Source organism: Streptomyces sp. GS7 (genome assembly GCF_009834125.1).
Taxonomy (GTDB): Bacteria; Actinomycetota; Actinomycetes; order Streptomycetales; family Streptomycetaceae; genus Streptomyces.
This window is the reverse complement of record NZ_CP047146.1, coordinates 2,933,599-3,161,546: the sequence shown is the minus strand read 5'-3', so window position 1 is coordinate 3,161,546 and position 227,948 is coordinate 2,933,599. Positions and strand designations below refer to the sequence as shown.

The 227,948-nt window shown below is 71.4% G+C and carries 211 protein-coding genes, 8 pseudogenes and 1 riboswitch (2 of these 220 only partly in view); of the genes and pseudogenes, 90 read left to right on the top strand and 129 right to left on the bottom strand.

From position 1 onward, the window contains the following. On the bottom strand, positions 1-1,385 hold the 5' portion of the coding sequence (gene hglS, locus GR130_RS13785) for a 2-oxoadipate dioxygenase/decarboxylase (protein WP_159509955.1). The gene continues 28 nt to the left of window position 1, outside the view; only the first 1,385 of its 1,413 coding nucleotides appear in the window; it begins with the start codon at positions 1,383-1,385; its stop codon lies off the left edge, out of view. 30 nt (positions 1,386-1,415) lie between these two features. Continuing rightward, on the bottom strand, positions 1,416-2,621 hold the full coding sequence (locus GR130_RS13780) for an NAD(P)/FAD-dependent oxidoreductase (RefSeq protein WP_159504994.1): 1,206 nt from the start codon (positions 2,619-2,621) through the stop codon (positions 1,416-1,418). A gap of 210 nt (positions 2,622-2,831) precedes the next feature. Here GR130_RS13780 and GR130_RS13775 point away from each other — a divergent pair, with 210 nt between their 5' ends. Continuing rightward, complete coding sequence (locus tag GR130_RS13775) at positions 2,832-3,731, top strand: LysR family transcriptional regulator (protein ID WP_159504993.1); 900 nt, start codon at positions 2,832-2,834, stop codon at positions 3,729-3,731. A gap of 156 nt (positions 3,732-3,887) precedes the next feature. Here GR130_RS13775 and GR130_RS13770 read toward each other — a convergent pair whose 3' ends face one another. Continuing rightward, complete coding sequence (locus GR130_RS13770) at positions 3,888-4,295, bottom strand: STAS domain-containing protein (protein ID WP_443043599.1); 408 nt, start codon at positions 4,293-4,295, stop codon at positions 3,888-3,890. A gap of 305 nt (positions 4,296-4,600) precedes the next feature. Between GR130_RS13770 and GR130_RS13765 the strand changes: the two genes are divergently transcribed. The 5 genes from GR130_RS13765 (at position 4,601) to GR130_RS13745 (ending at position 9,604) form a co-directional block, all read left to right on the top strand. Continuing rightward, on the top strand, positions 4,601-5,362 hold the full coding sequence (locus GR130_RS13765) for a DeoR/GlpR family DNA-binding transcription regulator (RefSeq protein ID WP_159504992.1): 762 nt from the start codon (positions 4,601-4,603) through the stop codon (positions 5,360-5,362). 106 nt (positions 5,363-5,468) lie between these two features. After that, a complete protein-coding gene (locus GR130_RS13760) occupies positions 5,469-6,845 on the top strand; it encodes an ABC transporter substrate-binding protein (protein WP_236573008.1) in 1,377 nt (458 codons plus the stop codon). 16 nt (positions 6,846-6,861) lie between these two features. Beyond that, positions 6,862-7,746: a carbohydrate ABC transporter permease gene (locus GR130_RS13755; RefSeq protein ID WP_201304877.1), complete on the top strand. Its 885-nt coding sequence runs from the start codon at positions 6,862-6,864 to the stop codon at positions 7,744-7,746. Then, on the top strand, positions 7,743-8,615 hold the full coding sequence (locus GR130_RS13750; protein WP_159504989.1) for a carbohydrate ABC transporter permease: 873 nt from the start codon (positions 7,743-7,745) through the stop codon (positions 8,613-8,615). Before GR130_RS13755 ends, GR130_RS13750 begins: the two co-directional genes overlap by 4 nt. Then, positions 8,612-9,604, top strand: coding sequence for a zinc-dependent alcohol dehydrogenase family protein (locus tag GR130_RS13745; protein WP_159504988.1), 993 nt, complete (start codon positions 8,612-8,614; stop codon positions 9,602-9,604). Before GR130_RS13750 ends, GR130_RS13745 begins: the two co-directional genes overlap by 4 nt. Before the next feature lie 140 nt (positions 9,605-9,744). Here the strand turns inward: GR130_RS13745 and GR130_RS13740 are convergent, their stop codons facing one another. The 4 genes from GR130_RS13740 to GR130_RS13725 are packed head-to-tail and all read right to left on the bottom strand — an operon-like array spanning position 9,745 to position 14,208. After that, the gene (locus GR130_RS13740) at positions 9,745-10,221 is read right to left on the bottom strand and encodes an NUDIX domain-containing protein (protein WP_159504987.1); all 477 of its coding nucleotides are present in this window, start codon (positions 10,219-10,221) and stop codon (positions 9,745-9,747) included. A 12-nt stretch (positions 10,222-10,233) separates the two neighbouring features. Next, on the bottom strand, positions 10,234-11,781 hold the full coding sequence (locus GR130_RS13735; RefSeq protein WP_159504986.1) for an ATP-dependent DNA ligase: 1,548 nt from the start codon (positions 11,779-11,781) through the stop codon (positions 10,234-10,236). Between the two features lie 18 nt (positions 11,782-11,799). Next, positions 11,800-13,182 (bottom strand): FAD-binding oxidoreductase, encoded by a 1,383-nt coding sequence (locus GR130_RS13730; protein ID WP_159504985.1) that lies wholly within the window; start codon positions 13,180-13,182, stop codon positions 11,800-11,802. Between the two features lie 39 nt (positions 13,183-13,221). Beyond that, positions 13,222-14,208, bottom strand: a complete 987-nt coding sequence (locus GR130_RS13725; RefSeq protein WP_236573007.1) for an antibiotic biosynthesis monooxygenase — start codon at positions 14,206-14,208, stop codon at positions 13,222-13,224. Positions 14,209-14,302: 94 nt separating this feature from the next. On the opposite strand from GR130_RS13725, the gene GR130_RS13720 reads away from it, so the two are divergent. Then, positions 14,303-14,869, top strand: a complete 567-nt coding sequence (locus GR130_RS13720; protein ID WP_159504984.1) for a nucleoside deaminase — start codon at positions 14,303-14,305, stop codon at positions 14,867-14,869. A gap of 69 nt (positions 14,870-14,938) precedes the next feature. Here GR130_RS13720 and GR130_RS13715 read toward each other — a convergent pair whose 3' ends face one another. Next, a complete protein-coding gene (locus GR130_RS13715; protein WP_159504983.1) occupies positions 14,939-15,694 on the bottom strand; it encodes a thioesterase II family protein in 756 nt (251 codons plus the stop codon). 124 nt (positions 15,695-15,818) lie between these two features. Between GR130_RS13715 and GR130_RS13710 the strand changes: the two genes are divergently transcribed. Next, positions 15,819-16,499 carry a histone deacetylase gene (locus tag GR130_RS13710; protein ID WP_443043760.1) on the top strand — a complete coding sequence of 227 codons (681 nt, stop codon included), beginning with the start codon at positions 15,819-15,821 and terminating at the stop codon, positions 16,497-16,499. A gap of 69 nt (positions 16,500-16,568) precedes the next feature. After that, positions 16,569-17,882 (top strand): phosphoribosyltransferase family protein, encoded by a 1,314-nt coding sequence (locus GR130_RS13705; protein ID WP_159504982.1) that lies wholly within the window; start codon positions 16,569-16,571, stop codon positions 17,880-17,882. 76 nt (positions 17,883-17,958) lie between these two features. Here GR130_RS13705 and GR130_RS13700 read toward each other — a convergent pair whose 3' ends face one another. After that, on the bottom strand, positions 17,959-19,074 hold the full coding sequence (locus GR130_RS13700) for a baeRF3 domain-containing protein (protein ID WP_159504981.1): 1,116 nt from the start codon (positions 19,072-19,074) through the stop codon (positions 17,959-17,961). Between the two features lie 279 nt (positions 19,075-19,353). Between GR130_RS13700 and GR130_RS13695 the strand changes: the two genes are divergently transcribed. Continuing rightward, a complete protein-coding gene (locus GR130_RS13695) occupies positions 19,354-19,788 on the top strand; it encodes a CBS domain-containing protein (protein ID WP_159504980.1) in 435 nt (144 codons plus the stop codon). A 110-nt stretch (positions 19,789-19,898) separates the two neighbouring features. Here GR130_RS13695 and GR130_RS13690 read toward each other — a convergent pair whose 3' ends face one another. After that, on the bottom strand, positions 19,899-21,104 hold the full coding sequence (locus GR130_RS13690) for a 4-hydroxybenzoate 3-monooxygenase (protein ID WP_201305172.1): 1,206 nt from the start codon (positions 21,102-21,104) through the stop codon (positions 19,899-19,901). A gap of 193 nt (positions 21,105-21,297) precedes the next feature. After that, positions 21,298-22,134 (bottom strand): 3-hydroxybutyrate dehydrogenase, encoded by an 837-nt coding sequence (locus GR130_RS13685; protein WP_159504979.1) that lies wholly within the window; start codon positions 22,132-22,134, stop codon positions 21,298-21,300. Between the two features lie 150 nt (positions 22,135-22,284). On the opposite strand from GR130_RS13685, the gene GR130_RS13680 reads away from it, so the two are divergent. After that, positions 22,285-22,839: a hypothetical protein gene (locus GR130_RS13680; protein ID WP_159504978.1), complete on the top strand. Its 555-nt coding sequence runs from the start codon at positions 22,285-22,287 to the stop codon at positions 22,837-22,839. 45 nt (positions 22,840-22,884) lie between these two features. Here GR130_RS13680 and GR130_RS13675 read toward each other — a convergent pair whose 3' ends face one another. The 3 genes from GR130_RS13675 to GR130_RS13665 all read right to left on the bottom strand — a co-directional run bounded on the left by GR130_RS13675 (position 22,885) and on the right by GR130_RS13665 (position 25,011). Further along, entirely contained in the window at positions 22,885-23,376 is a 492-nt protein-coding gene (locus tag GR130_RS13675; RefSeq protein WP_159504977.1) for an NUDIX hydrolase, read from the bottom strand. Positions 23,377-23,520: 144 nt separating this feature from the next. Then, positions 23,521-24,135 carry a hypothetical protein gene (locus GR130_RS13670; protein WP_159504976.1) on the bottom strand — a complete coding sequence of 205 codons (615 nt, stop codon included), beginning with the start codon at positions 24,133-24,135 and terminating at the stop codon, positions 23,521-23,523. Between the two features lie 57 nt (positions 24,136-24,192). Then, a complete protein-coding gene (locus tag GR130_RS13665) occupies positions 24,193-25,011 on the bottom strand; it encodes a glutamate racemase (protein WP_201304876.1) in 819 nt (272 codons plus the stop codon). A gap of 124 nt (positions 25,012-25,135) precedes the next feature. Between GR130_RS13665 and GR130_RS13660 the strand changes: the two genes are divergently transcribed. Next, entirely contained in the window at positions 25,136-26,284 is a 1,149-nt protein-coding gene (locus GR130_RS13660; protein WP_159509949.1) for a glycosyltransferase, read from the top strand. Positions 26,285-26,308: 24 nt separating this feature from the next. On the opposite strand, the gene GR130_RS13655 is transcribed toward GR130_RS13660, so the two are convergent. Beyond that, positions 26,309-27,646 (bottom strand): TerD family protein, encoded by a 1,338-nt coding sequence (locus GR130_RS13655; RefSeq protein WP_159504975.1) that lies wholly within the window; start codon positions 27,644-27,646, stop codon positions 26,309-26,311. Positions 27,647-27,919: 273 nt separating this feature from the next. On the opposite strand from GR130_RS13655, the gene GR130_RS13650 reads away from it, so the two are divergent. The 6 genes from GR130_RS13650 to GR130_RS13625 all read left to right on the top strand — a co-directional run bounded on the left by GR130_RS13650 (position 27,920) and on the right by GR130_RS13625 (position 34,200). Next, on the top strand, positions 27,920-28,366 hold the full coding sequence (locus GR130_RS13650) for a DUF6643 family protein (RefSeq protein WP_159504974.1): 447 nt from the start codon (positions 27,920-27,922) through the stop codon (positions 28,364-28,366). Between the two features lie 64 nt (positions 28,367-28,430). After that, positions 28,431-29,255, top strand: coding sequence for an MOSC domain-containing protein (locus GR130_RS13645; protein WP_159504973.1), 825 nt, complete (start codon positions 28,431-28,433; stop codon positions 29,253-29,255). 222 nt (positions 29,256-29,477) lie between these two features. After that, positions 29,478-30,296, top strand: coding sequence for an MEDS domain-containing protein (locus GR130_RS13640; RefSeq protein WP_236573006.1), 819 nt, complete (start codon positions 29,478-29,480; stop codon positions 30,294-30,296). After that, positions 30,290-30,751: an ATP-binding protein gene (locus GR130_RS13635; protein ID WP_159504971.1), complete on the top strand. Its 462-nt coding sequence runs from the start codon at positions 30,290-30,292 to the stop codon at positions 30,749-30,751. The genes GR130_RS13640 and GR130_RS13635 overlap by 7 nt, the downstream gene beginning before the upstream one ends. 246 nt (positions 30,752-30,997) lie before the next feature. Beyond that, positions 30,998-31,600, top strand: coding sequence for an Rv1733c family protein (locus GR130_RS13630; protein ID WP_159504970.1), 603 nt, complete (start codon positions 30,998-31,000; stop codon positions 31,598-31,600). Between the two features lie 167 nt (positions 31,601-31,767). Then, entirely contained in the window at positions 31,768-34,200 is a 2,433-nt protein-coding gene (locus GR130_RS13625; RefSeq protein WP_159504969.1) for a right-handed parallel beta-helix repeat-containing protein, read from the top strand. On the opposite strand, the gene GR130_RS13620 is transcribed toward GR130_RS13625, so the two are convergent. After that, positions 34,170-36,575: a hypothetical protein gene (locus GR130_RS13620; protein ID WP_443043598.1), complete on the bottom strand. Its 2,406-nt coding sequence runs from the start codon at positions 36,573-36,575 to the stop codon at positions 34,170-34,172. The genes GR130_RS13625 and GR130_RS13620 overlap by 31 nt on opposite strands. A gap of 289 nt (positions 36,576-36,864) precedes the next feature. Here GR130_RS13620 and GR130_RS13615 point away from each other — a divergent pair, with 289 nt between their 5' ends. Together GR130_RS13615 and GR130_RS13610 are read left to right on the top strand one after the other, a co-directional pair. Next, a complete protein-coding gene (locus GR130_RS13615; protein ID WP_159504968.1) occupies positions 36,865-37,710 on the top strand; it encodes a DeoR/GlpR family DNA-binding transcription regulator in 846 nt (281 codons plus the stop codon). A gap of 63 nt (positions 37,711-37,773) precedes the next feature. Then, positions 37,774-38,247, top strand: coding sequence for an SRPBCC family protein (locus GR130_RS13610; RefSeq protein WP_159504967.1), 474 nt, complete (start codon positions 37,774-37,776; stop codon positions 38,245-38,247). 26 nt (positions 38,248-38,273) lie between these two features. Here GR130_RS13610 and GR130_RS13605 read toward each other — a convergent pair whose 3' ends face one another. Continuing rightward, a complete protein-coding gene (locus tag GR130_RS13605) occupies positions 38,274-39,371 on the bottom strand; it encodes a PLP-dependent cysteine synthase family protein (RefSeq protein ID WP_159509947.1) in 1,098 nt (365 codons plus the stop codon). A gap of 318 nt (positions 39,372-39,689) precedes the next feature. Here GR130_RS13605 and GR130_RS13600 point away from each other — a divergent pair, with 318 nt between their 5' ends. Then, on the top strand, positions 39,690-39,977 hold the full coding sequence (locus tag GR130_RS13600) for a hypothetical protein (protein ID WP_159504966.1): 288 nt from the start codon (positions 39,690-39,692) through the stop codon (positions 39,975-39,977). 173 nt (positions 39,978-40,150) lie between these two features. Then, positions 40,151-40,651, top strand: a complete 501-nt coding sequence (locus GR130_RS13595; RefSeq protein WP_159504965.1) for an ATP-binding protein — start codon at positions 40,151-40,153, stop codon at positions 40,649-40,651. Positions 40,652-40,721: 70 nt separating this feature from the next. Here the strand turns inward: GR130_RS13595 and GR130_RS13590 are convergent, their stop codons facing one another. Continuing rightward, positions 40,722-41,039, bottom strand: a complete 318-nt coding sequence (locus tag GR130_RS13590; protein ID WP_159504964.1) for an SHOCT domain-containing protein — start codon at positions 41,037-41,039, stop codon at positions 40,722-40,724. Positions 41,040-41,282: 243 nt separating this feature from the next. Here GR130_RS13590 and GR130_RS13585 point away from each other — a divergent pair, with 243 nt between their 5' ends. The 3 genes from GR130_RS13585 to GR130_RS13575 are packed head-to-tail and all read left to right on the top strand — an operon-like array spanning position 41,283 to position 43,563. Continuing rightward, on the top strand, positions 41,283-41,927 hold the full coding sequence (locus tag GR130_RS13585) for a TetR/AcrR family transcriptional regulator (RefSeq protein ID WP_159504963.1): 645 nt from the start codon (positions 41,283-41,285) through the stop codon (positions 41,925-41,927). A 35-nt stretch (positions 41,928-41,962) separates the two neighbouring features. Next, positions 41,963-42,580, top strand: a complete 618-nt coding sequence (locus GR130_RS13580) for a DUF4865 family protein (protein WP_159504962.1) — start codon at positions 41,963-41,965, stop codon at positions 42,578-42,580. Next, a complete protein-coding gene (locus GR130_RS13575) occupies positions 42,577-43,563 on the top strand; it encodes a phosphotriesterase family protein (protein WP_159504961.1) in 987 nt (328 codons plus the stop codon). Before GR130_RS13580 ends, GR130_RS13575 begins: the two co-directional genes overlap by 4 nt. Before the next feature lie 367 nt (positions 43,564-43,930). Here the strand turns inward: GR130_RS13575 and GR130_RS13570 are convergent, their stop codons facing one another. Together GR130_RS13570 and GR130_RS13565 are read right to left on the bottom strand one after the other, a co-directional pair. Further along, positions 43,931-44,137 carry a DUF397 domain-containing protein gene (locus tag GR130_RS13570; protein WP_159504960.1) on the bottom strand — a complete coding sequence of 69 codons (207 nt, stop codon included), beginning with the start codon at positions 44,135-44,137 and terminating at the stop codon, positions 43,931-43,933. After that, positions 44,124-45,011: a helix-turn-helix domain-containing protein gene (locus GR130_RS13565; protein WP_159504959.1), complete on the bottom strand. Its 888-nt coding sequence runs from the start codon at positions 45,009-45,011 to the stop codon at positions 44,124-44,126. The genes GR130_RS13570 and GR130_RS13565 overlap by 14 nt, the downstream gene beginning before the upstream one ends. A gap of 328 nt (positions 45,012-45,339) precedes the next feature. Between GR130_RS13565 and GR130_RS13560 the strand changes: the two genes are divergently transcribed. Further along, on the top strand, positions 45,340-45,663 hold the full coding sequence (locus tag GR130_RS13560) for a hypothetical protein (RefSeq protein WP_159504958.1): 324 nt from the start codon (positions 45,340-45,342) through the stop codon (positions 45,661-45,663). 423 nt (positions 45,664-46,086) lie between these two features. Continuing rightward, positions 46,087-46,350: a DUF7848 domain-containing protein gene (locus GR130_RS41815; protein WP_443043597.1), complete on the top strand. Its 264-nt coding sequence runs from the start codon at positions 46,087-46,089 to the stop codon at positions 46,348-46,350. A 185-nt stretch (positions 46,351-46,535) separates the two neighbouring features. Here the strand turns inward: GR130_RS41815 and GR130_RS13555 are convergent, their stop codons facing one another. From GR130_RS13555 to GR130_RS13515, 9 genes are all read right to left on the bottom strand, one after another. After that, on the bottom strand, positions 46,536-49,229 hold the full coding sequence (locus GR130_RS13555) for a hypothetical protein (RefSeq protein ID WP_159504957.1): 2,694 nt from the start codon (positions 49,227-49,229) through the stop codon (positions 46,536-46,538). Between the two features lie 349 nt (positions 49,230-49,578). After that, positions 49,579-50,040 (bottom strand): hypothetical protein, encoded by a 462-nt coding sequence (locus GR130_RS13550; protein WP_159504956.1) that lies wholly within the window; start codon positions 50,038-50,040, stop codon positions 49,579-49,581. A gap of 77 nt (positions 50,041-50,117) precedes the next feature. Beyond that, on the bottom strand, positions 50,118-50,603 hold the full coding sequence (locus GR130_RS13545; protein WP_159504955.1) for a hypothetical protein: 486 nt from the start codon (positions 50,601-50,603) through the stop codon (positions 50,118-50,120). Positions 50,604-51,193: 590 nt separating this feature from the next. Beyond that, positions 51,194-51,475 (bottom strand): hypothetical protein, encoded by a 282-nt coding sequence (locus GR130_RS13540; RefSeq protein ID WP_159504954.1) that lies wholly within the window; start codon positions 51,473-51,475, stop codon positions 51,194-51,196. 367 nt (positions 51,476-51,842) lie between these two features. Beyond that, complete coding sequence (locus GR130_RS13535) at positions 51,843-52,508, bottom strand: hypothetical protein (RefSeq protein WP_159504953.1); 666 nt, start codon at positions 52,506-52,508, stop codon at positions 51,843-51,845. Next, positions 52,501-52,650 (bottom strand): hypothetical protein, encoded by a 150-nt coding sequence (locus GR130_RS13530; RefSeq protein ID WP_159504952.1) that lies wholly within the window; start codon positions 52,648-52,650, stop codon positions 52,501-52,503. Before GR130_RS13530 ends, GR130_RS13535 begins: the two co-directional genes overlap by 8 nt. Positions 52,651-53,084: 434 nt before the next feature. Further along, positions 53,085-54,200: a hypothetical protein gene (locus GR130_RS13525; protein WP_159504951.1), complete on the bottom strand. Its 1,116-nt coding sequence runs from the start codon at positions 54,198-54,200 to the stop codon at positions 53,085-53,087. A gap of 250 nt (positions 54,201-54,450) precedes the next feature. Then, positions 54,451-55,170 carry an ATP-binding protein gene (locus GR130_RS13520; protein ID WP_159504950.1) on the bottom strand — a complete coding sequence of 240 codons (720 nt, stop codon included), beginning with the start codon at positions 55,168-55,170 and terminating at the stop codon, positions 54,451-54,453. Beyond that, the gene (locus tag GR130_RS13515) at positions 55,136-55,561 is read right to left on the bottom strand and encodes a hypothetical protein (RefSeq protein ID WP_159504949.1); all 426 of its coding nucleotides are present in this window, start codon (positions 55,559-55,561) and stop codon (positions 55,136-55,138) included. Before GR130_RS13515 ends, GR130_RS13520 begins: the two co-directional genes overlap by 35 nt. A 182-nt stretch (positions 55,562-55,743) precedes the next feature. Between GR130_RS13515 and GR130_RS13510 the strand changes: the two genes are divergently transcribed. The 4 genes from GR130_RS13510 to cas1 all read left to right on the top strand — a co-directional run bounded on the left by GR130_RS13510 (position 55,744) and on the right by cas1 (position 59,423). Then, positions 55,744-56,043, top strand: a complete 300-nt coding sequence (locus GR130_RS13510) for a hypothetical protein (protein ID WP_159504948.1) — start codon at positions 55,744-55,746, stop codon at positions 56,041-56,043. Positions 56,044-56,545: 502 nt separating this feature from the next. After that, positions 56,546-56,695, top strand: coding sequence for a hypothetical protein (locus GR130_RS13505; protein ID WP_159504947.1), 150 nt, complete (start codon positions 56,546-56,548; stop codon positions 56,693-56,695). Beyond that, positions 56,692-57,117 (top strand): hypothetical protein, encoded by a 426-nt coding sequence (locus GR130_RS13500; protein ID WP_159504946.1) that lies wholly within the window; start codon positions 56,692-56,694, stop codon positions 57,115-57,117. Before GR130_RS13505 ends, GR130_RS13500 begins: the two co-directional genes overlap by 4 nt. A gap of 1,259 nt (positions 57,118-58,376) precedes the next feature. Continuing rightward, positions 58,377-59,423 carry a CRISPR-associated endonuclease Cas1 gene (cas1, locus tag GR130_RS13495; RefSeq protein WP_159504945.1) on the top strand — a complete coding sequence of 349 codons (1,047 nt, stop codon included), beginning with the start codon at positions 58,377-58,379 and terminating at the stop codon, positions 59,421-59,423. Positions 59,424-59,974: 551 nt separating this feature from the next. Here cas1 and GR130_RS13490 read toward each other — a convergent pair. Then, positions 59,975-61,192 carry an ROK family protein gene (locus GR130_RS13490; protein ID WP_159504944.1) on the bottom strand — a complete coding sequence of 406 codons (1,218 nt, stop codon included), beginning with the start codon at positions 61,190-61,192 and terminating at the stop codon, positions 59,975-59,977. Positions 61,193-61,209: 17 nt separating this feature from the next. On the opposite strand from GR130_RS13490, the gene GR130_RS13485 reads away from it, so the two are divergent. Both GR130_RS13485 and GR130_RS13480 read left to right on the top strand, forming a co-directional pair. Further along, complete coding sequence (locus tag GR130_RS13485; protein ID WP_236573005.1) at positions 61,210-62,469, top strand: MFS transporter; 1,260 nt, start codon at positions 61,210-61,212, stop codon at positions 62,467-62,469. A gap of 192 nt (positions 62,470-62,661) precedes the next feature. Continuing rightward, entirely contained in the window at positions 62,662-63,426 is a 765-nt protein-coding gene (locus tag GR130_RS13480; protein ID WP_159504943.1) for a maleylpyruvate isomerase family mycothiol-dependent enzyme, read from the top strand. Between the two features lie 40 nt (positions 63,427-63,466). Here the strand turns inward: GR130_RS13480 and GR130_RS13475 are convergent, their stop codons facing one another. The 3 genes and pseudogenes from GR130_RS13475 to GR130_RS13465 all read right to left on the bottom strand — a co-directional run bounded on the left by GR130_RS13475 (position 63,467) and on the right by GR130_RS13465 (position 66,099). Continuing rightward, entirely contained in the window at positions 63,467-64,132 is a 666-nt protein-coding gene (locus GR130_RS13475) for a response regulator transcription factor (RefSeq protein ID WP_159504942.1), read from the bottom strand. After that, on the bottom strand, positions 64,129-65,418 hold the full coding sequence (locus tag GR130_RS13470; RefSeq protein ID WP_159504941.1) for a sensor histidine kinase: 1,290 nt from the start codon (positions 65,416-65,418) through the stop codon (positions 64,129-64,131). The genes GR130_RS13475 and GR130_RS13470 overlap by 4 nt, the downstream gene beginning before the upstream one ends. A gap of 112 nt (positions 65,419-65,530) precedes the next feature. Continuing rightward, positions 65,531-66,099: pseudogene (locus tag GR130_RS13465) on the bottom strand (TetR/AcrR family transcriptional regulator). Here GR130_RS13465 and GR130_RS40470 point away from each other — a divergent pair. Next, a complete protein-coding gene (locus tag GR130_RS40470) occupies positions 66,032-66,253 on the top strand; it encodes a hypothetical protein (protein ID WP_236574090.1) in 222 nt (73 codons plus the stop codon). The pseudogene GR130_RS13465 and the gene GR130_RS40470 sit on opposite strands and share 68 nt — an antisense overlap. A 37-nt stretch (positions 66,254-66,290) precedes the next feature. Here the strand turns inward: GR130_RS40470 and GR130_RS13455 are convergent, their stop codons facing one another. After that, positions 66,291-67,016, bottom strand: coding sequence for a TetR/AcrR family transcriptional regulator (locus GR130_RS13455; protein WP_159504940.1), 726 nt, complete (start codon positions 67,014-67,016; stop codon positions 66,291-66,293). Positions 67,017-67,185: 169 nt separating this feature from the next. On the opposite strand from GR130_RS13455, the gene GR130_RS13450 reads away from it, so the two are divergent. Continuing rightward, positions 67,186-67,614, top strand: coding sequence for a nitroreductase family deazaflavin-dependent oxidoreductase (locus tag GR130_RS13450; protein WP_159504939.1), 429 nt, complete (start codon positions 67,186-67,188; stop codon positions 67,612-67,614). 209 nt (positions 67,615-67,823) lie between these two features. On the opposite strand, the gene GR130_RS13445 is transcribed toward GR130_RS13450, so the two are convergent. Further along, positions 67,824-69,107 carry a geranylgeranyl reductase family protein gene (locus GR130_RS13445; protein WP_236573004.1) on the bottom strand — a complete coding sequence of 428 codons (1,284 nt, stop codon included), beginning with the start codon at positions 69,105-69,107 and terminating at the stop codon, positions 67,824-67,826. A 179-nt stretch (positions 69,108-69,286) separates the two neighbouring features. Here GR130_RS13445 and GR130_RS13440 point away from each other — a divergent pair, with 179 nt between their 5' ends. Beyond that, positions 69,287-70,645, top strand: coding sequence for a dipeptidase (locus tag GR130_RS13440; protein WP_159504938.1), 1,359 nt, complete (start codon positions 69,287-69,289; stop codon positions 70,643-70,645). Positions 70,646-71,229: 584 nt separating this feature from the next. Here the strand turns inward: GR130_RS13440 and GR130_RS13435 are convergent. The 3 genes from GR130_RS13435 to GR130_RS13425 form a co-directional block, all read right to left on the bottom strand. After that, positions 71,230-72,264 (bottom strand): NUDIX hydrolase, encoded by a 1,035-nt coding sequence (locus GR130_RS13435; protein ID WP_159504937.1) that lies wholly within the window; start codon positions 72,262-72,264, stop codon positions 71,230-71,232. A 306-nt stretch (positions 72,265-72,570) separates the two neighbouring features. After that, positions 72,571-74,514, bottom strand: coding sequence for a serine/threonine-protein kinase (locus GR130_RS13430; protein ID WP_268977965.1), 1,944 nt, complete (start codon positions 74,512-74,514; stop codon positions 72,571-72,573). 284 nt (positions 74,515-74,798) lie between these two features. Beyond that, positions 74,799-75,755: an ROK family protein gene (locus GR130_RS13425; RefSeq protein WP_159504936.1), complete on the bottom strand. Its 957-nt coding sequence runs from the start codon at positions 75,753-75,755 to the stop codon at positions 74,799-74,801. A 175-nt stretch (positions 75,756-75,930) separates the two neighbouring features. Here GR130_RS13425 and GR130_RS13420 point away from each other — a divergent pair, with 175 nt between their 5' ends. After that, the gene (locus GR130_RS13420; RefSeq protein ID WP_201304875.1) at positions 75,931-76,971 is read left to right on the top strand and encodes a LacI family DNA-binding transcriptional regulator; all 1,041 of its coding nucleotides are present in this window, start codon (positions 75,931-75,933) and stop codon (positions 76,969-76,971) included. A gap of 163 nt (positions 76,972-77,134) precedes the next feature. Here the strand turns inward: GR130_RS13420 and GR130_RS13415 are convergent, their stop codons facing one another. Further along, complete coding sequence (locus GR130_RS13415; RefSeq protein ID WP_159504935.1) at positions 77,135-78,418, bottom strand: DUF6986 family protein; 1,284 nt, start codon at positions 78,416-78,418, stop codon at positions 77,135-77,137. 206 nt (positions 78,419-78,624) lie between these two features. Between GR130_RS13415 and GR130_RS13410 the strand changes: the two genes are divergently transcribed. Together GR130_RS13410 and GR130_RS13405 are read left to right on the top strand one after the other, a co-directional pair. Beyond that, a complete protein-coding gene (locus GR130_RS13410) occupies positions 78,625-79,143 on the top strand; it encodes a DinB family protein (protein WP_159504934.1) in 519 nt (172 codons plus the stop codon). 138 nt (positions 79,144-79,281) lie between these two features. Then, entirely contained in the window at positions 79,282-79,596 is a 315-nt protein-coding gene (locus tag GR130_RS13405) for a putative quinol monooxygenase (protein WP_159504933.1), read from the top strand. A gap of 101 nt (positions 79,597-79,697) precedes the next feature. On the opposite strand, the gene GR130_RS13400 is transcribed toward GR130_RS13405, so the two are convergent. The 4 genes from GR130_RS13400 to GR130_RS13385 form a co-directional block, all read right to left on the bottom strand. Beyond that, entirely contained in the window at positions 79,698-80,660 is a 963-nt protein-coding gene (locus GR130_RS13400; protein ID WP_159504932.1) for an electron transfer flavoprotein subunit alpha/FixB family protein, read from the bottom strand. 67 nt (positions 80,661-80,727) lie between these two features. After that, a complete protein-coding gene (locus GR130_RS13395) occupies positions 80,728-81,516 on the bottom strand; it encodes an electron transfer flavoprotein subunit beta/FixA family protein (RefSeq protein WP_159504931.1) in 789 nt (262 codons plus the stop codon). A 211-nt stretch (positions 81,517-81,727) separates the two neighbouring features. After that, the gene (locus GR130_RS13390) at positions 81,728-82,234 is read right to left on the bottom strand and encodes a flavin reductase family protein (protein WP_159504930.1); all 507 of its coding nucleotides are present in this window, start codon (positions 82,232-82,234) and stop codon (positions 81,728-81,730) included. Between the two features lie 225 nt (positions 82,235-82,459). Beyond that, positions 82,460-82,879 carry a TlpA family protein disulfide reductase gene (locus GR130_RS13385; RefSeq protein ID WP_159504929.1) on the bottom strand — a complete coding sequence of 140 codons (420 nt, stop codon included), beginning with the start codon at positions 82,877-82,879 and terminating at the stop codon, positions 82,460-82,462. A gap of 136 nt (positions 82,880-83,015) precedes the next feature. On the opposite strand from GR130_RS13385, the gene GR130_RS13380 reads away from it, so the two are divergent. Both GR130_RS13380 and GR130_RS13375 read left to right on the top strand, forming a co-directional pair. Beyond that, positions 83,016-83,432, top strand: coding sequence for a DUF4395 domain-containing protein (locus GR130_RS13380; RefSeq protein ID WP_159504928.1), 417 nt, complete (start codon positions 83,016-83,018; stop codon positions 83,430-83,432). Positions 83,433-83,591: 159 nt separating this feature from the next. Beyond that, complete coding sequence (locus GR130_RS13375) at positions 83,592-84,308, top strand: lysophospholipid acyltransferase family protein (RefSeq protein WP_159504927.1); 717 nt, start codon at positions 83,592-83,594, stop codon at positions 84,306-84,308. Between the two features lie 25 nt (positions 84,309-84,333). On the opposite strand, the gene GR130_RS13370 is transcribed toward GR130_RS13375, so the two are convergent. The 6 genes from GR130_RS13370 to GR130_RS13345 form a co-directional block, all read right to left on the bottom strand. Beyond that, the gene (locus tag GR130_RS13370) at positions 84,334-85,032 is read right to left on the bottom strand and encodes a B3/B4 domain-containing protein (RefSeq protein ID WP_159504926.1); all 699 of its coding nucleotides are present in this window, start codon (positions 85,030-85,032) and stop codon (positions 84,334-84,336) included. A gap of 11 nt (positions 85,033-85,043) precedes the next feature. Then, entirely contained in the window at positions 85,044-85,622 is a 579-nt protein-coding gene (locus GR130_RS13365; RefSeq protein WP_159504925.1) for a transglutaminase-like domain-containing protein, read from the bottom strand. Positions 85,623-85,703: 81 nt separating this feature from the next. Then, positions 85,704-86,600, bottom strand: coding sequence for a DUF2268 domain-containing protein (locus GR130_RS13360; RefSeq protein ID WP_159504924.1), 897 nt, complete (start codon positions 86,598-86,600; stop codon positions 85,704-85,706). Positions 86,601-86,702: 102 nt separating this feature from the next. Further along, a complete protein-coding gene (locus GR130_RS13355; protein ID WP_328707553.1) occupies positions 86,703-87,773 on the bottom strand; it encodes a threonine aldolase family protein in 1,071 nt (356 codons plus the stop codon). After that, positions 87,770-88,531 (bottom strand): SDR family NAD(P)-dependent oxidoreductase, encoded by a 762-nt coding sequence (locus GR130_RS13350; RefSeq protein ID WP_201305170.1) that lies wholly within the window; start codon positions 88,529-88,531, stop codon positions 87,770-87,772. Before GR130_RS13350 ends, GR130_RS13355 begins: the two co-directional genes overlap by 4 nt. 59 nt (positions 88,532-88,590) lie before the next feature. Beyond that, complete coding sequence (locus GR130_RS13345) at positions 88,591-89,988, bottom strand: DUF6421 family protein (RefSeq protein ID WP_159504921.1); 1,398 nt, start codon at positions 89,986-89,988, stop codon at positions 88,591-88,593. 500 nt (positions 89,989-90,488) lie between these two features. Between GR130_RS13345 and GR130_RS13340 the strand changes: the two genes are divergently transcribed. Then, positions 90,489-91,172, top strand: a complete 684-nt coding sequence (locus tag GR130_RS13340) for a glycerophosphodiester phosphodiesterase (protein WP_159504920.1) — start codon at positions 90,489-90,491, stop codon at positions 91,170-91,172. 285 nt (positions 91,173-91,457) lie between these two features. Here GR130_RS13340 and GR130_RS13335 read toward each other — a convergent pair whose 3' ends face one another. Beyond that, positions 91,458-91,991: a GNAT family N-acetyltransferase gene (locus tag GR130_RS13335; protein WP_159504919.1), complete on the bottom strand. Its 534-nt coding sequence runs from the start codon at positions 91,989-91,991 to the stop codon at positions 91,458-91,460. 144 nt (positions 91,992-92,135) lie between these two features. Between GR130_RS13335 and GR130_RS13330 the strand changes: the two genes are divergently transcribed. Next, a complete protein-coding gene (locus GR130_RS13330; protein ID WP_159504918.1) occupies positions 92,136-92,522 on the top strand; it encodes a VOC family protein in 387 nt (128 codons plus the stop codon). 310 nt (positions 92,523-92,832) lie between these two features. Then, positions 92,833-93,210, top strand: a complete 378-nt coding sequence (locus GR130_RS13325) for a nuclear transport factor 2 family protein (protein ID WP_100602404.1) — start codon at positions 92,833-92,835, stop codon at positions 93,208-93,210. 72 nt (positions 93,211-93,282) lie between these two features. Here the strand turns inward: GR130_RS13325 and GR130_RS13320 are convergent. The 4 genes and pseudogenes from GR130_RS13320 to GR130_RS41810 form a co-directional block, all read right to left on the bottom strand. Next, positions 93,283-93,974 (bottom strand): annotated as a pseudogene (locus GR130_RS13320) (transposase); the annotation flags it as partial. Positions 93,975-94,005: 31 nt separating this feature from the next. Beyond that, positions 94,006-95,224, bottom strand: a pseudogene (locus GR130_RS13315) (IS110 family transposase). Between the two features lie 539 nt (positions 95,225-95,763). Beyond that, positions 95,764-95,997: pseudogene (locus GR130_RS13310) on the bottom strand (helix-turn-helix domain-containing protein); the annotation flags it as partial. 507 nt (positions 95,998-96,504) lie between these two features. Next, a complete protein-coding gene (locus tag GR130_RS41810; RefSeq protein WP_443043759.1) occupies positions 96,505-97,173 on the bottom strand; it encodes a recombination directionality factor in 669 nt (222 codons plus the stop codon). Positions 97,174-97,654: 481 nt separating this feature from the next. Between GR130_RS41810 and GR130_RS41805 the strand changes: the two are divergent. Continuing rightward, a pseudogene (locus GR130_RS41805) lies at positions 97,655-97,783 on the top strand (hypothetical protein); the annotation flags it as partial. Between the two features lie 451 nt (positions 97,784-98,234). Here GR130_RS41805 and GR130_RS13300 read toward each other — a convergent pair. Further along, on the bottom strand, positions 98,235-98,888 hold the full coding sequence (locus tag GR130_RS13300; protein WP_100602402.1) for a TetR/AcrR family transcriptional regulator: 654 nt from the start codon (positions 98,886-98,888) through the stop codon (positions 98,235-98,237). A 132-nt stretch (positions 98,889-99,020) separates the two neighbouring features. Between GR130_RS13300 and GR130_RS13295 the strand changes: the two genes are divergently transcribed. From GR130_RS13295 to GR130_RS13275, 5 genes and pseudogenes are all read left to right on the top strand, one after another. Further along, positions 99,021-99,983: an alpha/beta hydrolase gene (locus GR130_RS13295; RefSeq protein ID WP_159504917.1), complete on the top strand. Its 963-nt coding sequence runs from the start codon at positions 99,021-99,023 to the stop codon at positions 99,981-99,983. A gap of 10 nt (positions 99,984-99,993) precedes the next feature. Beyond that, positions 99,994-100,971, top strand: a complete 978-nt coding sequence (locus tag GR130_RS13290) for an aldo/keto reductase (RefSeq protein WP_159504916.1) — start codon at positions 99,994-99,996, stop codon at positions 100,969-100,971. Positions 100,972-100,997: 26 nt separating this feature from the next. Next, entirely contained in the window at positions 100,998-101,447 is a 450-nt protein-coding gene (locus GR130_RS39780; RefSeq protein ID WP_236573003.1) for a hypothetical protein, read from the top strand. A gap of 94 nt (positions 101,448-101,541) precedes the next feature. After that, complete coding sequence (locus tag GR130_RS13280) at positions 101,542-102,321, top strand: NAD(P)-binding domain-containing protein (protein WP_100602399.1); 780 nt, start codon at positions 101,542-101,544, stop codon at positions 102,319-102,321. A gap of 47 nt (positions 102,322-102,368) precedes the next feature. Beyond that, positions 102,369-102,666: pseudogene (locus tag GR130_RS13275) on the top strand (transposase); the annotation flags it as partial. Positions 102,667-102,778: 112 nt separating this feature from the next. Here the strand turns inward: GR130_RS13275 and GR130_RS13270 are convergent. Further along, a complete protein-coding gene (locus GR130_RS13270) occupies positions 102,779-103,615 on the bottom strand; it encodes a helix-turn-helix domain-containing protein (protein WP_159504914.1) in 837 nt (278 codons plus the stop codon). 102 nt (positions 103,616-103,717) lie between these two features. Here GR130_RS13270 and GR130_RS13265 point away from each other — a divergent pair, with 102 nt between their 5' ends. Both GR130_RS13265 and GR130_RS13260 read left to right on the top strand, forming a co-directional pair. Continuing rightward, entirely contained in the window at positions 103,718-104,314 is a 597-nt protein-coding gene (locus GR130_RS13265; RefSeq protein WP_159504913.1) for an NADPH-dependent FMN reductase, read from the top strand. An 11-nt stretch (positions 104,315-104,325) separates the two neighbouring features. Beyond that, positions 104,326-105,294 (top strand): aldo/keto reductase, encoded by a 969-nt coding sequence (locus GR130_RS13260; protein ID WP_159509943.1) that lies wholly within the window; start codon positions 104,326-104,328, stop codon positions 105,292-105,294. Between the two features lie 612 nt (positions 105,295-105,906). Here the strand turns inward: GR130_RS13260 and GR130_RS13255 are convergent. Then, complete coding sequence (locus tag GR130_RS13255) at positions 105,907-106,842, bottom strand: zinc-binding dehydrogenase (protein ID WP_159504912.1); 936 nt, start codon at positions 106,840-106,842, stop codon at positions 105,907-105,909. A 68-nt stretch (positions 106,843-106,910) separates the two neighbouring features. Here GR130_RS13255 and GR130_RS13250 point away from each other — a divergent pair, with 68 nt between their 5' ends. The 3 genes from GR130_RS13250 (at position 106,911) to GR130_RS13240 (ending at position 109,192) form a co-directional block, all read left to right on the top strand. Beyond that, positions 106,911-107,549, top strand: a complete 639-nt coding sequence (locus GR130_RS13250) for a TetR/AcrR family transcriptional regulator (protein ID WP_159504911.1) — start codon at positions 106,911-106,913, stop codon at positions 107,547-107,549. Between the two features lie 392 nt (positions 107,550-107,941). After that, positions 107,942-108,718 (top strand): GNAT family N-acetyltransferase, encoded by a 777-nt coding sequence (locus GR130_RS13245; protein WP_159504910.1) that lies wholly within the window; start codon positions 107,942-107,944, stop codon positions 108,716-108,718. Between the two features lie 198 nt (positions 108,719-108,916). After that, complete coding sequence (locus tag GR130_RS13240) at positions 108,917-109,192, top strand: hypothetical protein (protein WP_159504909.1); 276 nt, start codon at positions 108,917-108,919, stop codon at positions 109,190-109,192. A gap of 97 nt (positions 109,193-109,289) precedes the next feature. Here GR130_RS13240 and GR130_RS13235 read toward each other — a convergent pair whose 3' ends face one another. The 4 genes from GR130_RS13235 to GR130_RS13220 form a co-directional block, all read right to left on the bottom strand. Next, positions 109,290-110,333 (bottom strand): recombinase family protein, encoded by a 1,044-nt coding sequence (locus GR130_RS13235; protein WP_236573002.1) that lies wholly within the window; start codon positions 110,331-110,333, stop codon positions 109,290-109,292. A gap of 226 nt (positions 110,334-110,559) precedes the next feature. Next, positions 110,560-111,003 carry a DUF2267 domain-containing protein gene (locus GR130_RS13230; RefSeq protein WP_100602391.1) on the bottom strand — a complete coding sequence of 148 codons (444 nt, stop codon included), beginning with the start codon at positions 111,001-111,003 and terminating at the stop codon, positions 110,560-110,562. A gap of 71 nt (positions 111,004-111,074) precedes the next feature. Beyond that, a complete protein-coding gene (locus GR130_RS13225) occupies positions 111,075-111,470 on the bottom strand; it encodes a DUF2267 domain-containing protein (protein WP_100602390.1) in 396 nt (131 codons plus the stop codon). A gap of 102 nt (positions 111,471-111,572) precedes the next feature. Beyond that, entirely contained in the window at positions 111,573-112,004 is a 432-nt protein-coding gene (locus GR130_RS13220; protein ID WP_100602389.1) for an Hsp20/alpha crystallin family protein, read from the bottom strand. A 128-nt stretch (positions 112,005-112,132) separates the two neighbouring features. Between GR130_RS13220 and GR130_RS13215 the strand changes: the two genes are divergently transcribed. The 6 genes and pseudogenes from GR130_RS13215 (at position 112,133) to GR130_RS13190 (ending at position 117,294) form a co-directional block, all read left to right on the top strand. Further along, positions 112,133-112,762, top strand: coding sequence for a type III effector protein (locus tag GR130_RS13215; protein ID WP_159504908.1), 630 nt, complete (start codon positions 112,133-112,135; stop codon positions 112,760-112,762). Between the two features lie 54 nt (positions 112,763-112,816). Next, positions 112,817-112,900 (top strand): annotated as a pseudogene (locus tag GR130_RS40465) (VOC family protein); the annotation flags it as partial. A 175-nt stretch (positions 112,901-113,075) separates the two neighbouring features. Further along, on the top strand, positions 113,076-114,611 hold the full coding sequence (locus tag GR130_RS13205; protein ID WP_159504907.1) for an FAD-dependent monooxygenase: 1,536 nt from the start codon (positions 113,076-113,078) through the stop codon (positions 114,609-114,611). Positions 114,612-114,814: 203 nt separating this feature from the next. Next, the gene (locus GR130_RS13200) at positions 114,815-115,405 is read left to right on the top strand and encodes a DUF5134 domain-containing protein (RefSeq protein WP_201304874.1); all 591 of its coding nucleotides are present in this window, start codon (positions 114,815-114,817) and stop codon (positions 115,403-115,405) included. 156 nt (positions 115,406-115,561) lie between these two features. Beyond that, a complete protein-coding gene (locus tag GR130_RS13195; protein ID WP_159504906.1) occupies positions 115,562-116,497 on the top strand; it encodes a M56 family metallopeptidase in 936 nt (311 codons plus the stop codon). A gap of 32 nt (positions 116,498-116,529) precedes the next feature. Beyond that, positions 116,530-117,294, top strand: coding sequence for an HAD family hydrolase (locus tag GR130_RS13190; RefSeq protein ID WP_236573001.1), 765 nt, complete (start codon positions 116,530-116,532; stop codon positions 117,292-117,294). A gap of 67 nt (positions 117,295-117,361) precedes the next feature. Here GR130_RS13190 and GR130_RS13185 read toward each other — a convergent pair whose 3' ends face one another. Next, the gene (locus GR130_RS13185; RefSeq protein WP_159504904.1) at positions 117,362-117,886 is read right to left on the bottom strand and encodes an HAD domain-containing protein; all 525 of its coding nucleotides are present in this window, start codon (positions 117,884-117,886) and stop codon (positions 117,362-117,364) included. 191 nt (positions 117,887-118,077) lie between these two features. Here GR130_RS13185 and GR130_RS13180 point away from each other — a divergent pair, with 191 nt between their 5' ends. The 8 genes from GR130_RS13180 to GR130_RS40460 all read left to right on the top strand — a co-directional run bounded on the left by GR130_RS13180 (position 118,078) and on the right by GR130_RS40460 (position 130,193). Continuing rightward, complete coding sequence (locus GR130_RS13180; protein WP_159504903.1) at positions 118,078-118,854, top strand: SDR family NAD(P)-dependent oxidoreductase; 777 nt, start codon at positions 118,078-118,080, stop codon at positions 118,852-118,854. Between the two features lie 384 nt (positions 118,855-119,238). Next, a complete protein-coding gene (locus GR130_RS13175) occupies positions 119,239-120,522 on the top strand; it encodes a phenylacetate--CoA ligase family protein (RefSeq protein ID WP_159504902.1) in 1,284 nt (427 codons plus the stop codon). Continuing rightward, on the top strand, positions 120,519-121,838 hold the full coding sequence (locus GR130_RS13170) for an MFS transporter (protein WP_159504901.1): 1,320 nt from the start codon (positions 120,519-120,521) through the stop codon (positions 121,836-121,838). Before GR130_RS13175 ends, GR130_RS13170 begins: the two co-directional genes overlap by 4 nt. Beyond that, the gene (locus GR130_RS13165; RefSeq protein WP_159504900.1) at positions 121,835-123,037 is read left to right on the top strand and encodes a GNAT family N-acetyltransferase; all 1,203 of its coding nucleotides are present in this window, start codon (positions 121,835-121,837) and stop codon (positions 123,035-123,037) included. Before GR130_RS13170 ends, GR130_RS13165 begins: the two co-directional genes overlap by 4 nt. Then, positions 123,034-124,200, top strand: a complete 1,167-nt coding sequence (locus GR130_RS13160) for a LuxE/PaaK family acyltransferase (protein WP_159504899.1) — start codon at positions 123,034-123,036, stop codon at positions 124,198-124,200. The genes GR130_RS13165 and GR130_RS13160 overlap by 4 nt, the downstream gene beginning before the upstream one ends. Beyond that, positions 124,197-126,857, top strand: coding sequence for an acyl-CoA reductase (locus GR130_RS13155; protein ID WP_159504898.1), 2,661 nt, complete (start codon positions 124,197-124,199; stop codon positions 126,855-126,857). Before GR130_RS13160 ends, GR130_RS13155 begins: the two co-directional genes overlap by 4 nt. A gap of 605 nt (positions 126,858-127,462) precedes the next feature. Continuing rightward, entirely contained in the window at positions 127,463-127,948 is a 486-nt protein-coding gene (locus GR130_RS13150) for a hypothetical protein (RefSeq protein WP_159504897.1), read from the top strand. Between the two features lie 106 nt (positions 127,949-128,054). Further along, the gene (locus tag GR130_RS40460) at positions 128,055-130,193 is read left to right on the top strand and encodes a LysM peptidoglycan-binding domain-containing protein (protein WP_236573000.1); all 2,139 of its coding nucleotides are present in this window, start codon (positions 128,055-128,057) and stop codon (positions 130,191-130,193) included. A 323-nt stretch (positions 130,194-130,516) separates the two neighbouring features. Here GR130_RS40460 and GR130_RS13140 read toward each other — a convergent pair whose 3' ends face one another. Continuing rightward, positions 130,517-131,641: an NAD(P)/FAD-dependent oxidoreductase gene (locus GR130_RS13140; RefSeq protein WP_268977878.1), complete on the bottom strand. Its 1,125-nt coding sequence runs from the start codon at positions 131,639-131,641 to the stop codon at positions 130,517-130,519. Between the two features lie 774 nt (positions 131,642-132,415). Between GR130_RS13140 and GR130_RS13135 the strand changes: the two genes are divergently transcribed. Then, positions 132,416-133,228 (top strand): cutinase family protein, encoded by an 813-nt coding sequence (locus GR130_RS13135; RefSeq protein ID WP_159504896.1) that lies wholly within the window; start codon positions 132,416-132,418, stop codon positions 133,226-133,228. 1,367 nt (positions 133,229-134,595) lie between these two features. Here the strand turns inward: GR130_RS13135 and GR130_RS41800 are convergent. Both GR130_RS41800 and GR130_RS13120 read right to left on the bottom strand, forming a co-directional pair. Next, positions 134,596-135,027: a hypothetical protein gene (locus GR130_RS41800; protein WP_443043596.1), complete on the bottom strand. Its 432-nt coding sequence runs from the start codon at positions 135,025-135,027 to the stop codon at positions 134,596-134,598. A 167-nt stretch (positions 135,028-135,194) separates the two neighbouring features. Then, on the bottom strand, positions 135,195-135,758 hold the full coding sequence (locus GR130_RS13120) for a DinB family protein (protein ID WP_236572998.1): 564 nt from the start codon (positions 135,756-135,758) through the stop codon (positions 135,195-135,197). A 376-nt stretch (positions 135,759-136,134) separates the two neighbouring features. Between GR130_RS13120 and GR130_RS13115 the strand changes: the two genes are divergently transcribed. Continuing rightward, entirely contained in the window at positions 136,135-137,250 is a 1,116-nt protein-coding gene (locus tag GR130_RS13115; RefSeq protein WP_159504895.1) for an alpha/beta hydrolase, read from the top strand. A gap of 328 nt (positions 137,251-137,578) precedes the next feature. Here the strand turns inward: GR130_RS13115 and GR130_RS13110 are convergent, their stop codons facing one another. Next, the gene (locus tag GR130_RS13110; protein ID WP_159504894.1) at positions 137,579-138,112 is read right to left on the bottom strand and encodes a nucleoside-triphosphatase; all 534 of its coding nucleotides are present in this window, start codon (positions 138,110-138,112) and stop codon (positions 137,579-137,581) included. A 123-nt stretch (positions 138,113-138,235) separates the two neighbouring features. Between GR130_RS13110 and GR130_RS13105 the strand changes: the two genes are divergently transcribed. Then, positions 138,236-138,688, top strand: coding sequence for a YbhB/YbcL family Raf kinase inhibitor-like protein (locus GR130_RS13105; RefSeq protein ID WP_159504893.1), 453 nt, complete (start codon positions 138,236-138,238; stop codon positions 138,686-138,688). A gap of 460 nt (positions 138,689-139,148) precedes the next feature. Here GR130_RS13105 and GR130_RS13100 read toward each other — a convergent pair whose 3' ends face one another. Genes GR130_RS13100 through GR130_RS13085 form a run of 4 tightly spaced genes read right to left on the bottom strand, consistent with a single transcriptional unit; the run spans position 139,149 to position 142,783 of the window. Then, positions 139,149-139,739, bottom strand: a complete 591-nt coding sequence (locus tag GR130_RS13100) for a GTP-binding protein (RefSeq protein ID WP_159504892.1) — start codon at positions 139,737-139,739, stop codon at positions 139,149-139,151. Beyond that, positions 139,726-140,091, bottom strand: a complete 366-nt coding sequence (locus GR130_RS13095) for a DUF742 domain-containing protein (RefSeq protein ID WP_159504891.1) — start codon at positions 140,089-140,091, stop codon at positions 139,726-139,728. The genes GR130_RS13100 and GR130_RS13095 overlap by 14 nt, the downstream gene beginning before the upstream one ends. After that, positions 140,091-140,495, bottom strand: coding sequence for a roadblock/LC7 domain-containing protein (locus GR130_RS13090; RefSeq protein ID WP_159504890.1), 405 nt, complete (start codon positions 140,493-140,495; stop codon positions 140,091-140,093). Before GR130_RS13090 ends, GR130_RS13095 begins: the two co-directional genes overlap by 1 nt. Further along, positions 140,492-142,783 carry a sensor histidine kinase gene (locus GR130_RS13085; protein WP_236572997.1) on the bottom strand — a complete coding sequence of 764 codons (2,292 nt, stop codon included), beginning with the start codon at positions 142,781-142,783 and terminating at the stop codon, positions 140,492-140,494. Before GR130_RS13085 ends, GR130_RS13090 begins: the two co-directional genes overlap by 4 nt. Positions 142,784-143,245: 462 nt before the next feature. Between GR130_RS13085 and GR130_RS41795 the strand changes: the two are divergent. The 3 genes and pseudogenes from GR130_RS41795 to GR130_RS13070 all read left to right on the top strand — a co-directional run. Further along, positions 143,246-143,377 (top strand): annotated as a pseudogene (locus GR130_RS41795) (transposase); the annotation flags it as partial. A 1,614-nt stretch (positions 143,378-144,991) separates the two neighbouring features. After that, entirely contained in the window at positions 144,992-145,603 is a 612-nt protein-coding gene (gene mobA / locus GR130_RS13075) for a molybdenum cofactor guanylyltransferase (RefSeq protein ID WP_159504888.1), read from the top strand. After that, on the top strand, positions 145,552-146,973 hold the full coding sequence (locus GR130_RS13070; RefSeq protein WP_236572996.1) for a bifunctional folylpolyglutamate synthase/dihydrofolate synthase: 1,422 nt from the start codon (positions 145,552-145,554) through the stop codon (positions 146,971-146,973). Before mobA ends, GR130_RS13070 begins: the two co-directional genes overlap by 52 nt. Positions 146,974-147,069: 96 nt before the next feature. On the opposite strand, the gene GR130_RS13065 is transcribed toward GR130_RS13070, so the two are convergent. Together GR130_RS13065 and GR130_RS13060 are read right to left on the bottom strand one after the other, a co-directional pair. After that, positions 147,070-147,936, bottom strand: a complete 867-nt coding sequence (locus GR130_RS13065; protein WP_159504887.1) for a TIGR03620 family F420-dependent LLM class oxidoreductase — start codon at positions 147,934-147,936, stop codon at positions 147,070-147,072. Positions 147,937-148,763: 827 nt separating this feature from the next. Further along, positions 148,764-150,158: a peptidase C39 family protein gene (locus GR130_RS13060; RefSeq protein WP_159504886.1), complete on the bottom strand. Its 1,395-nt coding sequence runs from the start codon at positions 150,156-150,158 to the stop codon at positions 148,764-148,766. A 177-nt stretch (positions 150,159-150,335) separates the two neighbouring features. Between GR130_RS13060 and GR130_RS13055 the strand changes: the two genes are divergently transcribed. Next, complete coding sequence (locus GR130_RS13055; protein ID WP_159504885.1) at positions 150,336-150,920, top strand: uridine kinase family protein; 585 nt, start codon at positions 150,336-150,338, stop codon at positions 150,918-150,920. Positions 150,921-151,417: 497 nt separating this feature from the next. Continuing rightward, positions 151,418-153,319 carry an AAA family ATPase gene (locus GR130_RS13050; protein WP_159504884.1) on the top strand — a complete coding sequence of 634 codons (1,902 nt, stop codon included), beginning with the start codon at positions 151,418-151,420 and terminating at the stop codon, positions 153,317-153,319. A 55-nt stretch (positions 153,320-153,374) separates the two neighbouring features. On the opposite strand, the gene GR130_RS13045 is transcribed toward GR130_RS13050, so the two are convergent. From GR130_RS13045 to ribD, 10 genes are all read right to left on the bottom strand, one after another. Further along, a complete protein-coding gene (locus GR130_RS13045) occupies positions 153,375-154,499 on the bottom strand; it encodes a hemolysin family protein (RefSeq protein ID WP_159504883.1) in 1,125 nt (374 codons plus the stop codon). Further along, complete coding sequence (locus GR130_RS13040) at positions 154,496-155,854, bottom strand: hemolysin family protein (protein WP_159504882.1); 1,359 nt, start codon at positions 155,852-155,854, stop codon at positions 154,496-154,498. Before GR130_RS13040 ends, GR130_RS13045 begins: the two co-directional genes overlap by 4 nt. A 175-nt stretch (positions 155,855-156,029) precedes the next feature. Continuing rightward, positions 156,030-156,500, bottom strand: coding sequence for a PH domain-containing protein (locus GR130_RS13035; RefSeq protein WP_159504881.1), 471 nt, complete (start codon positions 156,498-156,500; stop codon positions 156,030-156,032). 62 nt (positions 156,501-156,562) lie between these two features. Next, positions 156,563-157,411, bottom strand: a complete 849-nt coding sequence (gene hisG / locus GR130_RS13030; RefSeq protein WP_159504880.1) for an ATP phosphoribosyltransferase — start codon at positions 157,409-157,411, stop codon at positions 156,563-156,565. Between the two features lie 54 nt (positions 157,412-157,465). Next, entirely contained in the window at positions 157,466-157,738 is a 273-nt protein-coding gene (locus GR130_RS13025; protein ID WP_159504879.1) for a phosphoribosyl-ATP diphosphatase, read from the bottom strand. Between the two features lie 93 nt (positions 157,739-157,831). Further along, a complete protein-coding gene (gene ribH, locus GR130_RS13020) occupies positions 157,832-158,317 on the bottom strand; it encodes a 6,7-dimethyl-8-ribityllumazine synthase (RefSeq protein ID WP_159504878.1) in 486 nt (161 codons plus the stop codon). Positions 158,318-158,362: 45 nt separating this feature from the next. After that, complete coding sequence (locus tag GR130_RS13015) at positions 158,363-159,691, bottom strand: bifunctional 3,4-dihydroxy-2-butanone-4-phosphate synthase/GTP cyclohydrolase II (protein ID WP_159504877.1); 1,329 nt, start codon at positions 159,689-159,691, stop codon at positions 158,363-158,365. 91 nt (positions 159,692-159,782) lie between these two features. Beyond that, positions 159,783-160,439, bottom strand: a complete 657-nt coding sequence (locus GR130_RS13010) for a nicotinamide mononucleotide transporter family protein (RefSeq protein ID WP_159504876.1) — start codon at positions 160,437-160,439, stop codon at positions 159,783-159,785. Further along, positions 160,436-161,071 carry a riboflavin synthase gene (locus tag GR130_RS13005; protein ID WP_159504875.1) on the bottom strand — a complete coding sequence of 212 codons (636 nt, stop codon included), beginning with the start codon at positions 161,069-161,071 and terminating at the stop codon, positions 160,436-160,438. The genes GR130_RS13010 and GR130_RS13005 overlap by 4 nt, the downstream gene beginning before the upstream one ends. A gap of 1 nt (position 161,072) precedes the next feature. Then, on the bottom strand, positions 161,073-162,200 hold the full coding sequence (gene ribD / locus GR130_RS13000) for a bifunctional diaminohydroxyphosphoribosylaminopyrimidine deaminase/5-amino-6-(5-phosphoribosylamino)uracil reductase RibD (RefSeq protein ID WP_201304873.1): 1,128 nt from the start codon (positions 162,198-162,200) through the stop codon (positions 161,073-161,075). 150 nt (positions 162,201-162,350) lie between these two features. Beyond that, a riboswitch (FMN riboswitch) is annotated at positions 162,351-162,481 on the bottom strand. 190 nt (positions 162,482-162,671) lie between these two features. Between ribD and GR130_RS12995 the strand changes: the two genes are divergently transcribed. Beyond that, positions 162,672-163,448 (top strand): SDR family oxidoreductase, encoded by a 777-nt coding sequence (locus tag GR130_RS12995; protein WP_159504874.1) that lies wholly within the window; start codon positions 162,672-162,674, stop codon positions 163,446-163,448. A gap of 109 nt (positions 163,449-163,557) precedes the next feature. Further along, positions 163,558-164,784, top strand: a complete 1,227-nt coding sequence (locus GR130_RS12990) for an MFS transporter (protein ID WP_159504873.1) — start codon at positions 163,558-163,560, stop codon at positions 164,782-164,784. A 10-nt stretch (positions 164,785-164,794) separates the two neighbouring features. Here the strand turns inward: GR130_RS12990 and GR130_RS12985 are convergent, their stop codons facing one another. Continuing rightward, positions 164,795-165,292 (bottom strand): acyl-CoA thioesterase, encoded by a 498-nt coding sequence (locus GR130_RS12985; RefSeq protein ID WP_159504872.1) that lies wholly within the window; start codon positions 165,290-165,292, stop codon positions 164,795-164,797. A gap of 302 nt (positions 165,293-165,594) precedes the next feature. On the opposite strand from GR130_RS12985, the gene GR130_RS12980 reads away from it, so the two are divergent. Next, the gene (locus GR130_RS12980) at positions 165,595-165,828 is read left to right on the top strand and encodes a cold shock domain-containing protein (RefSeq protein WP_159504871.1); all 234 of its coding nucleotides are present in this window, start codon (positions 165,595-165,597) and stop codon (positions 165,826-165,828) included. 280 nt (positions 165,829-166,108) lie between these two features. On the opposite strand, the gene GR130_RS12975 is transcribed toward GR130_RS12980, so the two are convergent. Beyond that, complete coding sequence (locus GR130_RS12975; RefSeq protein WP_159504870.1) at positions 166,109-166,456, bottom strand: hypothetical protein; 348 nt, start codon at positions 166,454-166,456, stop codon at positions 166,109-166,111. Between the two features lie 529 nt (positions 166,457-166,985). Here GR130_RS12975 and GR130_RS41335 point away from each other — a divergent pair. Genes GR130_RS41335 through GR130_RS12960 form a run of 3 tightly spaced genes read left to right on the top strand, consistent with a single transcriptional unit; the run spans position 166,986 to position 168,345 of the window. Then, positions 166,986-167,501, top strand: a complete 516-nt coding sequence (locus tag GR130_RS41335; RefSeq protein WP_159504869.1) for a hypothetical protein — start codon at positions 166,986-166,988, stop codon at positions 167,499-167,501. A gap of 37 nt (positions 167,502-167,538) precedes the next feature. After that, positions 167,539-168,048: a hypothetical protein gene (locus tag GR130_RS12965; RefSeq protein WP_159504868.1), complete on the top strand. Its 510-nt coding sequence runs from the start codon at positions 167,539-167,541 to the stop codon at positions 168,046-168,048. A gap of 45 nt (positions 168,049-168,093) precedes the next feature. Next, positions 168,094-168,345, top strand: a complete 252-nt coding sequence (locus tag GR130_RS12960; protein ID WP_159504867.1) for a hypothetical protein — start codon at positions 168,094-168,096, stop codon at positions 168,343-168,345. A gap of 30 nt (positions 168,346-168,375) precedes the next feature. On the opposite strand, the gene GR130_RS12955 is transcribed toward GR130_RS12960, so the two are convergent. Then, positions 168,376-169,767: a uracil-xanthine permease family protein gene (locus GR130_RS12955; protein ID WP_159504866.1), complete on the bottom strand. Its 1,392-nt coding sequence runs from the start codon at positions 169,765-169,767 to the stop codon at positions 168,376-168,378. 698 nt (positions 169,768-170,465) lie between these two features. On the opposite strand from GR130_RS12955, the gene GR130_RS12950 reads away from it, so the two are divergent. After that, on the top strand, positions 170,466-171,119 hold the full coding sequence (locus tag GR130_RS12950) for a DUF5995 family protein (protein ID WP_159509935.1): 654 nt from the start codon (positions 170,466-170,468) through the stop codon (positions 171,117-171,119). A 137-nt stretch (positions 171,120-171,256) separates the two neighbouring features. Here the strand turns inward: GR130_RS12950 and GR130_RS12945 are convergent, their stop codons facing one another. The 3 genes from GR130_RS12945 to GR130_RS12935 form a co-directional block, all read right to left on the bottom strand. Beyond that, a complete protein-coding gene (locus GR130_RS12945) occupies positions 171,257-172,963 on the bottom strand; it encodes a flavin monoamine oxidase family protein (RefSeq protein WP_159504865.1) in 1,707 nt (568 codons plus the stop codon). Between the two features lie 266 nt (positions 172,964-173,229). Next, positions 173,230-174,060 (bottom strand): carbon-nitrogen hydrolase family protein, encoded by an 831-nt coding sequence (locus GR130_RS12940; RefSeq protein ID WP_159504864.1) that lies wholly within the window; start codon positions 174,058-174,060, stop codon positions 173,230-173,232. 519 nt (positions 174,061-174,579) lie between these two features. Further along, positions 174,580-175,494 carry a LysR family transcriptional regulator gene (locus tag GR130_RS12935; RefSeq protein ID WP_159504863.1) on the bottom strand — a complete coding sequence of 305 codons (915 nt, stop codon included), beginning with the start codon at positions 175,492-175,494 and terminating at the stop codon, positions 174,580-174,582. 54 nt (positions 175,495-175,548) lie between these two features. On the opposite strand from GR130_RS12935, the gene GR130_RS12930 reads away from it, so the two are divergent. Together GR130_RS12930 and GR130_RS39775 are read left to right on the top strand one after the other, a co-directional pair. After that, positions 175,549-177,144 carry an MFS transporter gene (locus GR130_RS12930; RefSeq protein ID WP_236572995.1) on the top strand — a complete coding sequence of 532 codons (1,596 nt, stop codon included), beginning with the start codon at positions 175,549-175,551 and terminating at the stop codon, positions 177,142-177,144. A 60-nt stretch (positions 177,145-177,204) separates the two neighbouring features. Then, positions 177,205-177,915, top strand: coding sequence for a nuclear transport factor 2 family protein (locus GR130_RS39775; RefSeq protein WP_201304872.1), 711 nt, complete (start codon positions 177,205-177,207; stop codon positions 177,913-177,915). Between the two features lie 72 nt (positions 177,916-177,987). Here GR130_RS39775 and GR130_RS12920 read toward each other — a convergent pair whose 3' ends face one another. The 10 genes from GR130_RS12920 to fmt all read right to left on the bottom strand — a co-directional run bounded on the left by GR130_RS12920 (position 177,988) and on the right by fmt (position 190,027). Continuing rightward, positions 177,988-178,443 (bottom strand): Lrp/AsnC family transcriptional regulator, encoded by a 456-nt coding sequence (locus GR130_RS12920; RefSeq protein ID WP_043263468.1) that lies wholly within the window; start codon positions 178,441-178,443, stop codon positions 177,988-177,990. A 10-nt stretch (positions 178,444-178,453) separates the two neighbouring features. Next, entirely contained in the window at positions 178,454-179,941 is a 1,488-nt protein-coding gene (locus tag GR130_RS12915) for an amino acid permease (RefSeq protein ID WP_159504862.1), read from the bottom strand. 354 nt (positions 179,942-180,295) lie between these two features. Beyond that, entirely contained in the window at positions 180,296-181,759 is a 1,464-nt protein-coding gene (locus GR130_RS12910; protein WP_159504861.1) for a GuaB1 family IMP dehydrogenase-related protein, read from the bottom strand. A gap of 163 nt (positions 181,760-181,922) precedes the next feature. Then, positions 181,923-182,366, bottom strand: a complete 444-nt coding sequence (locus GR130_RS12905) for a barstar family protein (RefSeq protein ID WP_159504860.1) — start codon at positions 182,364-182,366, stop codon at positions 181,923-181,925. 106 nt (positions 182,367-182,472) lie between these two features. Next, positions 182,473-182,946, bottom strand: a complete 474-nt coding sequence (locus GR130_RS12900; protein WP_159504859.1) for a ribonuclease domain-containing protein — start codon at positions 182,944-182,946, stop codon at positions 182,473-182,475. 128 nt (positions 182,947-183,074) lie between these two features. After that, entirely contained in the window at positions 183,075-184,064 is a 990-nt protein-coding gene (locus GR130_RS12895) for a sugar-binding transcriptional regulator (protein ID WP_159509932.1), read from the bottom strand. 207 nt (positions 184,065-184,271) lie between these two features. Beyond that, positions 184,272-184,952 carry a ribulose-phosphate 3-epimerase gene (rpe, locus tag GR130_RS12890; RefSeq protein WP_159504858.1) on the bottom strand — a complete coding sequence of 227 codons (681 nt, stop codon included), beginning with the start codon at positions 184,950-184,952 and terminating at the stop codon, positions 184,272-184,274. A gap of 130 nt (positions 184,953-185,082) precedes the next feature. After that, positions 185,083-187,305 carry an NADP-dependent isocitrate dehydrogenase gene (locus GR130_RS12885; RefSeq protein ID WP_159504857.1) on the bottom strand — a complete coding sequence of 741 codons (2,223 nt, stop codon included), beginning with the start codon at positions 187,303-187,305 and terminating at the stop codon, positions 185,083-185,085. Between the two features lie 238 nt (positions 187,306-187,543). Continuing rightward, positions 187,544-188,983 (bottom strand): RsmB/NOP family class I SAM-dependent RNA methyltransferase, encoded by a 1,440-nt coding sequence (locus GR130_RS12880; RefSeq protein ID WP_159504856.1) that lies wholly within the window; start codon positions 188,981-188,983, stop codon positions 187,544-187,546. A gap of 93 nt (positions 188,984-189,076) precedes the next feature. Continuing rightward, on the bottom strand, positions 189,077-190,027 hold the full coding sequence (gene fmt / locus GR130_RS12875; RefSeq protein WP_159504855.1) for a methionyl-tRNA formyltransferase: 951 nt from the start codon (positions 190,025-190,027) through the stop codon (positions 189,077-189,079). Positions 190,028-190,276: 249 nt separating this feature from the next. On the opposite strand from fmt, the gene GR130_RS12870 reads away from it, so the two are divergent. Then, on the top strand, positions 190,277-190,825 hold the full coding sequence (locus tag GR130_RS12870; RefSeq protein ID WP_159504854.1) for a hypothetical protein: 549 nt from the start codon (positions 190,277-190,279) through the stop codon (positions 190,823-190,825). 110 nt (positions 190,826-190,935) lie between these two features. Here GR130_RS12870 and GR130_RS12865 read toward each other — a convergent pair whose 3' ends face one another. The 14 genes from GR130_RS12865 to pyrR all read right to left on the bottom strand — a co-directional run bounded on the left by GR130_RS12865 (position 190,936) and on the right by pyrR (position 207,649). Further along, complete coding sequence (locus GR130_RS12865; protein ID WP_159504853.1) at positions 190,936-193,065, bottom strand: primosomal protein N'; 2,130 nt, start codon at positions 193,063-193,065, stop codon at positions 190,936-190,938. Positions 193,066-193,179: 114 nt separating this feature from the next. Beyond that, the gene (gene metK, locus GR130_RS12860; protein ID WP_159504852.1) at positions 193,180-194,388 is read right to left on the bottom strand and encodes a methionine adenosyltransferase; all 1,209 of its coding nucleotides are present in this window, start codon (positions 194,386-194,388) and stop codon (positions 193,180-193,182) included. A gap of 283 nt (positions 194,389-194,671) precedes the next feature. Further along, entirely contained in the window at positions 194,672-195,943 is a 1,272-nt protein-coding gene (gene coaBC / locus GR130_RS12855) for a bifunctional phosphopantothenoylcysteine decarboxylase/phosphopantothenate--cysteine ligase CoaBC (RefSeq protein ID WP_443043595.1), read from the bottom strand. A gap of 83 nt (positions 195,944-196,026) precedes the next feature. Further along, a complete protein-coding gene (gene rpoZ / locus GR130_RS12850; RefSeq protein WP_159504851.1) occupies positions 196,027-196,302 on the bottom strand; it encodes a DNA-directed RNA polymerase subunit omega in 276 nt (91 codons plus the stop codon). Between the two features lie 94 nt (positions 196,303-196,396). Further along, positions 196,397-197,017, bottom strand: a complete 621-nt coding sequence (gmk, locus tag GR130_RS12845) for a guanylate kinase (protein WP_159504850.1) — start codon at positions 197,015-197,017, stop codon at positions 196,397-196,399. Positions 197,018-197,054: 37 nt separating this feature from the next. Then, entirely contained in the window at positions 197,055-197,378 is a 324-nt protein-coding gene (locus GR130_RS12840; RefSeq protein WP_043263484.1) for an integration host factor, read from the bottom strand. A gap of 205 nt (positions 197,379-197,583) precedes the next feature. Then, positions 197,584-198,426, bottom strand: a complete 843-nt coding sequence (pyrF, locus tag GR130_RS12835) for an orotidine-5'-phosphate decarboxylase (protein ID WP_159504849.1) — start codon at positions 198,424-198,426, stop codon at positions 197,584-197,586. Then, positions 198,423-199,532: a quinone-dependent dihydroorotate dehydrogenase gene (locus GR130_RS12830; RefSeq protein ID WP_159504848.1), complete on the bottom strand. Its 1,110-nt coding sequence runs from the start codon at positions 199,530-199,532 to the stop codon at positions 198,423-198,425. Before GR130_RS12830 ends, pyrF begins: the two co-directional genes overlap by 4 nt. A gap of 79 nt (positions 199,533-199,611) precedes the next feature. After that, positions 199,612-202,923: a carbamoyl-phosphate synthase large subunit gene (gene carB / locus GR130_RS12825; RefSeq protein ID WP_159504847.1), complete on the bottom strand. Its 3,312-nt coding sequence runs from the start codon at positions 202,921-202,923 to the stop codon at positions 199,612-199,614. Next, entirely contained in the window at positions 202,916-204,058 is a 1,143-nt protein-coding gene (gene carA, locus GR130_RS12820; RefSeq protein WP_159504846.1) for a glutamine-hydrolyzing carbamoyl-phosphate synthase small subunit, read from the bottom strand. The genes carB and carA overlap by 8 nt, the downstream gene beginning before the upstream one ends. Then, entirely contained in the window at positions 204,055-204,642 is a 588-nt protein-coding gene (locus GR130_RS12815) for a PH-like domain-containing protein (protein WP_159504845.1), read from the bottom strand. Before GR130_RS12815 ends, carA begins: the two co-directional genes overlap by 4 nt. After that, positions 204,639-205,934 carry a dihydroorotase gene (locus GR130_RS12810; RefSeq protein WP_159504844.1) on the bottom strand — a complete coding sequence of 432 codons (1,296 nt, stop codon included), beginning with the start codon at positions 205,932-205,934 and terminating at the stop codon, positions 204,639-204,641. Before GR130_RS12810 ends, GR130_RS12815 begins: the two co-directional genes overlap by 4 nt. 5 nt (positions 205,935-205,939) lie before the next feature. Next, entirely contained in the window at positions 205,940-206,917 is a 978-nt protein-coding gene (locus GR130_RS12805; protein ID WP_159504843.1) for an aspartate carbamoyltransferase catalytic subunit, read from the bottom strand. 93 nt (positions 206,918-207,010) lie between these two features. Further along, positions 207,011-207,649: a bifunctional pyr operon transcriptional regulator/uracil phosphoribosyltransferase PyrR gene (pyrR, locus tag GR130_RS12800; protein WP_159504842.1), complete on the bottom strand. Its 639-nt coding sequence runs from the start codon at positions 207,647-207,649 to the stop codon at positions 207,011-207,013. A gap of 222 nt (positions 207,650-207,871) precedes the next feature. On the opposite strand from pyrR, the gene bldD reads away from it, so the two are divergent. Continuing rightward, positions 207,872-208,372, top strand: a complete 501-nt coding sequence (bldD, locus tag GR130_RS12795; protein WP_018539834.1) for a transcriptional regulator BldD — start codon at positions 207,872-207,874, stop codon at positions 208,370-208,372. A gap of 182 nt (positions 208,373-208,554) precedes the next feature. Here the strand turns inward: bldD and nusB are convergent, their stop codons facing one another. The 14 genes from nusB to GR130_RS12725 all read right to left on the bottom strand — a co-directional run bounded on the left by nusB (position 208,555) and on the right by GR130_RS12725 (position 222,003). Beyond that, the gene (nusB, locus tag GR130_RS12790; RefSeq protein ID WP_159504841.1) at positions 208,555-208,989 is read right to left on the bottom strand and encodes a transcription antitermination factor NusB; all 435 of its coding nucleotides are present in this window, start codon (positions 208,987-208,989) and stop codon (positions 208,555-208,557) included. Between the two features lie 2 nt (positions 208,990-208,991). Beyond that, entirely contained in the window at positions 208,992-209,558 is a 567-nt protein-coding gene (efp, locus tag GR130_RS12785; RefSeq protein WP_159504840.1) for an elongation factor P, read from the bottom strand. A 66-nt stretch (positions 209,559-209,624) separates the two neighbouring features. Next, positions 209,625-210,731, bottom strand: a complete 1,107-nt coding sequence (locus tag GR130_RS12780; protein ID WP_159504839.1) for an aminopeptidase P family protein — start codon at positions 210,729-210,731, stop codon at positions 209,625-209,627. A gap of 75 nt (positions 210,732-210,806) precedes the next feature. Beyond that, on the bottom strand, positions 210,807-211,700 hold the full coding sequence (locus GR130_RS12775; RefSeq protein WP_159504838.1) for a Pro-rich N-terminal domain-containing protein: 894 nt from the start codon (positions 211,698-211,700) through the stop codon (positions 210,807-210,809). A 235-nt stretch (positions 211,701-211,935) separates the two neighbouring features. Then, on the bottom strand, positions 211,936-212,376 hold the full coding sequence (gene aroQ, locus GR130_RS12770; protein WP_159509930.1) for a type II 3-dehydroquinate dehydratase: 441 nt from the start codon (positions 212,374-212,376) through the stop codon (positions 211,936-211,938). Between the two features lie 5 nt (positions 212,377-212,381). Beyond that, positions 212,382-213,473 carry a 3-dehydroquinate synthase gene (gene aroB / locus GR130_RS12765; protein ID WP_159504837.1) on the bottom strand — a complete coding sequence of 364 codons (1,092 nt, stop codon included), beginning with the start codon at positions 213,471-213,473 and terminating at the stop codon, positions 212,382-212,384. Beyond that, positions 213,470-214,024, bottom strand: coding sequence for a shikimate kinase (locus tag GR130_RS12760; protein ID WP_159504836.1), 555 nt, complete (start codon positions 214,022-214,024; stop codon positions 213,470-213,472). Before GR130_RS12760 ends, aroB begins: the two co-directional genes overlap by 4 nt. After that, a complete protein-coding gene (gene aroC / locus GR130_RS12755) occupies positions 214,021-215,205 on the bottom strand; it encodes a chorismate synthase (RefSeq protein ID WP_159504835.1) in 1,185 nt (394 codons plus the stop codon). The genes GR130_RS12760 and aroC overlap by 4 nt, the downstream gene beginning before the upstream one ends. Before the next feature lie 137 nt (positions 215,206-215,342). Continuing rightward, positions 215,343-216,170, bottom strand: a complete 828-nt coding sequence (locus tag GR130_RS12750) for a shikimate dehydrogenase (RefSeq protein ID WP_159504834.1) — start codon at positions 216,168-216,170, stop codon at positions 215,343-215,345. 10 nt (positions 216,171-216,180) lie between these two features. Further along, positions 216,181-217,926 (bottom strand): endolytic transglycosylase MltG, encoded by a 1,746-nt coding sequence (gene mltG, locus GR130_RS12745; protein ID WP_159504833.1) that lies wholly within the window; start codon positions 217,924-217,926, stop codon positions 216,181-216,183. Positions 217,927-218,052: 126 nt separating this feature from the next. Continuing rightward, the gene (gene ruvX, locus GR130_RS12740) at positions 218,053-218,517 is read right to left on the bottom strand and encodes a Holliday junction resolvase RuvX (RefSeq protein WP_159509929.1); all 465 of its coding nucleotides are present in this window, start codon (positions 218,515-218,517) and stop codon (positions 218,053-218,055) included. 14 nt (positions 218,518-218,531) lie between these two features. Beyond that, positions 218,532-221,201 carry an alanine--tRNA ligase gene (gene alaS, locus GR130_RS12735; protein ID WP_159504832.1) on the bottom strand — a complete coding sequence of 890 codons (2,670 nt, stop codon included), beginning with the start codon at positions 221,199-221,201 and terminating at the stop codon, positions 218,532-218,534. Next, complete coding sequence (locus GR130_RS12730) at positions 221,201-221,545, bottom strand: DUF6167 family protein (protein WP_159504831.1); 345 nt, start codon at positions 221,543-221,545, stop codon at positions 221,201-221,203. The genes alaS and GR130_RS12730 overlap by 1 nt, the downstream gene beginning before the upstream one ends. An 8-nt stretch (positions 221,546-221,553) precedes the next feature. After that, on the bottom strand, positions 221,554-222,003 hold the full coding sequence (locus GR130_RS12725) for a DUF948 domain-containing protein (RefSeq protein WP_236572994.1): 450 nt from the start codon (positions 222,001-222,003) through the stop codon (positions 221,554-221,556). A 170-nt stretch (positions 222,004-222,173) separates the two neighbouring features. On the opposite strand from GR130_RS12725, the gene GR130_RS12720 reads away from it, so the two are divergent. Beyond that, positions 222,174-224,375, top strand: coding sequence for an ATP-binding protein (locus GR130_RS12720; protein WP_159504830.1), 2,202 nt, complete (start codon positions 222,174-222,176; stop codon positions 224,373-224,375). A gap of 26 nt (positions 224,376-224,401) precedes the next feature. Here GR130_RS12720 and rpsD read toward each other — a convergent pair whose 3' ends face one another. Then, the gene (gene rpsD / locus GR130_RS12715; RefSeq protein ID WP_039638011.1) at positions 224,402-225,013 is read right to left on the bottom strand and encodes a 30S ribosomal protein S4; all 612 of its coding nucleotides are present in this window, start codon (positions 225,011-225,013) and stop codon (positions 224,402-224,404) included. Positions 225,014-225,195: 182 nt separating this feature from the next. On the opposite strand from rpsD, the gene GR130_RS12710 reads away from it, so the two are divergent. Then, complete coding sequence (locus GR130_RS12710) at positions 225,196-225,948, top strand: DUF2470 domain-containing protein (RefSeq protein ID WP_159509927.1); 753 nt, start codon at positions 225,196-225,198, stop codon at positions 225,946-225,948. A 37-nt stretch (positions 225,949-225,985) separates the two neighbouring features. Here GR130_RS12710 and GR130_RS12705 read toward each other — a convergent pair whose 3' ends face one another. Next, a complete protein-coding gene (locus GR130_RS12705) occupies positions 225,986-227,353 on the bottom strand; it encodes a replication-associated recombination protein A (RefSeq protein WP_159504829.1) in 1,368 nt (455 codons plus the stop codon). Positions 227,354-227,438: 85 nt separating this feature from the next. Beyond that, positions 227,439-227,948 carry the 3' portion of a vitamin K epoxide reductase family protein gene (locus tag GR130_RS12700; RefSeq protein WP_159504828.1) on the bottom strand. It continues 132 nt past the right edge of the window, so the window shows 510 of its 642 coding nt (coding positions 133-642); its start codon lies off the right edge, out of view — the gene reads right to left on this strand; its stop codon occupies positions 227,439-227,441.

Genomic DNA, 227,948 nt, shown 5'->3' with positions numbered 1-227,948 from the left:
CGGAGGGCGGCATCGGCGCCCAGGGTGTCGAGGGCCTGGCGCAGGGAGCGGTCCTGCTGGGCCGCGTAGAGGGCGAACGGGTCGAGCACCGGGCGGTCGATCGCGGCGGAGAGCCGGTGGGCGTCGTAGGGGGTGCCGGCGCGCGCGGCGTCGCGGGTGCCGTCGCCGGTGAGGTTGGAGTGGAAGATGCCGGCGGCGGAGCGGGGCAGGAAGTCCTCGTAGACGATGGGGCGGGCGGTGAGCCAGCCGCCGGTGAGCAGCCCGGCGAGGTCGGCGGGCGGGTGGTGGCCGTCGCGCGGGCGGTCGGCGACCGGGTGGTAGGTGAAGAACGCCAGCTGTTCCACGGCCAGTTGGTGCTCGGTCGGCGGGAAGCCGCGCTGCCACAGGTCCCGGGCGGTCTGCGCGCGGTCGGCGCCGGGACGGTCGGCCGTCCGGCGGTCGGTCTCCGCCATGAGGGCGTCGTAACGGGCCCGGCCGGTGCGGGTCAGGGCGATGCCGCGGGCCTCGACCTCGCCGAAGCGGACCCGCAGCGCGCCGCTGGTGACCCGGCCGTCGGGCTCGCGGAAGGCGCGGGGTTCGGCCAGCGCGCGGAAGGAGGTCTGGCGCAGCAGGACATCGGGGCCGTCCCAGCGCGGGGGTCCCTGGATCCGGTCGATCATGGTGATGCCGCGCTCCCCCATGCGCCGGTAGAGGGCGTCGATGTCCAGGACGCGGGGGGTGAGGTGGTTGACGTGGGTGGCCGCGACGCCGCCGATGTCGGCGGCGACGGCGGAGATCCGCTCCAGTTCGGCGTACCAGGCGCGGTCCACGGGTTGGGTGGAGAGCCGGAACGCGGCGACGGCGAGGGTGAGGAAGCGTTCGGCGGCGGGCTCGTCGAGTCCTTCCGCCTTCTCCGCCTGCTCGGCCAGTTCGAGGAGTTCGGGCGGGAAGAGGCGGCGGCGGGCGAGGAAGGCGGTGAGCCGGGACTCCAGGTCGGCGTCGAAGAAGCGGCGGTCGGAGGTGGTGAGGAGGGAGGTGAAGACGCGGAAGGGGTTGCGGTCCAGTTCGTCGGTGGCGGTGGGGCGGAAGGCGGTGGAGACGACGGGGACGGCGCCGATGTCGCCGTCCCGCAGGTCGTAGAAGCCGACCGGGCGCATGCCCAGTGCGGCGAAGATCTGAGCGGCCTCGCGGAGTTCGCCGGGGGTGCCGACGCGGATGGCGCCGTGCCGCTCGGCGGTGACCCGGCTGATGCTGCCGAGCCGGCCGGCGTCCGGGTCCCGGCCCGCGACCTCGTCGTTGATCTGCCCGGCGACCTCCAGCAGGGTGGTGTAGGCCGGGACTTCGGTGCCGTACATGTCGGACAGCCGGCGGGCGAACGCGGCGCGCAGCCGCCAGGTGGGGACCATGGCCATACGGGACTCCCGGGTGCGGGCGGTTCAGATGATGTGGGCCTCGGGGCGGGCGGTGTGCCCGGCGCCGAAGCGGGTGGCGGCGAGCGGGCCGACGTCGAGGAAGGGTTCGCGGTGCAGATAGAGGTCGCGGACGATCTCGCCGACCGCGGGGGCCTGGAGGAAGCCGTGGCCGGAGAAGCCGGTGGCGTAGAGGAACCGGTCGAGGTGGCCGGCCTCGCCGATCAGCGCGTTGCGGTCGGGGGTCAGTTCGTAGAGGCCGGCCCAGCCGCCGGTGACCGGCAGTCCGGCGAGTTCCGGCGCCCGGCGGGCCGCGGCGGCTCGGCACGGCGTCAGCCACTCACGGCTGAACTCCCGCTCGAAGCCGGGCTGTTGGGCGGGGTCGGAGAGGCCCATGAGCAGCCCGGCGGCGCCGTCGTTGTGGAAGTAGAAGGTGGAGTCGAAGTCGAGGGTGAAAGGGATCCGGGGCGGCGCCGGGCGCAGCGGCCCGGTGAAGGCGATCTGGCGGCGCAGCGGCGTGACGGGGAGGTCGACGCCCGCCATCGCGCCGACGGCCCCGGACCAGGCGCCGGCGCAGCAGATCACCGCGGACGTGCGGACGGTGCCGTGCGGGGTGCGGACGGCCCGGACGGCGCCGTCGACGGTGTCGATGGCGGTGACCGGGCAGCGGGTGCGGACGGTGGCGCCGAGGCGGCGGGCGGCGTCCAGATAGCCGGTGACCGCGGCCCGGGGCAGGGCGTAGCCGTCGGTGGGCGAGAAGGCGGCGGCGACGAGACCGGACGGGTCGAGGTAGGGGCACAGCTCGTGGGCCTCGCGCGGGGTGATGATCCGGCTCGGCACGCCGTGGGCGTTCTGGACCTCGACTCCCTCGGTGAACGTGGCGAGTTCGCGCTCGCTGCCGAGGAGGAAGAGGTAGCCGACGGTCTCCAGGCCGATGTCGGCGCCGGGCCGCCGGGTGAAGTCCCGCCAGGCGTCCAGGCTGCGCAGGCCGAGGCGGATGTTGAGCGGGTCGGAGAACTGGGCGCGTACCCCGCCGATCGGCTTGCCGGACGAACCGGACGCGGGCAGTTCGCGCTCCAGGAGCAGCACCCGGCCGGCGCCCGCCTCGGCCAGGTGGAAGGCGATGCTGGCGCCGATCACCCCGCCGCCGACGATCACGACGTCGGCCGCCTGCGGGAGGGGCTCGGGCGGGGAGCCGGAGGCCGAGGGAGCAGAAGCCGTACTCGGAGCCATGCGGAGCACCTTCCTGTCTTCCCGTCGTCGCGTACCGCGCGGTCGGGTGGGCGTCCCGGCCCACCGGTGCGTCAACGGAGGCCGGTCGCTCCGATGGTGGCGGGAAGGCCGTCGCCCGTCCATGCAGAGTTGCTGGACGTGATCTGTGAGGAGGTCTGGGCTTTTTGAGGTTTCGCGGGGGCGCGGGGTGCTGATCGGTAGGGTGCCGCCATGGAGTTGCCGGGGGTTCAGCTCAGGACGCTACGGGAGCTGACCCGGAGCCGCACGATGACCGCGGCGGCCGCGGCCCTGGGCTACACGCCGGGCGCGGTCTCCCAGCACATCGCCGCGCTGGAGCGGGCCACCGGTACGGAGCTGGTCCGGCGGGCGGGGCGCCGGGTGGAGCTGACGGACGCCGGGCAGACCCTCGCCGTCCACGCGGAGCGGATCCTGGGCGCGCAGGCCGAGGCGGTGGCGGCCCTGGAGCGGGCCCGCGGCGAGGTGTCCGGGCGGCTGCGGCTGGGGGTCTTCGGCACGGCGGCGGCCGTGCTGCTGCCGCCCGCGCTGCGCCGGCTGACGGCGCGGCACCCGGGGGTGCGGGTGGAGAGCCGTGAGGTGGACGTGGACCTGGCGTACACGGAGGTCTGCGCCGGGCGGGTGGATCTGGCGCTGGGGCTGGACTATCCGGACGCGCCGCTGGACCGGGACGGCGCGGTGGAGCTGGTGCGGCTGCGCTCGGAGCGGTTCTCGCTGGCGGTTCCGGAGGGACGGGCGGGCGCCTTCGGGACGCCGCTGCCGCTCGCCGGGGCCGCGGACTGCGACTGGATCCTGCCCGCGCCCGGCTCCTACTACGGGCGGGCCGTCCGCACCGCCTGCCGGCGGGCCGGATTCGAGCCGCGGGTGGCGCACGAGGTGACGGACACCGCGACGTCGCTGGCGATGGTGGGGGCGGGGCTGGGGGTCGCGCCGCTGACCGAGCTGATGCTGCGGCTGCGGTCCGAGGGGATCGTGCCGCTGCCGCTGCGGGAGGTGGTCGAGCGTCACATCGTCGTCGCGGTCGGGGCCGCCGCCCGCGACCGGCCGTCGGTGGCGGCGCTGATCGACGCGTTGCGGACCGGCGCGGCGCCGTGAGGAGCCGGGCACCCGGGGGCCGGCCGCCCCGGGGCCGCGGAACGTCACACTCAGGAGTCAGCACGGGCGGGACGGGGCGCTTCCCTCACAGGCGTGACCGGTCCCCCACACGGCCCAGGGTCCGACCCCGACCCCGGCCCGTCGGGCGGGCCCCGGTCAGCCCGCGCTGCTCTCCGGCGCGGGCGGCCAGGCCGGGCGGCTGCCGGAGGGGACGGCGGCCAGCGCGTGGCCGACCGTGGGGTAGCAGGAGAAGACACCGAGGGACTGGGTGCCGACGAGCAGCCGCAGCATCCGCACGCCCAGTGACGCCAGGAAGAGCCGGCCCTCCAGCCGGCGGCACAGCCACTCCAGGGCGAGCAGGCAGCTCAGCCCCCGGGAGTCGCAGAAGCGCAGCGCGGTCAGGTCGAGCACGAGGAAGCGGTGGCCGGCCGAGACGATGGACCGCGCCTCGGCGAGGAACGCCTGCTCGGTGCGGAGGTCCAGCTCTCCGCTGACCCGCAGCACCGCGCACTCCTCCTCCTGGACGATCGCAGTGACCGCCAACGACCGCATCTCCGAGCTCATGCCGTCCAGCCTAAGCGCCGCCGTGGCCCGCACCACCGGCGCGGCCCCGGCGCACCCGGACCGGGCCGGGCGCGCGATCCGGGCCCTGCCACCGGCCCGTACGGGCACCGGACCGGGCCGGAAGCCGGTGCGGAAGGGTCTGAGGGCGGGCGGAAACGGGCATGTTTGGTGCTGTTACGGGCAGCGGCGCGCACCGGTCCGGTTGCTATAAACCTGCATGCGGGCAGAAACGGGCAGCACCGTGACCGAACGGAACGCGGTGGGCCGGGCACACCAAGCGAACGCGCACAGGGCAGGAGAGAGCCATGAGGGCCGAGGAACGCCAGAGCCGCATCCTCGCGCTCGCCCGGCAGACCGGACGGGTCGAGGTCGCCGACGCGGCCGCGGAGTTCGGGGTGGCCCGCGAGACCGTACGGCGCGATCTGAGCGAGCTGGAGCGCCGCGGGCTGGTCCGGCGCACGCACGGCGCGGCGTATCCGGTCGAGAGCGCCGGTTTCGAGACCACGCTGGCGCGGCGCGAGACGCAGCACGTCGCCGAGAAGCGGCGGATCGCGGCGGCGGCGGCCCAGCTGGTCGGCGAGGCGGAGACGGTGTTCGTCGACGAGGGGTACACGCCCGAGCTGGTCGCGATGCTCCTGCCGTCCGACCGCCCGCTGACCGTGCTGACCGCCTCGCTGCGCACCGCCTCGCTGGTCGCGGCGTCGGACTCCACCACCGTGCTGCTGGCCGGCGGCCGGGTGCGCGCCGGGACGCAGGCGACGGTGGGGCCCTGGTGCCGGGACATGCTCGCCGGGTTCGTGGTCGACCTGGCGTTCCTGGGCACCAACGGCATCTCCCGGGAGCACGGCCTGACCACCCCCGATCCGGCGGTCGCGGATGTGAAGGCGCAGGCGGTGCGCTCGGCACGGCGGCGGGTGCTGGTCGGGGTGCACACCAAGTTCGGCGCCAGCAGCTTCTGCCGGTTCGCCGACATCGGTGACTTCGACGTGATCGTCACCGACACCGGGCTGTCCGCCCCGGAGGCCCATCGCTACTCGCTCCTGGGGCCGCAGGTGCTCCGGGTCTGACCCCACCCCTCACCCCCACAGCTCACCGCCGCCGGCCTCCGGCGGCCATCCCGGCATGCCCGCATCCCCCTCCGCGCGGGCAGACATCCCCAGAAAGGCAGGAGCCGTGCGAGCACGATCCCCCGGACCGGGCGGCAGCCCCGGTCGCCGCGCCAGATGGCTGACCGCCCTCGCGGTCGCCCTGTCCCTGACCACCGCCGGCTGCTACCGCGGAGCCGGCGACGTCGGCCCGGACACCCTCAACGTCCTGATGGTCAACAACCCGCAGATGGTCGACCTCCAGCGGCTCACCGCCGAGCACTTCACCAAGGAGACCGGTATCCGCGTCCACTTCACCGTGCTTCCCGAGGACGACCTCCGCGACAAGATGAGCCAGGACTTCTCCAGCCAGGCCGGGCAGTACGACGTGGCCAGCCTCAGCAACTACGAGACGCCCATCTACGCCCGCAACGGCTGGCTCACCCCGCTCGACCAACTCGCCAAGAACGACCGCGAGTTCGACCAGAGCGACATTCTCCCTCCGGTGCGCGCCTCGCTCACCGCGGCCGACGGGAAGGTCTACGCCGAGCCGTTCTACGGCGAGTCGTCGTTCCTGATGTACCGCAAGGACCTGTTCAAGGCGGCCGGGCTGACCATGCCGGCGCGGCCGACCTGGACCCAGGTCGCCGCCATGGCCGCCAGGCTGGACGGCTTCCGCACCGGCATGAAGGGCATCTGCCTGCGCGGGCAGCCGGGTTGGGGGCAGCTGACCGCACCGCTGACGACGGTCGTCAACACCTTCGGCGGCACGTGGTTCGACAAGGACTGGCACGCCCGGTTGGACAGCCCGGAGTTCCGCCGGGCCGTCGGGTTCTACGTCGGTCTGCTCCGCGCGCACGGGGAGGCGGGGGCGCCGCAGGCCGGGTACACCGAGTGCCTCAACGACATGCAGCAGGGCAAGGTCGCCATGTGGTACGACGCGACCGCCGGCGCCGGCTCGCTGGAGAGCGCGGACTCCAAGGTCGCGGGCGAGATCGGCTACGTCCCGGCACCGGTCGAGCGGACCGGCGGCGCGGGCTGGCTCTACACCTGGGCCTGGGGCATCCAGAAGGCCGGCACCCACCAGGAAGCGGCCTGGAAGTTCGTCCGCTGGGCATCGGGGACGTCGTACGAGCGGCTGGTGGGGCGCGAACTGGGCTGGTCGAAGGTGCCGGCCGGCAAGCGGGCCTCGACCTACCGCGACCCGGAGTACCTCAAGGAGGCCGGCGCGTTCGCCGCGGCGACCGAGGGGGCCATCCGCTCGGCGCGGCCGGACGACCCGGGCGTGCAGCCCCGGCCGGCGCCCGGGATCCAGTTCGTCGACATACCGGAGTTCTCCGACCTGGGGACCAAGGTGTCCCAGGAGATCAGCGCGGCGATCGCCGGGAAGCAGAGCGTGGCCGACGCGCTGGCGGAGAGCCAGCGACTGGCGCGGGAGGTGTCCGGTGCGTACAAGAGCCACTGACCGCACCGGACGGGCCATGGCGTGGGCGCGCCGCGCTCCCCTGCTGCCGGCGCTGGTCTTCCTGATCGCGGTCACCCAACTCCCGTTCGTGGCGACGGTGGTGATCTCCTTCACCCGCTGGAACGCGCTCGCCCCCGACCACCGCGGGTTCGCCGCCCTCGACAACTACCGGGCGGTCTTCACCGATCCGGCGCTGCGGGCGTCGGTCGGCACGACCGTGCTGCTGACCGCGACCGTGGTGCTGGTCAGCCTGGGACTGGGGCTGGCGCTGGCGCTGCTGCTGGACCGCCGCTTCCGCGGGCGCGGCGTGGTACGGACGCTGCTGATCACCCCGTTCCTGGTGGTGCCGGTCGCCTCCGCGCTGCTGTGGAAGCACGCGCTCTACAACGCCTCGTACGGGCTGCTCAACGGATCGCTGACGTGGCTGTGGCGGCTGTTCGGCAGCGACCACCCGCCGCAGCCGGACTGGATGACCAACTCCCCTCTGATGGCGGTGGAGTTGTCGCTGATCTGGCAGTGGACGCCGTTCATGATGCTGATCCTGCTGGCCGGGTTGCAGAGCCGGCCGGCGGACGCGGTGGAGGCGGCCCGGATGGACGGGGCGTCCCCCTTCGACGTCTTCCGCTACCTGACGCTGCCGCATCTGCGGCGGTACCTCGAACTGGCCGCGCTGCTGGGGACGGTGTACATCGTGCAGAACTTCGACGCGGTGTTCACCATCACCTCGGGCGGGCTGGGCACCGCGAACCTGCCGTACACCATCTACCAGACCTTCTACCAGGCCCACGACTACGGGCGGGCGTCCGCGCAGGGCGTCGTGGTGGTGCTGTGTTCGCTGCTGGTGGCGACGTTCGCGCTGCGCACCGTGTCGTCCCTGCTGCGCGAGGAGATCACCCGATGACGCGAGGACCTCACCTGCCGGAGCGTGCCCCGCTGCCCCGGCGGCAGCGGCGTGCCAACGGGGCGCTGGGCCTGCTGGCCTGGCTCTGCGGGATCGCCTTCTTCCTGCCGGTGGCGTGGATGGTGCTGACGTCCCTCCACAGCGAGAGCGACGCGGCGGCCAATCCGCCGAGCCTGGCCGCACCGCTCACCCTGCACGGCTACCGCGAGTTCTTCGGCGCCGGCGGCGCGGGCGTCAGCCCCTGGCCGCCGCTGGTCAACTCGCTCACCGCGTCGGTGGTTTCGACGCTGCTGGTGCTGGTGCTGGCCGTGCCGGCGGCGTACGCGCTGTCGATCCGCCCGGTGCGCAAGTGGAGCGACGTCCTGTTCTTCTTCCTCTCGACGAAGATGCTGCCGCTGGTGGCCGGGCTGCTGCCGGTCTACCTCGTCGCCCAGAACACCCGGATGCTGGACAGCATCTGGCTGCTCGTCGTCCTCTACACCGCGATGAACCTGCCGATCGCGGTGTGGATGATGCGCTCGTTCCTCGCCGAGGTCCCGGTGGAGATCCTGGAGGCCGCCTCGATCGACGGGGCCGGACTGCCCACCACGCTCACCCGGATCGTCGCCCCGGTCGCCATGCCGGGCATCGCGGCGACCGCCCTGATCTCCTTCATCTTCAGCTGGAACGAGCTGCTGTTCGCCCGGGTCCTGACCGGGACCGTGGCCGGTACCGCGCCGGTGTTCCTGACCGGGCTCGTCACCAGCCAGGGCCTGTTCCTGGCCAAGGTGTGCGCCGCGGCCACCGTGATCTCCCTCCCGGTGCTCATCGCCGGGTTCGCCGCCCAGGACAAGCTCGTCCAGGGCCTCTCCCTTGGAGCCGTCAAGTGAAAGCAGCAGTGATCAGCGCCCCCGGCGAGGTCGAGATCGCCACCGTCGACGACCCCGCGCCCGGTCCCCGCGAGGTGGTGGTGCAGGTCGCCGCCTGCGGGCTGTGCGGCACCGATCTCCACATCCTCCAGGGCGAGTTCGCGCCGAGCCTGCCCGTCGTACCGGGGCACGAGTTCGCCGGTACGGTCGTCGCGACCGGCAGTGCGGTGACCGAGCTGGCCGAGGGCGACCGGGTCGCGGTGGACCCCTCCCTCTACTGCTACGAGTGCCACTACTGCCGGACCGGCCGCAACAACCTCTGCGAGCGGTGGGCCGCCATCGGGGTGACCACGGCCGGCGGCGCCGCCGAGTTCGCGGTGGCACCGGCCGCCAACTGCGTCCGGCTGCCCGACCACGTCCGCACCGAGGACGCCGCGCTGATCGAACCGCTCTCCTGTGCGGTGCGCGGGTACGACATCCTGCGCAGCCGGCAGTTGGGCACCCAGGTGCTGATCTACGGGTCCGGGACGATGGGCCTGATGATGCTGGAGCTGGCCAAGCGGACCGGCGCGGCGGGCGTGGACGTCGTCGACATCAACCCGGAGCGGCTGGCCGCCGCCCGTGAACTGGGGTGCAGCAACGCGGCCGGTTCCGCCGACGCGCTGGACCAGCCGCGCGGCTGGGACGTGGTCATCGACGCCACCGGCAGCGAGCGCGCCATCCAGGACGCGCTGGGCCGGGTCGGCCGGGGCGGCACCTTCCTCCAGTTCGGGGTCTCCGACTACGCGGCCCGAGCCACCATCGAGCCGTACCGGATCTACCACCAGGAGATCACCATCACCGGCTCGATGGCCGTGCTGCACAGCTACGAGCGGGCCGCCGCGCTCTTCGCCGCCGGAGTGCTGGACCCGGAGGTGTTCATCAGCGACCGCCACCCGCTGGAGCGGTACGGGGCGGCGCTGGAGCAGTTCCGGGCGGGGAGGGGGCGGAAGATCCAAGTACGGCCCTGAGGCGGCCGGTTGCCGCCTCGCCGGTGCGGAGCCCGGGGTGCGCGGCCGTCGCGCCGTGCGGGAGGGGGCGGTGCGCTTCCGTACGCCGACGGGTGCGCCCGGGCCTGCCCCTCGGCGTGCGGAAGCGGGAGGCCGGGCGCTCAGCGGCCCTCGTCGAGGCGGGCCGCCAGGCGGTCGAGGAACACCCGCTGGCCGGTCACCAGGCGCTCCCGGGCCGCCTCCGGGGCGAACCAGGCCACCCGGTCGACCTCGGGGAAGCTGCGGACCACTCCCGACCCGCGCGGCCACTCCATCGCGAAGGTGCCGGGCACGATCCGCTCCGGGTCGAGATCGCCCGCGACGGCCCAGACCGTGACCACCTTGCCGCCGGACTGGCGGGCCTCCCCCAGCGGGAGGTACCGCCCGTCCGGCGCCGGCAGCCCCAGTTCCTCCGCGAACTCCCGCCGGGCCGCGTCCCACGGCTCCTCCGGCGCCACGTACTCGCCCTTGGGGACGGACCAGGCGCCCGCGTCCCGGCGGGCCCACAACGGTCCGCCCATGTGCGCCAGCAGCACCTCGACGCCGCCGTCCGCACCGCCCCGGTACAGCAGCAGCCCCGCGCTGCGCCTGCCCGCCACGAGCCGCCGCCGCTAGCCGTGCCCGCCGGGGTGCGCGGCGAGCACCGTCCCGATCGTGTCGGCCTGCGCCGCCGACTTGTCCTCGCGGTAGCGCAGCACGCGGGCGAAGCGCAGGGTGACGCCGGCCGGGTAGCGGGGCGAGGTCTGGAGACCGTCGTAGGCGATCTCGACGACGAGTTCCGGGCGGACCGCCACCACCTGGCCGTCGTCCGACTCCGCGATTTCCCGGAGCCGTTCGGTCTGCCAGTCGAGGGTGGCGTCGGTCAGGCCCTTGAAGGTCTTGCCGAGCATCACGAAGCCGCCGTCCGGGTCGCGCGCGCCGAGGTGGAGGTTGGAGAGCTTGCCGGTGCGCCGACCGTGCCCCCACTCGGCGGCGAGCACCACGAGGTCCAGGGTGTGGACCGGCTTCACCTTCAGCCAGGCGGCACCGCGGCGGCCCGCGCTGTAGGGCGCGTAGAGGGCCTTGACCAGGACGCCCTCGTGGCCGCGGCGCAGGGTCCGGACCCAGAACTCCGCGGCGGCGGCGCGGGCGGCGGCGTCCACCGGGTCCCGCACCACGCAGCGGCGCACCCGCATCGGCTCGGGGACCAGCGCGGCCAGCTCGGCGTGCCGCTTGTCGCCGGGGAGTCCCAGCAGGTCGCGGTCGCCGATCGCGAGGATGTCGAAGAAGACCGGGGTGAGCGGGAGGGCGGCCCGGGCCGCGTCGACATCGACCCGGGAGCCGAACCGGCCGGCGATCCGCTGGAAGGGCAGCGGCCGGCCCTCGGCGTCAAGGGCGATCACCTCGCCGTCCAGGATGAAGCGCTCGGCCGGGAGCCCCCGGACCAGGTCGGTGACCTCGGGCAGCCGGTCGGTGACCTCGTCGAGGGTGCGGGTGTGGATCCGTACGTCCGGCCCGTCCCGGTGCACCTGCACCCGGATGCCGTCGAGCTTCTCCTCCACGGCGCAGTGGCCCAGCTTGTCGATCGCCTCGTCGACCGACGCGGCCGTCTGCGCGAGCATCGGTCCGACGGGGCGGCCGATCGTGAGGCGGAAGTCGGCGAGCGCCGACGGGCCCCGGGACAGCAGGGCCCGGGCCACGTCCGGCAGCGAGCCGGCCAGCATCACGGCCCGGCGCACGTCGGCCGCCGGCACCTCGGTGGCCGCGGCGAGCCCTTCGGCGGCCAGCGCCTCCAGCGCCCCCTGCCGCACCTCGCCGGTCAGCAGACCGTGCAGAAACCGCTGCTCCGGCGCGGTCGCCGCGGCCAGCAGCTCCCCGACCAGCCGGTGCCGCTCGGCCTGCGCACCGGGCCCGGCGACCCGGGCCAGGCGGGTCAGCGCGGCATCGACCCCGCCCACGGTCAGCGCGGCCTCGGCGGCGGGCGGCGGCGGTGCGCGCAGTACGCTCCAGCCGATGCCGATGCGCCCCTGGGGCAGCCGTCCGGCCAGGTACGCGATGACGACCGGGACGTCCTCCGGCGCGGCGGCCCGGAACAGCCCGGCCAGCAGCGCGATCTTCCGGGACCGCGCCGTGGTGGCGGCGACCTCCCCCGAGACCTGTGCGAGTCGGGCGAGCAGCATCGGGCCACCCTTCTGCCCTTATGGGGCGAGGTAGGAGTGGAAGCGGTTCTCCGGATCCCACTCTGCCTTGATCTCCTGGAGCCGGTCCCAGTGCGCGGGCGGGTACGCGCGCCGGGCCCGGTCGGCGCCGGCCTCCAGATCCGCCTCGGCGATGTAGCGGCGGCCGGTGCCGTCCGGGTCGGCGTCGGCCATCAGCCCCCGCAGCCAGCGCGTCTGCAGGCCGTCGTCGGCCGGCAGGTCCCAGACCGCGTAGCCGACGAGGTAGGAGGCGCCGAGCGGGGCGAAGGCCATGTTCCGCAGCAGCACCGGATCCGGGGAGACCGGCTGGACGGGTGACAGGACCAGGGACGCGGGCGAGGGGGCGCGGGCCACCGCGCCCGCGGCACGGGTCAGCAGGGTCGCGTGGTCGGCCGCGGACCACAGGGTGTCCGCCGCGTAGCGGTGACCCGGCGGCCAGAGCGCCTCCGCGCCCCGGTGCAGGGCCGCGAAGGAGGTCGGCCCGGGCGGCTGCACGGTGCCGGCGCGCGGTCCGAGCGGGCAGCGGGTGAACGGCTCCAGCGCCTGCCCGGCCTGTTCCCCGGTCGCGGCGAATGCGGTGGCCGAGACGGTGATCCGGGGGCCGGCCGGGGTCGGCCCGGCTCCGGCGGGCAGCAGGACCAGGGCCGTCTCGACGTACGGCGGCAGCCCGCGCGCGGTCCGCTCCGCCCAGTCCGCCACGGAAGCGACCTCGGCCAGCGGAAAGGTGAGGGCGGTGGTCAGGATGGCGCCCGGGTGGGGGTGCAGGGCGAGGCGGAAGCCGATGGCGACGGCGCAGAAGCCGGGCCCGGCGCCCCGCGCGGCCCAGAAGAGGTCGGGGTGCTCGGTCTCGGTGCAGGTGACCGTGCGGCCGTCGGCGGTGACCGCCCGGATCCCGACGACGTCCGCGCAGGAGGCCCCCCAGGCACGGGAGTTCCAGCCGAGGCCGCCGCTGAGCAGGAAGCCGCCGACCGCGACGGTGGGGCAGTGGCCGACCGGGAACGCCAGGTGCGCGGGGGTGAGCGCGGCGACCAGGTCCGCTCCGGTGGCGGCGGGGCCCACGTCGGCCGTCGGCGGGGCGCCGGCGCCGAGGGTGCACGTCCGCAGCGCGGAGAGGTCGATCAGCAGGCCGCCGTCGCGCAGTGGGGTACCGGACCAGTTGTGCCCGCCGGAGCGGATCGCGACCCGCAGTCCCCGGTCCCGGGCGTAGCGGACGGCGTGCGCGACGTCGGCTTCCGTGGCGGCCCGCACGATGGCGTCGGGGAACCGCCGCGGCGTGCGCACGTTCCACACCGCGCCCTCGCGGGCGGCCGGGTAGCCGGGGTCGCCGCGGCGGATCAGGGGGCCGCCGGGGTCTCCCGCGGGCGGGGCTGCCGGTGGGTGCATCTCGCTCTCCTCCCGGTGCGGCCGGCGGTCGGCCGGTGCTCAGAGCAGGGCATGGGTGATCAGCCCGAAGACGACGACGGACAGCAGATAGCCGAGGAGCACCACCAGCACCCCGGCGAGGTGCGCCGGGAAGCCCCGGGCCCGGCCGGGCGCCAGCCAGAAGGCCAGGGCCCGGTTGACCAGCGGCATCAGCAGCCAGGTCAGGGCGCTGACGCTGAGCACGTTGCTGAAGAACAGGGCGAGGTACAGCGGGACGTCGAGCCGCCTCATCTCCACCCCGAAGGTCAGGGTGAGCACCATGACCGTGGGGTAGAGCGCGAGCAGCACCGACATGGCCTGCTTCCAGTTGGGCGGCGCCCCGGAGCCCGTACGGCGTTCGAAGCGGAACCAGCCGCTGAACGCCGAGTCGACCTTGCGCACGTCGTACGAGGCGAAGTAGGCGCGGCCCTCGTCCAGGAGCGCCCTGCGGGTGTCGGACTCCAGCCAGTCGTCGAGGTGTTCGCGGGTGTCGAACCGGAAGACGGCCACCCAGTGCTTCTGCACGTCGCGCACCGGCTGGAACAGCTCGGACCCCAGGTAACCGGGCGACTTCTCCTGGGCCTTGAGCGCCTTCTCCTGCCACTTGAGGAAGCCCTGCTCGCAACCGGGGCGCACGTCATGGGAGATGACGGCGGTGACGGCCTCCTGCGGCGCCGGTTCGGGGGTGCCGCCCTGGAGCACCTCCAGCGTCGGCGGGCCCTCGAAGAGCCCGCGGCCCTCGGTCAGCAGCTCTCGCCGGCGCGCGGAGTCCAGCCAGGCGGTCAGCTGCTCGATGCCGGCGAAGCGGAAGACGGCCACCCATTCGTTGCCCGTGCCGGCCGCGGGCGGGTACACCTCGGCGCCCATGAACCCGTCGAAGGCGCGAGCGGCTTCGTTGGTCCGCTCCTGCCAGCGCTGGTACTCGTCGGTCCGGCCTGCACGCACCTTCTGCGAGGTCACCACGGTGGCGCTGTCGGCCGCCGAGCGACGGCTTGCACGGGCACTCACCTGGAGTAGCGTAGTACAAAAGCAAATTAAGCGGCAAATGGGGCAGATATTTGACCTTTCCATCAAGGATCAGAGGCCGATCGGAGACGTGGCAATGGAACCGAAGGAATTGATCGCCGAGGCGGTGCGGCTCGCCACGGAGTCCGTGAACAAGGGCTGGGGCGGGCCGTTCGGCGCGGTCATCGCCCGCGACGGCGAGATCGTCGCCCGCGGGCAGAACCGCGTCCTGCTGACCGGCGACCCCACCGCGCACGCCGAGGTGGAGACCATCCGCAAGGCCGTGCAGATGCTCAACCCTGAGGCGCCGTCAATCTCCGAGGAGCACCAGAACGAGAGCACCCTGCAGTACGTGCCCCGGCCCGAGGGCTCGCCGGACCCGGTGCCGGAACGCGCCCGCATGCTCCGGGGCTGCTCGATCTACATCAGCGGCGCCCCCTGCCCGATGTGCATGAGCGCCATCTACTGGTCCCGGCTGGACGCGGTCTACTTCAGCTGCAGCCTGGAGGACACCCGGCGGATCGGCTTCGACGACTCGTACCAGTACGAGGACTTCCAAAGGCCGCTCGACCAGCGCCGGATCAAGATCCAGCAGATCTACCCCGAGCTGGGCGCCGGCGCCTACGAGGCGTGGTCGCACCGGGTGAACCACCACGCGTACTGACCGGCCCGGCCGGCCCCGCGGCGGGCGGAACCGGTCCGGCCGCACCCGCGCACGGGCCCCCGAGCCGCCCTACGCCCAGCTCCCGATGTCGCGCACGATGACCTTCCTGACCTCCTCCGCCTGGGAGTTGAGGTAGAAGTGGCCACCGGGGAGCACCGTCAGCTCGCAGGGGCCGGTGGTGTGCTCGCGCCAGGCGTCCGCCTCCTCCGGGGTGGTGACCGGATCGCTGTCCCCCACGAGGACCGAGACCGGGCAGCTCAGCCGGGGCCCCTCGCGATGGCGATAGGTCTCGACGGCCTTGTAGTCCGCGCGGACCGCCGGCAGCACCATCCGCAGCAGCTCCTCGTCGGCGAGCACCGCCTCGTCGGTGCCGCTCAACTCCTTGAGGGTGGCGACCAGTCCGTCGTCGTCCCGCAGGTGGACCGACAGGTCGCGGTGCCGGGACGGGGCGCGTCGCCCGGAGGCGAACAGGCCCAGCGGCGGCCTGCCGGACCGCTCCAGATTCCTGGCGACCTCGTAGGCGACGGTGGCGCCCATGCTGTGGCCGAAGAGCGCCAGCGGCCGGCCGGTCCAGGGCTCCAGCGCCGCGGTGACCTGGTCGGCCACCTCGTGGATGTCCTCCAGGCACGGCTCGGACAGCCGGTCCTGGCGGCCCGGGTACTGCACGGCGAGCACGTCCAGTTGCGGGGACAGCGCCTGCGCCACCGGGAAGTAGAACGTCGCCGAGCCCCCGGCGTGCGGAAAGCAGACCAATCCGCAGGGCGCGTCGTCGGCCGGCCGGAACCGGCGGATCCACCGGTTGCTGTTCTCGCTGGTAGTAGCCACGGACAGGAGGTCTATCAGCCCGTCGGGGGAGCGATCAACCAGCGCCCGCTCGCCCGCCGCACAGCGCGCGGTCCGGGCCGGCCGCGGGCTCCCCGGTGACCCGCGGCGATACCGTGGACACGTGATGACCCCGCGCGTCCTGGAACCCCGCGAGCCCGGGCGGTACGCGGCCGGTACCGCCCCCGCGCCCCTGGTCTGGTACGCCGCCTACGGGTCCAACATGCACCCCGAGAGGCTCGGCCACTACCTCGCCGGCGGCCGTCCGCCCGGCGGCGGGCGCGACCACCCCGGCTGCCGCGACCCCCGCCGTCCCGCGCGCAGCGCACCCGTCGTCCTCCGCGGCCGACTGTACTTCGCCACCGAATCCGCGCTGTGGACCGGCGGCCGGGCCTTCTACGACGCCGACGCGGACGGCGAACTCCCCGCCCATGCCTATCTTCTGACGCTCTCTCAATTCTCCGACATCGCCGCACAGGAGATGTACCGCGAGCCGTCCGGCGACCTCGACCTCACACCGGTCCTCACCCGCGGGCGCGCCCGCCTCGGCCCCGGCCGGTACGAGACCCTGGTCTGCCCCGGCCGGCTCGACGGGCACCCGGTGCTGACCTTCACCGCCCCCTGGCGCAGCGCGGACGTCCCGCCGAACCCGCCCGCCCCGGCCTATCTGCGCCATATCGCCGCCGGGATCATGGCCACCCACGGCTGGACCCGGCAGCGCACCGCGGAATATCTCGCCGCGTGTCCGGGGGTCGACGCTCGGTGGTCGGTCCCGGAGATCGTCGCCCTGCTCGGACTTGCGCAATGAGACGATTTGGGGTTATTTCGAACTAGGTGTGGACGTGGCTTCGTCTCCCCTGGGTAGGGGGTGCACATCGTGCTGTTCACTGACCGCGCGGACGCCGGACGCCGCCTCGCCGAGGCCGTGCGCCACCTGGAGAGCGAGGATCCCGTCGTCCTGGGCCTGCCCCGCGGCGGCGTCCCGGTGGCCTATCAGGTGGCCCAGGCGCTCGATGCCCCCCTCGACGTGATCGTCGTCCGCAAACTCGGCGTCCCGTACCAGCGCGAGCTGGGCTTCGGCGCCATCGGCGAGGGCGGCGTACGCGTCATCAGCGACGACATCATCCGCCGGGGCCGGATCAACCAGTCCGACGTCGCCTCCGTGGAGCGCGAGGAAGCGGCGGAACTCGCCCGGCAGGCCGCCCGCTTCCGGGCCGGCCGGCCGCGGCTGACGCTGGAGGGCCGGACCGCGATCGTGATCGACGACGGCGTCGCGACCGGCGCCACCGCGGCGGCCGCCTGCGAGGTGGTACGCGCCCAGGGCGCGGCCCGCGTCGTACTGGCCGTCCCCGTGGCGCCGCCCGACGCCGCCGAGCGCCTGCGCGGCAAGGCGGACGACATCGTCTGCCTCTCCACCCCGTACGCGTTCTCCGCGGTCGGCGAGTGGTACGAGGACTTCTCCCAGACCTCGGACGACGAGGTCGTCTCCCTCCTGGCCCAGGCCGCGGCCGGCCCGGCCGCACGTGCCGGGACCGGAACGCCGGCGAGCGTGCCGACCGAGGAGGAGGTCCGGATCGAGGCGGGCCCGGTGCGGCTCACCGGGGATCTCGTCCGGCCCACCGCCACCGCGCCGATCGTGATGTTCGCCCACGGCTCCGGCAGCAGCCGGCACAGCCCCCGCAACCGCGCGGTGGCCGCGGCCCTCAACCGCGCGGGCCTGGGCACCCTGCTCTTCGACCTGCTCACCCCGGCCGAGGAGGCCAACCGGGCCAACGTCTTCGACATCGACACCCTGGCCCGCCGGCTCGCGGACGCCACCCGCTGGCTGCGCGCCCGCGCGCCCGTGCCCATCGGCTACTTCGGCGCCAGCACCGGGGCCGCCGCCGCACTGCGGGCCGCCGCCTACCCGGACGCGGACATCGGCGCCGTGGTCTCCCGCGGTGGCCGCCCCGACCTCGCCGGCCGCTCGCTGCTCGGCTCCGTACAGGCGCCGACGCTCCTGATCGTCGGCGGCAACGACACCCTGGTGCTGGACCTCAACCGCCAGGCGCAGTCCGCGCTGGGCTGCGAGAACACGCTCGAAATCGTCCCCGGCGCCACGCATCTCTTCGAGGAGCGCGGCGCCCTGGACCGGGTCTGCGTCCTCGCCCGCGACTGGTTCACCCGCCACTTCCGGATGCAACCGGCCTGACGCCGGACGGCGAACGGCGGTCAACGGATGGCCCGTTGACCGCCGTTCGCCGGTCCGTGGCCGACACCGCGGCGCGCTAGTAGCGCAACGCGCTCGCGATGCCGCCCACCTCGGCCAGTGTGCCGTCCGGTACGAACCGCACCTCCGCGCCGGTGTCCAGGGACCGTTCGACGATCTCGTCGACGATGTCGTCCACCGCGTCCCGCTCACCGGGCTCCGCCGGTGTCAGATGGCCGCCGGTCTCCCGCACCGTCTCGCGGTAGTTCTCCTCCACCGCCAGCAGGGCGACCCGGCCGGTGGTGACGTTCTGCCGGATCTCGTCGACCCCGGCCGCGAACGCCCGGCGCCCGCGCGCCCGGTCCAGTTCGGCCAGCACCTCCTCGACCTCACCGGCCGCCCGCTTCTCGGCGTAGGGGCGTACGGCCTGCCACACCGCGTCGGGCGGTCCGGCCGCCAGCCCCGCCTGCGGCACCTGCGTGACCTCCCCCTTGGCACCCTTGGCGCCGCGCAGGACGGTGCCGGCATCGTCCAGCAGGGCGAGCGCGGCCGCCTCGCCGGCCACGTACAGCGGCCGCGGGTCGGACCTGAGGACGGCGCCCATCGCCGTGTCCGCCTCCCGCAGGAACTGCCGGGTGTGCTCGTCGCTGAAGGTGCTGGGGATCTCGCCGACCTGCTCCTGGTTCTCCGCGTCCGGGTCGACGAGACTGCGGGTCAGCGGGAAGGCGCCCCGTTGCACCTCCGTGACGCGGTCCGCCGCACCGCTCCACAGGGAGATCCGGCCGGCGGAGAGCGCCATGACCCAGAACGGCCGCTCGGCGGCCTGCGCGGCGACCAGGTTGCGGGTCAGGAAGGTGTCCGAGAGCACCACACGGGCGGGCACCGTACGGCCCAGCGACCACACCTGGTGCTCGCCCGGCGCGGCGAAGACCGCCATCCCGTCCTCGGCGTGCGTCAGGTCGATCTCCGAGAGGGCCTGGTCCAACTGCTCGATGACGTCGATCCGTCGGTCCCTGCTGATGTCCGGATCGGCCTGGAGCTGCTCCTTGGCCTCGGCCATCATGTTGCGCAACAGGACCGGGTCCTGTGCGTTGTCCGGCTCCCGGCGATGCGTCGGCATGAGGACCGTCACGGCCGGATAGGGCCGCTGCCGCCGGAGCTTGGCGAGGTCGGCAGAGCTGAGCGCAGCATGCATCGGAACCCTTCTTTCCGCGAGTGGATTCGCACGGGGACACACCGTCGGCCGTGCGCGCACCGCCCCCCGCCCGGCACCGTCCGCCTCTCCCGGTCCGCTACTCCGCACCCGGCCACACTATGAACGATATGCCCGATTCCCCGGTGTGGCAGCAGCAGCGCGGGGCCTTCCGGGAACCGGTCCGGGACCCCCTCCGGCCCCGGAAGCGGGCATGCGCCATTCGTGGTGTCATCGAAGCAACGACGCAACGTCGACCACGCTCCGAAGGCGGGAGGAATCATGGCCAGCAAACAGCGAGCCCGGGACATCATGACCGGCGGAGTGCAGTGTGTGGGCGCGCACCAGACGCTGCTCGACGCGGCGAAGATGATGCGTGACCTGAAGGTCGGCTGCCTGCCCATCTGCGGTGACAACAACAGGCTGGCGGGCATGGTCACCGACCGTGACATCGTCATCAAGTGCATTGCCGAGGGCATCGATCCGGCGACGGTGCAGGCCGGGACCCTGGAGCAGAAGCTCCACTGGATCGACGCCGAGGCGGACGCCACCGACGTGCTGCGCACCATGGAGCAGCACCGGATCAAGCGCCTCCCGGTGATCGACGTCAAGGGCGGCCACCAGCTGATCGGGATGATCTCCGAGGCCGACCTCGCAAAGCACCTCTCCGACGCCCAGGTCGCGGAGTTCGCCACCCGCGTCTACGCGACCGCCTAGCGCCGCCGTACCGCGGCCGAGCGCACCGCACCCGCACCCCCGCACCCGGTCGCGCGACGGCCGCCCCGCAACTCCGTTGCCGGCGCCTCCAATTGCAGACCCGGCGTCACCTACAGATCCGACTCCTCGCCGATGTACAGCCCGGCGAACGCCTTCGCCGCGGACTCCGACCCCAGCAGCCGCCGCAGCCGCGCCGCGGCGGTCCCCGCCCGGAACCGATCGCCGGACGAGGCGCCGTGCAGCACCTCGGACAGCCACTGCGAGAACTCCAGGTACTGCCACACGCGCCGCAGGCACGCCTCCGAATAGCCGGCCAGGCCGCGGTCGTCGCCCTTGGCGTGGGCGATCAGCGCCTCGCCGAGGAGCAGCGCGTCGTTGATCGCGAGGTTCATCCCCTTCGCCGCGATCGGCGCGACCAGGTGCGCCGCGTCCCCCGCCAGGTACAGCCGACCGTACGCCATGGGCTCCACAACGTAGTTGTGCATGTCCAGGACCGTCTTCTCGGACAGCGGCCCCTCGGTCAGCGGCCGGGCGCCGCGAGCCGCGAGCCGGATGTGCAGCTCCTCCCAGACCCGTTCGTCCGGCCAGTCCCCGGCGCCGTCGCCGGACGGCACCTCCAGGTAGTAGCGGGTGATCTCACGGCTGCGCGCCATGTGCGCGCCGAGCCCCCGCTCGTGGATCCCGAAGACCACCCCGTCCGCCGACGGCGGCGCCTCGGCGAGGACCGCCAGCCAGGCCACGCCGTGGTCGTAGCGCGTGATCACCGCCCGCTCGGCCGGTATCGCCGACCGGCACACCCCCCGCGCCCCGTCGGCCCCCACGATGATGTCGCACTCCAGGCGGTGCCGCTCCCCCGTCCCCGGATCCTGGTACGAGACGGCGGGCGCGCTCCCGTCGACGTCGTGCAACCGCACGTCCCGCACCCCGAAGTGGGCCCGGCCGCCGGCCCCTTCCACGTACGACGCCAGGAGGTCGCTCACCAACAGCGGCTGCGGATAGACGAAATGGCGCCGCCCCGACAGCCGCGCGGTCCGTATCGCGTGCCGCTCCCCGCCGAACCGGAACTCGAACTCCGCCTGGGTCTCGGCCCGTTCCAGCAGCCGCCCGGCCAGCCCCTGCCGGGCCAGCGCCCGGACCGCCCACTCCTCGATGAACCCGGCGCGCGGGCGCCGCTCGATGAACTCCCGGCTCTCCGCCTCCAGTAGCACGCAGTCGACACCGGCGGCACGCAGGACGTTCGCCACGGTCAGACCGGCCGGCCCGGCCCCCACGATGACGACGGAGGTACGGGAACTCCCCGGCACCGCAGACGGCACAGGCGGCGCGGACGGCTCGGACGGCTCGGCGGGCGGGTGGGAGGACGAGGGTGCGGACACGGCGGGCGGTTCCCTTCGCGCGGGGAGCAAGATCGCTCGCAGTATGGCGGTTGGCCGAAACCGTTCGCCGAGCGCCCCGGTACCCACCGGTAGGAAGGGGCCCGCCCCGCCCCCGCGACGCGGGCGCGCCCCCTCAGTGCGCCGTCCAGCCCCCGTCCATCGCCAACGACGTCCCGGTGACGAACGACGCCTGCGGGGTGCAGAGACAGGCGACCGCCTCGGCGACCTCCTCCGGTTCGAGCAGCCGCTTGAGGGCGGAATCGGCCAGCAGGATGTCGGTCAGTACGCGTTCCCGGGGGATGCCGTGCGCGGCGGCCTGGTCGGCGATCTGGCGCTCCACGAGGGGCGTCCGCACGTATCCGGGGTTCACGCAGTTGCTGGTCACGCCGTGCGCGGCGCCCTCCAGGGCGGCGGTCTTCGACAGGCGCTCCAGACCGTGCTTGGCAGCGACGTACGCGGACTTGAACGGCGAGGCCCGCAGCCCGTGCACGGAGGAGATGTTGACGATCCGGCCCCAGCCCTGCCCGTACATATGGGGCAGCGCCCCGCGCAGCAGCCGGAACGGCGCCTCCAGCATGACGGTCAGCACCTCGTGGAACACCTCGGGCGGGAAGTCCTCGATGGGCCGCACGAGTTGGATGCCCGCGTTGTCGACCGGCACGTCGCTGCCCGCCGCGGCCCGCTCGGCGGCGGCCAGGTCGGTGAGGTCCAGCGGGCGGGGCTCGATACGGCCCGGCGCGCCACCGGGGAGGGCGGCCGTCAGCCCGGCGAGTCCGGCGGCGTCCCGGTTCACCGCCCGGACCGTGGCGCCGGCCGCCGCCAGCCGCAGCGCGCAGGCCCGCCCGATGCCGCCGGCGGCGCCGGTGACCAGCGCGGTCCGGCCGCGCAGATCGAGGAAACCCGCGAAACCCGGGGAACCGGGGGACGCGCCCGGGGTGTCCGGCGTGCCGGGGCCGGTGATCGCAGTCATGCCCGCGCCTTAGGCCGGGTCCGGGGCCGCAGGAGGGCGATCCGCGGACTCACTCGAACGGCCGCCCCGGATCGCCTCGCCCCCTGGTGCCTCCTAGCGTCGAACGACGCGGCGTGCCGTCTGCGCACCGCCGCCACAAGGAGGCCGACCATGCGGAGGCTGATCATCGCGCCGACGATGCTGCTCGCTCTCACGGCGGCGGGGTGCGGGACGGGAGAGGACGGCGAGACGTCCACCGCCGCCTCGTCGGCCGGCGAACCGGGCGGCGGCCCGGGTCCGCAGAGCTCCGGCGACGGTACGCCGGACCCGGCGTCGCCCACCGTCCCCGGTCAGCCGGTGAGCTGCGGCGAGATCGCCGATGCGCTGGGCCGGGCGCACGGCGTCGCGCTGTTCGCCGACCCCGGCGCGGGCGGCACGGTCGGCTGCACGGAGGCGCACGACGTGATGGCCGAGTTCTTCCTGCGGGCGCCCCCGTCACGCGCGAACCGCGGTGCGCTCGCCGTCCGGGGCTGGTTGTGCCAGTACGAGAGCGGGCCGACCGGCACCTGGATCACCAGCTGCCGCAAGGACAAGCGGGAGATGCACACGGAGGAGCCGACCGGGCGGGACGGTGGCCCCGGCGGCCCGCCGGGCGCTTCCCAACTGCCCAGCCTGCCCGATGACTCCGTGACCCCGGTGGCACGGCCGTCGACGACCGCGTTGTAGGGCGCGGCGGGGCACCGACGCCACGCCGTCCGCCGCCCCGGCCCCTCAGGGAACCGCGAGTTCCTCCCCCATACCGTGGAACCACGTCGGCCCGGCCTCCACGGCCTTCTTGATCCGGGTCAGTGCGAAGCCGTCCAGCTCCGGGAGGGCGTCGAGGGCGAACCAGCCGACCTCCACCGACTCGTCGTCGTTGACCCTCGCCTCGCCGCCGACCGCCCGGCAGCGCAGCGTGACATCCATGAACTGGCACACGTCGCCGTTGGGGTACTCGGTCGGCGGCATGGTCTCGACGAGCACGACGTCCTCGGCCACCACCCGCACCGCGGTCTCCTCGTACACCTCGCGCGTCGCCGTCTCGGCGGGCTGCTCACCGGGCTCGGGGATGCCGCCGATGATCGACCAGCCGCCGGTGTCGGCCCGCTTGCCGAGCAGCACCCGGCCGTCGCCGTCGAAGACGACCGCGCTCACCCCGGGCAGCCACAGCAGCTGCCGGCCGATGGAGCTCCGGAGTTCGCGGATGAATTCGGGGGTTGCCATGCGTCGACCCTACGGGACCCGGCGGGCGGCTCCCCGCCGCGAACCGGGATCGCGGACGCCCGCCGCGGCCGGACACCCGCCGGGACCACGGACGCGTGTCGGGCACCTGTCAGGCACGTCTTCAGGGGCGCGCGGCCGGCCCGGTCACGCCGTCGACGCCGGCGGGCGCAGCCGCAGCCGCTCGCGGACGCAGCGCACCGCGCCCTCCGCATCGTCGACGGTGACGGTGAACGTCCGCCCGTCACCGAGCCGGAGCACCATCCCCTCCCCGCGGCGCACCACCACCGCGGTGCCCTGCTCGGGACGCCAGCGGTAGCCCCAGCCGCCCCAGTGGCGGGGGGTGACGCGGGGATCGACGTCGGCGCCGACGACCGTGTCCAGCGGGATCCGGCGCCGCGGCACTCCCATGTGGCCGCACCGGACCTCCAGGCAGTCGTCGTCGACCCGGACCGCGACATGGACGAAGGCCAGGGTGCCGAAGAGCACCAGCAGGCCGGCGGCGACACAGCCGACCACGGACATCACCAGCGGCGCCAGGCCCGAGGTCCAGGTGCTCTCGACGGCGAGGGCGATGCCCAGTGCCAGGCAGGCCGCGCCCACGACGGCCAGCAGCCACTGCATGCGGTTGGTGGCGGTGCCGTGCCAGACCTCGGGGATCTCCGCACCGGAGCCGCCGGAGCGAGGTGCGCCGCCGGCCGCGCCGTCCGCGGAGCCGTGGCGATCGGGGGCTGCTGCCCCCTCGTGGGGGTGGTCCCTCATGGGACGCAGCGTACGCGCCTTCGCACGCTACGGCAGCGCTTCACGGCGCGTCGTTCGTCACGCCGCACCCGAAGCCGACGCGGCGGCGCCGACGTCATGGATGACGTCGGCGTTGAGCAGCCGGCCTTCGTCGTACGCCAGCGCCATGGCCGGCAGCGCGGCCGGACGGCCGCCGAGGATCACGGTGACGGTGCCGGTCGGGGCCGCCGACGGCGCCGGTTCGGCGCCGATCCGGCGCAGTGCCTGAGCGGCGACGGCCTCGGCGGAGCCATGCAGGACGAGGCGCGGGGCGCCGGGCTGCTGCAGGGCCGCGCGGATCCGCTCGGCGACCAGCTCGTAGTGGGTGCAGCCCAGCACGACGGCGCGTACGTCCCGCGGGGTGATATGCGCTGCGGCGGCGATGGCGGCGTCGATCGCGGCGTCGTCCGCCGCCTCCACGGCGTCGGCGAGCCCGGGGCAGGGCACTCCGGTGACCGCCACCCCGCTCGCGAACCGCTCGATCAGGTCCCGCTGGTAGGGGCTGCCGGTGGTGGCCGGGGTGGCCCAGATGGCGACCGGGCCGCCACCGGCGGCCGCGGGCTTGATCGCCGGGACGGTGCCGATGACCGGCACGGTCGGCTCCAGTGCGGCGCGCAGCGCGGGCAGGGCGTGCACCGACGCGGTGTTGCAGGCCACGATCAGCGCGTCGGGCCGGTGCGCCGCCGCGGCACGGGCCACGTCCAGCGCGAGGGCGGTGACCTCGTCCCGGCTGCGCGGGCCCCACGGCAGGCTGTCGGGGTTGGCGGAGAGGACCAGATCCGCGTCCGGCCGCAGACGGCGAACGGCGGCGGCTGCCGCGAGCAGCCCGGTCCCGGAGTCCATCAGCGCGATCTTCACCCGGACACTTTACTCAGCCGCCCGCCCGACTTGTCATACCGGCCGGGGGAACGTCCGCACCGGGAGGCCGTGTCGATCACCGCTGAGCGGCGGCCGTGGTGGGCAGACTGCGCCCGTGGGAGCGATGGAGTGGATCGGTGCCGGGTCGCTGCTGGCCTGGGTGTGGCTGGTGCTGGGGCAGGGCTTCTTCTGGCGGACCGACGTCCGGCTGCCGGACCGGCGGGATCCGGACCGCTGGCCGTCGGTCGCGGTGGTGGTCCCGGCGCGCGACGAGGCCGAGGTGCTGCCCGCGAGCCTGCCGACGTTGCTCGCGCAGAAGTACCCCGGCCGGGCGGAGGTCTTCCTCGTCGACGACGGCAGCACGGACGGGACCGGCGCGCTGGCCCGCGAGCTGGCGGACGGGCGCGGCGGGCTGCCGCTGACCGTCGCCTCCCCCGGTGAGCCGGAGCCGGGCTGGACCGGCAAGCTGTGGGCCGTGCGGCACGGCATCGCGCTGGCCCGGGAGCGCGCGGCGCCGGAGTACCTGCTGCTGACCGACGCGGACATCGCGCACGCCCCGGACAGCCTCCGGGAGTTGGTGGCCGCGGCCCACTCCGCGGACCTGGATCTGGTGTCGCAGATGGCGCGGCTGCGGGTGGTGACCTTCTGGGAGCGGCTGGTCGTGCCGGCGTTCGTGTACTTCTTCGCGCAGCTCTATCCGTTCCGCCGGGTCAACCGCCGCGGCGCCCGGACCGCCGCGGCGGCCGGCGGCTGCGTGCTGCTGCGGCGGGAGGCGGCGGAACGGGCGGGCGTCCCCGAGGCGATCCGGCACGCGGTGATCGACGATGTGACACTGGCGCGCGCCGTGCAGCGGTCCGGCGGCGCGATCTGGCTGGGGCTGGCCGACCGGGTCACCAGCGTGCGCCCGTATCCGCGGCTGGCCGGACTGTGGCGGATGGTCTCCCGCAGCGCCTATGCCCAGCTGCGGCACCAGCCGCTGCTCCTGCTGGGCACGGTCCTCGGCCTGGCGCTGGTCTATCTGGCGCCGCCGGTCGCGCTGCTGGCCGGACTGGCCGCCGGCCGTCCGGCGCTCGCCGTGCCGGGCGGCGCGGCCTGGACTCTGATGTGCGGTACGTATCTGCCGATGCTGCGCTACTACCGGCAGCCGCTGTGGTCGGCCCCGCTGCTGCCCTTCACCGCGCTGCTCTACCTCCTGATGACCGTCGACTCCGCGGTGCAGCACTACCGGGGGCGCGGCGCGGCCTGGAAGGGCCGTACCTACGGGGCGGTGTGAGCCGCGCTCCGGCCGGCGCCGCGGTCACTTGCCGGCCGGGGACCACGTAAGACCCCAGCCGTAGGCGCGGTCGACGGTGCGCTGCGGGCTGATGCCGGGCTCGGGGACGAGGTAGCGGGCCTCGCGCCGCACGACGAGTTCGCCGCCGGTGTGCGTGATCAGGGCCAGTGCGCAGACCGTGGAGGGCACCGTGCAGGCGTCGAGCGAGAACTCGACGGGGGCGCCGTGCCGGGGCTGGAGGGTGACCGTGGCGTTCAGTCCGTCGAAGCTGCGGGCGCCGGCGTAGATCGTCACGAAGATCAGGATGCGCCGGAAGCGCGCCTGGTGGTCGAGGTTGACGGTGAGGTTCTCGCCGGTCTCCACCGCGCCGGTGCGGTCGTCGCGGTCGAGCCGGATGTACGGCGGGGCGTCCAGGGCGCCGAAGGCGTCGGCGAGCGGGTGCACGACACCGGCCGAGCCGTCGGTGAATTCGTAGAGCGCGCACAGGTCGAGGTCGATATCGCCGGACGGCGGCAGCAGTGCGCCGCGGGCGCCCAGTGCCTCCATGGCCCTGCGGCCGAGTTTCTTGGTGAAGCGCCTCCCGGTGCTGCCCGCGCTCCAGTTGAGGTTCACCCGCATCGTGCCGGACGTGCCGCCCTGCTTCGTCAACGAAACCGCCGGAGCGTCCTTCGTGAGGGTGACTTTTGCCCGGCGCACGGGAGGGGGCGCGGAAGCCGGCGCGGGTTGCCCGGACGGTGGCGGAATTGACGCCACCGGTTGACCCGCCGGCAACGGGGGCGGCGCGGGCACCGGAGGGACCTGGCCGGAATACGGGGCCGCCGGAGCCGGCGGCGCGGGCGGCTCCTCCTCGACGCAGATGCCGAAGTCCGTGGCCAGCCCGGCGAGCCCGTTGGCGTACCCCTGCCCCACCGCACGGAACCTCCAGGCCCCGTCGCGGCGGTAGAACTCGCCCAGGACGAAGGCGGTCTCGGTGGTGGCGTCCGTGCTGTCGAAGCGGGCCAGCTCGGCCCCCGTGGCCGCCGCCAGCACCCGTATGTGCAGGCCGCGCACGGCGCCGAAGCCGCCGTCGGCGGAGGCGGCGAGCACCACCGTCTCGACGGCGGGCTCCACGGCGGCCAGATCCACCGCGAGGACGTCGGTCATCGCCCCGCCGGCCGCCCGCCTGCCCTCGTGGCGTACGGCGCCGGAGGCGTGCGCCGGCTGGTTGTGGAAGACGAAGTCGGCGTCGCCGCGGACCCTTCCGGACACCAGGAGCAGCGCGGAGGCGTCCACGTCCGGCACCCCGGGGGCAGGCCGCCAGCCCAGTTCCACCCGTACCGCCGGGGCCGGGACCGGCACATGGCCGCCCTTGAGCATCGGCATCGCCGCACCTTCCTCCCGGTCTCCCGGTCCCCTCGTTCCGCTCGCCCTCGCACCCCGTCAGCGGCGGCGCACCCCAACCTACTTGGCCGTGAGCACCCGGAATCGCCAACTGTTCATCCGCGAGAAGCGCGCTCTTTACACGATTCCTACGGGCGATCGCGACCGATTTTCACAAGTTCGCTCGCATTGTGGACCCATGGTCGCTCGCAACCCATAAAACAACCCTCTTTTCAGGCTCCCCAATCGACACATCGTGGGCTTAACTTATGAAGCATGACCTCCCCCCGCTCTACCTACGGCGGCGGCTACTACGCTTCGCCCTCCTTCCCGGACACCCCGATCTACGACAGCCTCGTCGCAGAGCGGGGTACCCCGCAGATCGCCCCGATCCGCGTGAATCCGTCCCCTTACGACACCGGTTCCTCCCATTTGCCGGCGCTGCCTTCGGCGTTGCCCGCGCTTCCCCCGGGGCCCTCCCACCCCTCCGCGGGCAACGGGTATCCGGGTGCCGCCGCGCAGCCGGTCGCCCCGCTGCAGCACACCCCGGCCCCGTACATCCCGCAGCAGGCGGGAACCCGCGGCTACCAGCCCCCGCAGCAGCACCAGCGCCCGGCCGGCGGCACCGGCTACGAAGCGATGCGCCCGGCCGCCCCGGTCGCACCGCGGCCCGCCTCGCCCTTCGACGATCCGTACGGCCGCCAGTACCCGCGCGGATACTGACCGGACCGACGGTCCCGTCCCGGCCGTTCGGTCAATTGTCCGAGGCGGCTGGCAGGATGGGGCCATGTCGACGTCCGTGCTGCAGTCGCTCCATCTCTATCCGGTCAAATCCATGGCGGGGTCCGGTCCCGGCGAGGCGGTCGTGGAGCCGTGGGGGCTCGCCGGGGACCGACGCTGGCTGGTGGTGGACGCCGAGCGGCGGCTGGTGACCCAACGCCAGCATCCGGCGCTGGCGTTGGCCCGTGCCGAGGAGCGGCCCGAGGGTGCCCTGCGGCTGACCGCGCCCGGGGTGCCGCCGCTGACGGTCGAGGTGCCGGCCCCGGTGGAGACGATCCCGGTCGGGGTGTGGAAGGACGAGGTCGAGGCGGTGCCCGCGGGCGCCGAGGCGGCCGAGTGGTTGCGTGCCTATCTCGGCGTCGAGTGCCGGATGGTGCATCTCGACGCCCCGGAGAAGCGCCGCCCCGTCGACCCGGAGTACGGCCTGCCCGGGGACACCGTCAGCTTCGCCGACGGTTATCCGCTGCTGCTCACCACCACCGCGTCGCTGGACGCCCTCAACTCCCTCGTCGCGCAGGGCGACCTCCCCGACGAGGGCCCGCTGCCGATGAACCGTTTCCGGCCCAATGTGGTCGTGGACCACACCGCGCCCTGGGCGGAGGACGACTGGCGGCGGGTGCGCATCGGCGAGGTGGTCTTCGACGTGGCCAAGCCCAGCGCACGGTGCGTGGTCACCACCACCGACCAGTCCACCGCCGAGCGCGGGAGGGAACCGCTGCGGACGCTGGCCCGCCACCGGCGCTTCGGCGACCGGCTGGTCTTCGGCCAGAATCTGATCCCGCGCGGGACGGGCGCGATCCGGATCGGCGACCCGTTCGAGATACTCGACTGACGGGCCGGCGCGACCCTCCGGCGTGGTCGCGCCACGGGTGCGCACGGCTGCCGTCGTACGCATTGCGGGCCGGTCGGCGGCTGCCTACAGTGAGCGCACAGCGTCGCCGACGGGACCGGCCGCGGGGGGAGACAGAGAGCTGTTGTGTCGATGCCTGCAAGGGACGCCGGAGGCGGTCTTCTCATCCCTGTCCAGCATCTGCGGCCCGGGGACCACGCCTTTGTGAGTTACGGCAACGACGAGGTGCGCTGGGAGGTCGTCACGGCCTTCGTTTGCCTCGGGCTGGCCCGCGGCGAGAAGGTCCTGGTGCTGCCCTGCCCCGGCGTGCCGGAGGAAGAGGTGCTGGCCCGCATCGACTTCCCGAGCCGCAGCACGGTCCCGGCCCGTGAGCGCGGTCAGCTGGTGCTGACCAGCATGCGGGAACTGCTCCTGCCGGACACCGAGTTCACCGCGGCCCGGCAGCTCGGCCGGCTGCGCGCTGCCACCGACCGGGCGACGGCCGAGGGCTATGCGGGGCTGCGGGCGTTCATCGACATGGGCTGGGTGCCGGCCCTCGGCACCGACGTCACGGTGATGGAACGCCGGGAGACCGGTGCGGACGCGTTGTTCGCCGGGCGGCCGTACACGGAGATCTGCGCGTACGACCGCCGCCGGTTCGACCGGAAGGTGGTGGCCGCGATGGAACGGGCGCACCCGCGCGCCGTGCTGGAGCGGCTGGGGACTCTGCGGTCGGTGCGCGGCCCCGACGAGGCGCTGTGCTTCGTCGGCGAGGCGGACGCGGCGAACCAGGCCGCGTTCGCCCGGTCGCTGGAGATCGCGCTGGCCCGGACGGCGGCGGCCCGCCGGCTCACCGTCGATCTGACGCGGCTGCACTTCCTTTCGGTGGGCTGCGCGGTGGCGCTGCTCACCCTGGCCCGGGGCGCCGCGGGCCATGATCTGGTCGAGGTGCGCTGCGACGGCGGGCAGCGCCGGATGCTGCGGCGGCTGGGCTCCGATGCGGTGCCGCGGCTGACGCCGACGGAGGTGGTACGGCCGTGCTGAACCCGGAACCGGCCGGTCGGGCGGAGGTGCCGGCGGAGGAGCCCGGCCGCCGGCTGCTGCAGCGGCGCTTCACCGCGCGCCTGCTGCCGCAACTGCGGCTGCTGGTCGAGGAGTGCGCGGCCCGCGAGGGGCTGTGCGAGCCGCGGCGCGGCGAGTTCGTGCTGGCCGTGGACGAGATCGCCGGGAACGCCGTGGAGCACGCGGGCGGTTCGGGACGGCTGGTGCTGCGGCGGGTGGGCGATGAGCTGGAGTGCCGGATCAGCGACGCGGGGCCGGGGTTCAGCGAGGCCGTGATCCCGGAGCTGCTGCCGGGCCTGGACGGCGCGCCGAAGGGGCGCGGGCTGTGGCTGGCGCGGCTGGTGGCCGACCGGTTCGCGGTGTCCAGGGGGACGGGGGCGCCCGGGGCCGCGGGCGAGGCGGGCGCGGTGGTGACCGTGGCCGTACGGCTGCGCTGACACCGTGGCGTACGGGGCGTTCTTCGGCCTTCTCGCGACGAGCGTCACAACTCCCCTCAAACGCCCCCAACTTGCCCCGCGGCATGGGGTGTTCACGAAACGGGTGGGCCCGGTGGGGCGGGTGCGACCGGACCGGCCGCCGCCCCGCGGCGTGATGTCACTCTCTCTTCACCGAACCTTCGCATGGACGCCGTGCCACGCGGTATGCACAGATCCGGGCGCGGCAAAGGCAGCAAAGGGGCGGCGATGCGGGCGATGCGGGGCTTATGGCACTGGCGGCACAATCCGGTGCGACGGCGGACGGACCGGATCGAAGCCTGGATCGCGCTGGCCGCCGCCCTGCTGATCGTCCTCGGGGCGCCCGCGCTCGGCTGGTTCACCGGCCGGGCCGCGCACGGCGCGCTGCTGGAGGCCGTACGCCGGCAGCACCGGGAGCGGTATCCGGTGTGGGCCACCGCCGACCGGCCGGCCTCCCGGCCGTCCGCCCGCCCCGATCCGGAGACCTCCGCCCCGCACGGGGCGCGCCAACGGACGGTGGCTCGCTGGACCGGGCGGGACGGCAGCGCGCACACCGCCGAGATCGCGGCAACCCGGGCCGTGCAGCCCGGTGCGCGGTTCCGCATCTGGACCGACGGCCGCGGGCGGATGGTGCCGCGCCCGATGGACACGGGCGCGGCGGCGACCCATGCGGTGCTGGCCGGACTGGGCGTCGCCGGGGCCGCCGGGGGACTCGTCGACGCCGCCCGGCGACTGGCCGTCCGGCAGTTGATGGTGCGTCGGTACCGCCGCTGGGACGCGGCATGGGAGCGCGCGGGGCAGGACTGGGGCCGGGCGGACGCCGGGAGTTGAGGTGCGGCTGACCAGGCGGCGGACTGTGTCCGCCACCACTCGCCGGGCGCGCTACGGTGGTGCAGCCAGCCTCTCGGCTGGGGCCTCGCAGACCCCGATGCGGACATCCGCGGACGTATGGCTGCCGGGGCGACATCCGCCGCACGAAGTGGGGACACGACACCGCCATGGCACAGGGCTCGGTCCAGGTGACGCACTCCGGATCGTCGCGTTGGCGGCGCCGCACCGGGGAGTACAGTTCGCTCGCCGCCGCCCTGGAGGCCGCCGGGGACGGTGACGTGCTGACCGTGCCGGCCGGTACGTACCGCGAGAACCTGGTGCTGCTGCGCGCGGTGACGCTGCGCGGTCCCGAGGGGGCCCGCGGGTCGGTGCGGATCGCGCCGGCCGACGGTGTGGCGCTGACGATACGGGCCTCGGCCACCGTCCACGACCTGCACCTGGAGGCGACGGATTCCGCCTCGCCCGCGCTGCTGGTGGAGGACGGCGCCCCCGAACTGGCCGACATCCGGGTCGTGACCCGGTCCGCGGCCGGTATCGAGGTCCGGGGCGGGGCCCGTCCGACGGTGCGCCGCTGCACGGTCGACAACGCGGGCGGCGTCGGCATCAGCGTGCTGGACGGCGCCGGCGGGGTCTTCGAGGAGTGCGAGGTGATGGCCGCCGGGCAGGCCGGGGTGGCGGTGCGCGGCGGCGCCCATCCGCGGCTGGAGAACTGCCGGATCCACCACGCCTCGGGAGCGGGCCTGTCGCTGACCGGCGAGGGCAGCGCGGTCGAGGCGGTCGGCTGCGAGCTGTACGAGATCAAGGGCGCGGGCATCCAGGTGGCTGCGCGGGCCACCGGGCATCTCACCGACTGCACGGTGCACCGGACGTCCGCTGACGGCGTCACCCTGGACACCGACGCGGTGCTCACCCTCGCCGACTGCGACATCCACGACATCCCGGAGAACGCCGTCGACCTCCGCTCGCGGTCGGTGCTGACGCTGACCCGCAGCACGGTGCGGCACTTCGGGCGCAACGGCCTGTCCGTATGGGACCCGGGCACCCGGGTGGACGTCAACCAGTGCGAGATCCACGACAGTACGGGCGACTATCCCGCGGTGTGGGTCAGCGACGGCGCGACCGCGGTGCTGGACTCCACGCGGGTGCACGACGTGCCGGACGCGCTGTTCGTCCTCGACCGGGGCTCCCGCGCCGACGTCGTGGACTGCGATATCGCGCAGGTCCGCAACACCGCGGTGTCGGTGAGCGACGGCGCGACCGTCCAGCTGGACGACTGCCGGATCCGGGAGACCTCGACCGGTGCCTGGTTCCGCGACCACGGCAGCGGCGGCACGCTCGCCAACTGCACCATCGACGCGGCGCAGACCGGCGTGATCGTCACCAAGGGCGCGGATCCCACCATCGAGGGCTGCACGGTCAGTTCGCCCACCGAGGCCGGGTTCTACGTCTCGGCGGAGGGCCGCGGCACGTTCCACGGCTGCCGGGTCACCGGCAGTTCGGGCTTCGGCTTCCATGTGATCGACGGCTGCCGCACCACGCTGACCCGGTGCCGCACGGAGCGCTGTGCGCGCGGCGGTTACGAGTTCGCCGACGTGCAGGGCACCGGCGGCGGCCCCACCGTCGAGGACTGCACCAGTGACGAGAGCCGGACCACACAGGCGCCGGCCGCGGGGGCGGTGACGGCGCCCTCGGTGCAGCAGGCTACGCAGACGGCCGGGCTGCTGGGCAACGTCCCGGCGCAGCGCGCAGCGTCGGCGGCCGCCGAGCCCCCGGAGGAGCCGGTGGCCGGCCGTCCTCCCGAGGAGGTGGTGGGTGAACTGGACACCCTCGTAGGGCTGGAGAGCGTCAAGCGCGAGGTGCGCAGCCTGATCAACATGATCGAGGTGGGCCGGCGGCGGCAGGAGGCGGGGCTCAAGGCCGCCTCGGTCCGCCGCCATCTGGTCTTCACCGGCTCCCCCGGCACCGGCAAGACGACGGTGGCCCGGCTGTACGGCGAGATCCTGCACGCGCTGGGCGTACTGGAGCGCGGGCACCTCGTCGAGGTGTCGCGGGTGGACCTGGTGGGCGAGCACATCGGGTCGACGGCGATCCGCACCCAGGAGGCGTTCGACCGGGCGCGCGGCGGGGTGCTGTTCATCGACGAGGCGTACGCCCTCTCGCCGGAGGACTCCGGGCGGGACTTCGGCAAGGAGGCCATCGACACCCTGGTGAAGCTGATGGAGGACCACAGGGACGCGGTGGTGGTGATCGTGGCCGGCTACACCGCCGAGATGGAGCGCTTCCTTGCGGTCAACCCCGGTGTCTCGTCCCGTTTTTCACGGACCATCACCTTCGGCGACTACGCGCCCGAGGAGCTGCTGCGGATCGTCGAGCAGCAGGGCGAGGAGCATGAGTACCGACTCGCCGAGGGGGCCGGCGAGGCGCTGCTGAAGTACTTCACGGCGCTGCCCAAGGGGCCGTCGTTCGGCAACGGGCGTACCGCGCGGCAGACGTTCGAGGCGATGGTCGAGCGGCACGCGGGCCGGGTGGCGAAGCTGCCCGACCCGAGCACCGACGACCTGACCCTCCTCTACGCGGAGGACCTGCCCGAACTGCCGTGAGCGGGCGCCCGTTCGGCGCGCGGGCACGGTATCGCGGGGCCGAGCCGGGCGATCAGTTCGGCGCGTACCTTGTCGAAGACCGGGTCGGCCTGGTAATCGCCGTGGCCGAGGATCTGGGCGGGCAGCGGGTTCTGCAGCGTGCGGCCGAAGGCGAGCGGGTCGCGCAGCGGCCCCTCGTCGATCCGGCGGCCGTCCTCGCAGGTGAGCCGGATCGGGCCGCCGATCGGGTCGGTGAAGCGCCAGAGGTTGCGCCAGTCGTCCATCTCACGGTGCAGCCCGGTGAGTGCGGGCGGGCCGAAGAAGGCGGGGAACCAGCGGCCGTAGAGGCGTTCCAGGGGGCTGCCGTACGTCAGCAGCGCGACCCGGCTGCGCGTGACCAGGTCCAGCTGCCAGACGGCCGCCGCGGCCAGCACACTGCCCTGGGAGTGCCCGGAGATCACCAGCCGGCCGTCGAACCGCTCGGTCCAGGTGGCCATCCGCCAGGTCAGGTCGGGCACCGCGCGCTCGGCGTAGCAGGGCGGCGCGAAGGGGTGCGCGGCGCGCGGCCAGAAGGTGCCCACGTCCCAGAGGATGCCGATGGTGCGGCGGGCGGAGTGGTCGCGGTAGGCGCGCCGGCCCATCGTGAGCAGCAGGATGACACCGGCGCCCATGAGCCAGGACCCGAGGGATTCGGCGGTCTCGGCGGCGGCGTGGAGGACCGGCGGGGCGCCCGCCGTGGCACGGCCGGGCGCCTGGTCGGTGATCCAGGCGCCGGCCACCGCGCCCGCCCCCAGAGTGAGCGTGACGGCGGCGGTGGCGGCCACCAGGACGGGCGCCGCGTCGGTCAGCCCGGCGCGTGCGATGGTGCCGGCGATCCGCCGGGTGCGCAGCGCGTCGGGCCGCTCGCGCGGGTCGTAGAGGCCCGGCACGTCCTCGGCGACGCGGTTGCGGACCACGATCACCCGGATCCCGGCGAGCACCGCGACGACGGCGACCACGACCAGCAGCGCGGGGATCATCGACGCCTGCCAGGACAGCAGGACCGGCGGCCCGGGGATCGCGGAGGGGTCCCGGCCGGGGGCCGCCGGCCCGCCGATCCAGTCGGCGAACCGCACCGCCACTCCCCCGGACAGCACCCCGCCGACCGCGCAGGACAGCAGCGCGACGGCGGGCCCGCCCATCCCGCGCAGCGCCGTACGGGCCTCGTCGCGGGCCGCGTGCTGCAGGAACCAGGCGGTCACCGCCAGCGCGAGGACCAAGGCGCCCTGGAGGACGGCGATCCCGCCGAAGGCCGCGACACCGGGCAGCGGGCCGTGGCTGCGCGCTTCCGGGCGCGCCCAGCCGGCGTGGACGGCGGTCAGCGCCAGCACGAGCAGGGCGGCGTACGGCAGCGCCCGTACGGCCGGGTGGTCGGCCCCGTGGTCCGGTGCCGCCTCGCTGCGGGCGGTGCGCCAGACGACGAGCAGGGTGCCGGCGGCGAGCAGCACGACCAGCGCTGCCAGGCCCTGGCCGAGGGCGACGAGGGTGCCGTCGCCGGCCCGCCGGTCGCTCCGGAGGGAGGCGACGAGCAGGGCGGCGGCGATGGTCAGGATCCCGGCCGTGGTGTGCGCGGCGCGCAGCCGGGCGACGAGCCGGCGGCCGTACCAGAAGCCGTCCAGGTTGAGCGCGGTGCGTTCCTCGACGGGGGTGTCGCGGGAGGCGCCGGGCCGGCGGGGCGGCGGTGAGGCGGACTCGTACGCGCTCCAGGTGCGGTGCGAGAGCCACCAGAGGAAGCCGACGACCGTCAGGGGCACGACGGAGGCGAGCGCCAGCCGGCGGCCGGGGACGCTCCACCAGCCGGCGTTGTCGGGGCTGAGGAAGCCCAGCCAGGATTTCCCGGCGACGCAGACGGGGGTGCCGGCGCACTGCCAGGCGGTGAGGTCGAGGGCGACCTCACAGGCCGCGGCGGCGAGCAGCACGGTGAGGGTGAGCGCGAGGAGGCGCACCAGGAGGTCGTAGATCCGCTGCGCCCGGTGCTCGGGCGGGGCGGCCGGGCGCATCCAGTGGGCGAGGTTGGCGACCATGAAGGGCACCAGGACCAGCCAGAGCGCGCGGGCGCCGTTGCCGGACGTCAGATTGCTCCAGCAGTACGCCTCCCGGACCGGTTCGGAGAGGTGGTCGCCGGGCCGCTCCTCTGCGTCCGCGTCGTCGGTGCGGCGGTAGCAGGCGGCGGTGTCGTCGCCGGTGATCCGCTGGACGCGCGGGTCGCCGAGCATCTTCTCGGGCGTGGTGCCGCCGACTCCGTGGACCAGCAGCTCCAGGCTGAGCCGGGGCAGCGGCGCGGTGTCCGGTGCGGCATCTGTCGTGGTGGTACGGCCCGTTGGGCCGGTGTGCCGTGGTGTGTCCGCGGTCTCCACTGGCTCTCCCCCGATGTCAGTGCGGTGCGGTGTGTGATGCGGCGCGTGATGCGGAGTGCGGTGTGCCGTGCGGTCCGTGGTCCCCCGGGATTGTCTCTTTCCCCTGGGAGTGACTTCATCCGGGTTTCGGTTCCCGCGGTCCGCGGGGTCCGCTGCGGGTGCCGTGCACAGCGGCGTCGGGGCCGTTGTCGGACCCTCGTGCGAGGATGAGGGCACCAGTGATCGCGGGCGGCGGGCAGCCCGTGTGCAGGACCCGGGACGCGGTGCCGGGCGGAAGGGACGGGCCGGGGTGAGCGACAACCAGAACCTCCTCGCGGAGCAGCGGCGTGCCCTGATTCTCGACGAGGTCAGACGGCGGGGTGGGGTGCGCGTCAATGAGCTGACCCGCCGGCTCAGCGTCTCGGACATGACGGTCCGTCGCGATCTGGACGCGCTGGCCCGCCAGGGCATGGTCGAGAAGGTGCACGGCGGCGCGCTGCCGGTGAGCGACCCGAGCGCCCATGAGCCGGGGTTCGAGGTGAAGTCGGCGCTGGAGCTGAGCGCCAAGGCGGAGATCGCCAAGGCGGCGGCGCGGATGGCGGTGCCGGGCAGCGCGATCGCGCTGGCGGGCGGCACGACCGCGTTCGCGCTGGCGCACCAGCTGCTGGAGGTGCCGGAGCTGACGGTGGTGACGAATTCGGTGCGGGTGGCCGATGTGTTCTACAACGCCCAGCGGGCCGCCGCCAGCGGAGAGGGGATGCCGGCCGCGGAGGCGGCGACGGTGGTGCTCACGGGCGGGGTGCGGACGCCGTCGGACACCCTGGTCGGGCCGGTGGCCGATGCCGCGATCCGGTCGCTCCACTTCGATCTGCTCTTCCTCGGGGTGCACGGCATATCGGTGGAGGCGGGGCTGTCGACGCCGAATCTCGCGGAGGCGGAGACCAACCGGCATTTCGTGCGGTCCGCGCGGCGGGTGGTGGTGGTCGCCGACCACACCAAGTGGGGGACGGTGGGCCTGAGTTCGTTCGCCGGCCTGGACCAGGTGGATGTGCTGGTGACGGATGCCGGGCTGCCGGCGGAGGTGCGGGCGGAGTTCGCGGAGCTGCCGACCGAGCTGGTGGTGGCGGGCGAACCGGCCGCCGGCGCAGACATCTGACGCCGCGCCGGTCAGGGTGTGCCGCCCTGTCCCGCCGGCCGTCTCCCAGGGGGTGCTCGTACCGTGCCACGCCGACTCCGCCCCGTCGGGCTCGACTTCGTCGCCGGCGCCCCGCTGCGGCTGGTGTTCGCCACGGAGGCCGCCGCACCGCCGGAGATCGTGCACCGAGCTCTGGCGGAGGACGTGGCGGGCTGGGCCGACTGGTTCACGGGGGTGTCCCGTTCGGCACCGACGCGCGACGGCGCGGGCCGCGACATCCGCCTGACGGGCGGCGCGCGGTTCGGCGAGACGGTGCTGGCCGCCGAGCCCGACGCGCACTACGCCTATCGGGTCGACACCACCAACGCCCCTGGACCGCGGGCCCTGTTGGAGGACTGGCGACTGACCCCGGCGGGCGGCGGGACGCGGGTGCGGTGGACGTTCGCGGCCGACGGCCCGGCGCCGTTCCGCTGGCTGATGACGGCGGCCCGGCCGGGACTTGGCCGCGCCTTCCGGGACTCCGTACGGGCCCTGGACCGGCGCCTGGCCCGCCGTTGAGCCGCACCCGCCGACGCCGCGCCCGGTCAGCAGCTCCAGGTGCCGGTGGCCAGGAAGGTGTCGATGGTGCGTGCGTAGGGCGTGATGTCCAGGCCCTGCGAGGCCAGCCAGTCGTCCGAGTAGTACTTGTCGAGATAGCGGTCCCCCGGGTCGCAGAGCAGCGTGACCACGGATCCCGTACGGCCCTCGGCGACCATCTCCGCGACGATCTTCAGGGCGCTCCACAGCCCGGTGCCGGTCGAGCCGCCCGCTTTGCGGCCGATCGCCGTCTCCAGGGCGCGGACGGCGGCGACGCTGGCCGCGTCCGGGACCTTCATCATCCGGTCGATCGCGCCGGGCACGAAGCTCGGCTCCATCCGGGGCCGGCCGATGCCCTCGATCCGCGACGCGGTCTCGCAGTTGGTCCCCGCGTCGCCGGTGAGCCAGCCGTCGAAGAAGCAGGAGTTCTCCGGGTCGGGGACGCAGACCCGGGTGTCGAACTGCATGTAGTGGACGTAGCGGGCGATGGTCGCGGAGGTGCCGCCGGTGCCGGCGGTGGCGACGATCCAGGCGGGCTCGGGATAGCGCTCCAGCCGCAGCTGCTGGTAGATCGACTCGGCGATGTTGTTGTTTCCGCGCCAGTCGGTGGCCCGCTCGGCATAGGTGAACTGGTCCATGTAGTGCCCGCCGGACTCGGCGGCGAGCCGGGCGGAGACCTCGTAGACGGTCCGCGGGTCCTGGACCAGATGGCAGGTGCCGCCGTGGAATTCGATCAGCCGGGTCTTCTCGCGGCTGGTCGTCGCCGGCATCACCGCGATGAACGGGACCCCGATCAGCGAGGCGAAGTACGCCTCGGAGACGGCCGTCGAGCCGCTGGAGGACTCGATGACGGGCTTCCCGGGGCGGATCCAGCCGTTGCACAGCCCGTACAGGAACAGCGAGCGGGCAAGCCGGTGCTTGAGGCTGCCGGTGGGGTGCGTCGACTCGTCCTTCAGGTAGAGGTCGATGCCCCATTCCTCGGGCAGCGGGAAGCGCAGCAGGTGGGTGTCGGCGGTGCGGTTGGCGTCCGCCTGGACCTTGCGTACCGCGTCTTTGAGCCAGTTCCGGTAGTCCGGATCCGTGCGGTCGACGTCCGTGGTCGGCAGGACGGTCGGCGTCGGCTCCTGGGCCGCGCTGCTGCGGTCGGGCCGGCTCTGCGGCTGTGGTGCGATGCTCACCGGCGCACTCCTCAACGGGGGGTTACGAGCCCGCGCGCAACGGCGGGCCGGTTCCGACTATAACCACCCTCCGCACGCTTCTCACCTGCATAAACATCACTTTGAGGGGCCCCAAGAAGGCCCTGGGGGACGGCTGTTGCCCGCGTCGCACCCGGGGCGGCACTGGTATACGCGGCGCAGTGGGGGCAAACTTCCCGAGAGGGGCGGTGGACGGCACCAGCCCGGGGCGCCGAGGAAGTGGTGGGGATGGCGGAGTCGGAGTTCAACGCGACCGGCGTACGGATCGAGCGGTGGCTGCGGTCGCTGACCAGGGCGGGCCAGGTCCGTATCAGCAACGGGCGGCTGGCGCTGCTGACCAGCTACGGCACGGAGATCGACAGCGCTCCCCTGGGCGCGGTCGAGGCCCACAAGCCGCTGTTCGCCGCCCGCGACCGGGCGCTCGCCATCCTCAACGGGAACCGCTACTCGCTCACGCTGGGCGCCCCCGACCGCTTCCTCAAGGCCGTGGAGACGGCGCGTCGGCCACGCGCGTGAACGCCGGCTGCGGCTGAGGTGGTGCGGTTGCGGGGGCGCACCGCCTGCATGACCCTGGACACGTATCACTGAGGGTTCACCAGCGGTGACGTTGTGATGCAGCCGGCATCGCTGGATCCGATCTTCGCCCCTGCCCGGTAAAGGGGCCCCGACCTCATCAGGGAGTCGCGGTCGTGATCAGGCAGCCCAGCAGACACTGCACGGTGGAGCTCCAGGCCGTCCCGGCCCGCATCGGGCATGTGCGCAGGATCGTCTCCGCGCAACTGCGGTACTGGAGTCTCGACGCGTTGATCGACCCGGCGGCCCTCGGGGTCACCGAACTCCTCGCCAACGTCCACCGGCACGCCCGCCCCAGCAAGCAGTGCACCGTCGAACTGTGCGTCCTGCTGGACCAGTTGACGGTCTCCGTGCACGATCTCGATCCGCGGCTGCCGCGGATCCGGGTCGCCGACAGCTGGGAGACCTGCGGGCGCGGGCTGGCGCTGATCGCGGCACTCAGCGAGAGCTGGGGGGTCCGCCCGGACGACCCGGGCAAGGTCGTCTGGTTCACCCTCCCGGCACTGACCACCGCTCCCGAGGAAGCCCGCGCGGTCCGCACCCGCTGGGACACCGCGCCGCTGGAGGACACGGCGGCCGACCCCCGTCCCCGTACGCGGAGCGCGAGGGTCGGCTGACGGACACCCGTAGGGTCTGCCGGCCCTGGGGCCGCCGGTCACCCGGGTACGCCGGAGGCGACGGTGGCGGTCACGCCGGGCCGCTCTTGGGGCCGGCACCGAAGTGCTCCTCCAGCACGGAGAGCCGGCGCCAGTACTCCTCCTCGTCGATGTCGCCGGCCGCGAAGCGCCGGCCGAGGACGGCGATCGGCGAGGGCGTGCCGGCACCGGCCGCGGACCGGGGGGCACCCCAGGGGCCGCGGATCGGCCCGCCGGGCCCGCCGTGCCGCCACACGGTGCGGCGCAGCACGGTCACCGCGGTGAAGGCGACCGCCACCCAGACCACGGGAACGAACAGGATCCAGGGGCCCGGTCCGCCGCCGGACCAGGGCTCCGCGAGTGCGTACATGGGGATCATCTCCTTGATGGATAAGGCACCGCCGGCCGGTCAACGGTGTTCCGCCGGCTCTCTTCGAGCCTCGCCGTCCGGGGGCCGCACGTCGTCGTACCGCCAGCGGCTCCGCCCGTACGACCGGGGAAGTACACGGAACCGCCCCGCCTGCTCCCCCCTCCACCACGCCGGACGGCCGCCCCACCGCTCCCGGCCCGCACCCTCTTGATCTTTGTAACTACTGGTATGTACAGTCCCTTCATGGGCACCCCACACAGCACGAGCAGCACACCGGACAGCGCAGCGACCGCACCGGCCGGCACACAGGAGCGGCTGATCGCGAGCACCCGGGAACTCCTGTGGGAGCGCGGCTACGTCGGCACCAGCCCCAAGGCGATCCTGGAGCGCGCGGGCGTCGGCCAGGGCAGCATGTACCACCACTTCACCGGCAAGTCCGATCTCGCACTGGCCGCGATCCGGCGGACCGCGGAGGACATGCAGCGGGCCGCGGAGGAGTGCCTCGCCGGCCCGGGGACGGCGTACGACCGGGTCGCGGCCTATCTGCTGCGGGAGCGGCAGGTGCTGCGCGGCTGCCCGATCGGCCGGATGGCGCAGGACCGCGACGTCGTCCGAAGCCCCGAGCTGCGGCAGCCGCTGGACGAGACGTTCGGCCGGCTCCGGCACCGGATCGCCGAGGTCCTGGCCGAGGGGCAGCGGCGCGGCGAACTCGCCGCCGGCCTCGACCCGGTGGCCACCGCCGCGGCCGTCGCGGCCGTCGTCCAGGGCGGCTATGTGCTGGCCCGGGCGGCCGAGGACACCGCGCCGTTCGACGCGGCGGTCCGCGGCGTCCTGGCCCTGCTGGCCGCGCAAACGGTCACCCCCGCCCCGTCGCCCGGCACCCCCTGACCACTCCCCACTCCCCACTCCCCTACGGAGCCGCCGTGCACGCCATGCACTACGCCGTCACCCTGCCCGCCGACTACGACATGGAGATCATCCGGCGCCGCGTGAAATCCAAGGGGCCCCTCCTGGACACCTTCGAAGGACTCGGCCTCAAGGCGTACGGGATCCGTGAGCGCGGGGTCGACGGCTCGCCCGTCAACCAGTACGCGCCGTTCTACCTCTGGGACGACCCGGACGCCATGAACCGGTTCCTGACCGGCGACGGGTTCCGGGCCCTGGCCCGCGACTTCGGGCGGCCCACCGTCCTCAACTGGCAGGGCCTGTACCACCGTTCGGGACCGGCGGCCGATCGCCCGCCGCGCGCCTTCACCCGGCGGATCGAGCCGATCCCCGACGACGCGGACGCGGCCGGCGCCATCGAGAACGCGCGGACCGCCCACGAGGAACTGGCCGCCGCCGACGGTGTGCACACCACCGCGCTGGGCCTCGACCCGCGGCGCTGGGAACTGGTCCACTTCACCCTCTGGTCGGACACCGTCCCGGAATCGGCGGCCGGCGAGCGCTTCCGGGTGCTGCATCTGTCCGCCCCGGGCTCCGGCCGCCCCGTCGCCGCACCGCACGCCGTGACGGTCCGGCAGCCGGAGCGGCGGTCATGAGCACCGCACACGAGGCCGCACCGGCCCGCCCCGCCGGCCCCGCTGTCCGCACCGTCCTCGGGGACATCGCCCCCGCCCAACTCGGCATCTGCGACGCGCACGACCACCTCTTCCTCCGCAGCCTCCAGCTGCCCGGCCAGGAACTGGCCGACCCCGGGGCGGCGGCGGCCGAACTGGACGCGTTCCGGGCCGCCGGCGGCGCCGCGGTGATCCAGTGGACGCCGTACGGGATGGGGCGGTTCGCCGGTGAACTGCCGCGGCTGGCACGCGAATCGGGGGTGACCCTCGTCGCCGCGACCGGCTTGCACCAGGCGGCGCACTACGACCCCGAGGTCCTGGCGCGAAAGCGGGTCCGCGAGGACCTGGCCGGGCTGTTCGTCGCCGAGCTGACCGAAGGGATCGGCAGCGCCGAAGGGGGTGGCGCCGCCGAAGAGCACGGTGCCCGGCCCCGGGCCGGGATGATCAAGGTCGCCGGCGGCTTCCACGGCCTGGACCGGCATGCCCGGTACACCATGGCCGCGGCTGCCGAGGCCCAGCTGGCGACCGGGGCGGTCATCGGCGTCCATCTGGAGCTGGGCACCGGCGCCCTGGACGTACTCGACCTGCTCTGCGGCGAGTTGGCGGTCCCGCCGGACCGGGTGATCCTCGGGCACCTCAACCGCTCCCCCGATCCCGTCGTCCACCGGATGGCGGCCGAGGCCGGCGCGTACCTGGCCTTCGACGGCCCCTCGCGCGCCAACCACGCGACCGACTGGCGGCTGCCGGACGCGCTGTCCGCCCTCGCCGACGCGGGCTTCGCCGACCGGATCCTGCTCGGCGGCGACACCACCACGGCCGCGGCCCGGTCGGTGAACGGCGGCCCCGGCATGCCGTATCTGCTGCGCAGGCACCGCCGACGACTTGAACTCGCCCTGGGCGTGGACGTGGTGACGCGAATGCTCACGGACAATCCGTCCCGGGCGTTTTCGGCCGAGTGGCCGTAGCCGGTCCGCTGCGCTTTGCTTGCTTCCCACGTTGTTGGCTTTCCCGCCGTGCGCCTGCGGCGGGGCGGCTTCCCACGTTGTTGGCTGTCCCGCCGTTGCGCCTGCGGCGGGCGGGGCCGCTGCGCGGGGCTGTCGGGTGCGGTGGCGGTCCTGCGGGGCAGGGTGTCCGGACTGCTTCGCTTTACGTCCGGACACCCTGCCCCTCCGGCCCGCCCCCTCCCGTGAGTGGGGGAGTAGTGATAGACCCTGCCTGACCCGTCCTTCATGTAACCATCCGTGGCTCTGAGTAGCCATGGGTGGGCGGGCATGCGAACGGCCACCCTCCGTGACGTTGCGGAGGGTGGCCGTTGGGCTTCGGCGGGTCTGCTCAGCCGGGGAACTCCCCCCGCTTGATGGCTGATACGAAAGATGACCAGTCGTCGGCCGGGAAGACCAGCGCCGGGCCGTGCGGGTCCTTGCTGTCTCGGACAGGGACGGCACCCGCGAAGCCGTCGGCGACTTCTACGCAGCTCTGACTGCCGTTGCTGTAGCTACTCTTGCGCCACATCGTGCGCTGAGGGTCAACCTTGTGCATAGCTTCCTGCCGTTTCAGAGATCAGATCCTTTGACGCCTGCTCGTCAAGCGCCTTCTCCCAGATGTCCTGGAAAGCTGCGGTATAGCGTTCCGCCTCATGCTGCTTATCCAGGTACAGGGCTCCCGTGTAGCCATCCCGATACACCGTGGGTGGTTCGCTGGGACGCCCTTCCCCGTTGAGCGGAAACCTCAGGATGGTGAATTGCCCCGTCATCACGCCGTGGTGCAGACCGGCGCCGAACGGGACTACCTTGATCGTCACGTTGGGTAGCTCGCTGACTTCCGCCAGGTGGTTGAGCTGTTCCGCCATCACGTCGCATCCACCGATGGAGTGCCGCAACACTGCCTCGTTGAGTGCGACATTCAAGGTCGGTGGCTCGGTGGTCCTGGTGATCAAGATCTGTCGGGCGATGCGCAGATTCACTCGACTATCGATCTCGTCTGCGGACTCATCCGGATGATCAGCGCTGATGATCGCTTTCGCGTAGTCATCTGTCTGGAGAAGCCCTGGCATGAGATCACTCTCGTACCAGTCCAGCTGTGACGCTGCCTCTTCCAGCCCGATGTAGAGGTCAAACCCTTCCGGGATCACGTCGCCGTAGGCATGCCACCACCCACGTGCCTTGGTCTCCTTGGCGAGACCCATCAGCGCCGTTGTCAGTTCGGCTGGTGCGCCATAGATCTTGCACATCGCCTCAACATCGAGGCTACGCAGAGAAGTTTGCCCGGACTCGATCCGCCACAACTTCGCCTCTGACCACTCAAGCTTTCGCGATGCCGTGCGCACAGTCAGGCGTGCCCTGTTGCGTAAGTCGCGTAGATATCGCCCGAGTTGCCTACGTGGCACGGTCGAACCGGTTGCCCCTTCCGCCATGCGCCGCCCCCTTCCTCATCTCAGTGTGAAGGACTCTGGCCACTCGAAATGAAAGCAGTGAAGCGCCTCACTTCGCAATGGGGGTTGACTTATCGCTGAACTGCACTCTGAGGTCTTGCAGATTGCTTGCCATCAAGAGCATGCTGACCGCCTGTCCTGGCTTCAACTGCCTTTGAAACCAGTGCAGATGTGAGGGCTCGATCTAGTCCCGGATGTCTTCCTCGGAAGTCTCGGGAGAGAGCGCTACAGAGACACGGCCACACGCAAGACCCCCGCGACCGATGCGACCGGCCCGGGGGCGTGGCCCCAACCGTGTGGAGGTTGAAGCATGCGCAACACTATCCGAACGATCTTCGAATCGCTGCTGCGGGCGTTACTGCCCGCCGGGGGTCGGCATCGTTCGGCCGACGCACCGCCCACCCCCGAACTCCCCGACACCCCCACGCTCACGATCCCTCGTGTCCCTGCCGAACAGCGGTTGCTGCGGGGTGAGGACGTGGCGTTCCTCCGTCCGTACATCCTCACCCCCGAAGAGCGCCAGGAGCGCCAGGAGCGGCGGTTGCAGCGTGGACGGCGCCGGGCTCTGTGGCTGGCGACGTATGGCGTCGAGGCGGGGCCGCGTTGGATTCACGGTGTGGAGGTGGGGTGCTGATGGACAGCATGACTCCTCCCGTGCACCTGCCGGACCCGTACGGGGACCCTCAACCGGCGCCGGGGTGCGACGTCTGCCGGGAGCTGGTGAAGCAGCGAGCTGACGCTCGGAAGCGCCAGGAGCATGGCCGTGCCGCTATGTGCACGGTGGAGATCGGGGAGCACCCTCACCCGAAGGCGGCCCGCAAATGAGCGCCTGGTGGCGGTTGTGCGACCGGGGAGAGCGAGCGTGGAAGCGGCCTGCAAGGCATAGGGAGTTGGACGGGCAGCTTGAGCCGCTGCGGTCGGCACTCCAGGCACGTACCGCGTGGATGGATGCTCTGACGGAGCAGGAACTCGAAGAGATCGTTCGTGGTCTGGACAGGTGCATTGATGCCGTGCAGGCAGCAGCCAGTGATGCCCCGGAGCGCCCGGAGGGCACGTCATGAGTGCGCGTAAGAGCCCGCAGGAATGGACGCTCCTGTTCAATCCGAATTGGCATCAGCTGCACGTGGGGAAGTGCCAAATCTGCGGGGAATTCTGCGTCGATACCCCAACCCCGGAGGAAGCTCGGGAGTGGTGTCTCAAGCACGCTCGTGACACCGGTGACGATCACTTCGAATTGACAGCGTTCGACTATTGCAGGGCGGTTTTCACTGACCGTCCGTCGGGGACCAACCAAGGAAAAGAGCCACGCAATGTGTCCTGACAGCCCCACCGGAGAGCACGAGACAGAGCTACGAAACGGAAACCAATTGACGTGCATCTGGTGCAACCTCATCACCTTGACGAGCTATGTAGCCCAGATCAGCGGCTATAGTGGTGTCGCCTGACAGACCGAGTTGTCAGACACAGTGGGACCCTCCAGCGTGGGGCTGGAGGGTCCTTTATTTTTCAGATCGGCATGTCGGGGTCACCGTGGTGTAGGTGATACCAGGTTTGCAGTACGTGTAGCGGGTCGAGGTTCAGTATCGAGTCCGCGTGTTCTTTTTTGAGGTCTTGCCATGCGTAGAGTGCGCTGGCTTGGATGATCTCCTTCATTTTCTGCGGTCGGGGTTTGCTGCATTTTCGGTACTGCTTGACTTGGGTTCGTGACGCGACTCTGTTTTCGGCGCACCGGTCGAGGAAAAAGTCAACGAGGGGGAACCAGTCTTCCCAGGTCTTCCCGAAAAGGACCGTTGCGATTCCTTCGGCTTCGAGTAGTTCGGTTCCTTCCAGGCTGTTGGATTCCTTGCCTATTGTGGTGGCGCTCGGGGCGTGTATCCATTGGCGCCGTAGTATTCCTCGGGTTGGCGGTACACAGAGCTGTCCGTTGAGGTCTTCGAATTTCCATTCCGGGTGTACGGCGTAGTCGTCGATGACGTCTTGAAAGTTCACCAGGGGAGGCCGTTTGTGGGGCTTGATGGGGTTGTTCCTGTCCACCCATGTCACGTGCCCCCATTGCGTACTGTCGGCTTCGTAGGGTGCGATGAGCATTCCCCCTTCCGGTTGCCGGTACATGGGCTGCACCTGCCCGATCATCATGAAATTAAAGGGTTTCATTTGCTGCGGGTAGGGCTTTTTCTCGTTGAGGGTCCGGAAGGCGTTGTAGAGGTTCCAGGATGAAACGCTGTGCGGCATGAGGGCGGGGAGGGTTCCCCATTCTGGTTCTTCGTCATCGAGAATGGCACGCCACAGTTTTTCAATCCACGCTTTGTGCTTGCCCTTCTCCGGTGCCATGAGATAGCCGAGACCATGTTCCGAACTCTTGACGATGTTCCCGGCCGCGTCGGTGAGTACGTAGCGCTTGGCACTGATGACGTAAGCGTATCCGTCAAATTCCCGTTTGAGCATGTGGGGCACCAAGTCCCGGTCATAGGGGTTCAGTGCGTCGAATCGTTCAATGATGGCATCGGGATCGGCGCCAGTTACCGCACAGGAATCTGTGTCCATGAACGCGTAATAGCCTCCAGCGTCCATCACGATGCGTTCCATGAGTGCGAGCATGAGTCGGGCGCCGGATGTCGGCATGGTTGCCAGTGGCGGGTAGCAATACTCGCCGGGAGTTTCTTTGGTCGTGCTTACGCGTTGGGTTACTCCGGTACGGTGCAGCAGTTTGCCCGGTGTCGGTTGCGCGAATTTCTTGCGGTTGACCTGGGCGAAAATTCCGTAACTGCCGGAGTTCACTACGGTTTTGAGTAGCGCTGCCAATTGTGGATCGGAGTTCTTCACCCGCTGGCGTTCCTCCACTGCGTATTTGAAGAAATCCTCTTCCGGGGATACTGCGATGCGCCCCAGGAGCGACACAGGCTGAAGTGAAGGGGCGCGGCCGGCCGACGTGAACCGATACGCCTTCAACACCCTCGGAGCCTTTCCGGTAAGGAGAGTCGATGCGATTACGTCGGGAATGGCGTACCAATGTGGCTCGGTGGCGCTGAAGTAGTTGACACCGATGTTGGGGGTTTCGTCTGGCCCATAGTGAGTGCGTACGGGTAGCACGTCTTTCTCCGGCCAGACTTGAGCGATGCCGACGAAGTCAGGCCAGTTATCAGGATTCAGGCAGTAGCCCACATCGACGTTCGACAGGTCGAGGTCAAATTCCTCAGCTTGGATATCGGCAGACGTGATCAGGTCCCACAGACCCATGAGGTGACCAACGGTGGGATACATCGATGTGAAGTCGAGAACGCTCACGGGGACGTGCACGCGTCGGATGCGTGCTTCGGCCCGGCCCCCGTAGAAGGTGGACATGGTGAACCCCAACACGTCGTCCGGAACCGAGGAACGGCCCATGTGCGGGGTAATGCCCATGGCTTCGAAATAGCCTTTCGCCAATGTGGCGGGCGAGTAGACCTGATGCGCCAACTTAGGTATGGGGTGCTTGTAGAACTCCCTCAGCATGGCGTCGAAAAGGCGGGCGGTCGCGGCTACGTCCTCACGGCAATAGTCGATGTACTCGGGGGCGATCACGCCGTGTTCCGTAACAGGGTTCTTCCCTACAACGCCGAATGCCCGGCAGGCTGATTCGAGGGAGTGGGGCATGCTGGTGAGTCCGAATGACAGGGTGCGGCAGTCAATGAAAAGTCCCCGCCATTTGTGCTCGGGAGTCGTCCCCCACCCTATGAACGACTTCTTCGAATCCAGGTGCTTTACGCGAAGACGGGGGCGCCAGCGGTCGTTGTCTTCCCAGAGTTTGAACGAGAATCCGCCATCGTAGAATCCTCGTGCGGCGCCCACGTCGATGGCGATACGCGAAATGTCGAATGGAAGATTGAAACCGACCACTCCCATGCGATACCGGTAGGCTCGTCGCCATAGGTAGTGTTCGACGAATTCGGCACGGGAGAGGAAATGCAGCTTCCGCACCGCGATCGATATCGACAGGATGCGGTGATCGATCGGGGCCGTGTGGGACTCGGCGTATTCCCGCAGTGTTGCGAATCCCGCCGGATCGCGTTCCGGCAAGTCGTCCTGATAGAAGATGCCTTCTTCTATCAGGGTGAGTATCTGCCCTTCGTAGTCGAGTTCGTAGATGCGGAACGCGCCGAAGTTGAGATTCTGCACGGTGTCAGTCGTGGTTTCGGTGTCGAAAACGAGAATGTGCCTCATGGTTCCAGCCCCCGGAAAATGACGTCCATGATTCGCGGCTTAGTCGGAATGAGGTCTTCGGGCTTAGGCAGCACGAGGGGTTCGGTATCCCGTTCGGGGGTCGGGGTGGAGTCCGTAGCGTTCGGCGATTCGTCGGGCGTAGGCATTGGTGATCGTCTCCACTATGATGAGTAGTCCCAGAACCATGGCTGCGGTGCGTTGGGTTTCCTCAATGGTGCCGGAAAGGGGAACGCCTACAGCCCCCTGGCACGCCGTAATACGGCGGTGGCAATCGACGCACAGTCGGATGGTGGCGTTGCCGTTTCGTCGTCCGGCTATGTGGTGTTCTTCGTAGCGCACATTCACCCTTTCACGCGGCGGGGACGTAGATGGATTCGACGTTCATTTGCCCAGTGATTGCGAGTTGGTACAGCTGCATGCTCGCTCCGGCAAGTGGAATGTTTTCTCCGGTGTCTACGTCTTGCACGGTGACTCCAGCCATGGCGTTGACTTTGTCGGCCTGGCCTTTCTTCGCCCATAGCTTGGCGGCATTCCAGTGTTGCGCGACTTTGCTACGGTCGGCTTTGTCGAGTCGCACCCGCCGTAGCCCGTCATCGGTGAGCACGTTGATATTCTTCGCGTTGCGAACTCGGTAGGCAGTGAACTCGGCCGGTCGCCGGGCCGCGTCGCGTGGGTGCTCAGGTGTCTCCCGGTGACCTCGTGCGGATTTGAGGGATGCCCCGGATTCATAGGCTGCACGGTCGATGCCGGACCTTTCGAGCCGTGAGCGGTATCCGTCGCTGAGGGAGGACCATTCGCGGCGACTGGCCACTAAGCGCCCCTTTCAGCTACAGGAAAGGCGGGGCACACGTTGCCCATTGCGCGTGCCCCGCCAGTTTTCCAGGGTGATCAGGCGAGATAGAAGGTGGTCGCCTTTCGCCAGTCCCCACCATCGTTGGGCTGCTTCCGGGAAATGGCCCCAGTATCCGCGTTGTACCAGTATTCCGATGCGCTCAATCCGTCATCGTGCCTAATCGGACCGCGCTGTCGTTCGATGCGCTCGGTCAATTCCTTGTACTGCTTGCATATTCCGGTCCCTCCGTCGCTGAACACCGCGAGAGAGTTGTCTCGGCGCATAATGACCACCGACACGTACTCGCTGTTGTTTCCGTCATGGAATCGCCACTCCAGCGAAATGAACGGGACACCAACGAGTTCGCGCTTGTCCTTGATGACGGGGTAGGAGTTGGAGAATTCCTCATAGTTGACGGCATGGGATGCGACGGATTCGAATCCGGCTTCTCGGATTCGGGTGAGTTCTTCATCTGTGAAGCGGGTCATCTCCGCTTCGGGGGTGGTGGTTACGTCGGTGCTTTGCGTCGCCTTACGCGGCACTGTGACCTCCGTGTGTCGCTCGGTGGGAGAAAGACTCTAGGACGATGTCCCCGGCACCGCCAGGGGTGGCTTATTCGTCTTTACTATGGATGATCGCTGACCTATAGCGAGGAAATCTAAAGCAAGTCCCGCGGAAGTGACTCGAAGTCATTCACATTCGCCTGCGATCTCCGCAGGCGACGCAAACGCACGCGGAATGCGAAACGAAACCTCAACAGAAACAGGTACTTTTTCATGCGGAAGTCCCTCCGTTGCCCGGACGGGGCTTGACGCTGCCACCCGAACTCCCCGGCGGGTTACCGGAGTTGACCCCCGAGTTCCCGGTACAGCCACCCTGCACCCGCGTCGCGTCATCGGTCGTGACCCCCTGCGGCAGCACGAACACCGCCGGGGCCTGGCTGGTGGGAGTGGTCCCGTCGTTCACGGCCTGGCCCTGCTGGCCGGTCCCCGCCGGCATACTCTGACCAGCAGGTTTCTTCGATGAACCCTTGAACTTCTCCCAGAGATACATCGCTGCGACCCCACCGAGAATCCACACCCACATGGGCCAGGGCCCAAGATCACGGGTGAAGAACTCACGGTCCACCCCTTCAGCCATCACGGCCCCCGATCACCTGCGTGGTGGCCGAGTACGTCTGGCCCCGGTAGCGCTGTTCGGTCAGCCGGTTCCGGCGGGGCCGGGTCATGTTCCGGGGCTTGTTGCTCCCGGCCGTCCTGGCGGTCCGCATGGCGACGGGGGTACCGGTGTGGAGCCCTGTCCGGTCCTGGTGGCTCTCCCCACTCCAGCGGCGCCAGGTGAAGGTGTCCATGTGCAGCTCGGCCCTGATGGGGCCTGAGTCGGTCCATCGGATCGGGTCGGCGACGGGTCGCATGTTGCCCGCCCGCCAGTACGGCTCCCTGCGGCGCGTCTCAACGGCGCCTGAGGGGTTGGCGAACACGGGGCCCCCGACACGCTCAATCGGCCCCCAGGCGTGCCGTACACGGCCACTCTCGGGCGGTCCGCCGGACGCGTCGCCCCGTCGCAGGGTCGCCGTGTCAGAGCGTGGCTGGGCGTACGGCAAGGGGGTGCTACTGCGGTGACCCATCACGACCACGACCCCCCGCCCGTTGCCGCCTTGATCATCGAAGAGAACGACGAACCAACGGAGTTCACCAAGCTGGGCCCCTGCGATCCCGGACGCACAAGGACCATGATCCCGGCGACGATAATCACGCCGGTAAGAATGTCAACGACCTTGTTCACGTGCTCACACTTCCATTCCCTTGATTACTCGGCGGAATTCCCGGTCCCGTTGTTGTTCCGGTGCCGAAACCGCTATTGGTGTTGGTCGGCCAAGTGACACCGGAGAACAGCGTTTGCTGTTTGGTGTCACTCGACTGACTTGCATTCGCCCCTCCGTCACCAGATTGAAGAGCCTGCCCGAGTTTCCCCAAAGCGCCGGAGAGCAAGAGCCCTTCCCTGGCCGTCCCTCCATAGACCAGCAGACCCAGCACAATCAGCCCGCCAAGTCCGGACGCGACCTTTCCTGTCCTGGCTCCGAATTTGGAAGCCAGCATCAGGAACACGAAGGTAAGCCACACTGCGATAAGGCGTTTGAGCCACGCAACCGGTGAAAATTTCTTCGCCACGAGGGGAAACAGAGCGATGATTTCCAGGGCTACGAGGAATTCAGCCTTCACTGCCTGGGGGTAGCGTCCGGTGGCCTTTGGTAGCGGAACACCAGGACGTTTCCCTTTCGCCTTCCCCTTCGGTGCCGGCGCCCCCTTTGACTTTCCCTGCGTCTGCCCCTTCGCCTGGTCTTTCGCTCCCTTGGCAGCAACCGCCATGGCGCCCGCCTTAACGGCGGGGATCGGTGCCACTTTGGCGGCAACTTGGGCGGCTTGTTGGACCTTTTCACTAGGCACCGCCGCCCCCCTTCTCGGTCGCCTGCACCTTCCCGAAGAACTGACCGAGCATTTCCGACATGGTTCCCTCGTGGCCGTGTACGCCGATCCATATCAGCATGGCTCCCACACCCATGAGCATCAGCCCGATTACGTCACCCATGACCAACGGCAAAGGTCAGTGGCTTCAGCAATCACCAGACGTGCCGAGCACTGGCGGAAGAACTCCGCCAGGAGCGCGTAGGCAATTGCGCCGAAGACGACGCCAGTCGTGAACCTAGACCCCATTGCGGAGCCCCTTGAATCCAGCCAGGAGAATTGTCGGGGAGATCAGCAGCGCGGCCAGCCACCCGACAAAGAACGCCATGACGATGTGCTTATTCATTCGGTATCAACCCCCGTGAGCATTCCGGAAGACATTACGGAGTACTGCATAGGTCGCGAACTCTGCCAACACCAGAAGAACGAGATAGACGGAAGTCGGATGCCATGCCGTGACCCCTCCCTTTCGGGAGAAATTAGGGCTGTTGACCGGCTGGCTGTTGGGGATATCCCCGGAAGACCCTCCGAGATCTACGCCGAGTCGGTATTGCATCCTCAGACCCCCTCAAGCTCGACCGGAACCGGTGCCACGGGAACAACTTCATCCGTGATGAACTCGGCAGTTCCGGGCACATTTGCAGCGTCATTTGGTGTGGACGACTCGATGACGAGATACGTAGCGTTGGACGTACCGAGCCAATACTCACCGATCAGGTCACCAGGACGCCGGAAACGCGGAATCACATACACGCCAGTCTCACGATGGCTCGTGCCATTCGCGAGGAACGGGTAGAAATCCGCCATCTTATTCACGATGGTGGTCGGAGAGAAAACCGAAAGAGAACGGTCATCCAGACGGAACCGTACCGGCGACGAAAGATAATCCTGCCGGACCCCCTTCGAATCACGCGCCACAATGATGAGGCACCGCACCTCATTACCCGTGTTCGTGAGCTGAAAGGTGTTGTCGGCCCCGGCAGCGTTGAGTGTGAGAATCTGATGCCGGGTAATCGCAGCAACCGCCAACCCATCGGGCCGGGCCTGAATGGGATTGCCATGCAAGTCCGCCGTATCCGTCTGTGCCCACGCTTCCATCACGCCCGTGACGGTCGTAATCGGCATGGTCGCCGGAACGGTGCTGTAGACCTGTGAAGCGGGAGCCATCGTGATCCGAATGCGGTACTGCGCCCTGGCGTCAGTGTTCGCCAGGACTCCGGCAGTGTCACGAATTTCGGGGAACATGCGCAGTTCGAAGGAGAAATTCCCGCCGGAGTGCCCGATGTTCTGAGCACGCGGCCCCCGTGCCGGGTCGCCGTGCCATGGCGAACAGTATTTGTTCTGGAGATACCAGGAGAACCCGTTCATCGGGTACTTGATGGGAGATCCGTCGATGTTTTCCAGGGAAATACTCTGGATAATCGACCATGGCGCGTCCTGGTGGTACTTGGCGCTTCCAGAACCGCCCGAGTTGCTGACCTGAATACGTATCCCCCGCAGAAATCCACCGGGCGTGATGTTGTGGACGTATTCGTGAGCGGAAGAGTCCTGGACTAGCGAGAACTGGAAGTTTTGCTCACTGTAGTGGTTGGAGCCGACGACGAATGGAACACCGCCGGTGCCAATTGTGGCGCCAGGCGCCGCACCATTGGCACCATTAGTGGCAGCGGGCATGTGAGTGATCCCTTCAATATTGGAAGGCCATCGCCTTTCCTAGATGGTTCGCAAAAGAGCTGTTGGCCGCTGTCAGATGAGCTGCAATAAGGCGCCAAAGGGTGCCCACCACGACTATTCCGAGAAAGGCACCAAGCGCCGCCATGGCGCTAAAATGCGTGTGCATATTCACCTCCGTTCGACATGACGAAGTGAAACCCGGAGGAACCCCGAGAAAATGCTTTAGCGAGAGGCCCCGCAGCCCAGGGTACTACGCGATCCGGGAAATATAAGCAAGTCGTTTTCTGCGATGAATAATGAGGAATTCTCGCGGCTCAAGAGACATGAGAACGTCCGTGTACTTGCGCCTTCCACCGATAATCTCAGCAACTCGCTTTGTTTCATCCTCATCACTGGGCCGGAAAGCGACTGACCACGTTGGTTCCGAATGCATGTAGCGGGATACGTACCTTGGTCGCTGCGTTGTAGCGACGATGGTGATCCCGAGTGACCTTGCCTCTCTCCAATACTTCGTGATGAAAGGCTGAAGGCGTAGATCTTGTTCGACGTAGGCGATTTCGTCGAAAGCGACGATGGTGTTCGCGTCAGGTTTCCACAGTTCCGAGAGGACTTCATAGACGGCCTTGCGTTGCTGTGGAATCCCTTCTGCCAATCCCGTTGACTTCGGCCAGAGGATAACGCGTTCCTCCCCATAGGAGGGTGGCCATGTACGGCGTATCTTCCAGTCTCCAGTCCTGGTCAGCCGGTCCATAGTTTTGTCAGCGGGTTTCGTCACAATAATGACTGCATTAGCCCCGCTGCGTCTGGCTCGCTGGTCAATGGCATGCAGCATAAAGAACGATTTCCCGGAACCCGTCGGCCCGAGAATCGCCAGGTGTTCCGGTTCCCATTTCCCACCCGGCCATCCCCATGAGTTCATGAATTCCGGCCCGAGTTCAACCCAGGGGACTCGTTCCGGGGGCATCGTCACCCCCGTTCTCAAAACGAGAGGTGATGTGGTGCACCCGTACCGCCTGTAGAACCGGTGTGATGTGCATGAGCAGTGGGATTACCCGGCCCATGTCGGCGGTCTTTGTGAGGTATTTCCGTGCCCATTCGCTTTTCATGGCCAGTGCTGCAAGGTCTTCGGCGATCAACGGTGCCTGTTGTCCGAGAACTCCGGCGCATACGTCGTCCTGTGTGCCCCAAAAAAGTGCGGCAAGCTGCATGAAAGCCTGCAATTGGTCTCGAATCTCCGCCTCAATCGACGCATTCGACCGCCTACCCCGCCCCTTCTTCGACCTTTCTCCGGGCTTCGGCTCTTTAGGTGCTGCTGTCGGATCGGATTCGAGAATATCGAACTCAATTTGTGGTATCGACATGACTCTCCCGGATCGGGTGCTGAGTGCTTACACTCAAAGCATGCCAGCGAATTCCAGGAAACGGCAGGTGCGTTCCAACCCGCCTATGCCGGCACCTGCATCTTCGCTGGTCAGAGCATGAAAACGCGGGGTGCCTCACGGCCCCACGACCGCCAGGAAAGGCAGGGAAAATCGTGGCACGTTTGAGCGCCAATGAAAAAGCACTTCTCAAGCGGTTGATGGAGGAAACAGAACAGGAACAGACCGAATCGGAACCTGAGAAGATTGCTGATCAGGTGGACGCAGCCGGGTCGGAAGAGATCATAGTTTTCCGGGGGAATGCGGAAGCGTTCAAGAAGGCTTTCGGGCTCACGGCGGCGGAATCTCCACAGAAGAACGAGGAACCGGCGAAGGAATCGACCGAGGAAACCGCTGAAGCTGAAGGGAATTCAGAGCGGAAGAAGGAACCCAAGGCACCGTCAAGGAGCAGGTATTTTGGCTGACTCCGTCGTTCAAGCGATTCTTGACGCCACCAAAGACCCCCACGTTCGGGAATCCATGCTTCTGGGCTCCCGACTGGAATCGAGTTGGAACCCCAACGCTGTAGGCGACGGGGGCACTTCCTTCGGTCCCTTCCAGATCCACCTGCCCGCACACCCCGGCGTCACGGCCCAGGAGGCGCGAGATCCCTCATGGGCAACCCGATACATGCTTAGCGCCTACCAAAGGGGAGCCTCATCACAGCCAGAGTCCCTGTGGCGCTCCGACCCTGAGCGTGCCGCAGAACAGGCTGCGGTAGCCGCTGAAGCCCCGGCACAGAGCTACTACGCATCAGGCGGTGCTGAGAGCGTGCACGCGGCCTGGCGGGCTACGACGGGCGCTCTCGGGGGTCATGCGCCGGCCGACGGAGCGTCGCCAGGAGGTGGCGGCGCTGGCACTCCGGGGACGGCGCAGGATGCGGGGCTCTTCGACTTCGGGATAGGCGGACTCATCTCCGCACTTGCCATGCCGCTCACGCTGATTGCGCAGCCTTTCACGGAGTTGGGCACCTTGCTCACGTGGTGGTGGACCAACCGCATGAAAGTCGCGTTCATCGCTGTGGGAGTCGTGTTCTTCATTATCGGGCTGGTCTTCTTCGCAAAGGACAACCTATGAAGTTCAGAATCAAGGCTGGAGCCGAGGTTGATTTCCTCACGAAGGATGAACTCAATCAGGTACTCACTGACCAACTGGGCCCGTGGAGGGGTGGAGTTCGGTACAAGCGCATCCCCTACTCCGGAACTCTTCCCGTGACCGTCGATGCGCCGGAATCCGGCTTCGTGTGGTCGGTCAAGCTTCTCTCCGTCGTGTTCGACGCACGCAGCCCGCTTCGCGTGTATACGCAGACAACCGACCCGTCGTCACTGGTTGGCGTAGAACGTGGGGACGACGTCGATCACGTCATGCGATGGCAGGACAACCAACTCACCCTGTTCGGTACTCAGCCGCTCATCGTGGCCGGTTCGGGAGTGGCTGAGCGTGCTTCCGGGCTCATGTACGTGGCGGAAGTCCCGGTGGGGCGGGAATGGCAACTCTGACAGCACGCGGCGAATGGTTGGTGATGCCCTGTCACATGCCCACGGTATGTGAGGAGTTGGGAGGAACCTTGATCACATAGGCACAGTTTATTCACATGCAGTCAATGTCACGTTCGGTTAGAGTTCAACTACTGTTCGAGCACGTACGAGCATTGGGGGTCAAAAATGTTGGAGGATGTCTCTATTGAGATAGTCCCGGAGAGCGACGTTCCGGCCGGGCGGGGGCGCCCCGGGCCCACTGTCCCTCCCTGGCTGCTAGAAGCCGTCGCCGCAAGCGCCAATGACGGCGAGTGGCGTTCCGCCGCAGTCAAGCGCATTGAGGACGCAGACAAGCTCCTAAAGTTGCTGCACCACGTCAACCGATCCACCCGCTACCCCTTCCACGTGGCTACCCGCCGAGGGGGATTGGGCGTCGCCTTCAAGGCCGAGCGAGAGCAGGCGGACCACGATGGTTGAGCCGAAGCTCATTCTGCGGGCAGAGCTGTACCGCGAAGACGACGGCACGTTTACCGTCGAAATCGCTGACCCGGACACCGGAACCACCGAACGCCAACCAATCCCCGCCCAATACGCAGCGATGCTCCCCCAAGTACTCGCAATGATGCGTAAGTAGAACGTGCGCCACAACGCCCCGACCCACGTCGGGGCGTTCCGCATTTCTGAACCAATAATGAGGGGATATCGTGCCTAGTCTTTCGCCTATCACCGAACAAGGCTCACTTGTAGACGGAACTGCATTCGGCGCACCCGGACAACAGGTCTGGGCAATCCAATTCCCGCCAGACAACCGGCCAAGGACCTTTTACCGGATAGCGATCAACCCACCTAGCGGAATCCCACCGAACACCACCCTCGAACTCCGGAATGACAGCGTGATGATTTCCGGGGCACCGAGCGCCACAACGCGAGAATTCGAGCCTTACCACAAGGTCTCCATCCCACCCGGAACACGGCTCTACCTCGTGTGGCTCACCGACGTTGGCGTCAACCCACCCGTAGCAACACTTTTCACCGAACTAGAAGGGCTGATCTAATGCCATGGGGCGAAGGAACTCAACGCGCCTTTGACTCACTGCACGTGTACGACGCAGGCGGGAAGCTGGTGGCGCACATCGACGGGGAAGGGAACGCTGTCTTCCAGACTGTGACCGTGAAAGTCGGTCGGTTCCGGCGCATGTTGCGACGGTTGCTAGGCAAGAACCGTCCCCAAGTTTGGGAAAGCTGAGAGAAATAGGGGTGAGGCTCGATAAAATGTCAGCATGACAGACGCTGAAATCCCCGAACTGGCCCAGATCTTCGCACCCCGTCAGATCGGCCCCGCGATCATCGTCGAAGGCTTCGGCGCCAAACTCACCGTGGAACGCGGACAGTTGGTCATACACGACGGCTTCGGCCCGCACCGCCGCACCGACAAACTCTCTCGCATTGAGCGGAGGGTAGAACGCATCATCGTCACGGCCGTGAACGGTGAGTTGACGATCGACGCCATGCAATGGTGCAAAGACGTGGGAATCAGCGTCATCATGCTTGACCCGACCGGCGACGTCCTCATGACGTCCGGGCACGCGTACTACGAAGGCAGGCTCCACCGAGCACAAGCACTAGGCAGTACCGAAGCCGTGCGATACATCATGGTCCGCAAAATCACCGGTCAGTACGAGGTGAGCGGGCACCCCCGGATCAAAGACCACTTGATCCGGCTGCAACACGACGTGGAAACCATCCGCGAAATCTCCGCGATCGAAGCGAAGACCAGCCGCTACTACTGGCAAAGCCTCAAAGGAACTGAGGTGAAGTTCCGCGATGACGTGCCCGAACACTGGACGACGTTCCAAACGCGTTCCTCCGCATTGCAGAGCCACGGTAAGACACCCCGCAAGGCTGTCACCCCGTTCAATGCAATGCTGAACCTGGGCTATTCGATCGGCTACGCCGAATCACGCCTAGCCTGCCACGCCTTAGGACTCGACACTGAACTAGGGCTACTGCACCACCCCAAGGAAGCCAAGTCACACAGCATGGCCCTGGATCTAGTGGAAGTCGCCCGACCGCACGTAGATCAGATGGTTCTCGACCTGGTTGCAGAGCGAACCTTCACCCGCAAGGACTTCTACGAGGCGAGTGACGGACAGTGCACAGTAGGCAGTCCGCTTGACCGCGAAATCATCGAACGAGCACGGAAAGCCGTTCAAGAACCACTTGCCGAAGCCACCGAAGACGTCGCCCACATCCTTGCCGACTCGTGCGACACCAAAATCAAAAAGCGGACACCACTCACCAGGCGGACGCTCAAAGCGACCCACTAACCGCCAACCCAAACCCAACGGCCACCCTCCGCAACGTCACGGAGGGTGGCCGTTCGCATGCCCGCCCACCCATGGCTACTCAGAGCCACGGATGGTTACATGAAGGACGGGTCAGGCAGGGTCTATCACTACTCCCCCTCCCGTGAGTGGGTGGGAAAAGAGACGGGTGGGGCGCGCGTGACTGGGCCCGTGCCGGTTCATGGGTGGAAAGAGACCGTCACCGGACCACTCGCCCAAGCCCCCATCCACCGTCTTTCTCCTCCCACCCACGGGAGGGGGCGGGCCGGAGGGGGTGGTGTGCAGGACGTAAAGCGCAGCAGTCCTGCACACCGCCCCCGGAGGACCGTCACCGCACCCCGACAGCCCCGCGCAGCGGCCCCGCCCGCCGAAGGCGCAAAAGCAAGCAACCCCCACGGCGGGACAGCCGACAACGTGGGAGGCCGCCCCGCCGCAGGCGCACGGCGGGAAAGCCGACAACGTGGGAGGCCGCCCCGCCGCAGGCGCACGGCGGGACAGCCGACAACGTGGGAGGCCAGCCAAGCGCAGACGGACTAGTCCAACACCACCAACGGATCATCCAGCACCGGCTGCCACGCCAGTTCGGCCGCGCCGACCAGGCTGTTGTGGTCGAGGCTGCACGGCAGGATCGGGACGCCGCCGCTGCGGCCCCACAGGCTGCGGTCGGCGACCACCGCCCGGAGACGTTCGGGGTCGGCTTCCAGGAGGCTGCGGTGGAGTCCGCCGAGGATGATGCGGTCGGGGTTGAGGATGTTGACCAGGCCGGCGATGCCGAGGCCGAGGCGGTCGATGAGCAGGTCCGCGGCGGCGCGTACGCCCGGGTCGGCGTACTCGTTGCGCAGCAGTTCCACGGCCTGGTGGAGGAGCGAGACCTCGGGGCCCGGTTCCCGGCCGGCCGCGACGAGGAAGGCGAGGGGGTCGGCCTCGACGTCCAGGCAGCCGCGGCTGCCGCAGTGGCAGGGCGCGCCCTCGGGGTTGACGGTGAGGTGGCCGACCTCCAGGGCGAGGCCGGAACTGCCGCTGTGCAGGCGGCCGTCGAGCACCAGCGCCCCGCCGACGCCGCGGTGGCCGGAGGCGACGCAGAGGAGGTGGCGGGCGCCCCGGCCGGCCCCGTGCCGGTGTTCGGCGAGGGCGCCGAGGTTGACATCGTTGCCGGTGAAGCCGATCCCGGCGGTGACGCCGGGGATGCCGGCGTCGGCGAGCGCGCGCAGGAAGAGTTCGCGTACGGGGGCGCCCGAAGGCCAGGCGAGGTGCAGCGGGTTGAGCGCTTCACCGTCCGGTTCGGCGACCGCGGAGGGCACCGCGAGGCCCGCGCCGAGGCAGCGGCGGCCGGTCTCGTCCAGCAGGGCGGAGCCGGCCGCGACGACCTCGGCGAGGACGTGCGCCGGGTCGGCGGGGATGGTGCCGCAGCCGGGCGCGGTGGCGACGATCCGGCCGCCGAGGCCGACCAGCGCGGCGCGGTAGCCGTCGGCGTGGATCTGCGCGGCGAGTACGACCGGGCCGTTCTCGTCGACGAACAGCCGGTGGGAGGGGCGCCCTTGGGAGCCGGCGGAGGCGTGCGGCCGGGAGTCGACGGTGATCAGGCCGAGCGCTTCGAGTTCGGCGGCCACCGCCCCGGCGGTCGCCCGCGTCACGCCGAGTTCGGAGGTCAGCACGGCGCGGGTGGGCGCGCGTCCGGTGTGTACGAGCTCCAGTGCGGGTCCGAGGGCGCTGCGGCCCCGCTCCAGCCTGGTTGTCCGAGTGTGGGTCACGCCTCTATTCTGACTTTGTGCCGACGCTAAACAAAATACGGACGGCCCTGACGCGCAACCGGGGCCCGCTCCTCTCCGATCCCCGACCGACCGATCCCCGACTGACCCGCCTCCGCGTCGCCCTCACGGCGTTCTTCGCCATGGACGGCTTCCTCTTCGCCGGCTGGGTCGTCCGCATCCCCGCGATCAAGGCGCAGACCGGCGCCGGCGCGGGCGCCCTCGGGCTCGCGCTGCTCGGCGTGTCCGCGGGCGCGGTGGCCTTCATGATGATCACCGGGCGGCTCTGCCGCCGCTTCGGCAGTCATGCCGTGACCACCGCCTCCGGCGCCGCCATGGCGCTGAGCATCCTGCTGCCGCCGCTCACCCACTCCGCCACCGCCCTGGGCCTGGTACTGCTGGTCTTCGGCGCGGCGTACGGCTCCCTCAACGTCGCCATGAACAGCGCCGCCGTCGACCTGATCGCCGCCCTGCGCCGCCCGGTGATGTCCGGCTTCCACGCCGCCTTCAGCCTGGGCGGGATGCTGGGCGCGGGTCTCGGCGGGCTGATCGCGGGACGGCTGTCCCCGGCCGTGCACCTGCTGGTGCTGGCGGTCGTCGGGCTGGTGGTGACGGCGGTCGCCGGACGGGCCCTGCGCGAGCCCGCGGCGGCGGGCCGGACGCCGCTCCCCGAGGGGCCCGACACGTCCCGGTCGGACCGTTCGCGGCCGGCCGGCGGAAGTGGGCGGGCGCGCCGGCTCGTTCTGGTCTTCGGCCTGATCGCGCTCTGCACCGCGTACGGCGAGGGCGCGATGGCCGACTGGGGCGCGCTGCACCTCTCCCAGGACCTGGCCGCCGGGCCGGGCCTGGCCGCCGCCGGGTACGCGGTGTTCGCCCTGGCGATGACCGCCGGCCGGCTCTCCGGCACGGCCGTCGTCCAGCGCTTCGGCCCGGCCCGCGCCCTGATCGCGGGCGGTTCCACGGCCACGGCCGGCATGCTGCTCGGCGCGCTGGCGCCGACCGCGTGGGCCGCCTGCGCCGGTTTCGCCGTCGCCGGTCTGGGCCTGGCCAACATCTTCCCGATCGCCATCGCCCGCGCCGGAGAGGCCGGCGGCCCGGACGGGGTCGCGGTGGCCTCCACGGTCGGCTACGGCGGCATGCTGCTCGGCCCGCCCGCGATCGGCTTCCTCGCCGAGGCGTTCGGGCTGCCCGTCGCGCTGACCACGGTCGCGCTGCTGGCCGCGGTGGCGGTGGCGGTCGCCTACGCGACCCGTGGGGCGCACCGGAGCGAGCGCGGCTGATTCCGCCGACTCCCCCTCGCGGGCGATCCGCCGGGCGCCGAATCCGGGCCGCCCGAGGGGGAGTTGAGGGCCGCGGCGGCGGCATCGCGACTGGTCGGCGCGCCGGGGGCCGGATCGGCGCCGATGGGCCGCACGGCCGCCGGCCCACCCCCGCCGGGGTCCGTTTCCCCTGCCGGCTGACACACTCGGGGCATGGAGATCACCGAGTTCGTCGAAACGCTGCGACTGGACGGAGCGCTGCTCGCGGACGCCGCGGACGAGGCCGGGCCGGACGCCCCGGTGCCGTCCTGTCCCCAGTGGCGGGTCCGGGACCTGGTCGTCCACATGGGGCGTATCCACCGCTGGGCCACGGGGTTCGTCACCGAGCCCCGGATGCGGCCGAGCCGTCCCGACGAGGCGCCGGAGCTGGCCGATGACGAGCTGGTCCCCTGGCTGCGGGAAGGCCACCACCGCCTCGTACTGGCGCTCCACGGGGCGCCGCGGGACCTGGAGACCTGGGTGTTCCTGCCCGCGCCGTCCCCGCTCGCCTTCTGGGCGCGCCGCCAGGCGCACGAGACGTCCGTCCACCGCGCCGACGCCCAGCAGGCGGCCGGCGTCCCGCTCACTCCGCTCCCGTCGCGGTTCGCCGCCGACGGCGTCGACGAACTCCTGACGGGCTTTCACTCCACCGCCCGCAGCGCCCTGCACGCGGATCCGCCGCGGACGCTGCGGCTGCGCGCGACCGACACCCACGGCGCGGACTGGACGGTCCGGCTCACCGACGGCCCGCCGCAGACGGTCCGTACGCCCGCCGCCGACGCGGACGGCGCGGCGGCCGGCGGCGCCGCGGACTGCACGGTCGAGGGCCCGGCCGAGCGGCTGTACCTCGCCCTGTGGAACCGCCTCCCGTGGGACGCGCTCAAGGTCACCGGCGATCCGGCCCCGGCCGAGCTCTGGCGGGAGCACGGCGCCCCCTGACTCCGTGGGGCGGGGCGCGGCCGGCGGGGGCCGGGGCCGCTCAGCCCAGCCACCCCGGCCGCACCAGCCCCGACTCGTAGGCCAGCACGACCAGTTGGGCCCGGTCCCGCGCGCCCAGCTTCACCATCGTGCGGCTGACATGCGTCTTGGCCGTCAGGGGGCTGACCACCAGCCGGCGGGCGATCTCCTCGTTGGACAGGCCGATGCCGACCAGCGCCATCACCTCCCGCTCCCGTTCGGTGAGCCCGCGGAGCGCGTCGGCCGACGCGGGCTCCTTGGAGCGGGCGGCGAACTCCGCGATCAGCCGGCGGGTGACGCCCGGCGAGAGCAGCGCATCGCCGCCGACGACCGCGCGCACCGCCCGCAGGAGCTCCTCCGGTTCGGTGTCCTTGACCAGGAAGCCGGACGCCCCGGAGCGGATCGCCTCGAAGACGTACTCGTCGAGTTCGAAGGTGGTCAGCATGACGACCTTCACGTCGGACAGCGCCGGGTCCCCGGTGATCCGGCGGGTGGCCACCAGGCCGTCCACCACCGGCATCCGGATGTCCATCAGGACGATGTCCGGGCGGTGTTCGCGGACCGCGGCCAGCGCCTGCCGGCCGTCCCCGGCTTCCGCGACCACCTCGATGTCGTGCTGGGCGTCCAGCAGCGCCTTGAAGCCGGCCCGGACCAGCAGCTGGTCGTCGGCGAGCAGTACCCGGATCACGACTCCTCCTCGGTGCGGCCGGGATTCACCGTATCCGCGGCCCCGGGCCGCCGGCGGCCGGCCGGACCGCCGAGCGGGATCCGCGCCCGGACCCGGAAGCCGCCGCCGGGCCGCGGGCCCGCCTCGACGCTGCCGCCCAGCGCCGCGGCCCGCTCCCGCATGCCGACCAGGCCGTTGCCGCCGGCCGGCTCCCCCGTACCGGACGTCGCCGGGCCGTCGTCGTCGACCCGGATCTCCAGCGCCCCCGCGGTGCGGCGGAGCAGCACCCGGGCGGTACGCGAGCCCGAGTGGCGGACGATGTTGGTGAGCGCCTCCTGGACGATGCGGAACGCGGCGAGGTCGGCGGCGGGCGGCAGGGGGGTCCGAGGGCCCTCGGTGGTGACGTCCACGACGAGGCCGACGCCCCCGGCCTGTTCGGTGAGTTCGGGCAGCCGGTCGAGGCCGGGCGCCGGGGAGCGCGGGGCGTCCCCCGGGGTGCGCAGCGTGTCCAGGACCTGCCGGACCTCGCCGAGCGCTTCCTTGCTGGCGGACTTGATGGTGGTGAGCGCGGTGCGCGCCTGCTCCGGGTCGGAGTCCAGCAGCGCCAGCCCGACGCCCGCCTGGACGTTGATGACCGAGATGCTGTGCGCGAGGACGTCGTGCAGTTCACGGGCGATCCGCAGCCGCTCCTCGTCGGCCCTGCGGCGTTCGGCGGCGGCTCGTTCGGCACGCATCCTGGCCAGTTGCTCGCGGCGGATCCGGACCAGCTCGGCGACCGCCACCACGGCCACCACCCAGGCGGTGACGACCAGTTCCTGCCCCCAGGGGGCGGGCCCGCGGTACGGCGGCAGCCAGGGGTAGAGCCAGTGCCCGACGAGGAGATGGCCGGCCCACACGCCGCCCACCGCGCACCAGGCCACCGCGCGGTACCCGGCGACGATCGCCGCGAAGGCCCCCAGCACCAGGGTGAGGAAGACCGGCCCGTACGGGTAGCCGGCCGCGAGGTAGACCGCGCAGGAGGCGGCGGTGCCCAGCGCCACGGTGCGCGGATACCGCTGCCGGAAGAGCAGCAGCAGGGCACCGAAGAGGAGCAGCGCACGCCCGAGCGGATCGATCGGGGTGCGTCCCGTCTGGCCGTGCGCGGCGGCGTTGGTGCCGACCATGACGACGGCCGCGACCGCCAGCGTCGAGAGCCAGGGCAGCCGCCGGCCGGCCCGCGTGCCGGGTGCCGGATACCCGGTCGGCGTCCACCGCTCCCGCGCCGTACCGAGGCAGCGCCGCGCCCACGGCGGCCGTGCGTTGTCCATGCCGTCACGCTAGACCGCGGCGGGGCCCGGCGGCGTCAGCCCGGCGCAGTCAGCAGGCGTACTCCCCGGGGAGTAGGCCGAGGTCATCGGGGCGGGCGGCCGGGCCGCCCGGTCACTCCGCGGCGCCGTCCGCCCGCCGCTCTCCCCCGGGGCGGTCCCCCGCCGGGCCCACCAGCAACGCCACCAGGCGCTCCGCCCGTTCGCGCGGATCCGGCACCCCGGCCCATCCGGTCATCAGCAGATGGTGCACGGTCCCGACGAGGGCGAGCGCGACCGACGCCGTGTCGGTGCCGCCCGCGATGCGGCCCAGCCGCATCGCGGCATCCAGATACGCGGTGACGGCGTCCTGCATCGCGTCGAAGCCGGGCGCCCCGGCCTCCAGCGCCTCGCGAATCGCCAGGAAGGCGGGGGCCTGGTCATGGCGAGGCCGCCGATGGTCGGGCCCGCGGAGGCCAGCAGCGCGCCGGCCACCGCGACGAGGTTGCCGGCGACGGTGCCCTGGCCCGCCCGTCCCTTGAGTTCCTCGGCCTGCCGTGCCGTGCGCGCGAACCGGTCCAGGCACGGCTCGGCGACGAACGCGTCGCGGCCGGCGAAGTGCGCGTGCAGCAGCCCCTTGGAGCGGCCCGCCTCGCCGGTGATCGCCCGGCTGGTCAGCACCCCCGGCCCCTCCCTGGCCGGCACCCGCTCCGCGGCGGCGAAGAGCCGCTCGCGTACACGCGACGTGTGGGACCGCGCCCGCACCGCACTCACCGAGGCCCTGCGCGCCCACGAAGCGGCCGGCGCGGTCCGCCTGCGCAGCGCCGCCTGGCTGGTCACGGCAGGCCGCCCCGCGTGACCGCGGGACGCAGCCGGGTCGGTCACCGCGCGCGAGGTCAGCCCGCCGCGCCCCGGCGGGGCACCGGCAGCCCGACCTCGCGCGCCATACCGGCCACCGCCTGCTCGAAGAATTCCGTGCGGGCCTCCACCACCCGGTTGAACTGGCCGAAGAGTTCGAAGCTCAGCAGCCCGAAGAGCTGGGCCCAGGCCCCGACGAGCCGCGCCAGCACGGCGGGCGGCAGTTCGACGCCCAGCTCCGCGCCGAGCGCCAGCGCATCGCCCGCGACCGCGCCGGGCAGCGGCTCCGACGGCTCCTTCAGCGCTCCCGCGGCGTGCGCGTCCCGTACGACGCCCATCAGCGCGAGGCCCACGCGGGCGGCGGGCCCGGTGGTCGCCTGGGGAGCGCGGTAGCCGGGGACGGGCGATCCGTAGATCAGCGCGTACTCGTGCGGATGGGACAGGGCCCAGTCGCGCACCCCGGCGCAGATCGCGCTCCACCGGGCGGCCGGGTGCTCCGCGTCCGGGCCGCGAAGGGCGCCCCCGGCCCGTTCCGCGGCCTCGCCGACCGCGTTGTAGGCGTCGACGATCAGCGCGGTGAGCAGGTCGTCGCGGCTGGGGAAGTAGCGGTACAACGCCGAGGAGACCATGCCGAGTTCGCGGGCCACGGCCCGCAGTGAGAGCTTGGCCGCACCCTCCGCGGCGAGCTGTCTGCGGGCCTCGTCCTTGATGGCCTCGGTGATCTCGCTACGGGCCCGCTCCCTGGCACCTCGAATCGCAGTCATGGACAGCAGTCTCCCACTTTCCCCACCCGCGTCGGATCGCCGCACAAAAACGAGAGCACTGCTCTTGCCTTAATGCGTCGACCACCTCCATACTGCTCACAACAGAGAGCAGTGCTCTCGAAAAGGAACATCACTCACTTCGCGACGAGACCACAGCAGGAGGAACCCCATGTCCCAGAACCTCAAGCCCACCCGCGTCAACAGCTTCGTCGGCTGGCTCGCCCGCCGGGGCGTCAGCCTCGCCGGCTCGGCCGACCTCGCCGTCCGCGGCCGCACGACCGGCGAATGGCGACGCGTCCCGGTCAACCCGATGACCCTTGAGGACGGCCGCTATCTCGTCTCCGCACGCGGTGACTCCGCATGGGTACGCAACATGCGCGCCGCGGGCGGCGGCGAACTGCGGGTCGGCCGCCGCACCCGTGCCTTCACCGCCGTCGAACTGCCCCCGGCCGAGACCACGGACCTGCTCCGCGCCTACCTCGCGCGCTGGGGCTGGGAGGTCAAGCCGTACTTCGGCGGCGCCACCGCCGACTCGACCGACGACGAACTCCGCGCCGTCGCCCCGCACCACCCGGTCTTCCGCATCACCGAAGCCTGAGCACCGCCCCCGCCAACCACCCGTCGCCGCCGGGGACATGGACACCGGCACATGGCCACTGAGGCATGGATACCGGAGACAGTGACACCGCCACGGACCGCCGGCCACCGACCGCCCGCCGCAACCCCGGCCACGGACCGACGCGAAGCGAACACCGTCGCCGGGCCCGCACCACCGCCGACACCGCACGGGCAGGCGCGGCAGCCCCCTCAGCCCACCTGCTGCTTGGCTCCCTCGGCCTCCCGGGTCCCCCCGGCTCCGCCGGCCTCCTTGGAGTCCTTGCTCTCTTCCCTCCGGTCCCACGCGTCCAGGGCCCGTTGGGCCATCGGATGCGCCCGGACCAGTTCACCCAGCGTCGTGGTGCCCCGCGTGATCTTCGCGAACGCACGCCACGCGGGCCCGAAGCCCGTCAGCGCGGCGTGGAAGATTCCCGGACGCCGCTCGAAGACGCTGAGCATCCGCCGTCCCACGCCCATCTCCACACCGAGCCCGGCCTTGATGGCGAAGGCGTAGTTGAGGGCCTGGCGGCGGGTGTCGACCGCGTCGTTCGCCTCGGCGATCCGTACCGCCCACTCGCCGGCGAGCCGGCCGGAGCGGAGGGCGAAGGAGATGCCCTCGCGGGTCCAGGGCTCCAGCAGACCGGCCGCGTCGCCGCAGACCAGGACCCGGCCGCGGGAGAGCGGCGAGTCCTCGGCGCGGCAGCGGGTCAGATGGCCGGAGGAGATCCGGGGCTCGAAGCCGGCGAGGCCGAGCCGTCCGACGAAGTCCTCCAGATAGCGCTTGGTGGCCGCGCCCTCGCCGCGGGCGGAGATCACGCCGACGGTGAGGGTGTCGCCCTTGGGGAAGACCCAGCCGTAGCTGCCGGGCATCGGGCCCCAGTCGATGAGCACCCGGCCCGCCCAGTCCTCGGCGACCGTCTCGGGTACCGGGATCTCGGCCTCCAGGCCCAGGTCGACCTGGTCGAGCTTGACGCCGACGTGCCCGCCTATCCGGCTCGCGCTGCCGTCCGCGCCGACCACTGCCCGGGCCAGGATCACCTCGCCGTCCGACAGCACCACCGCGACGGTCCGCCGGTCGGGGACCTCCGCGCCGTGCTGCTCGACCCGCGAGACGGTGACGCCCGTACGGACCCGGGCGCCCGCGTCCTTGGCGGACTCGACCAGTCCGGCGTCGAACTCGGGACGGTTGATGAGCCCGAAGAGCATGGTCTTGGAGCGGCGGGTGCGGGCCAGCCTGCCGTTGAGGGAAAACGTCACGGCATGCACGCGGTCGCGCAGCGGCAGCTCGAAGCCGGGCGGCAGGGAGTCCCGTGAGGGGCCGATGATGCCACCGCCGCAGGTCTTGTAGCGGGGTAGTTCGGCCTTCTCCAGGAGCAGCACCCGGCGTCCCGTACACGCCGCGGCATGGGCGGCCGAGGCTCCCGCGGGCCCCGCGCCCACCACCACGACGTCCCACACCTGCTGGTTGCCCTCGGCTGCCTGCTCGCTGCTCACCTGTACTTCTGCTCCCGTTCGATGCCGGCTGCGCCTACCGTTCGCATCCTACGGGCCGCACTCCGGCGCACCGCCTGTGGGAAGATCGGGGGACTCATACCCGTACGTCCGGCCCGCCCGGCTCACCCCGCCGGACGTGCCCCCACGTACTCGACGCCGCCCCCCACAAGGAGCGTTCCATGCCTGACAGCCCGCTCGCACAGACCGTCGCCGCGCTGCAGCCCCGTGCCAGGGCCGAACTCGCGGAGCTGGTGGCCTTCAAGTCGGTGGCGGACTTCGCGCAGTTCCCGAAGAGCGAGAGCGAGGCCGCCGCCCGCTGGATCGTGGACGCGCTGCGGGCCGAGGACTTCCAGGACCTGGCGGTGCTGGACACCCCGGACGGCACCCAATCCGTCTACGGCTTCCTGCCCGGCCCGGCCGGCGCCCCGACCGTGCTGCTCTACGCGCACTACGACGTCCAGCCGCCGCTGGACGAGGACGCCTGGATATCCCCGCCGTTCGAGCTGACCGAGCGCGACGGCCGGTGGTACGGGCGCGGCGCCGCCGACTGCAAGGGCGGCCTGATCATGCACCTGACCGCGCTGCGGGCGCTCAAGGAGCACGGCGGCATCCCGGTCAACGTCAAGGTGATCGTGGAAGGTTCGGAGGAGCAGGGCACCGGCGGGCTGGAGCGGTACGCGGAAGCGCACCCGGAGCTGCTGACCGCCGACGCGATCATCATCGGCGACTCCGGCAACTTCCGGGCCGGACTGCCCACGGTGACCGCGACGCTGCGCGGTATGACCTTGGTGCGCGTCCGGGTCGACACCCTGGAAGGCAACCTGCATTCCGGACAGTTCGGCGGCGCGGCCCCGGACGCCCTCGCCGCACTGATCCGGATCCTCGACTCGCTGCGCGCCGAGGACGGTTCGACGACGGTGCGCGGGCTGGCGGCGGACGCCGGCTGGGAGGGCCTCCAGTACACGGAAGAGGACTTCCGCAAGGACGCCAAGGTGCTGGACGGCGTGGAGCTGATCGGCAGCGGCACCGTCGCGGACCGGCTCTGGGCCCGGCCCGCGGTGACGGTGCTGGGCATCGACTGCCCGCCGGTCGTGGGCGCCACCCCGTCCGTACACGCCGGGGCGCGCGCCCTGGTGAGCCTGCGGGTGCCGCCGGGCACCGACGCCGCCGAGGCGACCGAACTGCTCACCGCCCACCTGGAAGGCGCCGCCCCGTGGGGCGCCCGGGTAGCCGTCGAGCAGGTCGGCCAGGGTCAGCCGTTCCGCGCGGACACCAGCAGCCCGGCGTACGCGACCATGGCGGAGGCGCTGCGCGAGGCATACGACGGCCAGGAGATGCAGACGACCGGTCTGGGCGGCTCGATCCCGCTGTGCAACACCCTCGCGGGTCTCTACCCCGACAGCGAGATCCTGCTGATCGGCCTGAGCGAACCGGAGGCCCAGATCCACGCCGTCAACGAAAGCGTCTCGCCCGAGGAACTGGAGCGGCTGTCGCTGGCGGAGGCGCTGTTCCTGCGCGGGTTCGCTGCGCTTGGCTAGTTTCCCACGTTGTCGGCTGTCCCGCCGTGGGGGTTCGCGTGCTTGCGCCTGCGGCGCGGGGCGTTGTCCGCTGCGCGGGGCTTTCGGGTGCGGTGGCGGTCCTCCGGGGCCGGTGTGCAGGACTGCTTCGCTTTACGTCCTGCACACCACCCCCTCCGGCCCACCCCCTCCCGTTGAGGGAGGGAAGAAAGACGCTGGGTGGGGGCAGGGCCAAGTGGTCCACTGACGCTTTCCCTTCACCCACGAACCGGCACGGTCCCCCTCACGCGCACCCCATCGGCCTTTTCCCACCCACTCACGGGAGGGGGCGGGCCGGAGGGGCAGGGTGTCCGGACGTAAAGCGAAGCAGTCCGGACACCCTGCCCCGCAGGACCGCCACCGCACCCGACAGCCCCGCGCAGCGGACCCGCCCGCCGCAGGCGCAACGGCGCCGCACCCGGCAACGTCGGGAGCAGGCAAAGCGCAGCGGAGGGGCCCGCCGCAGGCGCCACCGCGCCGCACCCGGCAACGTGGGAAGCCGCCCCGCCGCAGGCGCACGGCGGGAAAGCCAAAAACGTGGGAAGCAAGCCAAGCGCAGCGGAACGTCAGCCGAGAGGAACACCCGCCTCCAAGTGGAGCGGACAGCCCCGTTCCCGTGCGCGCAGGGCCCAGCGGAGGCGGTTCCAGCGCACCGGGGGCAGCATCGTCTCGGCCTCTGCTTCGGTGACGAAGCGCCAGTCGCGTAGTTCGGAGCCGGGCAGCAGCAGCTGGCGGATGCGGTCGCCGGTCAGCGTGCCGCCGTCGAAGAGCAGCCGCAGGCCGCCGAATCCAGGCGGTTTGGGGGCCTCCCAGTCGAGCACCAACAGCCGTGGGGCGCACGGGAGTTGGATGCCGAGTTCCTCGGCGACCTCCCGTACGCCGGCGTGGGCGGGCGCCTCGCCGGGCTCCACGATGCCGCCGGGGAACTCCCAGCCGGGCTTGTACGTCGGGTCGACGAGGAGCACCCGGTCGCGGTCGTCGAAGAGCAGCACCCCGGCGGCGAGGGTTTCCGCGGTCGGCTCGGGCGTCTGCACGATGTCGCAGGCGCCGGCCCCGGTGCGTACGGCCTCCGCGACGCGCTCCGCGGTCTGCCGGGGTGTCAGTTCCGTGGTGTCGACGACATGGGCGTCGTTCTTGAGCCAGTCCAGTGCCTGCGCGTAGGGCCCCAGGTGCTCCAGGCACCAGCGCCGGACGGACGCGCTGCCCTCGGCATCGCCCGGCGTCTCCTCCCGGTGCGCTATTCGCGTCCGCAGGATCGTTTCCTCCGCATGCAGCAGAACATGCCGTACGGGGATGCGGCGGGCGGCGAGGGCGCCGAAGATCTCGTCGCGGTATTCCTGGCGCAGCAGCGTCATCGGCGTGACCAGGGGGCCCGGGACCTCGGTGAGCAGGGCGGCGGCGGTGTCCACGACCATCCGCCGCCAGGAGGGCAGGTCCTGGTAGTCGTCGACCTCCTCGAACCGCTTGGCCGGCAGCATCAACCGCAGTCCGGCGCCGAGGAGTTCGGGGTCGTAGAGCGTGCTTCCGGGAAGCAGGTCGAGCAATTCATGAGCCGCTGTGGTCTTGCCCGCACCGAACGTGCCGTTCAGCCAGACGATCACGGTTTCCCCTCTTCCCTAGACCCAGGTGAGTTGCCCGCAACACCCTGCCACGGAAACGCTCGGGACCACGGGCCGCGCGCATGACCGGGAACACCGCCTGCTGAACACACCGCGCGGGGGATGCCGGTCGCGCACTCCCCCGCCGCGAAGCCCCCGGCAAACAAGCGCTCCCCAGCCCCTCCAGCACCGAAACCCCCACCCGCTCACGGGCTCGCGCCCGCCGGCGGGAGGGCGGTGTGCCGCATATGACCATGTCCCATGGGACCGCCGGCGGAAGCCTTCCGGGACACTCCGGCACACAGGGGATCAGCAGGTGCGCAGACCGGGGACGGGCTGGTCGTTCTCCCCGCCCGTCAGATAGACGACGCTCACGTAGACACCGGAATTGCCGCTGTCGTCATCGGTCTTGGCCCACCAGACGTTCGTCCACTTCCCGTACGTCTCGCGGCGGCCGAGGTTGGCCTGGCAGTAGAAGTAGTTCGTGCCCGCGTTCAGGTGTCCGACCTGCTGGAAGGAGGCGGTGTACGAGGTCGCGGTACGCCACACGGCGCAGTTGGCCTTACCGCCGGCGGTGGCGGTGCACGCGGGCCCCTGGGTGGGCCCACCGCCGCCGGTGGCCGCACCGCCGCCGGTGGTGGTGCCGCCTCCGGAGCCGCCGGTGCCGCCGGAACCTCCGCTTCCGCCGCCCTGTGCACCGCCGATCAGACCGCCCGTAGCGCCGCCCTGGCCGCCTCCCGAGGCCGCGCCGCCGGCGGCCTGGCCGCCCGAACCCCCGCCCGTACCCGCGGGCTTGGAGGGCTGGGACGAGGCGCCGCCCGCGGGCTTGCCCGGGGCGGACGGCGAGGCGCTCTGCTCCTTGCCCTTCCCGTTGGCCTCGCCCTGGCCGGTGGTCACGCTCGGTTCACCGGGCCGGGCCGGCGCCGTGGCGGGCGCCGCGGACTGCCGTCCGTCGGCCTCGGTCGGGTCGCCGGAACCGCCGACCAGCGCGTAGGTGACTCCGCCGCCGGTGGCGAGGACGGCCAGCACCGCCGCCGCGGCCAGCAGCACCCGGCGGCGGCGCCGGGCGGGCAGCCGCGCGGTGTCCCCATCCGGGGTGACACCGCGGCCACCCGGATAGGGGTGCGGTCCGGTGGCGCCCACGAAGGGTCCGGCCGTCACACCGGGAGGGTCCTGGAGCGGGCCCTGGGCAGGTCCCTGCGGGGCGCCGGAGGTCCGTTCCTGCGGGGTGGGCGCGCCCTGCGAACCCGGCCCCGAGAGCCAACTGGCGGGCGGCGCACCGGCGTTGGCGCCGCCGATGGACGCGGCACCGGGCGGCGCGTCGGCAGCGCTCCCGGGCGCCGCCGCGCCGCGGACGTTCGTGGCCGTCGGCACGTAGGGGCTGCCGGGCTGCGGTGCGGGCGGCGGCGTCACACCCGGGTCGCGGCCGTCCGCCACCGCCTCCAGCATGCTCCGCGCCTGGGCGGCGGACGGGCGGTCGGCCGGGTTCTTGGCCATCAGGGCGTACAGGACGGGCGCCAGCGGTCCGGCGCGGCGCGGCGCGGGCAGCGGCTCGGTGACGATCGCGGTCAGCGTCGAGTACACGGACGTACGGCGGAACGGGGCGCCGCCGCCCTCCACCGCCGCGTACAGCGTCATGCCCAGCGACCAGATGTCGGAGGCCGGGGAGGGGTCCATGCCCTGGGCGCGCTCGGGCGGCAAGTAGTCGAGGGAGCCGACCAGTTCGCCGCTGCGGGTGATGTTCGTGGTCGCGCCGTCGCCGGGGGCCTCGATGCTGGCGATGCCGAAGTCGGTGAGGACGACCCGGCCGCTGGAGTCCAGCAGGACGTTGCCGGGCTTGACGTCGCGGTGCAGTACGCCGGCCCGGTGGGCGGCGTCCAGCGCGTCCATCACCGCGGCGCCGATGCGGGCGATCTCGCGGGGGTCCAGGGGGCCGCGCCGGTCGATGGCGTCGTCGAGGGACGGCCCGTCCACCAGCTCCATGACGATGACCGGGCGCCCGGCCTCGTCGATGACGTCGTGGACGGTGACCACGCCCGCGTGCCGGATGCGGGCCGCGGCCCGCGCCTCGCGCTGCATGCGGGTGCGCAGGTCGGCGAGTTCGGGAGCGGAGGCGTCCGTGTACGCCCGCAGGACCTTGAGCGCGACCTCGCGGCCCAGCACCTGGTCGTCGGCGCGGCAGACCACGCCCATGCCGCCGCGGCCGATCCGGCCGGTGACGCGGTAGCGACCGCCGATCAGCCGGCCGGTCAGATCGTCGTCGGTGCCGCGCTTCGGTCCGCTGCGGGACGCGGCACGGGGCGCACCGGGGCCGGCACCCGCACCGTCGCCGCCGGCCGGCGGCGGGCCGCCCCCCGGCCCGGGACCGCTCCCGCCGCCCGCCCCCCGGGGCTCCTGCGGCCCGTGCTGCTCACGCTCCCCCGATGTCACCGTCGCCGATCCCCTCGATGCCGTGTCTTCGCCCGTACGCCGTGCACGTCACGGCGTACGCCGCGGTGGTCACCAGACTACGGGTCGGGCGGGCGCCTGTGGTGCCCTCATCGGGCAGGCGCGAACGCATCGAGACGGGACTGTTGTGCGGCGACCGCGGCGGCGCCCACCACGCCGGCATGCGTCCCCATTTGGGCGGGGACGACGGTCAGTTCGGACACGAACGACAGGGTGGCGTAGTCCCGCAGAGCCGCGCGGAGCGGGGCGAACAGGACCTCGCCGGCGCCCGCGACACCGCCACCGACGACCGCGATGTCGATCTCGACGAGGGTGGCGGTGGCGGCGATGCCGGCGGCGAGCGCCTGGGCGGCCCGCTCGAAGGAGCGCAGGGCGACGAGGTCGCCGGCGTGCGCCGCGGCGGCTACCGCGGCGGCACTGGCGTCCCCGTCCGGGCCCGGCCGCCAGCCGTTGGCCAGTGCCCGGCGGGCGATGTTGGGGCCGCTGGCGATCCGCTCCACGCAGCCGCGGCCGCCGCAGGGGCACGGATCGCCGTCGAGGTCGACGCTGATGTGCCCGATGTGCCCGGCGTTTCCCGTGGGGCCCGGGTGCAGCCGCCCGTTGAGCACGAGCCCGCCGCCGACCCCGGTGGAGACCACCATGCACAGCGCGTTGTCATGGCCGCGTGCGGCACCCTGCCAGTGCTCGGCGGCGGTCATCGCGACCCCGTCCCCGACCAGCGCCACCGGGCGCCCGCCGACCAGCTCCCGCACCCCGGCGACGAGCGGAAAGCCGCGCCAGCCAGGGATGTTGACCGGGCTGACGGTCCCCGCCGAGGCGTCCACGGGGCCGGCGCTGCCGATGCCGACGGCCGCCACCCGCGCCCAGTCCGGGCCGGCGGCCAGCTCTCGGACGACCTCGGCCACCGCTCCCATCACGGTGGCCCCGTCCCGGTCCGCGGGGGTCGGCCGGGCGGCCCGTACGATCATTCTTCCGTGTGCGTCCACCAGAGCGCCGGCGATCTTCGTGCCGCCAATGTCCAACGCTGCGCTGAGGTCCGTCTGCATCGGTGTCGAATCTCCTGGTGGGCCCGGGGGCCGGGGGTACCGGCCCGGCGTGAGAACGCCAGTCTTCCCTCAGTTGACAACGTTGTCTAGAGGCTATGCTCGACGCCACACGCCGACGCGCCCCCACCGCGACCCGACGCGCCGGCCGGCGCCGACAGAAACAGGACCGCACACCGTGACCGACACCGCCCGCGGCACCTCCCATCGCTACGGCACCCGCCCCACGATGAAGGATGTCGCGGCCCGCGCCGGGGTCGGCCTCAAGACGGTGTCGAGAGTGGTCAACGGCGAAGCGGGCGTCACCCCGGACACCGAACGCCGCGTCCAGGAGGCGATCGCCGCCCTCGGCTTCCGGCGCAACGACTCCGCCCGGATCCTGCGCAAGGGCCGTACCGCCAGCATCGGCCTGGTCCTTGAGGACCTCGCCGACCCCTTCTACGGCCCGCTCAGCCGCGCCGTCGAGGAGGTCGCGCGCAGCCACGGCGCCCTGCTGATCAACGGCTCCAGCGCCGAAGACCCGGCCCGCGAGCAGGAGTTGGTGCTCGCGCTGTGCGCCCGGCGGGTGGACGGCCTGGTCGTCATCCCGGCCGGCGACGACCACCGGTATCTGGAGCCGGAGATAGCCGCCGGGGTCGCCACCGTCTTCGTGGACCGCCCGGCCGGCCGGATCGACGCCGATGTGGTCCTCTCCGACAACTTCGGCGGCGCCCGGGACGCGGTCGCCCACCTCATCGCCCACGGACATCGCCGGATCGGCTTCATCGGCGACCAGCCGCGCATCCACACCGCGCGCGAGCGGCTGCGCGGCTACCGCACCGCGATGGCCGCCGCCGGCCTGCCCGTCGAGGATTCCTGGGTCTCGCTCGGCTCCACCGCCCCGGAGCGGGTACGGGCCGCCGCGGCGGCGATGCTGGACGCCCCGGAACCGGTCACCGCCCTCTTCGCGGGCAACAACCGCGTCACCGTCACCGCCGTCCGCGTGCTGCGCGAACGCCCGCACCCGGTCGCCCTGGTGGGCTTCGACGACTTCGAACTCGCCGACCTCGTCCACCCCGCCATCACCGTCGTCGCCCAGGACGCCGCCCGCATGGGCCGTACGGCCGCCGTCCAGCTCTTCCGCCGCCTCGACGGCGTCGACGAGACGCCCCGCCGCATGGAGATCCCCACCCGGCTGATCCCCCGCGGCTCGGGCGAAGTCCGGCCGTACGAGGGGTGACGGCCGCTCAGCGCGAGCGGGCCGGCGGGCAGTCCCCGGCAACGCACCTGCCGCGAACAGCCCCGTCCCCCCGCCCCGTTCGGCCCCTCATGGCGCCAACGCCCCGTGTGCGGCGCTCGGTTGGAGGGCCGCACACGGAGGCGGAGGCAGCGGGCGGACCGGGTCAGGCGGTCTTCGCCGGGCGGCCCGCAAGGGCGTCGAGGTCGGCGCGGGTCAGGCCGGTGAGGCGGGCGACCTCGTCGGTGTCGACGGCACCGCAGTCGAGGCCGCGGAGCAGGTAGCCGCTGAGGGCCTTGGCGGTGGCGGGCTCGTCCATGACGTCGCCGCCGGCCTTGGCGACGTATGCGGCGAGGCGGGCCGCGGCCTTCTCCAGGCCCTCGCGGTAGAAGGCGTAGACGGCGGCGTAGCGGGTGGGCAGGTGGCCGGGGTGCATGTCCCAGCCCTGGTAGTAGGCGCGGGCCAGGGCGCGGCGGGTGAGGCCGTAGTGCAGCCTCCAGGCGTCGTGGACCTGGGCGGTGGGGCCGACCGGCAGCACGTTGGTGGAACCGTCGGAGACGCGTACGCCGGTGCCGGCGGCGGCGACCTGCATGACGGCCTTGGCGTGGTCGGCGGCGGGGTGGTCGCTGGCCTGGTAGGCGGCACTGACGCCGCAGGAGGCGCTGTAGTCGAAGGTGCCGTAGTGGAGGGAGGTGGCGCGGCCCTCGGCGGCCTCGATCATGCGGGCGACGGTGGCGCGGCCGTCCGCGCCGAGGATGGCCTGGGTGGTCTCGATCTGGATCTCGAAGCCGATCCGCCCGCTCTCCAGGCCGCGGGCCTTCTCGAACTCCTCCAGGAGCCGGGCCATGGCGGTGACCTGCTCGGCGTAGGTCACCTTGGGGAGGGTGAGGACCAGGCCCTCGGGCAGGCCGCCGGCCTCCATGAGGCCGGTGAGGAAGATGTCCAGGGTGCGGATGCCGCGGTCGCGGACGGCGGCTTCCATGCACTTCATGCGGATGCCCATGTAAGGGGCGGCCGTGCCGTTCGCGTACGCGGCGGCGACGAGGGCGGCGGCGCGGGCCGCGGCGGCGTCCTCCTCGGCGTCCGGGCGGGGGCCGTAGCCGTCCTCGAAGTCGATCCGCAGGTCCTCGACGGGTTCGCGCTCCAGCTTGGCGCGGACCCGCTCGTGCACCGGTCCGGCGAGTTCGTCCGGGATGCCGAGGACGGCGGCGAGCGCGCCGGCGTCGGGGGCGTGCTCGTCGAGGGCGGCGAGGGCCGCCTCGCCCCAGGAGCGCAGGGTGTCGGCGGCGAAGGCGTCACCGGGTACGTAGACCGTGTGGACCGGCTGGCGGGTGCCGGGGTCTCCCGGGTAGCGCCGTGCCAGGTCGGCGTCCACCGCGGCGAGGGCGGCTCCGATTCCCTCGCGTACGGTGTCCGCGAGGCTCGTCGCCACGGTCTCCTGCTGCCCCATTTCGGTACCCTCCCGGTGCCGGTGCCCGACGCCGCGGCCGGCGTCACGCTTTTTCCGCTTAACGGAATCAACAATCCGTATAGCGAAGCTAACGGTGTCGATGGGCGAGGTCAACACCTCCCCGCCCGTGGCGACGCAGGTCACCGGCCCGCGCCCGGCCGACAATTCCGTGGCGCCCCCTCGCCCGGACCGCCACAATCGCCGTCATGACGTGGACCGCACCCCAGAGAGAACGTTCCAGCGCCCCGGCCGCGGCCGGCGAACGGGACATGCTGCAAGGCTGGCTCGATTTCCACCGCGACACCCTGCTCGTCAAGTGCGCCGGCCTCACTCCGGAGCAGCTCGCCCGGGCGGGCACCCCGCCGTCCACCCTCACCCTGCTCGGCCTGGTGCGCCATCTGACGGAGGTGGAACGCTGGTGGTTCCGGCGGCGCTTCGCCGGTGAGCCGATCGGCGACCTCTACTGCACCGAGGACGACCCGGACGCCGACTTCAACGACCTCGACCCGGCCGCCGCCGAGACCGACTTCGCCGCGTTCCGCACCGAGGTCGCCGCCTGCGACGCGGTGGCGGCGGGCCGCGGACTGGACGAGACCTTCACCGCCACCGACGGGCGCACGCTGAACCTGCGCTGGGTGTACGTCCACCTGATCGAGGAGTACGCGCGGCACAACGGGCACGCCGATCTGCTCCGCCAGGGCATCGACGGCGCAACCGGCGCCTGAGGGGACGCGCGCGCCCGGCCGGGCGGGGACGGCGTACGGACCGCGGGCGATCGACCGGTTTCCGACCGTGATCCACCAGCGCATAGGGTCGCACTCACCAGCAGGATCGCTCCCACCCCGCGTACCCCAGGAGGCCCCGTGCCCGTCGTCGTCGCCACCCTCAGGACCAGGCCCGGCCGCCGCGAGGACGTCCTCGCCGCGTTCCGCCGGCACACCGCCGCCGTGCACGCCGAGCCCGGCTGCCTGCTCTACGCGGTGCACGCCGGCGACGACCGCGTCACCGTGGTGGAGAACTGGGCCGACCAACCCGCCCTCGACGCCCACTCGGCCGGCCCGGTGCTGGCCGCGCTGGGTGCGGAGATAGCTGACGCGCTGGACGGGCCGATGGACGTCGCGGTGCTGGAGCCGGTGCCGGCCGGCGCGCCGGACAAGGGGCGGCTGTCACACCCCTGAGGCGGCGCACCTCGCACGCCACGCCCGAAGGCCCCGTACGCACCGCGCGTACGGGGCCTTCGGGCGTTCACCGGGAGCCGGCTGCGGCGGACCGAACGGGCTCAGCCCTTGCGGGACTTGACCTCTTCGGTGAGCGCCGGGACGACGTCGAAGAGGTCGCCGACCACGCCGTAGTCGACCAGGTCGAAGATCGGCGCCTCGGAGTCCTTGTTGATGGCGACGATGGTCTTCGAGGTCTGCATACCGGCACGGTGCTGGATCGCGCCGGAGATGCCCGCCGCGATGTACAGCTGCGGCGAGACCGACTTGCCGGTCTGGCCGACCTGGTTGGTGTGCGGGTACCAGCCGGCGTCCACCGCGGCGCGCGAGGCGCCGACGGCCGCGCCGAGCGAGTCGGCGAGCGCCTCGATGACGGGGAAGTTCTCGGCACCGTTGACACCGCGGCCACCGGAGACCACGATCGCGGCCTCGGTGAGCTCCGGGCGGCCGGTCGACTCGCGCGGGGTACGCGAGACGATCTTGGTGCCCTTGGAGGACTCGGCGATCGTCACGGCCAGCTGCTCGACCGTACCGGCGGCCGGCGCGGCCTCCGGAGCGGCGGAGTTGGGCTTGACGGTGATGACCGGAGTGCCCTTGGAGACACGGGACTTGGTGGTGAAGGACGCCGCGAAGACGGACTGCGTGGCCACCGGGCCCTCGTCGCCGGCCTCCAGGTCGACGGCGTCGGTGATGATGCCGGAGCCGATGCGGACGGCCAGGCGGGCGCCGATCTCCTTGCCCTCGGCGGAGGACGGGAGGAGGACGGCGGCCGGGGAGACCGCGTCGTAGGCGGCCTGGAGCGCGTCGACCTTGGGGGCGACCAGGTACTCGGCGAACTCCGGCGCGTCGGCGGTCAGGACCTTGACCGCGCCGTGCTCGGCGAGCACGGGGGCGGCGGTGTCCGCGCCGGCACCGAGGTGCACGGCCACCGGCTCGCCGATGCGGCGGGCCAGGGTGAGCAGTTCGAGGGTGGGCTTGCGGACGGCGCCGTCCACGTGGTCGACGTAGACAAGGACTTCAGCCATGGGAAGTGCTCCTGCGGGAAGAGTGCGGGCGGAGGGGAGGAAGGGTGGTTCCGGCGAACCGCCGGCCTTAGATGAACTTCTGGCCCGCCAGGAACTCGGCGAGCTGCTTGGCGCCCTCGCCCTCGTCCGTGACGATCGTGCCCGCGGTACGGGCCGGACGCTCGGCGGCGTCCTCGACCTTGGTCCAGGCGCCCTCCAGGCCGACCTCGTCCGCGTCGATGTCCAGGTCGTCCAGGTCCAGGGACTCCACCGGCTTCTTCTTGGCGGCCATGATGCCCTTGAAGGAGGGGTAACGCGCCTCGCCCGACTGGTCGGTGACGGAGACGACGGCCGGCAGCGCGGCCTCCAGCTGCTCGCTGGCGGTGTCGCCGTCGCGGCGGCCGGTCACCTTGCCGTCGGCGACGGAGACCTCGGAGAGCTGGGTCACCTGCGGGACCCCGAGGCGCTCGGCGAGCAGCGCGGGCAGCACGCCCATCGTGCCGTCGGTGGAGGCCATACCGCAGACCACGAGGTCGTAGCCGGTCTTCTCGATGGCCTTGGCGAGCACGAGCGAGGTGCCGAGCGCGTCGGTGCCGTGGAGGTCGTCGTCCTCGACGTGGACGGCCTTGTCGGCGCCCATCGACAGCGCCTTGCGCAGCGCGTCGTTGGCGTCCTCGGGACCGACGGTCAGGACCGTGATCTCCGCGTCGTCGTCGCTGGCTTCCTTGATCTGGAGGGCCTGCTCGACGGCGTACTCGTCGAGCTCCGAGAGGAGGCCGTCAACGTCGTCGCGGTCGACGGTCAGGTCCTCGGCGAAGTGCCGGTCGCCGGTGGCGTCGGGCACGTACTTCACACAGACAACGATCCTCAAGCTCACGCCGGCTCTCCTACCTGCTCGTCTCTTCAGAACTGCCTTGTGCTGGCAGCATAGGCGCCTCTTGGGGCGGCTCCCGGTCGGATGCGAGTCCCCGCGCCGACCGCCATATTACTCGCCAGTACATCCAGTCTGTTGCCCCGAATCAAGGCCGTCGAAATGTGACCTTGCCAACGGCCCTGACCGGGTGGGGAAGCAGGTGGACGGGAACCCGTCAGTCGCGCAGCGCGTTGAAGCGGCCCTGGTGGTAGAGGAGCGGACGGCCCGGGCCCGCGGGGTCGCCGACGACCGGCTCGGCGAGCACGATCCGGTGGTCGCCGGCCGGCACCCGCGCCACGACCCGGCACACCAGCCACGCCAGTACGCCGTCCAGCAGGGGCACGCCCTCCGGCCCGGTGCGCCAGGACGTCGCCGGGCCGAAGCGGTCCGCGCCGCTGCGGGCGAAGGTGGCGGCCAGCTCCTCCTGGTGCTCGCCGAGTATGTGGACGCCTATGTGCTCGGCCTCGGCGACGGCCGGCCAGCTGGAGGCGCCGGTGCCGATGCCGAAGGAGAGCAGCGGCGGCTCGGCGGCGACCGAGGTGAGCGAGGTGGCGGTGAAGCCGACGGGGCGGGTGCCGTGCGCGGTGATCACCGCGACGCCCGCGGCGTGCTGCCGGAAGACGGAACGCAGGAGTTCGGGGGAGGCGGTGCGGGGCGTGCCGAGGTCGGGCGAGGCCGTCATGGAGTTGTCCTTCTGCTGTGGGCTACGAGCCGAGGCGGGGCCGCCGGCGGCCGTACGGCGGCCGGGAGCGGTGGGGTCGTCGCTGCTCACACACGGGGACAGCGCGCGCTGGCAGTCCGCAACAGGTCGACATGCGCGCGTCCGTAGAGAAGGGGTCCTGGCCGCATAACGTCAGACTGACGATGCGTGACCGGCAGCGTCAAGTGGGGCCCGGCATCTGGGAGATCAATCACGGATGGCCGCGCCCAGCGCCGCGATGATGTCCGCCTTGCGGGGCTGGCCCGAGGCGCGGCGGACCACCGCACCGTCCCGGTCGAGCACCAGCACCGTCGGCGTGCGCAGGATGTTCAGCCTCCGCACGAGCTCCAGGCGGTCCTCCGCGTCGATCTCGACATGGACCACCCCGTCGACCATGCCGGTCACCTCGGCAAGCGTGCGCCGGGTGGCGCGACAGGGCTGGCAGAAGGCGCTGGAGAACTGGAGCAGGGTCGCCCGCTCCCCCAGCTCCGCGCCGATCTCGGCGGCGCCCAGCCGCGCCCCGTCGTCCCGCTTTCGCACCGTCAGCCTCCCGTTGCGGCGTTGGTGCAGCAGGCCGAAGACGCTCGCCGCCGCGAGCACCGCGATGCACACCATGAGTCCGGTCATCTCAGGGTGCAGCGTTCACGAGACCGCAAAGATTCCCGGGGTCGTATCGGGGCCGTTCCGGGGGAGGCTGTTGTGCGGGCGCCGGGAGCCGCAGGAGGTGCGGACGGGTGCGGAACGGTCCGGGAAGGATGCGGTCATGGCGGATGGCGGGGTCGACGTGCGGGGTCCGCGGTTCGGGGCGGTGCTGACCAGCGCCGTGCTGGCCGCGGTGCTGATCAGTGGCAGCGGATGGCTGCTGGCCTGCCAGGCGGTGGTGTTCGCGGTGGGCGCGGCGGCCGGGGTGCGGCGGTCGCCGTACGGCTGGCTGTTCAAGGTGGCGGTGCGGCCGCGGCTCGCCCCGCCGGAGGTGTTCGAGGATGCCGCGCCGCCCCGTTTCGCCCAGACCGTCGGGCTGTTCTTCGCCCTTCTCGGGCTGGCCGGCTACGCCCTGGGGCCGCAGTGGCTGGGGCCGGCGGCCACCGGCTGCGCCCTCGCGGCGGCCTTCCTCAACGCGGCGTTCGGGTACTGCCTGGGGTGCGAGGTGTACCTTCTGCTGCGGCGGGCGGCCGGCTGAGGCGCCCCCGCACGTGACGAGAATCTCCCGCTCGCAGGGGCCCAGCTGGTGGCCGCCGGGGCAGACATCGGGCACGATCTCCCGGAGCCGCATACTTACGGCCGCGTAGGTTTCCGCCGGGAGAACCCTCCCCAGGCACAGAAAAGGGGTCCCCCGGACATGGCAGAGCTCGTCTATCCGCCCGTCATCGGCGCCGCCCGCACACTCTTCAAGGCGCTCGACCTCAAGTTCGACATCGCGGGCACGGAGAACATCCCGCGGCGCGGCGGGGCGGTGCTGGTGAGCAATCACATCGGGTATCTGGACTTCGTCTTCTGCGGTCTGGCCGCGCGGCCGGCCAAGCGGCTCGTGCGGTTCATGGCGAAGGAAGCGGTCTTCCGGCACAAGGTGTCGGGGCCGCTGATGCGTGCGATGAAGCACATTCCGGTCGACCGGGCGCAGGGCATGCACGCCTACAAGCACGCGCTGAGCGCGCTGCGTTCGGGCGAGATCATCGGGGTCTTCCCCGAGGCGACGATCTCCGAGTCCTTCACCCTGAAGAACTTCAAGTCGGGCGCCGCCCGGCTGGCACAGGAGGCCGGCGTCCCGCTGCTGCCGATGGCGCTGTGGGGCACCCAGCGGCTGTGGACCAAGGGCCACAAGCGCGATCTGGGCCGCCACCACATCCCGATAACGATCCGGGTCGGCGAGCCGTTCGAGGCCGATCCGGCCGACCAGGCGGAGAAGATCACCGACCGGCTGCGGTCCCGCGTCCAGGACCTGCTGGAGGCGGCCCAGCGCGCCTACCCGGTACGCCCCAAGGGCCCCGAGGACACCTGGTGGATGCCGGCCCACCTCGGCGGCACGGCGCCGGTGGCCCCTGGCACCATCGCCTGACGGGAGCGCGTCAGGAGGCCCCGGTTCACCGGGGCCAGACGTCCCCGACCTCGATACGGGCCTCGGGGCACGCCTTCCGCAGCGCCTCGGCGAGTTCGGTGCCGGCGGCCGTCAGCTCGTCGAACGTCATCGGTGCCATCCGCTCCAGCAGGAACAGCGCGTTCACCGAATCCTCGGTGAGGCGGGTCCGCACCCCCTGCCGCCAGTTCCAGCGGCGGCAGGTGACGCCCTCGTCGTCGCACCACACCACCTCGCCGGCGTCCGGGTGCTCGATGACCTCGTCGCCGCCCGCCGCGGTCGCGAACGGCTCCTGTCCCGTGGCCCGTACGAGCCGCATGCCGCCCTGGATACGGTCCAGGTCCTCACCGCCCACCGGGATGAGATGCGCGACGCTGATCGCGTTGTAGATGTCGACCAGGCGGTTGATCCGCGGCAGCCCGCCGTCCGCGAGGGCCCTCCTGGCCAGTGCCTCGGCGGAGTTGCGGGTGCGCGAGGGCTTGCAGCCGAAGGCGGTGTACGCGGCGCGCCAGGCGGCGATGTGCGGATCGTCCTGCGGCGCGCGGCCGCCGAGCCGGTCGGCCAGCCGGCGGCCGGCCTCCTCCAGGAGTCCCGAACCGGCCTCGTCGCTCGGCCCGTTGGTCAGGCCGTGCGCCTCCACCGCGAGGTAGCCGAAGCCGGGGGCGAGCGCGCGGACCTCGTCGGACACGTGCAGGGGGCGGGGCATGCGGCGGCACCTCAGAGTTCGGTAGGGAGCAGCTTGCAGAGGTGAGACCGGTCGACGGCCTCCCGGAGGCATTGGAGCACGACGGGGTGCGGTTCAGCAAACAGCACCGGATAGTCCACTTCATTGAACTCCGGGCGCACCGGGAACGCGATCCGCTCCCGATCCGCCCGGAACTCCGCCGCCGCCCCCGGCTCGCCGCCCCGCGGATCCTGCCGCACCCAGCGCTCCCACCCCGGCAGCCGGACCGCCACCAGACCGTGGACGACCTCGAACTTCTGGTAGCACAGCGCCGCCGGAATCCCCTCCGCGCGCAGCAGCGCGACCAGGGCGTGCGCCTTGGCGCAGCAGATCCCGGTCCGCTTCTCCAGTACGTCGGAGGCCCGCCAGGTCACCCGCGGATCGCCGGTGTCGGCCGAGTGCGGAATGCGGTCGCGGACAAACGCAAAGGCCGCCTTGGCGTATGCATATGCATCGTCGACCGCGGCGGACAGCTCCGCCGCGGTCGCCCGTACGAGCGGATGCCCGTGGTCGATGGCCTCGGATTCCGCCAAGTAGGCGGAGATATCAGGGGCGTTCTGGATCAGCTCCATGACCGGGGAGCGTAGCCAGGCCCGCCTCCACGGGTCAATGATTTTTCCACCAAACGCATTTATATGCACACCTGCCCGTGGTTACGCGGTGGTCGGGACGCCCGCGTTGGTGAGGATCTCGCGCGCCGGCAGGGCGACGCTGCCGGCGGCGGTCAGGCCGGTGGCCGCCAGGTGGGCGTCGACGATCCGCAGTCCCACCCCGTATCCGGCGAAGTGCGGAAGCCCCACGGTCGGCTGCCCCATGAGCTCCGCGGTGGTGTCGCCGAGCATGTACGCGGTCAGGTTGTGCATCCCCGCCAGGTCGATGTCGCCGGTGATCTTCTCGTAGGCGCTGTCCAGCTCGGCGCCGGTCAGTGCCGCGGTCCAGGGGCCCATGGCCTGCTCGCCGGCCAGTTCCCGTACGAACGCCTCGGCCAGCCCCTCGGCGACGACCCATTCGCCGAGCGTGACGGTCATCGGGTTCCAGACCACGTTCGCATAGCGCACGTTGTGGTGGAGCTCGTGCGCGGCGGCGTGGCCGATCTTCTCCAGGGCCACGTCGGTGGGCCACATCACCAGGTGGATCGCGCCCGGGAAGCCGCCCTGACCGAAGTATCCGGAGCTGCGGACCATCAGGTGGTCGTCGTCGGGGTTGCCGAGCACGATGACGACGTGCACGGTCTCGGCGTGCTTGATGCCGGGCGCCGCACCGCTGATCCGCTCCCACGCGGTGGCGAGCGAGTCCTCTGTCCGGTTCCACACGTCCGCGTCCCGCATCCGGTGCAGAGCGGGCAGGTAACGGGGGTCGTCGCGGTCGAGCCGGAAGCCACTGCCCAGGCTCTGATGTGCCTGGACCAGGTCCAGATCGCCACCCATCACCTTGGACATCACGCCGTGCAGGGGTTCGCACATCTCCCGCAGGGCCTCGGGCCGCTCTTCCACGGGGCGGTGCAGGAGTTCGATCATGGTGGTCGCGGTGTCATGAACAACAATCTTCATGGCTCGGGACCGTAGGGCCTCCTGTTACCGGAGGGTCAAGCGCAGCCGGTGGCCGCGGACGGCGGGGAGCCGCGCGACGGCTCGCTCCCCGCCGCCGGCCGACTATCGGCCCATCTCCTCCCGCAGCGCCGCCAGGAAGCCGTCGACATCGTCCTCCGTGGTGTCGAACGAGCACATCCAGCGGACTTCGCCGGCCCGTTCGTCCCAGAAGTAGAAGCGGTAGCGCTTCTGGAGGCGTTCGCTCACATCGTGCGGGAGGCGGGCGAAGACCGCGTTGGACTGGACCGGGTAGAGGATCTCCACGCCGGGGATCTCGCGGACTCCGGCGGCCAGCCGCTGGGCCATGGTGTTGGCGTGGCGGGCGTTGCGCAGCCACAGGTCCTTGGCGAGGAGGGCCTCCAGCTGGACGGAGACGAAGCGCATCTTGGACGCGAGCTGCATCGACAGCTTGCGGAGATGCTTCATCGCCCGGACCGCGTCGGGGTTGAGGACGATGACCGCCTCGCCGAAGACGGCGCCGTTCTTGGTGCCTCCGTAGGAGAGGATGTCGACGCCGACGGCGTTGGTGAAGGCGCGCATCGGGACGTCGAGGGAGGCGGCGGCGTTGGTGATGCGGGAGCCGTCGAGGTGGACGAGCATGCCCCGTTCATGGGCGTGGTCGCAGATCGCCCGGACCTCTTCGGGGGTGTAGACCGTGCCGAGTTCGGTGCTCTGGGTGATCGAGACGACCTGTGGCATGGCGCGGTGCTCGTCGTCCCAGCCGCGGGCCTCGCGGTCGATGAGGTCGGGGGTGAGCTTGCCGTCGGGGGTGGGGACGGTGAGGAGCTTGAGGCCGCCGACGCGTTCCGGGGCACCGCACTCGTCCACGTGGATGTGGGCCGTGTCGGCGGCGATCACCGCGCCCCAGCGGTCGGTGACCGCCTGGAGCGCGACGACGTTGGCACCGGTGCCGTTGAACACCGGGAACGCCTCCGCGCGCTGGCCGAAGTGGCTGCGGACGACACGCTGGAGGTGCGCGGTGTAGTCGTCCTCGCCGTAGGCGATCTGGTGGCCGCCGTTGGCGAGGGCGAGCGCGGCGAGGATCTCCGGGTGCGCACCGGCGTAGTTGTCGCTGGCGAAGCCGCGTATCTGAGGGTCGTGGTGCTGCCGGGCGTCGGTCTTCGCTCGGGTCACGGCTTGGGGGTCAGCCACAGACGCTGTCCATTCACTTCCTGTGCGGGCCGGCTCCAGACTCCGGCGATGGCCTCGGCCAGCTCCTTGACGTCCGTGAAGCCCGCGAACTTTGCGTTCGGTCGCTCGGCGCGCATCTGGTCGTTGACGAGCGCCTTCACGATCAGGATGGCAGCAGCGGCGCGCGGCCCCTGCTCGCCCCCTGACTTGCGGAAACCGTCCGCCATGGCGAGCGTCCACGCCTCGGCGGCGGCCTTGGCCGCGGCATAGGCGGCGTTGCCCCCGGTGGGCTTGCCGGCGCCGGCCGCGCTGGTCAGCAGGAAGCGGCCGTTGCCGCTGCGTTCGAGGGCTTCGTTGAAGGCGAGGGAGGTGTGCTGGACGGTGCGGACGAGGAGCTTGTGGAGGACGTCCCAGTCCGCGAGGTCTGTCTCGGCGAACGTGGAGGAGCCGCGCCAGCCGCCCACCAGGTGCACGAGGCCGTCGACCCGGCCGAACTCCTTCTGCGTACGGGCCGCCCATTCGCGGGTCTGCTCCACGTCGAGGAGGTCCACGGTGTCGCCGATGACGGTGGCGCCGCCATGTGCGTAGCGGGCCGCGTCGACGGCCTCCGCCAGCCGTTCGGCGTTGGAGTCCGAGCCGACCACCACCGCGCCGGCCTCGGCCAGTCGCAGCAGGGTGGCGCGGCCTGCCGGGCCGGCCGCTCCGGCCACCGCGATGACCGCCCCCTCCAGCGGCCCCTGGCCGCCCGTCGAAGTAACCATCTCCGTCGCCTCCTCGTCCTGCCCCTGGACGGCCGTCCGCCGGGTCTTCCGGTCGCTCGTCACGCCGCCGCCAGCGTGTCACTGTGGGCCGTGATGCCCTTGGTCGATGCGATCACAGCACGCAGCTTCTTGGCGAGCGCTTCGTAGAACATGCTCAGCGGGAACTCGTCGGGAAGCACGTCGTCCACGAGCTTGCGCGGCGGCTGGTCCAGGTCGAGGGCGTCCGGCCCCTTGGCCCAGACCGAGCCCGGGTGCGGAGCGAGGTAGGTCGAGACGAGGTCGTAGGCGGCGAACCAATGGACCAGCTTGGGCCGGTCGATGCCGTCGCGGTAGAGCTCTTCGATCTCGCCGCACAGCTGGTTGGTGACCTTGGGCGCCCGCTCCCAGTCGATGTGCAGTGTGTTGTCCGTCCAGCGTACGACGTCGTGCTTGTGGAGGTAGGCGAAGAGCAGCTGGCCGCCGAGGCCGTCATAATTGCGGATCCGGTCGCCGGTGACGGGGAACCGGAACATCCGGTCGAAGATCACCGCGAACTGCACGTCGCGCGCCTGCGGGTAGCCCTCGCCCTCCAGCTTGACGGCTTCCCTGAAGGCGGTGAGATCGCAGCGCAGTTCCTCCAGGCCGTACATCCAGAACGGCTGGCGCTGCTTGATCATGAACGGGTCGAACGGCAGGTCGCCGTGGCTGTGGGTGCGGTCGTGGACCATGTCCCACAGGACGAACGCCTGCTGGCAGCGCTCCTGGTCGCGGATCAACGCCGCGATGTCCGGCGGGAGTTGGACGCCGAGGGTCTCGACGGCGGCCTCGGTGACGCGGCGGAAGCGGGCGGCCTCGCGGTCGCAGAAGATGCCGCCCCAGCTGAACCGCTCGGGGGCCTCGCGGACCGCGATGGTCTCGGGGAACAGGACGGCGGAGTTGGTGTCGTAGCCGGCCGTGAAGTCCTCGAAGGTGATGCCGCAGAAGAGGGGGTTGTCGTAGCGGGTGCGCTCCAGTTCGGCGAGCCACTCCGGCCAGACCATCCGCAGGACGACGGCCTCGAAGTTCCGGTTCGGGTTGCCGTTCTGGGTGTACATGGGGAAGACGACCAGGTGCTGGAGGCCGTCGGCGCGCTGCCGGGCGGGCTGGAAGGCGAGCAGCGAGTCGAGGAAGTCCGGCACGCCGAAGCCGTCGTCGGCCCAGCGGCGCAGATCGTCGGCGAGTGCCCGGTGGTAGGCGGCGTCGTGCGGCAGCAGCGGGGCGAGATCGCCGATGGCGGCGATGACCCGGTCGACCTCGTCGCGGACGGCCTCGGCGCGCGGTGCGCCGTCCGCCGCGAGGTCGATCGAGCCGTCCTTCGACTGCCAGGGGCGAATCGTTTCCACGGCGTCCTTGAGCACGGGCCATGCCGGGTGCGCGACCACACGTTCGGAGGCTGTGGAGCTGCCCCGGACACCCACAGGCGAAAGAATTTCCGTCATGACTGCCCTCCGGCGGTAGATCGTCCTGTCAGGACACCGTAACCAGCAGAGGATCGTCCGTTCAAGTGGGGTCGGTGAAAATTATTCTGTTCGGACCCCATGGTCACGCTCAATTTTCCTGTGGCTAGAGCTTTTGACGACAGTTCCTGCCAGAAGAGCCTCGACTTGCCGCGCTTCCTCCGGCGCGAGCGGCGGCGCCGGTGGGCGGCGGCCCCACGCGGGCCGGCGCGAGCGGACGACCGGAGCGCCGGCCTCGGGGAGCCGCGGGGCACCGGTCGCACCCCGCTCGCGGCCCGGGGGCGCCGGTGATACGGCCCGGGTCTGCCGGCGGTGCGTAGACGGCGGAATACGGGGGCACTCGTACGGGCTAGGAGGCACTTGTCCCTACGGCTCTGCCGCTCGTGAACGGATTAGGCTGTGGGCCATTTCGGGCAGCAGGCCGCCGGCGGCCGACACGTGCACGGACCGACAGCAACCGAGCCGACAGAATCGAGGCAGCCTTGACCTTTCTGACCATCGGGCACCGCGGGATGATGGGTGTGGAGCCGGAGAACACCCTGCGCTCCTTCGTACGCGCCGAACGCGAGGGCGTCGATGTCATCGAGCTGGATCTGCACCTGAGCAAGGACGGCGCGCTCGTGGTGATGCATGACGCGGACGTGGACCGGACGACCGACGGCACCGGCCCGATCGCCGAGCGCACCCTCGCCGAGCTGCGGGAGCTGGACGCCGGGCTGGGCGAGCGGATTCCGGTCTTCGAGGAGGTCGTGAACGCGGTCGGCGCGCCGCTCCAGGCGGAGATCAAGGACGTGGCGGCGGCGCAGGCGCTGGCCGAGGTCGTGCGAACGCGCGATCTGGCCGGCCGGGTGGAGGTGATCTCCTTCCACGACGAGGCGCTGGCGGCGATCCGCACGCTGCTGCCGTCGGTGCGGACGGCACTGGTGGGCGACCGCTACGGCGCCGATGTGGTGGACCGCGCGAAGGCGGTCGGCGCGGGCACGCTGTCGCTGAACATCCGGCGGCTCACCCTCGAACTGGTCGAGCGGGCGCATGCCGCGCAGCTGAAGGTGCTGGGCTGGACGGTCAACACCCACGACCAGCTGCGGCTGGCGCGCGGCCTGGGGCTGGCGGGCGTGGTGACCGATCAGCCGGAGATCCGGCGGGCGGTGCGCTTCACCGCCTGAGGGACCGCGGCGGGCGGGGCGGACGGCCGGCCGGGGTATGCGCGGCGGAGCGGAAGTCCACGGTTCACAGGAGCGCAACGAGCCTCCCCCCTACGGACGTTCGGCCCGGTGATCTCGGCAGACGGCCCGGTGCGCCGTCGCTCTCCGGGCCTCTCCGGGCAGGCGGCCGCCCCCGCCCCGTACGCCTCGCCGGGTGCGCCGCCACCGTGCCGCTCGCCGCGGCGGTCGGCTGCGCCCCGCGGGACTCCTCCCCCGGCGGGGCGGCTCCGGGGTCTGTCCGGTGGGTCAGCCGAGGGGCTTGACCAGGAGCTCGAACTCCAGGTCGTCGCGCTGCGGGACGCCGAACCGCTCGTCGCCGTACGGGAACGGGCTGAGCTGCCCGGTGCGGCGGTAGCCGCGGCGCTCGTACCAGGCGATCAGCTCGGCGCGCTGCCGGATGACGGTCATCCGCATCTCCGGGGCGCCCCAGGTGGACAGCGCGGTGCGCTCGGCCTCGGCGATGATCACCTTGCCGAGGCCGCTGCCCTGGAGGGTGGGGCGCACCGCGAACATGCCGAAGTAGGTGTGGTCCCCGCGGTGGTCGAGCTGGCAGCAGGCCACCAGTTGGCCGTCCTGCTCGGCGACCAGCAGCCGGCCGTCCTCCTTGCGCACCACCTCGGCGACACCGTCCGGGTCCGTGCGCTGCCCCTGGAGGAGGTCCGCCTCGGTCGTCCAGCCGGCCCGGCTGGCGTCCCCGCGGTACGCCGATTCGATCAGCTCGACGAGCCCGGGTATGTCGGCGTCGGTGGCGGTGCGGAAGGTCAGCGGGCTGGTGGGCATGGTGTGCGGGTCCTCTCGGCCGTACGAATGGCTGCCGCGAGGCTAACAAGAGGGGGGCTCCGGGTGTCAGGGGCTTTCGCCCTTCGGACGGTGGCGGTGCGCCGCGGCCGGGACCGCCCTGCCGCGCGGCGTAGGGTCCGTGCCATGGTGCAGGTACTGAGCAGCAGGGTGCTGGTGCGGCCGAGCGATCCGGAGCGGTCGCGGGCGTTCTACGGCGAGGCGCTGGGGCTGGCGGTCTACCGGGAGTTCGGTACGGGACCGGAGCGCGGCACGGTGTACTTCCTCGGCGGCGGCTTCCTGGAGGTCTCCGGCCGGGCAACCGGTGCGGCCACGCCGACCCTCCAGCTGTGGCTCCAGGTCGCGGACGCGGCGCGGGCGCACGAGGAGCTGGTGGCGCACGGGGTGGTGGTGCTGCGGCCACCCGTCCGGGAGCCGTGGGGGCTGATCGAGATGTGGATCGCCGATCCGGACGGTCACAAAGTTGTAATCGTGGAAATCCCAGCGGACCATCCACTCCGATACCGACCCTGACAAAAACGCAGCCTAACGGGACCTCGGGTCGCCTTCCATAGGCTCTTCGGAGTCGCCATCCTTGCCGGGGACACTTCGTGTGCGACCAGGGGCTCTATCTTCCGCGCCGAGATGCTCAATCACTAGCCTGCTCCCCCGGCAAGGACCGCAAAGCCGACGCGCCAGGGACGGAATCGGTGCGCCGCGCAGCTCCTCGGCATTCCGCCGAAGCCCAGCTCCTGTCGCCTAGTGCTGTGACCGGGATGGTCCACCGTGATCGGAAGGCGGCTCACGGGACGAGCGCAGGCGCAACGGCTGGTATTACTGGGGCATGCAGGAAGAGACGGCACGCTCCGCGATCGACACGTTCATCTCCGCGTTTAACGCCTCGGACGACAGCTATGTGACTGCCCTGCTCTCCCAAGCCCTGACCTCAGACGTGGTCTTCTGGGGGCCGTTGGGTCGCAGCGAAGGAATCGCGGCGGTCGAGCGGTTCGTGCTGGACATCCGGCGCCACCCGGCGGGGACCGGCACGATGGTGCGCTGCTCAGCGGTGGACATGCCTGACGAGTGGGCCCGGTACCAGTGGGTCTTCACCACGCCGGATGGAGGCCCCCGCCTGGCGGGAACGGACGTCGTCCATCTGCGGCGGAGCCTCATCGACCAGGTCATCGTCTTTGCGGGGGAGATCGAGCCGTCCACCTCCTGAGTCGTCCTTCTGTCGCTGTCCTTCTCGTGAACTTGTCCCTTTCGGCACTCCGGGGCTGCGGTTCGCGGTCGGTCAGGCTGCGGCGTTGAGGGGGCGTCCGCCCCAGCGGATGCCCTTCTCGCTGCGGATGCGGGCGCGTTCCTTGCGTTGGGCGGCAAGTACGTCGGGGTGGCGGGCGTTGACGTTGCGCCAGCGCAGGTAGCGGTGCAGTGCCTGGGATTGCGTGGGGTGGCTGCGGTGGTGGGAGTTGGCCAGGGTGAACTGCCGCAGCGGGCCGAAGTGGGCCTCGATCGGGTTGGCCCAGGATGCGTAGGTCGGGGTGAAGCACAGCTCGACCTTGTTCTTCTTCGCCCAGCGGCGGATGTCGGCGCCGGTGTGGGCGGAGAGGTTGTCCAGGATGATGTAGATCGGGGCGCCGTCGGGTCGGGCGGCGCGGATCGACTTCAGCGCGGCCAGGGTGTTGGCGGTGCCCTTGCGGCGGCGGTTGACGCCCCACAGGCGGTCGTCGCCCACGGAGTAGCAGCCGTGGAAGTAGGTGACGCCGTGGGCTGGAAGGTGATGCCGCGGCGCCGGAGCAGGCACCGTAAGGCTTCACGGCCGATGCGGATGACACGTCCGTGCACCTCCCGCAGGTAGGCGGCGAGTTTGCGGATCCACCAGTGGGTGAAGGGCTGGCCGAGCCTGGTGGGGCGGGTGGTGGCCGTCCGGATGACGAAGTCCTCGTCGTCAGGGGTGAGCAGGCGGGGACGGCCTCCCGCCCACTGAGACATCTCACGATGCCAAGTTGTCAAGCTGCTACGCCAGTTGGGACGGGAACGCGATGTGCTCGTCGAACAGTTCGCCGGTCTGGATGCAGTGGTAGAGCTGGCCGATCATGCGGTTGAACAGGTGCCGCTGGGCGGCTGCGTGCCAGTCTCCTTGCTCGCGTCGGCGACGGTAGTGGGCTTCGGCTCCGGGTGAGGACCGCAGGGCGGAGAAGGCCCACAGATAGCCGGCGTGGTTGAGTCGGTCATTCTTGACCTTGCGGCGTCCGACATGGTGTTTCTTCCCGGATGCGCGGGTGACGGGGGCGGATCCCGCGTATGCCTTCATGCCGCGGGCGTCGGCGAACCGCTGACGGTCGTCTCCGATCTCGGCGAGTACCCGGGCGCCGAGCTGAACCCCGAGGCCGGGGAAGCTCAAGATCACCTCAGCGTCCGGGTGTTGGAGAAAAGACGCCTCGACCGCTTCGCTGAGTTCGTCAGCTGCGAGGCAGGCGGCTTCCAGCTGTCTCAGGAGAGCGAGGGTCTGTTTGCCGAGCGCGTCCTCGACCAACCGTGGCTGGCTTGCGTAGTCGCCCCGGAAGATCTCGCGGAGCCGCTCGGATTCTGCTTCGATGCCGCGGCTGCGACCGGCCCGTTTGAGGGCGGAGCGGAGCTGGGCGCGGGTGAGCCGCGCGGCCTGTGCCGGCGTCGGCGCCACCTTGAGTAGTTCGCGGGCTTCGGGGCGGCACAGGCCGTTCCGCCATCCGGCGAGGGCATCCAGGGCAGCGGGATAGTACTCGCGCAGCAGGGAGCGGAGCTGGTTGGCGATCTGCTGCCGGTTCCAGGTGGCGTCCTGCTAAGCACGGGCCAGGACTGCGATAGCGCGGGCCAGATCGGTGTCGTCCGGCAACGGGCGGTGTATGGGCATGTCAGTGCGCAGGATGTTCGCCAGGACCAGGGCGTCGCCGGGATCTGACTTCTTGCGCGAGACACCGTGCCGGTCGCGGTAACGGGCGGCGGCCATCGGGTTGACCAGCGAAGACCTTCCGCTTGCCCTGCCTCACGGCGGCAACCAGGAGTCCGCGGCTGGTCTCGATCGCGATCGGGATGGGGTCTTCTTCGGTGTCGCCGTACTCGGCCAGCAGGTCCAGCAGCAGCCGGTAGCCGGCTGCGTCGTCGGTGATGTGCCGCTTGGCCAGCAGCTGTCCGGTGTCGTCGACGAGGGCGACGTCGTGGTGCTTTTCGGCCCAGTCGATCCCGCAGTAGATCAAGTTGTTCCTCCCCTTGGCGCTGGTATTTGCGCTGGTCACGAGCGCATGCGGGCCACGCGGCTCCCTAATTCCAGGACTCTTCGGTCCGACATCTCACAAGCCGTTCGTGGCACCAGCGCGCGCCACGGGCCTCGGTCTTGCCCGGAGCTCGACGGCTCGGGACTGGCAAGAGGTCACCGTGAAGCGGGCTCGTACCACCAACATCAACGAGTGTTCCCGCATGGGGGTGGTGGCGGCCGTGAAGACGCCGAACGCCACCGCTCTACCGAGAGGCATCGCGGGCCGGGGCTTGTATAGGTTGTCCGCCCGGCGTCCACGCGACCGCCACCACCATGAGCACGGGGACCTGGGCCGCTCTCCCGCGAGGGCTCGGAGCCAGGAAGACGTAAGGCCTCATGTCCCAGTGCTCACAAGTACGGTTCGTGCGCCGCTCTCAGTGGAGGCTTCGTCAGCCGGGGTCCAGGAAGGCGTCACAGTCCCGCACTCGAACAGTCCGGCAGCGCTCCGAGAAGTCTCGGCGGTGCCGTTACCAAGGAATTAGGGTCCAGGCAGGCCAGGCCGATCTCGTTGAAGCGGTGGATCACGTCGCGCACGGTGTCCTCATCGGCTTGGACCAGCTGGGCGATCACCGGCACCCGGTTTCCGCCCGCCGAAGCGAGCAGCATCATCGCCCGCCGGTAACGCACCGAACTCGTGCTGCCCCGGCGCACGATCTGCTTCAGCTTCTGCCCCTCCTTGTCAGTCAATCTGCGTACACGGACAGGCTCAGCCACCGCGCCTCCAGCGGTCGAATGGACGTCACCGCACATCCAACCGTCACGACCACCAACCCGGCGAACCTACGCGGTCACAGCACTGGCCTCGGAAGGCGTACGCGGATTCCACACCAGCACCTACTCGCCATCTGCGTACAGGGCGGGTGGTAAGTACCGGCTCGCCGAGGAGAAATGTGGCTCTTCGCAGTTGAGAGTGTAGTCGGGGGTGTTGGCGGGTAGGCGTCGAGGTCTTCCAGGATGGAAGTTCTTCCTACACTGCCCATCCGAAAGACCTCGACATGCTCCACGCTATCTTCACCGCGTTCTGTGTGAGTAGCTTGCCCATCGCCCGATCGCTTGGCGCTGTCTGAACAGCTCTGCGAGCAACTCTTACGCGTACAAGACGTATTCCAACCACGTACGGCCCTGCGCCGCAAACTGATCTCCACCGGCCGCCTTCACGTCGATCGCAGACTGGCAGAGAGGCGGCTGGAAATGGTCGCAGATCCCATAGCACATCCAGTGCTAACCATGCCGCGGGAACCGCACCACGGGGTAGCTGAAGTGGCTGCCCTTATCAGAAGGCACTGCACGCTCCAAGGCCAATCGCGCGCGAACAGGGCGTCCCTCTGCGCGAAGCTCCTCGACCAGCACATGCAAGCCCTCGACAAGCGACCACGCTGCCGACACCAATCGAAACCGCCCCGCGTAAGGCAGTTCGGTCAACTGAAACTCCACGACGATGCTTGGTCGCAACCCTTGCCTCACCCGGGTCAAGAATGTGCGAGCTGGCAATACTGCCCCTTGTCTCGCACCCTCCCCTACTGGCGGGAACCGTCGTGCTTTCTGTGTGGATGTAGCGACGGCGAACCTATCCGAGCCGTAAATCCTCATGCGAGTTTCAATCGCATCCAATCGATCTACGACCACATCAACAGAAGCAGCCGTGGTCGTGACCTCAATCGAGTCGCCACCCTCCTGACCGCACCGTTTCGGCTTGCCGCCGAAGCGTGCGGCGATACAGCGGGCGATATCCATGTCACTTGTCGTCACTCGCCATGTGTCCAGCGCAACCGGACGACCGGCACACACAGTTCCAGCCCTGAATCGCCCCACAGGATCTGCCGATGGGTGAATCCCCTTGAGCGTCGAATGCCCAGCTTCCGGGCAGGAGGGCCCAGCCAAATGAGGCATGCGCCGGAGGCCGGATTCCGCGACGGTAGCTTCCTGTCCCAACTGCCCTGAGGCGCCTTCATAGTCACGGGTCTGCCAGTGCGGAGGGAACGTGGCGGTGCACTCAACGGACGCCGCATCCATGGTGCTCAGCGCCCGTCGGGCATCGCCCAGGAGTACTGTGATGCGGTCATTGTGGAAACACGGTGTGAGCTGTACTGAGATTTGTGGAGTCCCTGAAGCCAGGGTTACGGTCCTGGCAAAGGAGAACCACCCGCACCGAGATCGCCGCTACGCTCGTCGATTGGGAGACCGACGACCTGCGCCAGTGATCGTTGATCGATTGCCACCGAAGGGCGACAACGGCCTTTCGTGTCGGCGAAGGACGACCACTTGCAGATTCGTGTCAGTGAAGGATGACCGCAAGCGGTGGTAGAGCCTCTATGGGTGCAGATCCTTTGAGGGGCCGCTCCACGTTGCTGAGAACGTCGGCTCGGCGCGGCTGTACCGGCCGGCGGCCGGGGAGGACGAGAAGTGGCCTCGCCGGGGGCCGGTGCTGTCGAGCAAGACGATCGACTGGGCCCTGATCCGCCGGCAATACGACCAGATCGTGAAGTGCGCCACCGCCCTGCGCCTGGACACCGCCGAGGCCGAGCAGGTCCTGCGGCGCTTTCGCCCGCGGCGGGCCCAAGCACCCCACCTACCAGGCGATCGAGGAGCTGGGCCGGGCGGTGCGTACGGCCTGAGCGAGGAGAAGCGGCTCACCGACGCCGAACGGCGAGCCCTATCCCCGCCGTTCTGGCACCATGTGAACCCCTACGGTCGGTTCGAGCCGGACATGAACTCCCACCTCGAATCGGCCCCAGCCACGGCGGCCGGGGCGTCCGGCCCGCCCCGCGCCCGGAGTGCCTACTGTCCAATCGGCGGGCGGTTGGTCAGGCTCGGTCTGAACGACCGCCCGGGTCTCCTCGCGCCGGTACGACCACTTCAACTTCCTCGGCCGCTGCTCCAGCACCGAGCCTGCGGCACCGGGCCTGCGGCAGCGGCGCGCCCCGACCGCATGGCACGCGTGATTCGGTGCATCAGGGGATCTGGGCCTCGATGTGGGCGAGTTGGGCGGCGAGGATTTCTTCGAATGCGGCGCGGCGGTCGGCTCCGAGGGGGCGGATGTCGCGGGCGAAGTGGGCCAGGGCGGGGAAGTGTTCGGGGTCGGCGCCGAGCACCGCGACGCGGAACTGCTCCATGCCCTGTTCGTACTCCTTGGGGGTGATGGTGCTGATACCCGCCTCGGAGGAGATCAGCGCGGCGAGGAGGATCACGATGCGGTGGTATCGCGCCGGGACCTCCTCGTCGGGCAGGCCGGACGTGCCCAGGGCCTGCAGCAGTTCCTCCATGACCAATCGGGATCCGGTGCCGCCGGACCCGTAGCGTCCCCAGACGGCGGCGAGTTGGGGTTGCTCGCCGAATGCCTCGCGCAGGTGCAGGGCCAGGGCGGTGACGCGCTGCTTCCAGTCGCCCTGGGGGCGGTAGCCGTCCATGGCGGCCAGCAGGATCCGGTCGGCGACCGCGCGCAGTAGTTCGGTCTTGTTGCGGAAGTGCCGGTAGAGGCTGGAGGAGTCGGTCCCGAGCGCTGCGGCGAGTTTGCGCACGCTGAACGACTCGGCGTCGCTCGTGCGCAGCAGTTCCGCCGCCGTGTCCAGGATCTCCTCGGTCGACCATCGCCTTCGGCCAGTCATCTCGCCCCTCTCGTCAGGACTCACTCTAATCTATGCACTTGCTGATGCACGCACTGCGTGCATAATGGGGTGCAACACGTGGTCCAGTCACGACGACACACCCGGCGTCCAGCCGGAAGGGGAGAAGGACACATGAGCGAGACCACCACCGCGATACGGCCGCCGGAGCCGGACTTCTCGGCGATCACAGCCGAGGAGCTGCTCGCCTATCGCGACGCGGAGAACCGCTTCCGGGCCTCCGGCGAGGCGCGGGCGATCCTCGGAGAGCCGGATCCCGGCGCTGCGATCGATTGGCAGGAGATCGCGCTGCCCGGCCGCGCCCTCCCGGTCCGGGTCTATCGGCCGGCGCCGACGGGAGACGACGAAGCCGCAGCTCGAACCGACCTGCCTCTCGTGGTCCATGTCCATGGAGGCGGCTTCGTGGGCACGGCGGTGCAGTGCGACTGGACCAACAGCCACCTCGCCGCCCGACTGCCCGCCCTCGTCGTCTCGGTCGAGCACCGCCTCCTCGCCCCCGGCAGCCCGCTCGCGCACGCCGCTGACGACGGCTGGGACGTGCTCCGGCACGTGATGCGGCACGCCGCGCAGTGGGGCGTCGACCCGGCGCGCGCGGCCGTCTTCGGTGAGAGCTGCGGCGCGCTGATCAGCGCGCTGACGGCCATCCGGGCCAGGGAAGCCGGGCTGGAGCTCACGGCGCAGGTGCTGGTCAACCCCGCAGTCGACGTGACCGAGACGATGTTCGAGTACCCCTCGATCGCCGGGTACGCATACAGCCCGACCCGGGCCCTGCCACTACTCCGGCTCTTCCAGCGGCTCGCCGTCCCGCCGGGAGCCGACGCCGGCGCCGTCTCGCCGCTGCACGCGGACGACCTGAGTGGGCTCGCCCCGGCGCTCGTGGTGGTGCCCACCCAGGACGCGGTCGCCGACCACGGCCGCCGCTACGCCGAGCGACTGCGCGAGGCAGGGACCTCTGCGCGACTCTCCGAATACCCGGGCGCAAAGCACGCGTTCCTCACCCTGCCCGGCGTGGAACCACAGGCCGCGGTCGCCCAGGCGGAGATCCTCGCGTTCCTCCGCGCGGCCCTGGCAAAGTGACGGAGGAGCAATGAACCCCACCCTTGGACCCGACGGCCCGGCGGTCTCCCGACTCGGCCTCGGCTGCATGAGCATGACCGGCATCTACGGCCCCACCGACCCGCACGAGGCCGCAGCCACCCTGCTGGAGGCCCTCGATTCGGGCGTGACACTGTTCGACACCGGCGACTTCTACGGCGACGGAGTAAACGAGGAACTCCTCGGTCGGTCCCTCGCACCGCACCGCGATCGCGTCGTACTGGCCACCAAGACCGGAGTCCGCCGCACCGCCGAAGGCCTGGTCCCCGCCGGCTCACCCAACGATCTGCAGCGTGCCTGCGAAGCCTCGTTGCGCCGGCTGCGCACCGAACACATCGACGTGTACTACCTAGCCCGCATCGACCCCGCCGTGCCTGTCGAGGAGTCCGTCGGCGCCCTGGCCGACCTGGTGGCCCAGGGCAAGGTGGGCCACATCGGCCTGTCCGAGGTCTCGGCCGCCACCCTCCGCCGCGCCCACGCCATCCATCCGATCAGCGCCGTCCAGACCGAGTACTCGCTGTGGGAACGCCATGTCGAAATCGACATCCTGCCCACGATCCGCAGTGTCGGCGCCACTCTGATCGCCTACAGCCCTCTCGGTCGCGGTCTGCTGACCGGGTCCGTCCGCGCCACTACACGGTACGAACCCGGCGACTTCCGCGCCACCGCTCCCCGCTACAACGGCCACGACCTCAAGGCCAATCTCGCCATCGTCGACGCCATCACCCACCTCGCCGCTGCCAAGAGCGCAACCCCCGCTCAGATCGCCCTCGCCTGGCTCCTCACCCGCGGCGGCGACGTCATCCCCATCCCCGGCAGCTCCCGCCGCCCCCACCTGCGCGACAACCTGGCCGCCCTCGACCTGCACCTGACCGCCACCGACCTCGGCGACATCGACGCCGCCGTTCCCGACGCCGGGGCCCAAGGGGCCCGGTATGGCGACCACGGCATCGCCCTGATCGACCAATGAAGGGAAATGAAGAGAGAAGCACCCTGATGACGCAACCACCCCATGCACGAAGGCTGCTCGCAGCGATGTACGTGGGCCTTGCGCTCACTGTCCTAGCGACGATCGCCCCGTACATCGACCGCGGCACCACCCATCTGCTGGCCGACCACATCCGGGCCGCCTATCCCAGCTACCTCCAGGCGCGGGTCGACTCGGCCGTCACCACCTGCCTGGTCGTGATGTCCGTCATCGGAGCGCTCGGCGTCCTTGCCTGGCTCACGATGGCCTGGGCTGTCAAGGCAGGCAAGCGATGGGCCCGTCCCGCCGCGACCGTGGTGTTCATGCTCGGCACCAGCGTCGGACTGGCCGGGCTGCTGACCAAGGACACCTCCGGTGCGACCGGACTGCCGCCGGAGCTGGGCTGGGCCGGGATGATTCCCAGCCTGGCGGGCGTCGCCGCGGTCACATTGCTGTGGAGAAGCCCCCGACTGACGTGACGTCGACTCGTTCGACTCCATATGTGAGGAGCCGACGGCAACCATCGCGACCGCACAGATCGAGCACCAACACAAGTCACGACTACCGCGCACCATGGAGGAAGACACAGTGCAGCGCATCGGCATTATCGGAGTGGGCGAGATCGGCCGGGCCATCGTCGAGGGCCTGCGCAACGAGGGCAGTGCGTTGCCAGACGTCTTCCTGTCTCCCCGAGGGGCCCGCACCGCCGCCGAACTGTCCGAGCGCTATGAGGGCGTCCAGGTATGCGCCGACAACCAGGAGGTTGTGGACCGCTCCGAGCTGGTGGTCATCGCCGTGCGCCGCCAGGACCACCACGAGGCCCTCACCGGGTTGAAGGTGAACGACGACAAGATCGTGGTCAACCTGATCGCCGGCGTCGCCACCGACGACCTGCGCCGGACCCTCGCCACCGGCGCCCCGATCGTCCGCGCCATCCCGCTGCCCGCAGTGCGCGAGCGCCGCTCCGTCACCGTGACCTGCCCCTCGCACCCAGCGGTCGACTCCCTCTTCGATCAACTGGGAGGAGCGCTCCCCGTCGCGGACGAGGGCGCCTTCAACGTCTTCTCCGCACTGACCGGGACGCTCACCGCCCACTACACCTACCTCGCCACGCTCACCTCTTGGGCTGTCGGCAACGGCATCGCCCCCGACGCCGCCGACCGCTATGTGCGCGGCCTCTTCCAGAACGTCGGCCGCTCCTTGGACGACGAGACCCGCCCTCTGCACCAACTCGCCGCCGACCACGAGACACCCAAAGGGAACAACGAGCGCATCCGCACCACCTGGTTCGATCCGGCCAACGCCGCAGCCCTCGAGGAGGCCCTGGACGGCCTCCTCGCCGATCTGAACTAGGGTCTGTTCCGCGGAACCTGTGACCGCTGCGGTCCCGGATCATTGGCATGAGCACGACGCGCGAAGATCTCACGAACACGGAGTGGGTCCGGCTGAAGTCTCATCTGCCGAAGTCCGATAGGCGCGGCGGTCGTTGGGCGAGCCACTGCAAGATCGTCAACGGGATCCTGTACCGGCAGCGTATCGGGATGCCATGGCGGGATCTGCCTGCGCGTTTCGGTTCGCGGAGGAGCATGTACGAACGCCACAGGCGCTGGTCGTCAGACGGCAGACGGCAGACGGCAGGATCGACTGGTCGATGGTGAGCGTGGTTCGACCTCCTGCCGGGCTCAGCATCGCGTAGGGGAAGCGCCGATCGAGTCGTGGGGTGCGTTTTCGCTCGACGTCCCCTGCCTGGTCGTGGATACCACGCAATGCTGGAAGCCGTCCCTGGACCGGATCGTCGAATTCGCCACGCTCAGGAGATCGCCCGCAGGCGGGCCGGGGCTGGCTGGGTGAGCCGGTCGAGGTGGGCGGCGGTGTCCTCGTCGGCAGGGAGCAGGACGAGGAGCTGCTGGGCGTCGGCGGTGAGGTCCAAGCTCTCGCGCAGCAGGCGGAGTTCGGGCCCGGCCGGGTGCTGGAGGCGGAGCGGTCCGCGGCGGGGGACGCGGTGGTTGCCCAGGCGGCGGGTGAACTCGGAGCCGGCCACGGGGGCGAGTTCGGTGCTGAGCCACTCGGAGTTCTCGGCCGAGGGGCCGAGCCAGAGGTCGAAGGCCTGCTCGTCGGCGACCTCGTCCCAGTCGGGGAAGAGGGTGCGAGACCGGGGGTCGGTGAAGACGTAGCGGGTGAGGTTCGGAGCCGGGCCGTCGAGCAGGCCGGTCGTCCCGAGGACGGCGGCGTAGCCGCTGGTGTGGGCGAGGATGTCGCCGAGGCGGTTGGTGACGGCGGCGACGCCCGGTTCGAGCAGGCGCAGGGTCTCGCGGACGGCCGGGCGGACGTCGCGGGGCGGCGGGGCGGGCCGGGTGTGGCCGGCGCAGGCGCCGCCGGTGATCTTCGCAAGGTAGCGCAGGTGACCGCGCTCGGCGGGGTCGAGGCTGAGGGCGTCGGCGAGCGTGTGGACCACGGCCGGGGAGGGGTTGCGGTCGCGGCCCTGCTCCAGCCGGGTCAGGTACTCGACGCTGATGCCGGCGCGGACGGCCAGGTCGGAGCGGCGCAGCCCGGGCGAGCGGCGGCGGCCGTGGTCGGGCAGGCCGAGCGTCTCGGGCTGGATGCTGTCGCGCTTGGCGCGGATGAAGTCCCCCAGTGGTGTGCCCATGCGACGAGCGTAGCGGTTGGCGGCAGCACGGAGGGTGGCCCTGCGGGGGCCAGCCTGGGCACGGTCTGGTTGCGGCCGGCGGGCGGGCCGATGGTGGTGGACATGGAGAAGAACACGCACAAGTTGGTGATCCTCGTCGGCAGCGTCCGGGAGGGCCGGTTCGGCCCGGTGGTGTCCTCGTGGGTGGCCGAACAGGCCGTCGCGCACGGCGGGTTCGAGGTGGAGGTGGTCGACCTGGCCGAGGTGGACCTCCCACTGGCCCTGCCCTCTGCCCCGCCGAAGTTCGCGGGCGCCGACTACCCCCGCCCGGCCGGGATGGCCGGGCTGACCGAGGCCCTGGAGGGCGCGGACGCCTTCCTGATCGTCACGCCGGAGTACAACCACAGCTACCCTGCCTCGCTGAAGGCCGCCATCGACTGGCACTTCACCCAGTGGACGGCCAAGCCGGTCGCCTTCGTGAGCTACGGCGGCGCGGCAGGCGGCCGGCACGCCGTGCTGCACCTGGAGAACGTGCTGACCGAGCTGCACGCGGTGACCATCCGGGACGGCCTGGCCTTCCCGAACTACTTCACCGCCTGGACGGACGGCCGCCCGGACGACCCGCAGGCGGCCGGCTACGCCAAGACCATGCTCGACCAACTGTCCTGGTGGGCGGGCGCGTTGAAGCACGCGCGGGCCGCCGAACCGTACCCGGCATGAGCGGGGGAACGATGGAGTACGTCAAACTCGGCGGCACCGGCCTGACGGTCAGCCGGATCGCGCTCGGCTGCATGGGCTTCGGCGGCAGCGGCCATGGGCACAACCCATGGGCGCTGGACGAAGAGGCAGCGGCGCCGGTCTTCCGGCGGGCGGTCGAGCTCGGCATCACCTTCTGGGACACCGCCAACGTGTACGGCGGCGGTGCCTCGGAGGAACTGGTCGGCCGCGCGGTGCGGCGGTACACCCGTCGCGAAGACGTCGTCCTCGCGACGAAGGTGGGCCTGCCGATGCACGACGGCCCGGGCGGCTCCGGGCTGTCCCGCAAGGCGATCCTGGCGCAGGTGGACGGCTCGCTGGCCCGCCTCGGCACCGACTACCTGGACCTCTACCAGCTGCACCGCTTCGACCCGGCGACCCCGGTCGAGGAGACCGTGGCGGCCCTGCGGGAGGTGGTGGCGGCCGGGAAGGTCCGGTACGTGGGTGCCTCCTCGATGTGGGCCTGGCAGTTCGCCAAACTGCAGCACACCGCGGCGCGGGACGGCGGCCCGGCCTTCGTGTCGATGCAGCACCAGTACAGCCTGATGCAGCGCGAGGAGGAGAGGGAGATGTTCCCGCTGCTCGCCGACCAGGGGGTGGGCAGCCTGGTGTGGTGCCCGCTCGCCTCCGGGCGGCTGGCCCGCCCGTACGGGCAGGCGACGGCCCGCTCGGCCGGGGATCCGGTCGCCCGGCGGTTCTTCGCGGACGTCGACCGGCCGATCGTGGACGCCGTGCAGTCCGTCGCGGGGGCCCGGGGCCTGCCGATGGCGCAGGTCGCGCTCGGCTGGGTGCTGGGCAACCCGGTGGTCACCGCCCCAGTCATCGGCGCGACCCGCCCGGACCACCTGGACGACGCGGCGGCCGCGCTGGACGTCCGGCTGACCGGCGACGAACTCGCGACGCTGGAGCGTCCGTACACCCCCCGGCTGCCCACCGGGTTCTGAGCACGAGGTCCGCGAAGATCGGGGCCTCGGCGGTGGTTGGCTCAGCCGAGAGGACACAGAACGACGAGCGGGGGCGTCGATATCGCAGCGGGTCACGGCGGTCGCGCGGCTGCGGGCAAAGCCGGGGCGCGAGGCGGAGATGCGGGAGCAGGCGCGGTCGATGGTGGTGCTGAGCATGGCAGAGCCCGCTGCCTGTCGTACCGGAACTACGTGGACCCGGACGATCCGCGCTCCTGGGTGGTCGTGGACGAGCGGGAGCCCTGAGATGCCTTCGAGGCGCACCTGGCCGGCCCGCACCTGGCGCGCTCGCTGGAGCGTACGGCCCAGCTGCTGGACGGCCCGGAGGAGTTGCGGTGCTGACGGTTTACCCAGGGAGGCTGGGCGTTGAAAACAGCTTCTCAACTTGAGGTTTAACGTTGCGAGTTGGAACGCGATACACACGTCGGGTCTGGAGACAAGCGCCACTTGTCTCCAGACCCGACGGCTACAGGCGGTGTCGCCGATCCGGCACTCCTGAGCGGATGCGCCGAAGTAAACTGCCGACACTTCGCCCTGATGGCTCGCAGTCCGCAGGGTTGTCACGGGACCAGCAGCGGACGTCTTTCTGTCCGCCTAGTGGATGTCAATGACGGCTTTGCCCGGCACGCGGCGGCCTGCCAGTTCGGCGGCTGCCCGCGCCACCTGCGTCCAGTCGGTACGCAGGGCGACTTGCGGGTCCAGCTCGCCGCGGGCGGTGAGTGCGGCCAGCCAGGTGAGGTCGGCGCCCAGACCTACGGCATCGTCCAGCAGGTAGTAGGTGGCGATCTGACGGTTGTGGCGACGGCCGTTGCCGAAGAGGGCGCCGTAGGGGAACTGCTCGCCGTCGCCGGATATGTGCCCGGCAGCAACCAGCACGCCGTTCTCGGCCAGGGCACCGTGTGCGGCGACCATGTGGGCGCCGCCGACCAGTTCGACCACGCCGTGCACCGGTTCGAGGTGCTGGAGCGCGGCCAGGTCGGTGACGATCTCGTCGGCGCCGAGTGCGCACAGCGCGTCCGCCTTCGCCGGATCGCTGGTCACTGCGGTGACGTGTGCGCCGCCCCGGGCCGCGAGTTGCAGGGTGAAGCGGCCCACGCCGCCGCCCGCGCCGGTCACCAGCACGCGTCGTCCCAGGATCGGGCCGATGCGGTGCAGGGCGCGCAGGGCCGTGCCCGCTGCGACCGGCAGTGTGCTCATCGGGCCAAGGTCGGCTCCTTCGGGCACGGTGCCGATCAAGTCGGTGTCCACGACGCGCAGTTCGGCCCAGGCGCCGTCGTCCCCCACGGTGACGACGGGGGTGCCGGCCACGGGACCGGAGCCGTCGGCGGCTGCCCGGACCACCACACCCGCGGCGTCCCAGCCGGGCACCGTACCGGCTTCACCCTCGGGGACCACATGGTGGACCTCGCCGGCGTTGAGGGAGAACGAGTGGACCTGGACCAGGGCCTGGTGGGCGGCGGGTTCGGGGTCGGCGACCGTGGTGAACGCAAGGCTTCCTGGGGCTGAGTGATCAATCGTCAGTGCCTTCATGGCGAGAGATAGTGCCACTGAGTGGCATAAGCTTACAAGTGGCAAAAGCTGCTGGTAGGCTTCATCCTGTGCAGAAGGACCCGAAGGAACTGCCGCTGCGTGAGCGCAAGAAGCTGCGGACCCGTCAAGATCTGGTCGACACGGCCCTCGAACTGTTCACCGCTCGGGACTTCACCGCGGTCACACTCGACGAGATCGTCGATGCGGTAGAAGTCTCCAAGCGCACCTTCTTCCGCACGTTCACCTCGAAGGAAGACGTGGCACTGGCCCCTGAGAAGGAACTGTGGGCCGCCTACCTCACCGACATCGAGACCCGGCCCCTGACCGGCGAGCACCTGCTTGGCGCCTACAAAGACGCGCTGTTCGCGGCACTGGAACAGATGACGGACGGCTGGGAGCAGCGCTTCCTGGCCAGCCGCAGCCTGGCCGACCGCACCCCCACGCTGACCGCGCACAGCCTTCGCCATTGCTCAGAGGTCTCCGCGAACGTCGTTCGCATCGTCGCAGACCGGCTGGCCGGACAGGTCCCCGGCCACACCGAACTACGCCTGCTGCTCGACCTCATGCTCGCCGCCTGGCACTGCGCGCTGGAGGCATGGACCGCATCACACACCGCACGGCAGGACCGCCCTGCACTCATCCGGCACATGCACAAAGCCTTCGCAGCGATCCCCGCGGTCGCGGCACTGGCAGCACAGGACAGCTGAGCGGACAGAACGAGGTCCATTGCTGGTCCCGTGACGATCCTGCTGACTACGAAGTCATCAGGGCGAAGTGTCAGCAGTTGACTTCGGCGCATCCGCTCAGGAGTGCCGGATCGGCGGCACCGCCTGTAGCCGTTGGGCCTGGAGACAAGTGGCGCTTGTCTCCAGACCCGATGTCTGTATCGCGTTCCAACTCGCAACTTTAAATGTCAAGTTAGTGGACTTAAAGCAGTGATGGCATCGGCATCGTGCGCACTCTTGTCGTCGTCGCCTCAAGTCCACGCAGGTCAAGGGTGGCTACCGGGAGGCCGTGGCTGGGCCCGGTTCGGGTAGGGGCCGGTTCGGTCCGCTCATTTTTCGTTGCCTCGTGCGCCTGGTGATGCTGGAGTGAGCGGATGGATCAGGACACAGTGCTGGCGGTCTTCGATCGCGAGATGCGGCAGGGCATCCGGGCCGATGGGCCCGGAGCCCGGGTAGAGAGGGTGGGCGGCGTCGTACGTCATGTGGGCGCAGACGCCGACGGCTGGAACGGGGTCGTCTGGTCGGAGCTGGACGAGGCCACGGCAGACGCCGCGATCGCGGAACAGGTGGAGTACTTCACCTGGCTCGGGCGCGGGTTCGAGTGGAAGTTGTACGGGTACGACCGGCCGGCCGACCTGCCCGGACGGCTGCGGGCAGCGGGTTTCGTACCCGAGCCGGAGGAGACGCTGATGGTCGCCGAGATCAAAGACCTGCCCACGAGTGTCGAGCTGCCCGAGGGTGTTCGCCTGCTCCCGGTTACCGATGCTGCCGGGGTCGAGCTCGCGGTGGCCGCGCAGGAGCGGGCGTTCGGCGAGGCACGGCAGTACCATCGGCATCTGTTGCTCGGCCAGTTGGCCGCCGGCTTGCCTCCCGCGGTCGTCGCCATGGCCGGTGACGTGCCGGTGAGCGCCGCACGGATGGAGCTGCACCCGGGGACGTCCTTCGCGAGCCTGTGGGGCGGGGGCACGGTGCCGGAGTGGCGCGGCCGGGGCGTCTACCGGGCCTTGGTCGCCTTCCGTACCCGCATCGCCGCCGAACACGGCTACCGCTACCTCCAGGTCGACGCGTCCGACCAGAGCCGTCCGATCCTGCGACGCCTCGGGTTCGTACCGCTGGCCACCACCACCCCGTACGTCCACACGCTCGGCTGACCTCACCCAGAACGCGGCATCGACCGACCGGGCTCAGCGCCGCGAGGACGACGAGGCCGCCGGTGACCGCGAGACTGGTCAGCACCGCCGGGAAGGCAGCCCATGGCCTGCCTGGCGCGGGCCTGATAGGAGCCGTCGGACACGTCGTAGGCGCCTGGTCATGAGGGTGATGGCTGCCCAGGTGATCAGCGTCTCCGAGTGTTGGACGAGCCGTTAGTAGTCCCAACGGACCGCTACGTCTATCTCGACGGCCGTGGCGGCAGTTGCGCGATCCGGCCGGGCGTCTGGCGTGACACACCCCGCGACACTTCCCCCACCCCACTCCCGATCCCCTCCATCGCCTGGTGGTTGCACCACCTCGGCGCCTCCCCACCCACCCCCACCGTCGCCAACCGCACTGTCATCTCCACCGACCCCACCGGCCTGGCTACCTGGGGTATCGCCGAGGTGAGCCCAAAAGGGGCCATGGGATGATCTTGCTCCGTGATTGATGAGCAGAATCCTGGTGTGCTGGGTGGCTGGCTGGCCCCGCTTCCTTGAGCGTCGGCGGGACGCTCGTCGCAGGCGGGGGTCAGCCCCTTGATCCCGCCCGGCGACAGAGGCCGTCACCGCGTCGCCACGGCCTCGGCTCCGGTACGGGGCTCAGGAAGCGCGCCGCTGGCCTGGAGGGCTGCGAAGTCGGAGTGGGCCTGGGCGACGGCTTCGGGGTACGCCTCGCGCTTGGCGTGTTCGGCGAGGGCCCGGTAGATGCTGGCGACGGAGGGGTTCTGTCCTTGCGCTTGCCGATGGGGATGATCAGGTCGGGCTGGATCTGCTCGACGGACTCGCCGCCCGCGCGGCGCCGCAGCACAGTGTGGAGCATGTCGTCGGTGATGACCGGGGGCCGGCCGCCGTGCTTGCCCTTGCGGGCCGCGGTGTCGAGCCCCTCCAGCGTCGACTCCCGGATGTTCTCCCGCTCCGTCTCCGCCATTGCCGCGAAGAACGCGAACAGCAGCTTCCCGGGCCCGGTGGGGTCGTAGATGCCGGGCAGCGGGCCGGCGAGCATCTCCAGGATGAGGCCGTGGGCGGTGAGATGGTCCGCCAGGGCGGTGAGTTCGGCGGCGTCGCGGCCGAGCCGCTTGATCTCGTACACGGTGAAGATGACCCGGCAGTGCGGGGCGTGTGCCTTGACCTCCCGCGCCGTCCTCAGCGCCTCCTCGAACTTCGGGCGGACCCGCACCCGGGTGCTGATCTTCTCGCTGAAGATCTTGTCCCTCGGGATGCCGTGCCCCGCGAGCGCGTCGAGCTGGGAATCAAGTTCCTGCCCGAGCGTCGAGCAGCGCGCGTAGCCGATGCGGATGTCCGCGCTCGGCAGGTCCGGGTCGATGGGCGCCGGCGGCGGGGTGCCCGGCCGCCACGGCCGGCCCGGGCCCCGGTCCGCCGGGGTCGGGACCCGCAGCGCCTTCTTCAGCCGGGGCACCATGGTGAAGCGGCGGGTGTGGTAGGCGGAGGCGACCGCGCCGCCGCGCGAGCGGCAGGGCGAGCCGGGCTGGGCGCCACACTTCGGACAGGCGTGCTGCTCCACGTCGTCCGCGTCCGACCGGTCGGTCGAGGAAGGGGGCTGAGGGTCTGTCATGGGCCCGGATTTTCGCACAATGCAAGTCTCAGAAGGGGGTCCGTTCCGCTTTTGAGTGAGAACGGGTTCTGAGGACGAATCCGGGATCGGCGGGGGTCCGGGCCAGCGTGGCCCGGACGGTGACCAGCAAGGTGAAGTCCCCGATCCGCGCGATCGGGGACTTCACCAGTACGAGACCGTCCGGCGGGGGTCGGGGCGGGCCTCTGTTACGGCTCCGGGTGCCCGCTTACGCGGCCGGGGCGAGTTCGGCGCGGCCGAACAGCAGGGCGTAGCCGGTGGGAAGCTGGTACAGGATGCGGGTGATCAGGTCGGGGCCGGCGTGGGCTGTGACGGCGGCGAATACGGAGCCGGTGTCCCAGCGGGTGGTGGCCAGGGAGGCGCCGGAGCGGGCGGCGAGGTCCTTGACGAAGGCCCAGCCGGTCAGCGGCTGGGTGTCGGGGATCTGTGCGGTCAGGACACGTGCGGCCTCCAGGGGCAGGCAGGCGGCCAGGTCGACGCGTTCGTCGCCGGTCAGCTGACGCCCGAGCCCTCCCAGGACGAGGCGGACGGCTTCGTCGGCCTTCTCGCGGGTGGGGTAGGCGCCCTCGTAGCGGACTTTCTCCAGCATCTGCTCGTACGCCGTCTCGTACGGCTGCTGGTGCCCTTGAGGTGCGCGTACGTCGGTGATCACTGCTGTGCATGCCTTTCATCGGAGCCGGGATGGGGTGGCGCCCGGGGGTGTGGCACCACTCCAGGTCTTGGTCAGGTGGGTTGTGGGCGGCCGAAGAGGAGGTCGTAGCCGGCGGGGAGCTGGAGCAGGATCTGCCCCGTCAGGTCGTTGCCGGCGGTGTCGGCGACCGTGGACAGGACGGCGCTGACGTCCCAGGTCGCGGTGTGCTCGGTGGCGCCTTCGATCCAGGCCGCGGTCGCGCGGACGAACCGTTCGGGGGGCAGCGGTTCGGCGCTCTGCAGCGGGTTCAGCAGGATCAGTGCGAATTCCTCCGGCAGGCGTGCGGCGAGCTGGGCTCGGACCTCGCCGACCAGGTGCGCGCCGAGCAGGGCGAGAACCACGCGGGCCGCCCGCTCCGCTTCCTGCACGGTCTCGTACTCACCGCGTTCTCTCACGTGATCGAGGAACGCTTCGCGTCGCAGAGTCATCTCGGCCGCCCCTTTCCTGTTCGAACTGTCCAGGGGTGCGGAGGACGGGTGATGAGGAGGAGATCAGGTGCCTGTCCTCCGCACCGGTCCGGCCGGCTGGTGTCAGCCGGAGATCTCCTTGCGGCCGGAGCCGACGCCGATGGAGATCTTGCGGGGCTTGGCGCGCTCGGCGATCGGGATGCGCAGGGTGAGCACGCCCGCGTCGTAGTCGGCCTGGATGTGCTCGGTGTCGAGGGTGTCGGCGAGCACGATCTGGCGGGAGAAGGCGCCCAGCGGCCGCTCGGACAGTTCCATCTGCACGTCGTCGGCCTTCGCCACCGGCCGGCGCTCGGCCTTGACGGTGAGCATGTTCCGCTCGACGTCGATGTCGATCGCGTCCGCGGTGACACCGGGGAGGTCGAAGGCCACCACGTACTCGTCGCCCTCGCGGTAGGCGTCCATCGGCATCGCCGACGGCTTGGACCAGGTGCCCGGGCCCATCAGCTGCTGTGCCAGCCGGTCCAGCTCACGGAAGGGGTCAGTGCGCATCAACATCGTGAAACACCTCCAGCGGTTTGTAGGCAGTTGCTGCCAATGCGCTGCACTGACACCGTTGTAACATGTCATCCAATGGATGACAAACATGATGTCGTCGACTTGATGACATGACGAGGGAGGTGCCCGTGACCGCAGCAGACCAGCCGTCCACAACCAGCACCGACGCCCACAGCCCGGCGTCGTTCCTCGCCGCCGCGGCGGCCCTCAACGCCATAAACGACGCCCTGCACACAGCCCAGCACGAGACCCCTGGCAGCCCCGGCACCGGGCCGGGCCCGGAGCAGGCCCTGGCCTCCCTGATGCTGCTGCGGCAGGTCCGCGAGCAGCTCGCCGGATGGGAGACCGGCCTGATCGAAACCGCCCGCGACGCGGGCGCCAGCTGGGCCGACCTCGCCCACCCCCTCGGCGTCACCAGCCGCCAGGCCGCCGAACGCCGCTACCTGCGCGGCCGCCCCGGCCCCGCCGGCACCACCGGCGAACAGCGCGTCACCGCCACCCGCCAGGCCCGCGCCGCCCAGCGCACCACCGCCACCTGGGCCCGCCACAACGCCGCCGACCTACGCCGCCTCGCCGGCCAGATCACCGCCCTCACAAACCTGCCCCCCACCGCCCGCCGCCCGCTCAGCGAGCTCCACGCGGCTCTCGCCCACAACGACCCCGCCGACCTCATCGCCCCCCTGACCGCCACCCGCCCCCACCTGGCAGCCACCCACCCCGGCCTCGCCGCCCAACTCGACAGCCTCACTCCCCCCTGACCCCGCCTGGTGCACCGCACCACCATCCAGGTCAGCCTCCGCCCCCGGGCGAACGAGTTGTGGCCTGGAGATCCGGACGGGCACAAGGTCGTCATCGTGGAGGTGCCGGCGGATCACCCGCTGCGGTACCGGCCCTGACGTCGGCGCCGGTCTCCGCCCCGGATTCCACCCCGGAACTCCGTGCCGGAACGGACCCGGAGCAGCCCCGGCGAGGGCTCCGAGCAGGGCCTTCGGCCGGGGTTGCGTCCGGTGCAACTGTGGTCTGCACGGCGGGAACTGGTGGGGAATTCCGGTGGCCGCTAGCGTCCCGGCCATGGGAAATTCCGAACACCTCGGCAGGGAACACGTCAACGTCGTCATCGCGGGCGGCGGGCCGGTCGGGCTGCTGCTGGCCGGCGAACTGCGGCTCCACGGAATCGCGACGCTGGTCCTGGAGCAGGCACAGCCGGGTCAGGGCGAGCCGCGGATGCTCAGCCTGCACGCCCGCACCCTGGAATCCCTGGACCGGCGCGGCCTGTTGAGCGACTTCGCCGCCGCCCAGGACGGCGTCGGGGGCCTGGCGGACTACCGCCGGCGGCTCAACGACCACGGCACGCGCGGCCACTTCGCCGGTATATACCAACTGGGCCGGAACGAGGCGGAGGCCGAGCAGCCGCACGGCCTGATGCTCCCCCGCGAGATCGTCAAGGAACTGCTCGGCAAGCGCGCCGAGGCCCTGGGGGCCGTCGTCCGCCACGGTCAGGAGGTCATCGGGCTGGCGCAGGACGAGGCGGGGGTGACGGTCACCATCCGTACGGCGGAGGGGAGTTACCCGCTGCGCGCGGACTTCCTGGTCGGCTGCGACGGCGGGCGCAGCACCGTCCGCAAGAGCGCCGGTATCGCCTTCCCGGGTACGGGGCCGTCGGTGGTGTCCCGGATGGGCCGCGGGGTGTTCGAGGTCGAGGGCGGGGGCGAGTTGCCGGCCGGCTGGCAGCGGACCGAAGGGGGCTGGTACATGCGGATGCCGGACGGGCGGATCGCGGTCACCGAATGGGAGGTGCCGGACGACCTGGAGAGCCCGGTGACGGTCGAGGAACTGACCGAGAGCATTCACCGGGTCACCGGCCGGCGCGTGACGCTCTCCGCTCCGGAACACGTCACGCGCTTCACCGACAGCGCCCGGCAGGCGAGCCGCTATCGCGCCGGGCGGGTGCTGCTGGCCGGGGACGCGGCGCACATCCACTTCCCCGCCGGGGGCCAGGGCGTGAATCTCGGTATGCAGGACGCGTTCAACCTGGGCTGGAAGCTGGCCGCGCAGTGCCGGGGCGGGGCCCCGGAGGGGCTGCTGGACAGCTACGGCGCGGAGCGGCACCCGGTCGCCGCGCGGGTGCTGCACAACACCCGGGCGCAGGTGGCGCTGATGCGGCCGGGGCCGCAGGTCGACGCGCTGCGGGAGATGTTCGTCGACCTGATGGGCATGGACGAGGTCAACACCTATCTCAGCGAGATCATTTACGGCACCGGCATCCGTTACGGCAGCGCGCCGGACGACCACCCGCTGGTGGGGACGTTCGCCCGCGACCTTTCGCTGACGGCGCCCGGCGGGCCGACCCGGCTGGCCGAACTCCTGCGCCCCGGGCGCCCGTTGCTGCTGGGGCTGAACGGCGGCGGGTCGGCGGCGCTGGACGCCGCCGACCCGTGGTCGGACCGGGTCACTGTGGTACGGGCCGAGGCCGAACGGCCGTATGCCGCGGCGCTGCTGGTGCGCCCGGACGGCTACCTCGCGTGGGCCGCGGAGGGTGCGGTGGACGCGGGGCCGCTGCGGGCCGCGCTCACCGCGTGGTGCGGGCCAAAGCGCGCGGCGGGCTGACCGGAGCGGCGCGCGCCGGTGCGGGGGAGCTCACCGGCCGCCCGGGGTGGCGCCGCGGCCGGCTCCGCACTCCCTGCGCTCCCCGGGTGCGCCCGTGCGCTCCCGTGTGCCGGGGTCCGGACGGGCATCCTGCGGGCGTATCGCACCGACCCTCGCGATCCGGCCGTGATCGCGCTCCGCACGGATCCCCGGGGAGGCGCCCCGTGCACACACCTCCGCTGGTCGGCTGGCTGCTGGTGCTGCTGTGCGCCGGCGCCGGCGCGTACTGCCTGTCCCGTATGCGTACCGGTCCGGCCGCGGTGCGCAGGACGGCGCGCGGCGAGGGCCTGATGGCGTTGGGCATGGCGGTGATGGCGCTGCCCGCGTCCGCCGTGGCGCCGCCCGCGTGGTCGCCCTGGCTGTTCACCGCGGTCTTCGGCCCGGCCGGGCTGTGGGCGCTGGCCCGCCGCCATCTGCACCATGCGGTGGGCATGGCGGCGATGGTCTACATGGCGCTCGCGATGGCCGGTATGAGCGGGGCGCACGGCGCCGGCGGCATGGCCGGGATGGCGGGAATGGCGGGCGCGGGCGGCATGGACGGCATGGGCGGGAGGGCGCATGCGGCCCCGGCCGGGGTGCCGCTGCTGACCGGACTGCTGCTGGCGTACTACGCGGTGTACGTGATCGCCGCCGGGATCCGGCTGGCCCCGGCCATCGGAACGGCCACCGGGGCGGCGGCCGGACCGCCCGTCGTGCTGCGGGCCTGCCAGGTGGCCATGGGTATCGGCATGCTCGCCATGCTGCTGGCGCTGTGAACGCCCGGGCGGAGCCGGGGCATACCGTCCCCGCCGGACCGTGGGGGCCGCACCGCTCCGTATCGGCCACGTGCGACACTTCCGCCACGCGTGGCGTACGTCACATCCTCGGTGCGACCGTACCAACCGGTAGCGGGCCGCTCATAGGGTGACGGCATGATGGTCCCCCTCGCGCTGATGGTTCTCGGCGTGCTGGCCGCGGCCACCGCGCCCCGGCTGATGGCCCGTTCGGACTGGCCCGACCGCGAGCCGGTGCTGGCCCTGTGGGTGTGGCAGTGCGTGGTCGCCGGAGTCCTGCTGTGCTGCGTGCTGGCCATGGCGCTGACCGCCGCCGCCGCGTGGGAGCAGGTCCGCAGCCCGGTGTTCGGACCGGCCCCGCGGGCGGTCGTCGAGGCGTACGCCCTCAACACGTACGGGCCCTGGGCCGGGGTGCTGGCCGTCCTGCTGGCGGGCGGCGGCGCGTGGACGGCGTTCGCGCTGACCCGTGAGGTGGGGGCGGCCCGCGCCCGCCGCCGGCAGCGCCGGGCCGATCTGCTGCGGCGCTCGCCGCTGCTGCCCGGCGAGGACCCCCGCGACGGCCGCCTGGTGGTGCTGGAGGACGGCCGCCCGGGCGCCTGGTGGCTGCACCACTCCTCGCCCCAACTGGTCATCACCACCTCGGCGTTGCAGCGGCTGAAGGGGCGTCAGCTCGATGCGCTGATCGCCCACGAGCAGGGCCATGCCCGGGCCCGGCACGACGTGCTGCTGCACTGCGCGTCGGCGCTGGCCGCCGGCTTCCCGCAGATCCCGGTCTTCGCCGCCTTCCGCGACCAGGTGCACCGGCTGGTCGAGATGGCCGCCGACGATGTCGCCTCACGCCGGTTCGGCCGGGTCACGATAGCGCTCGCCCTGGTCCAACTGAACGAGGACCGCGGGGTGTTCGGCCCCTGCCCGGACCAGCACGCGCAGGTCCCGCAGCGGGTCGACCGGCTGCTGGCCCCGGGCGCCCGCTTCACCCCGGCGCGGCGGCTGCGGCTGACCGCGTGCGCGCTGCTGGTCCCCGCGATCCCGCTGCTGGTGACGTTCATGCCGGGCCTGCGCGCGCTGACCTGACCGACCGCCGCCGACCCGCGAGGATGGCGACCATGACGACGAGCGACGACGACGGCACCCACGGGACCGCGGGCCGGATCCGGGGTGTGCTCTTCGACTTCTCCGGCACCCTGCTCCGTATCGAGCCGGCCGAGTCCTGGCTGCGCGCGGCCCTGGCCGCGGCCGGTGCGGCCGGTGCCGCCGTGCTGGACGACGCCGGGATCGCCCGGCTGGCCGCCGCACTGGAGCGCGCCGGCGCCCTCCCCGGTGGCGCCTCTCCCTCTCTGGCCGAGCTGCCCGCCGGGCTCCGCGCCCTGTGGGAGGTCCGGGACCGCGACGCCCGTTGCCACCGCGCGCTCTACACCGCGCTGGCCCGCCGGGTCCCGCTCCCCCGGCCCGAGTTGCCGGACTCCCTCTACGACGCGCTTTACGACCGCCACCGCACCCCGGACGCCTGGATCCCCTACCCCGACGCCGCCGGGGTGCTGGCGGAACTGCACCGCCGCGGTATCCGCACCGGCGTCGTCAGCAACATCGGCTGGGACCTGCGCCCGGTCCTGCGCGCCCACGGCCTCGACCGCTATCTGGACGCCTGCGTGCTCTCGTACGAACACGGCCGCCAGAAACCCGACCCGGCCCTCTTCGCCCTCGCCTGCCGGGAGCTGGGCCTCGCCCCCGCCGGCGTCCTGATGGTCGGCGACGACCGCACCGCGGACGGCGGCGCCACCGCCCTGGGCTGCGCCTACCTGCCGGTGGACCATCTCCCCGTGGACCGCCGCCCGGACGGGCTGCGGCCGGTGCTGGACCTGGTCGGCTGAGACGGGTGCGGGCACCCGCGCGGCGGGGAGCGCCGTACGGGACCGGCCAGGGTCCACCGGACGGGCGCTACGCCCCCGCCGTCTGCCCCGCCGCCCACTCCCGCAGCACCGCGAAGTCGTCCGGCCGCAGCCCGGTGGCCGGATCGACCCGGTAGGGGAGGGCGGCGCCCGGGTGGTGGCGGGCGATCCACACCGTGTCCCACCGACCGATCTCGTCGTCCACCCAGGCGAACGGCCGCCCGGCCGCGACGTCGACGAGGTGCCGGGTCTTCCAGTGCACACGTTCCGGGTCCCGCCGGTGCAGCCGCGGCCAGTGCACCACGGGCAGTTCCGGCAGGCCCAGCACCGGCGCTATCCAGGCGTTCGCCTCCGCCTGCCAGGTAGTGGCCCAGACCAGCCGGCAACCCAGCCCCATCAGCAGCGGTCCGTGGTCCGGATTCAGCCATACCCACAGCGGCGGGCGCGGCGGTTCCCAGCCGGTGGGGCGCATCCGCAGCGCGGTGTACCCGTCGGGACGCCGGTGCGGCTTCGCCATCCAGGGGTTGAGCGGTCCGTCGACGTCCAGGAACAGGACCGGCAGCGTGGGCTCCATCGCGTGATGATGCCCCCGCCGGGCGCGGAAGCACGTGTTCCGCCGGTCCCGATCGGCGCCGCGCGCCGGCTCCGGGAAGCCGACCGCCCGTCGCGCGGCGGCTTCCGGCGGCCGGCGGGGTGTGTGATCGTCGGGCCACGAGCCGCCCCCGGCCCTACCCCGTTCCGTACCCCGCAGGAGGTCAACCCCCCATGTCCGCCGCCTATCTTGACGCGCTCTTCTCCCTCACCGGCCGCCGGGCCCTGGTCACCGGAGGCAGTTCCGGGATCGGCCGGGCCATCGCCGAGGCGCTGGGCCGCGCCGGGGCCGAGGTGGTCCTGATGGCCCGCCGGGAGGATCCGTTGCGCACCGCCGCCGGGGAGTTGCGGGCGGCGGGCTGCGCGGCGGACTGGGTCGCCGCCGACCTGGGCGACCGGGACGCGCTGCGGGAGGGCGCGGCGGAGGCGGTACGGCGCTTCGGCGAGCCCGACATCCTGGTCCATGCCGCCGGCGTCAACCCCCGTCCGCCGATGGGCGAGTTGAGCACCGCCGACTGGGATCGCACGATGGCCGTCAACCTGGATGCCGCGTTCCTGCTCGGGCAGCGCTTCGGACCCGGGATGGCGGACCGCGGCTGGGGGCGGATCCTGCACATCGCCTCCCAGCAGTCGGTCCGGGCGTTCGGCAACAGCGGTGCGTACGGGGTCTCCAAGGCGGGGCTCGCGGCCCTGACCCGCTCCCAGGCGGAGGCGTGGTCCCGGCACGGCGTGAGCGTCAACGCCCTGGCGCCCGGCTTCGTCCACACCTCGCTCAACGAGGCGGTCTTCGCCGACCCGGTGCGCGCCGAGGCGATGGCCCGCCGCACGATGGCCGGACGCAACGGCGAGCCGGCCGATGTCGCGGGCGCCGCGGTGTTCCTGGCCGGTCCGGGTGCGGCGTATGTGACCGGCCAGACGGTGTTCGTGGACGGCGGCTTCTCGGTCACCTGACGCGCGCCGACGCATGGTTATGCGGATCACGAACTCTTTTTGCAGCTAACGGTGTTCGACATTCGGCCATTCACCGGCATCCGGCCGGCGCGCGCTAAAGCCGCTTGGTGAGGTACGTCACCACGAGCAAAGGAACCGGGTGGATGCGTGGGGCATCCACTGTAATGCGTCTGGTATAAAAAACCCGTTGACGACGGAGTCGGTCGTCACCCGGAACATCGTTCATGACATAACATCACCGATCGAAGCAGTCGCCACCGAATGCCGCTACGAAGAAGCCCCGACCGGGATTCCCGAGCGGCCCGCCGCTGACACCACGCCAAGAACTGGCGCCGCACACCCCGTGGCGCCAGTTCCTTCCGAATGCCAAAAAACAGGAAAGCAATGCCCGTTCAACAATTAACGGAACTCATACGCTTCGTGCGGCGCAACTCGCCCTTCTACCGGGAGCTCTACGCGGGACTCCCCGACCACGTGGACGAGTTGACCGCACTGCCGGTCGTCCCCCAGGACGCATTCTGGCGCGCCAACACCCCGCGCGACAACCGTCTTTTGACCGGACCGCTCGATGAGGCGGTGGTTTTCAAGAGCGGCGGCACCACCGGCTCCCCGAAGTTCTCCGTCTATACCCGTGAGGAATGGCGGGAATTCACCTCCGCGTTCGGCGGCGGACTCGTCGAGGCCGGGCTGCGCCCCGGCCACCGGGTCGCCGACCTCTTCTACGCCGGCGAACTCTATGCGAGCTTCACCTTCATCCTGGATTCCCTCCACCGCGCCCCCGTCGCCAACGTCCGGCTGCCGATAGGAGGCGCCGCACCACTCGAATCAACGGTGCACACGCTGGAGGAATTCGACGTCGATGTCGTCGCCGGCACGACAACGACGCTCTGCACCCTCGCCGACCATCTCGTACGGGCCGGGCGCCAACTTCCCGGCGTGCGGATCCTGTTCTTCGGCGGCGAGGGACTGTACGAGGACCAGCGGCCGCTGCTCCGCAGGGCGTTCCCGCGGGCGCAGGCCCGCTCCATCGGCTACGCCGGTGTCGACTCCGGGCTTCTCGGCCAGGCCGTACCGGGCGCCGACCCCCGCGTCCACCGGGCGTTCACGCCGCACACCGTCGTCGAGATCCTGGACGAGAACACCGGCGAGCCCCTCACCCGTGAGGGCGTCGCGGGCCGCGTCGTCGTCACCGACCTGCGCCGGCGGCTGATGCCCGTCATCCGCTACCCCGTCGGCGACCGGGCCGAATGGACCGACGCCGACGCCGGGCACTTCCGGATCCTCGGCCGGGCCGAGGAAGGCGTGCGCATCGGTGCGGTGTCCCTCTACACCCAGGACGTGCACGACCTGGTGCGCGCCGCCGACCCGACCGGCCTGGTGATCGGCATCCAGCTCGTGGTGCGCCGCTGGGAGGGCCGGGACGGGCTGGTCCTGCGGCTGGCCGTCGACGGGGATCCGGCCGGCGGCGACGCCGAGCAGGCGGGGCTCGGGCATCTGGCGGGCGCCGTCGCCAAGGAGATCCTCGCGGCCCGGCAGATGTACGCCGAGGAGGTCGAGGCGGCTCGCATCCACCCGCTGGCCGTGGAGTGGGTCCGGCACGGCGAGCTGGTCGTCAACCCGCGCACCGGCAAGCTGAAGCGGGTCATCGACGAACGGCCGCACTCATGACGCCGGTTGCGGCCCCGCGCCGCCTGCCGGTCGTGCTGCGCAACCGGGCCTTCGGTGCCGTCTGGGCCGCGCAGGTGCTCACCCAGGCCGCGGGCCGGATGTTCCAGGTCGGCGTGGTGTGGTGGCTGGTCGGCCACGCCGCCGGCGGGGAGGGCGACCGGGGCCTGGCGTCGGGGGTGTTCCTCGCGGTGAGCACGCTGCCCGCGGTGGCGCTCGCCCCGCTGGTGGCCACCGTCATCGCGCGCTGCCGGCACCGCACGGTGCTGGGTTCGGCCGCCGCCGTGGCGGGCCTGGTGGCCGCCGCCACCGCCGGCTGGACGTACGCGGCCTCGCCCCCGGCGGTCGTCGCCTACGGGGCCGCGCTGCTGCTGGCGGGCTGCCAGGCTCTCTTCGACCCGTGCCTGACCACCTCGGTCCCCGAACTCGTCGACGACGCCGACATCGAGGCCGCGACCGGGTTCGAACTCGCCACCCAGTCCCTGGCCGGCCTGGCCGGCGGGCTGCTCGGACCGCTCGTCGTGGACGCCTGGGACCTGACGGGCATCGTCTCCGGATGCGCCGGTGCGTACCTCGCCGCCGCCGCGCTGGTGGCCCTCACCCGCTTCCCGCGCGGGACCGCGGTGGGGGACGCGGACGCCCCGTCCGGCGATGCGGCGTCCCGGCGGACGCTCCGTCAGATCCTGGCCGACCACCCCTTCATCCGGCGGGTGCTGCTCTGCTTCGCCGCGGTGAACCTCTTCACCACCGCGATCTACGTTGTCATGCCCCTGTATACGCGGTCCGTGCTGCACGCCCACGGTTCCACCGTGGCCGCGCTGGAAGCGGCCCTGGGCATCGGCACGCTCATCGGGTCGTTCACCGGCGCGCGGCTGCCGGGATCGGCCACCACGCTCGGCGGGGCCTGCCTGGCGCTGACGGCCGCGGCCCTCGGCACGCCCGGCGTGTTCGCCGACCGGACCGCGGCCGTCGCGGCCCTGGTCGTCGCGGGCTGGTGCGTGGGAGCCATCGGGGTGCGGTTCGTCGCGCTGTTCCAGCGGCTGGTCCCGGCAGAGGACAAGCCGGGCTTCTTCGCCATGATGCAGGCGCTGCTCGGCGCGACCTTCCCACTGTCCTCACTGGTCTTCGGCGCGCTCGGCGACCACCTCTCGCCGCGGACCCTGTGCCTGCTCCAGGCCGTCGGGCTGGTTCCGCTCGCCGTGGCGCTGTGGTGGTCCGGCAGGCGTACGACGGCCCCACCGGACGCGACCGCCGATGCCGCCCCGACGGCGTCCGCCACCGCCGCGCCCGCCAACGTGCCGCTGGAGGAAGCCCGATGACCGCCACGATCCTGCCGGCCACGCCCCAGGACATCGCCGAACTCCGGCAGTTGTACTTCGACGTGTACGGCCACGGCTATCCGGTGGCCCTCGGCAGCGACCCCACCGAGATGCACCGCCTGATCACCGACCCGCACTGCCACTGGCTCACCGCGCGCCGGGCCGACACCGGCGAACTGGCCGGGTCCGTGGTCGTGCAGACCGACCGGGGCAACCGCGTCGGCAAGCTCGTCGGCCTCGCGGTGCACCCGCGCCACCGCCAGCACGGGCTGGCGGGCCGGCTGACCGGTGCGGTCACCGCCGACGCGTTCGCGACCGGTGCGCTGGACTCCGTCCACACCACCGTCCGCATGGTCACCCAGGCCCCGCAGCGCGTCGTCGCCCGCAACGGATACCGGCCCCTGGGCCTGCTGCCCAACGCCGCGGACGTGTCCGGCTGCGAGACCCTGGCCCTGTTCGCCTGCTACGCCCCCGGGGTCCTCGACCGCCGGGAGCCGGTCGCCGCCGTACCGGGGGCGCTGCTGCCGCTGCTCGGCGCCGCCGAGGAGAGCACCGGGATCTCGTACGCGGCCGGGGGGCTCCCCCTCGCCGCCGCGGAGCCGTCCGCACCGCTGAGCCCCGGCGGCGGCACGGCCCCGGGGGCGCTGCTGGCCCCTCCCGCGGCCCCGCACACCAAGACCCGTACGCCGATGGAAGTGATCACCGCGCCCGGCTTCGTCCGCCGCCGCTTCCGCGACCGCTTCCCCGACCCCGCGGGCGCCTACTCCCCGCTGCGCACCCCGAACACCGTACTGACGCCGCCGGACGGCGAGTTCGAGATCTACGCCGACCTCGACCAGGCGGCGGGCAGCTGCGCCCTGGTCGCGGTGCAGCCGTCCGCGTCGGCCGCCACCGCGGCTCTCGACTCGGTCATGGCCGCGCTCGGCCGGGCCGGCGCCGACTACGTCGAGACGCTGGTGCCGCTGTCCGACACGGCCGGGCTGCACGCGTTCCTCGCCGCCGGTTTCGTGCCCAGCGCGGGCTATCCGGCCATGCGCCGGATCGGCGACCGCTTCCACGACTACGTCGTCCTCTCCCGTACCGACCGCCAGATCGACTTCCGGACCACGGCCGTCAGCCCGCTGCTCCAGCCCTACCTGAGCGCGTACCTGACCGCCTGGGCGTCGACCTACCTGCCCCACCACGAGGTTGTCCGATGAACCCGCATCTCGCTCCCGTCGAGGTCCCCGACCCGGTGGCCCTCGCCGCCGTCCAGCGCCTGTGCGACATCCCGTCGCCCTACACCGACGGCCCGGAGGCGGACGCCCTGTTCGCCGCCGCGATGGCCGAGTCCCACGCCTGGCACGCGGACCGCTCCCCGCTCTACCGCTCCCTCCTCGCCGACACCCCGGAGGCCCCGGCCGCCACCGTCGGCGAGCGGACCCGCACCCCGCTGCTGCACGCCAACTTCTTCAAGCGGCACGAGGTGCTCTCCGTCCCGCGCGACGAGGTCTTCCTGCACCTCACCTCGTCCGGTACCACCGGACAGAAGTCGCAGATGTTCTACGACCGGTGGACCATCCGCTCCGCGCAGCGCATGGTGGCCCGCATCTTCGAGCACTACGGCTGGATCACCCCCGACCAGCCCGTCAACTACCTGCTCTACAGCTACGAGCCCGCCCCCGAGGTGCGCCTGGGCACCTCCTTCACCGACAACTACCTGTGCGACTTCGCCCCCGCGCGGCACACCACGCACGCCCTGCGGCACACCGGCAGCGGCCACGAGTTCGACGTGCACGGCTGCATCGCCGCCCTCCGGCGCTACGCCGACGACGGCCTGCCGGTACGGATCCTGGGCTTCCCGGCCTTCCTGCACTTCACCCTGGAGCGGATGCGCGCCGCCGGCCTGCCGCCGCTCCAGCTCCCGCCCGGGTCGCTGGTGGTGCTCGGCGGCGGCTGGAAGGGCCACGCCGACCGGCAGATCGCCAAGGAGGACTTCTACGCCGAGGTGACCCGGCAGCTCGGCATCCCCCCGGAGCGGATCCGGGACACCTACGGCTCCGTCGAGCACTGCGTGCCCTACATCGAGTGCGCACACCACCGGCTGCACGTACCGGTCTGGTCCCGTGCCGCCGTACGGGACACCCGCACCCTCCAGCCGCTGCCCTACGGGGAGCCGGGCTACCTGCACCTGGTCTCCCCGTACATCACCTCCGTCCCGGCGCAGAGCGTCGTGATGGGGGACCTGGCCTCACTGCACCCGGGGGACGCCTGCGGCTGCCCCCTGGCCACCCCGTGGTTCACGATCCACGGCCGCGCCGGGGTGAGCCGCAACCGCAGCTGCGCGGTGGCCGCCGCGGAACTCCTGAAGGGAATGGCATGATCTCCGAACCCCACTTCTGGCAGGGCTCGTTCATCGGTGACGCCGAGGCCGCCGAGCGGCTCGCGGAGCTGCCCGCCCTCGTCGCCCGCGTCCTGGCCGAGCCGCTGTCCACCGAGACCGTCCTGACGGCCTGCGACACCCTCAGCCGCGCCCTGCGCACCCCGGACGGCGCGGTCCGCACCCGGCTCATGGGCCACCTGACGGGCGCCGCGGGCACCAGCGGTACGGAGCACGGCGACGTTGCGCCCGCCGGGCACGAGGAAGCCGCCGCGACCCTCGCCGAGATCGCGGACGCCCTCGCCCGGCCGGCCCTCGAACGCAAGCTGCGGCGCGAACTCGGCGGACCGCGCCCCGAACGCCTCACCCGCCCCGACGCGCGCGAGACGACCTACGAGGCATGGGCGCCGGTGGGCCTGCTCGTCCACATCGCGCCCGGCAACGCCGCGGCGGTCGCCCCGCTGAGCGTCGTGGAAGGCCTCCTCGCCGGCAACGTGAACGTCCTCAAGACCAGCAGCGCCGACACCCCGCTCCCCCTGCAGCTGCTCGCCGAGCTGGCCGCCGCCGACCCCACCGGGGCCGTCGGCCGCCGGATCGTCGCACTGCGCTTCCCCTCCAGCCGCCAGGACCTGATGCGGCTGATGTGCGCGCCGGCGGACGCGGTGGCCGTATGGGGCGGCGAGGACGCCGTGGAGGGCGTCGCGGCCCTGGTTCCCCCCGGGTGCCGGCTCGTCGAATGGGGCCACAAGATCTCGTTCGCGTATCTGGCCCGCGACGCCTGGACGGACCGGACCGCCCTGGCCGCGCTCGCCGCCGACGTCTGCCGGTTCGAGCAGCAGGCGTGCTCCAGCCCCCAGGTCGTCTACCTCGACACCGGGACCGACGAGACCGGGGCCGACGACACCACGACCGGCGACGCCGGCACCCCGGGCGCCTCCCCCTCCGCTGAACTCTTCGCCTTCGCCGAGGAGTTCGCCGCCGTACTGGACGAGGTCTCCGCGAAGTTCCCGGTGCCGGCGGGCGCCGCCGGCGGGACCGAGCGGGCCGACCTGGCGCGCGCGGCCGAGCAGGCCGAGATCACCACCACCGAGCTGGTCGCCCGCGCCGAGCAGCACCTGGGGCTGACCAAGGTCGTCACCGCCGGCGACGGCAGCTGGCGGGTCTTCGCCGACACCCGCCCGGCCCTCGCCGCCTCCCCCCTCCACCGCACCGTCTGGATCAAACCGCTGCCCCGCCGCGAGATCACCGCGACGCTGCGGCCGATGCGCCGCTACCTCCAGACCGCCTCGGTGGGCGGCAGCCGTACCGACATCGCCGCGCTGGCAAGGACGTTGATCACCGCGGGCGTCCAGCGCGTCACCCCGCTCGGCGCCATGCTCGACAGCTACCACGGCGAGCCCCACGACGGCGTCTACGCCCTCCAGCGCTACAGCCGGCGGGTCAGCGTGCAGGCCACCGGCGCGGAGTTCGCCGCGACCCCGTGCCTCGACGACCTGGTCTCCGCCGCCGCCCCGCCCGCCGCGCCCACCGGCCCGCTGATGGACAAGGCGGCGGCGCAGGACCAACTGCGCTCCCTCGCACCGGAGCACGCCCAGCTGTACTTCCGCAGCGGCGGGACCACCGGCGCCCCCGCGCTGTCCGTCTTCACCTGCGACGACTACGACACGCAGATGCGCGCCTCGGCGCACGGCCTGCTCGCCGCGGGCTTCGACCCGGCCCACGACCGCGCCGCCAACCTCTTCTTCTGCGGCGGCATGTACGGCAGCTTCATCAGCTTCTTCTCCATCCTGGAGCGCCTCGACGCCACCCAGATCCCGATGGCCGCCGGCCCCGACCACGAGGCGATAGCGGAAGCCCTCGTCACCTACCGGGTCGACACCCTCTTCGGGATGCCGTCGTACCTGTGGCAGCTGTTCCACACCCAGGGCGAGCGGCTGCGCTCCTACGGCGGCATCCGCAAGGTGTTCTACGGCGGCGAGCACTTCACGAGTGAGCAACGCCGCATCCTCACCGAGACGTTCGGCGTGGAACTCATCCGCTCCGCCGCCTACGGAAGCACCGACCTGGGCCCGCTCGGCTACCAGTGCACCCATGCCCACGGCACGGTGCACCACGTCCTGACCGACCTGCACACCCTGGAGATCCTCGACCCGCAGCACGACCGCCCGGTCCCCGCCGGGCAGCCCGGCCGGCTGGTCTTCACCACCCGCACCAGAGCCGGCCAGCGCCTGGAGCGCTACGAGATCGGCGACCTGGGCCGGGCCGTCGACGGTGTGTGCCCCTGCGGCAGCCACACCCCCCGCATCGAACTCCTCGGCCGCTACGGCGACGTGTTCCGCATGGGCACCTACCACTTCAACTACCGCCGCTTCACCCAGGTCGCCGAGGAGCACCTCGGCTACCGCGGCGAGGTGCAGCTCGTGCTGACCTCGGCGGCCGACCGCGAGCACCTCACCGTGCGCCTGGACAGCCGGTACGCACCGGACCCTGACGAGGCCCGTACGGCGCTGCTCGACCGGATCCCCGAACTCGGCGCGGCGGCCGGCACGGAGACGCTCCTGACCTGCACGGTCGAGACCGCCCCCATCGACGCCTTCGAGCGCACCCCCACCAGCGGCAAGCTCCGCACCGTCATCGACCGCCGCACCACAACGAACTGACGGCACATCACTTCACTGGCCCGCCCGGTCCACCACTCATCCGACGCCCGGTCCGCCGCTCGTGCGCTGGACCGGGCGTCGGGCTGCTTCGGCCTCGATGGCCGAGGGCACGGACCGGGGTCGGCACGACGCGATGTCGGCACGACGCGAGGTCGGCACGACGTGATGGAGCCGGACCCCGGAGCGGTCCGGCAGCTCGTCGAACCGGCAGCTCCGCACATCAGCAGCTCCTCGACCCCGCCGGCCGTGCGGCGCACCGGGTCGCTCCGGTACCGGAGCGCGCGGCCAGGTCCTGGGAGGTGCCCGGCCCGTCCGCCGGAAGGTCCGCGCCGCCGTGGACCACGACGGCCCGCAGCGCGGCGGCATGGATGTGCCCGTACACCGGTCCCCGCACTCCCGGGCCGAAGACGGCGCGCGGCCGGCCCGCGCGGCCGTTCGGCCCAGCAGCGGTGGTGGGCGCACGCCCCGGCGGCCAGGGTGGGAACCGGCAGCCGGTTCGCGTGCCGGGCGGTGGCAGCCGTTCCCCGGCGCCCGCGCCGGACGCGACAGGATCGCCCGCACGCGGTGCGGAGCAGCGGTGCACGGACGACCTCTGGAGAACGATCGTGGCCCTCAGTGAGACGGATCTGCTCAAGGCCGGCGACGCCGGGCTGCTGGAGCTGTTCCGCAAGAGCCCCCCGGGTGACATCCCGAAGGGTCCGCTGGAGGGCACCGGCATCGTCCGGTGGGGCGGCAACCTCGTGGCCGGGCCGCTGGCCCGCCTCGTGCGGCTGACCCTGTGGCGCGGCAAGGTCATCGACCACGAGGGCTATCTGAGCAACCGGATCACCGCGTTCGATGTGCTCGCCGTCCTGGCCCAGGTCTACAAGGGCCCGAGCCTGCTGGACGACCGGGCCTGCATCGTCATCGACTACTCCCGTATCTCCCTCGCCGCCCGCGCGGTACGTGACGAGATGCGCCAAGTGGGCCCGGATCTCTATCTGGGCGTGGTCTGGCTGTTCGGACTCCGGGTCGGCTGGTTCACGCTGCGGGTGCCGGCGCGCGGCAGCGCACCGGCGGCGGACGAGGCCGCGGCCGGGAAGCCGGGATGACCGGCCCGCCGCGCTCCTCCGCGTACCTCCCGCCCGCCCTCGCCGGACACCGCTTCCTCCTCCTTCGTCTTCTTCGTGAACTACGCACAGGGAATGGTTCGGAGCTATGAGCACCTCAGGCATATCCCCGCGCAGGCCCGCACGCCCCACCGCCCGCCGTGCGCGGAGGCGGCCCCGGCCGTGGCAGCTGGCCTCGGCCGCCGTCGCCCTGGGCGCGGTGTGCATACCGACGGCGCCGCTCGGTGCCATGACGACCCCGCTGCACGGCACCGTCACCGGAGCGGGCAAGCCGCTCCGCGGCGTCCGCGTCACGCTCTTCGCCGGTTCGCACACCGGCGTGCGGGCACTCGGCCAGGCGACGACCGACGGATCCGGGTCCTTCACCCTCTCCACCTCCCGGCCCGCCACCGGCGTGCTGTACGTGGAGGCCGGGGACGGACGGCGCCTCAGGCTCCGCTCCGTGGTGGGGGTCGGTGACGGCGGCGGGGTCCGTGCGCGGTCGGTGAACACGGTGACGGTCAACGAGGTGACCACCGTCGCCACCACCTATGCCCTGGCCCAGTTCAGCGACCGGCGCGGCATCGCCGGGCCCGGCCCGGGGCTGCAGAACGCCGCGGCGACCTCCTTCGACCTCGCCGACCCGGCCACCGGCCGGCCCGGAGGGGCGGTCACCTCCGACAGCGCCAACAGCGAGACCCTAGCCACCCTGAACACGCTCGCCGACATGATCTCCCTCTGCGCGACGGGCACCCCGGCCTGCGCGGAACTGCTGCGGCTGGCCACCCCGCGCGGCGGGGCCGCTCCGGCCGACACCGTGCAGGCGGTCCTCAACCTCGTCCACCACCCGACGTCGTCCCCGTCCGCCCTCCACGCCCTGGCGCGTCAGGCCAGGGTCTTCGCCCCCGGGCTCGGCGCGCCCCCCTCGGCCTGGGTCCTGGCGCTGCGCCGCACCGCGTCCGAGCTCTACGCCCCGGGCCGCATCGGGTTCGACGCGAAGGGCAACGTCTGGGCGTCGAACAACTGGCTTCCGGGCACCCGGCAGTCCAGCCCCTTCGTCACCGTGCTCGAACCGGCCGGCCGCCCCACCCTGGGCAGCCCGATCAGGGGCGGCGGCATGGACGGCGGGGCGTGGGGCCTGGCCGTCGACCACAACGGCTCGGTATGGGTGCCCAGTTACGGCGGCAACGCCATGGCGAAGTACTCGGCCGACGGCACCCCGCTGTCCCCGTCCACAGGATGGCGGAACGGCGGGCTGGTCCACCCGCAGGGCGTCGCCGTCGACCAGCGCGGCAACCTGTGGATCGCCAACTCCTACGGCCTCAAGGGCGCAGCCGGCCTGGGCGGCGTCGTCGTGTACCCGCACGGCGACCCCGCGAAGGCGTTCACCATCACCGACCCCGCCTTCAACCATCCCTTCGCCCTCCAGATCGACGGCCGCGGACGGGCCTGGGTCACCAACAGCCAGATCTCCTTCGCCCAGCTCATGGAGACCCGGCAGACCGGTGCCCCCGGCAGCGTCGGCGGCAGCGTCACCGTCCTGGGCCCCGACTTCAAACCCATCAGGACCATCCGCAACGACGCGCTCCAGGGACCGGTGGGACTCGCCCTGGACTCCCGGGGCAACGCCTGGGTGGCCGGACTCTTGAGCAGCGCGATCACCGAGATCCGGCCGGACGGCACCGTAGCGGGCGTCTACCGACTTCCCCGCCGCGTCCTCCCCTGGTCGGTCGCCGTCGACGGTCAGGACCGCGTGTGGGTCGCCGGCTTCGGCAACTCCTCCGTATCGCTGCTGTGCGGCGCCAACACCGCGGCCTGCCCGCCCGGCGCCGCCACCGGCACCGTCCTGTCGCCCCCCATGGGGCTGCGGAACAAGGCGATCCAGCACCTCACCGCGGTGCAGATCGACGCGTCGGGCAACGTCTGGCTCGCCAACAACTGGTCGAAGCTCCTCCCACCCACCGGAGGCGAGGGACTGGTCCAGCTCGTCGGCCTCGCCACCCCGGTCTGCACCCCGCTGACACCCCTGCCGGTACGGCCCCCGTCAGCCGGCTGCTCCCCGGGAACCGCGATGGCCGGCCCGCCCATCGGAAGCGCCGACCGCTACACCGTGCGCCCGGGCGACACCCTGACCCGCATCGGCCACGCCCACGGCCAGCACTGGCGGACGCTCTACCGAAGCAACAGGTCCGTCCTCGGCCCCGACCCGCACCGGCTCCGCCCCGGCCAGCGCCTCACGCTCCCCTGACCGGCAACCCCTCAGCGGATCCCCAACTCCCCAGCACCCGCCGCCGCGTCGGCGCCGGCCGCGCCGGAAGTAGAGGTAGCAGACACCCCCACCGGGCCGACACCCTCAACGATTTCATAGCGGGCACCGGCCTGCCCTTTGACGGTCCGGCGCCGCCTTGACGAGCCGAAGTCAGCAACTCGTCTGCGAGGTGGGGCGGCAGAGGTGGAAGACCGTCCGGTCTTTCCGGCTCGCGTGACGCGGCGGCGCGGCTTACGCGCCTGTTTCGGGCACGCGGAGACGCACCCGCCTGGTCGCGATGCCGGTGGCGCTTGACCGGGCTGTCACGGGGGGAAGCGCTCTGGGCGGAAGTCCGCCAGCATCTCCTCTCTCGCCCCGCTGAGGATCTCCGAAGCAAGCAGCCGGCCGATTACCGGCCCGAGCGTGATGCCGCTGTGGGAAACGGCCTCGTAGTAGCCCGGCACTGACGGTACCGCTCCCACCGAGGGGAATCCGTCTGCTGGGACAGGCCGGTGGACTACCCGTGTCTGTGCGATACGGGAGTTGCCGAGCTCGGGAACGACGTGCCGCGCCGATTCGTGGAGCAGCCGTGCGAGTTGCGCTGGATCTTCGCCTGTGTCGATGAGTGCGTCGATCTCGCGGCTGTGGAGGACCACCGAAGCGTCTCCGTCAGGACGGATCTCGATGTGAGGCGCGTGCATGGCCCGGTGAACCGGGACCTGAGCACAGCCGATCCGGGTGACGGCGCCGGGTTCCCGGCGCATCGGCAAGTGCCGTGCAATGAGCCCGGCGACACGGGAGGCGCTGGGGCCCGCTGCGTTCACGACGATGCCGACGTCGAGACAACCCCCATCGGACAGAACAACCGTCCGGATGCTCCCGTCGGTACCGGTGCCGATGTCACAGACCGCGGTGCCGGACCGGAGCTCGGCGCCGGATGCAACAGCCTGTCTGACCAGGCGGTCGACAAGATGACGTCCGTGCACCCAGGCTTCGTCGGGGTAGAACAGGACGGGAACCTCGCCTGGCATCGTGAGAGCAGGTTCGAGGCGGCGGCGCACCTCGGCCCCCGTGCACACCTCGACCCGGTAGTCCCAGCTTGCCAGCAGTTCGGCTGTTTCCAGAAGCTTCATCTCCGCTGCCGGATCGTCCGCCCAGCGCAGGTGGCCGCTGGGATACCACCAGGAGTCTGGCCCGATGGCCCCGGCAAGCTCACGGTGGGCTGCCATGCCCGCGACGTTCAGGGCGAAGTAGGACTTGCGCGCGGTCTTGTTGCTGGCGTTGACCCACGAGAAAGACCAGTTGGTGACGCCTTCGCCTGGCTGGCCTGCGTCGATGAAGACCACCTTGGCACCGCGCCGGGACAGGTTCCAACCCACGCTGGCTCCGACGATGCCTACTCCGATGACAGCAACACGTTCAGGCCGCTTTACGGACCCGATCCTCACGAACGCCCCCTTCCCCGATCACCGGCGAACTCCCGTTCCTGGCATGCAAGCGCCGGTCACAGCGGTCGCGCGCATGCTGCTCAGATCGCATGCCCCGTGCCGTGTCTGCGACGCCCGGACGATTTCGGTCAGCGGGGCACGTAACGCTACGAGGAAGACGCGACTCAGGCGACTCAGGTTCCGTGAGCGTCGTGCACACCGCTCGGACACGCCCAAAACACCTTGCTGCGGGGCGTCTTCCAGGAATCCCCCGCATGGCTGACTGAACATCAGGAACCGTGCATCTGCGCTTGCCGATGTTCGTGCACCGCGCTGCGCCGCCAGTCGGCGGCTCGGACCACTTGGCCCCAGTCCTGACGCGAGGGCAGGTCGTTTGGCGCGGACGGTGGTGTCAATCGCCCCCAGCTGCAGGCGTGTTGAAGTCGGCAGCGGCTCCAGGCCCGGCAGGAGTCCCAACTCCCCGACGACACCTCCTCCGAGGCCACCGCCCGCATCCTCGCCTCCGCCCCCTTCGGCACCCAGCACAGCTCCTGGGTCCTCAACGACCGCGCGGACACGGACATGGCGGACCGGGCGCAGGAGATCCTCACGGCGGTGGCGCCCTGACCCGTCGCCCTCGCCCTGCAGCTCTGAGTCTTGCGCCCTGAGCAGTGGTGCGTGACAGCCGCGCCACCAGCGCAGTCATCAGCGTTTCATCGCGATGTCAACGCCCGTGCCTAGCGTCTGGAGCCTTCGCTCTCGGACTAGTCCACGACCTCAGGGGGAGATCAGGCAATGTCGAAAACGAGCAGGACGGCACGGGCTGTTCGCACCGCGGCCGTAGCGGCGGCGCTGACCACCAGCGCCGCCGTCGCGTTCCCGTCCGCCGCGCACGCGGCCAACGCGGAGCACTACTACATCGAGATCGGCGGCACCGGTCCTACCGATTCCGGTCCCGATTGCCCCACGATCACCAAGTCCTACACCACCGCGAACGACCATCTCCACCTCGGTTCCTCCGCGATCAAGGTGTGCTACCCGGCCACCGCCGGCCCGCTCATCGGTCCCCACGGCGGGCTCATCGAGCCCCCCTTGCAGCTCAACCCCGACGCCGCCACCGCACCGACCTACGACGCCAGCGTGCAACAGGGCTACCGGAACGGGTTGCAGGCGGCGGAGGACACCCACCGCGCGCACCCGAACGCGCGCCTCACGATCACCGGCTACTCCCAGGGCGCCCAGGCCGCGGACGAGGTGCTCCAGACGATCGCGAGCGGCAGCACCGGCATTCCGCGCTCCCAGGTCGACGGCATGCTCTACGCCGACCCGATGCAGCCCGACACCGGCTTGTTCGCGCATCTCCCCAAGGGATTGGGCATCCCCGGGGTCGCCACCGCCGCCGGCGCCGGCCCGGCGAAGTTCAACGGCATCCCGGTCAAGCGGTACTGCATCATCGGCGACCCGGTGTGCGACTTGAGGTCCATCACGAACGCACCCGGCTACTTCAACCTGCACTGGAAATACCCGGACTTCGTCATCCCCAAGAACCTCACCCAGGACGGCCAGGACGGCGTCCAGTGGCTGAATGAGAACGGAGACCCCGCGTAGGGCTGCTGACGGAACCGGGGGGGCAGGGCCCGCGGGACCGGGCACGGTCGGCCACGCTCCGACCGTGCCCGGGCCAGCGGGCCCTGCCCCGCCCTGCTCTGCTCTTCTCTGCTCTGCTCTGCTCTGCTCTGCCCGAGACGCTATGACTCGTACGCGCCGGCGCCCGGCCGTCGTTGCTGTCGTCGGCGGCCCAGATCGTCCAGCGCGGGAGATTCTCGCCCGGTTGGCGTCGGTGTCGGGGAGGGCGGCGCCCCGTTCGATGAAGTCGCGCGCCCAGCCAGGTCCTCGGCCACGGCGCCGTGCCGGCGCAGCCGGTGACGTATCGCGATCTCCGACGCGGTGCCGGTCTCTCCTCGCCCAGGATCGCGCGTGACCGACGCCGGAGTTCGGCGGCCGCCTGCACGTTGCCCAGCTTCGCCTCGGCCGTGGCCAGCCTGCCGAGGACGGCGGAGTACAGGGGGACGTCCCCAAGACGTCTGGCCAGGTCCTCGACCTTCCCGAAGGTGCCCACGGCCTCCGCGGCTCGACCGAGGTCGAGTTGGAGTCCGCCGAGGGGGAGCAGGGTCTTGCCGTGCAGCCGGGGCTGTCCGACTTCTCGGCCCGGGCGATCGCCTCCAGGTAGCGGTCGTGAGCCTTGTCGTACGGGCCGAGCTGGTGGTGCATATCGCCGGCGCGGGTCACGACCGACCCCATGAGCCAGTCGTCGTGCTCCAACGCCCCGGCCCGGCGGAGTCGCGACATCGGCGAGAACGAGATCACCCTCGTCCAGCTCAACTGCGCCAACTGAACCACCGACACGACGAAGGCCCCCACCGCGGTGAGGGCCTTTCGTTCTGTCCCCGCAGGTGCGGCGCGGCCACCGCCCCGAACGGTGCCGGTGCCGCCGACTGTCGCTGCTGGATTTCAGGCACAGTTGCTCAGCCCATGGACATGGGGCCGGATTCGTCCGAGTTGGTCCGATCCTCGTCGCCCCAGCGGCGCCCGGGATGGCGGGCCCCCTGGTCGGAATCCGGACCGCGGTGTCCGAGATGACGCGTCCCCTGGTCGGAATCCGGACCTGCGTCAACGGTCTGGGTGAGGGTGCCGCGGGGTGCGTCGTCATCGCCGGCGGCAGCTGTTCCCGCAGTCGCCAGGGCGGCAATAGCAGTCAGGGCAACAGCGATCAAATTGGTGCGTACCCGCATGAAGCTCTCCTATCGATAGATACGGATCACGCTTCCCGACCATTTGACGTTCACACCGTCAGTGACCATGTGCGCACGAAAGAGTGATCGGTTCAGCGGTTCCCGCGGGAGTCGGTGTCACCGTCGGGTGATTCCCCGTCCACGGAGACTCCACAGCGCAGACGTGGACGTTGCCCACTCGGCTCACGCACCCTGGTCCGTTCGGCCCTCCCGACATCGGAGAGAAGGGAGGGGAACGAAGCTGACGTCGAACGTCTTGTTGCAGAGCGGGCACGGCCACCGGACCGCGCCACCACGACCCAGGATCATTGATTCACCCCCCGGGACGAGGAACGCCACCATGCGCACAACGAAAGCCACCATGCGGCGCGTGGCCGTTGCCTCGTGTGCAGCACCCTCGACCGCCAGCGCTCCGATCGCCCCGGTCAGCCGGGGACCGGCGAACGAGGCCGTGATCGCCGGGGCGATGACCAGGAGCGGACCGAGGTGGACGTAGGCCGGGACCACGATGTCAACGACCGTGATCACTGCGATGAGCACGACCGGGATCACCAGCAGCGCATGGCGCGAGGTCCATGGCTGCCGCAGGCCGACGAAACGCTGCCGGACGGCCATGTCTCCCCCTGCACCACTCCGGCGCAGGGTGGAGACTCCAGTGTGGCGCTACCGGTGGTGCGGCGGGTGCGGTGGCGGTGTCGGGACGGTGGCCACGCTGGGCGCGGGGTCGGGCCAGACGAGCAGGGGCAGGGGCGCGTGAGCGTGCACCCTTGCTGTTGAAGATCTCAGTCGGCCGACGGGGCGGGAACGTCGCCGAGATCGGACCCGCCATTGTTGTGTCGTGTGTTGTGTCGTTCCAGTTGGCAACGCATATCGAGCAGGTGGTGGCGCAGCTCATGCAGGGTGTGAACCGCGAGCCAGCTCAGTGAGCGTTCCTCACGTTCGGGATAGGTGTACACGACTGTGCGACCCCAGTCCGCGGGCGACAGCCGGTCGAGGACGTTGGCGAACAGCAGTGCCGCATCCTGGAGTTGGCGGGCGACATCGGCCGGCTGCTGCTGATCGTATCCATCGTGGTCAACTCGCTCGTCGCGCCCCATGGGCTCAGCGACCGGCGTTTCACGACGTCGCGCGGCCAGCACTCGCTCCCGCTGGGCCAGCAGCACGTCGCGCACGTGGCAGGCGTACTCAAGCGCTGACCACACCTGCGGCGCCGAACGCCGCCGCAGCACGGCCGTTTCGCCCCCCAACAAGTCCGCGTACTCGCCTGCATGACCCTTGGCGAGTGCCGAGACCGCGGGAGCCAGGGTGAGCTCATATGCGAAACCGCATTCCATGCACGTTGTCATGTCTGGACGATAACGACGCGTCTCCTGCGGAGACGACCGACCCACGTCCGACGGACTGCGGACCGGGTCCTATGTGGCGCAACGACTCCAGGCTGGCCCCGGCTCCCGGGCAATCTCCCTCACCGTCCTCCCGGCGGAGTCCACCCCCCTTGGCACCGCCGCGGACCACCGAGCCGGCGTGGCGTACGCCACGCAACCTCCCCCGACTTATCGCCATCTAGCCTGTCAGACATCAACCTTCCCGACGCCCCGGTCGAGAGAACGTGCGAGCCCTGGTCGCAGCACCTGGATATTCTGCGACCTGCATGACGGCATCCCAGGGCTGGGGGTTCCACTTGCGGTCCGGTTGGCCCGGCCGCCCGGCAGAAGGCTCCACATGGGTCTCACCAGTAAGAAAGTGCTGCTTCTTGCCGTCCTCCTCGCGGTGGCGCTGTTCGTTCTCACCATCTGGCTGTGGCCGCGCGTCTCCAGGGGACGCGGGCGCGCGGTACTCGGTCGTATCGGGCTGCTCTTCGCCACGCAGCTCTCGCTCTTCGCGGCCATCGGCCTGTTCGCCAACAACTCCTTCGGCTTCTACGCCTCTTGGGCCGACCTCTTCGGCCAGGAGCAGGAGCCGGGTGTGGTGACGCATTCCAAGACCGGGTCGTACGGCACCCAGCTGCAGGTGCTGGGCACCGAGCGCCTGAGCATCCCGAACGCCGGTGTCCCGTCAGCCTCCGGCAGACTGGACAAGGTCCTCATCCGTGGTGAGAAGTCCAAGATCTCCGTCCCGGCCTACGTCTACCTGCCGCCGCAGTACTTCCAGAAGAAGTACGCGGGCAAGAAGTTCCCCGCGGCGGTGGTGCTCACCGGCTACCCGGGCACCGCCGAGGCGCTCTACAAGAAGCTGCATTACCCGCAGACCCAGTACGACCTGCTCCAGCAGAACCGCATGCAGCCGACCGTCCTGGTGATGATGCGCCCGACCGTTGTGGCGCAGCGCGACACCGAATGCGTGGACATACCCAACGGCCCCCAGACTCAGACGTTCTTCACCCACGATCTACGCAAGGACATCAGCGACCACTACCGCGTCGGCGAGGAAGCCAAGAGCTGGGGCATCATGGGCGACTCCACCGGTGGTTACTGCGCCCTGCAGATGACGATGCGCAACCCCCAGTCGTTCTCCACTGCCGTGTCCCTCTCCGGCGACTACAAGGCGCCGATCGACGCCACCACCGGACCCCTCTTCGGTGGCAGCAAGCAGCTGGAACGGGAGCACGACCTGCTCTGGCGGCAGCAGCACCTGCCCGCTCCCCGGGTGAACCTGCTGGTCACCAGCAGCAAGGTCGGCGAGAGCAACTACAAGCCCACCCTGAAGTTCATCGAGGGGACCAAGTCGCCGTCCACCGTCGCGTCGATCATCCTCGACAGCGGCGGCCACAACTTCAACACATGGCGCCGGGAGATCCCGGCGGCCCTGGAGTGGATGGGCGGAAAGCTCACTGCCTGACGCGAGTCGGTCACGACCTTCTGACGAGCACCATGCGTCCCGGGAGCGGCCCGGGACCCGCGGCACCCGCCGTGGCCCCCAGGCCGCTTCCCGCTTCAAAGGGGCTGCTCCTGCTCTGGGGATGTGGACCTGCAGGAAGCCCCATCGTCCCAGCTCAGAAGGCATCCGCGTCTTCATGTCCACGCTCTGGACCGGTCATTGCTCGGTGGATCGAAGTTCAGAGCAAGGCCATTCTCCGATGGTGTCGGCACTCTCCCTTCGGCAGTCGGTGGGTCTCGGCCCGATGTGAAACCCCGGCGAAGCGACGGCTGCGCCCAGATGAGGGTCGTCATCGGCTTTCCAGCCGTGCTGCCAGATCGGCAGGGAGTGTGTCCCGGTTTGCCCGGGTCACCTGGACGAGTTCGATGTCCGCGCGCCGCTTGAGGGCGTCGGTGAACGGGTCACTCTTGGCGTGGACCGTGGCGACGATGTCGATGTCGGACTCGAACAGGGACCGGACTGTGTCCCGGAACGCCGTGCACGTCAGCTCCATACGCCCGAGCTCGTCGATCAGCACGAGTTCACCAGGAGCCGGATCCGCTGCCGCCGACCTGAGCGGCGGCCATGCAAGCCGCTCCATGACTCCCAGGTCGACGCCGTACCGGCCCACCCGCGGTGGACCCGGGAAGTCGACATGGGCGAGCACTGCTCGCGGGCCTCCCCCCAGTGTTTCCAACGCGAAACCGACCCGGGTGCCGCCTTGCCGGATCTCCTCCGTGGTGAAGCCGACAGACCTACGGGTGCGCAGGAGTGCGGCCAGTCGGCGGATGACGGTCGTCTTGCCCGAGCCGGGGCGTCCTTCGAGCAGAATTCTCGTGGGCAACGTGAGCTCCGATCAGGTCCGCCTTACGAGGTTCCCGGCGCGGTGGCCGGGGTGCTCGGCCGATCGGGTTTTCTGCCCGCTTCGATCGGTGCCGACCAGGCTGTTCCGGGTAGAGCCGCGCGCATGACTGGAATTGAGCTCAGAAGCGTGGCGTTCGACGACCATGCGGCGATCCCTCGACGCCACAGCGGGGAGGGGGACGACGTCTCGCCACCGCTGACGTGGTCCGCGGCACCGGACGGTACGGCGGAGTTGGTCCTGCTCTGCGAGGACCCTGACGCCCCGGGCGGGGCGTTTCTGCACTGGCTGGTCACCGGCATCGATCCGGAGAGTTCCGGTGCGGCGGAGGGGGAGGTCCCTCAAGGTGGCCAGGAGTGGCCCAACGGATTCGGCCGGGTGGGCTGGGCTGGTCCGATGCCTCCGCCGGGGCATGGTGTGCACCGCTACTTCTTCCGCCTGTGGGCCGTGTCGGAGCCACTTTCCCTGCACGGGCGGCCGACAGCCGATGCAGTGCATCATGCCGTGAAGGGCCAGGAGCTGGCGAGTGGCACGCTGGTGGGCACCTACCGACGCTGACTGCCGTTCTTCACTGGCGACGGAGCACGTCGGCAAGCAGGGCCGGCAGCTCCGGCTCGTCGTTCGACACCCGGCGCGACAGTGCCGTCACCGTCCAGACAGCGCAGCGATGGTGGGGTCTTGCCGATGCCCGTTCCCGCCCAGATCCGGGCCATGGGTTCCTCCGCCCGCTCGACGCGCCGTGTTTCCCGGGCGACCCCGCCATGTGGTGGGCGGGACGCCGGGATCGCCGCCGGGAACGGGCACGACTGCTGATCGTCACGGCATGGCCGACGCCGTACGACGCACTGGCGGACGAATCATCCGCCAGCCGATCGGGACCGCGTTGCCTGCGCTGCTGGCAAGGCTGGGGGAGCAGCGGGTACTCAGCGCCCTTGGCGGGTCGACCGCCCAGCCGTAGTCGGCTGAGACGGTCCACCCGTCCTCCGGCTGTCTGCCGACGGTCTCCGGCCGTCCACGGTCAGACGGGCGCGGGGACCTGCGCCTTGGCGATGAGCAGCTCCAGCAGCGAGAGCAGGGCGCCGCGGACGTCCTCCCGGGAGCGGGCGTCGAGCAGGAGGACGGGGGTGTTCGGGTCCCGCAGGTGCAGGGCCGCTCTGATCTCCTCGGCGGTGTACGGCTGTTCGCCGTGGAAGCAGTTCGCGCCGATGATGAACGGCAGTCCGCGGTTCTCGAAGAAGTCGACGGCGGGGAAGCTGCGGTCCAGTCGCCGGGTGTCGACCAGGACGATCGCCCCGAGTGCCCCGTACAGCAAGTCGTCCCACATGAACCAGAAGCGCTCCTGTCCCGGTGTACCGAAGAGATACAGGACCACTCCGGCGTCGGTGAGGGTGATACGGCCGAAGTCCATCGCGACCGTGGTCGCAGTCTTGCTCTCGATGCCGTCGAGGTCGTCGACTCCGACGCCCGCGGCCGTCAGCCGCTCTTCGGTGCGCAGCGGATCGATCTCGGATATCGCCTCGACCAGGGTCGTCTTGCCGACGCCGAAGCCCCCGGCGATGAGGACCTTGACGGGGGACGCTTCCGGTGCGGTGGTGTCATAGTCGGGCAAGGTTGTCCCTGATTTTCACGAGCAGGTGGACATTGGAGGTCTCGGAGGCGTCCAGCGGCGGCCGGTGGCGGATCAGACCGCGGTCCAGCAGTTCGCCGAGCAGGACCACCATGGGGGTAAGGCGCATCTGCATCCGGGCGGCGATCTCGGCGACCGCCCGTCCGTTCGGTGCCGGGCACATGGCGAGGATTTCCTGCCACTCTGTGGGCAGGCTGCCGTGACCGTCGGCGTCAGTGGTCGCTGTGATCATCGTGTCCATCGTCAGGTCATGGCGGGATGCGGCCGTACGCCCATCGGTGAGGGCGTACAGTCGCGTCCGGCGGCGCCGTCCGGGCTGGGGGTCGGCTGCCATTACGACGTGGACGCCTGTGTGCGTTCTGGGGTGCCCAGCCACTCGCCGAGCGCCTGCGCGGCGCGGACCGTCTCGCCGCCCAGTTCCCCGAGCCGTGCCTTGCGGGAGGCCACCACGATCAGCGTGCTGCCCGACCCGCACCCCACGATGCACAGGTATCGGTCGTCCATCTCGACGAGTTGGCGGATCACCCCGCCACCGTCGATCTCTCGCGAGATGGCTTTCATGGTGGACGCGATGCCGGAGGCAGCCGCGGCCACCCGCTCGGCCTGGTCCTGTTCGAGCAGGTAGGAGCTGAGCTTGATCCCGTCGTTGGAGAGCAGTACGGCTCCCTGGATCCCAGCGATCCTGCTCAGGTTGTTGTCCAGGATGCTGTAGATCGCGTCGTTCTGTGTCGTCGTCATGGCTGGTCCTGTCGGAGCTCGAGTTCCACTTTCCTGGTGCTGTCTTCGTAGTCCGCCCAGGCGTCGGCCACCTCTTCGGGCGTGGCGGCGTCCTGACCGACCGGTTCGGCCGCACGCGACTCGTGGAGCTGCCGGGCCATGTGGGTCTGCGGGACGCGCTCGGGGAGGGCCGGCCGGGCGGGGACGCCCCCGGAGCCGGACCGGGGCGATGCCCCCGGCGCCGTGGACCGGGCCGACCCGACCAGCTCTCCCCGCTGTCGGCGCGGCAGTCCCGACGCGGTGGGAGCGGGGTCGTCCGCCGGATCGTCGGGCCGCTCCTGCGGGACGAGCTCGGGCTGGTGTCCCTCGGCGGACTGCGGTACGGGCGCGGGCCGCTTCGCCGGCTCGGGCACCGCGGTGCGCTCCGGGGTCTCCGCGAGGTGCTCACCCGGGACGATCACCACAGCGGATGTTCCGCCGAACGCCGACCGGCGCAGCGTGACCTTCGCCCCGAGCTGGTCGGCGAGGTGGCCGACCACGAAGAGGCCGAGCCGGTGCGCGTTCTCGGCCAGTACGGAGTAAGGCGGGGCCGAGTGCAGGCGGCCGTTCATCTCCTCGTACCTCTCAGCGGTCACGCGCGGGCCACGGTCCTCGATCTCGATGCAGAGGCCGTCGCCCACGAGTTCGGACCGGATGGAGACCTTCGTCGTCGGCGGGGAGAAGCGCGTGGCGTTGTCCAGCAGTTCTGCCAGCAGGTGGCTGAGCTGGCTGACCGTGCTGGGTTCGACACTGGTCTCGTCCATGGCGTGACGGTCGATGCGCCGGAAGTCCTCGACTTCAGCGGCTGCTTCCCGGAGCAGGTCGGCGATGCGCATGGGCTCGGTGTGCGGGTCGGGGATCTCGCCGCCCGCCAGGATGAGCAGGTTCTCGATCTGTCTCCGCATCCCCACCGTGAGCTGATCGGACCTCATGAGGTCGGCGAGGAGCGCCTCGTCCTGGCCGAAGGTGTCCTGAAGGTGCTCGGTGAGGGCGAGCTGCCGGCTGACCAGGTTCCCGGTCCGTGAGGCGATACCGGAGGCGAACATGCTGAAGCCCTGTCGCTCGTCGGCGAGCTTGCGGTGCCCCTCAAGGGACACGGCGACGACGCGGGCGAAGGCGTCACTGATCCGTCCGACCTCGTCCTGCTCGCCCTTCGGCTGCGGCAGCGCGTCGGCGCCGACTGCCGCTCCGCGCTGCAGGCGGTCCACGATGTCCGGCAGGGTCTCCTCGGCGACCGTCACCGTGCGGTCGTGGAGATCCCGCAAACGGCGCAGGACGGAGCGCGTGGTGAAGACCACGACGGCGACGACCAGCAGGAGGGCGGCACCGCTCGCCGCCACCAGCAGCGCGATCTGACTCTCCAACTGCGCTGCCCGGTCGTCGGCGTGTGCGAGCAGCTCGTGCAGTCTGCTCTCGTTGAAGGCGTCCAACTGGGCGGAAAAGGCGTCCTCGGTCGCATCCCAGTCGTGGACGGCAGGCGGCAGTACGACGCCGGAAGGCGTGTCCCGGTGCTCGGAGATGACCGCCTGCTCGATGCGGGACTTGGCCTTCCAGGGCTTCGAGGCCAGGATCCGCCGGAGGGCCTGCTGGTCCTCAGCCGGCAGATCGAGCACGATCGTGTCGTACAAGTAGTTGCTGGAGCCGGCGGCTTCGATGAAATCACCGAACCTGGCGTACGTCAGTTTCCCGGAGGTGTCTGCCAGCGAGAGGATCGCATCCTCGCGCGACACCACCTCCGATGCCGAGAACAGGGAGACCAACGACGTTCTCTCCTGCGTCAGCCCACCGTCGTCCACGGAGCTGGAGTCCGCGTAGCTGCGGATCGTCTCGTTGATCACGCCGGTGTAGTAGTCGAGGGTGTCTGCCAGGCTGCCGTGGCGTGTGTCGGCGCGCTCGCGTTGGGTGCCCAAGTCCGTGAGTCGCCGCGTGGTCTCCTGGAGGTGGTGCTTGGCGACGTCCGAATGCACCTGACCGGGGTCCGACGACTTCAGGAACGCGGCCACGGCCCGGTCGGTGTTCGCTCGGTGGCTGCGCAGGTCGGCCGCGGCTACGGGCGTGCCCGACCACCACGCGGCGGTGATCGCGCGCTCGGACTGCAATCTGATCACGAGCTGGTACAGGGGTATGCCTGTCTGCCGGCCGGCCACCGCGGCTTGGCGCAGTTGCTGCGACTCCTGCAGCAACTGATTCGAGGTGACGAGGACTTGGACGCCCATGGCCACGGTGGGCACCACCGCCAGCCAGACGAGCAAGGTACGCAGGCGCACCACACGCCGTCGACGCCGTGGCACCGGCTCGCCTGGGCCTTCGGATGCTGTAGGGGTCATCAGTCCTCATAAACGGAGTCGGTCATTCCCGAGCGGGCGCCGATCATAACCAGTCAACTTGAATAACGCAGATTGAAGTTGACGTCGAGGAATGGTATTGGCGCTCAAGAGGAATTGATCGCCGCTTGGGGTAATTGTTGACTGTGTGCGCAGATGGGGCAGATTGCATGCCAAGGCGTCAATGCACCAGAAGTCGCGTCTCAACCGATCCTGGATCGTGCAAGTCGGACGGAGGACCTGGTCGGGGGATCTTCCGGCGGTACGCGCATAAAGGCAGGGCCTCCTGGTAGCTCGGGGGTGCGACCCCATTCCGAGCGGTTCCCGGAGGCCCTGTTGTCGTTGTTGCACGCGCCCGATCCAGTTGACTTCAACTCGCCCGCCGGGTCGAGCGATTGCCTCGCGCACGTGTACGGCAACGCGGCCGATCAACCCGATCGGGTGCGCCGGTATCCGTCGGATATGACGGATGCGGAGTGGGCGGCCGTCCGGCCGTTGTTGCCGGTACCGGCCTGGCTCCAGGGCAGAGGCGGACAGCCGGAAGGCTACTGCCCGGATGGTGGGCGTGGTTCGGCGACGCGATCAACTGGAACGGAGGGCCCGCCATAGTCAAGCCGCCCTTCGGCGGCTCCAGCGTAGGCATGAGCCTGTTCCGCGATCAGGCGGACCTTCCCCCGGCGCTTTCGGGCGCTGCCGGCGCTCGACCGTCAGGCAGAGCTCGACCAGGGTCTTCACCGGCCCGTCCGCGCGCAAGATCGCGTCGGTGAGCTCGAAGAGCGCATCAGCACGGCTGTACAGACAGTCGCAGAACGCGACCCGAAGCGGGACAACACGCTCAATGCCTCGCCTGCGGGCGCGTCGACGGGGAGGCTCATGGGCAGCAGCATTTCTTTCGTGCTTCGTTACTCGACATCTCGAAGCGTGAAGCACGGCCGCGTCACGCGCCCCGGCTCCCGGGGATCTCAGCAGGTCGAGTGACCTGCGACGTTAAACGCCAAGCTTGGGGACCTGCAGCAACGGCCCCGTCGGTGAACATCCGAAGGGACCGCTACTGTCAAGTAGACGTCAGCGCCGGTCGTTTAGCGGGTTTGGTACCCACCGCACCACGAGGCCGACGGCCGCTGTTCCCTGCGCGCGAGATGCCCGCACGAAGCTGGCGGCCGTCTACTTCAATCTGCGTCGCCACGCAGGGCGGCCCGCTCCCGTCGCGCTGAAACCACCGCGGTCACACCCAGACGCTCCTCTGAATTCCCCAACCCCAACTGCCGAACACTTCTCCACCGTAAGCACCTGCCTGCAGGTACACACGCCCATCCGGACGCAAACGGCCCGTCTCCTTGATACTCACGTTGGAATGTTTGCCGCAGGGGCCTGTCACATACCGCCAGCTTTCGGCACTGGAGCCGAAAGCCAGACCCCATTTCTGTGCCGGCCCCTCTTCGTGGTTACACCAAGACTTCACGACGGCTGACAGTTCATACCGATCGCCGATCCGGGTCACCGTAGCCTTGATCTCCACACGGTACGAGTTGTGGGTGACGCCGCTGTACCTCGGGACTGCCGTTGAGAAGGAAACACAAGGTCCGGGCCAACGGCGTTCTTCACTACCGCGCCCGCGCCCGGGACCAGATCGCGAACCTCCGGAGTGACCGGGCTGAACATGCCACCGTTGAGGAGCGGGGATGACCCCGCACGCGCCACCCCGGATGAACTGAGAGCCGATACTGCGCCTGCCGTGATCCGCAGACAGAAACGCTCGACCACCCCTCCCCCGGGACCAACCACAATGCCCCACCACGTACAGTCCCGGGCCTCACCCTGCCCGCAACGACCCTCAACATCCCCGAAGCACGGTAGGACAACCCCCAGGGACGACAGCGGGAAACGTCGCTTCGATACGGCCGCAGCAGTCTCAATGGTCCGGCAGAGGTCGGGCTTGTCTCGAAGGCTGCGTGCACCGGTGCGCCGGGGCTGTCGAGCTTGGCCTGGAACAGGTGGAACCTCCACCTCACAGGCCCGATCCTTCCCTGAGTCGAGCCTTCGAGTCTCCGAACGACAATTACGCCTTCGTGTATCCAGGCAAGGCGGAATGGGGTTGGTGTGCGTTGTGACGACAGGGCAGCAAGGAGTTCTCTCCTCGACAACAGCGAGGAGATGCCCGCAGACGACACGGGTGAGTGCTACGACGCGGTGGTGCTGGCGGGAGGGCGAGGCCGGCGTTTGGGCGGAGCGGACAAGCCGATGGTGTCCGTTGGTGGCATGTCGTTGCTCGATCGGGCACTTCAGGCATGTGGCGGGGCGGGGAGGACGATTGTGGTGGGCCCGCACCGGGCCACGGTCCGCCCCGTACGTCATGTGCAGGAGAGTCCGGTGCACGGCGGGCCGCTGGCGGCGCTGGCTGCGGGAGCGAGCTGGGTGTGTGCACCGTTCGTGGTGGTTCTGGCTGCGGATCTTCCCTTCGTGCGGCAGGAGACGGTTGCGGAGTTGCTGCGCCAGGCGGCTGGTTCCGGGACCGAGGGCGCGGTCATGTTGGAGACACAGGGCCGGGACAATCCGCTGTTCGCCGCATACCGGACCGCAGCTGTGCGACGAGGTCTTGCGCTGGCCCTCGCTCGGCACGGAGTGTTGACGGGCCTGCCGATCCGTGTACTGACCCATTCTCTTGCCCTGCGGTACGTGCCTGATGTCGGCGGAGTGTCTATCGACTGCGACACGTGGGAGGTGGTAGCTCTCGCTCGGGCCATCCTGAAGACAAACGCCGGTTGACCACACTCCGAGCACGAATTCATCCCCCTCCCCACACTGGTTGCGAGGTGGCACAGTTGGCAATAAGAGAAGAACTGGCCTGTGAAGAGATCATCGGTCGATATCAGTTCAACGGAGCGGGCACGGGTGCGATGCCCCAACTTCTCAAAGCCCTCGGTGACCCGGGACGCAACCTGCGGGGCATGACGGTCGTCGGCACCAACGGGAAGGGTTCGACCTGCGCGTTCGCCGTCTCAGCGTTGGCTGCGGCCGGGCTGCGGATCGGAAGCATGCCCAGCCCGCACCTGCAGCGGGTCACCGAACGCATCCGCATCAACGGAGTGCCCATCTCTCCCACCGCATGTCACCGAGCCTTCGCGAAGGTCGACGACACCCTGAGGAGTACGGGCCTTTCGGTCAATGCGGGAGCAGTGCATGCAGCCGCAGCCGCGGGGCATTTCGCCTGCTCGGAAGTGGACTTGGCCGTCATGGAAGCGAGCATCGGGGGCCGGCGCACCGCGGTCAACTGCTTCGACACCGGGGTGAAGGTCATTACCGGAGTGGGACTGGACCACGAGCATCTGCTGGGCAACACCCTGGGCGAGATCGCACGGAACAAGGCAGGCATTGTGCGAGACGGCGATCATGTCGTGCTCGGCGAGCTGCCCGAGGAGGCGGCCAAGGCCGTAGACGTCGTCCTCGGCAACCACACGGAGCTGACCGTCTGGCGCATCCACCAGGAAGTCCGCTACCGGCCACGCATGGCCCGTGATGCTCGCACCGTGCTGGACGTCGTCACCCCATATGCCGTCCACCGGGAATTGCCCTGTCCGCTCCGCGGAGAACACCAGCATCACAATCTGGCTCTTGCTGTAGCGGGCATCGACTCGCTGGCCGAACGAGGACTGATCCGAGGTATCCCGGAGGAGGCTCTGCGCGGCGGCCTTGCCGCGACCCGCTGGCCCGGCCGCCTCGAACTGCTGGCACCGGCCCGCCTCGGCTCCTGGACCGGCCGCCTGCTGCTCGACGTTGCCGCCAACCACCAGGGTGCAGCGACCGTGGCCCCGGAAATCCTGCGAGAATCCCGCGCCGCTGAGCACACGGCCCTCGTCTTCGGCACCCTCAAGTACAAGAACGTGGCAACCATGCTTGAGCCGCTGCCCGCTGACTGGCCGGTGGTACTGACCCGGGTCGGGCACCCCAACGAAGCGGTCCCGGACGCGATGCGCACCGCCTTGGCGACGCGCCGAGAACTGTCCGTACGGCAGGAGACCGCTGACGCGCTCCGCCACGCCACCGAACTCGTCGGGGCCGGCGGCCTCGTCACGGTTCTCGGAACCCCCCTCCTTATCGGCCGTGTCCGTGAACTGTTCCATCTCCCGCCCGGCTGACCACTGCCGCCCGAACGTGAGACTTCCCGGCCGCAACGAACAGTCTGGAACGTACTGCCGGGCCGGTGCGGGGGCTTCGCCCAACGCCAGGCAGTTCTAGGCAGGGGGCAGGGATTCGGCCACGGCACGCCACGCGGTGAGGGGGAAGGCATGCGGAGTGTCGGTGACGACCTGGAGGGCGACGTGGTCCGCGCCCGCCTCCAGATGTGCCAGGACACGCCGCGCGACGACGTCGGCGGACCCCCACGCCACCAGCGAGTCGACGAAGCGGTCGCTGCCACCGTCGGCAAGGTCGCCCCGGGTGAACCCGCCTTCCAACCAGGTGCGTACGTAGTTGGTCTTCGTGAGATAGGGGCTGATTGCCCGCCGCGCCGTGGCACGGGCGGTGACCGGGTCGGTGTCCACCACGGACGTCAGCACCGGAGCGAGGAGCGGCCCCGCCCCCAGCGCAGCGCGTACCCGGGCGGTGTGCGACGGCGGTACCAGGTAGGGCTGCACACCAGCGGTCCGGTCGGCGGCGAGCCGGGTCATCAGGGGCCGGTGCGCGCCCAGGATCCGCGCGGCCTTCGGCAGCGAACCGGCGGAGGTGTCCAGCGCGTCGAGGTAGGCGGACATCGCCGCGTAGGGGCGCCGGTAGGCCGCGGCGATCTCCGCGTGACTGACGGCCAGGCCCACCAGTGTCCGTTGCCGATACGGTGCGGGAAGCCCACGGTAGGCAAAGGCGAGCCGACCGGGTGGAAGGCTCCAAATGGAGACGCAGGACGGGGCGACGACCACGTACCGGGTCGCCGTGAGGAGGTTGAGACTGCTGCGCAGGTCCCCGCTCGGGTTGCCGCCGGGAACGCCGCCCAGCCACAGTGTGCCGTAGCCGAGGTCCTCCAGCTCACAGGCCGCCACCCGCGCTCGCTCGGGGTCACCGTGCGTGAACGCCGTACTCCACACCCCGACCGGCGACACATCCATACCGTGCCCTCCTCGGAACTCGACTGACCGCGGCCGCTCCTGACGGCCACTCGGTCGCAGTCTGACGCGTGGCGCCCTAACAGGACCTGCGCGCTCAACAGACGGGTGCGCAAATCCGCGATCCAATGCTGCGCAGAAAGGAATTCAGTGCCCAAGTCAGAGCCTCGGGCACTGAACTATTTTCCCTGATCCGACAGCCGCGAAGACCCCAAGTGGGACTCGATCATCCACGAGTCCGCCCCGATCACGGTTCGGCTTGTTTTCTCATGCCGTACGACACAAAAGGATCCGCGAGAATCCGGTCAAGCCGGCCGAGATGCCCGAAAATCCCGTCATGCCCGTTGCGGATTGCGCATTGGTGAGTCGTTGGACGTATCTCCGGAGGACATCCTCGACGGTACCTTGCGTTGCCGACGGCAAGTGGTGCGCATCAAGAATTCTTCAGGTGAGTACGTTGCCCTCTCTGCACCCCTGAAGCATCGGAAAGGGGGCGAGTGGCGCGACATACCCGCGCCCGACTCCCTGGAGCCGCTTGTTGAACGGCTCCCTATACGGAATCAAGCCGAGGGAATGATCCATCCGGACCTCTTTCGTAAGTCCTGGGATCGCGCCCTCGAACGCCTCGGGCTTCCCGACTGCAACCCGCACGACCTGAGGCACAAGTGGGCCACCGTGACCCTGAGCAGCGGTGTGCCCATCCATGATGGTGTCGCGGTGGATGGGGCACAGCTCCATCAAGATCACGGTGGACCGGTACGGGCGCCTCACCCTCGACGGCGGTGAGCGCTGTCGTCAGGTCGTCGAGGCCGCCTTCGGGGTGCACATGCTCAGCGGATTCCCAGCTCCGCGAGTACCCGGTGCTGAGTTGGTGCCGGCTCAGCCGGGAAGTAGAGGTAGCAGACTCCTCCCGAACCGCTCTTGACCTGGCCTTTTGCGTCGTGGCGCTTCGTCCTGAGCCAGATGTTCTCGAACTGCCGGCGTTTGTAGACGCGACGGACGGCCGGGTCGTTCGGGGAGGCCGGGTCGTTGGCGATGACGTCGCCGGCCTTGGTGAAGCCGATGACGGTCATCAGGTGGCCGGCGGTGCCGTAGCCCGCGCCGTCGAGTTCGGTCTTCAGGAAGGACTGCGAGGTGATGACCGGGATGCCCGCGTGGACCAGGCGCTCGATGTCGTTGAGGGAGGCGAGGCGGGTGACGACGGACCGCATGTCGCGGTAGGTGGCGGCGTAGGCGGCGTTGAAGGGCCAGTTGCCGCAGCCCTTGTACTGGTAGTCGAAGGTGTGGCGGGCGGCGTTGCAGACCTGGGGGTCGGCGTAGGCGGGGTCGACCCAGGCGAGCTGCTCGCGGGTGGGCCGGCGGCCCCAGTACTCGATGATCATCTCGGAGGAGGTGGGGCTGCACCACGCCTCTCCCCCGTTGTCGTACTCGGGGTACTGGCCCTTGTGGATCTCCTGCGAGTAGCGGGGGACGGGCAGCTCGCGGCCGACGGTGCCGGGCCTGGACGCCGGCACGTCGAAGCGGTCGGGGATGTCCGAGCCCATCGCGCCCAGCCGCCAGACGGTGGGGGTGAGCGGGGTGGCGGGCCGGCGGTAGAGGGTGAGCCGGAGCTGGTACGCGGCCAGGCGCAGACCGCTCGACGGGGTGTCGATGGCGAGGGTGTCAGTGGAGATGCTGCTCTTGCCGTCCTTCTGGCCGTCGACGGAGGTGCGCCGGATGTCGGCCTCCCCGTCGCCGGCGGTCCAGCGGCCCATCACGTACCAGGGCGTGTGGCCGCCGTCGCTGTAGGTGCCGCGCAGCTCCACGGCGATCCAGGTCCCGGCCGGGGTGTGCGCGTTCCAGGAGGCGACGACCTCGGTCGCGGGGACCGCAAGGCGGTACACCGGGCCGGTCCAGGTGGCGTACTCCCAGGGGGCGGCCCTGCCGGTGTGCGGGTCGTGGTAGACGGCGATGCCGGCGGGACGGCCGATCCGGACGCCGGGGCGGGGCCCGCGCAGGACGGCGACGCCCTCACCCCGGCCGTGGTTCCAGTCGGCTGCGGTGGTCCAGGCGTGATAGTCCACGAGGCTCTTCGGTCGGTGCGGGGCGGCGGCTTCGGGCGTGGTGGCGGCGGTGGGGGCCGCCGGGCCGGGCTCGAAGGCGGCCAGCGCCAGGGGGGTGGCGGCGCCCGCCGCGGCGGCGAGCGCGGCGGCCAGGACGGTGCGCCGGGGCGCGGAGCTGGTCATGTGTGGTCCCCCAGTCGGATGCGTACGAGCGGATGGCGGCGTTCGGTACAGAGCGGCATTCGGGCACGTGCATGTCAGCAGGGGTCAACTATCTCCGTTCCCCCCGGGCTTCGGAAGCCGGTCCGGCGCGCGTCGCGGCATGAATATTGGTGTGGACCACTGACGTACGCTGACGGCATGGACCCCGCGCTGACCTCGCTCGCCGCCCGACTGCACACCCTTCCGCCGTCCTGCGGACCGGTGCGGCTGATCGCGGTGGACGGGCACGCCGGGTCCGGCAAGACCACCTTCGCCGGTCGGCTGGCCGAGGCGCTGGGCGGGGCGCCGGTGGTGCACACCGACGACCTGGCGACGCATGACGAGCTGTTCGCCTGGAGCGACCGGTTCCGCGAGCAGCTGCTGGCACCGCTGTCCCGGGGCGAGCCGGCGCACTACGGGGTCTACGACTGGGTGCGCGGGGAGTTCACCGCGGTGCGGGAGCTGCCGCCGGCGCCGGTGGTCCTGGTGGAGGGCGTGGGTGCCGGGCGGCGGGCGCTGCGGCCGCATCTGGCGTGCCTGCTGTGGATGGAACTGGCGAGCGAGCATTCATGGGAACGGGGTCAACTCCGCGACGGGCCGGGGCTGTCCGCGTTCTGGGATGGCTGGATCCCGGCGGAGCGGGCGCACTTCGCGGCGGACGCTTCGCGCCCGCATGCCGATCTGCTGGTGCACCAGGGGCAGTTGGGGTACGAGGTGCTCGTGGGTCCCGCCACGAGGCCATGACCGGGCCCGGATTTCACGCTGGGTAGCCGACCGTGGCGGACACGCCGCGCATCGCCGACAGGGACCCGCCGAGTCCGCCAACTCGGCTTGACCTGGGGGGCGTACAGGACTTACGTTCTCAATGTGCGGTTCAACGGACCGCCCGCAGACGCGAAGCCCCCGGTTGTTCCCCCGTGATCGGGGGCTTCGTTCTGTGCGGATTCCCCTCCGCCGCCGTCACCACACGGCGCCTCCCTCACCCAGGGTCACCGCATCCTTCACGCCGATGCGCCCCCTTCCGCGCCCCCACTTCTCCCCCGTGCGGCCCTCTACGACCTGCGCCGACAGCGCAGGTACGATGCGAGTCTGTGCCACCGCAGGATCCGCACCGGGCTGCGCGGTGACGGCAACTCCCGCCCGCCGCAGGCCGGTTCGGCCAGGGCCGGCCAGGCCCTGGGCCCACGGCCCGGCACACGTCCGGTGGTACACCACGGGGGGACGTTTTGTAGGGGGACGGGATGGATGTCGGCACTCAGGGTTCGCCCGCCCCGGCCGAACTCGCCTGGCTGCGCGCGGTCGACGCCTACACCGTGGGCGCCTACCCCCAGGCCGAGGAGGAGTTCCGGGCCGCGGTACGGCTCGATCCGACGATGGCCGACGCCTGGCTGGGGTTACACGCGCTGCGCGCCGACACCTCCATGGCCCTGCTGCGGATGCACCAGCACCGCGACCGCTTCGGCGAGCAGCGCGCCCGCCACCGACGCACCCTCAACTCCTGGTACTGGCTGGGCTGGTGGGTCCAGCCGGTGCTGGAGACCGGACGCGACCTGCTGCTGGCGCACGCCTCCCACTGGCTCGACGGCCGCCATGTCGCCGAGCTGGACCAGGCGCTGGCCGGCTGCCCGCCGGTGGACACCGACCCCCAGGTCCGCTTCCTGCACGCGTGCCGCGCCTACCTCGTCAAGGACTGGGACCGGCTCGTACGGCACACCGAGCCGCTGCTGGGCGATCCGGTACTGGGCATCGAGGCCGGGCTGTTCGGCGGGATGGCGCGGGTGCGGCTGGAGATGTACGGGCAGGCCGAGCCGCTGCTGTCCGCCGCGCTGATGCGCTGCCGCAGCGAGCAGCCGCAGCGCAAGGAGCTGCGCTACTGGCTCGCCCGCGCGCACGAGGGCACCGGCCGCAGCGCCGCCGCGCTCCCCCTCTACCGGGCGGTGCACCGGGTCGACCCCGCGTTCATGGACACCGCGGCCCGGCTGGCAGCCATAGCGGCGGCGGACGGCCTGGACGAGGGCGCCGATCTCGCGGCGGTCTCCGCCGCGGGCCCTGCCCAGGAGGCCACCGGCGATCTCGATCCGCTGGCCCCGCTCGATCCGGTCGACGGCCGTGAGCTGCTGGTGGCCGGGGAGGCGGACGGGCCGGAGGGCGAGCCGGCCGGCGGGCTGACCGGGGGCGAGACCGCGGCCCGGGTCAAGTCCGCGGTGCCGGGGCGGCGCGGCGCCGAGCGGCTGCCCGCCGGACCCGCCGACCCGGTGCTGCTGGAGCGGGCGCTGGCCGAACTGGAGCGGATGGTCGGCATGGAGCCGGTCAAGCGGCAGGTGCGGGCGCTGTCCGCGCAGTTGCGGATGGCGCGGCTGCGGGCGAGCCAGGGGCTGCCGGTGGCGCCCCCGAAGCGGCACTTCGTCTTCTCCGGCCCCTCGGGCACCGGCAAGACGACCGTGGCCCGGATACTGGGCCGGGTCTTCTACGCGCTGGGGCTGCTCGGCGGCGACCATCTCGTGGAGGCCCAACGGGCCGATCTGGTCGGCGAGTTCCTCGGCCAGACCGCGGTCAAGGCGAACGAGCTGATCGACTCGGCGCTGGGCGGGGTGCTCTTCGTCGACGAGGCCTACAGCCTGTCCAACTCCGGCTACAGCAAGGGCGACGCGTACGGCGACGAGGCCCTCCAGGTGCTGCTCAAGCGCGCCGAGGACAACCGCGACCGGCTGGTGGTCATCCTCGCCGGCTACCCCGAGGGCATGGACCGGCTGCTCGCCGCCAACCCCGGCCTGTCGTCCCGTTTCACCAGCCGCGTCGACTTCCCCAGCTACCGGCCGCTGGAACTGACCAGGATCGGCGAGGTGCTGGCCGCCGAGAACGGCGACCGCTGGGACGACGAGGCCCGCGACGAGCTGTCCAGCATCAACGGCCATGTCGTCGAGCAGGGCTGGATCGACGAGCTGGGCAACGGCCGCTTTCTGCGCACCCTTTACGAGAAGAGCTGCGCCTACCGCGACCTGCGGCTGTCCACCTGGCAGGGCACCCCGACCCGCGACGACCTCGCCACCCTCCGGCTGCCCGACCTGATGCAGGCGTACGGCGAGGTGCTGTCCGGCCGCGGCCCGGGCCCGCAGGCACCGCCGAAGGGGCTGGACCTGTAGAGCGGCAGGGCGCGCGCCGGGCCGAAACGGCGGCCGGCGCGCACCCGGTGGCCGGTCAGCCGGCCAGCGCAGGGTCCTCGGCCGGCCGCGGCGAGCCCTCGCGCGGTTCGCCGACCCGCTCGTTGCGCGGCGCCGCGCCGACCGCCGGCCCGGCCCGGTGCGCCGGATCGCGCATCTCGCCGACCAGCATCTCCAGGACGTCCTCCAGCGCCACCAGGCCGAGCACCCGCCCGGCCGGATCGGCCACCGCCGCCAGATGGGAGGCGGCCCGGCGCATCGCGGTCAGGGCGTCGTCCAGGGGCAGTTCGGCGCGGAGGGTGGTCATCGGGTGCCAGATGCGCTGCGGCACCGCCCGGTCCCGCTCCTCCAGGTCGAGCACGTCCTTGACGTGCAGATAGCCCATGTACGTGCCGCCGGGCGCGCACACCGGGAAGCGGGAGAAGCCGGTCCTGACGGTCAGCTGCTCCACCTGGCGGGGCGTCACGGTCGGGTCGACGGTGATCAGCCCGGCCCGGTCGAGCAGGACGTCCGTGACGGGGCGGCTGCCCAGTTCCAGGGCGTCGGACAACCGCTCCTGTTCGACGGGGTCCAGCAGGCCCGCCTGCCCGGAGTCCTCGACGAGATGGGTCAGCTGCTCGCTGGTGAAGACCGCCTCGACCTCGTCCTTCGGCTCGACCCTGAAGAGCCGCAGCACCCCGTGGGCCAGCGCGCCGAGCAGCGCGGTGACCGGGCGGCACAGCCGGGCGAAGGCGACCAGCCCCGGGCTGAACCACAGGGCGGTCTTCTCTGGCGCGGCCATCGCCAGGTTCTTGGGGACCATCTCGCCGATGACCAGGTGGAGGAAGACCACCAGCGCGAGGGCGATGACGTAGCCGAGCGGATGGATCAGTGCCTGGGGCAGCCGGACGGCCGCGAACACCGGCTCCAGCAGGTGCGCGACGGTCGGCTCGGCGACCGCGCCGAGGGTCAGCGAGCAGACGGTGATGCCGAACTGGGCGGCGGCCATCATCTGCGGCAGGTTCTCCAGGCCGTGCAGCACCCGGCGGGCCCGCTTGGAGCCCAGGGTGGCCAGCGGCTCGATCTGGCTGCGGCGTACCGACACCAGGGCGAACTCGGCCCCGACGAAGAAGCCGTTGGCGAGCACGAGCAGCCCCGCGAGGAGGAGCTGGGCCACGGTCATCGGGCCACCTCCGCACCGGCCGCGACGGGCTCCCGGGACTTCTCGGCGGCGGGCGCCATCCGTACCAGCCTTATCCGCTCGGCGCGGTGGTGCGAGACCAGCCGCACCCGCAGCCGCCAGCCGTCCAGCTCCGCGGTGTCGCCGGGCGCCGGGATCCGGCCGAGTATGTGCGCGACCAGTCCCGCCACCGTCTCGTACGGGCCCTCCGGGGCGTCCAGGCCGATCCGCCGCAGGGTGTCGACCCGGCAGCCGCCGTCGGCGTCCCAAGCGGGGCGTCCGTCCTCGGCCGGGGCCTGGCCCAGTTCGGGCAGGTCCACCCGGTCGTGCTCGTCGCGGACCTCGCCGACGAGTTCCTCGATGATGTCCTCCAGGGTCACCACCCCGGCGGTGCCGCCGTACTCGTCGACCACCACGGCGATCGGCTGCTCGCTGCGCAGCCGTTCCAGCAGCGGCTGCACCGGGAGCGTCTCGGGCACCAGCAGCGGCGGTACCGCTATCCGCAGCGCCGGGGTGCGCAGCCGGTCCTCGGCGGGGACGGCGAGCGCGTCCTTGAGGTGGACCATGCCGACGATCTCGTCCAGCCGGGTGCGGTAGACGGGGAAGCGGGAGAGCCCGGTGGCGCGGGTGAGGTTGACGACGTCCTCGGCGGTCGCGGTCGCCTGGAGGGCGCTGACCCGTACGCGGGGGGTCATCACGTTCTCCGCGGTGAGGTCGCCGAGCGAGAGGGTGCGGACGAACAGATCCGCGGTGTCCTGCTCGATGGCGCCGGCCCGGGCGGAGTGCCGGGCCAGCGAGACCAGCTCGCCGGGGGTGCGGGCGGAGGCCAGCTCGTCGGTGGGCTCCACGCCCAGCGCGCGGACCAGGCGGTTGGCGACGGTGTTCAACAGGCTGATCACCGGCCGGAAGAAGCGGGAGAAGGCGTCCTGCGGGCCGGCGACGAAGCGGGCCACCTGGAGCGGCTTGGAGACCGCCCAGTTCTTGGGCACCAGCTCGCCGACGACCATCTGGACGGCGGAGGCCAGCAGCATGCCTATGACGACGGCGATGCCGGGGACCGCTCCCGTGGGCAGGCCGGTGGCGCGCAGCGGTGCTGACAGGAGCCGGGCCAGCGCCGGCTCGGCGAGCATACCGACCACCAACGAGGTGATGGTGATGCCCAGTTGGGTTCCGGAGAGCTGGAAGGAGAGTTCACGGAGTGCGGAGACGACGGTGCCGGCGCGGCGGTCGCCGCCGGCCGCGGCCCGTTCGGCGTCCGCCTTCTCGACGGTGACGAGGCCGAACTCCGCGGCCACGAAGAAGCCGTTGGCCAGGATCAGCGCGAGTGCCGCCGCGAGCAGGAGCAAGGGGCCGGTCATGCCGCCGCCTCCGTCGTATGCGGGGGATGGGGAGGGGCGGCGCAGGTACTACAGGACGATCCGTCCATTGCCGGAGGGAGTCACTCCTCGGGTTGTCGTGGTCCCACGGAGGGGCGGGGTGCGGGGCGCATCCCCGGAGAACAGAGTAAACAGCGGGGCCCGCGTTAGGGCAGGCTCACCCGGCCGTGTGGTCGACGGCACCACGGCTCTCGGCGAGGTCGCGCAGCGCGCGGGCGTCCCGGATGGCCTGGTCCTTCGCGATACCGGGCTGGATTCCCATCACGGGCAGGCTGGTGCCGTCGGCGAGGTCCAGATGGACCCAGGGGTCGCCGGCCCGGAGGTTGACGCGTACGACCTGGGCCCAGGCCAGTTCGCGCTTGGTGGTGAGGTTGACGACGGTGATGCCCTCCTGCCGCGCGACCACCTTGGGGCGGGCGAGCAGCAGGAGGACGGCGGCCACCACGACGCCGACCGCGACGAAGCTCATCCGCTCGCCGCCGCTCAACTTCGGCAGCAGCAGCGCGATCACCACGAGGGCGGCGAGCTGGGCGATGCCGACGGCGTACAGCACGGCCCTGGTACGGGCCGGCCGGAAGGTCACCGGGAGGCCGGGCAGGGAGGCGGCGGGAGAGGCGGGCGCGGACACGTGTCGTCTTCCGTCAGGGGTGTGCGAGTGGCGGCCGGGGGTGCGGGTGCGGCGGCGGTGCCTCAGAGCCGGCAGGCGTGGATGCCGGTGGTCAGGATCGCGCGGGCGCCGAGGTCGTAGAGCTCGTCCATGATGCGCTGGGCGTCCTTGGACGGGACCATCGAGCGGACCGCGACCCAGCCCTCGTGGTGCAGCGGGGAGACGGTCGGCGACTCCAGTCCGGGGGTGAGCGCGACGGCCTTTTCGACCTGTTCGACCCGGATGTCGTAATCCATCATCACGTACCGGCGGGCCACCAGAACGCCCTGCATGCGGCGCAGGAACTGGCGCACCTTCGGGTCGTCGTCCGGTGCGCCGGTGCCGCGGATGACCACGGCCTCGGACGTGAGGATCGGCTCGCCGATGATCTCCAGACCGGCGTTGCGCAGGGTGGTACCGGTCTCGACGACATCCGCGATGATCTCGGCGACGCCGAGCTGGATGGCGGTCTCGACGGCGCCGTCGAGGTGGACGACGGAGGCGTCCACGCCGTTGTCGGCGAGGTGCCGGGTGACCAGGCCGGAGAAGGAGGTGGCGATGGTCATGCCGCCGAACTCGCTGACGTCCTGGGCGGTGCCGGGGCGGGTGGCGTAGCGGAACGTCGAGCCGGCGAAGCCGAGCTGGAGGATCTCCTCGGCCGGCGAACCGGAGTCGAGCAGCAGGTCGCGGCCGGTGATGCCGATGTCGAGCTTGCCGGAACCGACGTAGACGGCGATGTCGCGGGGGCGCAGGAAGAAGAACTCGACCTCGTTCTCCGCGTCGACCAGGACCAGTTCCCTGCGGTCCTTGCGCTGGCGGTAGCCGGCCTCATGCAGCATCGCCGACGCAGGCTCGGACAGTGAACCCTTGTTGGGGACAGCGATGCGCAGCATGAGAGCGGATTCCTTTGCAGCTGAAGGGAGTTGGTGGCGGAACTGGGGGCGGGATCAGAGGTGGGCGTAGACGTCGTCGAGGGAGATGCCCTTGGCGATCATCATCACCTGGAGGTGGTAGAGGAGCTGGGAGATCTCCTCGGCGGCGGCCTCGTCGGATTCGTACTCCGCGGCCATCCACACCTCGGCGGCCTCTTCGACGACCTTCTTGCCGATCGTATGGACACCCGCCTGCACCAGCTCGGCGGTGCGGGAGGTGGCGGGGTCGCCGGTGGCGGCCTTCTTCTGGAGCTCGGCGAAGAGCTCCTCGAACGTCTTCTTGGACATGATGCCGCCTACCCTACGCGGTTACATCACAGTGGCGCGCAGCGCCTCATACGAAGGGTGGTGGTGGGAGACGGGCGGGCGGCGCGCAGCGCCTCAGCGCCAGGGCTCCGAGACGGTGCGCAGGGTGGCGGCGGTGGCGACCGCGGCGGTGACCGCTTCGTGCCCCTTGTCCTCGGCGGATCCGGGCAGGCCCGCGCGGTCCAGCGCCTGCTGCTCGGTGTCGCAGGTGAGCACGCCGAAGCCGACCGGTACGCCGGTGTCCACCGCGACCTGGGTCAGGCCCTGGGTGACGCCCTGGCAGACATAGTCGAAGTGCGGGGTGCCGCCCTTGATGACCACGCCGAGGGCGACCACCGCGTCGTAGCCGCGGCCGGCCAGCACCTTGGCCACCACCGGCAGCTCGAACGCGCCGGGCACCCGCAGCAGCGTCGGCTCGTCGATGCCCAGCTCGGCGAGGGCGCGCAGCGCGCCGTCCACGAGGCCGTCCATGATCTGCTCGTGCCACTGCGCGGCGATCACGGCCACCCGCAGGTCGCCACAGTTCTTCACGGTCAGTTCGGGTGCGCCCTTGCCGCTCACGTTTCTCCTCGTACGGGTGATGGTGCTGAATCTGTCTGACGGTGGTTACTGGTTGCCGCAGGTGCCCGCGCCAGCAGCGGGCGCGGCGCCGGCCGCTCCGGTGGAGCCGGTGCTCGCACCGGGCAGCCAGGGCAGGTCGTGCCCCATCCGGTCGCGCTTGGTGCGCAGGTACCGCAGGTTGTGCTCGCCGGCCTGGACGGGCATCGGCTCGCGGCCGGTGACCTTGAGGCCGTGCCGCACCAGGGCGGCGGTCTTCTCGGGGTTGTTGGTCATCAGGCGCAGCGAGCGCACGCCGAGGTCCCGGAGCATCTGCGCGCCGGCGCCGTAGTCCCGCGAGTCGGCGGGCAGCCCCAGCTCCAGGTTGGCGTCGAGGGTGTCCCGGCCGCGCTCCTGGAGTTCGTAGGCGCGCAGCTTGGACAGCAGCCCGATGCCGCGCCCTTCGTGACCGCGCAGGTAGATGACCACGCCGCGGCCGGCCTCGGTGATCCGCTGCAGCGAGGCGTCCAGCTGGGGGCCGCAGTCGCAGCGGAGCGAGTGGAAGACATCGCCCGTCAGGCACTCGGAGTGGACCCGGACCAGGACGTCCTCGCCGTCGCCGAGGTCGCCGGCGACCAGCGCGATGTGCTCGACGCCGTCGACCGCGGAGCGGTAGCCGTACGCGGTGAACTCGCCGTGCGCGGTGGGCAGCCGGGTCTCGGCCTCGCGGCGGACGGTGGGTTCGGACGACCGGCGGTAGGCGATCAGGTCCTCGATGGAGATGATCGCCAGGCCGTGCTTGCGGGCGAACGGGACGAGTTCGGGCAGCCGCAGCATGGTGCCGTCCTCGCCGGCGATCTCCACGATGGCGGCGGCCGGGCGCAGTCCGGCCAGCCGGGCGAGGTCGACCCCGGCCTCGGTGTGGCCGTTGCGGACCAGGACGCCGCCGGGCCGGGCCCGCAGCGGGAAGATGTGGCCGGGCCGGACGAAGTCGGCGGGGGCCGCCGCACCGGAGGCGAGCAGCCGCAGGGTGGTGGCGCGGTCGGCGGCGGAGATGCCGGTGCTGACGCCGTGCGCGGCGGACGCGTCGACGGAGACGGTGAACGCGGTGCGCATCGACTCGGTGTTCTGGTCGACCATCTGCGGGAGTTCCAGCCGGTCCAGCTCGGCACCCTCCATGGGGGCGCAGATCAGTCCGCGGCACTCGCTCATCATGAACGCGACGATCTCCGGGGTGGCCATCTCCGCCGCGACGATCAGGTCGCCCTCGTTCTCCCGGTCCTCGTCGTCCACCACGACGACCGGCCGGCCGGCGGCGATGTCCGCGATCGCGCGCTCCACGGGATCCAGCACCAGTGCGTCCTCGGTCTCGTCGTACCAGCTCTGCAACGCGGTCATGCCGCCACCCCTTCGTTCGCTTCTCCGCTCGCGCGGCGCAGAGGTGCGCCGTTCGTTGCCGACTGCGGCCCGGCGGCCGCGCGTGCGTCGCTCACAGCAGAACTCCTTCCAGGACGGGACCGGCGTCCGCGCTCCGCGAGCGCAGCCACCAGTCGCGCATGCCCCACACGACGAGGGCGAGATAGACGACGTAGACGAGGCCGGAGAAGGCGAGCCCGCTGCTGAAGGCGAGCGGGACGCCGACGACGTCGACCAGCAGCCAGGCGAACCAGAACTCGACCAGACCGCGGGCCTGCGCGACCATCGCGGCGAGCGTGCCGACGAAGATGTAGGCGTCCGGCCAGGGGTTCCAGGACAGTTGGGGGACCAGGGTGAACAGGCCGCCGACGACCGCGGTGCCCAGGGCCGTCCCGCCGATCAGCAGCCCGCGCTCGCGCCAGCCGGCGAACCGTACGGCGATGGAGCCGTCCTGCGCCTGCTGCCGACCGCGCTGCCACTGGCGCCAGCCCCACAACGCCACACCGATGACCAGCAGTTGCTTGCCGACGCCACCGCTGAGATGGGCGGAGGCGTACGCGGCGACGAGGATGACGCCGGAGAGGAACTGGGCCGGCCAGGTCCATATGGAGCGCCGCCAGCCGAGGGCGAGGGCGGCCAGCCCGATGGTGTTGCCGAGCATGTCCGACCAGATGACGTGCTGTCCGAAGGCCGTGAAGGCGGTCCCGTTCAGCGAGTCCAGGACGCTCACCGGTCCATCTCCTTGAGTTCCGCGAGGTCGTCGGTGTCCCGGGAGCCCCGGCCGAGCAGCCGCTCCACGTACTTGGCGAGCACGTCGACCTCCAGGTTCACGGGGTCGCCGGACTGCTTGATGCCCAGGGTGGTCAGCGCGAGGGTGGTGGGGATGAGGCTGATGGTGAAGGAGTCGTCGGCGGCCTCGACGACGGTGAGGCTGACGCCGTCGACCGTGATGGAGCCCTTCTCGACGACGTAGCGGGCGAGTTGGTCCGGCAGCGAGATCCGCACCAGCTCCCAGTTCTCCGCCGGGGTGCGCTCGACGATCGTGCCGGTGCCGTCCACATGGCCCTGCACGAGGTGCCCGCCGAGCCGGCCGCCGAGCGCCATCGGGCGCTCCAGGTTGACCCGCGAACCGGTCGTCAGCGCGCCGAGGCTGGAGCGCTTGAGGGTCTCGGCCATCACGTCGGCGGTGAACTCCCCGCCCGCGGTGTCCACGACGGTCAGACAGACGCCGTTGACGGCGATCGAGTCGCCGTGCTTGGCGCCTTCGGTGACGAGGGGGCCGCGGAGCCGGAAGCGGGCGGCGTCACCGAGGTCCTCGATGGCGGCGACCTCACCCAGTTCTTCGACGATTCCGGTGAACACTTCAGTTCTCCTCGGGACGGGAGTGGCGAATGGGAGTGGCGGTGATGCGCAGATCGGGGCCGAGCCGAGCGGTGTCGGTCACATCGAGGCGCAACGCCTCGGCGATCGTGGTGATTCCGGCGTCGCCGACGGCGGCCGGGCCGGCGCCCAGCAGTACCGGCGCGAGATAGCCGACGACCTTGTCGACGGCCCGGGCGGCCAGGAAGGCCCCGGCGAGCGTGGGCCCGCCTTCGAGCAGTACGGAGCGCACATCGCGTGCGTACAGGGCCTGGAGCAGTGCGGGGAGGTGCAGCCCGCGCCCCTTGGCGGCGCGCGGCAGCCGCACGATGGGGGCGAGCCCTTCGAGGTGGGCCGCGTCGGCATCCTCGGCGACCGCGATCAGGGTGGGCGCGGTGCCGTCCAGGACGCGGGCGCCGGCCTTGACGGCGCTGGCGCCGGAGTCCACCACCACCCGCAGCGGCCGGCTGACCTCGTCGTCGGACAGCCCGGCGATCCGCACGCCGAGCTGCGGATCGTCGGCGCGGGCGGTGCCGGAGCCGACGATCACCGCGTCCGCGGCGGCCCGCAGCCGGTGCACGTCGGCCCGCGACTCGGGCGAGGAGATCCAGCGGCTGGTGCCGTCGGCGGCGGCGACCCGGCCGTCCAGGGTGGCGGCGTACTTCCACAGCACGAACGGCCGGCCGCGCAGCACCGACGTCAGCCACGCCTCGTTGCCGGCCGCGGCCTCGTCGGCGAGCAGGCCGCCCTCGACGTCGATCCCGGCCTCGGCCAGGGTCAGGGCACCGCCGGTGGCGGTCGGGTTGGGGTCGGCGACGGCGTAGACGACGCGGGCGACGCCGGCGTCGATCAGCGCCTGGGCGCACGGTGCCGTGCGCCCGGTGTGGTTGCAGGGCTCCAGGGTGACCAGCGCGGTGCCGCCCCGGGCCCGCCCGCCCGCGGCGCGCAGCGCGTGGACCTCGGCGTGCGGCCCGCCGGCCCGCTGGTGCCAGCCCTCGCCCGCCGTACGGCCCTCGGAGTCCAGGACGACACAGCCGACGACCGGGTTGGGGCTGGTGTGCCCGAGGCCGCGGGCGGCGAGCTCGATGGCTCGGCGCATCGCCGCGATCTCTACGGGGGCTGCGGTGGCCACCGGGTCCTCCTGCCTCTCAGGGCACGGACTCCGGGGCTGTCTGGACGACAGAAGCGGAACAGAGCCACGGGGACACCGAGGCCGGAAAAGAGGGCCCGCCCGGAACACGACCGGACGCGCCGCCGACGGCGGTGTACCGAAGCTCGCCCGCCGCGCACTGCCTCCCATCCGGACTTTCACCGTCGGTGCAGGAATTCCACCTGCTCAACCGGCCGCTGGCTGCGGACGGGTCGCGGACTGTTACCGCCGGTTCGGAATTACACCGACCCCGGAGTGCGCTGCTGCTGTTATGTCAGTACAGGGTCAGTGTGCCACGGCTGATCGTGGCCCATGCGGGCGAAGCCCTGTGGGCTGGCTCACAGACCCCGGCGCGCCGCCTGTCACAGCCGCCGCAGGTGTTCCGTCATGGGGCCGTATCCCTCTGGTTCACCCCTCTGGTTTCCCGTCCCCCACCTCAAGGACTGATCCGCGATGGCGACAACGGCGACAATTCTCGTCACCGGCGGCACGGGCACGCTCGGACGCGCCCTGGTCGACCGGCTGCTCCGCGCCGGCCACGACGTACGGTCGCTCAGCCGGCGCCCCCATACGGGCACCGCGCGGCCCCGGCTGCGGTCGTATGCCGTCGATCTGCGCGACGGCACCGGACTGGCGGACGCGCTGGCGGACGCGGACGCCGTGGTGCACTGCGCCACCGCCGCCACAGGCGGCGACCTGGAGTCGGCGGAGCTGCTGATCGAGGCCGTGCGGCGGGCGGGCGTTCCGCACCTGGTCTACATCTCGATCGTCGGCGTGGACCGGATCCCGCTCGGCTACTACCGCACCAAACTCGCGGTGGAGCACCTGATCGAGGAGTCCGGGGTCGGCTGGACGGTGCTGCGGACGACACAGTTCCACAACCTGGTGCTGGACATCGTCAAGGCACTCGCCAAGTCGCCGGTGCTGCCGGTGCCGGCGGGTGTCCGCATCCAGCCCGTCGAGGTGGGCGAAGTGGCGGACCGGCTGGCCGAGTTGGCGCTCGGCACGCCGGCCGGGCGGGTGCCCGACATGGGCGGGCCCGAGACACGGGAGTTCCGGGAGCTGGCCCGCCTGACCCTTGAGGCGGGCGGACGGCACCGGCTGCTGCTCCCGCTGCCGCTGCCCGGCGCAAGCATGGCGGCGCTGCGGCGGGGCGCGAACCTCGCACCGGACCACGCGGACGGGCGGCGGACCTACGCGGACTTCCTGGCGGAGCGGGTGGCCCGCTGAGGAGCCGGAGAGGCGGTGCCGCCGACGGCCCGTCCCGCATGGCGCGATCGCACCTCCCCACACCCGAATTCCCTTAGTCCCAGGCGGAGTTCCCGATATTTTACCGGTCATGGCCGACCACGGCGGTCCCGACGCCACCCCGCTCCCCCGCCCCGTTCTGCGCCGCGCACGCCGGTCCGTCGCCGCGGCGTTCCTCGTACACGGCGCGGTCACCGGGAACTTCGCCACCCGCATCCCCTGGATCCAGGACCACACCGGCATCTCCCCCGGCCAACTCGGCCTGGCCCTGGCCTTTCCCGCGATCGGCGCCTCGCTGGCGATGCCCCTCGCGGGCCGGATCAGCCATCGCTTCGGCGCCCGCACCGCGCTCCGCGGCCTGCTCGCCCTCTGGACGCTGTCCCTGCTCCTGCCCGCCCTCTCCCCCGACGCCTTCGTACTGTGCCTGACACTCCTCGCGTACGGCGCGAGCTCGGGTATGGCGGACGTCGCGATGAACGCGCTGGGCGTGGAGACCGAGGACCGGCTCGGCCGGCCGATCATGTCCGGGCTGCACGGCATGTGGAGCACGGGGGCGCTGCTGGGCTCGGCGGCCGGCACCGCCGCCGCACACGCCGGAACCGACGCCCGGCTGCATCTCGCCGGTGCGGCCTTGGTCCTCACCCTGCTCGGCGCGCTCGCCTGCCGGGGCGTACTGGACCTGCGCCACACCCCCGAGGAGCACCCCCCGCCCCGCTTCGCGCCACCGCCCAGGTCGGCCCTGATCATCGGCGCCGTCGGGTTCTGCGCGGTCTTCGCGGAGGGCTCCGCCCTGGACTGGTCGGCGGTCTACCTCCGCGACCGGCTGGGCACCGACGCGGGCCTGGCGGCCGCTTCCACCACCGCCTTCGCCTGCACGATGGCCGCCGCCCGGCTGGCCGGCGACAAGGTGGTGGCCCGGTTCGGGCCGGTGCGCACGGTCCGTGCGGGCGGCGCGCTGGCCACGGCCGGCGGCCTGCTGATCGTCGCGGCGCGGCACCCGGCCGTGGCGATGGCCGGGTTCGGCCTGGTCGGGCTGGGCGTCGCGGTCGTGGTCCCGCTGGCCTTCGCCGCCGCCGGGCGCAGCGGCCCCACCCCGAGCCAGGCCATCGCGGGCGTCGCCACGATCACCTACACCTCCGGTCTGATCGCCCCCTCGGCCATCGGCGGCATCGCCCAGGCGACCTCGCTGACCGTCTCCTTCATGCTGGTCACGGCGCTGGCCTTCGGCCTGGTGGTGGGCGCACGGGTACTGCGGGTCCCGTCCCGTACCGCGTCCGGAGGCGCGGCGGCCGTGACCGGCGATCTGGAGCGGTCCTGACCGCGGCGCGTCAGGCGGCGTCCGCCTCCGTGCCCGCCGCCGCGTCCGCCCGCTCCGACCTGAGCAGATCCGCGGCGATCGCGCGGGCCCGCTCCGACCAGGGGGTGGGGCGCAGCGTCCCCGCATCGACGCGGACGAGCACCCGGTGGCCGTGGGCGTAGCTGCCGGCGCCGTCGGCGTCGCATATCCGGAAGCCGTACGTGAGCCCCGTACGGCCCAGGCGCTCGACCCACAGGTGCGCGGCGTAGCGGCCTGCGCTGGTGACCGGCCGCTCGTAGGAGACCCGCATCTCCTTGATCACGTTGCACATGTCGCCGGCGGCGGCCCAGTCGCCGTCGAACCCGAACCCGAAGCCGTGCCAGTACTCGGCCCAGGCGCGCTCGACCAGCAGCGGGTAGCGGGAGTTGTGGAGCATGCCGAGCGCGTCGAGGTCGTCGAAGTGGACGGTGACGGGGACCAGTCGCCCATAGGGGACGGGGGTCGCGGCCTGCAGGGGTTCGACGCTCACTGCTGTTGCTCCTGGATCTCTGTGCGCGGTGACCGGTGCTCGTGGCACCGGCGGGGCTGCTGTGACGAGCCCGAGCCATCGTAAGCGACCGCTTAGAATGCTTCGTCCGGCGTGTCACCGGCAGCAACCGCGACCCGAGTCGGTCGACCGCCCACCGCCCGCCCCTCGCCGAAGCCCGGCTCGCGCGACCGGGCACTGTAGCGAAGTTAGGACATCCGCCGCGGTGCACGCCGGGTCAGGGCGGGAATGACCCGATGTGACAGTCAACAGCGTGCTCAGAAACCTCAGTTGGAGGCGAACAGATGGCTGACAGGGTCAGTGGCGTGGTCCGGTGGTACAACCAGGTCCGGGGCGTCGGGTACATCGACGGGGACGACGGCCGCGAGGTACGGGTGGACAGCAGGTCCATCGAGGACGGAACCTTCGTCGTCGAGGGCTTGCGGGTGACCTACGTGCCGGTGGAGGACGAAAGCGGCTGGCACGCGGAACACCTGAGCATCGTCAGGCACTCCCCGGGAGCCACCCACCACGAGTAACCCGCACGTCCGGCGACATCCGGGGGTGAACGGACACGCCCGTTCACCCCGCGAGGGCGCAAGCCCTGCCGGCCGGAATCCAAGGGTCGGAGGCGATGCCGAGCAGCCGCTACTCGGCATCGACACCCGACGGCAGGCACCCCGGTCCGCCAGGGACCCGCGTGCCGACCGCGGCGGCCCGGCTGGCTGCGCACCCGACCATCACCGGAGCACCCGTCGGCCCCTCACGGCCGACTTCGCGACCGCCCTACGGCTCCGGACAGGGCCCGCCTTCCGCCACCTACCTGCTGCACAGCGCGTAGACGGTGCCCACCACATGCGGAACCGACGCCCGGTTGCCCATTCCGGGGTCGTTGATCGTCACCTTCCAGGAGGTGGGCGTGTCCGGGTACGACTCGGTGATGCTGCCATTGGCGTCCTGGCCCCGAGAGACGAAGCCGCCGCCGGTCACCGTCTTCCCGCGCGGGCACTTCGCCGTAGCGGTGAACGTGCCCTTCGCGTTGCCCATCAGCGGCACGGTCGCCGTCACCCGGTCCGACCGCTCCTGCGCGGATGCCGCCGTCGGGACCGCCGTCACCAAGGCCGCCACCGCGAGGCCCAGCATCATCCCGCTCACTGCTGCACGCATCAGTCCAACCCCCACCTTCCGTCGGGAAACGGGCCCCGCCTCTCGCGGATGCCCCACCCATCTCTGCGCAGCACGAGCGCCCCTTATGCAAAGGGCCCCGAAATGCGGATAACCGTGATTATCCGATCGACCAACGCCGCCCGTTCCTCGCCGTGTTGAACGCAACGCCCTCCCCGCCCCCGGGCGTCACACACCGCGGAAACCCCTGACGCACACCCACAACAGCCAACCGCCGCACCGCACTTCCCCCCACATCGCCGGGCACTCCACCGCGCGCACATGTGGTCACCGCGACGCGCGTCGGCAGGCGGCAGGCGGCAGGCGGCAGGCGGCAGGCGGCGTGAGCCGAGTCGTACGACGGCGTACAGCTCAGACCGGCGGGCGTGGAGACCAGACCGGCGCGCGCTCCCCGCCGAACGCGCCCCATGCCCCCACACGCCGGAACGGTCCCGTCACTCACTGCACTAGATTCGCTGCTCACCGTATCCACCCGGTCCCATACCCGAGGGCGGGACCTGAAGGGATCGCCATGAGCAGTCCGCGGACCACCCCCGGAACCGCCCCTTCCGCCCCTTCCGCCCCTTCCAAGCCGGCCGCCTCTTCTGCCCGTTCCACTCCCGCACCGGGGACCGCCCCCGGGCAGCAGCGGGCCCGCGGACGCCGCGTGCCGCGGACGGCCGCCGCACTGTCCGTGCTCGCCGCCACCACCCTCTTCGCCACCGGCGCCGCCCCGGCCCCTGCCGCACGGGCCGACCTCACCTGCACCTCGATCGGCCGCACCGTTCAGGACGGCACCACCATCTCCGGCTCCGGCGCCATCACCGCGCCGTGCAGCGGAGGGGCGACGCTCGTGGTCCAGCGCTCACGCTGGTACGGCTGGGAGGACATGGCCACCCAGAACTTCACCGGGCAGCACGCGCAGACCATCACCTACGACTGCGCGCACACCGGCATCCACGACTTCCGCGTGTACATCAACTCCCAGCATGCCGACGGAAGTTACGAGTTTCACGAGTCCAACCACATCAACGCCAACTGCGGTTGACCCCGCCTGGCCCGAGGACCGCCGGAGAGGAGCCCCCGTGCACGTCCCGCCCCAGACCGCCCGCCGCTGCGCCACGCTCACGGCCACCGCACTGCTCGCCCTGACCGCCACCACCGCCACCGCCGCCCCGGTGCGCACCTCTTCCGCCGGCGCCGTGCGGGACGTCGCCACCTGCACCGCCCAGGTCGACAACCCGCACTTCTCCAACGGCGCGGGCAGCGTCATCTTCAAGGCCCGGATGAGCTGCACGACCAACGGAAACGTCCCCGAGGTCAACCTCCGGGTGTGGGGCACCCTGGGCGCCGTCTCCGGCGGCTCACCCGGCCACCCCGCACAGGGCCCGCCCGTCCCCGCCGCGACCTCCGACCAGACCCAGACCGTGCCGACCAACGGCCAGCAGGTGACGTACTACACCCCGGCGCCGGACGCCACCAGGAAGATCATCGGGTCCGGGACGTACGTCGGCTCGGTCACCTTCCAGATCGTCGCCCCCGCCCTCGGCACCGTGGGCCACCAACAGGGCACCTACGTCTACGTACAGCGGTGACCGGCCTCCCGCGCCCCGCGCCCGGCGACCGCTACGGTGGCTGCCATGGCCGACGCCGAGCACTGGGTCCCCGACGGCAGAACCCTCCTGTGGTGCTTCGGCCGCGCCGACGAGCACCGGGTCATGCCGGCGATCCGGGACGATGTGCGGCTCCGGTCGCAGGGCGTGGAGCCGGGTTCGGAGGCGTACTGGCTGCTGGTCTCCGAGGCCGCGATCGAGGCGGTGCTGTACGACCTGCTGGAGCGCGCCAGGGCGGAGGGCACCGTGTTCGACGACGGGCCGCAGCCCCCCGCGTGACGTTGCTCCCGGCGGTGTGCCGAAAGCCCCTCAGCCTCGGTCCTTGCGGTCGGCGGGCCCGTCGTCACCGCTGGTTCCGACGTCGAGGAGCGGCATGCCGCGCTGTCCGGCCGACCGGGAGAGCCAGCGCAGGGAGTGGTAGCCGGTCAGCACGATGAGCGTCCCCAGTGCGATGCCGCTGAGTTCGAAGTGGTCGGTGAACTTCAGCGAGACGCCGCCGATGGCGATGATGATGCCGGCCGCGGCGGGGATGAGGTTCAGCGGCACGGTGAAGTCCACCTTGTTCCGGATCCAGATCTGGGCGCCCAGCAGGCCGATCATGCCGTAGAGGATGACGGTGATGCCGCCCAGCACCCCGCCGGGAATCGCGGCCACCACGGCGCCGAACTTCGGGCACAGGCCGAACAGCACCGCAAAAGCCGCTGCCGCGGAATAGGCGGCGGTGGAATAGACCCGGGTCGCCGCCATCACGCCGATGTTCTCGGCGTACGTCGTCGTGGCCGGGCCGCCGACCGCGGTCGAGAGAACCGTCGCCGTGCCGTCGGCGACGATGGCCATGCCCATCTTGTCTTCGAGCGAGTCACCGGTCATCTCGCCGACCGCTTTGACATGGCCCGCGTTCTCCGCGACCAGTGCCACCAGGACGGGAAGCGCCACGAGGATCGCCGAGGCCGAGAAGTTCGGCGCGTGGAACGTCGGCAGGCCGATCCAGTCGGCCTTCTCGACAGCCGAGAAGTCGATACGCCAGTGGTCGGTCACCTTCCCCGCACCGTTGGCCGAGTGGATCATTCCCGTGGCGCGGTCGAGAACCCATGACAGTACGTACCCGAAGACCAGACCCAGGAAGATGGCGATACGCGACCAGAATCCTCGCAGGACCACGAGAGCGAGGCCGGTGAACAGCATGGTGGCCAGAGCCGTCCACTGGTCCTGCGGCCAGTAGGTGGACGCCGTCACCGGGGCGAGGTTGAAGCCGATGAGCATCACGACCGCCCCGGTCACCACCGGTGGAAGAACCGCGTGGATCACGCGAGCCCCGAGAACGTGGATGGCGATCCCGCACCCCGCCAAGCAGGCACCCACGACCAGCATCGCTCCCGTCAGCGTGCCGGCGTCACCCCCCTGACCCGCGATCACGGCGGATACTCCGACGAAGGAGAGCGACGAGCCCAGATAGCTGGGGATGCGTCCACGCGTCATCACCAGGAAAAGGACCGTGGCGACGCCGGATGCCATGAGGGCCAGGCTGGGGTCCAACCCCATGAGCACCGGGGCGACGAAACACGCGCCGATCATCGAAACCACGTGCTGGGCTCCGAGCGCAACGGTGCGGCCCCACGTCAGGCGTTCCCCGGGCTTGACCACTTCCCCCGGCCTCAGGTGCCGCCCGTCTCCGTGAAGCTTCCACCCGAAGCCGGCCATGATCACTCTCCACTTCCGCGACGCCCTGCACGTCACAGAGCCGAAGAGATTCATAGTCGCACCACCGTCGCAAGCCAAACTCCTCCCGGGGGCGCGTGGAGCACCACCGAACTGAGGCGATACGGCCCTGATTTACCCCATCGTTCTGCCATTGGCTCAAGATCGCCGGCCACGCTCGGGGATCGTGGTGAGTCTCGCGCCGCCGGCGACAACCGGCGGGCTGGTCCGCTTCCGGCCCGGCGGTGCCCGCACCTCGTCCGCGGGTGCGGTCCGGACCGCGGCGGCGGCCACCACCGGCGCGGTCACCGCCCTGAGCGGGGCCGCGGGCACGGCGGACAATCTCGGGGGCATGAGTCAACTCCCGGAATTCCGCGCCGTGTTCATCGCGGCATTTTCCAGGGCGCCGAAGGGACAGGGGATTCGCACAGGGCATTGCCGTGCGGCGCTGCCTGCCGGAAGCGCGTGACAAAGGTCGTCGCGCATTCCGGAATCCCGTGGGAATCGCCTCGGCACGGCGCGCCGACTATTACTCCGATCCGGTCAACGGACCACGGCCAAAGGCATATTCGGGGGTTTTCCGGTGCCACGCTGAGCGGATGACGACAATTCAGCAGCATGCCGGAAAGGGCACACGGCGCACCGCGGAGAGCCCCGCCGCACGGCCCCCCAACGGTGCCGGACCCGCGACCACGGCAGGTGTGGCCGACGTCCTGGCGCGGATGCGCGCCCTGGACGCATCGCTGCCCCCGCAGGACGGGGTGGCGGTGTTCAACCGGGTCTATCTGACCGTCACCGAGGCCGTCGCCCAGCGCGTGGGGGGCGGTGCCTTCGAGGACCCGGAAGCCGCCGGTGAACTGGACATCCGGTTCGCCCGCCGCTACTTCACCGCCGTGGACGCCGACGCCGCGGGACTGCGGCCCCCGGCCTGCTGGCGCCCGCTCTTCCAGTTGCGGCGGCATCCCGGGGTCCGCCCGCTGCAGTTCGCGCTGGCCGGCATCAACGCGCACATCGGCCACGACCTGGCGCTCGCCGTACTGGACACCTGCCGGGCACTCGGCTGCGAACCACCCGCCCTGGAGGGCGACTTCGACCGGATCGGGACCGTCCTGACCAGTCTGGAGGAGGGCATCCGGGAGACCCTGATGCCCGGTCCCGACCTGCTCGACATCGCCGATCCGCTCCTGCATCTGGCCGGCTCCTGGAGCCTGGAGATGGCCCGGGACGGCGCCTGGGCCGCCGCCCGGATGCTGTGGGGCGTCCGCCGGCTGCCGGAAGTGGCCGAGGAGTTCGCCGAGCGCCTGGACGCGAGCGTCGGCCTGATCGGCCGGTGCCTGCTGACACCGCTGAACTGACCCCGCCGCCGGGCACGGGACTCCCTGGGCGGCGTCGTTCCACCGCACCGGCCGCCGCCGTTCGGCCGGGCGGGGCCGACCGCGCCGCCGAGCCGCACGCCCGGATCCGCGTGGCCGGCCTCCGGCCACCGGGCCGATCAGTCCTCGGGGAGTTCGACCGGGGCGATCTCGTCGTAGACGTCGCCCGGACCCGGGTTGGCCTCGTCCGTGGTGCCGCCGAACTGGTGCATCACGCCCCACACCGCGTTCAGCGCGGTCTGCACGGCGCCCTCGGCCCAGCCCGCGGTCCAGGAGATGTCGTCGCCGGCCAGGAAGATGCCGCGCTTGTCCTCGGGGAGCAGGTCCTGCATGAAGTGGGTGAACAGGCGCCGCTGGTAGCGGTAGTGGCCGGGGAGGTTGGCCTTGAACGCGCCCATGAAGTAGGGCTCGTTCTCCCAGGAGACGGTGACCGGGTTGCCGATGATGTGCTTGCGGATGTCGACGTTCGGATAGATCTCCGACAGCGACTTCAGCATGACCTCCATGCGCTCGTTGGCGTTCAGCGGCAGCCACTTGAGGCTGTCGTCGCACCATGTGTACGAGAGGCAGATGACGGCCGGCCGGTCCGGCCCGTCGTCCAGGAGGTAGGTGCCGCGGGTCATCCGGTCGGTGAGCGTCATGCTCATCACGTCCCGGCCGGTGGGCTCGCCGTTCTCGTCGACGGCCTTGTCCAGCCAGAAGGGCCGGTCGACGGGCACGAAGAGCTTGCTGGACTCCATGTAGTGGGTCCGCTCCATCGCCGTCCAGTGGTCGATGGGGAACAGCTCGTCGTCACAGGCGATCTTGCTCAGCAGCATCCAGGACTGCGCGGTGAAGACCGCGGCCTCGTAGGTGCGGATGTCGCCGGCGGCGTCGGTGACGGTGACCCGGTTGCCCGCGGTGCGGTGGAGCCGGGTCACGGCCGGGCGCGGCGCGCCGTCGTGCAGCGTGGCGAGCGAGGTGCCCGGCGCCCAGTACACGATCTTCTCGGGCTCGCGCTCCCACAGGCGCAGCGGGAGCTGCTGGCTGCCGCCCACGATGCCCCGGTGGTGGTCGTCGGCCTCGGTGTAGACGACGCGCAGGATCTCCAGGATGGAGTTGGGGAAGTCGGTGTCCCAGCCGCCGGTGCCGAAGCCGACCTGGCCGAAGATCTCCCGGTGCCGGAAGGAGCGGAAGGCGGTGGAGTCGCAGAGGAAGCCGTAGAAGGTCTGGTTGTCGAGCTTCTCGACGAGCCGGGACCAGATCTCCCGGATCCGCGGGACGTCGCGCTCGCGCAGCGCCCGGTTCATGTCGGAGAAGTCCGCGCCCTCCTCCAGGCAGGCGTTCCAGGCGTCCATGACCTGGGTGTAGACCTCGGGCAGGTCCTCGACGGTGCGCGCGTAGTGCGACTCGCCCTTGAGGTCCACGACCGTCGACGGGGTGTCGGGGGCCAGCGGGTTGGGGAACGGCCTGGTCTCCAGGCCCACCAGGTCGATGTAGTACTGGAGCGCGGTGGAGCTCGGCGGGAAGCGCATCGCGCCCATCTCGGCGGTCAGGCCCGGGTCGCAGCCCTCGAAGCCGACGGTGCGCAGCCGGCCGCCTATCTGGTCCGCCTCGTAGACGACGGGCTTGAGGCCCATCTTCATCAGCTCGTAGGCGGTGATGATGCCGGAGAGGCCGCCGCCGATGACCGCGACCTCCTTGCCGTGCTCGGTGGCGGGGACCTGGCCGAGGCCCGCGGGGTGCGCCAGGAAGTCGTCGTAGGCGTACGGGAAGTCCGGGCCGAACATGGTGATCGGCGGCTGGGCATCCGCGTGGTGGGCGGCGGTGGGCACCGTGGACGTCATCGGGGCGGACTCCTTGCGGGCGGGGGCGGTGTGTCGGGGCAGGCCGGAGCGGGGATCGGCGGGGTACGGGGCCGGGTGGCGGCGCGGCGTGGCGAGCCGGGGCGGAGCCGGCCGCCCGCGGCCCGTCGTGCGGCGGCGCGGTTCAGGTCACGTCAGGGGTGGGTCACATCGGGGCAGGTCGTATCAGGTCGGCGGCCGGGGCGCGGCAGCCCTCCGGTCACGTCGGCGGCCGGGGCGCATCCGGGGGCCGGTCGCGTCGGTGCGGGTCACGCCGGGTGGCCGTACAGCTCGGGCCGCCGGTCGTGCAGATAGGGGTTGTTCTCCCGCGACTCCTTGAGGAAGTCCGGGTCGACCGCGGCCTGCACCAGCTGCTCGGAGCGCCCGGCGCGGGTCCGTACGACACCGTCGGGACCGGCCAGGCAGCTGAGCCCGACGAACTCGAACTCGCCCTCCTCGCCGACCCGGTTGACGTACGCGACGTACATCTGGTTCTCGAAGGCGCGGACCGGGATGACGGACTCGGCGACGAACTGGAAGGGGTGCATCTGCGCGGTCGGCACCAGCAGCAGGTCCGTACCGGCCAGTGCGTGCGCCCGGACGTTCTCCGGGAACTCCACGTCGTAGCAGATCAGCAGGCCGATCCGGACGCCGGCGAGGTCGGCCTGTACGACGGACCGGTCGCCCGGCGTGAACCATTCGCGCTCGAAGCAGCCGAAGAGATGGGTCTTGCGGTAGTTGGCGATCCGCGCGCCGTCCGGGCCGATGAGCTGGGCCGAGTTGTAGACCACGGCCAGGCCGTCGGCCGCGTCGTCGCGCTCGCCTTCCGGGGCGCGCTCCGGGTAGCCGTAGAGGATCGCGATGCCGTGGGCGGCTGCGATACCGGCGACGGCCCGGGCTCCGGCGCCGTCCGCGCTCTCGGCGAGGCGGTGGACGTCGCCGCCGATGGCATAGCCGGTGAGGAACAGCTCGGGGCAGGCGAGCAGCCCGGCGCCCGTGGCGGCCGCCTCACGGGCCGCGTCGTCCAGCAGCCGCAGGTTGTGCGCGACGTCGCCGGGCCGTCCCGAACTCTGGAGCAGGGCGGTGTGCAGCGGCGGCATGGGACCCCTCGGCGGGACGGTTCGGGCGGTACGCATTGACGGTACGGGCCGCCGCCGATCCCGGACAAGGCGCCACCGTTGCGTGCCGACGGACGATTCGTTGCGCGTTCAAGGGCTTGTCCGGCGATTCGTTGCGCCGGGCGTCGGCGCAGGTGGAGCCGGGGGCGGGACAGGCCCGGCGGCGGGGACGTCGCCCCCTGGCAGGACGGCGTGATCAACCTGTGGTGCGAGCGGAGCGGGTGCCTGGTCCCGCGGGTCGGCGCGCACCTTCACGCCACGGTGCGATGTGCGGGTGGGGGGTGGGGCGGGAGCCTGTGAGCATCCGGCGGCCGACCGGCGGCCGCCACATCGCCGCTCCTGAACCGCCACATCGCCCCTCCTGAAAGGACAGCCGCAGTCATGGCCCGCCCGTGCCTCTCCCCCGCCCCCGGCCCGCTGCACCCCCGCCTCCGGGGCGGCTCCCCACTCCGGGGCGGTCGTCTCCGGCCCCCGCACTCGCGAGGCACCGCGCGCACCGCCTCAGCCGACCACCGCGGCCACCGCTCTCCGGACCAGTCCGCGCAGCCACACATGCCCGGCGTCGGCGTCCTGGCGCGGGTGCCAGGCCATCGACATCGACATCGGCGGCAGCGAGAGCGGGATCGGCAGCGTGTGCAGCCCCAGCCCGCGGACCGTCGTCGCCGCCATCCGCTCCATGGACAGGCCCACGGCATCGCTGTCGCGCACCATCAGCAGCGAGGCCGCGAAGGTCGGGACGGTGGCGATCACCCGCCGGCGCAGGCCGAGTTCGGCCAGCGCGGCGTCGATCGGGCCGGTCAGCCGCCCGCGGCGGGAGAAGTTGATGTGCGCGGCATCGGCGAAGCGGCGGGCGGTGACGTTCACCGTCGTGAGCGGATGCCCCTCGCGTACGACCGCGACACCGCGATCGGCGAACACCTCCTCCGTACGGATCTCCGGCTCACGCCCCTCGACGACCCCGAACTCCAGATCCGCCGCGCCGTCCCTCAGCACCGGCAGATCGATATGGCTCTCACCGAGGAAGCGCAGCACGACCAGCGGAGCCTCCTGCGCGACCCGGGCGACCAGTGCCGGGCCGACGGCGGTGACGAAGTTGTCGCTGGCGGCGATGGTGAACACCCGGGCCAGCTCCGCCGGATCGGCGGGCGCGGACGGCGTCAGCACCCCGTGCGCCTCCTCCACCAGCCGCCGCACGTCGGCCTTGATCTCCAGGGCGCGCGGGGTCGGCACCATATGGCGGCCGGCGCGTACGAGGACGGGGTCGCCGATCGTCCGCCGGATCCGGCCGAGCGCCCGGCTCATGGCGGGCCCGGAGAGCCCCAGCCGGTCGGCGGCCGCGGTCACGCTCTCCTCTTCGAGCAGCGCGTCCAATGCGATCAGCAGGTTGAGGTCGATGTTTGCGTTCCGCGCAATCATGCAGTGCACACCTTGCAGTTGAGATCAACTAACCGGGACTCTAGCGTCCCCGCCATGACCTCGTCAGTACCCCCGCCGCCCACCGACCGCACCCGGTCCACCGGACCCTCAACCGCCGCTCCGCAGACCGCAGATGGCCGGGCCGCCGGCAGCCGGGCCGCCGGCACACCGGCCTCCGGATCGGCCGCCGCAGGCCCCTCTGCCGGACGGCGCTCGGTGACCATCGCCATGTGCGCCTGCGTCCTCGTCGCGCAGTCGCTCGTGGCCGCGATGAACCTCGCCATTCCCAAGATCGCCGCAAGCGGTCTCCATCCGACCCCGTCCCAACTCCTCTGGATCGTCGACACCTACGTCCTGGTCTTCGCGGGCCTGCTGATCCCGGCCGGCGCCCTCGGCGACCGGTACGGCCGCAAGGGCATCCTGCTGACCGGACTGGGTGTCTTCGGCGCGGGTGCGCTGCTGAGCGCGCTGGCCCCCGGCCTCCCGGTCCTGCTGGCGGGCCGCGCCGTCTCGGGCGCCGGCGCCGCACTGCTCGTCCCGGCCACGATGTCCGTCCTGCTGCACGCCACCCCGCCCGGCCGGAGGGCGTCGGCAGTGGCGGCTTGGAGCGTGGCGCTCAGTATCGGCGGAATGGCGGGCAACGCCGGCGGCGCCCTGATACTCCAATACCTGCCCTGGCAGGGGCTGTTCTGGGCCTATGTGCCGCTGGCGCTCGTCCTGTTCGCCTGGGTGGCGCGGTCCGCGCCGCGGGTGCCCCGCCAGACGGCGACGCTCGACCTGCCGGGGTCGGCGCTGCTGGCGCTCGCTTCGGTGGCGCTGCTCTTCGGCATCATCGAGGGCCCGGGCCTCGGCTGGGCCTCACCCCGCGTCATCGGCGCCTTCGCGCTGACGCTCGCGCTGCTCGCGGGGTTCGTCCACCATGGCCTGCGGGCCGCGCACCCGGTGCTGGATCCGCGGCTGTTCCGGCTGCCGCGGCTGCGGGGCGGCAGTATCGGTATCACCGTCGCCTTCTTCGGCATGTTCGCGCTGTTCTACGTCAACGCGCAGTTCCTGCAGTACGTGAAGGGCTATTCACCGCTCCAGACCGGCTTCGCCAACGTGCCGATGGCCTTCGGGATGATGGCCGTGACGAAGTACGGCATGAGCCTGGCGCGGCGGATCGGCGAGGCCGGAACGGCCGGCACCGGGCTGGCCCTGATAGCGGTCGGCCTGCTCCTGCTCTCCACCGCCGACGCCACCACCCCCTACCTCCTCTACCTGGCGTTTCTCCTGGTGCTGTCGACCGGTGCGGGCCTGGCGATGCCGACCCTCGCCCACGCGATCGTCACGTCCGTGCCGGCCCACCGATCCGGTATGGGCTCCGGACTCCAGGGCGCGGCACGGGAGTTGGGCGCGGCGCTGGGCATCGCCGTGGTGGGGACCGTCCTGTCCGTCCGCATCGGCTCGGGGGCGGGCCACGGCGCGGCCACGGCCGGCGCGTTCACCGACGCCGCGGCGCTCGGCTACCGCATAGCGGCGGGCGTGGTGCTGGTGGCGGGCGCCGTGGTGATGTCCGCCCTCCGCACCCGAACGCCCCCCACCGGAACAGACCCGACCGCACCGCGCCGGCACCGGTCCGACACCCGGATCGAGGTCCGGTCCGCGCCCTGATCCGAAGCCCGGACCCACCGCACTTGACCTCAAGTCCGCTTGAGATCCCAAGATCGCCACATGAGCGCAGACGAGAACACGACGCCGGAAAAGGACCTCACCACCGGCCAGACCACCACCGACCAGACCACCACCACCCACCGGACCGCCACCGCCGACAAGGCCGTCGCCGCCCGCCAGACCCCCACCGGAGATCAGACCGACGCCGCGGACAGAGCCACGACCACCACCGAAGCCTCACCCTCATCCCCCGCACCGGCACAGTTCCTTGCTCAGCAGCGGCCCGAGACCGAACCCCGGTTCCCGCCGCAGCTCCAACACCTCATCGACCGGGCTGAGATCACCGACCTCCTGGACCGCTACCTGCGCTCCCTGGATGAGGGGATCTTCGACGAGGCCTGGGCCCGCGCCTTCCACACCGAGGAGGTGACCGCCGTGATGCCCGCCGGCACCGTCCACGGTCGGGACGCCCTGCTGGCGAGCGTCAGCCAGGCGATGGCCCTGTTCGACCGGACGGTGCACCTGGGCACCAACGCCGTCATCGAGATCGACGGCGACCGGGCCACCGCCCGAGGTGCCCAGCTCAGCACCCATGTCCTGGCGGGCGGCTCCGGAGCCCTCTTCATCTCCGCGGGTCACGCGGACAGCGAGTTGGTGCGGACCCCGGACGGCTGGCGGATATCCGCGTCGTCCCTCCGGATCGCCTGGACGCAGGGAACCCCGCCGCGGATGGCGACGGGGCCGGGGACCGAGCGGCGGGACACGGCCTGAACCCCGCCCGAGGACCGGTCCTGGACGGGAACGTGCACGCACCGGACCCGGCCATGACCCATCGGACAGACCCTAGCGGGGCGCGCCCGACCCGTAGCGGCGCAGCAGTGGCGAGAGGACGAGGACGGACTTGGTGCGCTCCACGAACGGTTCGCCGGCGATCCGTTCCAGGACGCGTTCGAAGTGCCGCATGTCCGAGGCAAAGACCTGGACGATGGCGTCCGCTTCTCCGGTGACGGTGGAGGCGGACGCTACCTCCGGGTAGCGTGACAGGCCGCGGTGGATCGCCTCGGGCGAGGTGTTGCGGCGGCAGTAGATCTCGATGAACCCCTCGGTCTCCCAGCCGAGGGCGGCCGGGTCGACCCGGACGGTGAATCCGGTGATCGCGCCGTCCGCCCGCAGCCGGTCCACCCGGCGTTTGACGGCCGGTGCGGACAGGCCGACCTCCTGGCCGATGTCCGCGTAGCTGCGGCGGGCATCCTCGGCGAGGGCGTGCACGATGCGTTCGTCGAGATCGTTCAGTCGCACTGCGGGTGGGTCACTTCTCTGCGGTGGCCAATCGGGAGCGGCGCAAGCCGTATCCGAAGTAGATCACAAGGCCGACGACCATCCAGACTCCGAAGACCACCCAGGTCACGGCGCCGAGGCTGGACATCATGAAGACGCAGAGGAGGAAGCCGATCGCCGGGAAGAGCGGCCAGAGCCGCGTACGCGAGAGCGGCGTGCGGAAGGACCGCGGCATGGTGGGCCGGGTGCGACGCAGCACGATCACCGCGACGTTGACCAGCGCGAAGGCGAACAGCGTGCCGATGCTGGTGGCGTCGGCCAGCTGGCCCAGCGGGACCGCCGCGGCGAGCACGCCGCAGAAGACGGAGACGATGACGGTGTTGACCCGCGGTGCGCCGCTCTTGGGGTGCACCTTGGAGAACACCTTCGGCACCAGACCGTCGCGGGACATCGCGAAAAGGATGCGGGTCTGGCCGTAGAGGACGGTCAGTACGACGCTGGCGATGGCGACGACGGCGCCGAGGGCCAGCAGGACGGCCCAGAAGTCCTGGCCGGTGACCGACTTGAGGATCCCGGCGAGTGCGGCCTCCGAGCCCTGGAACTTCTGCCACGGCATCGCGCCGACCGCGATGGCGGCGACCAGGCAGTAGAGCGCGGTGACGATGACCAGTGACAGCATGATCGCGCGCGGCAGGTCGCGCTGCGGGTTCTTGGCCTCCTCACCAGCCGTGGAGGCCGCGTCGAAGCCGATGTAGGAGAAGAACAGCGTGGCGCCGGCGGCGCTGACGCCGGCCATGCCCATCGGCATGAAGTTGGCGTAGTTGCCCGACTTGACGCCCTGGAGCGCGACGCCGCAGAAGAGCAGCAGCGCGACGATCTTGACGGACACCATGATCGTGTTGGCGCGGGCGCTCTCCTTGGCACCGCCCAGCAGGAAGACCATCGCGAGCATCACGACCAGCAGCGCCGGCAGGTTGAAGTAGCCACCCTGGCCCGGCGGGGCGGAGAGCGCGGTGGGGATGGTGATGCCGAGGGTGCCGTCGAGCAGCTCGTTCAGGTACTGGCCCCAGCCGACGGCGACGGCCGCGACCGAGACGCCGTACTCCAGGATCAGACACCAGCCGCAGACCCAGGCGACCAGCTCGCCGAGGGTGGCGTAGGCGTAGGAGTACGACGAGCCGGAGACGGGGATGGTGCCGGCCAACTCGGCGTAGGAGAGCGCGGAGAAGAGCGCGGTGATGCCGGCGATGACGAAGGAGAGCACGACCGCGGGACCGGCGGCCGGGACGGCCTGGCCGAGCACCACGAAGATGCCGGTGCCGAGCGTGGCGCCAATGCTGATCATGGTCAGCTGCCAGACGCCCATCGAGCGGCGGAGCGTTCCTCCCTCGCCCTTGCCGCCCTCGGCCACCAGGCGCTCGACCGGTTTGCGCCGCATCAGCCGGGTGCCGAGTCCTCCGGCGGGGGGCGACGGGGCGTCGGTGTTCCCCGCGGGCGGGGCTGCGCCGTTCTCCAACACTGGGTGGCTCCTTTATCGCTGCCGGTCAGACTGACAGGTTCCGACACATTTCCGTGACGGCGACCGCAGCGGCCGTGTGCGGGCAGCACGAACCGCCCCAGCAGGAGACCGCCGAGCAGGCGATCTCCGCCACTCCACGTACAGCGCATGACCTTACGGCCCCGCGTTGACCTGCCGTAATGCAGGTTCCTTGCGCAACCGCAGCTGATCATTGCGCACCGGGCCCGGCTGCGGTGGTTCGTTGCATCCCAGCGCCCGGCATCGCGGTCCGCCGGGGGACGCGAACGGCCCCGCACCGGATCGGTGCGGGGCCGTCGTGCGGCGCCTGCGGGAGCCGTACGCGGCTCCGGGCGGCTAGTTCCAGCTGTCGTGCAGCGGCTTGCCCTCGGCGTAACCGGCGGCGCTCTGCACGCCGACGACGGCCTTCTCGGCGAACTCCTCCAGGGACGCGGCACCGGCGTAGGTGCAGGAGCTGCGGACGCCCGCGATGATCGAGTCGATCAGGTCCTCGACGCCGGGGCGCGCCGGGTCGACGAACATCCGCGAGGTGGAGATGCCCTCCTCGAACAGCGCCTTGCGGGCACGGTCGTAGGCCGACTCCTCACTCGTGCGGTTGCGCACCGCACGAGCGGAGGCCATGCCGAAGCTCTCCTTGTACGGCCGGCCCTCGGCGGTGTGCTGGAGGTCGCCGGGCGATTCCAGAGTGCCGGCGAACCACGAGCCGATCATGACGTTGGACGCGCCCGCGGCCAGCGCCATGGCGACATCGCGCGGGTGCCGCACGCCGCCGTCGGCCCAGACGTGCTTACCGTACTTCTTCGCCTCGGCGGCGCACTCCAGCACCGCCGAGAACTGCGGGCGGCCCACACCGGTCATCATCCGGGTCGTGCACATGGCGCCCGGTCCGACACCGACCTTGATGATGTCCGCGCCGGCCTCGATGAGGTCGCGGACGCCCTCGGCGGCGACGATGTTGCCCGCGACGATCGGGACCTGCGGGTCCAGCGCCCGGACGGCCTTGATCGCGCTGATCATCGACTCCTGGTGGCCGTGCGCGGTGTCCACGACGATGGTGTCCGCGCCGGCGTCCAGCAGCGCCTTGGCCTTGCCCGCCACATCGCCGTTGATGCCCACGGCGGCCGCGATGCGCAGCTTGCCGTTGGCGTCCGTGGCGGGGGTGTACAGGGTGGCGCGCAGGGCGCCCTTGCGGGTGAGGATGCCGACCAGCATGCCGTTCGCGTCGACCGCGGGCGCCAGCTTGCGGTTGGCGGCGTCGAGGCGGTTGAACGCCTCGCGGGGGTCGATGTCCGCGTCCAGGACCAGCAGGTCCTTGGACATGACCTCGGCGACCTGGGTGAAGCGGTCCACCCCGGCCAGGTCGTGCTCGGTGACGACACCGACCGGCCGGCCGCCCTCGACCACGATGCCCGCGCCGTGCGCCCGCTTGGGCAGCAGCGACAGGGCGTCCGCGACGGTCGAGATCGGGGACAGCACGATGGGCGTGTCCAGGACCAGGTGGCGGTGCTTGACCCAGGTGATGACGTCGGTGACGACATCGAGCGGGATGTCCTGCGGAATGACGACCAGGCCACCACGGCGGGCGACGGTCTCGGCCATCCGGCGGCCGGCGATCGCCGTCATGTTGGCGACCACCAGCGGAATGGTCGTGCCCGAGCCGTCGGGCGAGGCGAGGTCCACGCCCTGGCGGGAGCCCACGGCGGAGCGGCCGGGCACCATGAACACGTCGTCGTAGGTCAGGTCGTAGGGCACCGAAGAACTCTCTTCGAGGGCGCCGTTCTTCGGATTCAGGAATCGCATACCGCCAGGATACGGGCCCTGACCAGGACTCATGTGATTGTCCTACGTGCCAGCGAGCCGCATGGTGCGATCCGCCAAGCCCGAGCCCGGCCACCGGGACGGCGGCTCACCGGGTGTGCCCGCAACGTCGCGGAACGGCGTGCGGGGCCGACGCCCGACGGAGCTACGCCCCCTGCCGGCCGCGCCCCCTGGCCATGATCACCACGAGCCCGGTGTCGCTGTCCCGCCAGTAACCCACCGCGTCCGCCAGCACCGCCTCGACCACGCTCCAGTCCTCCGGCACGGCGGCGGCGTACCCCTGCCAGCCCGTGACGACCAGCAGCCGGCCGCGGCCGGCGGGGCACCACGACAGGTCGGTGAGGCAGTCGGCCAGCGCGTCCCAGTTGCGACCGAAGTGGTCCGGCAGCCGCAGCGAGCGCGCACAGCGGTCCATGAACTCGGCCTTGTCCAGGGCGTCTTCGAGGTCGAGCGCGGCGGCGCGCCAGCCCGCGTCCCGGGCGGCGGCCAGCGCGTCCGCCACCGGGCGGTCCGCCGGCCAGGACAGCACCCCCGCGGGCGTACTGCCGTCCAGCACCGCCGCGAGCGGCCGGGGCACCTCGGCCGTCATCGGAGCACCGTCCGACCGCGTCCCCCCAAGGACGCCTCCCAGGCCCCCGGACGCGGCGCGTGTGGCCGAAATCCCCCCGTGTCTCCCCCGTCGAACATCCTGCACGTCATCGGAGCACCGCCTTGAAGGTCCGGTAGTGGTCGTCGGTGTAGAACGTCTCGTGGCTCTTGCCGGTGATCAGACGGCGCGCGCCGCGGTCCCGGGCGCCCGGCGTGGAGACCGTGTACTCGTGGTAGTAACCGCGCGGCTCCTTCGGCAGCTGCCGCTCGTAGTTGCCGAAGACGGTGCCGTCCTTCGGATACGGGAACGGCCCGCCCGCGTCGATGAGCTTCAGGGTGTGCTGCGCCTCCGCGGGAAGCCGGCCGGCCTGGACGGTCGGCATCCCCTTCGCCCAGCCCGGCGCGCCGGAGGTGCCGGACGCCCCGGTGCCCGCCGTGTTCGTGGCGGCCGGCCGGTGCGAGGCGGACGAACTCCCTTTGCCGCCACCGCCGGTGGAGCAGCCGGTGAGAACGAGAAGCAGGGCGGCGAGCAGTGCGCCGACGACGGCGGCGGCCCGCCGCGGGGCGGAGTGGATCAGCATGCGCCGATGCTGTCACAGCCGCGCCCGGGCTGCTCGCCGGTCCGCGCACCGGAGCGCACGCGACCGGCAACGACGGACCGGAACCGCGAGCCGCCCCGCCGCCCTGGAGGGCCTCACGGCCCTCGCCGTCACCTGCCGTCCGGGTCCGCCCGGTCCAGGGCGGGCCGCGGCCCGGGGCCGGTCTCCAGGAGGAGGTGGTCGGCGGCGGCGGTGTCCGTCACCAGGCTGGTGACCAGCCCGGAGCGCAGCACCGCGCCGATCGCCGCGGCCTTGCGCCGGCCGCCGGCGATCGCCACGACCTCGGGGATGCGGCGCAGCCGGTCCGCCTCGACCGTGATGCACCGCTCGCCCAGATCGCGGCCGATGCGCCGGCCCTCGGCGTCGAAGAGGTGCGCGGACATCTCGGCGGCGGCACCCAGCGAGGCGTAGTGCTCCCGCTCCTCCTCCGACAGCATGTCGTAGACGGTCGAGACGCCCGGCTCCCATGAGCCGATGGAGACGCAGGCGACGGTGACCTTGTCGAAGTACTCGAAGGCCCGGGCGATACCCGTCTGGCCGCGCAGCGCGGCGGCGGTCGCCGAGTCGGGCAGCAGCATCGGCGCGTAGATCGGGTGCGCCTCGCCGCCGGAGACGTCGGCCGCGCGGCGCACCGCCTCGACCGAGCCGCGGTCGGCGGTGCCGGCGTCGTACACACCGGTCAACTGGACGACCGTGCACGGCGGGAGCCGGTGCAGCGCGGCCGCCATGTGGATGGTCGAGCGCCCCCAGGCGAGCCCCAGGACGTCGCCCTCGGCGACCAGTTCGCCGAGCAGGTCGGCCGCGACCTCACCGAGGTTCTCGGGGTCGGCGGCGTCCTCCGAGGCGTCCGCGGGCGATTCGACGACGACCGCGTGCCGCAGGCCGTAGCGGGCCCGCAGGGCGTCGGAGCGCTCCGCGTCCAGTTCGGAGGGCACCCGGATCTCGATCCGTACGAGATCGCGCTCCAGGGCCGTCTCCAGTACGCGGGCGACCTTGAACCGGCTGACGCCGAACTCCTCCGCGATCTGGATCTTGGACTTGCCCTCAAGATAGAAGCGGCGGGCCATCGCCGCGGCCTGCACCAGCTCGGCGGGGCCCATTCCGGACTGTGGGCGGCTGGCTACCACGAAATTCTCCCCTTTTGCGCATCTGATCGAGTCTTTGCTCATCCTTTCAGAAACCCGAGGTGTACGGGGACCAGGACCGACCCGACGAGCATGAACGCTCGGTTGCCGAAAGGACAACCGGCGGCGCACACGACGCCGGAAAAGCCGGCCCCGGCCCGCGTACCGGCCGGGCGCGCTCGATCAGTGCGCGCAGCCCCAGCTCGCGGCCGTCGCCGCCTCGGCCTTCTCCCGCAGGTCGCGGACCGCCTTGGCCGGGTCGTCGGCGCCGTACACCGCCGAGCCCGCCACGAACACGTCGGCGCCCGCCTCCGCGCACCGCTCGATGGTGGAAGCGGAGACCCCGCCGTCCACCTGGAGCCACAGCTGGAGGCCGTGCCGGGAGATCAGCTCACGGGTGCGGCGGATCTTCGGCAGCATGATGTCCAGGAACGCCTGGCCGCCGAAGCCGGGCTCCACGGTCATGATCAGCAGCATGTCCAGCTCGGGGAGCAGGTCCTCGTACGGCTCGATCGGGGTGGCCGGCTTGAGCGCCATCGACGCCCGCGCGCCCTTGGCCCGGATCTCCCGCGCCAGGCGCACCGGCGCGGCGGCGGCCTCCGCGTGGAAGGTGACGGAACCGGCCCCGGCCTCGATGTACTGCGGCGCCCAGCGGTCCGGGTCCTCGATCATCAGGTGCAGGTCGAGGGGGGTGTCCGTCGCCTTGCTCAGCGACTCGACGATCGGCACGCCGAGCGTGAGGTTGGGGACGAAGTGGTTGTCCATGACGTCGACGTGGAGCCAGTCGGCGCCCTCGACGGCCTTCGCCTCTTCGGCGAGGCGGGCGAAGTCGGCGGACAGGATGCTGGGGTTGATCAAGGCCATGCCCCCAGTATGGCCCGGCGCCCGCGCGCGGACGGCGGCGGGCCCGGAGAGCGCCTCACCCGGCACGCACGGGTCCGCCCCGGCCGGATGCGACACCCGGCCGGGGCGGAACTGCTGCGACCTTGTGCGACTAGCGCTTCAGGGACGCCAGCGCCTGGTTCAGCGTCGCCGACGGACGCATCACCGTGGACGCCTTGGCGGCGTCGGGCTGGTAGTAGCCGCCGATGTCGGCCGGGGAGCCCTGCACCGCGATCAGCTCGTCGACGATGGTCTGCTCCTGCTCGCCCAGCGTCTTGGCCAGCGGCCCGAACGCCTCGGCGAGCTGCGCGTCGCCGGTCTGCTTGGCCAGCTCCTGGGCCCAGTAGAGCGCCAGGTAGAAGTGGCTGCCGCGGTTGTCGATACCGCCCAGCTTGCGGCTCGGCGACTTGTTCTCGTTGAGGAACGAGCCGGTCGCGCGGTCGAGGGTGTCGGCCAGGACCTGCGCGCGGGCGTTGCCCGTGGTCGTCGCCAGGTGCTCGAAGCTGACCGCGAGGGCCAGGAACTCGCCCAGGCTGTCCCAGCGCAGGTAGTTCTCCTTGACCAGCTGCTGGACGTGCTTCGGGGCGGAGCCGCCGGCGCCCGTCTCGAACAGCCCGCCGCCGTTCATCAGCGGGACGACCGAGAGCATCTTGGCGCTGGTGCCCAGCTCCAGGATCGGGAACAGGTCGGTCAGGTAGTCACGCAGGACGTTGCCGGTGACCGAGATGGTGTTCTCGCCGCGGCGGATGCGCTCCAGGGAGAAGGCGGTGGCGTCGACCGGCGACTTGATCTCGATCTGCAGGCCCTCGGTGTCGTGCTCCGGCAGGTACGCCTTGACCTTCGCGATGAGCTGGGCGTCGTGCGCACGGCCCTCGTCGAGCCAGAACACGGCCGGGTCGCCGCTCGCGCGGGCGCGGGTCACGGCGAGCTTGACCCAGTCCTTGATCGGGGCGTCCTTGGTCTGGCACATCCGGAAGATGTCGCCGGCGCTCACGACCTGCTCCAGCACCACGGTGCCGGCGCCGTCGAGGACGCGCACCGTGCCGGTGGTCGGGATCTCGAAGGTCTTGTCGTGGCTGCCGTACTCCTCGGCCTTCTGCGCCATCAGGCCGACGTTGGGCACCGAGCCCATCGTGGCCGGGTCGAAGGCGCCGTGCGCCCGGCAGTCCTCGATGACGGCCTGGTAGACGCCGGCGTAGCTGCTGTCCGGGATGACGGCGAGGGTGTCGGCCTCCTGGCCGTCCGGGCCCCACATGTGGCCGGACGTACGGATCATGGCCGGCATGGAGGCGTCCACGATGACGTCGCTGGGGACGTGCAGGTTGGTGATGCCGCGGTCGGAGTCGACCATCGCCAGCTCGGGGCCGTCGGCCAGCTCGGCGTCGAAGGACGCCTTGATCTCGGCGCCGTTCGGCAGCGACTCCAGGCCCTTGTAGATGCCGCCGAGGCCGTCGTTGGGGGTCAGCCCGGCGGTCGCGAAGGTCTCGCCGTACTGGGCGAAGGTCTTCGGGAAGAACGCGCGGACGACATGGCCGAAGACGATCGGGTCGGAGACCTTCATCATCGTGGCCTTCAGGTGCACGGAGAACAGCACGCCGTCGGCCTTGGCGCGGGCGACCTGCGCGGCCAGGAACTCGCGGAGCGCCGCGACGCGCATGACGGACGCGTCGACGACCTCGCCGGCCAGTACCGGTACCGACTCGCGCAGCACGGTGGTGCTGCCGTCGTCGCCCGACAGCTCGATGCGCAGCGTGCCGTCCTCGGCGACGACCGCGGACTTCTCGGTGGAGCGGAAGTCGTCGGCGCCCATCGTGACGACGTTCGTCTTCGACTCGGGCGTCCAGGCGCCCATGCGGTGCGGGTGGGCCTTGGCGTAGTTCTTCACCGACGCGGGCGCCCGGCGGTCGGAATTCCCCTCGCGCAGCACCGGGTTGACCGCGCTGCCCTTGACCTTGTCGTAACGGGCGCGGATGTCGCGCTCCTCGTCGGTCTTCGGGTCGTCCGGGTAGTCCGGCAGCGCGTAGCCCTGCTTCTGGAGTTCGGCGACGGCCGCCTTCAGCTGCGGGATCGAGGCCGAGATGTTCGGCAGCTTGATGATGTTCGCGCCCGGGGTCTTGGCCAGTTCGCCGAGCTCGGCGAGCGCGTCGTCGATGCGCTGGCTCTCCTCAAGACGCTCCGGGAAGCTGGCGATGATCCGCCCGGCCAGCGAGATGTCACGGCTCTCCAGCGTCACCCCGGCCGTCGCGGCATACGCCTCGACCACCGGCAGGAACGAATACGTCGCCAGGGCCGGGGCCTCGTCAGTGTGGGTGTAAATGATGGTCGAGTCAGTCACCGGGTGCTCCGCTCCATCCACGTCTCAACATTGCTTGACATCAAGATATCTCGTGCCCGGGGCCCGCTCGACAGGGGTCCGCCCCCACTGCGGCCGAAACCGGCCGCCCGCGTCCGCCGCCTCCCCTGCCGGACACCGTTCACGCGCGGACACACGGCGACGGCCCCGGACGGCCCGTCGCCCGGGGCCCTCCGAGGCCGTCGCCCCGTCCCGTCCGCCGGCCGGCCCGGCGGGCGGCTCAGCCCGTCCGGCGCAGGAGCGCCAGATACATCGCGTCCGTCCCGTGCAGATGCGGCCACAGCTGCACGTCCGGCCCGTCACCGAGCGCCGGCACCCCGGGCATCAGCGGCCGGGCGTCCACCCACTCGACCGCCACCTCGGCACCGCCGCGCCCCTTGATCACGTCCTCCACCACCGCCCGGGTCTCCGCCGGATGCGGCGAGCAGGTCGCATAGCCCACCACGCCACCGACCCGTACGGCCGCCAGCGCCTGCCGCAGCAGCTCCCGCTGGAGCGGCGCGAAACCCTCCAGGTCCTCCGGGCGGCGCCGCCAGCGGGCCTCGGGACGGCGGCGCAGCGCGCCCAGGCCGGTGCACGGCACGTCCACCAGCACCCGGTCGAAGGCGCCGGGGCGCCAGGCGGGGCGGGTGCCGTCCGCGGCGATGACCGCGTAGGGACCGGGGTTGCCGTCGAGCGCCCTCGCCACCAGGCGGGCGCGGTGCGGCTGCTTCTCCGACGCCAGCAGGGCCGCGCCGCGCTCCGCCGCGAGCGCGCCCAGCAGCGCCGCCTTGCCGCCCGGCCCCGCGCAGCCGTCCAGCCAGACCCGGTCCGGGCCGTCCAGGGGCGCGTCGGCCAGCGCGATCGCGACCAGCTGGCTGCCCTCGTCCTGCACCCCGGCCCGGCCCTCGCGCACCGGGTCCAGCGCGCCCGGCTCACCGCCCTCGGCCAGCCGCACGGCATACGGGGACCAGCGCCCCGGCAGCGCGCCGCCCTCGCCGACGGCGTCCAGCAGCTCCTCGGCGGTGGCCCGGCCGGGGCGCGCCACCAGCGTCACCTCGGGCCGCTCGTTGTCCGCCTCCAGCAGGTCCTCGATGCCGGCGCGGCCACCGCCCAGGGCGTCCCAGAGCGCCGAGACGATCCATCGGGGGTGGGCGTGCACGATCCCGAGATGGTCCTCGGGGTCCTCGTCGTACTCCGGAGCCACCCGCTCCAGCCAGCCGTCGAGATCGTGCGCCGCGACCTTGCGCAGCACGGCGTTGACGAACTTCGCCCGCCCGTCGCCCAGCACCACCCGCGCCAGCTCGACGCTCGCGCTGACCGCGGCGTGGGTCGGAATCCGCGTCCCGAGCAACTGGTGGGCGCCGAGCGTCAGCACGTCCAGCACGGGCGGGTCGACCTCGCGCAGCGGCCGGTCCACGCACTGCGCGATGATCGCGTCGTACGTCCCCTGGCGGCGCAGCGACCCGTACACCAGCTCGGTGGCCAGCGCCGCGTCCCGGGAGTCGAACTCCCCGCCCTCCCGCGCCTTGCGCAGCAGCGGGGGCAGCACCAGGTTCGCGTACGCGTCCCGCTCGTCGACGGCCCGCAGCGCCTCGAACGCGAGGATCCGCACCGGGTCCTTCTTGGGGCGGCGGTAGGGCTTGCGGGTGCCATGGCGGCGGGGCGGCTGCTGACTCACAGAAAAGGTGCTCCGGATACGGGAAGTGGGTTCCGCCCCAGCCTACGCGGGCGCCCCGGTGCCGGCGCGCCGGGCCGGACCGCCGGCCCCGGGTCAGGCCGGGGGCTGCTCGCCCAGGCGCTCCCCGGCCGCGATCCGTACGCCGCGCGCCCAGTCCGCGCCCTGCATCGGCTTCTTTCCCTGCGGCTGGACCCAGAGCAGCTCGACCGGCTGGCTGCCGGTGCCGACGTAGACGGCCTTCTTCGTGCCGGCCAATTCGCCGGCCGCCAGGGCGAGTTCGGCGCGGTCGGGGGCGATGGCGGTCGCGATCAGCTTGAGGCGCTCACCGCGGAAGACCGTCCAGGCCCCGGGCGCCGGCGCGCAGCCGCGGACCACCCGGTCGACCCGCAGCGCCGGTGCCGTCCAGTCGACCCTGGCGTCCTCGACCTCGATCTTCGGCGCGAGCGAGACGCCCTCCTCCGGCTGCGGCACCGCCTTGAGGGTGCCGTCCTCGATGCCGTCCATCGTGGCGACGAGCAGACCGGAGCCGGCGAACGCCAGCCGGGTGAGCAGATCGCCGCTGGTGTCCGTCGACCGCACCTGCTCGGTCAGCACCCCGTACACCGGACCGGAGTCCAGGCCCTGTTCGATCTGGAACGTCGTGGCACCGGTCACCTCGTCGCCGGCGAGCACAGCGTGCTGCACGGGCGCCGCACCGCGCCACGCGGGCAGCAGGGAGAAGTGCAGGTTGACCCACCCCTTGGGGGGGATGTCCAGCGCGACCTTCGGCAGCAGCGCCCCGTAGGCGACCACCGGGCAGCAGTCCGGCCCGATCTCCCGCAGCCGGGCGAGGAAGTCCTCGTCCCGCGGCTTGACGGGCTTGAGGACCTCGATGCCCGCCTCCTCCGCACGCTCCGCGACCGGGCTGGCGACCAGCCGGCGGCCCCGCCCGGCGGGTGCGTCGGGCCGCGTCACGACGGCCACCACCTCGTGCCGGTCCGAGGCGATCAGGGCATCGAGGGCGGGTACGGCGACCTCGGGGGTGCCGGCGAAGACAAGCCTCATGGGTGACGGACTACCTCTCACACGCAGCGGAACGGCGCACCAGTCTATGGCTCTTGGCCCAGGTCATGGGTCTGGACGGCGGGGGCGTGCGAAGTCGTCCGCGCCCCGCGCACAAGCTCGTACGCCCCCGTACCGTGACCAGAGCCACTCCTGTCGCGTTGGTCAAGCAGCATTGACCTGTATACGGGCCGCTTTGGCGGCCCGAACGCTTTCACCCTTCCTTTCCACGCCGGTTCGAGAGGCTTGCTCATGGCCGACCACGCAACCCACGACGCCCAGGCGCGCGCCAGCCTTCATCTCCTGGTGCGGGACATCGAGCGGGTCCGCCGGCAGGTGGACGCCCTGCGCACGCTCACCGCGCAGCTCGGCAACGTCTACCGGCCGCGCCGCACGGGCCCCTCCGCGGGCTTCGTCGTCTACGGACGCGCGCCCGCGCCCACGGTGCGCCTGGCGCAGGAGCTCCGGGACAGCGTCGAGACCCTCGTCACCGCCGCGGTCGACTTCGACCGCTCGCTGGGATTCTCCTGGGACGCGGTGGGCTCCGCGCTCGGCGTCACCAAGCAGGCCGTGCACCGCCGTTACGGCGCGCGCCGCGCCGCCGCCCAGCCGCCCGCCGACGGCGGCGACTCCGCGGTGCGCTCCTCCGACGCCTCCGCGGCCCGCACGGTCAGCCTGGCCGGCGGTCTGCCCGGCTCCCCGTCCGTGCCCGCCGCCCGTTCCATGCCCACCCAGCCCTCCGCCGCCACCAGGGACGAGGTGGCGCGCCCCGGTGCCTTCCCCGGCCCCCGCAACGGCTGACGCCCGACCGGCCCGGCACGCTCCGCACGCTCGGCGAACGACGCTTGCCAACGCCCCGGGACCGCCTGCCGACTTCGGTCCCGGGGCGGCACCGTTCGCGGGCACCCGCCTCACCCGAGATCGGGCGGATCGATCCGCACCCGCACCGGCTCGCCCTCCCGCTTGACCAGGCGCGCCGCGCGGGCGGCCTTCAGCGCCGCGGCCAGCGCCGTCCCCTGGCCCGGCCGGACCCGCACGAGCGCCCGCTCCCACGCCTCGCCGGGCGGCGGATCCCCCGGCCCCCGGGGGCGCCCGGGATCCGGCACCGGGAGCGGCACGGGGCCCAACACCTCGGCCCCCGCGGGGAGTTCGGCCGACCGCAGCAGACCGGCGACGTCCTCGGCGCGGCCCGCCACCGACGCCATCCGCGACACCGGCGGGAACCCCAGCTCCGCCCGCTCGGCCAGCTCGCGGACCGCATGGCCGACCGGATCCCAGCGCACCAGCGCCTGAACCGGCCGCAGCGTCGGCTCCGCGATCACCGCGACCGTGCCGCCCTCGGCCTGTCCCCGGACCAGCGCGGCGGCCCCCAGCCAGCGGCGCAACGCCTCCTCCCCCGCCCGGAGATCCGGCCGGCCCAGCAGCGCCCAGCCGTCCAGCAGCAGTGCGGCGGCATACCCCGAGCCCTCGGCCACCGGCTCGGCCCCCGGCGTGCTCACCACCAGCGCGGGCACCCCCGGCACCGACGCCAGCACATGGTCCCGCCCCGACGTGCGCACCGGCACCGCGGGGAACGCCCGGCCCAGCTCCTCGGCCGTACGCCGTGCGCCCACGATCTGCGCCCGCAGCCGGGCCCCTCCGCACTCGGCGCAGTGCCAGTCCGGCTCCTCCCGGCCGCACCAGGCACAGCCCAGCTCGCCGGCCGCACGCGCCTCCAGGGGACCGGCGCACGCCCGGCAGCGGGCGGGGGTCCGGCACCGCTCGCACGCCAGCCGGGGCGCATAGCCGCGCCGCGGCACCTGCACCAGCACCGGCCCCTGCTTCAGTCCCTCGCGGACCACCTGCCACGCCATCGTCGGCAGCCGGGCGGCCCGCGCCGCCGCGTCCCTGGCCTCGTCGCCGTCGCCGACCGTACGCACCAGCGGAGCCGCGGCGCGCACCTGCTCGCGGTCGGCGGTCAGCGGCCGGGCCCAGCCCGTCTCCACCAGCTGCGCCGCCTCGACCGTGCAGCTCAGCCCGCCCAGCAGAAACCCGGCCCGCTCGCTCACCGACCGCTGGATCAGCACCTCCCGGGCATGCGGCTGGGGAGCGTGCGGATCGCTGTGGCTCGCGTCCCCGTCGTCCCACAGGGCGACCAGCCCGGGATCGGCGACCGGCGCGAACATCGCCGCCCGCGTCCCGACCACCGCGCGGACCGACCCCCGGCTGACCGCCAGCCACCGCCGATACCGCTCCTCGGGCCCGGTATCCGCGGTCAGCAGCACATGGCGGCCCGCTCCGATCAACTCCTCCAGTGCCGCGTCCACCCGGGCCGCGGCCCGCCCGTCCGGCACCACCACCAGCGCCCCGCGCCCGCCGGCCAGCGCCGCGGCGGCGGCCCGCGCCAGCTCCTGCGGCCAGGTCGCCCCCGGCAGCGCCGTCCACACCGCCCGCGGCGCGTCCCCCCGCGCAAGCGCCGCCAGGAACCCGGCACCGGCGCCGTATCGCGTCCAACTCCCGGGCTCCGGCGGTTCGTTGGGCGGCAGCGGCGCAGCGGACGGCTTCGCCTCGGCCCGTGCCCGGCGGGGCGGCACCGCCAGCTGCACCACATCCGCCAGCGACCCGGCATAGCGGTCCGCGACCGACCGGCACAGCGCCAGCAACTGCGGTGTCAGCACCCGCTCCGGCGACAGCACCTGCGCGATCGGCGCCAGCACCCCCCGGAACCCACTCTCCGCCACCCGCTCCACGATGAACCCGCTGACGAGCTTGCCGCCCTCCCTGCGGCCGCCCTTCTCCCCCGCCCCGAACCGCACCCGCACCCGCACCCCGGGCTGCGCCTCGGCGTCCATCGCGGCCGGCACCGCATAGTCGAAGAACCGGTCGAGATGCACCAGCCCCTTGTCGACCAGCACCCGGGCCACCGGCAACCCGGCCGCCAGCTCGGCCCCCCGCCACGTCCGCGGCCTGGCCCGCTCTCCCTTCGTCTCCCGCACCGCCTCGCGGATAAGGGCCAGCTGCTCCCCCCCACCCGGCTCCGTCCGTCCGTTCTCCCTGCTCACAGCATCAGTCTTAGCAGACGGGTCCGACAGCGGGCGGAGGCTGTGGATCGCCGACGGCCCCGAACCACCATGTGGTTCGGGGCCGTCGGTCACGAGCCCTGGCGGCGCGGAGGCTTACAGCCCCGCGGCCTTGCGGAGCGCGTCGACGCGGTCGGTGCGCTCCCAGGTGAAGTCCTCCAGCTCACGGCCGAAGTGGCCGTAGGCGGCGGTCTGGGCGTAGATCGGGCGGAGCAGGTCGAGGTCGCGGATGATCGCGGCGGGACGGAGGTCGAAGACCTCGGCGATGGCCTGCTCGATCTTGTCGGTGTCGACGCTGGCGGTGCCGAAGGTCTCGACGAAGAGACCGACCGGCTCGGCCTTGCCGATGGCGTAGGCGACCTGGACCTCGCAGCGCGAGGCGAGGCCCGCGGCGACGACGTTCTTGGCGACGTAGCGCATGGCGTACGCGGCGGAGCGGTCGACCTTGGACGGGTCCTTGCCCGAGAAGGCGCCGCCGCCGTGGCGGGCCATGCCGCCGTAGGTGTCGATGATGATCTTGCGGCCGGTCAGGCCGGCGTCGCCCATCGGGCCGCCGATCTCGAAGCGGCCGGTCGGGTTGACCAACAGGCGGTAGCCGTCGGTGTCCAGCTTGATGCCGTCCTCGACCAGCTGGTTCAGGACGTGCTCGACGACGAACTCGCGGATGTCGGGCGCCAGGAGCGAGTCCAGGTCGATGTCCGAGGCGTGCTGCGAGGAGACGACCACGGTGTCGAGGCGGACGGCCTTGTTGCCGTCGTACTCGATGGTGACCTGGGTCTTGCCGTCGGGGCGCAGGTAGGGGATGGTCCCGTTCTTGCGGACCTCCGACAGGCGGCGGGAGAGCCGGTGCGCCAGGTAGATCGGGAGCGGCATCAGCTCGGGGGTCTCGTCGCAGGCGAAACCGAACATCAGGCCCTGGTCGCCCGCGCCCTGCCGGTCCAGCTCGTCGTCATCGCCCTCGACGCGGTTCTCGTAGGCGGTGTCGACACCCTGGGCGATGTCGGGTGACTGCGCGCCGATGGACACCGAGACGCCGCAGGAGGCGCCGTCGAAGCCCTTCTTGGACGAGTCGTAGCCGATGTCCAGGATCTTGTTGCGGACGAGGTTGGGGATGTCGGCGTACGCCTTGGTGGTCACCTCGCCGGCCACGTGCACCAGGCCGGTGGTGATCAACGTCTCCACGGCGACCCGGGACGTCGGGTCTTCCTTGAGGAGTGCGTCGAGGATGGTGTCGCTGATCTGGTCAGCGATCTTGTCGGGGTGGCCCTCGGTGACGGACTCCGAGGTGAACAGGCGGCGGGACACATCGCTCCCTGGGGTTGCAGCGGCTGCTGGCTGATCATTGGCGGAAGGGCCGAGAGCTGCGCTCGGCCGAATCCACTGCCAGTTTACGGGTCGTATGTGGCGCACGGGCACGCAGTCTCGATTTATGGAACCCCCGTGACCTGGGACACCACGCCACACGGTAGTGACGATCACCTCGAGAATCGGTCGGGTCAAGAGGACATGCCGAATTTTGCGGGGCCGGTGGGAGTAATTAGGGGGGACCCCTCCAGGGCGGTGGCGCGCCCCCTACGGCTCCCCCGGGTCAGCGGCCGGGGCCCGCCATCCGGGGGGCGACCAGGTCCCAGAGGGTGTCGGCGAGGGCTTCCTTCGGGCCGTACGGGACGGGCGTCTCGGTGCCGTCCGTGGCCAGGATCACGGCCTCGTTCTCGGCCGAGCCGAACGCCTTGTGCTCGCCGACCTCGTTGACGACGAGCAGATCGCAGCCCTTGCGGGCGAGCTTGGCGCGGCCGTTGGCCAGGACGTCGTCGGTCTCCGCGGCGAAGCCGACGACCAGCTGGCCGGGGCGGGCCCGGTCGGCGGAGAGCTCGGCGAGGATGTCCGGATTCCGTACCAGGGTGACGGGTTCCGGCTCCTGGCCCTCCCGCTTCTTGATCTTGCCGGGGGCGTAGACGGCGGGCCGGAAGTCCGCGACGGCGGCGGCCATCACCACCGCGTCGGCGTCCGCCGCGGCCTTCAGCACGGACTCGCGCAGCTGCCCGGCGGTGCCGATGTGGATCACGTCGACGCCGGCCGGATCGGGCAGTTCGGTGTTGCCCGCGACGAGGGTGACCCGCGCACCGCGGGCCGCGGCCGTACGGGCGAGCGCGTAGCCCTGCTTGCCGGAAGAGCGGTTGCCCAGGTAGCGCACGGGGTCCAGCGGCTCCCGGGTGCCGCCCGCGCTGACCACGACATGGCGGCCGGCGAGGTCCTGCGGGAGGCCCTGGGCGCCGCGGGCCAGCACCTGGCGACAGAGCTGGAAGATCTCGACGGGGTCGGGGAACCGGCCCTTGCCGGTGTCGACGCCGGTCAGCCGGCCGACCGCGGGCTCGATGACGATCGCGCCGCGTCGCCGCAGCGTGGCGACGTTCTCCTGGGTGGCCGGGTTCTCCCACATCTCGGTGTGCATCGCGGGCGCGAAGACCACCGGGCAGCGGGCGGTGAGGAGGGTGTTGGTCAGCAGGTCGTCGGCGATGCCGTGGGCGGCCTTGGCGAGCATGTCGGCGGTGGCCGGGGCGACCACCACGAGGTCGGCGCGCTGCCCGATGCGGACGTGCGGGACCTCGTGGACGGACTCCCAGACCTCCGCGGAGGCCGGGTTGCCGGAGAGCGCGGCCCAGGTGGCCTCGCCGATGAAGTGCAGCGACGCGGCCGTCGGCACGACCCGTACGTCGTGGCCGGACTCGGTGAACTGCCGCAGCAGCTCGCACGCCTTGTACGCGGCGATCCCACCGCTGACCCCCAGGACGACCCTCGGCCGCTCCCGCTCCCGCTTCTCCATCGCTTCGCCGCTCCCCGAGCCTCGGTCCGAACGCATGACGCGCACCGTATGTCCTAATGACACACCAAGGGCCCGGCAGACGCTCTGCCGGGCCCTCGATGAGGAATCTGCGCCACCGCTTACTGGGTGGCCGGGCCCTCGACGGACTCGGAGGTCAGCAGACCCGCGTTGATCTCGCGGAGCGCGATCGACAGCGGCTTCTCGTGGACGTGCGTGTCGACCAGCGGGCCGACGTACTCCAGCAGGCCCTCGCCGAGCTGGGAGTAGTACGCGTTGATCTGGCGCGCGCGCTTGGCGGCGTAGATCACGAGGCTGTACTTCGAGTCGGTGGCCTCGAGAAGCTCATCAATGGGCGGGTTGATGATGCCCTCGGGTGCGGTGATGGAAGAGGACACTCTCTACCTTCCGAAAGGGGATGAAGCAGGTGGCAGCGTGGACACGCTGAGAATGCTGAAACGGAAAATCCGCGGCGCCGGGATCGGAGTCGGGTCAGCTGCTGGCGTCCCGGTCCCCAGATCGACGCAGCATCAAGGCTAGCAGCTCACGGCTGACGTCCTCGACGGAGGTGTTGACAAGGGTCACATCGAACTCCTTCTCCGCAGCCAGCTCGATCCTGGCGGCCTCCAGCCGGCGCTCGATGACCTCGGGCGCCTCGGTGCCGCGGCCGGTGAGCCGGCGCACCAGCTCCTCCCAGCTCGGCGGGGCCAGGAAGACCAGGTGGGCATCGGCCATGGACTCGCGGACCTGGCGGGCGCCCTGCAGGTCGATCTCCAGCAGGACGGGCTCCCCGGACTCCAGCCGGTCCAGCACCGCCTTGCGGGGGGTGCCGTAGCGGTTGCCCGCGAATTCGGCCCATTCCAGCAGCTCGCCATTGGCGACCAGCTTGTCGAATTCCTCGTTGTCGACGAAGAAATACTGGACGCCGTGGCGCTCCCCGGGGCGCGGTTTGCGGGTGGTGGCCGAAACCGAGAGCCAGACCTCGGGGTGGACCTTGCGCATATGCGCGACGACCGTGCTCTTGCCGACCCCCGAGGGGCCGGAGAGCACGGTCAGCCGCGGTTGTCTGGCCGGGGGGACGGGGGCCATCCCCCGGGAGACTGCAGAACTCATGCAGCGATTATTCCAGCTTCCGGGCGGTGCCGGAAAATCAGGAAGCGGGGCTGCCGAACTCGCGCTCCAGAGATGCGATCTGGTTGGAGCCGAGGCCGCGTACACGGCGGCTCTCGGAGATGCCGAGCCGCTCCATGATCTGCTTGGCGCGGACCTTGCCGACGCCGGGCAGGGACTCCAGCAGGGCGGAGACCTTCATCTTGCCGATGACGTCGTTCTCCTGACCCTGCTTGATGACCTCATGGAGGGAGGCACCGGAGTGCTTGAGCCGATTCTTGACCTCGGCGCGCTCCCGGCGAGCCGCGGCGGCCTTTTCGAGCGCGGCAGCGCGCTGTTCAGGGGTAAGGGGCGGAAGAGCCACGCCTACGTCACCTCGGATGTCGAACTGTCGGATACGGACCGGTGTGGAACCTAGTCGCCCCGCATGAGCGGAGCAACGAGCAACGCGCTTACGTGCAGTGCTCTCGACGGAGACTAGCGGCCGATCGCGCCGGAGTCAGCGAGAACAGACGAAAAGTCCTGGTCAGACTCTGCTGACCAGGACATTTCGGGACCAAATGACCGCCTTATCCGACCGCTGTCCGCACTTCGTCGGCGAAACGGGCCGCCGCCGCGCGCAGCGCCGCGGTGTCCGGACCGTGCCGCAGCACCCCCCGGCTGACACTCGGCACCACGTTGCGGACCGTGTCGCCGAAGACGGTGGGCAGGTCGGCGGGGGTGGCGCCCTGCGCTCCGATGCCGGGGGCCAGCAGCGGCCCGTTGATCGCCAGATCGAACGAGGAGAGATCGCCGAGGGTGGCCCCGACGACCGCGCCGAACGACCCCAGAGGAGCCTGCCCGGCGTTGTCCGCGGCGAGGTGGCCGAGCATCGTGGCGGCGACGGTGCGGCCGTCCTCGCGCACCGCCCGCTGCACCTCCGCGCCCTCCGGGTTCGAGGTGAGTCCGAGCACGAACAGCCCGGCGCCGCTCTCCCGCGCCAGCTCGACGGCCGGCCGCAGCGAGCCGTAGCCCAGGTACGGGGAGACGGTCAGCGCGTCCGAGAACAGCGGCGAGTCCGTGCGCAGGAACGCCTCGGCGTAGGCGCTCATCGTGGAGCCGATGTCGCCGCGCTTGGCGTCCATGAGGATCAGCGCGCCGCGCTCGCGCGCCTCCTCGACCGCGGTCTCCAGGACGGCGACGCCGCGCGAGCCGAAGCGCTCGAAGAACGCGGACTGCGGCTTGAAGACGGCGACCTGCTCGCCCAGCGCCTCCACGACGGTGCGGGTGAAGCGGGCCAGGCCCGCGACATCGTCGTTCAGGCCCCAGTCGGCCAGCAGCGAGGCGTGCGGGTCGATGCCGACGCAGAGCGGGCCGCGCTCGTCCATGGCGCGGCGGAGGCGGGCGCCGAAGGGCTCGGGGCGGGCCGTCATGAGGTCACCTTCTTGTGCTCGGCGCCGACCGCGTCGGCGAGGGTGGCGTACGGGCTGTTGCGCAGGCGCGCGGCCAGACCCTTGTGGATCGCGCGGCACCAGAACGGGCCCTCGTAGATGAAGGCGCTGTAGCCCTGGACGAGGGTGGCACCGGCGAGGATCCGCTGCCACGCGTCCTCGGCGGTCTCGATGCCGCCGACCCCGATGAGGGTGATCCGGTCGCCGACCCGGGCGTACAGGCGGCGCAGCACCTCCAGGGAGCGCTCCTTGACGGGGGCGCCGGAGAGGCCGCCGGTCTCGGCGATCAGCTTCGGGTCGGAGGTCAGCCCCAGGCCCTCGCGGGCGATGGTGGTGTTGGTGGCGATGATGCCGTCCAGGCCCAGCTCGACGGCGAGGTCGGCGACCGCGTCGATGTCCGCGTCGGCCAGGTCCGGGGCAATCTTCACCAGGAGCGGGACCCGGCGGCCGGTGACCGTGCGGTCGGCGGCCTCGCGGACCGCGGTCAGCAGCGGGCGCAGGTGGTCGACGGCCTGGAGGTTGCGCAGTCCGGGCGTGTTCGGGGAGGAGACGTTGACGACGAGGTAGTCGGCGTACCGGGCCAGCCGCTCGGTGGAGGTGACGTAGTCGGCGGTCGCCTCGGCTTCCGGGACGACCTTGGTCTTGCCGATGTTGACGCCGACGGTGGTCCGGAACACCGGGTTCCGGGCGGCCAGGCGGGCCGCGACGGCCGCCGAGCCCTCGTTGTTGAAGCCCATCCGGTTGATCAGGGCGCGGTCCGGCACCAGCCGGAACAGCCGCTTCTTCGGATTGCCGGGCTGCGGCTGGGCGGTGACGGTGCCGATCTCGACGTGGTCGAAGCCGAGCATGGTCATCCCGTCGATGGCCACGGCGTTCTTGTCGAAGCCGGCGGCCAGGCCGAAGGGGCCGTGCATCCGGCGGCCCAGGGCCTCGGTACGCAGCTCCTTGTAACGGGGGGCGAGGGCGGCCGCGACGAAGGTGCGCAGCACGGGTACACGGGCGGCCAGGCGGATCCAGCCGAAGGCCAGGTGGTGGGCCTTCTCGGGGTCCATGCGCTGGAAGAACAGCTGGAAGAACAGGCGGTACATGGTGGGGCGGGCCTTCCGCGGGTGGTTTCGGGTGGGCTCATGAAGAGGGGGACACCGCCGTGGTGTCCCCCTCCCGGGCCTACTCCTCGCGGGCCGCGGTCAGATGTCGCGCGTGCTCCTGGAGGGAGCGCACCCCGACGTCGCCGCGGGACATCGCCTCGATGCCCTGTACGGCCGCGGCCAGCGCCTGGACCGTTGTCAGGCAGGGGATGCCGCGGGCGACGGACGCGGTGCGGATGTCGTAGCCGTCGAGCCGGCCGCCCGTCCCGTAGGGGGTGTTGACGATCAGGTCGACCTCCCCGTCGTGGATCAGCTGGACGATGGTCTTCTCGCCGTTGGGACCCTCGCCCTCGGACTGCTTGCGCACCACGGTGGCCTTGATGCCGTTGCGGCGCAGCACCTCGGCGGTGCCGGAGGTGGCCAGCAGCTCGAAGCCGTGGGCGACCAGCTCACGGGCCGGGAAGATCATCGAGCGCTTGTCGCGGTTGGCGACGGAGACGAACGCGCGGCCCTTGGTGGGCAGCGCCCCGTAGGCGCCGGACTGCGACTTGGCGTACGCGGTCCCGAAGACCGAGTCGATGCCCATGACCTCGCCGGTGGAGCGCATCTCCGGGCCGAGGACGGTGTCCACGCCGCGGCCGTGGATGTCGCGGAACCGCGACCAGGGCATGACGGCTTCCTTGACGGAGATCGGCGCGTCCAGCGGCAGGGTGCCGCCGTCGCCGGTCCTGGGCAGCATGCCCTCGGCGCGCAGCTCGGCGATGGTGGCGCCCAGCGAGATCCGGGCGGCGGCCTTGGCCAGCGGCACCGCGGTGGCCTTCGAGGTGAAGGGGACGGTGCGCGAGGCGCGCGGGTTGGCTTCGAGGACGTAGAGGATGTCGCCGGCCATCGCGAACTGGATGTTGATCAGCCCGCGGACCCCGACTCCCTTGGCGATGGCCTCCGTTGAGGCCCGCAGCCGCTTGATGTCGAAGCCGCCGAGGGTGATCGGGGGCAGCGCGCAGGCGGAGTCGCCGGAGTGGATGCCGGCCTCCTCGATGTGCTCCATGACGCCGCCGAGGTAGAGCTCGTGGCCGTCGTAGAGCGCGTCGACGTCGATCTCGATGGCGTCGTCGAGGAACCGGTCGATGAGGACCGGGTGCCGGTCGATCAGGCCGGCGTGCCGCTCCAGGTACTCGGCCAGCGACGGCTCGTCGTAGACGATCTCCATGCCCCGGCCGCCGAGCACGTACGAGGGCCGGACCATGACCGGGAAGCCGATCTCGGCGGCGATCGTCTTGGCCTCGGCGAAGGAGAAGGCGGTGCCGTACTTGGGGGCCGGCAGCCCGGCCTCGGTCAGCACCCGGCCGAACGCGCCGCGCTCCTCGGCCAGGTCGATGGCCTCCGGCGAGGTGCCGACGATCGGGACGCCGTTGTCCTTGAGCGCCTGTGCCAGGCCCAGCGGGGTCTGCCCGCCGAGCTGGACGACGACGCCGGCGACCGGGCCGGCCTGGGTCTCGGCGTGCACGATCTCCAGGACGTCCTCCAGGGTGAGCGGCTCGAAGTAGAGCCGGTCGGAGGTGTCGTAGTCGGTGGAGACGGTCTCCGGGTTGCAGTTGACCATCACGGTCTCGTAGCCGGCGTCGCTGAGCGCGAAGGAGGCGTGGACGCAGGAGTAGTCGAACTCGATGCCCTGGCCGATGCGGTTGGGACCGGAGCCGAGGATGATCACGGCCGGCTTCTCGCGCGGGGCGACCTCGGTCTCCTCGTCGTAGGACGAGTAGAAGTACGGGGTCTTCGCCGCGAACTCGGCCGCGCAGGTGTCGACCGTCTTGTAGACGGGCCGGACGCCGAGGGCGTGGCGGACCTCGCGGACGACGTCCTCGCGCAGGCCGCGGATGTCCGCGATCTGGGCGTCGGAGAAGCCGTGGCGCTTTGCGTCCGCAAGGATGTCCGGGCCGAGCTTGTCGACCGCGGCGATCTCGTCGGCGATCTCCTTGACGAGGAAGAGCTGGTCGACGAACCACGGGTCGATCTTCGTGGCGTCGAAGACCTCCTGCGGGGTGGCGCCGGCCCGGATCGCCTGCATCACGGTGTTGATCCGGCCGTCGGTCGGGACCTGGGCCAGCTCCAGCAGCTCCGCCTTGTCACCGGGCGCGCCGGTGAAAGCGAACTGGCTGCCCTTCTTCTCCAGCGAGCGCAGCGCCTTCTGGAGCGCCTCGGTGAAGTTGCGGCCGATGGCCATCGCCTCGCCGACCGACTTCATGGTCGTGGTGAGGGTGGCGTCGGCGGCCGGGAACTTCTCGAAGGCGAACCGCGGGACCTTCACGACGACGTAGTCGAGGGTCGGCTCGAAGGAGGCCGGGGTCTGCTCGGTGATGTCGTTGGGGATCTCGTCGAGGGTGTAGCCGACGGCGAGCCGGGCGGCGATCTTCGCGATCGGGAAGCCGGTGGCCTTGGAAGCCAGCGCGGAGGAGCGGGAGACCCGGGGGTTCATCTCGATGACGATGACCCGGCCGTCCTCGGGGTTGACCGCGAACTGGATGTTGCAGCCGCCGGTGTCCACGCCGACCTCGCGGATCACCGCGATGCCGATGTCGCGCAGGATCTGGTACTCGCGGTCGGTGAGCGTCATCGCCGGCGCGACGGTGATCGAGTCGCCGGTGTGCACGCCCATGGGGTCGAAGTTCTCGATGGAGCAGACGACCACGACGTTGTCGTGCTTGTCGCGCATCAGCTCCAGCTCGTACTCCTTCCAGCCGAGGATGGACTCCTCCAGGAGCACCTCGGTGGTCGGCGAGAGCGTCAGGCCCTGGCCGGCGATCCGGCGCAGCTCCTCCTCGTCGTGCGCGAAGCCGGAGCCGGCACCGCCCATGGTGAACGAGGGGCGGACGACGACCGGGTAACCGCCGAGCTCGTCGACGCCCTTGAGGACGTCGTCCATGGAGTGGCAGATGACCGAGCGGGCGGACTCGCCGTGGCCGATCTTGGCGTTGACCGCGGCGACGACGTCCTTGAACAGGTCGCGGTCCTCGCCCTTGTGGATCGCCTCGACGTTGGCGCCGATCAGCTCGACGCCGTACTTGTCGAGGGTGCCGGCCTCGTGCAGCGAGATGGCGGTGTTGAGCGCCGTCTGGCCGCCCAGGGTGGGCAGCAGGGCGTCCGGGCGCTCCTTGGCGATGATCTTCTCGACGAAGTCCGGGGTGATCGGCTCGACGTACGTCGCGTCGGCGATCTCCGGGTCGGTCATGATCGTGGCCGGGTTGGAGTTCACCAGGATGACGCGCAGGCCCTCGGACTTGAGGACCCGGCATGCCTGGGTTCCGGAGTAGTCGAATTCGGCGGCCTGGCCGATGACGATCGGGCCGGAGCCGATGACCAGGACGGACTGGATATCGGTGCGCTTAGGCACGCTGGCCCTCCATCAGGGAAACGAAGCGGTCGAAGAGGTACGCGGCGTCGTGCGGACCCGCGGCTGCTTCGGGGTGGTACTGGACGCTGAAGGCCGGCTGGTCGAGGAGCTGGAGCCCCTCCACCACGTTGTCGTTGAGGCAGACGTGGGAGACCTCGGCGCGGCCGAAGGGGGTGTCGGAGACCTTGTCGAGCGGCGCGTCCACGGCGAACCCGTGGTTGTGCGCGGTCACCTCGACCTTGCCCGTCGTACGGTCCTGGACGGGCTGGTTGATGCCGCGGTGCCCGTACTTGAGCTTGTACGTGCCGAAGCCCAGCGCCCGGCCCAGGATCTGGTTGCCGAAGCAGATGCCGAACAGCGGGGTCCTGCGGGAGAGCACCTCGCGCATCACGGAGACCGGGTGGTCGGCGGTGGCCGGGTCGCCCGGCCCGTTGGAGAAGAACACGCCGTCGGGGTCGACCGCGTAGACGTCCTCGGCGGTGGCGGTGGCCGGCAGGACGTGCACCTCGATGCCGCGCTCGGCCATCCGGTGCGGGGTCATGCCCTTGATGCCGAGGTCGACGGCGGCGACGGTGAACTTCTTCGCACCGATCGCCGGGACGACGTACGGCTCCTTGGTGGCGACCTGGGCGGAGAGGTCCGCGCCCTGCATCTCGGGGGCCTGGCGCACCTCGGCGAGCATCGTGCCCGCGTCGGGCAGCGCGTTGCCGGAGAAGATGCCGACCCGCATCGCGCCGCGCTCGCGCAGATGGCGGGTGAGCGCACGGGTGTCGATACCGCTGATGCCGACGACGCCCTGGTGGCGCAGCTCCTCGTCGAGGGAGCGCCGGGAGCGCCAGTTGGACGGCACGCGGGCGGGGTCGCGGACGACGTAGCCGGAGACCCAGATCCGCGCGGACTCCGGATCCTCGTCGTTCACCCCGGTGTTGCCGACGTGGGGGGCGGTCATGATGACGACCTGGCGGTGGTACGAGGGGTCGGTCAGCGTCTCCTGATAGCCGGTCATGCCGGTGGAGAACACCGCCTCGCCGAAGGTCTCCCCCACGGCCCCGTAGGCACGGCCGCGGAACGTGCGGCCGTCCTCCAGGACGAGTACGGCGGGGATTTTGGCGGTCCCCTTGGTGGAGGTCGTCATCGTGCGCCTTCCGTTTCGGTGTGCTCGGTGGTGTGCTGGCTGCTGCTGAGCTGGTTGATGGCCTCGACCCAGGCCGGGTGCTCGCCGGCCCGGTCGGAGCGGAAGCCGGAGTCGATCTGCTTGTCGCCGTGCTCCCACGTGACGACCAGCAGGCCGCCTTCGGTCAGGACCTTGCCGGCGATGCCCTTGTCCAGGCGGGCGCCGCGCAGGGCGGCGGTCGGGACGAAGAAGTCCTCGGCCCCCGGCCGTACGACGCCCAGACCCCGGTCGGTCAGGGTCAGCTCGACGCGGCTGCGGGTGCCCAGGCCGCGGGCGACGATCCGGTCGAGCCACTGCCCGGCGGTGGTCGAGCCGTGGTAGCGGCCGCTGAGGGCCAGCCGAGGCTCGCCCGCGTCGTCGGGCGCCGTGGGCAGCTCGGGCAGATCGCCCTGGAGGGTGCCGCGCCACTTCCAGCCCTGGCGCATCAGCCAGTAGACGAAGGCGACGAAGACCAGGAGCCCGACGACCCAGGCGATCCGCGCGGCCCAGTCGGTGACCGGGGCGGAGTGCGGCGCTGCGGCCAGATGGATGAGTGGAGGAGTCACGCCAGCTTCCCGTCGACGACCGTTGCGCGGCCCCGCAGGAAGGTGTGGGTGACGCGCCCCGGCAGCTCACGGCCCTCGTAGGGGGTGTTGCGGCTGCGGGAGGCGAAGCCCGCGGGGTCCACCTCTCCACGGTAAGCGGAATCGACCAGCGTGAGGTTGGCGGGCTCGCCTGCCGAGATGGGGCGGCCGTGGCCGGCGGCGCGGCCGATCCGGGCCGGTGCGAAGGACATCCGGTCCGCGACGTCCGCCCAGGTGAGCAGGCCGGTCTCCACCATCGTCTGCTGGACGACGGACAGCGCGGTCTCCAGGCCCACCATGCCCATGGCGGCCGCGGCCCACTCGCAGTCCTTGTCCTCGTGGGGGTGCGGGGCGTGGTCGGTGGCGACGATGTCGATGGTGCCGTCGGCGAGGGCCTCGCGCAGCGCCATGACGTCGCGCTCGGTGCGCAGCGGCGGGTTGACCTTGTAGACGGGGTTGTAGGTGCGCACCATCTCGTCGGTGAGCAGCAGGTGGTGCGGGGTGACCTCGGCCGTCACGTCGATGCCGCGGGACTTGGCCCAGCGCACGATCTCGACGCTGCCGGCGGTCGACAGGTGGCAGATGTGCACCCGGGACCCGACGTGCTCGGCGAGCAGCACATCGCGGGCGATGATCGACTCCTCGGCGACCGCGGGCCAGCCGCCCAGCCCCAGCTCGGCCGAGACGACGCCCTCGTTCATCTGGGCGCCCTCGGTCAGCCGCGGCTCCTGGGCGTGCTGCGCGACGACCCCGCCGAACGCCTTCACGTACTCCAGGGCACGGCGCATGATCACGGCGTCGTCGACGCACTTGCCGTCGTCGGAGAAGACGGTGACACCGGCCGCGGACTCGTGCATGGCGCCCAGCTCGGCGAGCTTCCTGCCCTCCAGGCCGACGGTGACGGCGCCGATGGGCTGCACGTCGCAGTAGCCGTGCTCCTTGCCGAGCCGGTAGACCTGCTCGACGACGCCGGCGGTGTCGGCGACGGGGAAGGTGTTGGCCATGGCGAACACGGCCGTGTAGCCGCCGGAGGCGGCGGCCCGCGTGCCGGTCAGCACGGTCTCGGAGTCCTCCCGGCCGGGCTCGCGCAGATGGGTGTGCAGGTCGACGAGGCCCGGCAGCAGGATCTTGCCGGCGGCCTCGATGACCTGGGCGCCCTCGGCGCTGGAGACGGTCAGATCGGTACCGACCGCCGTGATGGTCCCGTCCGTGATCACGACGTCCTGCGGCTCGCCGCCGAGCACCTTCGCACCGCGGATCAGAATCTTGCTCATGTCTCTTACTTCTCCTCGGTACGGGGGTTCGTGACGGCGGGCTCGTTGCCGCCCAGCAGCAGGTACAGGACGGCCATGCGGATGGACACGCCGTTGGCCACCTGCTCGACGACCGTGCAGCGGTCGGAGTCGGCGACCTCGGCGGTGATCTCCATGCCGCGGACCATCGGGCCGGGGTGCATCACGATGGCGCTCCCGGGCATCCGCGCCATCCGGTCGCCGTCCAGGCCGTAGCGGCGCGCGTACTCGCGCTCGGTCGGGAAGAACGCGGCGTTCATGCGCTCGCGCTGCACCCGCAGCATCATCACGGCGTCGGACTTCGGCAGCACGCTGTCGAGGTCGTACGACACCTCGCACGGCCAGGTCTCGACGCCGACCGGCACCAGGGTGGGAGGTGCGACGAGGGTGACCTCGGCGCCGAGGGTGTGCAGCAGGTCGACGTTGGAGCGCGCGACGCGGCTGTGCAGCACATCGCCGACGATGGTGACGCGCTTGCCGCCGAGGTCCTGGCCGAGCCCGGCGTCCGGGCCGATGAGCCGGCGGCGCATGGTGAAGGCGTCGAGCAGCGCCTGGGTGGGGTGCTGGTGGGTGCCGTCGCCGGCGTTGATGACGGGGGCGTCGATCCAGCCGGAGGTGGCGAGCCGGTAGGGGGCGCCGGAGGCGCTGTGGCGGATGACCACGGCGTCGACGCCCATCGCCTCCAGGGTCTGGGCGGTGTCCTTGAGGGACTCGCCCTTGGAGACGCTGGACCCCTTGGCGGCGAAGTTGATGACGTCCGCGGACAGCCGCTTCTCGGCGGCCTCGAACGAGATCCGGGTCCGGGTCGAGTCCTCGAAGAAGAGGTTGCAGACCGTCCGTCCGCGCAGGGTGGGCAGTTTCTTGATCGGCCGGTCGACGACCCGGGCCATTTCCTCGGCGGTGTCGAGGATCAGCACGGCGTCGTCCCGCGTGAGATCGGCGGCCGAGATGAGGTGGCGCTTCATCCGGTTTTCTCCGGTGGTGAGGGAGGTGTACGGGAATGTCCGTGGAGCGGGCACGGGTGCGGGCCCGGGGTCACCGGGTCCGTACGCGGTGCGCTAGCGCTCGCCGGCCGGGGTGTTGTGCTCGGCTTCCGAGGACTCGGTCGAAGAGCCGAGGCGGAGCGAAGCGGAGCGCAGGCCGAGCAGCACGGCGTCCCGGCCGTCCTCCTCGGTGAGCTGGACCTTGACCGTCTCCCGCAGCGACGTGGGGAGGTTCTTGCCTACGTAGTCGGCACGGATCGGCAGTTCGCGGTGGCCTCGGTCGACCAGCACCGCGAGCTGGACGGCGCGCGGGCGCCCGATGTCGCCCAGTGCGTCGAGCGCGGCGCGGATGGTGCGCCCGGAGAAGAGCACGTCGTCGACGAGGAGGACGACCCGGCCCTCGATGCCGTCGGCGGGGATGTCCGTACGGGCCAGCGCGCGGGCCGGGCCCAGCCGCAGATCGTCGCGGTACATCGTGATGTCGAGCGAGCCCACCGGGATGGCGCGGCCGGTGATCTCCTCAAGCTTGGCGGCCAGCCGCCGGGCGAGGAAGACGCCGCGGGTGGGGATCCCCAGCAGCACCACGTCGTCCGCGCCCTTGGCGCGCTCGACGATCTCGTGGGCGATGCGGGTGAGCATCCGCGCGATGTCCGGGCCTTCGAGCACCGGCCGCGCGGGAAGCTGAACACTCGTGTCGGAACTTCTTGCGTCCATACGAAACGGACCTCCTTCTCCGCCTCACGGGACGGACTTTAAAGGACGTCGGAATTACGTTGTTCAGGCTATCAGGAGGCCCGTCAGGGGCGGCGCACCCCCCTGACGGGTGATGGTCTGCCCCATTCGGCTTGACGAAGTCAGATTACGCTGCGTAACCTCACAGTGAGTTACCAGCCACGCGGCGGAGCCGCATGTCCATATAGCCGTCTGGGGAGCTTTATGTCCAGCGAATACGCCAAACAGCTCGGGGCCAAGCTCCGCGCCATCCGTACCCAGCAGGGCCTCTCTCTCCACGGCGTCGAGGAGAAGTCCCAGGGCCGCTGGAAGGCCGTGGTGGTGGGGTCCTACGAGCGCGGCGACCGTGCCGTGACCGTGCAGCGCCTCGCCGAGCTGGCGGACTTCTACGGCGTCCCGGTGCAGGAGCTGCTCCCGGGCACGACGCCCGGCGGCGCTGCCGAGCCGCCGCCGAAGCTGGTGCTGGACCTGGAGCGCCTCGCCCATGTCCCGCAGGAGAAGGCCGGCCCGCTCCAGCGCTACGCCGCCACCATCCAGAGCCAGCGCGGCGACTACAACGGCAAGGTCCTCTCGATCAGACAGGACGATCTCCGCACCCTCGCGGTGATCTACGACCAGTCGCCCTCGGTGCTCACCGAGCAGCTGATCAGCTGGGGTGTGCTCGACGCGGACGCGCGCCGCGCCGTGCAGCACGAGGAGATCTGACCACCTCTGCCCCACGCTTCACACGCAGAAACGTACCGCCGCTCCGGGTTCTCCCGGGGCGGCGGTCGTCGTCTGCGGGGCAGCAGCCGGCGCGGACGGCGTGAACGGCGCCGTACGGGCATGCGACGGGCCCGGAGCGATGGTTTCATCGCTCCGGGCCCGTCGTGAGGCTCAGCCGGCCGCTAGCGCGTCTCGCGCCGCAGTCCCGGCTTCAGCTCCTTGAGACGGCCCAGCAGGCCGTTGACGAAGGCCGGGGAGTCGTCCGTGGAGAACTCCTTGGCGAGCTGCACGGCCTCGTCGATCGCCACCGCGTCCGGCGTGCCGTCCACCCAGAGCAGTTCGTAGGCGCCGAGCCGCAGGATCGAGCGGTCGGCCGCCGGCATCCGGTCCAGGTCCCAGTCGACGGCGTAGGTGGAGATCAGCTCGTCGATGCGTGCGACATGCTCGGCGTAGCCCTCGACCAGCTCCAGGGTGTACTCGTTCACCGGCGGCTGCCGAGGATCGGTCCGGGCGTGACGCATCCAGTCCGCGAGCACGGACTGCACATCGGCACCGCGCTGGTCGGCCTCGAAGAGGATCTGGAAGGCGCGCTTACGGGCCTTGGTACGGGCAGCCACGGTTAGCTGTTCACCCGGCCGAGGTAGTCGCCGGTACGGGTGTCGACCTTGATCTTCTCACCGGTGGTGATGAAGAGCGGGACCTGGATCTCGTAGCCGGTCTCCAGCGTGGCGGGCTTGGTGCCGCCGGTGGAGCGGTCGCCCTGGACGCCCGGCTCGGTCTCCTGGATGACCAGCTCGACGGCGGCCGGCAGCTCGACGTAGAGCACCTGGCCCTCGTTCTGCGCGACGACGGCCTCGAAGCCCTCGATCAGGAAGTTGGCGGCGTCGCCGACGGCCTTGCGGTCGACGTGCAGCTGGTCGTAGGTGTCCATGTCCATGAAGACGAAGTAGTCGCCGTCCATGTACGAGAACTGCATGCCCCGCTTGTCGACGGTCGCCGTCTCGACCTTGGTGCCGGCGTTGAAGGTCTTGTCCACCACCTTGCCGGAGAGCACGTGCTTGAGCTTGGTGCGGACGAAGGCCGGGCCCTTACCGGGCTTGACGTGCTGGAACTCGACGACGGACCAGAGCTGGCCGCCTTCGAGCTTGAGCACCATGCCGTTCTTGAGGTCGTTCGTGGAAGCCACGGTTGCGGAATCTCCTGGACTACAGGTGGTGGAAACCTCGAAGCCGCGCGCAGCGAGCCCGCGGGCTCACAGGGCGAGCAGCTCCTTGGTCGTGATCGTGAGTAGCTCGGGTCCGCCGTCCGCCTCGGGGCGGACGACGAGGGTGTCGTCGATCCGGACACCCCCACGGCCCGGGATGTGAACCCCCGGCTCGACGGTGACCGGCACGCAAGCGTCCAGTTTACCCATGGCTGCAGGTGCCAACTGAGGGTCCTCGTCGATTTCGAGTCCCACGCCGTGCCCGGTCCACGGTCCGAGCCCCTCGCCGTGCCCCGCCGTCTCCAGCAGATGACGGGTCACCCGGTCCACCTCGCGGCACTCCACACCCGGCGCCAGCGCCTCCCGGCCCGCCTTCTGGGCGGCGAAGACCAGATCGTACAGCTCGATCTGCCAGTCCGCCGGGGTGGTGCCGATGACGAAGGTGCGGCCGATCTCGCAGCGGTAGCCGCGGTAGTTCGCGCCCAGGCCGACGGTCAGGAAGTCGCCCTCCTCCACCCTGCGGTCGGTGGGCAGGTGCCGGGCGCGGCCGGAGTTCGGGCCGGTCGCGACGGAGGTCGCGAATGCCGGGCCGTCGGCGCCGTGGTCGACCAGGCGGCGCTCCAGTTCGAGCGCGAGATGCCGCTCGGTCCGGCCGACCAGGATCGACTCCAGGAGTTCGCCCAGGGCCTGGTCGCTGATCTCGGCGGCGATCCGCAGGCAGGCGATCTCGTCGTCGTCCTTGACCAGTCGCTGCGCCTCGACGGCGCAGGCCAGATCGGTGAGCCGCATCTGCGGGGCGACCTGCGCGAGCGCCCGGTGGCGGGAGACGGTGAGGTGGTGCTCCTCGACGGCGAGGGTGCGGACGCCCTGTTTGGCGGCCAGGTCCGCGGCGGCCACGACGGGATCGCCGCCGCGGCTGGGCAGCACCGAGATCCGTACGTCGTCGGAGGGACGCCCTTCGGAGGGGTCGCCGCTCAGCGGTCTGCCGCAGAGCAGTACGTCATCGCCGGGCCCCAGCAGCAGCGCCGCACCGGGGGGTGTGCAGCCGGTGAGGTAGCGGACGTTCGCGGGGCGCGAGATCAGGGCGGCACAGCTTCCGGTTGCGGCGCAGCGGTCGCGCAGCCGCGTGCGTCGAACCGCGTACAACTCGGACATATCGCCAGCGTACGACCGCACTCCCCGGGCGGCCGTTCGAGACGGCCGCCCGGGGGACCGGGTACCGGCCGCGGACTACCAGCTGGGCGGGCTGGCGATACTGCGGGCGACGACGTCGTCGAGCATCCCGGCGGTGGTGGCGACGTCGTGCTGGGAGTTGTCGATGATCGGCAGCCCGGAGCCGTACCAGCCGGCCATCCGGCCGTGGATCCGGGCCACCTCCTCGTCGGAGAGCCGGCGGTTGCCGCTGCGCCGGGCGTTCCGCTCCAGGACGATCTCCAGCCCCGGGAGCAGCACGATCGGCAGCAGGCCGGGGCCCACATGGCGTTTCCAGCCACCGAGGCCGACGACCGGGCGGTCCGGGAAGACCGCGTCGTCGAGGATGCAGGAGATGCCGTTGGCGAGGAAGTTGCGGGCCGCGAAGCCGCAGGTGCGGCGGGCGAGGCGGTACTGCGCCTCGGAGTTGTCGTTCCATCCCGACTGCGGATCGGCGAAACCGGACCGGACCCATTCACGGACGTCGTCCAGGCTGATGTGCGCGGTCGGCACCCGCCGGGTGTCGGCCCAGTGGCGCGCGACGCTGGTCTTGCCGGCGCCGGCCGGGCCGATCAGCAGCACCGCGACGGCGGCGTGCGCGGCGTCCGGTGCGGCGGTGCCGGCGGACGGGCTGGGCAGCGGGACCGGGGCGCCCGGGGGCAGCTGGATATGGCCGGTGATGTCGGTGCTGTGCTGGGTGGGCGGAGCCTGGTGCGGTGCGGGGGCGGGCCAGCCCGGCCCGGGGGCGCCGTGCACGGGCGGTGCGGGGGCCGGCGCAGGAGCCGGCGGGGCGGCGGGCGGCGGACCCGCGGGGGCGGGCGGTGGGCCGGGCGGGAGGGGCTGCCCGGGGTGGGGTGTCCAGCTCATGGTGGCCCCGGGGGTGTGAAGCGGCCCGCGGGGCGGCGGCAGCGGGGCCCCCACTGCGTACTGCATCCGGTGGCTCTCCGTCTCGTGCGGTCGACGTGGTGCGGTGCGCGGCGCCGGGCGTGGCTGCCCGGTGCGCCGTGCGGTAACCGACCGGCCCGGAAGGGCCGTTGGTGCCCCACCGCTGGTGGTGGGTGGTGCTGCTGTGAACCGTACCTTCCCGGCGGCCGCCCGGAAGGGTCCCTACCCCCGGCTTCCGTCGAATGAACGGCCGAGGGCAGGGAGGATGACCGAAGCCGGTGTGTCAGCCGGAGAGTTCCTCGGCCAGCGCGCGGAGCGCGAGACGGTACGAACCGATACCGAAACCCGCGACGGTGCCGCTGGCGACGGCCGCGATGACCGAATTGTGGCGGAATTCCTCGCGGGCGTACGGGTTCGAGATGTGCACCTCGATGAGCGGGGCGGTGCGCTGGGCGGCGGCGTCCCGCATCGCGTACGAATAGTGCGTGAAGGCACCGGGATTGATGATGACCGGAATCGATCCATCGGCGGCCTCGTGCAGCCAACGGACCATCTCGCCCTCGTCGTTGGTCTCCCGCACCTCGGCCTCGAAGCCCAGCTCCGCGCCGAGCCGGGCGCACTCGGCGACCAGCCCGGCGTAGGAGGTGGCGCCGTAGACGTCGGGCTCGCGGGAGCCCAGCCGGCCGAGGTTGGGGCCGTTGAGGACCAGCACGCGGCGGCTCACCGGGCTCACGCCGCGATCTCGGCGTGCGCGGCGAGCAGCATGGCCGGGTCCGGGCCCTCCAGGACGGTCGGCTTGGCCAGGCCGTCCAGGACGATGAAGCGCAGCCGGTCGCCGCGGGACTTCTTGTCGACCCGCATGGTCTCCAGCAGCTTGGGCCACTGGTCGCCGCGGTAGGTCAGCGGTAGTCCGACGGAGGCCAGGACGGCGCGGTGCCGGTCGGCGGTGGCATCGTCCAACCGGCCCGCGATCCGGCCGAGTTCGGCGGCGAAGACCATACCGACGGAGACCGCGGCGCCGTGCCGCCAGTTGTAGCGCTCGTTCTTCTCGATGGCGTGCGCCAGGGTGTGGCCGTAGTTGAGGATCTCGCGCAGCCCGGACTCCTTGAGGTCCGCGGAGACCACCTCGGCCTTGACCCGGATCGCCCGCTCGATGAGCTCGGCGGTGTGCGGGCCGTCGGGGCGCTTGGCACCTTCCGGGTCCGACTCGATCAGTTGGAGGATCGCCGGGTCGGCGATGAAGCCGGCCTTGATGACCTCGGCCAGTCCGGAGACGTAGTCGTTGACCGGCAGGGAGTCCAGTGCGGCCAGGTCGCAGAGCACCCCGGCCGGCGGGTGGAAGGCGCCGACGAGGTTCTTGCCCTCGGCGGTGTTGATGCCGGTCTTGCCGCCGACCGCCGCGTCCACCATGCCCAGGACGGTGGTCGGTACGGCGATCCAGCGCACCCCGCGCAGCCAGGTCGCGGCGACGAAGCCGGCCAGGTCGGTGGTGGCGCCGCCGCCGACGCCGACGATCACGTCGGTACGGGTGAAACCGGTCTGCCCGAGCGCCTTCCAGCAGTACGCGGCGACCTCGGCGGTCTTGGACTCCTCGGCGTTCGGCAGCTGGATGGCGATCGCGTCGTAGCCCTGGCCGGCCAGGTCCTCGCGCAGCGCCTCGCCCGTGGCGGCCAGCGCCTCGGGGTGCAGCACGGCGACGCGCTTGGCCGCGGTGCCGATCAGTCCGGGGAGTTCGCCCAGCAACTGCCGCCCGACGAGGACCTCGTACGGGTCGGTGCCGGCGGTACCGCCGACCTGGATGCGGGTGGCCTGCTCCGTCATGCCTGTTCCTCCCTGCCGGCGGGCCGCGCGGCATCCGCGGCCGGCCGTAGCTCCAAAGCGTCCACGATCGCGTCGGCGACGTCCTCGGGGGTGCGCTCCCCCGTGGCGATCACGGCGCGCGCGACCTCGGTGTACAGCGGGCGGCGCCGCTCCATCAGCTCGCGCCACTGCTTGCGCGGATTGACCGCGAGCAGCGGGCGCGGCGCGTCCAGGCCCACCCGCTTGACGGCGTCGGCCAGTTCGACGTCCAGGAAGACGACCGGCAGCCCGGTCAGCAGCTTCCGGGTGCCGTCGTCCATGATCGCCCCGCCCCCGAGCGAGAGCACTCCGGGATGGGCGCCCAGGGCCGTACGGACCGCCTCCCGCTCCAGCTCGCGGAAGTGCGGCTCGCCGTCGTCGATGAAGATCTCGGCGATGGGCTTGCCGGCGGTGGCGACGATGTCGGCGTCGGTGTCCCGGTAGCCGACGCCCAGCCGGCCGGCCAGCAGCGCGCCCACGGTGGACTTGCCGGCCCCGGGCGGGCCGACCAGTACGACGACGGGCGCGGTCACTTGATCGCCAGGTTGTCGAGGTAGCTCCGGACGTTGCGGCGGGTCTCCGGCACGCTGTCGCCGCCGAACTTCTCCACCACCGCGTCCGCCAGCACCAGCGCCACCATCGCCTCGGCCACGATGCCGGCGGCCGGCACCGCGCAGACGTCGGAGCGCTGGTGGTGCGCCTTGGCCGCCTCGCCGGTGGCGACGTCGATCGTCGCCAGCGCCCGCGGCACCGTCGCGATCGGCTTCATCGCGGCGCGCACGCGCAGCAGTTCACCGGTGGTCAGCCCGCCCTCGGTGCCACCGGAGCGGCCCGAGGTGCGCTTGATGCCGTCTTCGGTGGCCACGATCTCGTCGTGCGCCTTCGAACCGGGCACCCGCGCCAGGTCGAAGCCGTCGCCGACCTCGACGCCCTTGATGGCCTGGATGCCCATCAGGGCGGCGGCCAGCCGGGCGTCCAGCCGCCGGTCCCAGTGGACGTGCGAACCGAGGCCGACCGGCACGCCGTACGCCAGTACCTCGACCACGCCGCCGAGGGTGTCGCCGTCCTTGTGGGCCTGGTCGATCTCCGCGACCATCGCCTTGCTGGCGTCCGCGTCCAGGCAGCGCACCGGGTCGGCGTCCAGCTTCTCGACGTCGGAGGGCTCGGGGTAGACGCCGTACGGGGCCTTGGCGGCGGCCAGCTCGACGACATGCGAGACGATCTCGATACCGGCCGTCTCCTTCAGGAAGGAGCGGGCGACCGCGCCCAGCGCGACCCGGGCCGCGGTCTCCCGGGCGGAGGCCCGCTCCAGGATCGGGCGGGCCTCGTCGAAGCCGTACTTCTGCATACCGGCGAGGTCGGCGTGGCCGGGGCGGGGGCGGGTCAGCGGGGCGTTGCGGGCCAGCTCGGCCAGTTCGTTCTCGTCGACCGGGTCGGCGGCCATCACCTGCTCCCACTTGGGCCACTCGGTGTTGCCGACCATGATCGCCACCGGGGAGCCCAGCGAGCGGCCGTGCCGCACCCCGCCCAGGAACGTGATCTCGTCCCGTTCGAACTTCATGCGGGCACCGCGGCCATAGCCCAGCCGGCGGCGGGCCAGCGCGTCCGCCACCAGCTCCGTGGTGATCGGGACCCCGGCCGGAAGGCCCTCCAGCGTCGCCACGAGTGCGGGGCCGTGCGACTCCCCCGCCGTCAGCCAGCGCAACCTGCTCAACGGTGCTCCTCAGTACTGCTCATGTGCTGCTCATCCGCGTACGGTCTTCCCCCTGATCCTCCCACGTCGCGCGGGCCGGGCGGCGCGCCGTCCACGCTGCGGACCGGGGCGCGGGGCACCCGGGGCGGGGCCGCGGATCAGCGGGCCGCGAGCGCCGCCTCGCCGGCCGCGCGCATCGCCGCCAGCGGCGCCGGGGACCGGCCGGTCATCTGCTCGACCTGGAGGACGGCCTGGTGGACCAGCAGGTCCAGGCCGCCGACGACGGCGCCCCCGCGGGCGGCCCAGGCGGTGGCCAGCGCCGTCGGCCAGGGCTCGTAGAGGACGTCGAAGAGCGTGCCGGGCCGGTCGGGGACCGCGGCGGCGAGCGCGTCGGTGCTGCCCGCCGGGGTGGTGGCGATGGTCAGCGGCGCCTGGAAGGCCGCGGCGGCGTCCTCCCAGGGGGCGGTGGCGACCGCGACACCGAGCCGTTCGCCCCAGCCGCGCATCTCGGCGGCGCGCGCGGCGCTGCGGACGTACGCGGTGACCTCGCCGGTGCAGATGCGGGAGAGCGCGGCGAGCGCGGAGGAGGCGGTGGCGCCGGCGCCCAGGACGGCGGCCCGCTCGACCGTGTCGACGCCGCGCTCGCGCAGCGCGGCGAGCATGCCGGGGATGTCGGTGTTGTCGCCGAGGCGGCGCCCGTCGGGGGCGAACACGACGGTGTTGACCGCCTCGACCGAGGCCGCGGTCGCGGTGATCTCGTCGAGCAGCGGGATCACCGCGCGCTTGAGCGGCATGGTCAGCGACAGGCCCGCCCACTCCGGGCCGAGCTTCTCCAGGAACCCGGGGAGCGCGGCCTCGTCGACCTCGTGGCGGCCGTACTCCCAGCCGGTCAGCCCGAGTGCGTCGTAGGCGGCGCGGTGCAGCACCGGCGAGAGGGAGTGCGCGATGGGCGATCCGAGGACCGCCGCCTTCTTGTTGTCGGACACGGCCTTGCCTTCAGTTCCCGTTCTGCTTCTTCTTCTCTTGCTGCCGCTTGTTGAATTCCTGGACCAGCTTCTGATGGTCGGTGTAATTCGTCGTGAATTCCGTCGTCTTACCGTCCACCGAAATGAAGTAGAGCCACTTGTCGGAATTATCCGGATTGATGGTCGCCTTGAGCGCATCGGCACCGGGATTTCCGATGGGGCCGGGCGGCAGACCCTTGTAGAAGTAGGTGTTGTACGGGTCGTTGTAGTGCCGGATTTCCTCGGTACTGATATTGATCTTGCTCTGGTTCTTCAGGTAGTTGAAGGTCGAGTCGAATTCCAGCCGCTGAAACGTATCTTTATTGGTCGGGGCCAGCCGGTTGTAGACGACGGCCGCCATCTTCCGGAAGTCATCGTGCGTCATGCCTTCGGCCTGGGTGAGGCTGGCGACGGTGATGAGCTGGAGCGGAGACGTCAGATGGAATTTCTGGGCATTCGCTTCGAGATCGTACTTCTGGTATTCCTGGGTGGCCCGGCCGACCATTTCCTTGAGGACGTCCACGGGCTTCGCGTTGTCGCCCACGCTGTACGTCGACGGGTAGAGGAAGCCCTCCAGCGGGTCCTTGATCTTCGGGGAGTCATCGGCCCAGGACGGCAGCCCCAGATTCTTTGCCTGGCTCTTGGCGACTTCCTTGGTGGTGCCCGCCTTGAGCTTGAGCTTTTTGTCGATCATTTCGTAGACCGCGGAGGCGCGCAGACCCTCGCGGATCGTGAGGCCGTTACGGCTCTTGGGGTCCAGCATCAGATCGATGGCGGAAGCCGCGGACATCTGCTTGCGCAGCGAATACGTGCCGGGCTGGAGGCTCCGCGACGCCTTGTTGTTGTCGGCCGCCTCGGTGAACGCCGCGGCGCTCTTGATCACATCGTCCTTGGCGAGGATCACGCCCATCTCGGACAGCGGCACCCCGTCCGGGATCACCACCTGCACCTCGCCGGTGCCCTCGCCCGTGTAGTCGGGGGCCGAGCCGAAGTGCCGCATGATGAAGTCGCGGCCGAAGTAGCCGACCGTGCCCACCACACCGCCCAAGGCCAGGATCACGACCAGGCAGGCGGTGCCGCTGCGCCGCTTGTTCTTCTTGCCGCGGCGCTCCCGGCCGGGCTGTTCCTCGTCCTCCGGGTCGAGGTCGCCGTGCCCGTCGTCCGGGTCGTCGGCGAAGAACGAGTCCCCCGGCCCCCGCTCGGCCGGCTCCGGCTCGGCCCGCCAGTCGTCCCCGACAGCGGCCGGGTCGTCGTAGTGCGGCTCGCCCTGCTGCGGATGCTGCGGACCGTACTCCTGGGTGTGCCCGTCGGGATGCTGCGGATGCGGTACCTGGCCGTACTGCTGCTGGTCGTGCGGCGGCGCCGCCTGCTGCGCGGGCAGCTGCTGGGTCTCCTGGAACGGGTAGCCGTCCTGGCCGCCGTAGTACTCGTGGCCGCCCTGGGCCGCGTACGGATCGGCCGGCGGATGCTGCGCGTGCTGCCCGTAGGGGTCGTACGGGTCGTACGGCAGCCGGCCGGCCTGCGGTGCGCCGGTCCAGCCGCCGTGACCCGGGTCGTACTGCTGCTGGGAGTGCTGCGGATGCTGCTGGGGGTGCGGGTGCTGCTGGGGATACCCGGCGGGCTGCTGCCCGTTCCACTGAGGCTGCTGCGCCTGGCCTCCGTAGGGACCCTGGTCTCCGTAGAGCGGGTCCTCGGGATGCCACGGTTCGGAGCCGTAGCCCCGGCCATACTCGGTCATCGATCCCCTAGAGCCGAGAGGCGGCGCGCCCCTTGCCGGCAGCGCCTGCGGTACCCATCCGCCTCTACTTGCACGCGCGGCTGTTCGAACCGCCGCCACATCCCGCGGAACGTTACCGTACCGCGATCAGATGACCACTTCGACGCTCTCCCCCGGCGGCTGCCCAGAGGTCCGTTCGGTTTCCAGCGCGCTCTGCAGAATGACCACCGCGGCGGCCTGATCGACCACCGAGCGGCCCTTCTTGCTCCGGACCCCGGAGGCCCGCAGCCCCTGGGTCGCGGTGACCGTCGACATCCGCTCGTCGACCAGCCGCACCCCTACGGGCGCGATGTTCCGGGCCATCTCCTGCGCGAAGGCCCGGACCTTGGCCGCGGCCGGCCCCTCTCCCCCACTGAGGGAGCGGGGCAGCCCGACCACGACCTCCAGCGGCTCGTACTCCTCGACAATCGCCTTGAGCCGCCGGTGTGCTGAGGGGACATCACGTCCCGGCACGGTCTCGACGGGGGTGGCGAGGACCCCGTCGGGGTCGCACGAGGCGACCCCGATGCGGGCGTCCCCGACATCCACCGCGATGCGCCGGCCGCGTCGCATCTCGCTCACGCCCGTCAGGCCGCCTCGGCCACGAGCCGCTCGACGGCGGCGATGGCCTCGGGCACGGCGGCGGCGTTCTGCCCGCCGCCCTGGGCCACGTCCGGCTTGCCGCCGCCACCGCCGCCGAGCGCCTTGGCGGCCGCACGGACCAGGTCGCCGGCCTTGATGCCGCGTTCGCGGGCGGCCTCGTTGGTGGCGATGACGGTCAGCGGGCGGCCGTTGGCGACAGCGAAGAGCGCCACAACCACCGGGCGGTCGCCGAGGATCCGGCCGCGGACGTCCAGCACCAGCTTGCGCAGGTCGTCGGCGGAGGTGCCGTCCGGGACCTGCGCGGCGGCCAGGGCCAGCCCGCGGACGTCCCTGACGCCCTCGGCCAGCCCGGCCGCGGCCTGCAGCACCTTCTCGGCGCGGAACTTCTCGATCTCCTTCTCGGCGTCCTTGAGCTTGGCCAGGACACCGGAGATCTTCTCCGGCAGCTCCTCCGGGCGCCCCTTGACCAGCTCGGTGAGCTGCGAGACGACGGTGTGCTCACGGGCCAGGAACCTGTAGGCGTCCACGCCCACCAGCGCCTCGACACGGCGCACGCCGGACCCGATCGAGGACTCTCCGAGCAGCTTCACCAGGCCCAGCTGGGCGGTGTTGTGGACGTGCGTACCGCCGCACAGCTCCTTGGAGAAGTCGCCGATGGTCACCACGCGGACCCGCTCGCCGTACTTCTCGCCGAACTCGGCGATGGCGCCCTGCTTCTTGGCGTCCTCCATGCTCATGACCTCGGCGTGCACGTCGAGTTCACGGGCGAGCACGTCGTTGATCTTCTGCTCGACGTCGGTCAGCACCGAGCCGGGCACCGCGGTCGGCGAGCCGAAGTCGAAGCGGAAGCGGCCCGGGGAGTTCTCCGAACCGGCCTGGGCGGCCGTCGGGCCCAGGGCATCGCGCAGCGCCTGGTGGGTGAGGTGGGTGGCGCTGTGGGCACGGGCGATGGCGCGTCGGCGGGTGACGTCGATGGCGGCGTACGCGGCGGCGCCGAGCACCACCTCGCCGACCTGGACGACGCCCTTGTGGACGGTCACGCCCGGCACCGGCTGCTGGACGTCGCGGACCTCGACGACGGCGCCGGAGTCCAGCTTGATCCGGCCGGTGTCGGCGAGCTGCCCGCCGCCCTCGGCGTAGAAGGGGGTGCGGTCCAGGACGACCTCGACCTCGTCGCCTTCATGGGCGGCGGGGGCCGGGACGCCGTTGACCAGCAGGCCGACCACGGAGGACTCGCCCTCGGTGGCGCTGTAGCCGGTGAACTCCGTGGTGCCGGCGGCGTCGGCGACCTCGCGGTAGGCGGACAGGTCGGCGTGGCCGTGCTTCTTGGCCTGGGCGTCGGCCTTGGCGCGCTCCCGCTGCTCCTTCATCAGGCGGCGGAAGCCGTCCTCGTCGACCGAGAGGCCCTGCTCGGCGGCCATTTCGAGGGTGAGGTCGATCGGGAAGCCCCAGGTGTCGTGGAGCAGGAACGCCTTGTCGCCGGGCAGGACGGTGCCGCCGGCGGACTTGGTCTCCGTGACGGCGCTGTCGAGGATGTTGGTGCCGGCCTTCAGCGTCTTGACGAAGGCGGCCTCCTCGGCGAGGGCGACCGTCTCGATGCGGCGGCGGTCCTCCAGCAGCTCCGGGTACTGCTGGCCCATCGTCTTGATGACGACGTCCAGCAGCTCGCCGACGACCAGCCCGTCGGCGCCGAGCAGCCGCATGTTGCGGATGGCGCGGCGCATGATGCGGCGCAGGACGTAGCCGCGGCCCTCGTTGCCGGGGGTGACGCCGTCGCCGATGAGCATCGTGGACGTCCGCATGTGGTCGGCGACCACCCGCAGGGAGACGTCGGAGGCGTCCGCGGCACCGTAGCGGACGCCGGAGAGCTCGGTGGCCTTGTCGATGACGACGCGGAGGGTGTCCGTCTCGTACATGTTGCGCACGTCCTGCAGGATCATCGCCAGCCGCTCCAGACCGAGGCCGGTGTCGATGTTCTTGCTGGGCAGGTCGCCGAGGATCTCGAAGTCCTCCTTGCCGAGGCCCGCTCCGCGCTCGTACTGCATGAAGACCAGGTTCCAGATCTCCACGTACCGCTCGTCGTTGACGGCCGGGCCGCCCTCGACGCCGAAGGTCGGACCGCGGTCGTAGTTGATCTCGGAGCACGGACCGCACGGGCCCGGGACACCCATGGACCAGTAGTTCTCCTTCTTGCCCAGCCGCTGGATGCGCTCCTTGGGCACGCCGATGACCTCGTGCCAGATGCGCTCGGCCTCGTCGTCGTCCAGGTAGACGGTGATCCAGAGCCGCTCCGGGTCGAGGCCGTAGCCGCCGTCCGCCTGCGAGCCGGTCAGCAGCTCCCAGGCGTACTTGATGGCGCCTTCCTTGAAGTAGTCGCCGAAGGAGAAGTTGCCGCACATCTGGAAGAACGTGCCGTGCCGGGTGGTCTTGCCGACCTCTTCGATGTCCGGCGTGCGCACGCACTTCTGGACGCTGGTGGCGGTCTTGTAGGGGGGCTTGACCTCGCCGAGGAAGTACGGCTTGAAGGGGACCATGCCCGCGGGGACCAGCAGCAGCGTCGGGTCGTCCGCGATGAGCGACGCCGACGGCACGACGGTGTGCCCGCGCTCCTCGAAGAAGCGCAGCCAGCGGCGGCGGATTTCAGCCGACTCCATCAGTGGTCCTCTTTTCCAGTCGGTCCGGTCAGACCGTTCGGTCCGGTTGTTCTCGTGGTGCGGTACGGCGTTTCGAGCACCGCGCGGCGCGGTGCGGGCAGCTCGGGCACGTCGGCCGGCGAACTGAGCCCGAGGGCGTCGTGCAGCTGCTCTTCACGGTCCGCCATTCCGGTCCGTACGTCCAATGCAAATTGGCGCAGCCGGTGTCCGGTCTCGACGGCCTTGTCCGCGGCCTGGGCGGCGAGGCTGTCGGGCTGCAGCTTGCGCAGCTTTTGGTGGACCTTGTTGGTGGCCCACACTCCGGCGGCGGCGCCGGTGGTGAACCAGAATGCGCGGCGGAACATCGCTGTGATCAGTCCTTGGAGCGACGGTTGCGGCGCCCGCCGCGGCGGGCGCCGGGCAGGGTACGGCCGACGACGACGGTGCGCTGGGCGCGCCCGGCGGCAGGGGCCGCCTCGCCCTTCTTGCCGATCGCGCGGCGCACGCCGTAGCCGAACGCGGCCACCTTGACCAGTGGCCCGCCGAAGGCGGAGGAGACGGTCGAGGAGAGCGCGGAGGCGTTGGCGGTGACCTCCTGGACGTCGGCGGCGATGGCGTCGACGCGGGCGAGCTGGGTGTGCGCGGAGCGAACGGTCGCGGACGCGTCGGCGAGCAGCGGCACGGCCTGCTCGGACACCTCGGCCACCATCTTGGTCGTCGCCTTGAGGGTCTGTGCGAGCCTCACCAGTACGAGGGCGAGGAACGACACGAGGATCGCCCAGAAGACGGCCACGAGGATCCCGGCCACCTCTCCACCGGACACGCTGGCACCACTCTCCGACTGGTTCTTGGGTCTGGTCTCGTCCTGCTCGAACGGCAACCTTGACCTTATCGCGCCGTGACTGTCCGTCCGTACCCCGTTCCCGGTGCCGAGAGCGGCACCGGAAGGGGTGATTGTACGGTCCGCATCCCCCCGAGTACGCTCCGTGTGCCATGCGACGCTTCTCGCGCCCCGGTCCCGCTTCCCGCCACTCCCCCGCGCGGGGGCGGGCGCCGGGCAACGTGCCCGTGGAGCTCGACCGGTTCGTCGGCCGCGCGGACGAACTGGCCGCGCTGGAGCGGCAGCTGGCCGCCGCCCGGCTCGTCACTCTGACCGGTGTCGGCGGCGTGGGGAAGTCCCGGCTCGCCCTCCATAGCGCAGCGATCTTGCAGGATCGCTTCTGCGACGGGGTGTGGCTGGTCGAACTGTCCGCACTGCGCGAACCGCATCTCCTGGACCACACGGTCGCCGAGGCGCTGGCACTGTCCGACCGCACCGGCCGCCCGTCCCGCGCCGCGCTCCGCGACCACCTCGCCGACCGCGAACTGCTGCTCGTCGTGGACGGCTACGAGCACCTGGTGGACGCCTGCGCCGAGCTGACCGCCGAGCTGCTGTGCCACGCCCCCGCGCTGCGCGTACTGGCCGCCGGCCGCCGACCGCTCGGGCTGCCCGGTGAGCACAACCTGCCGGTGCCCCCGATGAACACCGCCGACGCCACCGCCCTCTTCACCGACCGCGCCGTGTCCGTGCTCCCCGGTTTCACGACGCCCGAGCCGGCCGACGAGGCGGCGGTCACCGAACTCTGCGACCGCCTCGACGGCATCCCGCTGGCCCTGGAGCTGGCCGCCGGGCGGCTGCGCGCACTCTCCGTCGACCAGGTGCTGCACCGGCTCGACGACCGCTTCCGGCTGCTGACCGGCACGGTCCGCGGGGGGCTGCCGCGCCACCGGACGCTGCGCTGCGCCATCGGCTGGAGCCATGAGCTGTGCACCCCGGAGGAACGGCTGCTGTGGGCCCGACTGACCGTCTTCGCCGGGCAGTTCGACCTGGACGCCGTGGAGTACGTCTGCTCGGGCCCGGAGCTTCCGGCCGACGAACTCCTGGATACCGTCGGGGAGTTGGTCGCGCAGTCGGTGCTCGTACGGGAGGACGCCGCGGCCGGGGTGCGCTACCGGATGCTGGACACCGTGCGGGAATACGGCGCGGGCTGGCTGGCGGGGACGCCGGACGGCGAGCGGCTGCGCCGCCGGCACCGCGACTGGTACGTGGGGCTGGCGACCTGGTGCGAGCTGGACTGGTTCAGCCCCCGGCAGGCGGAGATCGCGGCCCGGATCGACGCCGACCTGCCCAATCTGCGCGTCGCGCTGGAGCAGAGCCTGGAGAGCACGGACGACGTCCACCTCGGCCAGTACCTGGCCGGCACCCTGTGGTTCTACTGGGTGGGCTGCGGGCGGCTCTCGGAGGGCCGGCACTGGCTCGACCGGGCGCTGGAGCTGGAGAGCGGCCATGACGACGCCCGGCTGAAGGCGCTGTGGGTGACCGGGCAGGTGGCGGTCCTCCAGGGCGACACGGTCGGCGCGCTCGGGGCGCTCCAGGAGTGCCGCGAGGAGGCCGAGCGGACCGGCAACGCCGCGGCCGCCGCCTACGCGCTGCACCGCACCGGCTGCCTCGCGCTGGTCTGCGACGACATGCCGCGCGCCGAGACGCTGCTGCGCGGGGCGCTCGCCCGATACCGGGAGATGGGCGAGCTCAACAGCAACGTGCTGATGGGCCAGGTCGAGCTGGCGCTGGCGGTGGCCTTCCAGGGGCAGTTGGAGGACGCGGTTCGGCTGTGCGAGGACGTCCGGCAGGTGTGCGGGGAGCACGGCGAGCGCTGGACGCTGGCGTACGCGCAGTTCGTGCTGGCCTTCGCGGCCTGGTCGCGCGGGGAGGGCGGGCGGGCGCGGGCGCTGCTGGAGGAGTGCCTGGCCATCGACCACTCCTTCCACGACCTGCTGGGCGCGGTGCTGGCGATCGAGCTGCTGGCCCTGGTGACGCTCGGCGAGGGCGATGCGGAGGAGGCGGCCGTGCTCCAGGGCGCGGCCGGCCGGATCTGGCCGTCGGTGGGGCTGCCGCTCTTCGGCTCGCGCTACTACAACCAGCCGCACGAACTGTGCGAGCAGCAGGCCCGGGCCCGGCTCGGGGCGGCGCGCTACGAGCACTGCCTGCGGACCGGCGGGCGGCTGGACCTGGACGCGACGGTGGCCCGGATCCTCCAGCCCGGGAGCCCCGAGGACACCGCCCCCGGGACGCGCGGGGTGGTGCGGATCGCCGCGCCCCCGACGAACCAGCCCGCCGCCTCCCCCTCCGCGAGCGGCGGGGAGACGGCGGGCTGAGCGGTGCGTGCTGCGCCGGCCGGAGATCAGCGGGCGTAGTACTCGACGACGAGCTGCTCGTCGCAGATCACCGGGATCTCCTTGCGGTTCGGGTCCCGGTCCAGGCGGAACGCCAGCGCCTGGAGGTTGACCTCCAGGTAGCGCGGGGTCTCGCCGTCGGTGGCGTAGCCACCCTCGCGGGCAACCTGGAAGGGGTGCTTCTCGCGGCTGCGCTCGCGGACCATCACGACGTCGCCGGGGCGGACGCGGAAGGACGGCTTGTCGACCTTGCGGTCGTTCACCGAGATGTGGCCGTGGACGACCATCTGGCGGGCCTGGTAGATCGTCCGGGCCAGACCCGAACGCAGGACGAGCGCGTCCAGACGGCGCTCCAGCTCGACGATGAGGGCCTCGCCCGTCTTGCCTTCGACCTTCCGAGCGCGGTCGTAGGCACGGACCATCTGGCGCTCGCTGATGTCGTACTGGGCGCGCAGACGCTGCTTCTCCAGCAGCCGGACCTTGTAGTCGCTGCTCTGCTTGCGGCCACGGCCGTGCTCGCCGGGCGGGTAGGGACGGGCCTCGAAGTACTTGACCGCCTTCGGCGTCAGCGCGATGCCGAGCGCGCGCGACTTCTTGACCTTGGGACGCGACTGGTTCACGTGGAACGTTCCTCCATGTAAGTTAGGTGAGGCTTACCTTACCGCGAGGAGAACGCATGTTTCGACCTGGGATCCCCCTGCCCGGCGCGCACAGCACCAAGGCGGGTCAGCCGCGTCCCGTGGAAGACGCCCAGCGGCCCTCGGCGGCTGAGCGCATACGAACTCTCGTCGAATCCCATGGTATGGCGTCGCTGAACGTGCCCGGAGTCGAGGACCGCGACGAGGCCGGCCTCTCCGCACCGGCCTGCCGGGCCGTCACGGACGAGGGAGACGTGCTGCTGCTGGTTCCCGGCGACTCCGCGGCGGCCCGGGCGGCGGCCCACGCGCAGGACGACGACCTGGCGGCCGTGATGGAGATCACGGACGTGGCACCGGTCTCGGTGCCCCATCGCATCCGCGGACGCGCCTGGGTGGCCGGCTGGCTGACCCCCGTACGCAACGACGACCGCTCGGCGGCGGCGCTGCTGCTCGCCGAGCGGCACCCCGTCGGCGAGCTGCTCGGTATCGGGGAGGCGCTGCGGCCTGACGCCGTGCCGGGACTCCACGGGCGGGCCGCCTGGATGATGCTGCGCCTGGAGGTCGGCGAGGGCGCAGTGGACGACCTGTGGGGCGCGGAGTCCGTGGAGCCCGACGCCTTCGCCGCGGCGGCGCCCGATCCGCTGGTCGCCCACGAGGCGGAGCTGCTCCAGCATCTGCACACGGCGCACGGCGAGCAGGTCCGCGGACTGTGCGCGCTGCTGGGCGACCGGGGCGCCGTCTGCGGGCAGCGCGACCGGGCCGTGCCGCTGGGCCTGGACCGCTTCGGGCTGCGGGTCCGCTTCACCGACGAGGCGCAGCGGTCCTTCGACGCCCGCTTCGACTTCCCCGAGCCGGTCCGCGACATCGCCGAGCTGCGCCGGGCGATGCACACCCTCTTCGAAGCCGCGGCGCGGTGACACCGGGCCCCGGCGGACGGTGCCGCCCGCGCCCGGCTCAGTCGCCGCTCTCGCCGCTCTCGCCGCGCAGCCTGGCGCGTACCCGGTCGGCGACATCGGCGTAGCGCGCCTCGACGCCGTGCCGGGTCGGGGCGTAATAGCGCTTGCCGTGCACCTCGTCCGGGGCGTACTGCTGGGCCGCGATACCGCCCGGCAGGTCGTGCGGATACTGATATCCCTGGCCGTGGCCGAGCTTCTGGGCGCCCTTGTAGTGGCTGTCGCGCAGATGCGGGGGGACCGCGCCGGCGTGCCCGGCCCGCACATCCGCCAGGGCAGCGTCTATCGCCATGTAGGCGGCGTTGGACTTGGGTGCCAGGGCGAGCGCGATGGTGGCCTGGCTCAGCGTGATCCGGGCTTCCGGGAAGCCGATCAGCGCCACCGCCTGGGCAGCCGCCACCGCGGTCTGCAGCGCCGTCGGATCGGCCAGCCCGATGTCCTCGCTCGCCGAGATCATCAGCCGGCGGGCGATGAACCGCGGGTCCTCCCCCGCCTCGATCATCCGCGCGAGATAGTGCAGCGCGGCATCGACGTCGGAGCCCCGGATCGACTTGATCAGCGCGCTGGCGACGTCGTAGTGCTGGTCGCCGTCCCGGTCGTACTTCACCGCCGCGCGGTCGACCGACTCCTCCAGCGTCTGAAGGGTGATCTCCGGCTCCCCCTTGGCCAGCGCGGCCCCGGCGCCGGCCTCCAGGGCCGTCAGCGCCCGCCGGGCGTCGCCGCCGGCGACCCGCAGCAGATGCGCCTCGGTGTCCGCGGGGAGCGTGACGGTCCCGGCGAGCCCGCGCTCGTCGGTCAGCGCGCGCTGCAGCAGCCGACGCAGGTCGTCGTCCGTGAGCGGCTCCAGCGTCAGCAGCAGCGAACGGGAGAGCAGCGGGGAGATCACCGAGAAATACGGGTTCTCGGTGGTCGCGGCGATCAGGGTCACCCAGCGGTTCTCCACCGCGGGCAGCAGGGAGTCCTGCTGGGCCTTGCTGAAGCGGTGGATCTCGTCGAGGAAGAGGACGGTCTCCTTGCCGTATCCCCCCGAGGCGCGGCGGGCGCCGTCGATGACCGCCCGGACCTCCTTGACGCCGGCGGTGATCGCGGAGAGCTCGACGAAGCGCTTGTTCGTCGCCTGGCTGACGACGTACGCCAGGGTCGTCTTGCCGATCCCGGGCGGCCCCCACAGGAACACCGACGACGGCCCGGCCGGCCCCCCGTGCCCCTCGCCCACCAGCCGGCGCAGCGGCGAACCGGGCTTGAGCAGATGCTGCTGGCCGACGACCTCGTCGAGGGTGCGCGGGCGCATGCGTACGGCGAGAGGGGCCCCCACGGGGTCCCTCTCCTGACGGTCTTCCGCGGCGGCGGTGAACAGGTCGGGCTCCACGCTCAGGAGCCTATGCCACACCACTGACAACGCCCCGGCCCGCCGTGATCGGCGGACCGGGGCGCGGTGCGGTTCCGTACGGGTCTCAGAGCAGGCTGCTCCAGTACGACCACCACCGGGTGAGGATCAGCAGCGCGATCACCCCGTACCAGAGCACCGGGACGACCCAGTGGAACTCCAGGACCGCGTCGCGCAGTCCCCGGGGGGCCGGGATGATGCCGTGCTTGATGTTGTGCACCGTCGTGTACCAGAACATCAGGATGGTGACGCACCAGGTCAGGGTGCACCACAGGCACAGCGCGTTGATCTCGTACAGCGACTGGGACATCAGCCACATGCAGAAGACGGCGGCGAGCAGCGTGCCGATGTTCAGGCCGATCCAGTACCAGCGGCGGAAGCGGGCGCCCGCCAGCAGGGCCATGCCGATCGCGATGACCACGCCGAACCCGACGAGCCCGGCCATCGGGTTGGGGAAGCCGAAGACGGCCGCCTGCTTGCTCTGCATGACGCTGCCGCAGGAGATGATCGGGTTGAAGCTGCAGGCCGGTTTGAAGTTCGGGTCCTTCAGCAGCTCGAACTTGTCCAGGGTGATCAC

Coding starts and splice junctions, on each gene's coding strand:
- GR130_RS13515 (WP_159504949.1), bottom strand. CDS start 55,561: ATGTCGATACCACAAATTGAGTTCGATATTCTCGAATCCGATCCGACA.
- GR130_RS13530 (WP_159504952.1), bottom strand. CDS start 52,650: ATGGGTGACGTAATCGGGCTGATGCTCATGGGTGTGGGAGCCATGCTG.
- GR130_RS13575 (WP_159504961.1), top strand. CDS start 42,577: ATGAGCACCGCACACGAGGCCGCACCGGCCCGCCCCGCCGGCCCCGCT.
- GR130_RS39780 (WP_236573003.1), top strand. CDS start 100,998: ATGACGCAACCACCCCATGCACGAAGGCTGCTCGCAGCGATGTACGTG.
- GR130_RS13055 (WP_159504885.1), top strand. CDS start 150,336: ATGGACCCCGCGCTGACCTCGCTCGCCGCCCGACTGCACACCCTTCCG.
- GR130_RS13770 (WP_443043599.1), bottom strand. CDS start 4,295: ATGAGCTCGGAGATGCGGTCGTTGGCGGTCACTGCGATCGTCCAGGAG.
- GR130_RS13660 (WP_159509949.1), top strand. CDS start 25,136: ATGGAGTGGATCGGTGCCGGGTCGCTGCTGGCCTGGGTGTGGCTGGTG.
- GR130_RS13585 (WP_159504963.1), top strand. CDS start 41,283: ATGGGCACCCCACACAGCACGAGCAGCACACCGGACAGCGCAGCGACC.
- GR130_RS13265 (WP_159504913.1), top strand. CDS start 103,718: ATGGAGAAGAACACGCACAAGTTGGTGATCCTCGTCGGCAGCGTCCGG.
- GR130_RS13720 (WP_159504984.1), top strand. CDS start 14,303: ATGGAACCGAAGGAATTGATCGCCGAGGCGGTGCGGCTCGCCACGGAG.
- GR130_RS12955 (WP_159504866.1), bottom strand. CDS start 169,767: ATGGCCGGCTTCGGGTGGAAGCTTCACGGAGACGGGCGGCACCTGAGG.
- GR130_RS13765 (WP_159504992.1), top strand. CDS start 4,601: ATGAGGGCCGAGGAACGCCAGAGCCGCATCCTCGCGCTCGCCCGGCAG.
- bldD (WP_018539834.1), top strand. CDS start 207,872: ATGTCCAGCGAATACGCCAAACAGCTCGGGGCCAAGCTCCGCGCCATC.
- GR130_RS13750 (WP_159504989.1), top strand. CDS start 7,743: ATGACGCGAGGACCTCACCTGCCGGAGCGTGCCCCGCTGCCCCGGCGG.
- GR130_RS12910 (WP_159504861.1), bottom strand. CDS start 181,759: ATGCGATTCCTGAATCCGAAGAACGGCGCCCTCGAAGAGAGTTCTTCG.
- GR130_RS13380 (WP_159504928.1), top strand. CDS start 83,016: ATGGCGGATGGCGGGGTCGACGTGCGGGGTCCGCGGTTCGGGGCGGTG.
- GR130_RS12975 (WP_159504870.1), bottom strand. CDS start 166,456: ATGCGTGCAGCAGTGAGCGGGATGATGCTGGGCCTCGCGGTGGCGGCC.
- GR130_RS13090 (WP_159504890.1), bottom strand. CDS start 140,495: ATGACGACGACACAGAACGACGCGATCTACAGCATCCTGGACAACAAC.
- GR130_RS13120 (WP_236572998.1), bottom strand. CDS start 135,758: ATGACAACGTGCATGGAATGCGGTTTCGCATATGAGCTCACCCTGGCT.
- aroB (WP_159504837.1), bottom strand. CDS start 213,473: ATGACGGAGCAGGCCACCCGCATCCAGGTCGGCGGTACCGCCGGCACC.
- GR130_RS12995 (WP_159504874.1), top strand. CDS start 162,672: ATGGCGACAACGGCGACAATTCTCGTCACCGGCGGCACGGGCACGCTC.
- GR130_RS13630 (WP_159504970.1), top strand. CDS start 30,998: ATGCGGGCGATGCGGGGCTTATGGCACTGGCGGCACAATCCGGTGCGA.
- GR130_RS13330 (WP_159504918.1), top strand. CDS start 92,136: ATGGTGCAGGTACTGAGCAGCAGGGTGCTGGTGCGGCCGAGCGATCCG.
- GR130_RS13470 (WP_159504941.1), bottom strand. CDS start 65,418: ATGGACAACGCACGGCCGCCGTGGGCGCGGCGCTGCCTCGGTACGGCG.
- GR130_RS13480 (WP_159504943.1), top strand. CDS start 62,662: ATGGAGATCACCGAGTTCGTCGAAACGCTGCGACTGGACGGAGCGCTG.
- GR130_RS13780 (WP_159504994.1), bottom strand. CDS start 2,621: ATGGCTCCGAGTACGGCTTCTGCTCCCTCGGCCTCCGGCTCCCCGCCC.
- GR130_RS13220 (WP_100602389.1), bottom strand. CDS start 112,004: ATGTTGATGCGCACTGACCCCTTCCGTGAGCTGGACCGGCTGGCACAG.
- GR130_RS12870 (WP_159504854.1), top strand. CDS start 190,277: ATGGCCGACCACGCAACCCACGACGCCCAGGCGCGCGCCAGCCTTCAT.
- GR130_RS41800 (WP_443043596.1), bottom strand. CDS start 135,027: ATGGCCGTCCGGCAGCGTTTCGTCGGCCTGCGGCAGCCATGGACCTCG.
- GR130_RS12730 (WP_159504831.1), bottom strand. CDS start 221,545: ATGTTCCGCCGCGCATTCTGGTTCACCACCGGCGCCGCCGCCGGAGTG.
- GR130_RS13155 (WP_159504898.1), top strand. CDS start 124,197: ATGATCTCCGAACCCCACTTCTGGCAGGGCTCGTTCATCGGTGACGCC.
- GR130_RS13755 (WP_201304877.1), top strand. CDS start 6,862: ATGGCGTGGGCGCGCCGCGCTCCCCTGCTGCCGGCGCTGGTCTTCCTG.
- GR130_RS13645 (WP_159504973.1), top strand. CDS start 28,431: ATGTCGACGTCCGTGCTGCAGTCGCTCCATCTCTATCCGGTCAAATCC.
- GR130_RS12945 (WP_159504865.1), bottom strand. CDS start 172,963: ATGACGTCCACGGTGCCCACCGCCGCCCACCACGCGGATGCCCAGCCG.
- cas1 (WP_159504945.1), top strand. CDS start 58,377: ATGACAGACGCTGAAATCCCCGAACTGGCCCAGATCTTCGCACCCCGT.
- GR130_RS12960 (WP_159504867.1), top strand. CDS start 168,094: ATGGCCGACGCCGAGCACTGGGTCCCCGACGGCAGAACCCTCCTGTGG.
- fmt (WP_159504855.1), bottom strand. CDS start 190,027: ATGAGGCTTGTCTTCGCCGGCACCCCCGAGGTCGCCGTACCCGCCCTC.
- carA (WP_159504846.1), bottom strand. CDS start 204,058: ATGACGACCTCCACCAAGGGGACCGCCAAAATCCCCGCCGTACTCGTC.
- GR130_RS13045 (WP_159504883.1), bottom strand. CDS start 154,499: ATGACCGTGGCCCAGCTCCTCCTCGCGGGGCTGCTCGTGCTCGCCAAC.
- GR130_RS13025 (WP_159504879.1), bottom strand. CDS start 157,738: ATGTCCAAGAAGACGTTCGAGGAGCTCTTCGCCGAGCTCCAGAAGAAG.
- GR130_RS13600 (WP_159504966.1), top strand. CDS start 39,690: ATGGCGGAGTCGGAGTTCAACGCGACCGGCGTACGGATCGAGCGGTGG.
- GR130_RS40460 (WP_236573000.1), top strand. CDS start 128,055: ATGAGCACCTCAGGCATATCCCCGCGCAGGCCCGCACGCCCCACCGCC.
- GR130_RS12900 (WP_159504859.1), bottom strand. CDS start 182,946: ATGCTGATCCACTCCGCCCCGCGGCGGGCCGCCGCCGTCGTCGGCGCA.
- GR130_RS13700 (WP_159504981.1), bottom strand. CDS start 19,074: ATGCATGCTGCGCTCAGCTCTGCCGACCTCGCCAAGCTCCGGCGGCAG.
- GR130_RS13360 (WP_159504924.1), bottom strand. CDS start 86,600: ATGAAGATTGTTGTTCATGACACCGCGACCACCATGATCGAACTCCTG.
- GR130_RS13655 (WP_159504975.1), bottom strand. CDS start 27,646: ATGCCGATGCTCAAGGGCGGCCATGTGCCGGTCCCGGCCCCGGCGGTA.
- GR130_RS13450 (WP_159504939.1), top strand. CDS start 67,186: ATGTCCCAGAACCTCAAGCCCACCCGCGTCAACAGCTTCGTCGGCTGG.
- GR130_RS12980 (WP_159504871.1), top strand. CDS start 165,595: ATGGCTGACAGGGTCAGTGGCGTGGTCCGGTGGTACAACCAGGTCCGG.
- GR130_RS13670 (WP_159504976.1), bottom strand. CDS start 24,135: ATGAGGGACCACCCCCACGAGGGGGCAGCAGCCCCCGATCGCCACGGC.
- GR130_RS13245 (WP_159504910.1), top strand. CDS start 107,942: ATGGATCAGGACACAGTGCTGGCGGTCTTCGATCGCGAGATGCGGCAG.
- GR130_RS13260 (WP_159509943.1), top strand. CDS start 104,326: ATGGAGTACGTCAAACTCGGCGGCACCGGCCTGACGGTCAGCCGGATC.
- GR130_RS13180 (WP_159504903.1), top strand. CDS start 118,078: ATGTCCGCCGCCTATCTTGACGCGCTCTTCTCCCTCACCGGCCGCCGG.
- GR130_RS13385 (WP_159504929.1), bottom strand. CDS start 82,879: ATGACCGGACTCATGGTGTGCATCGCGGTGCTCGCGGCGGCGAGCGTC.
- GR130_RS13500 (WP_159504946.1), top strand. CDS start 56,692: ATGAAGTTCAGAATCAAGGCTGGAGCCGAGGTTGATTTCCTCACGAAG.
- rpe (WP_159504858.1), bottom strand. CDS start 184,952: ATGGCCTTGATCAACCCCAGCATCCTGTCCGCCGACTTCGCCCGCCTC.
- GR130_RS41810 (WP_443043759.1), bottom strand. CDS start 97,173: ATGCCTCATTTGGCTGGGCCCTCCTGCCCGGAAGCTGGGCATTCGACG.
- GR130_RS41815 (WP_443043597.1), top strand. CDS start 46,087: ATGAGTGCGCGTAAGAGCCCGCAGGAATGGACGCTCCTGTTCAATCCG.
- GR130_RS41335 (WP_159504869.1), top strand. CDS start 166,986: ATGAGCAGTCCGCGGACCACCCCCGGAACCGCCCCTTCCGCCCCTTCC.
- GR130_RS13195 (WP_159504906.1), top strand. CDS start 115,562: ATGATGGTCCCCCTCGCGCTGATGGTTCTCGGCGTGCTGGCCGCGGCC.
- GR130_RS13255 (WP_159504912.1), bottom strand. CDS start 106,842: ATGAAGGCACTGACGATTGATCACTCAGCCCCAGGAAGCCTTGCGTTC.
- GR130_RS12830 (WP_159504848.1), bottom strand. CDS start 199,532: ATGTACCGCCTGTTCTTCCAGCTGTTCTTCCAGCGCATGGACCCCGAG.
- GR130_RS13440 (WP_159504938.1), top strand. CDS start 69,287: ATGCCTGACAGCCCGCTCGCACAGACCGTCGCCGCGCTGCAGCCCCGT.
- GR130_RS13205 (WP_159504907.1), top strand. CDS start 113,076: ATGGGAAATTCCGAACACCTCGGCAGGGAACACGTCAACGTCGTCATC.
- coaBC (WP_443043595.1), bottom strand. CDS start 195,943: ATGCGTTCGGACCGAGGCTCGGGGAGCGGCGAAGCGATGGAGAAGCGG.
- GR130_RS12720 (WP_159504830.1), top strand. CDS start 222,174: ATGCGACGCTTCTCGCGCCCCGGTCCCGCTTCCCGCCACTCCCCCGCG.
- GR130_RS13280 (WP_100602399.1), top strand. CDS start 101,542: ATGGAGGAAGACACAGTGCAGCGCATCGGCATTATCGGAGTGGGCGAG.
- GR130_RS13290 (WP_159504916.1), top strand. CDS start 99,994: ATGAACCCCACCCTTGGACCCGACGGCCCGGCGGTCTCCCGACTCGGC.
- GR130_RS12905 (WP_159504860.1), bottom strand. CDS start 182,366: ATGACGGCCGAGGTGCCCCGGCCGCTCGCGGCGGTGCTGGACGGCAGT.
- ruvX (WP_159509929.1), bottom strand. CDS start 218,517: ATGCGACGCGGCCGGCGCATCGCGGTGGATGTCGGGGACGCCCGCATC.
- GR130_RS13625 (WP_159504969.1), top strand. CDS start 31,768: ATGGCACAGGGCTCGGTCCAGGTGACGCACTCCGGATCGTCGCGTTGG.
- GR130_RS13650 (WP_159504974.1), top strand. CDS start 27,920: ATGACCTCCCCCCGCTCTACCTACGGCGGCGGCTACTACGCTTCGCCC.
- GR130_RS13390 (WP_159504930.1), bottom strand. CDS start 82,234: ATGACGGCCTCGCCCGACCTCGGCACGCCCCGCACCGCCTCCCCCGAA.
- GR130_RS13105 (WP_159504893.1), top strand. CDS start 138,236: ATGACTGGAATTGAGCTCAGAAGCGTGGCGTTCGACGACCATGCGGCG.
- GR130_RS12935 (WP_159504863.1), bottom strand. CDS start 175,494: ATGATTGCGCGGAACGCAAACATCGACCTCAACCTGCTGATCGCATTG.
- GR130_RS13235 (WP_236573002.1), bottom strand. CDS start 110,333: ATGACAGACCCTCAGCCCCCTTCCTCGACCGACCGGTCGGACGCGGAC.
- GR130_RS13170 (WP_159504901.1), top strand. CDS start 120,519: ATGACGCCGGTTGCGGCCCCGCGCCGCCTGCCGGTCGTGCTGCGCAAC.
- GR130_RS39775 (WP_201304872.1), top strand. CDS start 177,205: ATGAGCGCAGACGAGAACACGACGCCGGAAAAGGACCTCACCACCGGC.
- GR130_RS13455 (WP_159504940.1), bottom strand. CDS start 67,016: ATGACTGCGATTCGAGGTGCCAGGGAGCGGGCCCGTAGCGAGATCACC.
- GR130_RS13695 (WP_159504980.1), top strand. CDS start 19,354: ATGGCCAGCAAACAGCGAGCCCGGGACATCATGACCGGCGGAGTGCAG.
- GR130_RS13675 (WP_159504977.1), bottom strand. CDS start 23,376: ATGGCAACCCCCGAATTCATCCGCGAACTCCGGAGCTCCATCGGCCGG.
- GR130_RS13015 (WP_159504877.1), bottom strand. CDS start 159,691: ATGACCGCGTTGCAGAGCTGGTACGACGAGACCGAGGACGCACTGGTG.
- GR130_RS13555 (WP_159504957.1), bottom strand. CDS start 49,229: ATGAGGCACATTCTCGTTTTCGACACCGAAACCACGACTGACACCGTG.
- GR130_RS13730 (WP_159504985.1), bottom strand. CDS start 13,182: ATGCACCCACCGGCAGCCCCGCCCGCGGGAGACCCCGGCGGCCCCCTG.
- GR130_RS12810 (WP_159504844.1), bottom strand. CDS start 205,934: ATGAGCAAGATTCTGATCCGCGGTGCGAAGGTGCTCGGCGGCGAGCCG.
- GR130_RS13350 (WP_201305170.1), bottom strand. CDS start 88,531: ATGGTTACTTCGACGGGCGGCCAGGGGCCGCTGGAGGGGGCGGTCATC.
- GR130_RS13565 (WP_159504959.1), bottom strand. CDS start 45,011: ATGGCGGAAGGGGCAACCGGTTCGACCGTGCCACGTAGGCAACTCGGG.
- GR130_RS12775 (WP_159504838.1), bottom strand. CDS start 211,700: ATGCAGTACGCAGTGGGGGCCCCGCTGCCGCCGCCCCGCGGGCCGCTT.
- GR130_RS13525 (WP_159504951.1), bottom strand. CDS start 54,200: ATGCCCGCTGCCACTAATGGTGCCAATGGTGCGGCGCCTGGCGCCACA.
- mltG (WP_159504833.1), bottom strand. CDS start 217,926: ATGACCGAGTATGGCCGGGGCTACGGCTCCGAACCGTGGCATCCCGAG.
- GR130_RS13570 (WP_159504960.1), bottom strand. CDS start 44,137: ATGCACAAGGTTGACCCTCAGCGCACGATGTGGCGCAAGAGTAGCTAC.
- GR130_RS13540 (WP_159504954.1), bottom strand. CDS start 51,475: ATGCGACCCGTCGCCGACCCGATCCGATGGACCGACTCAGGCCCCATC.
- GR130_RS12780 (WP_159504839.1), bottom strand. CDS start 210,731: ATGTCCGAGTTGTACGCGGTTCGACGCACGCGGCTGCGCGACCGCTGC.
- GR130_RS13560 (WP_159504958.1), top strand. CDS start 45,340: ATGCGCAACACTATCCGAACGATCTTCGAATCGCTGCTGCGGGCGTTA.
- GR130_RS12930 (WP_236572995.1), top strand. CDS start 175,549: ATGACCTCGTCAGTACCCCCGCCGCCCACCGACCGCACCCGGTCCACC.
- GR130_RS13185 (WP_159504904.1), bottom strand. CDS start 117,886: ATGGAGCCCACGCTGCCGGTCCTGTTCCTGGACGTCGACGGACCGCTC.
- GR130_RS13115 (WP_159504895.1), top strand. CDS start 136,135: ATGGGTCTCACCAGTAAGAAAGTGCTGCTTCTTGCCGTCCTCCTCGCG.
- GR130_RS13325 (WP_100602404.1), top strand. CDS start 92,833: ATGCAGGAAGAGACGGCACGCTCCGCGATCGACACGTTCATCTCCGCG.
- GR130_RS13775 (WP_159504993.1), top strand. CDS start 2,832: ATGGAGTTGCCGGGGGTTCAGCTCAGGACGCTACGGGAGCTGACCCGG.
- GR130_RS13135 (WP_159504896.1), top strand. CDS start 132,416: ATGTCGAAAACGAGCAGGACGGCACGGGCTGTTCGCACCGCGGCCGTA.
- GR130_RS13300 (WP_100602402.1), bottom strand. CDS start 98,888: ATGACTGGCCGAAGGCGATGGTCGACCGAGGAGATCCTGGACACGGCG.
- GR130_RS13225 (WP_100602390.1), bottom strand. CDS start 111,470: ATGACTCTGCGACGCGAAGCGTTCCTCGATCACGTGAGAGAACGCGGT.
- GR130_RS13345 (WP_159504921.1), bottom strand. CDS start 89,988: ATGACGGAAATTCTTTCGCCTGTGGGTGTCCGGGGCAGCTCCACAGCC.
- GR130_RS13400 (WP_159504932.1), bottom strand. CDS start 80,660: ATGGCTGAAGTCCTTGTCTACGTCGACCACGTGGACGGCGCCGTCCGC.
- GR130_RS13050 (WP_159504884.1), top strand. CDS start 151,418: ATGGATGTCGGCACTCAGGGTTCGCCCGCCCCGGCCGAACTCGCCTGG.
- GR130_RS13270 (WP_159504914.1), bottom strand. CDS start 103,615: ATGGGCACACCACTGGGGGACTTCATCCGCGCCAAGCGCGACAGCATC.
- GR130_RS13060 (WP_159504886.1), bottom strand. CDS start 150,158: ATGACCAGCTCCGCGCCCCGGCGCACCGTCCTGGCCGCCGCGCTCGCC.
- GR130_RS13040 (WP_159504882.1), bottom strand. CDS start 155,854: ATGACCGGCCCCTTGCTCCTGCTCGCGGCGGCACTCGCGCTGATCCTG.
- GR130_RS12940 (WP_159504864.1), bottom strand. CDS start 174,060: ATGCCGCCGCTGCACACCGCCCTGCTCCAGAGTTCGGGACGGCCCGGC.
- GR130_RS13295 (WP_159504917.1), top strand. CDS start 99,021: ATGAGCGAGACCACCACCGCGATACGGCCGCCGGAGCCGGACTTCTCG.
- pyrF (WP_159504849.1), bottom strand. CDS start 198,426: ATGACGGCCCGCCCCGAGCCCTTCGGCGCCCGCCTCCGCCGCGCCATG.
- GR130_RS13685 (WP_159504979.1), bottom strand. CDS start 22,134: ATGACTGCGATCACCGGCCCCGGCACGCCGGACACCCCGGGCGCGTCC.
- GR130_RS13590 (WP_159504964.1), bottom strand. CDS start 41,039: ATGTACGCACTCGCGGAGCCCTGGTCCGGCGGCGGACCGGGCCCCTGG.
- GR130_RS13065 (WP_159504887.1), bottom strand. CDS start 147,936: ATGGATGTGTCGCCGGTCGGGGTGTGGAGTACGGCGTTCACGCACGGT.
- alaS (WP_159504832.1), bottom strand. CDS start 221,201: ATGGAGTCGGCTGAAATCCGCCGCCGCTGGCTGCGCTTCTTCGAGGAG.
- hisG (WP_159504880.1), bottom strand. CDS start 157,411: ATGCTGCGCATCGCTGTCCCCAACAAGGGTTCACTGTCCGAGCCTGCG.
- GR130_RS13680 (WP_159504978.1), top strand. CDS start 22,285: ATGCGGAGGCTGATCATCGCGCCGACGATGCTGCTCGCTCTCACGGCG.
- GR130_RS13735 (WP_159504986.1), bottom strand. CDS start 11,781: ATGCTGCTCGCCCGACTCGCACAGGTCTCGGGGGAGGTCGCCGCCACC.
- GR130_RS13415 (WP_159504935.1), bottom strand. CDS start 78,418: ATGGGGCAGCAGGAGACCGTGGCGACGAGCCTCGCGGACACCGTACGC.
- GR130_RS13160 (WP_159504899.1), top strand. CDS start 123,034: ATGAACCCGCATCTCGCTCCCGTCGAGGTCCCCGACCCGGTGGCCCTC.
- GR130_RS12990 (WP_159504873.1), top strand. CDS start 163,558: ATGGCCGACCACGGCGGTCCCGACGCCACCCCGCTCCCCCGCCCCGTT.
- GR130_RS13505 (WP_159504947.1), top strand. CDS start 56,546: ATGCCGCTCACGCTGATTGCGCAGCCTTTCACGGAGTTGGGCACCTTG.
- GR130_RS13175 (WP_159504902.1), top strand. CDS start 119,239: ATGCCCGTTCAACAATTAACGGAACTCATACGCTTCGTGCGGCGCAAC.
- mobA (WP_159504888.1), top strand. CDS start 144,992: ATGCCCGCAGACGACACGGGTGAGTGCTACGACGCGGTGGTGCTGGCG.
- GR130_RS12710 (WP_159509927.1), top strand. CDS start 225,196: ATGGCGTCGCTGAACGTGCCCGGAGTCGAGGACCGCGACGAGGCCGGC.
- GR130_RS13425 (WP_159504936.1), bottom strand. CDS start 75,755: ATGCAGACGGACCTCAGCGCAGCGTTGGACATTGGCGGCACGAAGATC.
- GR130_RS13165 (WP_159504900.1), top strand. CDS start 121,835: ATGACCGCCACGATCCTGCCGGCCACGCCCCAGGACATCGCCGAACTC.
- GR130_RS13375 (WP_159504927.1), top strand. CDS start 83,592: ATGGCAGAGCTCGTCTATCCGCCCGTCATCGGCGCCGCCCGCACACTC.
- GR130_RS13095 (WP_159504891.1), bottom strand. CDS start 140,091: ATGGCAGCCGACCCCCAGCCCGGACGGCGCCGCCGGACGCGACTGTAC.
- GR130_RS13710 (WP_443043760.1), top strand. CDS start 15,819: ATGACCCCGCGCGTCCTGGAACCCCGCGAGCCCGGGCGGTACGCGGCC.
- GR130_RS13365 (WP_159504925.1), bottom strand. CDS start 85,622: ATGGAGCTGATCCAGAACGCCCCTGATATCTCCGCCTACTTGGCGGAA.
- GR130_RS12805 (WP_159504843.1), bottom strand. CDS start 206,917: ATGAAGCGCCACCTCATCTCGGCCGCCGATCTCACGCGGGACGACGCC.
- GR130_RS13335 (WP_159504919.1), bottom strand. CDS start 91,991: ATGCCCACCAGCCCGCTGACCTTCCGCACCGCCACCGACGCCGACATA.
- gmk (WP_159504850.1), bottom strand. CDS start 197,017: ATGAGTTCTGCAGTCTCCCGGGGGATGGCCCCCGTCCCCCCGGCCAGA.
- pyrR (WP_159504842.1), bottom strand. CDS start 207,649: ATGGACGCAAGAAGTTCCGACACGAGTGTTCAGCTTCCCGCGCGGCCG.
- GR130_RS13190 (WP_236573001.1), top strand. CDS start 116,530: ATGACGACGAGCGACGACGACGGCACCCACGGGACCGCGGGCCGGATC.
- GR130_RS12895 (WP_159509932.1), bottom strand. CDS start 184,064: ATGGGCCCCGCCGAGCTGGTGCAGGCCGCGGCGATGGCCCGCCGCTTC.
- GR130_RS13370 (WP_159504926.1), bottom strand. CDS start 85,032: ATGCCCCGCCCCCTGCACGTGTCCGACGAGGTCCGCGCGCTCGCCCCC.
- GR130_RS13410 (WP_159504934.1), top strand. CDS start 78,625: ATGACGTGGACCGCACCCCAGAGAGAACGTTCCAGCGCCCCGGCCGCG.